The organism is Levilactobacillus andaensis, from assembly GCF_016861695.1.
Lineage (GTDB): Bacteria > Bacillota > Bacilli > Lactobacillales > Lactobacillaceae > Levilactobacillus > Levilactobacillus andaensis.
The window spans coordinates 114186-344871 of sequence record NZ_BOLP01000004.1 but is presented as its reverse complement, the minus strand read 5'-3'; the positions used below and the strand labels follow the sequence as shown (position 1 = coordinate 344871).

At 48.0% G+C, this 230686-nt stretch carries 219 protein-coding genes, 8 tRNA genes, 1 pseudogene and 1 riboswitch (2 of these 229 only partly in view); of the genes and pseudogenes, 183 read left to right on the top strand and 45 right to left on the bottom strand.

Going from position 1 to position 230686, the window contains the following annotated elements; all coding sequences use genetic code 11:
- The 3 genes in view from JUF10_RS04145 to trpX are tightly spaced (each overlapping or abutting the next) and all read right to left on the bottom strand, a layout consistent with a single transcriptional unit that may run on beyond the window.
- On the bottom strand, positions 1-470 hold the 5' portion of the coding sequence (locus JUF10_RS04145; protein WP_048735165.1) for an ABC transporter ATP-binding protein. Its footprint begins 301 nt before the window's first position; 470 of the gene's 771 nt are visible here — the first part of the coding sequence; its start codon is at positions 468-470; its stop codon lies beyond the left edge, outside the window.
- The gene (locus tag JUF10_RS04140; RefSeq protein WP_048735168.1) at positions 463-1362 is read right to left on the bottom strand and encodes an ABC transporter permease; all 900 of its coding nucleotides are present in this window, start codon (positions 1360-1362) and stop codon (positions 463-465) included. Before JUF10_RS04140 ends, JUF10_RS04145 begins: the two co-directional genes overlap by 8 nt.
- Entirely contained in the window at positions 1359-2354 is a 996-nt protein-coding gene (gene trpX / locus JUF10_RS04135; RefSeq protein ID WP_203640946.1) for a tryptophan ABC transporter substrate-binding protein, read from the bottom strand. The genes JUF10_RS04140 and trpX overlap by 4 nt, the downstream gene beginning before the upstream one ends.
- 1374 nt (positions 2355-3728) lie before the next feature.
- Here trpX and JUF10_RS04130 point away from each other — a divergent pair.
- The 4 genes from JUF10_RS04130 (at position 3729) to JUF10_RS04115 (ending at position 7758) form a co-directional block, all read left to right on the top strand.
- Entirely contained in the window at positions 3729-4622 is an 894-nt protein-coding gene (locus JUF10_RS04130) for a DegV family protein (RefSeq protein WP_203640945.1), read from the top strand.
- A 480-nt stretch (positions 4623-5102) separates the two neighbouring features.
- On the top strand, positions 5103-6071 hold the full coding sequence (locus JUF10_RS04125; RefSeq protein WP_203640944.1) for an ABC transporter substrate-binding protein: 969 nt from the start codon (positions 5103-5105) through the stop codon (positions 6069-6071).
- Positions 6072-6089: 18 nt separating this feature from the next.
- Entirely contained in the window at positions 6090-7058 is a 969-nt protein-coding gene (locus JUF10_RS04120; protein ID WP_203640943.1) for an ABC transporter permease, read from the top strand.
- Positions 6988-7758, top strand: a complete 771-nt coding sequence (locus JUF10_RS04115; RefSeq protein ID WP_203640942.1) for an ABC transporter ATP-binding protein — start codon at positions 6988-6990, stop codon at positions 7756-7758. Before JUF10_RS04120 ends, JUF10_RS04115 begins: the two co-directional genes overlap by 71 nt.
- 642 nt (positions 7759-8400) lie before the next feature.
- On the opposite strand, the gene JUF10_RS04110 is transcribed toward JUF10_RS04115, so the two are convergent.
- Both JUF10_RS04110 and JUF10_RS04105 read right to left on the bottom strand, forming a co-directional pair.
- Positions 8401-9093, bottom strand: coding sequence for a CPBP family intramembrane glutamic endopeptidase (locus JUF10_RS04110; protein ID WP_236008153.1), 693 nt, complete (start codon positions 9091-9093; stop codon positions 8401-8403).
- Between the two features lie 14 nt (positions 9094-9107).
- Positions 9108-9491, bottom strand: coding sequence for a VOC family protein (locus tag JUF10_RS04105; protein WP_048735181.1), 384 nt, complete (start codon positions 9489-9491; stop codon positions 9108-9110).
- Positions 9492-9678: 187 nt separating this feature from the next.
- On the opposite strand from JUF10_RS04105, the gene JUF10_RS04100 reads away from it, so the two are divergent.
- Both JUF10_RS04100 and JUF10_RS04095 read left to right on the top strand, forming a co-directional pair.
- A complete protein-coding gene (locus tag JUF10_RS04100) occupies positions 9679-11229 on the top strand; it encodes an ABC-F family ATP-binding cassette domain-containing protein (protein ID WP_203640941.1) in 1551 nt (516 codons plus the stop codon).
- A 277-nt stretch (positions 11230-11506) separates the two neighbouring features.
- On the top strand, positions 11507-12109 hold the full coding sequence (locus JUF10_RS04095; RefSeq protein ID WP_203640940.1) for a L,D-transpeptidase: 603 nt from the start codon (positions 11507-11509) through the stop codon (positions 12107-12109).
- A 276-nt stretch (positions 12110-12385) separates the two neighbouring features.
- Here the strand turns inward: JUF10_RS04095 and JUF10_RS04090 are convergent, their stop codons facing one another.
- The 3 genes from JUF10_RS04090 to JUF10_RS04080 form a co-directional block, all read right to left on the bottom strand.
- A complete protein-coding gene (locus JUF10_RS04090) occupies positions 12386-13297 on the bottom strand; it encodes a proline-specific peptidase family protein (protein WP_203640939.1) in 912 nt (303 codons plus the stop codon).
- Positions 13298-13912: 615 nt separating this feature from the next.
- Complete coding sequence (locus JUF10_RS04085) at positions 13913-16351, bottom strand: Xaa-Pro dipeptidyl-peptidase (RefSeq protein ID WP_203640938.1); 2439 nt, start codon at positions 16349-16351, stop codon at positions 13913-13915.
- Between the two features lie 421 nt (positions 16352-16772).
- Positions 16773-18167, bottom strand: a complete 1395-nt coding sequence (locus JUF10_RS04080; protein WP_203640937.1) for an APC family permease — start codon at positions 18165-18167, stop codon at positions 16773-16775.
- Positions 18168-18506: 339 nt separating this feature from the next.
- Here JUF10_RS04080 and JUF10_RS04075 point away from each other — a divergent pair, with 339 nt between their 5' ends.
- From JUF10_RS04075 to JUF10_RS04035, 9 genes are all read left to right on the top strand, one after another.
- Positions 18507-18929 (top strand): bis(5'-nucleosyl)-tetraphosphatase, encoded by a 423-nt coding sequence (locus JUF10_RS04075; protein ID WP_203640936.1) that lies wholly within the window; start codon positions 18507-18509, stop codon positions 18927-18929.
- Positions 18919-19494, top strand: a complete 576-nt coding sequence (locus JUF10_RS04070; RefSeq protein WP_203640935.1) for a nucleoside/nucleotide kinase family protein — start codon at positions 18919-18921, stop codon at positions 19492-19494. Before JUF10_RS04075 ends, JUF10_RS04070 begins: the two co-directional genes overlap by 11 nt.
- A gap of 233 nt (positions 19495-19727) precedes the next feature.
- Positions 19728-20186: a Fur family transcriptional regulator gene (locus JUF10_RS04065; RefSeq protein WP_203640934.1), complete on the top strand. Its 459-nt coding sequence runs from the start codon at positions 19728-19730 to the stop codon at positions 20184-20186.
- Between the two features lie 74 nt (positions 20187-20260).
- Complete coding sequence (locus JUF10_RS04060; protein ID WP_203640933.1) at positions 20261-20791, top strand: hypothetical protein; 531 nt, start codon at positions 20261-20263, stop codon at positions 20789-20791.
- 23 nt (positions 20792-20814) lie between these two features.
- Complete coding sequence (locus JUF10_RS04055) at positions 20815-21789, top strand: DUF6681 family protein (protein WP_203640932.1); 975 nt, start codon at positions 20815-20817, stop codon at positions 21787-21789.
- Positions 21790-22702: 913 nt separating this feature from the next.
- Positions 22703-23443, top strand: coding sequence for an amino acid ABC transporter ATP-binding protein (locus tag JUF10_RS04050; protein WP_048735211.1), 741 nt, complete (start codon positions 22703-22705; stop codon positions 23441-23443).
- Positions 23444-23462: 19 nt separating this feature from the next.
- A complete protein-coding gene (locus JUF10_RS04045) occupies positions 23463-24299 on the top strand; it encodes a transporter substrate-binding domain-containing protein (RefSeq protein WP_203640931.1) in 837 nt (278 codons plus the stop codon).
- On the top strand, positions 24296-24934 hold the full coding sequence (locus tag JUF10_RS04040) for an amino acid ABC transporter permease (protein WP_203640930.1): 639 nt from the start codon (positions 24296-24298) through the stop codon (positions 24932-24934). The genes JUF10_RS04045 and JUF10_RS04040 overlap by 4 nt, the downstream gene beginning before the upstream one ends.
- Positions 24935-24950: 16 nt before the next feature.
- Complete coding sequence (locus tag JUF10_RS04035; protein WP_203640929.1) at positions 24951-25607, top strand: amino acid ABC transporter permease; 657 nt, start codon at positions 24951-24953, stop codon at positions 25605-25607.
- 527 nt (positions 25608-26134) lie between these two features.
- Here the strand turns inward: JUF10_RS04035 and hflX are convergent.
- The gene (gene hflX / locus JUF10_RS04030; RefSeq protein WP_203640928.1) at positions 26135-27412 is read right to left on the bottom strand and encodes a GTPase HflX; all 1278 of its coding nucleotides are present in this window, start codon (positions 27410-27412) and stop codon (positions 26135-26137) included.
- Positions 27413-28199: 787 nt separating this feature from the next.
- Between hflX and JUF10_RS04025 the strand changes: the two genes are divergently transcribed.
- From JUF10_RS04025 to JUF10_RS04005, 5 genes are all read left to right on the top strand, one after another.
- Positions 28200-29822, top strand: a complete 1623-nt coding sequence (locus JUF10_RS04025; protein ID WP_203640927.1) for a peptide ABC transporter substrate-binding protein — start codon at positions 28200-28202, stop codon at positions 29820-29822.
- A gap of 194 nt (positions 29823-30016) precedes the next feature.
- The gene (gene opp3b, locus JUF10_RS04020) at positions 30017-30946 is read left to right on the top strand and encodes an oligopeptide ABC transporter permease (protein ID WP_203640926.1); all 930 of its coding nucleotides are present in this window, start codon (positions 30017-30019) and stop codon (positions 30944-30946) included.
- An 11-nt stretch (positions 30947-30957) separates the two neighbouring features.
- The gene (locus JUF10_RS04015; RefSeq protein ID WP_203640925.1) at positions 30958-31983 is read left to right on the top strand and encodes an ABC transporter permease; all 1026 of its coding nucleotides are present in this window, start codon (positions 30958-30960) and stop codon (positions 31981-31983) included.
- Between the two features lie 13 nt (positions 31984-31996).
- Positions 31997-33097, top strand: coding sequence for an ABC transporter ATP-binding protein (locus JUF10_RS04010; protein WP_203640924.1), 1101 nt, complete (start codon positions 31997-31999; stop codon positions 33095-33097).
- Complete coding sequence (locus JUF10_RS04005; protein WP_203640923.1) at positions 33097-34056, top strand: ABC transporter ATP-binding protein; 960 nt, start codon at positions 33097-33099, stop codon at positions 34054-34056. Before JUF10_RS04010 ends, JUF10_RS04005 begins: the two co-directional genes overlap by 1 nt.
- A 369-nt stretch (positions 34057-34425) precedes the next feature.
- Here the strand turns inward: JUF10_RS04005 and JUF10_RS04000 are convergent, their stop codons facing one another.
- Positions 34426-35082, bottom strand: coding sequence for a histidine phosphatase family protein (locus tag JUF10_RS04000; RefSeq protein ID WP_203640922.1), 657 nt, complete (start codon positions 35080-35082; stop codon positions 34426-34428).
- Between the two features lie 565 nt (positions 35083-35647).
- Positions 35648-37504, bottom strand: a complete 1857-nt coding sequence (locus tag JUF10_RS03995; RefSeq protein ID WP_203640921.1) for a cation:proton antiporter domain-containing protein — start codon at positions 37502-37504, stop codon at positions 35648-35650.
- A 331-nt stretch (positions 37505-37835) separates the two neighbouring features.
- Here JUF10_RS03995 and helD point away from each other — a divergent pair, with 331 nt between their 5' ends.
- The 11 genes from helD (at position 37836) to JUF10_RS03940 (ending at position 49926) form a co-directional block, all read left to right on the top strand.
- Positions 37836-40130, top strand: coding sequence for an RNA polymerase recycling motor HelD (gene helD / locus JUF10_RS03990; RefSeq protein ID WP_203640920.1), 2295 nt, complete (start codon positions 37836-37838; stop codon positions 40128-40130).
- Between the two features lie 356 nt (positions 40131-40486).
- Entirely contained in the window at positions 40487-40687 is a 201-nt protein-coding gene (locus JUF10_RS03985) for a hypothetical protein (protein ID WP_203640919.1), read from the top strand.
- A 202-nt stretch (positions 40688-40889) separates the two neighbouring features.
- A complete protein-coding gene (coaA, locus tag JUF10_RS03980) occupies positions 40890-41813 on the top strand; it encodes a type I pantothenate kinase (RefSeq protein ID WP_203640918.1) in 924 nt (307 codons plus the stop codon).
- Between the two features lie 11 nt (positions 41814-41824).
- Positions 41825-42403 carry a hypothetical protein gene (locus tag JUF10_RS03975; RefSeq protein ID WP_203640917.1) on the top strand — a complete coding sequence of 193 codons (579 nt, stop codon included), beginning with the start codon at positions 41825-41827 and terminating at the stop codon, positions 42401-42403.
- Positions 42404-42607: 204 nt separating this feature from the next.
- Positions 42608-44149, top strand: a complete 1542-nt coding sequence (gene guaA / locus JUF10_RS03970; protein WP_203641089.1) for a glutamine-hydrolyzing GMP synthase — start codon at positions 42608-42610, stop codon at positions 44147-44149.
- Between the two features lie 217 nt (positions 44150-44366).
- Positions 44367-44771, top strand: coding sequence for an HIT family protein (locus tag JUF10_RS03965; protein WP_203640916.1), 405 nt, complete (start codon positions 44367-44369; stop codon positions 44769-44771).
- A gap of 207 nt (positions 44772-44978) precedes the next feature.
- Positions 44979-45461 (top strand): flavodoxin, encoded by a 483-nt coding sequence (locus tag JUF10_RS03960; RefSeq protein WP_203640915.1) that lies wholly within the window; start codon positions 44979-44981, stop codon positions 45459-45461.
- Positions 45462-45538: 77 nt separating this feature from the next.
- Entirely contained in the window at positions 45539-48073 is a 2535-nt protein-coding gene (locus JUF10_RS03955) for a M1 family metallopeptidase (protein ID WP_203640914.1), read from the top strand.
- Between the two features lie 220 nt (positions 48074-48293).
- Entirely contained in the window at positions 48294-49370 is a 1077-nt protein-coding gene (locus tag JUF10_RS03950) for a hypothetical protein (RefSeq protein WP_203640913.1), read from the top strand.
- Positions 49371-49601: 231 nt separating this feature from the next.
- A complete protein-coding gene (locus tag JUF10_RS03945; RefSeq protein ID WP_203640912.1) occupies positions 49602-49775 on the top strand; it encodes a hypothetical protein in 174 nt (57 codons plus the stop codon).
- Positions 49768-49926 carry a hypothetical protein gene (locus JUF10_RS03940; RefSeq protein WP_203640911.1) on the top strand — a complete coding sequence of 53 codons (159 nt, stop codon included), beginning with the start codon at positions 49768-49770 and terminating at the stop codon, positions 49924-49926. The genes JUF10_RS03945 and JUF10_RS03940 overlap by 8 nt, the downstream gene beginning before the upstream one ends.
- A gap of 41 nt (positions 49927-49967) precedes the next feature.
- Here the strand turns inward: JUF10_RS03940 and JUF10_RS03935 are convergent, their stop codons facing one another.
- A complete protein-coding gene (locus tag JUF10_RS03935) occupies positions 49968-51371 on the bottom strand; it encodes a C69 family dipeptidase (RefSeq protein ID WP_203640910.1) in 1404 nt (467 codons plus the stop codon).
- A gap of 120 nt (positions 51372-51491) precedes the next feature.
- Positions 51492-52229 carry an ion transporter gene (locus tag JUF10_RS03930; RefSeq protein WP_203640909.1) on the bottom strand — a complete coding sequence of 246 codons (738 nt, stop codon included), beginning with the start codon at positions 52227-52229 and terminating at the stop codon, positions 51492-51494.
- A gap of 214 nt (positions 52230-52443) precedes the next feature.
- On the opposite strand from JUF10_RS03930, the gene JUF10_RS03925 reads away from it, so the two are divergent.
- Positions 52444-53319 (top strand): tyrosine-protein phosphatase, encoded by an 876-nt coding sequence (locus JUF10_RS03925; protein ID WP_203640908.1) that lies wholly within the window; start codon positions 52444-52446, stop codon positions 53317-53319.
- 112 nt (positions 53320-53431) lie between these two features.
- Here JUF10_RS03925 and JUF10_RS14250 read toward each other — a convergent pair whose 3' ends face one another.
- The 5 genes and pseudogenes from JUF10_RS14250 to JUF10_RS03905 all read right to left on the bottom strand — a co-directional run bounded on the left by JUF10_RS14250 (position 53432) and on the right by JUF10_RS03905 (position 56140).
- A complete protein-coding gene (locus JUF10_RS14250; RefSeq protein ID WP_373301268.1) occupies positions 53432-53674 on the bottom strand; it encodes a hypothetical protein in 243 nt (80 codons plus the stop codon).
- Positions 53675-53795: 121 nt separating this feature from the next.
- A complete protein-coding gene (locus JUF10_RS03915; protein WP_203640906.1) occupies positions 53796-54068 on the bottom strand; it encodes a type II toxin-antitoxin system RelB/DinJ family antitoxin in 273 nt (90 codons plus the stop codon).
- A 207-nt stretch (positions 54069-54275) separates the two neighbouring features.
- Positions 54276-54491, bottom strand: a pseudogene (locus JUF10_RS14075) (oxidoreductase dimerization domain-containing protein); the annotation flags it as partial.
- Positions 54492-54536: 45 nt separating this feature from the next.
- Complete coding sequence (locus JUF10_RS03910; protein ID WP_236008151.1) at positions 54537-55634, bottom strand: FAD-dependent oxidoreductase; 1098 nt, start codon at positions 55632-55634, stop codon at positions 54537-54539.
- Between the two features lie 65 nt (positions 55635-55699).
- Positions 55700-56140 (bottom strand): MarR family winged helix-turn-helix transcriptional regulator, encoded by a 441-nt coding sequence (locus JUF10_RS03905; RefSeq protein ID WP_203640905.1) that lies wholly within the window; start codon positions 56138-56140, stop codon positions 55700-55702.
- A gap of 440 nt (positions 56141-56580) precedes the next feature.
- On the opposite strand from JUF10_RS03905, the gene recQ reads away from it, so the two are divergent.
- Both recQ and JUF10_RS03895 read left to right on the top strand, forming a co-directional pair.
- Positions 56581-58353 (top strand): DNA helicase RecQ, encoded by a 1773-nt coding sequence (recQ, locus tag JUF10_RS03900; RefSeq protein WP_203640904.1) that lies wholly within the window; start codon positions 56581-56583, stop codon positions 58351-58353.
- Positions 58354-58495: 142 nt separating this feature from the next.
- Complete coding sequence (locus JUF10_RS03895; RefSeq protein WP_203640903.1) at positions 58496-60742, top strand: ATP-binding cassette domain-containing protein; 2247 nt, start codon at positions 58496-58498, stop codon at positions 60740-60742.
- A gap of 62 nt (positions 60743-60804) precedes the next feature.
- Here the strand turns inward: JUF10_RS03895 and arfA are convergent, their stop codons facing one another.
- On the bottom strand, positions 60805-62295 hold the full coding sequence (gene arfA, locus JUF10_RS03890) for an arabinosylfuranosidase ArfA (RefSeq protein WP_203640902.1): 1491 nt from the start codon (positions 62293-62295) through the stop codon (positions 60805-60807).
- Positions 62296-62319: 24 nt separating this feature from the next.
- Positions 62320-63300: a glycoside hydrolase family 43 protein gene (locus JUF10_RS03885; protein WP_203640901.1), complete on the bottom strand. Its 981-nt coding sequence runs from the start codon at positions 63298-63300 to the stop codon at positions 62320-62322.
- A gap of 400 nt (positions 63301-63700) precedes the next feature.
- On the opposite strand from JUF10_RS03885, the gene JUF10_RS03880 reads away from it, so the two are divergent.
- Positions 63701-64816, top strand: coding sequence for an ABC transporter ATP-binding protein (locus tag JUF10_RS03880; protein WP_203640900.1), 1116 nt, complete (start codon positions 63701-63703; stop codon positions 64814-64816).
- A gap of 59 nt (positions 64817-64875) precedes the next feature.
- Here JUF10_RS03880 and JUF10_RS03875 read toward each other — a convergent pair whose 3' ends face one another.
- Both JUF10_RS03875 and JUF10_RS03870 read right to left on the bottom strand, forming a co-directional pair.
- A complete protein-coding gene (locus JUF10_RS03875) occupies positions 64876-65751 on the bottom strand; it encodes a helix-turn-helix domain-containing protein (protein WP_203640899.1) in 876 nt (291 codons plus the stop codon).
- Positions 65752-65930: 179 nt separating this feature from the next.
- Positions 65931-67385, bottom strand: coding sequence for an alpha-N-arabinofuranosidase (locus tag JUF10_RS03870; protein ID WP_203640898.1), 1455 nt, complete (start codon positions 67383-67385; stop codon positions 65931-65933).
- A 976-nt stretch (positions 67386-68361) separates the two neighbouring features.
- Here JUF10_RS03870 and JUF10_RS03865 point away from each other — a divergent pair.
- From JUF10_RS03865 to JUF10_RS03835, 7 genes are all read left to right on the top strand, one after another.
- Positions 68362-69645: an ABC transporter substrate-binding protein gene (locus tag JUF10_RS03865; protein ID WP_203640897.1), complete on the top strand. Its 1284-nt coding sequence runs from the start codon at positions 68362-68364 to the stop codon at positions 69643-69645.
- A gap of 94 nt (positions 69646-69739) precedes the next feature.
- A complete protein-coding gene (locus JUF10_RS03860; protein ID WP_203640896.1) occupies positions 69740-70666 on the top strand; it encodes a carbohydrate ABC transporter permease in 927 nt (308 codons plus the stop codon).
- Between the two features lie 82 nt (positions 70667-70748).
- A complete protein-coding gene (locus JUF10_RS03855) occupies positions 70749-71633 on the top strand; it encodes a carbohydrate ABC transporter permease (protein ID WP_203640895.1) in 885 nt (294 codons plus the stop codon).
- Between the two features lie 33 nt (positions 71634-71666).
- Positions 71667-72263, top strand: coding sequence for a hypothetical protein (locus tag JUF10_RS03850; RefSeq protein ID WP_203640894.1), 597 nt, complete (start codon positions 71667-71669; stop codon positions 72261-72263).
- A gap of 5 nt (positions 72264-72268) precedes the next feature.
- Positions 72269-73789, top strand: coding sequence for an alpha-L-arabinofuranosidase family protein (locus tag JUF10_RS03845; RefSeq protein WP_203640893.1), 1521 nt, complete (start codon positions 72269-72271; stop codon positions 73787-73789).
- Between the two features lie 275 nt (positions 73790-74064).
- The gene (locus JUF10_RS03840) at positions 74065-75135 is read left to right on the top strand and encodes a GntR family transcriptional regulator (protein ID WP_203640892.1); all 1071 of its coding nucleotides are present in this window, start codon (positions 74065-74067) and stop codon (positions 75133-75135) included.
- 374 nt (positions 75136-75509) lie between these two features.
- Positions 75510-76589, top strand: coding sequence for a GntR family transcriptional regulator (locus tag JUF10_RS03835; RefSeq protein WP_203640891.1), 1080 nt, complete (start codon positions 75510-75512; stop codon positions 76587-76589).
- An 85-nt stretch (positions 76590-76674) separates the two neighbouring features.
- Here JUF10_RS03835 and JUF10_RS03830 read toward each other — a convergent pair whose 3' ends face one another.
- The 3 genes from JUF10_RS03830 to JUF10_RS03820 form a co-directional block, all read right to left on the bottom strand.
- On the bottom strand, positions 76675-78090 hold the full coding sequence (locus tag JUF10_RS03830; protein WP_203640890.1) for an MFS transporter: 1416 nt from the start codon (positions 78088-78090) through the stop codon (positions 76675-76677).
- Positions 78091-78603: 513 nt separating this feature from the next.
- Complete coding sequence (locus JUF10_RS03825; protein ID WP_203640889.1) at positions 78604-78798, bottom strand: hypothetical protein; 195 nt, start codon at positions 78796-78798, stop codon at positions 78604-78606.
- 130 nt (positions 78799-78928) lie between these two features.
- Positions 78929-80899, bottom strand: coding sequence for a glycoside hydrolase family 127 protein (locus JUF10_RS03820; protein WP_236008150.1), 1971 nt, complete (start codon positions 80897-80899; stop codon positions 78929-78931).
- A 342-nt stretch (positions 80900-81241) separates the two neighbouring features.
- Here JUF10_RS03820 and JUF10_RS03815 point away from each other — a divergent pair, with 342 nt between their 5' ends.
- The 9 genes from JUF10_RS03815 to JUF10_RS03775 all read left to right on the top strand — a co-directional run bounded on the left by JUF10_RS03815 (position 81242) and on the right by JUF10_RS03775 (position 95323).
- Positions 81242-82210, top strand: a complete 969-nt coding sequence (locus JUF10_RS03815; protein ID WP_203640887.1) for an AraC family transcriptional regulator — start codon at positions 81242-81244, stop codon at positions 82208-82210.
- A 275-nt stretch (positions 82211-82485) separates the two neighbouring features.
- Positions 82486-83805 (top strand): glycoside-pentoside-hexuronide (GPH):cation symporter, encoded by a 1320-nt coding sequence (locus JUF10_RS03810; protein WP_203641088.1) that lies wholly within the window; start codon positions 82486-82488, stop codon positions 83803-83805.
- A 723-nt stretch (positions 83806-84528) separates the two neighbouring features.
- Positions 84529-85425, top strand: coding sequence for a helix-turn-helix transcriptional regulator (locus JUF10_RS03805; RefSeq protein WP_203640886.1), 897 nt, complete (start codon positions 84529-84531; stop codon positions 85423-85425).
- Entirely contained in the window at positions 85425-87800 is a 2376-nt protein-coding gene (locus JUF10_RS03800) for a hypothetical protein (RefSeq protein WP_203640885.1), read from the top strand. The genes JUF10_RS03805 and JUF10_RS03800 overlap by 1 nt, the downstream gene beginning before the upstream one ends.
- A 521-nt stretch (positions 87801-88321) precedes the next feature.
- On the top strand, positions 88322-89926 hold the full coding sequence (locus JUF10_RS03795; protein WP_203640884.1) for a xylulokinase: 1605 nt from the start codon (positions 88322-88324) through the stop codon (positions 89924-89926).
- 23 nt (positions 89927-89949) lie between these two features.
- Positions 89950-90681, top strand: a complete 732-nt coding sequence (locus tag JUF10_RS03790; protein WP_203640883.1) for an L-ribulose-5-phosphate 4-epimerase — start codon at positions 89950-89952, stop codon at positions 90679-90681.
- A gap of 375 nt (positions 90682-91056) precedes the next feature.
- Entirely contained in the window at positions 91057-92481 is a 1425-nt protein-coding gene (araA, locus tag JUF10_RS03785) for an L-arabinose isomerase (protein WP_203640882.1), read from the top strand.
- Positions 92482-93027: 546 nt separating this feature from the next.
- Positions 93028-93591: a sugar O-acetyltransferase gene (locus JUF10_RS03780; protein WP_203640881.1), complete on the top strand. Its 564-nt coding sequence runs from the start codon at positions 93028-93030 to the stop codon at positions 93589-93591.
- 328 nt (positions 93592-93919) lie between these two features.
- A complete protein-coding gene (locus JUF10_RS03775; RefSeq protein WP_203640880.1) occupies positions 93920-95323 on the top strand; it encodes a sugar porter family MFS transporter in 1404 nt (467 codons plus the stop codon).
- Positions 95324-95398: 75 nt separating this feature from the next.
- On the opposite strand, the gene JUF10_RS03770 is transcribed toward JUF10_RS03775, so the two are convergent.
- Both JUF10_RS03770 and JUF10_RS03765 read right to left on the bottom strand, forming a co-directional pair.
- A complete protein-coding gene (locus JUF10_RS03770) occupies positions 95399-95584 on the bottom strand; it encodes a hypothetical protein (protein ID WP_203640879.1) in 186 nt (61 codons plus the stop codon).
- Positions 95585-95789: 205 nt separating this feature from the next.
- On the bottom strand, positions 95790-96014 hold the full coding sequence (locus JUF10_RS03765; RefSeq protein WP_203640878.1) for a hypothetical protein: 225 nt from the start codon (positions 96012-96014) through the stop codon (positions 95790-95792).
- A 230-nt stretch (positions 96015-96244) separates the two neighbouring features.
- Here JUF10_RS03765 and JUF10_RS03760 point away from each other — a divergent pair, with 230 nt between their 5' ends.
- The 11 genes from JUF10_RS03760 (at position 96245) to JUF10_RS03710 (ending at position 105472) form a co-directional block, all read left to right on the top strand.
- The gene (locus JUF10_RS03760; protein ID WP_048735369.1) at positions 96245-96562 is read left to right on the top strand and encodes a biotin/lipoyl attachment domain-containing protein; all 318 of its coding nucleotides are present in this window, start codon (positions 96245-96247) and stop codon (positions 96560-96562) included.
- A 24-nt stretch (positions 96563-96586) separates the two neighbouring features.
- Positions 96587-97474, top strand: a complete 888-nt coding sequence (locus tag JUF10_RS03755) for an RluA family pseudouridine synthase (RefSeq protein ID WP_203640877.1) — start codon at positions 96587-96589, stop codon at positions 97472-97474.
- Positions 97475-97479: 5 nt separating this feature from the next.
- Positions 97480-98235, top strand: a complete 756-nt coding sequence (locus tag JUF10_RS03750; protein ID WP_203640876.1) for a DUF1003 domain-containing protein — start codon at positions 97480-97482, stop codon at positions 98233-98235.
- A gap of 259 nt (positions 98236-98494) precedes the next feature.
- Positions 98495-99031 carry a GNAT family N-acetyltransferase gene (locus tag JUF10_RS03745; RefSeq protein WP_203641087.1) on the top strand — a complete coding sequence of 179 codons (537 nt, stop codon included), beginning with the start codon at positions 98495-98497 and terminating at the stop codon, positions 99029-99031.
- Between the two features lie 520 nt (positions 99032-99551).
- Positions 99552-100004 carry a MarR family winged helix-turn-helix transcriptional regulator gene (locus JUF10_RS03740; protein WP_203640875.1) on the top strand — a complete coding sequence of 151 codons (453 nt, stop codon included), beginning with the start codon at positions 99552-99554 and terminating at the stop codon, positions 100002-100004.
- A 15-nt stretch (positions 100005-100019) separates the two neighbouring features.
- Entirely contained in the window at positions 100020-100538 is a 519-nt protein-coding gene (locus JUF10_RS03735) for a GNAT family N-acetyltransferase (RefSeq protein WP_203640874.1), read from the top strand.
- 125 nt (positions 100539-100663) lie between these two features.
- Entirely contained in the window at positions 100664-101071 is a 408-nt protein-coding gene (locus JUF10_RS03730) for a hypothetical protein (RefSeq protein WP_203640873.1), read from the top strand.
- A gap of 31 nt (positions 101072-101102) precedes the next feature.
- Entirely contained in the window at positions 101103-102293 is a 1191-nt protein-coding gene (locus JUF10_RS03725) for an MFS transporter (protein ID WP_203640872.1), read from the top strand.
- 252 nt (positions 102294-102545) lie between these two features.
- Entirely contained in the window at positions 102546-103820 is a 1275-nt protein-coding gene (locus JUF10_RS03720) for a uracil-xanthine permease family protein (RefSeq protein WP_203640871.1), read from the top strand.
- 221 nt (positions 103821-104041) lie between these two features.
- On the top strand, positions 104042-104767 hold the full coding sequence (locus tag JUF10_RS03715) for a hypothetical protein (protein WP_203640870.1): 726 nt from the start codon (positions 104042-104044) through the stop codon (positions 104765-104767).
- A gap of 3 nt (positions 104768-104770) precedes the next feature.
- On the top strand, positions 104771-105472 hold the full coding sequence (locus tag JUF10_RS03710) for an ATP-binding cassette domain-containing protein (RefSeq protein ID WP_203640869.1): 702 nt from the start codon (positions 104771-104773) through the stop codon (positions 105470-105472).
- A gap of 8 nt (positions 105473-105480) precedes the next feature.
- Here JUF10_RS03710 and JUF10_RS03705 read toward each other — a convergent pair whose 3' ends face one another.
- The 3 genes from JUF10_RS03705 to JUF10_RS03695 all read right to left on the bottom strand — a co-directional run bounded on the left by JUF10_RS03705 (position 105481) and on the right by JUF10_RS03695 (position 106930).
- Entirely contained in the window at positions 105481-105750 is a 270-nt protein-coding gene (locus tag JUF10_RS03705) for a type II toxin-antitoxin system RelB/DinJ family antitoxin (RefSeq protein WP_203640868.1), read from the bottom strand.
- A gap of 152 nt (positions 105751-105902) precedes the next feature.
- Positions 105903-106235, bottom strand: coding sequence for an AzlD domain-containing protein (locus JUF10_RS03700; RefSeq protein WP_203640867.1), 333 nt, complete (start codon positions 106233-106235; stop codon positions 105903-105905).
- Entirely contained in the window at positions 106226-106930 is a 705-nt protein-coding gene (locus tag JUF10_RS03695; RefSeq protein WP_203640866.1) for an AzlC family ABC transporter permease, read from the bottom strand. Before JUF10_RS03695 ends, JUF10_RS03700 begins: the two co-directional genes overlap by 10 nt.
- 187 nt (positions 106931-107117) lie before the next feature.
- Here JUF10_RS03695 and JUF10_RS03690 point away from each other — a divergent pair, with 187 nt between their 5' ends.
- A complete protein-coding gene (locus JUF10_RS03690; RefSeq protein WP_203640865.1) occupies positions 107118-107357 on the top strand; it encodes a MerR family transcriptional regulator in 240 nt (79 codons plus the stop codon).
- Between the two features lie 699 nt (positions 107358-108056).
- Here JUF10_RS03690 and JUF10_RS03685 read toward each other — a convergent pair.
- Positions 108057-108779 (bottom strand): DUF4811 domain-containing protein, encoded by a 723-nt coding sequence (locus JUF10_RS03685; RefSeq protein ID WP_203640864.1) that lies wholly within the window; start codon positions 108777-108779, stop codon positions 108057-108059.
- Positions 108779-110278 (bottom strand): MDR family MFS transporter, encoded by a 1500-nt coding sequence (locus tag JUF10_RS03680; RefSeq protein ID WP_203640863.1) that lies wholly within the window; start codon positions 110276-110278, stop codon positions 108779-108781. Before JUF10_RS03680 ends, JUF10_RS03685 begins: the two co-directional genes overlap by 1 nt.
- 221 nt (positions 110279-110499) lie before the next feature.
- Between JUF10_RS03680 and JUF10_RS03675 the strand changes: the two genes are divergently transcribed.
- The 7 genes from JUF10_RS03675 (at position 110500) to JUF10_RS03645 (ending at position 116635) form a co-directional block, all read left to right on the top strand.
- Positions 110500-110940 (top strand): MerR family transcriptional regulator, encoded by a 441-nt coding sequence (locus JUF10_RS03675; RefSeq protein ID WP_203640862.1) that lies wholly within the window; start codon positions 110500-110502, stop codon positions 110938-110940.
- A gap of 1028 nt (positions 110941-111968) precedes the next feature.
- Positions 111969-112532: a GNAT family N-acetyltransferase gene (locus JUF10_RS03670; RefSeq protein WP_203640861.1), complete on the top strand. Its 564-nt coding sequence runs from the start codon at positions 111969-111971 to the stop codon at positions 112530-112532.
- A 211-nt stretch (positions 112533-112743) separates the two neighbouring features.
- On the top strand, positions 112744-113640 hold the full coding sequence (locus JUF10_RS03665) for a cation diffusion facilitator family transporter (RefSeq protein WP_203640860.1): 897 nt from the start codon (positions 112744-112746) through the stop codon (positions 113638-113640).
- 162 nt (positions 113641-113802) lie between these two features.
- Positions 113803-114450: a metal-dependent transcriptional regulator gene (locus JUF10_RS03660; protein WP_203640859.1), complete on the top strand. Its 648-nt coding sequence runs from the start codon at positions 113803-113805 to the stop codon at positions 114448-114450.
- A gap of 189 nt (positions 114451-114639) precedes the next feature.
- Positions 114640-115395 (top strand): threonine/serine exporter family protein, encoded by a 756-nt coding sequence (locus JUF10_RS03655; RefSeq protein WP_203640858.1) that lies wholly within the window; start codon positions 114640-114642, stop codon positions 115393-115395.
- A 13-nt stretch (positions 115396-115408) separates the two neighbouring features.
- The gene (locus tag JUF10_RS03650; RefSeq protein WP_203640857.1) at positions 115409-115858 is read left to right on the top strand and encodes a threonine/serine exporter family protein; all 450 of its coding nucleotides are present in this window, start codon (positions 115409-115411) and stop codon (positions 115856-115858) included.
- 108 nt (positions 115859-115966) lie between these two features.
- The gene (locus JUF10_RS03645) at positions 115967-116635 is read left to right on the top strand and encodes a phosphatase PAP2 family protein (RefSeq protein WP_203640856.1); all 669 of its coding nucleotides are present in this window, start codon (positions 115967-115969) and stop codon (positions 116633-116635) included.
- Positions 116636-117033: 398 nt separating this feature from the next.
- On the opposite strand, the gene JUF10_RS03640 is transcribed toward JUF10_RS03645, so the two are convergent.
- Positions 117034-117828, bottom strand: coding sequence for a lp_1002 family arylesterase (locus tag JUF10_RS03640; protein WP_203640855.1), 795 nt, complete (start codon positions 117826-117828; stop codon positions 117034-117036).
- A 107-nt stretch (positions 117829-117935) separates the two neighbouring features.
- Between JUF10_RS03640 and JUF10_RS03635 the strand changes: the two genes are divergently transcribed.
- From JUF10_RS03635 to rpoC, 17 genes are all read left to right on the top strand, one after another.
- Entirely contained in the window at positions 117936-118466 is a 531-nt protein-coding gene (locus tag JUF10_RS03635; protein WP_203640854.1) for a GNAT family N-acetyltransferase, read from the top strand.
- Between the two features lie 478 nt (positions 118467-118944).
- Positions 118945-119126: riboswitch (Lysine riboswitch) on the top strand.
- A gap of 120 nt (positions 119127-119246) precedes the next feature.
- Complete coding sequence (locus JUF10_RS03630; protein ID WP_203640853.1) at positions 119247-120752, top strand: amino acid permease; 1506 nt, start codon at positions 119247-119249, stop codon at positions 120750-120752.
- A 294-nt stretch (positions 120753-121046) separates the two neighbouring features.
- Positions 121047-121679 carry a deoxynucleoside kinase gene (locus JUF10_RS03625; RefSeq protein ID WP_203640852.1) on the top strand — a complete coding sequence of 211 codons (633 nt, stop codon included), beginning with the start codon at positions 121047-121049 and terminating at the stop codon, positions 121677-121679.
- 287 nt (positions 121680-121966) lie between these two features.
- Positions 121967-123238: a serine--tRNA ligase gene (gene serS, locus JUF10_RS03620; RefSeq protein ID WP_203640851.1), complete on the top strand. Its 1272-nt coding sequence runs from the start codon at positions 121967-121969 to the stop codon at positions 123236-123238.
- Positions 123239-123807: 569 nt separating this feature from the next.
- Positions 123808-123880, top strand: a tRNA-Val gene (locus JUF10_RS03615).
- 37 nt (positions 123881-123917) lie between these two features.
- Positions 123918-123999 (top strand) — tRNA-Leu (locus JUF10_RS03610).
- 36 nt (positions 124000-124035) lie between these two features.
- Positions 124036-124108, top strand: a tRNA-Thr gene (locus JUF10_RS03605).
- A 28-nt stretch (positions 124109-124136) separates the two neighbouring features.
- Positions 124137-124208: transfer RNA gene (locus tag JUF10_RS03600), tRNA-Gly, on the top strand.
- Between the two features lie 11 nt (positions 124209-124219).
- Positions 124220-124305, top strand: a tRNA-Leu gene (locus JUF10_RS03595).
- Positions 124306-124322: 17 nt separating this feature from the next.
- Positions 124323-124396: transfer RNA gene (locus JUF10_RS03590), tRNA-Arg, on the top strand.
- Between the two features lie 36 nt (positions 124397-124432).
- A tRNA-Pro gene (locus JUF10_RS03585) sits at positions 124433-124506 on the top strand.
- Between the two features lie 35 nt (positions 124507-124541).
- Positions 124542-124615, top strand: a tRNA-Pro gene (locus JUF10_RS03580).
- A gap of 655 nt (positions 124616-125270) precedes the next feature.
- Complete coding sequence (locus JUF10_RS03575; RefSeq protein WP_203640850.1) at positions 125271-125738, top strand: CtsR family transcriptional regulator; 468 nt, start codon at positions 125271-125273, stop codon at positions 125736-125738.
- Positions 125739-125755: 17 nt separating this feature from the next.
- Complete coding sequence (locus tag JUF10_RS03570) at positions 125756-128248, top strand: ATP-dependent Clp protease ATP-binding subunit (protein WP_203640849.1); 2493 nt, start codon at positions 125756-125758, stop codon at positions 128246-128248.
- A gap of 555 nt (positions 128249-128803) precedes the next feature.
- Positions 128804-129409, top strand: a complete 606-nt coding sequence (locus JUF10_RS03565) for a TetR/AcrR family transcriptional regulator (protein ID WP_203640848.1) — start codon at positions 128804-128806, stop codon at positions 129407-129409.
- Positions 129410-129695: 286 nt separating this feature from the next.
- Entirely contained in the window at positions 129696-133310 is a 3615-nt protein-coding gene (rpoB, locus tag JUF10_RS03560; RefSeq protein ID WP_203640847.1) for a DNA-directed RNA polymerase subunit beta, read from the top strand.
- Between the two features lie 21 nt (positions 133311-133331).
- The gene (gene rpoC, locus JUF10_RS03555; RefSeq protein WP_203640846.1) at positions 133332-136979 is read left to right on the top strand and encodes a DNA-directed RNA polymerase subunit beta'; all 3648 of its coding nucleotides are present in this window, start codon (positions 133332-133334) and stop codon (positions 136977-136979) included.
- 208 nt (positions 136980-137187) lie between these two features.
- On the opposite strand, the gene JUF10_RS03550 is transcribed toward rpoC, so the two are convergent.
- The 3 genes from JUF10_RS03550 to JUF10_RS03540 form a co-directional block, all read right to left on the bottom strand.
- Positions 137188-137370: a hypothetical protein gene (locus JUF10_RS03550; protein ID WP_203640845.1), complete on the bottom strand. Its 183-nt coding sequence runs from the start codon at positions 137368-137370 to the stop codon at positions 137188-137190.
- 289 nt (positions 137371-137659) lie between these two features.
- A complete protein-coding gene (locus tag JUF10_RS03545; RefSeq protein WP_203640844.1) occupies positions 137660-137968 on the bottom strand; it encodes a hypothetical protein in 309 nt (102 codons plus the stop codon).
- Complete coding sequence (locus tag JUF10_RS03540) at positions 137965-138609, bottom strand: prepilin peptidase (protein ID WP_203640843.1); 645 nt, start codon at positions 138607-138609, stop codon at positions 137965-137967. Before JUF10_RS03540 ends, JUF10_RS03545 begins: the two co-directional genes overlap by 4 nt.
- A 282-nt stretch (positions 138610-138891) precedes the next feature.
- Here JUF10_RS03540 and rpsL point away from each other — a divergent pair, with 282 nt between their 5' ends.
- From rpsL to JUF10_RS03310, 46 genes are all read left to right on the top strand, one after another.
- On the top strand, positions 138892-139305 hold the full coding sequence (gene rpsL / locus JUF10_RS03535; RefSeq protein WP_011668504.1) for a 30S ribosomal protein S12: 414 nt from the start codon (positions 138892-138894) through the stop codon (positions 139303-139305).
- Between the two features lie 78 nt (positions 139306-139383).
- Positions 139384-139854: a 30S ribosomal protein S7 gene (gene rpsG / locus JUF10_RS03530; protein WP_020090150.1), complete on the top strand. Its 471-nt coding sequence runs from the start codon at positions 139384-139386 to the stop codon at positions 139852-139854.
- 189 nt (positions 139855-140043) lie between these two features.
- Positions 140044-142143: an elongation factor G gene (fusA, locus tag JUF10_RS03525; protein WP_203640842.1), complete on the top strand. Its 2100-nt coding sequence runs from the start codon at positions 140044-140046 to the stop codon at positions 142141-142143.
- Between the two features lie 386 nt (positions 142144-142529).
- Positions 142530-143858: an MATE family efflux transporter gene (locus JUF10_RS03520; RefSeq protein WP_203640841.1), complete on the top strand. Its 1329-nt coding sequence runs from the start codon at positions 142530-142532 to the stop codon at positions 143856-143858.
- Positions 143859-144152: 294 nt separating this feature from the next.
- Positions 144153-144461: a 30S ribosomal protein S10 gene (gene rpsJ / locus JUF10_RS03515; protein WP_011668500.1), complete on the top strand. Its 309-nt coding sequence runs from the start codon at positions 144153-144155 to the stop codon at positions 144459-144461.
- 41 nt (positions 144462-144502) lie between these two features.
- On the top strand, positions 144503-145153 hold the full coding sequence (gene rplC, locus JUF10_RS03510) for a 50S ribosomal protein L3 (RefSeq protein WP_203640840.1): 651 nt from the start codon (positions 144503-144505) through the stop codon (positions 145151-145153).
- Positions 145154-145174: 21 nt separating this feature from the next.
- On the top strand, positions 145175-145798 hold the full coding sequence (gene rplD, locus JUF10_RS03505; RefSeq protein ID WP_048735491.1) for a 50S ribosomal protein L4: 624 nt from the start codon (positions 145175-145177) through the stop codon (positions 145796-145798).
- Entirely contained in the window at positions 145798-146085 is a 288-nt protein-coding gene (gene rplW / locus JUF10_RS03500; RefSeq protein WP_048735493.1) for a 50S ribosomal protein L23, read from the top strand. Before rplD ends, rplW begins: the two co-directional genes overlap by 1 nt.
- 26 nt (positions 146086-146111) lie before the next feature.
- Complete coding sequence (rplB, locus tag JUF10_RS03495) at positions 146112-146960, top strand: 50S ribosomal protein L2 (RefSeq protein WP_203640839.1); 849 nt, start codon at positions 146112-146114, stop codon at positions 146958-146960.
- A 78-nt stretch (positions 146961-147038) separates the two neighbouring features.
- Positions 147039-147314, top strand: coding sequence for a 30S ribosomal protein S19 (rpsS, locus tag JUF10_RS03490; RefSeq protein WP_048735499.1), 276 nt, complete (start codon positions 147039-147041; stop codon positions 147312-147314).
- Positions 147315-147330: 16 nt separating this feature from the next.
- A complete protein-coding gene (rplV, locus tag JUF10_RS03485) occupies positions 147331-147687 on the top strand; it encodes a 50S ribosomal protein L22 (RefSeq protein WP_048735501.1) in 357 nt (118 codons plus the stop codon).
- Positions 147688-147690: 3 nt separating this feature from the next.
- Positions 147691-148350, top strand: coding sequence for a 30S ribosomal protein S3 (gene rpsC / locus JUF10_RS03480; protein WP_048735503.1), 660 nt, complete (start codon positions 147691-147693; stop codon positions 148348-148350).
- Between the two features lie 2 nt (positions 148351-148352).
- Entirely contained in the window at positions 148353-148787 is a 435-nt protein-coding gene (gene rplP, locus JUF10_RS03475) for a 50S ribosomal protein L16 (RefSeq protein WP_048735506.1), read from the top strand.
- Positions 148777-148971: a 50S ribosomal protein L29 gene (gene rpmC / locus JUF10_RS03470; RefSeq protein ID WP_125582382.1), complete on the top strand. Its 195-nt coding sequence runs from the start codon at positions 148777-148779 to the stop codon at positions 148969-148971. Before rplP ends, rpmC begins: the two co-directional genes overlap by 11 nt.
- A 28-nt stretch (positions 148972-148999) precedes the next feature.
- A complete protein-coding gene (rpsQ, locus tag JUF10_RS03465) occupies positions 149000-149266 on the top strand; it encodes a 30S ribosomal protein S17 (RefSeq protein WP_048735510.1) in 267 nt (88 codons plus the stop codon).
- Positions 149267-149316: 50 nt separating this feature from the next.
- Positions 149317-149685, top strand: coding sequence for a 50S ribosomal protein L14 (gene rplN, locus JUF10_RS03460; protein ID WP_048735513.1), 369 nt, complete (start codon positions 149317-149319; stop codon positions 149683-149685).
- A 36-nt stretch (positions 149686-149721) separates the two neighbouring features.
- Positions 149722-150033, top strand: a complete 312-nt coding sequence (rplX, locus tag JUF10_RS03455; protein ID WP_143461836.1) for a 50S ribosomal protein L24 — start codon at positions 149722-149724, stop codon at positions 150031-150033.
- Positions 150034-150058: 25 nt separating this feature from the next.
- Positions 150059-150601 (top strand): 50S ribosomal protein L5, encoded by a 543-nt coding sequence (rplE, locus tag JUF10_RS03450; RefSeq protein WP_048735518.1) that lies wholly within the window; start codon positions 150059-150061, stop codon positions 150599-150601.
- 20 nt (positions 150602-150621) lie between these two features.
- Complete coding sequence (locus JUF10_RS03445) at positions 150622-150807, top strand: type Z 30S ribosomal protein S14 (RefSeq protein WP_082153261.1); 186 nt, start codon at positions 150622-150624, stop codon at positions 150805-150807.
- Positions 150808-150840: 33 nt separating this feature from the next.
- The gene (gene rpsH / locus JUF10_RS03440; RefSeq protein WP_048735521.1) at positions 150841-151239 is read left to right on the top strand and encodes a 30S ribosomal protein S8; all 399 of its coding nucleotides are present in this window, start codon (positions 150841-150843) and stop codon (positions 151237-151239) included.
- Between the two features lie 30 nt (positions 151240-151269).
- The gene (gene rplF, locus JUF10_RS03435) at positions 151270-151806 is read left to right on the top strand and encodes a 50S ribosomal protein L6 (protein WP_203640838.1); all 537 of its coding nucleotides are present in this window, start codon (positions 151270-151272) and stop codon (positions 151804-151806) included.
- Between the two features lie 34 nt (positions 151807-151840).
- Positions 151841-152206: a 50S ribosomal protein L18 gene (gene rplR, locus JUF10_RS03430; RefSeq protein WP_048735526.1), complete on the top strand. Its 366-nt coding sequence runs from the start codon at positions 151841-151843 to the stop codon at positions 152204-152206.
- 22 nt (positions 152207-152228) lie between these two features.
- Positions 152229-152732 carry a 30S ribosomal protein S5 gene (rpsE, locus tag JUF10_RS03425; RefSeq protein ID WP_048735529.1) on the top strand — a complete coding sequence of 168 codons (504 nt, stop codon included), beginning with the start codon at positions 152229-152231 and terminating at the stop codon, positions 152730-152732.
- A gap of 14 nt (positions 152733-152746) precedes the next feature.
- The gene (gene rpmD, locus JUF10_RS03420) at positions 152747-152929 is read left to right on the top strand and encodes a 50S ribosomal protein L30 (protein WP_143461838.1); all 183 of its coding nucleotides are present in this window, start codon (positions 152747-152749) and stop codon (positions 152927-152929) included.
- A 35-nt stretch (positions 152930-152964) separates the two neighbouring features.
- The gene (gene rplO, locus JUF10_RS03415; protein ID WP_203640837.1) at positions 152965-153399 is read left to right on the top strand and encodes a 50S ribosomal protein L15; all 435 of its coding nucleotides are present in this window, start codon (positions 152965-152967) and stop codon (positions 153397-153399) included.
- Entirely contained in the window at positions 153399-154709 is a 1311-nt protein-coding gene (gene secY / locus JUF10_RS03410) for a preprotein translocase subunit SecY (protein ID WP_203640836.1), read from the top strand. The genes rplO and secY overlap by 1 nt, the downstream gene beginning before the upstream one ends.
- An 89-nt stretch (positions 154710-154798) precedes the next feature.
- Entirely contained in the window at positions 154799-155449 is a 651-nt protein-coding gene (locus JUF10_RS03405) for an adenylate kinase (RefSeq protein ID WP_308440209.1), read from the top strand.
- A 164-nt stretch (positions 155450-155613) separates the two neighbouring features.
- Positions 155614-155832, top strand: a complete 219-nt coding sequence (infA, locus tag JUF10_RS03400; protein ID WP_011668477.1) for a translation initiation factor IF-1 — start codon at positions 155614-155616, stop codon at positions 155830-155832.
- Positions 155833-155860: 28 nt separating this feature from the next.
- On the top strand, positions 155861-155980 hold the full coding sequence (rpmJ, locus tag JUF10_RS03395; protein ID WP_011668476.1) for a 50S ribosomal protein L36: 120 nt from the start codon (positions 155861-155863) through the stop codon (positions 155978-155980).
- Positions 155981-156005: 25 nt separating this feature from the next.
- Positions 156006-156371, top strand: coding sequence for a 30S ribosomal protein S13 (gene rpsM / locus JUF10_RS03390; protein WP_203640834.1), 366 nt, complete (start codon positions 156006-156008; stop codon positions 156369-156371).
- 17 nt (positions 156372-156388) lie between these two features.
- A complete protein-coding gene (gene rpsK, locus JUF10_RS03385; RefSeq protein ID WP_048735547.1) occupies positions 156389-156778 on the top strand; it encodes a 30S ribosomal protein S11 in 390 nt (129 codons plus the stop codon).
- 87 nt (positions 156779-156865) lie between these two features.
- A complete protein-coding gene (locus tag JUF10_RS03380; RefSeq protein ID WP_048735550.1) occupies positions 156866-157816 on the top strand; it encodes a DNA-directed RNA polymerase subunit alpha in 951 nt (316 codons plus the stop codon).
- Positions 157817-157846: 30 nt separating this feature from the next.
- Positions 157847-158230, top strand: coding sequence for a 50S ribosomal protein L17 (gene rplQ / locus JUF10_RS03375; RefSeq protein WP_020090123.1), 384 nt, complete (start codon positions 157847-157849; stop codon positions 158228-158230).
- 699 nt (positions 158231-158929) lie between these two features.
- A complete protein-coding gene (locus JUF10_RS03370) occupies positions 158930-159784 on the top strand; it encodes an energy-coupling factor ABC transporter ATP-binding protein (RefSeq protein ID WP_203640833.1) in 855 nt (284 codons plus the stop codon).
- Positions 159760-160632, top strand: coding sequence for an energy-coupling factor ABC transporter ATP-binding protein (locus JUF10_RS03365; protein WP_203640832.1), 873 nt, complete (start codon positions 159760-159762; stop codon positions 160630-160632). Before JUF10_RS03370 ends, JUF10_RS03365 begins: the two co-directional genes overlap by 25 nt.
- Positions 160625-161425, top strand: a complete 801-nt coding sequence (locus JUF10_RS03360) for an energy-coupling factor transporter transmembrane component T family protein (RefSeq protein ID WP_203640831.1) — start codon at positions 160625-160627, stop codon at positions 161423-161425. Before JUF10_RS03365 ends, JUF10_RS03360 begins: the two co-directional genes overlap by 8 nt.
- Before the next feature lie 13 nt (positions 161426-161438).
- Positions 161439-162236, top strand: coding sequence for a tRNA pseudouridine(38-40) synthase TruA (gene truA, locus JUF10_RS03355; RefSeq protein WP_203640830.1), 798 nt, complete (start codon positions 161439-161441; stop codon positions 162234-162236).
- 138 nt (positions 162237-162374) lie between these two features.
- The gene (gene rplM, locus JUF10_RS03350) at positions 162375-162818 is read left to right on the top strand and encodes a 50S ribosomal protein L13 (RefSeq protein ID WP_203640829.1); all 444 of its coding nucleotides are present in this window, start codon (positions 162375-162377) and stop codon (positions 162816-162818) included.
- Between the two features lie 13 nt (positions 162819-162831).
- Positions 162832-163224 carry a 30S ribosomal protein S9 gene (rpsI, locus tag JUF10_RS03345; RefSeq protein ID WP_048735562.1) on the top strand — a complete coding sequence of 131 codons (393 nt, stop codon included), beginning with the start codon at positions 162832-162834 and terminating at the stop codon, positions 163222-163224.
- Positions 163225-163454: 230 nt separating this feature from the next.
- A complete protein-coding gene (locus tag JUF10_RS03340; protein WP_203640828.1) occupies positions 163455-164807 on the top strand; it encodes a TrkH family potassium uptake protein in 1353 nt (450 codons plus the stop codon).
- A gap of 13 nt (positions 164808-164820) precedes the next feature.
- Entirely contained in the window at positions 164821-165483 is a 663-nt protein-coding gene (locus JUF10_RS03335) for a potassium channel family protein (protein ID WP_203640827.1), read from the top strand.
- A gap of 148 nt (positions 165484-165631) precedes the next feature.
- Positions 165632-165883 carry a hypothetical protein gene (locus tag JUF10_RS03330; protein WP_203640826.1) on the top strand — a complete coding sequence of 84 codons (252 nt, stop codon included), beginning with the start codon at positions 165632-165634 and terminating at the stop codon, positions 165881-165883.
- Positions 165880-166233, top strand: coding sequence for a type II toxin-antitoxin system RelE/ParE family toxin (locus tag JUF10_RS14245; RefSeq protein WP_203640825.1), 354 nt, complete (start codon positions 165880-165882; stop codon positions 166231-166233). The genes JUF10_RS03330 and JUF10_RS14245 overlap by 4 nt, the downstream gene beginning before the upstream one ends.
- Positions 166234-166431: 198 nt before the next feature.
- The gene (locus JUF10_RS03320) at positions 166432-166893 is read left to right on the top strand and encodes a Panacea domain-containing protein (RefSeq protein WP_203640824.1); all 462 of its coding nucleotides are present in this window, start codon (positions 166432-166434) and stop codon (positions 166891-166893) included.
- Positions 166894-166913: 20 nt separating this feature from the next.
- Positions 166914-167108 (top strand): hypothetical protein, encoded by a 195-nt coding sequence (locus tag JUF10_RS03315; RefSeq protein WP_203640823.1) that lies wholly within the window; start codon positions 166914-166916, stop codon positions 167106-167108.
- Between the two features lie 159 nt (positions 167109-167267).
- Positions 167268-167750, top strand: a complete 483-nt coding sequence (locus JUF10_RS03310; RefSeq protein WP_203640822.1) for a hypothetical protein — start codon at positions 167268-167270, stop codon at positions 167748-167750.
- Positions 167751-168054: 304 nt separating this feature from the next.
- Here JUF10_RS03310 and asnA read toward each other — a convergent pair whose 3' ends face one another.
- Together asnA and JUF10_RS03300 are read right to left on the bottom strand one after the other, a co-directional pair.
- On the bottom strand, positions 168055-169062 hold the full coding sequence (gene asnA, locus JUF10_RS03305) for an aspartate--ammonia ligase (protein WP_203640821.1): 1008 nt from the start codon (positions 169060-169062) through the stop codon (positions 168055-168057).
- Between the two features lie 444 nt (positions 169063-169506).
- Positions 169507-169827 (bottom strand): DsrE family protein, encoded by a 321-nt coding sequence (locus JUF10_RS03300; RefSeq protein WP_203640820.1) that lies wholly within the window; start codon positions 169825-169827, stop codon positions 169507-169509.
- 321 nt (positions 169828-170148) lie between these two features.
- On the opposite strand from JUF10_RS03300, the gene JUF10_RS03295 reads away from it, so the two are divergent.
- The 35 genes from JUF10_RS03295 (at position 170149) to JUF10_RS03125 (ending at position 209034) form a co-directional block, all read left to right on the top strand.
- Positions 170149-171558 (top strand): APC family permease, encoded by a 1410-nt coding sequence (locus JUF10_RS03295; protein WP_203640819.1) that lies wholly within the window; start codon positions 170149-170151, stop codon positions 171556-171558.
- Positions 171559-172311: 753 nt separating this feature from the next.
- On the top strand, positions 172312-173379 hold the full coding sequence (locus tag JUF10_RS03290; protein WP_236008148.1) for an LCP family protein: 1068 nt from the start codon (positions 172312-172314) through the stop codon (positions 173377-173379).
- Between the two features lie 396 nt (positions 173380-173775).
- Positions 173776-174894: a UDP-galactopyranose mutase gene (gene glf, locus JUF10_RS03285; protein WP_203640818.1), complete on the top strand. Its 1119-nt coding sequence runs from the start codon at positions 173776-173778 to the stop codon at positions 174892-174894.
- Positions 174894-175562, top strand: a complete 669-nt coding sequence (locus tag JUF10_RS03280; protein WP_203641085.1) for a sugar transferase — start codon at positions 174894-174896, stop codon at positions 175560-175562. Before glf (JUF10_RS03285) ends, JUF10_RS03280 begins: the two co-directional genes overlap by 1 nt.
- 198 nt (positions 175563-175760) lie before the next feature.
- The gene (locus JUF10_RS03275) at positions 175761-177185 is read left to right on the top strand and encodes a flippase (RefSeq protein WP_203640817.1); all 1425 of its coding nucleotides are present in this window, start codon (positions 175761-175763) and stop codon (positions 177183-177185) included.
- Between the two features lie 37 nt (positions 177186-177222).
- Entirely contained in the window at positions 177223-178344 is a 1122-nt protein-coding gene (locus tag JUF10_RS03270; protein WP_203640816.1) for a MucBP domain-containing protein, read from the top strand.
- Positions 178345-178355: 11 nt separating this feature from the next.
- The gene (locus JUF10_RS03265; protein ID WP_203640815.1) at positions 178356-178928 is read left to right on the top strand and encodes a YveK family protein; all 573 of its coding nucleotides are present in this window, start codon (positions 178356-178358) and stop codon (positions 178926-178928) included.
- Entirely contained in the window at positions 178921-180129 is a 1209-nt protein-coding gene (locus JUF10_RS03260) for a hypothetical protein (protein ID WP_203640814.1), read from the top strand. The genes JUF10_RS03265 and JUF10_RS03260 overlap by 8 nt, the downstream gene beginning before the upstream one ends.
- Positions 180080-181246: a beta 1-4 rhamnosyltransferase Cps2T gene (gene cps2T / locus JUF10_RS03255; RefSeq protein ID WP_236008146.1), complete on the top strand. Its 1167-nt coding sequence runs from the start codon at positions 180080-180082 to the stop codon at positions 181244-181246. Before JUF10_RS03260 ends, cps2T begins: the two co-directional genes overlap by 50 nt.
- Complete coding sequence (locus JUF10_RS03250) at positions 181243-182394, top strand: glycosyltransferase family 4 protein (protein ID WP_203640812.1); 1152 nt, start codon at positions 181243-181245, stop codon at positions 182392-182394. The genes cps2T and JUF10_RS03250 overlap by 4 nt, the downstream gene beginning before the upstream one ends.
- 15 nt (positions 182395-182409) lie before the next feature.
- Positions 182410-183348 carry a glycosyltransferase gene (locus JUF10_RS03245; protein WP_203640811.1) on the top strand — a complete coding sequence of 313 codons (939 nt, stop codon included), beginning with the start codon at positions 182410-182412 and terminating at the stop codon, positions 183346-183348.
- 12 nt (positions 183349-183360) lie between these two features.
- Positions 183361-184236 carry a glucose-1-phosphate thymidylyltransferase RfbA gene (gene rfbA, locus JUF10_RS03240; protein ID WP_203640810.1) on the top strand — a complete coding sequence of 292 codons (876 nt, stop codon included), beginning with the start codon at positions 183361-183363 and terminating at the stop codon, positions 184234-184236.
- A gap of 4 nt (positions 184237-184240) precedes the next feature.
- Positions 184241-185110 (top strand): glycosyltransferase family 2 protein, encoded by an 870-nt coding sequence (locus JUF10_RS03235; protein WP_203640809.1) that lies wholly within the window; start codon positions 184241-184243, stop codon positions 185108-185110.
- Positions 185111-185122: 12 nt separating this feature from the next.
- Positions 185123-186232 carry a glycoside hydrolase family protein gene (locus tag JUF10_RS03230; RefSeq protein WP_203640808.1) on the top strand — a complete coding sequence of 370 codons (1110 nt, stop codon included), beginning with the start codon at positions 185123-185125 and terminating at the stop codon, positions 186230-186232.
- 24 nt (positions 186233-186256) lie between these two features.
- Positions 186257-187333, top strand: a complete 1077-nt coding sequence (locus JUF10_RS03225) for an acyltransferase family protein (protein ID WP_203640807.1) — start codon at positions 186257-186259, stop codon at positions 187331-187333.
- Positions 187320-188054: an SGNH/GDSL hydrolase family protein gene (locus tag JUF10_RS03220; RefSeq protein WP_203640806.1), complete on the top strand. Its 735-nt coding sequence runs from the start codon at positions 187320-187322 to the stop codon at positions 188052-188054. The genes JUF10_RS03225 and JUF10_RS03220 overlap by 14 nt, the downstream gene beginning before the upstream one ends.
- Positions 188055-188518: 464 nt before the next feature.
- Positions 188519-189100 (top strand): dTDP-4-dehydrorhamnose 3,5-epimerase, encoded by a 582-nt coding sequence (gene rfbC, locus JUF10_RS03215; RefSeq protein ID WP_203640805.1) that lies wholly within the window; start codon positions 188519-188521, stop codon positions 189098-189100.
- 12 nt (positions 189101-189112) lie between these two features.
- On the top strand, positions 189113-190141 hold the full coding sequence (rfbB, locus tag JUF10_RS03210) for a dTDP-glucose 4,6-dehydratase (protein ID WP_203640804.1): 1029 nt from the start codon (positions 189113-189115) through the stop codon (positions 190139-190141).
- A 71-nt stretch (positions 190142-190212) separates the two neighbouring features.
- Positions 190213-191055, top strand: coding sequence for a dTDP-4-dehydrorhamnose reductase (gene rfbD / locus JUF10_RS03205; protein ID WP_203640803.1), 843 nt, complete (start codon positions 190213-190215; stop codon positions 191053-191055).
- 42 nt (positions 191056-191097) lie between these two features.
- Positions 191098-192081 carry an LCP family protein gene (locus tag JUF10_RS03200; protein WP_203640802.1) on the top strand — a complete coding sequence of 328 codons (984 nt, stop codon included), beginning with the start codon at positions 191098-191100 and terminating at the stop codon, positions 192079-192081.
- A 563-nt stretch (positions 192082-192644) separates the two neighbouring features.
- The gene (locus JUF10_RS03195) at positions 192645-193433 is read left to right on the top strand and encodes a YveK family protein (RefSeq protein ID WP_203640801.1); all 789 of its coding nucleotides are present in this window, start codon (positions 192645-192647) and stop codon (positions 193431-193433) included.
- Positions 193434-193442: 9 nt separating this feature from the next.
- Positions 193443-194201, top strand: coding sequence for a CpsD/CapB family tyrosine-protein kinase (locus JUF10_RS03190; protein ID WP_203641084.1), 759 nt, complete (start codon positions 193443-193445; stop codon positions 194199-194201).
- Complete coding sequence (locus tag JUF10_RS03185; RefSeq protein WP_203640800.1) at positions 194198-194980, top strand: tyrosine-protein phosphatase; 783 nt, start codon at positions 194198-194200, stop codon at positions 194978-194980. Before JUF10_RS03190 ends, JUF10_RS03185 begins: the two co-directional genes overlap by 4 nt.
- Positions 194980-195648 (top strand): sugar transferase, encoded by a 669-nt coding sequence (locus JUF10_RS03180; protein ID WP_203640799.1) that lies wholly within the window; start codon positions 194980-194982, stop codon positions 195646-195648. Before JUF10_RS03185 ends, JUF10_RS03180 begins: the two co-directional genes overlap by 1 nt.
- 28 nt (positions 195649-195676) lie before the next feature.
- A complete protein-coding gene (locus tag JUF10_RS03175; RefSeq protein ID WP_203640798.1) occupies positions 195677-196741 on the top strand; it encodes a glycosyltransferase family 2 protein in 1065 nt (354 codons plus the stop codon).
- Positions 196742-196863: 122 nt separating this feature from the next.
- A complete protein-coding gene (locus JUF10_RS03170; RefSeq protein ID WP_203640797.1) occupies positions 196864-198156 on the top strand; it encodes a hypothetical protein in 1293 nt (430 codons plus the stop codon).
- Complete coding sequence (locus JUF10_RS03165) at positions 198128-199210, top strand: glycosyltransferase (protein ID WP_203640796.1); 1083 nt, start codon at positions 198128-198130, stop codon at positions 199208-199210. The genes JUF10_RS03170 and JUF10_RS03165 overlap by 29 nt, the downstream gene beginning before the upstream one ends.
- Positions 199197-200255, top strand: a complete 1059-nt coding sequence (locus JUF10_RS03160) for a glycosyltransferase (protein WP_203640795.1) — start codon at positions 199197-199199, stop codon at positions 200253-200255. The genes JUF10_RS03165 and JUF10_RS03160 overlap by 14 nt, the downstream gene beginning before the upstream one ends.
- Positions 200252-201253, top strand: coding sequence for a stealth family protein (locus tag JUF10_RS03155; protein ID WP_203641083.1), 1002 nt, complete (start codon positions 200252-200254; stop codon positions 201251-201253). Before JUF10_RS03160 ends, JUF10_RS03155 begins: the two co-directional genes overlap by 4 nt.
- 1 nt (position 201254) lies before the next feature.
- Positions 201255-202238 carry a glycosyltransferase gene (locus JUF10_RS03150; protein WP_203640794.1) on the top strand — a complete coding sequence of 328 codons (984 nt, stop codon included), beginning with the start codon at positions 201255-201257 and terminating at the stop codon, positions 202236-202238.
- Between the two features lie 22 nt (positions 202239-202260).
- Positions 202261-203379, top strand: coding sequence for a UDP-galactopyranose mutase (glf, locus tag JUF10_RS03145; protein WP_203640793.1), 1119 nt, complete (start codon positions 202261-202263; stop codon positions 203377-203379).
- 6 nt (positions 203380-203385) lie between these two features.
- The gene (locus JUF10_RS03140; protein ID WP_203640792.1) at positions 203386-204804 is read left to right on the top strand and encodes an oligosaccharide flippase family protein; all 1419 of its coding nucleotides are present in this window, start codon (positions 203386-203388) and stop codon (positions 204802-204804) included.
- 295 nt (positions 204805-205099) lie between these two features.
- Entirely contained in the window at positions 205100-206158 is a 1059-nt protein-coding gene (locus tag JUF10_RS03135) for an acyltransferase (protein ID WP_203640791.1), read from the top strand.
- Positions 206159-206301: 143 nt separating this feature from the next.
- On the top strand, positions 206302-207378 hold the full coding sequence (locus tag JUF10_RS03130) for an LCP family protein (RefSeq protein ID WP_203640790.1): 1077 nt from the start codon (positions 206302-206304) through the stop codon (positions 207376-207378).
- A 426-nt stretch (positions 207379-207804) separates the two neighbouring features.
- On the top strand, positions 207805-209034 hold the full coding sequence (locus JUF10_RS03125) for a glycoside hydrolase family protein (protein WP_203640789.1): 1230 nt from the start codon (positions 207805-207807) through the stop codon (positions 209032-209034).
- A gap of 372 nt (positions 209035-209406) precedes the next feature.
- Here JUF10_RS03125 and JUF10_RS03120 read toward each other — a convergent pair whose 3' ends face one another.
- From JUF10_RS03120 to JUF10_RS03105, 4 genes are read right to left on the bottom strand one after another with little or no spacing between them, the layout of a single operon-like run.
- Complete coding sequence (locus tag JUF10_RS03120; protein ID WP_203640788.1) at positions 209407-209646, bottom strand: hypothetical protein; 240 nt, start codon at positions 209644-209646, stop codon at positions 209407-209409.
- A gap of 52 nt (positions 209647-209698) precedes the next feature.
- On the bottom strand, positions 209699-209929 hold the full coding sequence (locus tag JUF10_RS03115) for a KTSC domain-containing protein (RefSeq protein WP_203640787.1): 231 nt from the start codon (positions 209927-209929) through the stop codon (positions 209699-209701).
- Between the two features lie 29 nt (positions 209930-209958).
- Complete coding sequence (locus JUF10_RS03110; protein WP_203640786.1) at positions 209959-210429, bottom strand: hypothetical protein; 471 nt, start codon at positions 210427-210429, stop codon at positions 209959-209961.
- A 35-nt stretch (positions 210430-210464) separates the two neighbouring features.
- Positions 210465-210935, bottom strand: coding sequence for a KTSC domain-containing protein (locus tag JUF10_RS03105; protein ID WP_203640785.1), 471 nt, complete (start codon positions 210933-210935; stop codon positions 210465-210467).
- A gap of 694 nt (positions 210936-211629) precedes the next feature.
- Here JUF10_RS03105 and JUF10_RS03100 point away from each other — a divergent pair.
- The 4 genes from JUF10_RS03100 to JUF10_RS03085 all read left to right on the top strand — a co-directional run bounded on the left by JUF10_RS03100 (position 211630) and on the right by JUF10_RS03085 (position 214356).
- The gene (locus tag JUF10_RS03100) at positions 211630-212259 is read left to right on the top strand and encodes a hypothetical protein (RefSeq protein WP_203640784.1); all 630 of its coding nucleotides are present in this window, start codon (positions 211630-211632) and stop codon (positions 212257-212259) included.
- Entirely contained in the window at positions 212249-212449 is a 201-nt protein-coding gene (locus JUF10_RS03095) for a hypothetical protein (RefSeq protein WP_203640783.1), read from the top strand. Before JUF10_RS03100 ends, JUF10_RS03095 begins: the two co-directional genes overlap by 11 nt.
- 589 nt (positions 212450-213038) lie before the next feature.
- Positions 213039-213695 carry an acyltransferase gene (locus tag JUF10_RS03090; RefSeq protein ID WP_203640782.1) on the top strand — a complete coding sequence of 219 codons (657 nt, stop codon included), beginning with the start codon at positions 213039-213041 and terminating at the stop codon, positions 213693-213695.
- Between the two features lie 460 nt (positions 213696-214155).
- The gene (locus JUF10_RS03085) at positions 214156-214356 is read left to right on the top strand and encodes a hypothetical protein (protein WP_203640781.1); all 201 of its coding nucleotides are present in this window, start codon (positions 214156-214158) and stop codon (positions 214354-214356) included.
- Positions 214357-214458: 102 nt separating this feature from the next.
- Here JUF10_RS03085 and JUF10_RS14190 read toward each other — a convergent pair whose 3' ends face one another.
- Positions 214459-215844, bottom strand: coding sequence for a tyrosine-protein phosphatase (locus JUF10_RS14190; RefSeq protein ID WP_203640780.1), 1386 nt, complete (start codon positions 215842-215844; stop codon positions 214459-214461).
- 276 nt (positions 215845-216120) lie between these two features.
- Here JUF10_RS14190 and JUF10_RS03075 point away from each other — a divergent pair, with 276 nt between their 5' ends.
- Genes JUF10_RS03075 through JUF10_RS03065 form a run of 3 tightly spaced genes read left to right on the top strand, consistent with a single transcriptional unit; the run spans position 216121 to position 217451 of the window.
- Positions 216121-216696 carry a hypothetical protein gene (locus JUF10_RS03075; protein WP_203640779.1) on the top strand — a complete coding sequence of 192 codons (576 nt, stop codon included), beginning with the start codon at positions 216121-216123 and terminating at the stop codon, positions 216694-216696.
- A 56-nt stretch (positions 216697-216752) separates the two neighbouring features.
- Positions 216753-217013: a hypothetical protein gene (locus JUF10_RS03070; RefSeq protein WP_203640778.1), complete on the top strand. Its 261-nt coding sequence runs from the start codon at positions 216753-216755 to the stop codon at positions 217011-217013.
- Between the two features lie 24 nt (positions 217014-217037).
- Positions 217038-217451 (top strand): protein-export chaperone SecB, encoded by a 414-nt coding sequence (locus JUF10_RS03065; RefSeq protein WP_203640777.1) that lies wholly within the window; start codon positions 217038-217040, stop codon positions 217449-217451.
- Between the two features lie 97 nt (positions 217452-217548).
- On the opposite strand, the gene JUF10_RS03060 is transcribed toward JUF10_RS03065, so the two are convergent.
- Positions 217549-218496 (bottom strand): NAD(P)-dependent oxidoreductase, encoded by a 948-nt coding sequence (locus JUF10_RS03060; protein WP_203640776.1) that lies wholly within the window; start codon positions 218494-218496, stop codon positions 217549-217551.
- Between the two features lie 631 nt (positions 218497-219127).
- Here JUF10_RS03060 and JUF10_RS03055 point away from each other — a divergent pair.
- The 5 genes from JUF10_RS03055 to JUF10_RS03035 all read left to right on the top strand — a co-directional run bounded on the left by JUF10_RS03055 (position 219128) and on the right by JUF10_RS03035 (position 226411).
- On the top strand, positions 219128-220579 hold the full coding sequence (locus JUF10_RS03055; RefSeq protein WP_203640775.1) for a cytochrome ubiquinol oxidase subunit I: 1452 nt from the start codon (positions 219128-219130) through the stop codon (positions 220577-220579).
- Positions 220572-221582 (top strand): cytochrome d ubiquinol oxidase subunit II, encoded by a 1011-nt coding sequence (cydB, locus tag JUF10_RS03050; RefSeq protein WP_203640774.1) that lies wholly within the window; start codon positions 220572-220574, stop codon positions 221580-221582. The genes JUF10_RS03055 and cydB overlap by 8 nt, the downstream gene beginning before the upstream one ends.
- 897 nt (positions 221583-222479) lie before the next feature.
- Positions 222480-224213: a thiol reductant ABC exporter subunit CydD gene (cydD, locus tag JUF10_RS03045; RefSeq protein ID WP_203640773.1), complete on the top strand. Its 1734-nt coding sequence runs from the start codon at positions 222480-222482 to the stop codon at positions 224211-224213.
- Positions 224210-225946 (top strand): thiol reductant ABC exporter subunit CydC, encoded by a 1737-nt coding sequence (cydC, locus tag JUF10_RS03040; protein WP_203640772.1) that lies wholly within the window; start codon positions 224210-224212, stop codon positions 225944-225946. The genes cydD and cydC overlap by 4 nt, the downstream gene beginning before the upstream one ends.
- Before the next feature lie 240 nt (positions 225947-226186).
- Complete coding sequence (locus JUF10_RS03035) at positions 226187-226411, top strand: hypothetical protein (RefSeq protein WP_203640771.1); 225 nt, start codon at positions 226187-226189, stop codon at positions 226409-226411.
- Positions 226412-226652: 241 nt separating this feature from the next.
- On the opposite strand, the gene JUF10_RS03030 is transcribed toward JUF10_RS03035, so the two are convergent.
- Complete coding sequence (locus JUF10_RS03030) at positions 226653-227630, bottom strand: polyprenyl synthetase family protein (RefSeq protein WP_203640770.1); 978 nt, start codon at positions 227628-227630, stop codon at positions 226653-226655.
- 112 nt (positions 227631-227742) lie between these two features.
- On the opposite strand from JUF10_RS03030, the gene JUF10_RS03025 reads away from it, so the two are divergent.
- From JUF10_RS03025 to JUF10_RS03015, 3 genes are all read left to right on the top strand, one after another.
- On the top strand, positions 227743-228651 hold the full coding sequence (locus JUF10_RS03025) for a 1,4-dihydroxy-2-naphthoate polyprenyltransferase (protein WP_203640769.1): 909 nt from the start codon (positions 227743-227745) through the stop codon (positions 228649-228651).
- A 573-nt stretch (positions 228652-229224) separates the two neighbouring features.
- A complete protein-coding gene (locus JUF10_RS03020; RefSeq protein WP_203640768.1) occupies positions 229225-229803 on the top strand; it encodes a xanthine phosphoribosyltransferase in 579 nt (192 codons plus the stop codon).
- A 110-nt stretch (positions 229804-229913) separates the two neighbouring features.
- On the top strand, positions 229914-230686 hold the 5' portion of the coding sequence (locus tag JUF10_RS03015) for an ATP-grasp domain-containing protein (protein ID WP_203640767.1). The gene runs 373 nt beyond the window's last position; only the first 773 of its 1146 coding nucleotides appear in the window; its start codon is at positions 229914-229916; its stop codon lies beyond the right edge, outside the window.

Below are 230686 nucleotides of genomic sequence, written 5' to 3'. Positions count from 1 at the left end.
TGGCCACCGGATAGGTTGCCGGTCGCCGTGGTCAGACGGTCGTCCAAGCCATTGTGCATGGTGGCCGTGAGTTCCTTGTAGTGGTCCAAATGGCGGTTCAATCCCCGGGGCATCAAGCCGCGGCGTTGACCCCGACGTTCGGCGAGCAACAGGTTTTCGGCGACTGTCATCCGGGGGGCCGTTCCCAGCTTCGGGTCTTGGAACACGCGGGCTAAGAAGCGGGTCCGCTTTTCCACTGAATCGTGGGCGATGTCCTTGCCATTGAGGAGAATCTGGCCGCTATCAATGCTGAGGTCGCCCCCGATAGCGTTGAAGAGCGTCGATTTTCCGGCCCCATTAGAGCCCAACACCGTGATAAAGTCGCCGGCATTGATGGTCAGATTGAGTTTATTTAGAATCGTGATCTCTTCGGGCGTGTTGCGATTGACCTTTAACACGACGTCTTTTAGTTCGAGTAGTGGTTTAGTCATTGGTATCCAACCCCCGTTTCAAAATGTGCTTGAAGTTCAGAACGTTCTTGAAGACCGGCAGCATCATGCAGAGGGCCAGGATGATGGCGGAAATCAGGTTTAGGTCGTTGGCGCTGAAACCGAGCTTGAGGACCAGCAATAAGACGAATCGGTAGAGGATACTGCCGAGCGTCACGGCCACGAGCCGTTGGTTCAGGGTCAGATCACCGAAGGCTACTTCACCAATGATGATGGAGGCCAGCGCGATAACGATGATGCCGATACCCATGTTGACGTCGGCGTACCCGTTATTTTGGGCAACCAGGGCGCCACCAAAGGCAATCAGGCCGTTGGAGACCATCAGGCCCATGATCTTCATGTTGTCGGTGTTGATACCGAGGGAACGAGCCATGGTCTGGTTGTCCCCGGTCGCGATGAACCCTTGGCCGAGCTCCGTTTGCAGGAAGTAGATGACGATGGTCGTGATGACCACCATGACGATGGTTCCGAGAACGACGCTGTCAAAGTATTGCGGCAGAGCGGCGAGCAGGTGATTTTTAAACAGGGTTGATTTTCCCAGCAGAGAGACGTTGGCCCGCCCCATGATCCGCAGGTTAACGGAGTAGCAGGCAGTCATGACCAGGATACCGGCCAGCAGGATGGGGATGTGCCCCTTGGTGTAGAGCAGACCGGTGATCAGGCCGGCCAGCGCGCCAATGACAAAGGCTAGCAGGGTGGCGAGCAACGGATTCATCCCGTTACTGATGGCGGCAACGGCGGTCGCGGCACCGAGTGGAAAGGTCCCTTCAACCGTCATGTCGGCGAAATCAAGAATTCTAAAGGTCAGGAACAACCCAACCCCGAGGACAGCCCAGAGTAGACCTTGCCCGATTGCGGATACTGCTAAACTCATTTGAAGACCTCCCCATGTGTTTTGGCTTCTTTAACGACTGATTCAGGCAACGTGATGCCTAGTTTCTTGGCTTGTGATAAATTGATGGTCATTTCACCCTGACGTTCAAAGTGAATTGGCGTGTCGGCGGGATTCTTGCCCTTTAAAATGGCGGCGGTCATCTTCCCGGTCTCCACACCTAATTTGTACTGGTTGATACTCAACGTGGCGAGTCCACCAGCCTTGACCATGGTGTCGACGGCTGGGAATACGGGGACCTTCTTGGAATTAGCGGTCGACACCAGCGTCTGCATGGCGCTGGCAACCGTGTTGTCGGTTGGCACGTAGATAGCGTCGACCTGACTGACCATCTGCTCAGCGACCTGATTCAAGTCGTTGGTGCTGGCAATCGTGTAGGCCTTGAGCTTCACGTGTTCCTCCTTACAGAGCGCCGCAAATTGATGGTACTGCGCGGTGGCCGAATCATCGGACGAGGTGTAAATGATCCCGAGCGTCTTCATGTTAGGCATGATCCGTTGAATCAGTTTTAGCTGTGACTTCAGGGGTGCTTGGTCGGAAACCCCAGTGACATTGTTGCCAGGATGCGTGTTGCTCTTGACCAGGTCGGCACCCTTGGGGTCGGTGATGGCCCCGAGAACGACGGGAATGTTAGAGCTGGCGTTGGCCAGAGCCTGTGCGGCCGGCGTGGCGATACCGATCATGGCGTCGGCGTTCTCATTGACGAAGCGCGCGCTCATGGTTTTCAGGTTACTCTGGTCGTTTTGCGCGTTTTGAAAGTCGATCTTTACGTTCTTGCCGACATGGTAACCTTCTTCGGCCAGTCCGTGAATGATCCCTTTATGAATGGCATCGAGCGCTGGGTGCGATAGAAGCTGCAGAATGCCGACGGTTGGCACCTTGGCCTTGGTCGCAGCCTGTTGGTGGGTGTCCTTAATGTAGGTGAACCCGAGGAAGATAAGTAAAATGGCAATTAAGCTGTACATCCGTTTCATAACAAAACCCTCTCTTATGTTGAAATAATATGTTGTGTGTATTTTAGTGTAGCCTCTGCCCAGCTCCACTCAAGATAGTCGTTTCTTCGATGGATGAGTGGTTTGCTGACCAGTGTTTTGTGGCCTCCATCATGTGTGTGTATATGATGAAGATGGTACAGTACAGCGCCTTACCGGGCGGCAAGCTACTACTGATATGTTTGGTGTGGCAGGTGGTGAATTGGTTTCGGTGACATTGACTGGCTGTGTAGTGGCGATAATTGTTTCTGAAAAACCTCTTGTAGAGCTTAGCAAGCATGAGACTTGGCAAATTTGGCCGTCAGACTCATGTTTAGCCGGAGGAGGCCAGGGATGGAGCCAGCCGTGGAAATAGTGATAGCTGTAAGCTACCACTATGGGCGACTTTTAAGACGTGTGTTTTTCGCGGCTTAAAAGCGAGCGAGAAGACAGGCGTTCTTCCAGTCTGAAGCGTCCCCCACAGCAGGTGTAATCCCTGGCAGCCGCAGGCGGTAGTACAAAGTAAATCTGACAAGGGAAGATGATACAAAAAGGGCACCCAGACCGGCTGAGTGCCCCAAAGAAAAAGGCCCGCAAAACCGGAGATTAAACATCCGTGCGGGCTTTTGCATCAGAAAAGTAGCCGGCGCAGATGCGAGAATCGCTCTGGGAGCTCAAGTCGCATCAACACTGATGAGACTTGATTACCGGCTTTGCCAACGTCCATTAAGTTCAATACCAGACATTTGCATATGACTTTTCCTTCTTTCCGTATGTGAATAAATTTAGTGTACGGCAACCGGTAAAAACCGTCAACCTTATTTTTTTATTTATAGCGGAAAGCGGTGTTTTCAGTCAGATTTCGAAATGGTTGGACGGTCAACAGAAGGGGGCTTGATATGGGGGCGGTTTAAAACCTATTACGAATGTTTCTGTAGCACAGGCTGATTACGGTTGAGACTCTAGGCAAAGAACATCGACTTATACGTATTAGTACAGCAGGAACCACCCTAAACGTCTAACTATTACCAGACTCGACAGTCATCACATCAGCGAACCTGAGCCGGAGGAGGCCAGGGAAGTAGCCAGCCGTGGAAATCGTGATAGCTGGAGGCTATCACGATGGGCGTCTTTTAAGACGCATGGTTTTGCGGCTTAAAAGCGAGCGAGAAGCCTGGTGGTCTTCCAGGCTGAAGCGTCCCCACAGCAGGCGGAATCCCTGGCAGCCGGAGTGCGGCCATCCAACACAAATTTGCGTTGGAACCGAATATTAAGGTGGTTTTTTGGTATACTGAAGGATAACGAAAAAAGGACGAAACCATGACCTGACTGCGGACATTGGCAGCCATTCGGTCAACTCTATTAGGAGGCTCTGCCATGAAAATTGCCGTTTTAACGGATACATCGTCGGGAATCGACTTTCCTGAAGCTCGGGAACGTCAGATTACCCTGTTACCGGCGCCAATTATGTTTGGTAATCGGCAGTATCACGAGTATCAGGACCTGAGCACGGCGGACTATTACCGGTTAATGCGCTTGGCGAAGGGCAGCAAGGTGGTGCCGACCGCGCCTCAGCTTTCGATGAAGACGCTGCAAGCTGTCTGCGAGGACTTGGCTAGTCGGGGCGTGACCGACGTCATCGTGATTGGGCCCTCCCTTGGCATCTCCGGGGTGATCAATACCTTGGCCGCCTACACGTCAACGATTGAGAACCTTCATGTTTGGCCTTGGGATTCGCGGGGGATTTTGACGACGATGGGTGAGCAGGCTCGGTTAGCCGCTGCTTTGGCAGTGCGTGGCGCAACGGTCGAAGAGATTTTTGCGCAGTTGACGGTGTTACGGCAGACCACACACAGTGCGTTTGTCGTCGATTCCATCAAGCCGTTGTTACGGACCGGGGAAGTCAATCCGAGCCACAGTCCAGGCAGTACGCCATTGTTGGCTGGTAAGCCCATTTTGATTTTTGATCCCTCCGGTAAGATGCGGGTGGCCGGAAGCTCATTGCGGCTAAAGGGTGCTTTGGGGGATTTCCTCGATGCGCTGGCAATCGACTTAGCCGGGGCAGTACCGGTCAAGGCCACGATTTTAAATGCCGACCAACCGGAAGCCACCGCGCGCTGGGTCAGTGCTGCACAAGAACGGTTCCCCACGGTTAAATTTGATGTGGCGTTGATTGGACCGAGCTTCGGCGTTCACGTCGGCGATGGCGCGATGGGACTGGCTTGGTGCCAGGATTATCGGAGCCTGCTAGATTCTGAAAATGAGAATTAAATTAAAGATTGGGGTTGACAGCCTCATTTTTTAATGGTTAACTGAGACTTGTAAATTGATAAATGAAAGGGATAATTCCAATGAAAATTACCAGCCTTAATCATTTAAATAGCCAATTTGCCTTTAGCTTTTTCTTTAGATAGCGTTTGTGTTCAGCTTACTGGATACAAACGCACCGCATCATTGCGTTTGTATCTATCGATTAGCTAAAGTTTTTCAGCATGACTTAGCGCCAGATAGATACGGGTTAATCTATCTGGAGAAATAATATCGGGCCCGATATACACCAGGTAGATTCTACTCAGAATCTAGCTGGTGTTTTTTGTTTTCTCAGGGGGAAATTCTGAGAACGTCGGTGGCCTTGGACGCAGGGCTGCCGGCCAGTGTTGAACGATTGGCAGGATTTACCATTTCAGAATAAAAGCATCTGGCACCTAGCCGGATCATAAAAATAAAACATAGCTGTGGAGGAAATTGAGAATGAAAAAATTATTAGCAACCAGCGTCGCATTATTGGGATTGGGTTTAGTTTTAGCAGGGTGTTCCAGCAAGTCGGATGCCAGCAATGGCGGCTTAAAGGTCGGCATCTTGCAGGTCGTGCAACACGGGTCACTCGATGAGGCGCGGCAAGGGTTCAAGGCCGGGCTCAAGGCCGAGTTGAAGGCTCACGGCAAGTCGACCAAGGTGACCTACCACTACCTCAACGCGCAGGGAGATCAAGCCAATTTGAACACCATGAGCCAGCAATTGGTCCAACAGAAGAATGATTTGCTAGTGGGTATCGCTACTCCCGCCGCGCAGGCGTTAGCTAAGAAGACGACCAGCACGCCAACATTGGTCACGGCCGTCACGGATCTCAAGTCTGCTGGATTGGTCAAGTCAAACGCCAAGCCTCAGTCCAATGTCAGTGGAACCAGCGACCTCACGCCGGTGGGCTTACAACTGAAGCTATTAGCTAGCATGACGACCAGCAAGTTGCCGCTGGGTGTGATGTATAACTCGTCCGAGGAAAATTCCGTGTTGCAGGTCAAGTTGGCCAAGGCCTACGCGAAGAAACACAATTTGAAATTAAAGGTCGTCAGCGCCACCAGCACCAACGATGTTGCCAGCGTCTTGGCAGGATTGACCGGCAAAATTTCCGGCCTGTATTTACCGACCGACAACCTGATGGCCAGTGCCATGAAGACTATCGGCGCCAAGGCCAAAGCCGCTAAGCTTCCCGTCGTGACCGGCTCGATTGAAATGGCCGAAGACGGTGGGACCGCCACTTACGGCATCAACTACTACGACCTGGGCAAGCAAACTGGGAAGATGGCCTACGATGTCTTAGAAAACAACAAGAAGCCACAAAACATGGCCGTTCAAACGTCAAAGAAACTGCATCTGTACGTGAACAAGGCGAATGCCAAGGCCATCGGCTTACAGTCTAATCAGATCAAAGAACCTTAGGGAAGGGAGCTTGTTTCTATGTTAATCACAAGTATCGGTCAGGGCCTCTTGTGGGCACCGTTGGCCATTGGCGTCTTCATTACATTTCGTATCTTAGATATCCCCGATCTGACCACCGAGGGGAGTTTTCCACTGGGCGCCGCGGTCACGGTGAGTGCCATGTTGAGCGGTCAATCCGCCGTGACGGCAAGCCTGCTGGGATTCCTGGCGGGTTGCATTGCGGGCTGGGTCACCGGTGTGCTGGACACGAAGCTCCACATGCCGTCGCTGCTGGCCGGTATCTTGACGATGACTGGGCTGTACTCGGTCAACATGCACATCATGGGTAAGTCAAACGTGCCGTTGTTAACTCAAAAGGTGCTGACCAACTACCTGCCGCAGGGGTGGTCAATCGATCTGCAGACCATCGTGGTGGGTGCCATCGTTACCGGAGTCGTTGTGGCGGTTCTGATCTGGCTGTTCAAGACGCGGCTGGGCCTGTCACTGATGGCCACGGGAAATAATCCCGCCATGAGTGCAGCCAACGGCATTTACACCGACCGGATGGTGATCATTGGCTACATGGTCTCTAACGGTTGTATTGCCTTGTCCGGCGCCCTGATTGCGCAGAGCAACGGGTATGCCGATATTGGGATGGGGATTGGGACCATCGTCATTGGGCTAGCCTCCGTGCTGGTCGGTGAGATCTTCCTGCGCGGTCGGCAAATTTGGCTGCGATTGTCCGCTATGGTCCTGGGGGCCATCATTTACCGGTTTCTATTGACGGTTGCGATGGGCCTAGGCTTCCCGGTCGACGATTTGAAAATTCTATCTGCGGGCATCTTGGTCATCGTCATTTGCCTGCCCATTTTACAAAATAAGTACCGCACGCGTCAGCAGTTGAACCATTACCTCAAACAGATTGGAGCCGATGAACATGAAGCAAGCAACCGCAGTCTTAACCGTCAAACATCTCCAGAAGGTCTTCTTTCCCGGGACAGCAAATGAGCGTCACGTCTTAAAGGACGTCAGCCTTACCATTGAACCGGGCGATTTTATCGCGGTGATTGGGAATAACGGGGCCGGTAAATCGACCCTGTTGAACACGATTGCGGGCACGCTGTCGGCCGATGCCGGGACACTAGCCTTAGCGGGCCATGACGTCACCAAGAAACCAATCGCGTACCGGTCGAAATGGTTGTCGCGGGTCTTCCAGGACCCCAAGATGGGCACGGCGGGGGAACTCAGCGTGGCCCAGAATCTCACGCTGGCCCAGCAACATACAGGCAGTATGAGTTTGCACCGCTACCGCAAGGCCAGTCAGGTCGCGGCGTATCAGGCGTTGTTGCGGCCATTGAACATGGGCTTGGAAGACCGGCTAACAACGCAGGTCAAATACTTGTCGGGTGGACAACGTCAGGCTTTGTCGCTCCTGATGGCAACGCTGAGTCATCCCGACTTGCTCTTATTGGATGAGCACACGGCGGCGTTGGACCCCCAGACCAGTCAAAAGGTCATGGATCTGACCCAAACCATTGTGGAAGAGAACCAATTGACCACGATGATGATCACCCACAAAATGAGTGATGCCTTGACCTATGGCAATCGGCTCGTGATGGTCCAAGACGGGCAGATCAAGCTGGATGTCCGCGGCGAGGAAAAACAGAATCTGCGACAGGAAGACTTGTTGACGTTGTTTGCGGAGTAAGATTGGATTGCACTGCGCACTGCGGCTGCCAGCTACCAAGATTACCACGGCCGGCTGTATCCCTGGCTTCCTCCGGCTTTGATTGTTCTTTGTTTCAGCAAAAGACCCAAAGACGAGTCAAAGTCCTACGCTGAGTTAGACAATCTTGCTAGAACTTTCTGAGCAGTGATGATGTATGACTTAGTTCTAGGTCTTGGTGAATGGATTAAGTTGATAGTCAGTACGCTAATTTTTATGGTTATCAGCCAACTCTAGTGAAGTTTTAAAAGGAAAAATGAGTGTGGGCAAAAACGGCTCCAGCTTCCCAACGTGGGGGGCTGAAGCCGTTTTGAAATTGATTGCTGAAGGACGAATTGCCTGTTTCAATCCAGTATTAGCAAGAATCGATGGATAATGAACTTTATGTTCATTATCTAAGTTGTCAGAAAACTATTGTGTAAGCCGAGAGGTCGCCATATATGGGCTCAGGCGCGTCGTTCTGCTTAGTTGGCGGTGAACCTCCGCCAGCTTAGCAGAAGACCAACCTTGGAGACTCGTGTTTTTCGAGACTTCAAGTTGTGTCCGCACCGTTCCAGCCCATATCTGGCGGCCGGTAAGGCGAAAGGACCACTAGGTTGCCTAATTTACATGCTAGTTTGACAGCTACATAAAGGCCATCAGAGACATTGCGTTATTCAGAAAATGAAGCGTGGTATTGTAGCGGATGTCTCGGAAATGCAGGTAGGCGGCCCCCAAGACCCAACCGAGTGCCGCGTACATAATGAGCGTTGGCGTGAGGCTCATGGTGTGGAGGTAGCCGAAAATCAGGCCGGACATGAACACACCGAGAAAATTCAGTGTCCGCGAGTTGCCCCGGAAAAAGTAATTGAGGAAGATACCGCGGAAGATGAGTTCCTCGATGACCGGGGCGAACAGGATCGAGTAGGCTAAATTCCAAAATGGGAGCTGCAACACTTGGGAGTTCAGGGCCGTTTGGTTTGCGGGGTCACTCAGAACGTGGGTGTTGATCAGCAAATTCCAGGCGAACTGAATCGCCAACATCAATAGAAAAAAGCCGATTAATTGTGTCACCGTTTTGGTCGTAAAACGGGTATGACCAAAGTGACGCGGATTATTTTGCATCAGTTGCTTTTGATAGCGCCACGTAATCAGGGCCAGTAACAATGCCGAATAGATCAGCATGACCCCAATCGAGCGGTTAACGACGCCGGGCCGCTTGACCATGGCCGTCGCGAAGGTCAGGATGCCCGTGTCGATGAGGTAGATCGCCAAAAAGCCGATCCACTTTAAGCTGCGAGATAGCCAGTCAAGTCCATCATTAACGATGTTTCGCAAGGGGCAGACCTCCTTTACTTATCGTATTTGCCGATTTCAATCAAGTTTTCGTCCGGGTCACGCACGTAAACGGAGGTCATTGGGCCCATGGCGCCTTGCTTGGGGAGTGGTCCGTCGACGATTTCAACGGCGTAGTTGGTCAAATGAGATAAAATGTTAGCCAGCGGATCGGTCGCGATGATGGCAAAGTCTGCGCCACCGACCGTGGGGTGCTTGGCCACGGGCAAATGCGGCTGGTCGCTCTGTTGGAAATTAATTTTTTGTTTGCCGAGCTTAACGCCACGGCGGCCGTCGTCGAATTCGATGATCGGCAAGTCAAAAACCTCGTGGTACCAGCGTACGGAACGCTCGATGTCACTAACGGTCAGCGTGATGTGGTCAATGTTACGAATATTCATAAGTTGTCAGTCCTTAGGCAGTAAATTTCACCTATTATAGCATAGTTTGGCGCGACACTCCTAGGCGAGGAAGTTGACGAACCCGGGCGTTTCGTGGTAAATTACTACCTAATATATTGTTTAGGAATCTGGCCTTGACGTTGTCGGGGCTTTTTTCTGCGTGAGAGAAGAAGGGAAGGGACGAAACGTGCCACTATTAGAAGTTGACGACCTGAGCATGAGCTTCGCCGATAAGAAGCTATACGAAGGGGCCAGTTTTACCCTAGAAAAGGGCGAACACATGGGTGTCGTCGGGCAAAACGGGGTTGGTAAGTCAACCTTAATTAAAATCATTACGGGCCATGAGCTCCCATTGACGGGATCTGTAAAATGGCAAAAGAAGACCCACGTGGGTTATTTGGATCAATACGCCGACATTCCAGAAGGCATGACGTTGATCGATTTTCTCCACACGGCCTACGCTGACCTGTACGAAATGAACGACCGGATGACGGCCATGTACACAGAATACGCTGAGACGATGGAGGACAAGCTCCTCGAACGCGCTGGCCGCATTCAAGAAGTGTTGGACGCCAGAAACTTTTACGACGTTGAAACGGAGATCGAACGGGTCATCTCTGGGCTAGGCCTGGATGACATGGGTCGTGACCACGAAGTTGCGAAGATGTCTGGTGGGCAACGGTCAAAGATCATTTTGGCTAAACTGTTGCTCGAAAATCCAGACGTCATCCTGTTGGACGAACCGACGAACTACTTGGATGTCGCCCACATTGCCTGGTTGGAAGACTATTTAAATAACTTTGAAGGGGCCGCCTTGATCGTTTCTCATGATTACGACTTCCTCCAAAACGTGACGAACTGTATCATTAACGTGGCCTTTGGGCAGATCACGAAGTACCGTGGGAGCTTCAAGCAAGCCATGCGGCAACGGGGCGAAAAGGAAAAGGCTCAACAGCGTGAGTTCGACAAGCAACAGGTCGTGATTGAAAAGGCCGAACGCTTTATCCGTAAGAACAAGGCCGGGTCCAAGTCGACCATGGCCAAATCACGGGAAAAGATGCTGAACAGATTGGACCGGGTCGATCCGCCTTCGACAAACGTGCAAGCCCACTTCGATTTCCCTTACCAGGAAACCGGGTCGCAAAACGCGTTGGTGGTCGATGAACTGTCTGTCGGTTACGACCGGCCGTTGTTGAAGCCGGTGACGTTCTCAGTGACGACGGACCAAAAGGTTGGTTTGACTGGATTTAACGGGGTCGGGAAATCGACGCTGATCAAATCGATTCTGGGGCTGATCAAGGCCAAGGGTGGGGAAGCGCACTTCTCGCCATCCGCGCGTATCAGTTACTTCAGCCAAGAACTGGTCTGGGATAACAACCAGCAGACGCCGCTACAGATCATTCAGGAGAAGTACGAAAAGTTACCGCAAAAGGCGATTCGGACCAAGCTTTCCAAGTGTGGTCTGGATTCCGCTAACGCCATGAAGCCAATCGGCGAACTTTCCGGTGGGGAACAGACCAAGGTCAAGTTAGCGCTGATGGAATTTGAACCAGCCAACTTCCTAATCATGGACGAACCCACGAACCATTTGGACGACGAGACGAAACAGGCTTTGAAGCAAGCCATCTTGAACTTCCAAGGGAACGCCATCATCGTGAGCCATGAGGCCAGTTTCTACAACGGTCTGGTCGACAAGATTTTGAACGTTGAAAAGCTGAGTTTACGGGCTGGCAACTAAGAGCGTGTGTAAATTTACCGCGGGATGGTTGCCAGGGATTGACCGCAATGATGCTATCTGAAGCTTATGACCCAGGTGATAATGACTCGTTATTATTTGACGGCCGGTAAGGCGAAGTGGCGCCCACGTTTCAGCTAGGGCGGATATCACGAAGAATCGCGGTCGACTGAAATCTTACGGCTAGATTACGTTTTGGTCGAAATGGTTCCCTTTTTCAGAAAAATCCGTTATGGTTAGCGTTAGAGATGAAAATTATGTCAACAAAAGGACGGAGAGCATGAGACGATTTAGACAATTACTCGTCATTGTTGTGTTGGTCATTGTAGCCGCAATCGGAATCAACCGGGTGATTCAACAGACCTCGGCAGATAAGGTTGCTAGTACGGCGCCCAAGACAGCTAAGACGACGACTGCCACCAAAAAGCCTAAAGTTGAGACTATTAATTGGCGTAAGCCGTCGGAAGAGAAGGCTTATCCGGATCTGGAAAAGTATCCTAATGCATGGTTAGACGTCAATACCAGTAAGCAACGGGTCTACATTAAGAACGGTGATACGGTGCTCTACACCATGTATTGCTCGACGGGGACCGGTAAGGAAAATGGGACGCCACACGGGACGTTCCACATTCAAGAGGAACGCGGGAAGTTCTTCTACAACCAGAATTCTGGCGAGGGTGCCCGTTACTGGGTCTCCTGGAAGGACCACGGCATCTACCTGTTCCACAGTGTGCCGACCGATAAAGATGGCAACTACATCGAAAGTGAAGCCAAGGAATTAGGGAAGAACGCCGCATCGCATGGATGTGTTCGCTTATCCGTACCCGACGCCAAGTGGGTCTACAACAATGTGCCTTATGGGATGAAAGTTGTGATTCATTAAGCGATTAGTGTGTAGGTGACTATGAAATGGAGTGGTTAGACGTGATGTCTGGCCACTTTTTTTGAGTCTGAGATTAACTTGATTACAAAAACGGGTCTGGGACAAAAGTCCCAGACCCGTTTTGCGCTCCGAACATATATTGCGGAAACGTGCGACAAAAGGCAGTCAACTCCGCTTAACCCCGATAGACAAACAATCCAAAACCAGGATTATTCGTCTATCGACGTTAATGCTCATTGACTAACCACCTTCTGTCCCACTCTCTTTTGTTATAGATTAAGCATTAAAATTGTCGTTTTCCACATCGCGGATAAACGTTGCTAAATGATCGTAGTAAACGGGAGCGTTGTCGATCATGTGGTGGTGACCACCCTCAGGCGTCGTCACGAAACGTGAGTGCGGAATGAGTTTGGCCATCTTCTTACCGGTCGCAATTGGCATGGTTTCGTGTTCCCCAAAGGTCAACAGGGTTGGGACCTTGATTTCCTTCAGGTGTTCGCGGAAGTTCCATTCCTTCAGCTTACCCTTGATGACAAATTCGTTGTCACCTTGGAAGGCACCATAAACGTCGGTTGCCATCGTGCTGATCAAGTGGGAAATAGCGGCGGGCTTCTTCCGGTCAACGTAACCGTCGTTTAAGATGTCCACGTAGCTTTGGTATTTCGCGTCGTCGTAGTTGCCGTCAGCTTCGACCTGCTTCATGTAGGTCACTTGGTCAGGTGTCAAAACCGTTTCCCGGATATGGTTAATGCTTTCAACGTATTCGTCGATGTTATCAACCATTGAGGAAATGATGGCACCCTTTAAGTGTTGACCATACTTGGCAGCGTACATTTGAACTAAGGCGCCACCCCATGATTGGCCAATCAGGTAGAACTTGTCGATGCCTAATTTTTGGCGAACTTCTTCAACTTCATCCAAGAAGTAGTCGTAAGTGAGATACTTCTTAGCGGTCTCGGGGTCGCTGTAGTCGGGTTGGTCGGAGTACCAGGAGCCGAGTTGGTCGTACATGTGGACTTGAACGTTCAAGCCCTGCTTAGCTAATTGCTTAGCCGTGTCTTCCCAGTATTCGTGGTTGCCACCAGGGCCACCGTGTAGGGCCAGCAAATGAATATCGCCGGTGCCTTGGGTGTTGGTCCAGAGGTGATAGCCGTTGTCTAAGGTAATAATCGTGGTGCCTTGCTTCATGAAAGTTTCCCCCGTTTCTAATGAGTTATTAATATTCTATCACTATTCGCAGAAATTCTAAACTGCTTGTGTTCGAATCAAAACCTGTACTGGTTAAATATGGACGCACTGCGGCTGCCAGAGAGTGGGGACGCTTCGGACTGAGAAGCGGTCCTCTCGCTCGATTTGAAGCCACACAAAACCAGTGTGTCTTCAAAGTCGCCCATGGTGTAAGTCGGGCAAAACTCCCGACTAACGCCATTATCACGGCCGGCTACATCTCTGGCCTCCTCCGGCTCAGATAGATGCCTAGCTATTAAAGTGGTTAATGACAAGGTAGTACAATTGACAAGCTGTGGAATAACATATTGACAACATTTGAACTAATGATGTCTCAATTATGCTGATTGGTTCCGATTAGTATATCGCTGAGAAAAGTTTAACAAAAGAACATCCCAAATGGCGGTTGTATTACGTAACACCATTTGGGATGTTCTAGTAATTTCAGTCGAAATGGTAATTAGTCGATTTAGACTAATTACAACAGACTCAGACCATATTAACTCAGAGCATTGCAGCAAGATTATAATACTGCTGGCATTCAGCCTTAATAGTTGATAACAACTAGTTTTAAAACTACTTTACAAATGGCACATGCAAAGCAGAATCTCCAAGCTGAATCGAGTACTGCAGGTCCTGGTTACCACGAACGGTCATGCCGAAGTCGGTGGCGTAGACGACTAGTCCCAGTTGGTGACCGGCAAGCAGCCGGTAGTGGGTTGGTTGTAACGTCACGCTAAGGTCGTAAAATTCGTTTGGCTTTAATTCGTCAACATGATAAGCGTTGGTTCGGTTCTGCAGGTTGCGGTGGCCCTTGGTGATCATCTTAAATGGCGTCGCTGCGGTCGTCTTGAACTCACGCAGGTCATCTTCACGCCAACGGTAGCCTTCGTCCAGAGCCTTGCGGGCGAGGATGGTTGGGCTGACACCGAGCCGCTTGGTCTCACCGTAGTCGACAATTTGGAAACTCAGCATGCCGACCGGCTGGTTTACCGCAACCCGGAGGTCAACGGTTGGCTTACCATCCAAGACCAGGTCATCGGTCAGAACGGCCGACTTGAAAATTAAACGGTGGTTGAACATGTCGTTATGCTTGTCGCCCAAGAGGTCAGTTTGCCACTGATCGATGTGGTGCGTGTAGCGGTTAAATTGTTCGGCGGGCAATTGGTCGTTGAAACTGGTTGCGGCAGGGAGTGGTGCCGTGACACTGGAGTCGACCAACTCGTCGTCTTGTAAATTGAAGGTGCGCGTCGCGTTGGTTGGCGCATCCCAATCTTTGTAAGCCTTCCAAGTCTCCGGTTGGACGTTATCTTGGATAATGACATTTGGCAACAACGTTTCCGCCTGGTTGTCAACGCCTAACAGCTCGTGGGTCAACCACAGATTGACAATGTCCGTGTAGTCGATGGAGCGAAAGGCGTTGATGTAAATATGCTGACCTTGGTGCAGGATGATCTTCTTGGTGACCGGTAAGTCGCGGACGGCATTCCAAAGGTTATTGACGTTCCGTGGCTTGACGTTCCAGTCATTGAGTCCGTGGACTAACAGGAGGTCGGCTTTGATATTTTTGACGTTTTTCAGGTAGTTGCGGGCGTCCCAGAAACTGTTGTAGTTCCCGGTGGCGCGGTCCTGACCATGGGTGATAGCAGCGAGGTCGGCCTGCCATTTGGCCTGAATGCGGTGATAGTCACCGGGAAGCAGTTCGCGGCTAAAGGTTTCTTCGGCCAGCACGTCGGTGTCTTCGCCAGGGAAGCCACCGGGGGCGATGACCAGTCCGCCGTCACGGTAGTAGTCGTACCAATTGGAAATGGCGGCTTCACTGATGACGGTCTTGAGACCTTCGACCCCGGTGGTTGCGGCGGCTGTGGCCAGGGTTCCTAAGTAGGAACGGCCGGTCATCGCAACGGATTTGTTGCTCCACCAAGCGGGAATGGCCTGGGTAGCGGCACGACTGGTAAAGGCCGTGCGGTTGCCAGCCAACCATTCGATAATGGCAATGGTCGAGGTCGTTTCCTCGGGATCACCAGTGGTCCGCACACCATCGGAGTCCTTAGTCCCGATTCCGGCGGCGTAAACGACCGCAAACCCACGGGCTAAGAAGTAGTCGTTGAGGGTGTAGGATTGTTCCCGGGCAAAGGTCTCTTCGGCCGTCTTGGTCGTGGCCGTCACGGGACGGGCGTCAGGAAGCGGCGTGGTGTCGGGTTGGGCGGTGACATCGGCCAAGGTCAGGTCGTTGGGCTGCTTTGGTTGTAACGGGACGTTCACGTTGTGCATCAAAGCATCGCCGGATTCGTCGTTGGTGCCTTGGTTGTAAGGACTCGCGGTGTAGAGCACGGGGACCTTAAGGCCAGTTTCCGTTTCGGCCGGCCGAATGATTTCGGCCTTTAACAGGTCGCGTTGGCCGTCGTGGTCGGTATCTTGGGGACTTTCCACGTAGACCACTTCACGAATCAAGCGGCTCGTGTCGAAGACGGCCTGAGATTTGCCATTAAAGATCAACGGTTTTTCCACGCTGGCATCGTGGACCAGTGGCTCGAAATAGCCGTGGGTGGTCAGATGGTCCAAGAAGCTTTGACCGTTTTTGGTGTGGGTCGTTAGTAAGAGATACCACGCCTGGACCAGTTCGGCCAAAGTGAAGTCGTCACCGGCATGGTCGGCAACTGGTAATTGAATCTTAGCCATGGCGCTCAGTGGGTCGGCAAGTTGAAAGTCCAGTCCCGGCGCAAAGGCCAAGCGCTGGAGTGCCAAGTTGTAAAAGACGGTGACGGGCACGTTGTCGTGATGATCTAAGAAGTCCAGACCATCAACATCTGTGGTCGCCATTAAATTACTAAGTTGTTGGTCCACCACTGGTTGGGCGGTGTATTCCGGCCAGCTACGATCATAGAGGTCCCGTAACAGGGCACTGGGGGTCGTTAAGCTAGCATTTTGGTCGTCTAAAAAATGAATTCGAGTCAGTTCGTCGCGAGCCGCTGCGGGGGCAGTGGGACGGATGGCAAATTGTTGATTACGCAAAACTATCGCCTACTTTCAATTTTTCATCAAACTTGTTTCTAACAGTTAACGGGTGTGCTTAGCAGTCGCCTTACCGGCCGCCAGATATGGGCTGGAACGGTGCGAACGCAACTTGAAGCCTCGAAAAAACCGAGTCTACAAGATTGGTTTTCTGCTAAGCCGGCCAAAAACGCCGACTTAGCAGAACGACGCGCCTGAGCCCATATCTGCCGGCCTCTCGGCTTACATGGTGGCCTGATGGCGATAGATAGCGAAGTAATATCGGTTGCTGTTACTACGTGGCACCATCAGCCTGCTGCGAATCCAGTCAAATACTCTGTGTGTAGCGATGGATTAACACCTACATGCAGTAGAAATCAATCAGAGCAGGCGGAATCCCTGGCAGCCGCAGTGCGGCCAGCTAAGCACTATTTGGTACATTTTAAACCTGGTCGTTCAGTCGGCTGTGGCGTAACCCATAGCTGAAGTAGATGACCAGACCTAAAGCGAACCAGATGGACGATGCAATCCAGGTCTCCGCGGGAAGCTGGAGCATCATGTAGAAACACAAGAGCCCAGAGATGATGGGTAGGAAGGGATAGAAGGGCACCTTGAAACCGGAGTTTTGGGGCAGGTCCTTCAGGTGACGCAAGCGGATGATCCCAAATGAAACAAACAGGAAGGCCACCAACGTTCCGATGTTAACCAGGTTGGTCAGCTGCGCCAGGGGCACGAAGCCACCGAGTAACGCAATGACCACGGTGATCACGGCCAGACTGTGCTTGGGTGTTCCCGTTTCCTCGTCAATCTTGCCCAAGAACTTTGGCAACAGACCGTCACGACCGACCGAGTAGATCAGGCGTGACGAGCTGTAGATCATGGTGACCATCATGGTAAACATGCCGGCCAAAGCCCCGAGTGAAATGATTCCGGACGTCCAGTTTTGATGGACGAGCGTCAGGGCAAAGGCAACGGGGTCAGCAACGTTGAGCTTGGTGTAATGCACCATCCCAGTCAGCACAATGGCGACTAGCATGTATAGCACCGTGGCAACGATCAACGTGCCAATAATCCCAATTGGCATGTTCTTCTTGGGGTTCTTCACTTCGGCAGCGGAGGCGGAGACCACATCGAAACCGAGATAAGCGAAGAAGACGGTCGAGGCGCCCCGCAAAATCCCTTTAGACCCAAATGGTGCGAAGGGTTGCCAGTTGCTAGGCTTGACGTAGAACATCCCAACGACCACGAATAAAATAATAATGGCAATTTTAACGATGACGATGGCGTTGTTGATACGCATCGACTCACGCATCCCGCGATTCAAGAGCCAACTGATAAAGAAGACCACAAGAATGGCGACGAGGTTGCCGTACGTCCCATTGCCCGGGTCAAAGGGCCCGGAGATTGCCGTGGGGATGTTGAGGTGAAAGCCAGCCAGAAATGATTTGAAATACGCGCCGAAGGCATTGGCCACGGCCGCCACCGCCAACACGTATTCTAGAATCAAAGCCCAACCTAGCACCCAGCCGATGATCTCGCCAAAGACTAGGTTACCGTATGAATAGGCGGATCCGGCGACGGGTAAAACGGAGGCAAACTCCGCGTAACACATGGCCGCGGTGGAACACACGATGGCCGCGATGAGAAAGGATAGAACGATGCCGGGGCCGCTGTATTGCGCGGCGATGGTCCCGGGGAGGATGAAGATCCCCGTTCCAATCACGGCACCGATTCCGAGTGACATCAGGTCCTTTGCCGACATGGTTTTGGCAAAGTGCTGGTCACTCTTTAAGTAGTTGTCTAAGCGTTCGCGGCGAAATATTCGCGAAAGTCCCATAAAAAGCCTCCTATGCTAATATGTAGCTCGACTAGCCGTTCCGGGTGCCAGCGCGGTTTTGTGCTGTCAATCCGGGGAAAACAAACTAGTTTAAACCTATTGTATACATATTATGAGGATACGTCCCATAATATTTTTTCGAAATGACGATTTCGCCCACATTAAACCACTGGAAACGGTTTAAAATGGGATGTCTCGCATAGTGTACCCTAGGGCTAAATTAAAAGTCAATGAGAGTTGCCTAGACTTTTTGAGAAATGCAGTTAAATTTTACCCGTCAGCGGCATTTTCGATTTAAAATAGAGGAAGTCTATTCAAATCCGAGGAGGGCAATTTGCCATGATTACCGAAAATGCTAGCGGAGCGGTCGTTTACCGCTTAAAGAATAATCAACCGGAGTACCTCTTATTGAAGAGTGCCACCAGTAACTTCTGGGGTTTCCCCAAGGGTCACGTGGAGGGCAACGAGACGGACATCGAAACGGCCGTCAGAGAAATCCGCGAAGAAACCCAATTGCAAGCGACCATCGATCCTGAATTTCACGCTGACCTGGACTATGATATGAAGAACGGCCACCACAAGCACGTGGTCCTCTACACGTCACAGGTGCCAGCCGATGTGACCATTACGCGGCAGGTCGAAGAAATCAGTGAATACGGCTGGTTCGATTACCAAACGGCCCGCAAGACGCTGAGCTATGATAACTTAAAGGGCCTGCTAGATCAGGCGAACACGTACCTGGAGGACACTCATGCAAAGTAAAGTGTTGGTGATCACCGGAGCAACGGGGACTGGCAAGACCACCGTCCAGGACTACCTGATTGCCCACTATCCGGCGACAAAGATTATTACGCACACCACCCGGCCACCACGTGCGGGCGAGGTTGATGGCGTCGACTACTATTTTGAGACTGAAGAAAGTTTCCCCAAGAACCACTACCTGGAGTCCGTCCTCTATTCGGGCTACCATTACGGGTCATCACAGGAAGGCATCGCCGCCGGTCTCAAGCGGGCCGAATTTGCGACCATCGTACTAGACAGCAAGGGCGCCATCACCTACGCGGATGAACTTGGCAGTCAGGCAGTCATTGTCTTTTTGACGGTCAGTGATTCCGGAAAATTAGCGCACCGCTTGAGCAAACGGGGCGACGACGAGACCATGATGGCCAACCGTCTAGCCAGTCCAGAATATCGCCGGGACTTAACGATGCCCCTGGCCTTACGCGGACGCGCTATTCAGTTGAATAATGACAACTGGCAACAGACACAGATCAAGCTAGATGAGCTGATGGATCGCCTAGAACACAGTGAAGTAGTCGATAGTTGAGTTAATTAAGAAAATGTGCGACACTTACAGGGCGCTGAGTGGCTGGAATGGGTTGAGAATAGCGGTGTGACAATGCTTGTTGATCACTGATTATGTCGATAAGATGACGGCAACTTCGTTATTCAATTTTTATTGAGAAACTCAACCTGAGCAGGCGGAATCCCTGGCAGCCGCAGTGCGTCAAAATCTAGCAAGTCTAACCATAATAAAAATAAACAAGGAGGCCGCCCATCATGGCAGAATCTTTATCCGCCGCTGTGGCTATTTTAAAAAAGAATAAATTAAAGCTGACCAAGCAACGGCACGCACTCTTAGAGTTTTTGTTGACCAACCAAGGTCATTACACGGATGTGGTGACCGTCGATGCTTTCATGCGCACTGAATTCCCGGGGATGAGCCACAACACGGTTTATCGTAACTTAAAGGAATTCGAGGAAGTTGGCATCGTTGAACAGAATACGGAACAGGAACGCGCGCGGGTCAAGTACCAGTGCGACTTCCATCATCAACACCACCACCACTTCATTTGTCAAAACTGTGGCAAGGTTATCGAGTTACAGATGTGTCCAATGGACTTTTTCACGGCTCAATTACCCGGTTGTGAAATTGCCGGGCACAGCTTTGAACTGTATGGCCTGTGCGCCGAATGTAAGGAAGCCGGCGTAACCGAAGCGGCCTTAGTGAAAAATTAAGAGAATTTTGATAGCATTTTCGTTTTCCCGTGGGATAATGATTTAAATAAGAAGGATGCAGGGAGGAATGTAACATGGCGTACCGGACACCACCATTTATCACGCCATTTGCGATTGTCTCGATGGCCTTAGCCCTTGGTGCGACCAACGTGGTTACCAACACCGTGACTAAGACCAATGAAGGGGCGTCGCGGGTCTCAACAACGAGTTCGTCGCTAGTGAGCGGAATGTCGTCCAGCGATTCCAAGAAGAAGTCGAGTGACGATAGTAGTAAAAAGAAGAGCTCAGATTCTTCTAAAGACAGCAGTAGTGACGAGTCTTCATCAAAGGACAGTTCCTCAACGGATACGCAGAGTTCGACGGCGGACAGCACGTCTGAATCAGAGACGGGCACGACGACCGGCACTACTGGTAGCACTGGGACCACGACGTCTAAGAAGAAGGCGTCATCCAGTGTGGCCAGCTCAACGACGACTAATGACAACAACACGACTGAGGAATCGACTAATTCAGCTAGTGACGATACCACGACGACCAACGATGACACTGGGGCTAGCACGTACAGTCATAGTGCGGCGAACACCAACGACACCACAGGTCAATAAAATGAAGAAAGGGGGACCGCAACATGCTTAGTTTCCTTGACATGGTCAACCACTATCTGGGTTATATCAACGTTAGTGTTAAGATCAAGAACCGAATTTACGTGATTTTAGGGGCATTGGGTGACTTGTATCTGTTTTACATTGCCATTCGCTACTTCCAAAATGGCCACCCGTTCTGGGGGCTGTTGATTCTGTTGGTGGCAATCATGCTAGTTTACTTTGTCTACCTCAATACCGTTTACTATTTCACGACTAAAAAAGCACCGTTCGACATTTCGCCGAAAATTGAAAAATTGCTGCACATGAAGCCTAAGGATGCCGACCTTGAGGGCACCAAGCCCATGGTTCGCGGTGGCCGTAATATTCCGGCCAACGGGTACTTTGACGAAAAGAAGATATTACCCGGGAAATTAACGTCGTCGGCGATGGAGACAGAGAGCATTCAACAACTAGCCACGCGCTTGCAGCAGAATCAGTTGTTGCAGCTCGACTACTCCGGCTTGGGCGACCGAGAGATCATGGAACAAACCCAACGTTTGGGCAAGCCAGTCTATGCCTCGGGCCCTGGCGTCTTGATCCCTTACTTTGAAATGCAAACGGAGAACAACCAACTCGTTGTGTACGCCGGCATCAACCAAGCGGAAAAGCAGCGGGTAGGGGTCGTCAGCACGGTAGGGTTGCAGAACGTTGCTGATGTGCGTGACCAATTTGAACTGTACCTCGCCAACGCCACGTTGGTGGGGGGACCCTTCAAGGTGCTCGGCCGGACGAACCTGATCGAACAGGACAATCCGTTTGCCGTAGCCGTTCAATTGGCTTACAAGCATCAGAATGATGACCAGCCACAAGATTCACTGACCGGATCACCTGCTAACACGCGGGTGTCACGTTATGACGAGCCGAGCACGATGAGTCGCACGTCTCGTTCGGCGGAACGTGACGCGGGTTCGGACTCAGATTCGGAACCGATGACGCGGACCTCGCGTTACCACCATTAAATCAAGCATTCTTAGCCACCTAGCCAATTCGGTTAGGTGGCTTTTTTTGAGTAAGCTGTTCACACTCCGGCTACCAGGGATTCCGCCTGCTGTGGGGACGCTTCAGACTGGAAAACCGCCAGTCTTCTCGCTCGATTTGAAGCCACACTAAGACCGTGTGTCTTCAAAGTCGCCCGTGGTGTAAGCTGGCTGAAAAGTCACCAGCTAACACCACCTTCACGGCTGGCTACACCCCTGGTTTCCTCCGGTTCTGATTGCGTTCTGCAATAACAGCTGCTAAAATTCGCATGTATTCTGCAATTTTCGGACTAGCTGGGTAATGAATTTTAGGATTCCATTTCTCAGTTGCCACAGGAATACCATGTAAGCCGAGAGGTCGTCAGATATGGGCTCAGGCGCGTCGTTCTGCTTAGCTGGCGGCCGGCAAGGCGAAGTAAGCGGTACCATTGCCGCCATATGTGAACTTCAGAACTATTTAATAATAGGAAGAGTTTCAGTAAAAGGGCTATTTCTCAAGTGGTTTAGCCAATGTACGGGTGCTGGTGTAATCGGAAAACAGGTTGTGCGGTTAACATGGCGGTGTCAGTTAAAAGTGATTGGGACAATCAGGCTTAGAGCGACCAGTGGTTAGACCAGTCGCTAGGGCCGTAGAAAAAAACTTTTAATGTTCGGTTTGGGACGCTAAACCGTGGTATGTCTAATATTTTTGGCCTTAAATCATCACCGGGGTTGGGCACCCCGAAGCGGTTTGTTTTGACCGAGTAAAATTTTTGGTTTAAACTTTAATTTAGACACCAAAAAAGCTTTCACGAGAAGTGTGCTTGACGCTGGAATGCGACTTAGATTCAGCGGGCTAATTGGGGCGCTAGTAAGACCGATTACGGTAAAAGAATAACTAGTGGAGGGAAAACATATGTCAATGATTGAATTTCACAACGTGGAAAAGTACTACGGCGACTTTCACGCGCTGCATAACATTAATTTAACGATTGAAGCCGGGGAGACCGTGGTTTTGATCGGACCATCTGGTTCCGGGAAGTCAACGCTGATTCGGACGGTTAACGGGCTTGAACAGATTCGTCATGGTCAATTGATCGTTAACGGCCAAGACCTGGCCAATCCGAAGACCGACATGAACCGGATTCGGAAGAACGTGGGGATGGTTTTCCAACATTTTAATTTATACGCGAACAAGACGATCCTGGAGAACATCATGTTGGCACCGCGCATCGTACTCCACCGTGGCGAAGACGAAAACAAGAAGGTTGCCATGGAAATGCTGGACCGAGTTGGTTTAGCGGACCAGGCACCCAAGATGCCGTCACAGCTGTCTGGTGGGCAACAACAACGAATCGCCATTGCCCGGTCGTTAGCGATGAAGCCCAAGTGTCTCTTATTTGACGAACCAACCAGTGCGTTGGACCCCGAAATGATCGATGATGTGCTGAACGTTATGAAGACCATTGCCCGGGACTCCAGTATGACGTCACTCGTTGTGACCCATGAAATGGGCTTCGCGCGTGAAGTGGCCAACCGGGTTATCTTTATGGCTGACGGTCGTATTTTGGAAGACGATACCAAGGAGAAATTCTTCGATGGCGAACCGACTAACGAGCGGGCTCGTCAATTCCTTAGCAAGATTTTGACACACTAATCAGGGGAGGAAGCTAACCATGAAAAGATTGATTCGTAATCTTGGCCTACTGCTGACCCTGGTCACCCTAACAATCGTCGTGAGTGCTTGTGGCAGTAAGCCATTGTCACAACGCAACGTGCTAAAGACCGACCAACAGACGAAAACCATCACTTGGGGGGTTAAGGCGGACACCCGGCTCTTCGGGTTGCTCGACACCAAGGATGGCAAGATCAAGGGGTTTGAAGTCGATTTAGCTAAGGCACTGACGAAACAGATGCTGGGGTCAAAAGGGAAGGCCAAGTTCATTCAGGTCACGAGTTCAACGCGGATGCCAATGTTGAAAAATGGGAACATTGACGCGATCATCGCAACCATGACCAACACGCCGGAACGGCGGAAACAAGTCGCCTTTTCCAACACCTACTTCTTTGCTGGGCAATCATTGCTGGTCAAGAAGGGCAGTTCAATCAAGAACGTGAAGGATTTAAATAAGCAAAAAGGAACGGTCCTCGGGGTTGTCGGCTCTGACTCCGTTGAAAATGTGGCCAAGGTAGCACCGAACGCCAAGGTCTTACAACTGACCGACTACGCACAAGCCATGACTGCTTTGAAGTCCGGGCAAGGCCAAGCACTAACGACCGATAACGGGATCCTTTATGGGATGTCCGTGCAAAACCCAGGCTATGAAGTTACCGGGGGCACCTTCGTCTCCGAACCTTACGGAATCGCCATGGACAAGAACCAAATACCGCTTAAGAACGCAACTGACAAGGCTTTAAAGGAATTGCGCGCTAACGGGACTTACAATCGGCTCTTACACAAGTGGTTCCATAACGTGACGGGCTTTGACTACGAGGAGGCGGCTAAAGAATGATTCATATCTTTCAAAACTATTGGGGCACGCTCCTTTATGGATTAGGCCAGACCTTACTTTGCAGTATTCTCGCGCTGGTCTTTAGTCTGATCCTCGGGACGCTCTTTGCCTTACTCGAAGAATCACCTAACAAGTTCTCTCGGGGAATTGCTCGGGTCTACATCGAAATTTTCCGGAATATTCCTTTGCTGGTCATCACCATGTTCTTCTACGTGGTGTTCCCACTATACGTGATTAAAATGAACGGGTTCACGGCCGGAACGATTGGTCTTACACTCTACACCTCAGCCTTTATCGCTGAAACGGTCAGAGCGGGGATTCAGTCCGTTGATTCTGGTCAGATGGAAGGGGCCCGTGCCAACGGGTTGTCTTTCTGGCAAGCCATGCGGCACATTATCTTGCCACAAGCCTTCCGCTACGTGATTCCGCCATTAGGTAACCAGTTCGTCAACCTGGTGAAGAACTCATCAACGTTGGCCTTCGTAGGTGGCTTTGATTTGATGTACCAAGGGAACGTCATCGCATCGAGTTCGCTAGAAACCATTGCGGCGTACTCGGCGGTCGGGGTTCTGTACCTGGTCATCACGCTACCCATCAGTTACTACATGCGCTATCTAGAAAAACGGTTAGCTTAAGGGGAGGAGAATAACGATGTTACAAAACTTTATTGATGCCTACTCCCCAGATAACCTACGCTACCTGTTTGGGGGTCTAGGAATTACCATTCTGGTTTCCGTCGTCTCCATCATCGGGAGTTTTATTATCGGGTCGATCCTCGGAATCATCCGGTACGTTAAGATTAAATATTTCTCAGCTATCGTCGGGGTTATTATTGACGTGATCCGTAACTTGCCGTTGATCTTAATTCTGTTCTTTACTTACTTTGGTCTTCCTAATCTGGGGGTCAAGCCGGAAATTATTCCAGCCGCCATTTTAGCCATGACCATTTTCGAATCCACCATGCTGGCAGAAATTGTCCGTTCGGGGATTCAAGCGGTCGACTCTGGCCAAATGGAAGGTGCCCGCGCCAATGGGCTGACCTACTGGCAGGGGTTGTGGCACATTGTGTTGCCACAAGCCATGGTCAAGATGATTCCAGCCATCGTGAGCCAGTTTATTTCCCTGGTTAAGGATACGTCGCTGGCCACCATCATTCTCTTGCCGGAAATGTTGTACCGGTCACAGATCATTTACGGTCAGAACACGAACTACATTATTCCAATGTTCGTGGCAATCGCGCTGATGTACTTTGTCGTGTGTTACTGCCTGTCCGTTCTGGCCCGTTACTTGGAGAAACGTCAAGCTTAATATGTGTAAATTGGTAGTCGATGACGGTTTAGTTGTCGGCTATTTTTGTATTGAAAGCAGATTGCTGTGATAGGGTCGCACTCCGGCTACCAGGAATTCCGCCTGCTGTGGGGACGCTTCAGCCTGGAAGGCCACCAGTCTTCTCGCTCGATTTGAAGCCACGAAGACCGCGTGTCTTCAAAGTCGCCCGTGCTGTAAGCTGGCTGATGAATCGCCAGCCAACAGCACCTCCACGGCTGGCTACATCCCTGGTTTCCTCCGGCTTCGATTGTGTTTCGTCCAAGATAGACGTTGACTTCTAAAACAAGTTTTGAATTTAAGTTAGATGTATGACTATCTCCATGGAGTGCCATCCGAGCTTAACTTCTCGTATACCCATTCAATCTTAGATAGATTCTCAGGGATTGGTGCTAAATATCTCATCAAGACACCACACAGCAAAGAAGGCAAGAAAAATAGTGACATCAAAAAAGCGTCTCACCAACTAGAAATTGGTGGGGCGCTTTTCATATAAACCGGAAAACTTTTTAGTCGGTCACGACGTACTTTTTGAAGCGGTCGAAGTCGGCTTTTTGAAGTTCAACCTTGAGTGCGGTGCCTTCAGCTGCGTAATACGTGCTGAGGACATGCGCGTTATCGTTGAGGTAGGCCACAACATCGCCATCTGCAAATGGAATCAGGAAGTCAGCAGTGACGTAGTCGTGGAAGACCTTTTCCTTCATGGCATCGACGAGCATCTTAATGGAGGCGTCGTCTTGTGCCGACAGGATGAGTTGGTCACCAGCACGACTTGGGTAGTCGGCTTCGGTCAAATCAGCCTTGTTGAAGACCGTGATCATCGGAACATCATTAACACCAATTTCGTGTAGTGTCTGTTCCGTCGTCGCCATCATGGCTTCACGGTTAGGGTCAGCATAGTCAACGACCTGAATTAAGAGGTCGGCGCTGGCTGCTTCGGCTAACGTGGAGCGGAAGGCTTGAACCAATTGAGTTGGCAATTGGCTAACAAACCCAACGGTATCGCTGAGGAGCATCTTCTTTTGGTCGGGGAAGGTTAGTTGCCGGACGCTGGTATCCAACGTCGCGAACAACATGTTTTTAACGAAGACTTGTTTTTCTTCGCTCTTCCCAAACTGCCGGACTAAGGCGTTCATCAGCGTTGATTTCCCAGCGTTGGTATAACCGACCAAGGCCACGGAAGGCAGTTGATTGCGTTCCCGTTGTTGGCGTTGGGTCGCAGCTGCTTGATTGATTTCCTTCAACTCATGGTTGACATGGTTGATGGACCGTTGAATGGTCCGACGACTCATTTCAGTCTGAGATTCACCGGCACCACGGTTGGTAAAGCCACCGCCACCACCGCTACCGGTCTGTTGGTCCAGTCGTTGTGAGGCGCTGGTGTGCAGCCGGGGCAGTTGGTATTGCAGCATGGCCAATTGGACCTGTAATTTAGCTTCGCGGGATTGTGCCCGGTTAGCGAAGATTTCCAGAATCAAACCGGTCCGGTCAATGATCCGGGCTTTCGTGACGTTTTCGAGGTTCCGAATCTGGCTGGGCGTCAGTTCATCGTTAACGACAATGATATCGACGCCATCGTCAGCAACAATCGTGGCCAGCTCTTCAACTTTCCCGGTCCCAAAATAAGTACCAGGTTGTGGCTTTGCCAAGGCTTGTTGAATCTCCTCAACGACGGTCATGTTGTTTGCTTCTACCAGATTCTTCAGTTCGGTCATCGAGTAGTTAAACGTGGCTTGACCAGCATTTAACCCAATCGTAATGACCGGTGTTCGTGGGGCTTCTTCCAAAGGATCACCCTCCTTAATTGTCTATAAGATGAGTATAACATGCTCATCGGCTATCGTCGGTAAATTAACGCTTTTTCCAATGCTGGTTGGGCGTTTTATTCGCCTTACCGGCCGCCAGATATGGGCTGGAACGGTGCGAACGCAACTTGAAGCCTCGAAAGTGCCGAGTCTTCAAGATTGGTTTTCTACTAAGCCGGCCGGAAACGCCGACCAAGTAGAACGACGCGCCTGAGCCCATATCTGGCGACCTCTCAGCTTACATGGAGGTTCTAAGGTAATAATGGCGAAGTAAATTCAAAAGATATCGTTGTTGTTATGGTTATGTGTCGATTAGTCTATGGTGAATCTGCTAGATGATTTATGTGCCACTGTGTCAACGCCTATATGCGGTGCAAATCAATCAGGTTAGTGACTAATCAGAGTCGGAGGAGGTCAGGCATAATCCCTGGCAGCCGTCGTGCAATCAGTATATTTAACCGAATTATGAGAGTTTACTAACTGTGAACAACAGGTAATAGCTTTGTGAGTAAATCATGACTAAGTTTGCCAGATTATAGCCATTTTTCTGCATATCGTATGCAGAAAAGCTTATTTTTACTCGTTTTAAATGTGACATCGGATTTTAATTTTTCATTTTGAATGCTGATACACCAACGTTTAAAACTAGTTTGTTAAAATAATTTATCATTTACCATTGATTTTAATTGATTTCTAATATACAATTGGAAACATCAAATTTGAGGTTGTCAATTCATTGCTCAAACAACTAAGAGGGGTTGGAATTAAAATGAAGATTAATTCGGCAGTCAAACTAGGGACGGTGGCAACGTTCGCGGCGGTTCTACTCGCAGCGTGTGGGTCATCATCTAACAGCTCAGAATCCAGCAAGCAAACGTTAAATTGGATGGAAAGTTCAGCATTACCATCAATGGACTCTTCTACCGCAACTGATGTCGTTTCAGGGGAAACCATTAACAACACCGGCGAAGGTCTCTTACGGATCGGTAAGAACAGTAGCATTCATCCTGGGGTAGCCAAGAGCTACAAGGTTTCTAAGGATGGGAAGACTTACACCTTCAATTTACGGAAGTCTAACTGGAGCAACGGCGACAAGGTAACCGCCAAAGACTTCGTTTACGCCTGGCAACGGACGGTCAACCCGAAGACAGCTTCACAGTACGCTTACATGTACGCGCAGGTTAAGAACGCAAACGCCATCATGAACAAGAAGAAGGCCGTTTCTACTTTAGGAATTAAGGCCGTTGGGGATTACAAGGTTGTTGTCACGTTAACACAAGCAACTAGTTACTTCCCTTCATTGGTAGCAAGTCCAATGTTCTTCCCACAAAATGAATCAGTCGTTCAAAAATACGGTAAGAAATACGCAACGAACGCCCAGGATAACGTCTACAACGGTCCATTCAAGTTGACATACTGGACTGGGACGTCTGATAACTGGTCAATGAGCAAAAACACTAAGTACTGGGACGCAAAGAATGTTAAACTGAAGAAAGTCAACTTCAAGACGATGAAGGATCCGCAAACGGCTTTGAGTCAGTACCAAAGTGGCAAGCTGGATGCAACTTACCTGAGTGGTCAACAACCCAAGAACTACAAGAACTCTAAGCAGTACGTTGAACGGAAGAGTGCTTCAACCTTCTACATTGAATTGAACGAAAAGAAAGATTCAATGATGAAGAACAAGAAGGCTCGTCAAGCCTTATCAATGGCCATCAACCGGAACCAATTTGTAAACAAGGTGCTCCAAGATGGTTCAACGGTTTCAACCGGTTTAGTTTCAACTGGTTTGGCTGAAAACAAGGGTAAGGACTTCAACACCGATGCCGCTGTTCCTTCAGCTACGAGCTACAACCTGAAGAAAGCTAAGCAACTTTGGAAGGAAGCTCTGAAGGAAACTGGTCGTTCAAGCTACTCAATGACCTTAACCGCTGACGATACGCCAGCTGGTAAGAACTCAGCTGAATTCATTCAAAGTCAATGGGCTAAGTTGGGCAACATCAAGGTCACGAACAGCAACTTGCCATTCAAGACCCGGCTTGCACGTTCACAAAGTGGTGACTTCGATGCCGTTATCTCCGCATGGGGTGCCGACTTCCCAGACCCAATCTCCTTCTTATCACTCTTCACTTCTGGTAACTCTTACAACAACGGGAAGTGGTCTTCCAAGGCTTACGATACTTACGTAGGCGATGCAACTGGTAAGGACGCTAACAACACTTCTGCTCGTTGGAACGATTTGGTTAACGCACAAAAGACCATCTTGAACGAACAAGGGATCATCCCAGTTTACCAACAAGGGAAAGCCCAACTCGTCAAGTCTAAGGTTCAGGGATTGGTTTACTTCCCAACCGGCGCTAACTGGGACTTCAGTAAGGCTTACATCAAGTAAGTTTTTGTTAACTCAGTGATTACTGTCGGGTAACCGACTTAATAAGTTTTATCGGGGAGTAAGGATTAACGCGAGTTGATCCTTACTTTTCGGTATTATTGCAATCATTTATTGTCTTGTTGTTTTCGTGGAGTTTTTGTTAAGTTTGACAACTTAACGGTAACGAATAAGTCTACTGATTGAGAGGTAAACAAATGGCAAAGTACCTAGCAAAGCGGATCTTCTATCTGATCCTGACCTTATTCATTGTGATTACCGTGACGTTTTTCCTGATGAAGTTGTTGCCCGGGACGCCACTGACCAACCAAGCCAAGCTCTCTAAGAGTCAGATTCATCTGATTTACGAACAGTATGGTTTGAACAAACCGGTTTGGCAACAATACTTGCTGTACCTGGCTGGTGCGGTCAAAGGTGATTTTGGAACTTCCTTCCAATTCAGTGACCAACCCGTTTCCTACTTGATTTCAAGTCGGATCGGACCATCCTTGCAGATTGGGCTGCAAGCCATGATCGTTGGGGTCATTTTGGGAGTCATCATCGGTGCCTTCGGTGCAATGAAGCAAAACACGTGGGTTGATACGACGACCACGGTGGTTTCTATTTTAGGGATTTCAATTCCTTCCTTCGTCCTAGCCGTACTATTACAGTATTACTTAGGCTTGAAGGCTGGTTGGTTCCCAATCGCTGAATGGGGTGGCTTTATCTACACGGTATTGCCAACCTTAGCCTTGGGGGCGCAACCGTTGGCCGAGTCCGCCCGGTTCGTCCGGACCGAAATGGTCGACGTGTTGAGTTCGGATTACATTGAGTTGGCTAAGGCCAAGGGGCTGAGCAAAACCGGTGTGATCTACCACCATGCGCTTCGGAATAGTTTAATTCCGCTGATTACCATCGTGGGGCCACTGGCCGTGAACATCATGACCGGGTCCATGGTTGTTGAAAACATTTTCTCCATTCCTGGTATCGGGGAACAATTCGTCAAGTCCGTCTTGACCAACGACTACCCGACCATCATGGGCTTAACCATCGTCTATTCATTCATGTTGTGTGTCGTTCTGTTGATCACGGATATCCTTTACGGAATCGTTGACCCACGGATTCGGCTCACAGGAAAGGCTAACTAGGAGGTAAATAAATGGCAGATACAGTAAAACTCCCTGAAGATAGCTTTAAGCCAATTACGTCCGATGATCGGGCGGCGTTAGATAGTGAAAAAATTGCAGCACCTTCTCTGACCTTCGCGCAAGATGCATGGCGGCGGTTAAAGAAGAACAAGGGGGCTTGGGTCTCCTTGATCGTGCTGGTTGTCATCTTCATCATGGCCTTTGGGTCCATCTTCGTTTCACCACACGACCCGAACGCCGTGCACCCAGCCTATGCCAACTTACCCTCTAAGATTCCCGGTATTAGTATTAACGGGTTTAACGGGACCTTGGTCCAAGCTGGCGAACGGATCGACGCCTACAAGGCAGCTGGTGCCAGTGGTGCGCATTACATCATGGGGACCGACTACTTAGGTCGGGACCTGTTCTCTCGTGTTCTTTACGGGACGCGGATTTCCTTGATCATCGCGTTAGTGGCCACGTTATTTGACTTAACGATTGGGGTCACGTATGGGATGTTCTCCGGCTGGAAGGGTGGTCGCATTGATACCATCATGCAACGGATCATTGAAATCATCCTCTCCATTCCTAACTTAGTCGTTATCGTCCTGCTGATCTTGATTCTGAAGCCTGGGATGGCCTCGATCATTATCGCCATCGCGCTGACATCCTGGGTCAACATGGCCCGGCTAGTCCGAGCGCAGACGTTGGAGTTGAAGGAACAAGAATTTATCTTGGCGGCTAGAACGCTGGGTGAGCGACCGATTAAGATCGCCTTTAAACACTTGCTCCCGAACCTCTCGAGTGTCATCATTATTAATACGATGTTTACCATCCCGAACGCCATCTTCTTCGAAGCCACCTTATCCTACATTGGGATTGGGATTTCCTCACCACAGGCTTCACTAGGGACGTTGTTAAACGATGGACAGAAGAACTTCCAATTCCTGCCATATCAAATGTGGTGGCCAGCGTTGATTCTTTCCATCATCATGTTAGCCTTCAACCTCTTGGGTGATGGCTTGCGGGATGCGTTTGACCCGCGGACGAAAGAGTAGGTGAAGTCACGTCATGGATAACGAAAAAGATATTTTGGAAGTGCGCAACTTACAAGTTAACTTCAAGACCTATGCCGGTGACGTTAAGGCAATCCGGAACGTTAGCTTTGATTTACGTAAAGGGGAGACCCTGGCCATCGTTGGGGAATCCGGTTCCGGTAAATCCGTAACCACCCGGACAATCATGGGCTTGAACGCCCGGAACGCTGATATTACCAGCGGGACCATCATGTACAAGGGCGAAGACCTCTTAAAGAAGTCAGAAAAGGAAATGGAAGGCATTCGCGGCCAAGATATCGCCGAAATTTTCCAAGACCCAATGACCTCTTTGGACCCAACCATGAAGATTGGGCGGCAAATCGCCGAACCCCTGATGGTTCACAAGGGTATGAAGAAAGAAAAAGCCTTAGCACAAGCTTTGGAAATGATGAAATTAGTCGGCATCACCGACGCTGAAAACCGGATCAATGACTATCCGCACCAATTCTCAGGTGGGATGCGGCAACGAATCGTCATTGCCATTGCCTTGATCAACTACCCAGAAATTCTGATTGCCGATGAACCCACGACCGCATTGGACGTGACGATTCAGGCCCAGATTCTGAATTTGATGAAGGAATTGCAAGACAAGATCTCCACGTCGATCATTTTCATCACGCATGACTTGGGTGTCGTGGCCGGCATGGCCGACCGGGTCGCCGTCATGTATGCTGGGAAAATCGTTGAATACGGGACGGTTGATGAAATCTTCTACAACCCGAAGCACCCGTACACGTGGGGCCTGTTGAGCTCGATGCCAACACTGGACACCGGTGGCGATGAATTGCCATCGATTCCAGGGACGCCACCGGACTTATTGGATCCGCCAACTGGGGATGCCTTTGCCGCTCGGAACGCCTACGCACTGAAGATCGACACGGAACAAGAACCCCCATTCTTTAAGGTATCCGACACGCACTATGCCGCAACTTGGCTACTGCATCCGGATGCCCCTAAGGTAACGCCGCCCGACCAAATCGTCGCGCGGCAAAAGAAGTACGCTGAGATGCAAAAGAACTTGGTCAAGCAACAACGGCCAAGCATTCCAGTTGAAGAAGAGGAGGAACAGCAATAATGGACTACGAAAATGCCGAAAAAATCCTCGAGGTCAAGCACCTCAAACAGTACTTCAACGTGGGAAAGCCCGATGAAGTTCGTGCCGTTGATGATATCTCCTTCGATATCTACAAGGGTGAGACCTTTGGACTCGTTGGGGAATCCGGTTCTGGGAAGACCACGACCGGTCGGGCCATCATTCACTTGTACGAACCAACCGCTGGTGAGATTCTGTTCAACGGTAAGAACGTTGATACATTTACTAGCAAGGCCGAACAACGTGAGTTCCGCCAAGACATGCAAATGATTTTCCAAGACCCGTACGCCTCACTGAACCCGCGGATGAAGGTCAAGGACATCGTGGCCGAAGGAATCGACATCAACCATTTGGCCAAAGACGATGCTGACCGGAGTAAAAAGGTCGAGGACTTACTGGAAACGGTCGGTCTGAACAAGGACCACTCCAGTCGATATCCCCACGAATTCTCTGGTGGGCAACGTCAACGGATCGGGATTGCCCGGGCCTTGGCCGTTGATCCTAAGTTCGTGATCGCCGATGAACCCATCTCCGCTTTGGACGTGTCGATTCAAGCCCAAGTGGTCAACTTGATGAAGAAGCTTCAGCGTGAACAGGGCTTAACGTACCTGTTCATCGCCCATGACTTGTCCATGGTCAAGTACATTTCAGACCGCATTGGGGTCATGCACTACGGTCGGATGCTGGAAATCGCTGATTCTGACGAAATCTACGCCCACCCGTTGCACGATTACACCAAGAGTCTGTTGTCTGCCGTCCCAGTTCCTGATCCCGAATTCGAACGGACACGGGAAGAAATTGCGTACGATGGCAGCAACGAAAACGATGGTAAGGAACGGACGTTGGTTGAAATCGCGCCCCATCACTGGGTTCGTGCTGCCGATGATGAAATCGACATGTACACTCAGCGCGCACATGAGGCTTCATTGATTAAAAAGTAAAGTTGAAAGCACTGCGGCTGTGATGGCTGCGGTGCTTTTTCGATTGTGGTGAGGGTGGCTAAGAACGTCCGCACTCCGGCTCAGGTTGTGTTCTATCACAACAACTGCTGAAAGGCTTACGGACTCAATATCTTTGGTTCAATGGATAACGATTTCTGGATCATCTTCCTAATCGACAGAAAACTACTGTGTAAGTCCATATCTGGCGGCCGGTAAGGCGAAGGATGGACTCGGTTGCCTAATTTTTACGGTAATATCGTTGTTATACCGGGCTTAAACAGTATTGGGATGCTTCCAACTTTCAACTTGGCAAATACAGAAAAAGGCTCCGCTGACATCATCGTCGGCGGAGCCTTCACTGTAGGGATGTTATTTCACTTTACCCTCAGTATTGTTATAGTAATTGACTTTGTAGTGGCCGTCTTTCACGGTTAGCTTGGTGATACTACCGTTATCAACGGCAACGGAGACGTCGATGTCGGAATATTTTGACACGATGCTCCGGATGGTCGTACTGTGGGTGGCAATCAGGATGCGGTCGCCATCGCTGGCTGCGGCAACGACTTTGTCCAAGCCGGGTTGAACCCGTGCCCAGAACTCAGCGTTATCTTCAGCATCGCCAAAGGGGTCTTGGGCCTTGAACATGTCCTTTGTTTTTTCGATGGTGAGTTTGGCGATCATAGCGTTGAAGGAGTCCAGACCAATTGGAGTTCCCACCGTGTGCCAAGTCATGCCAGTGTCCATCCCTTCAAAGAAGCCAAAGTTTTCTTCGCGGAAGGCGGGTTCGGTCGTCAAGGCAACGGGTGTGTCATTGGCGGCTAAAATGCTCTTAGCGGTGTTTTGTGCCCGCGTGGTGTCACTAGCGTAGGCGGCAGCAAATAACAGCTTAGAGAGCCGTTCACCGGCCCGTTTGGCGTCCGCGATGCCCTTGTCGGTTAGTGGGGAGTCGGACCACCCTTGAATACGGTGGTACTTGTTTAAATAGGTTTGGCCGTGACGGACCAAGTAGATTTCAACTGATGCCATGTTTTGGTCTCCTTTGATAATAAGTTATGGGGGTGCTACGCCGTGACAAAAGTGCTTGTCGCGTGCGTATAAAGTGAATCAGTGGTGGTGACATATTCGTTTCAAATGGTGGTCACCAACGACACTAGATTGCTAGTTTAACAGTTATGACCTGGTTTTTAAATGACCTGTGAGCAGGTAAGCGGTTACTAGTGCTGATTGTTCTTAATTTAGCAATAATATCAGAATTGGTCGCAAACAACGCCGAACACTTTGCTCAATGATAGCTCATTTTAACTGATAATTTTATAATGTTGCTCATCGGTCGAAATGAGATTGTTTGTAATATTTAATCACATCGTAGATTAGCCAGTCCTAATGGGCAGAGCTCAACGTGAGCCGGAGGAGGCTAGGGATGTAGCCAGCCGTGGAAATCGTGGTAGCTGGTAGCTACCACGATGGGCGACTTTTAAGACGTGTGGTTTTCACGACTTAAAAGCGAGCGAGAGGACCGTTTCTCAGTCCGAAGCGTCCCCACAGCAGGCGGAATCCCTGGCAGCCGTAGTGCGCCAATTTCACACAATCTTTAGTTCAGAATCCCCAATTCACGCCGAATCTCTCGCGCAGTGTCGGGGCTGCTGGTGAAGATGATCCGGTCGTTGAATTTGAGTGTGGTGCTTCCAGTTGGTCGAATAAAGTGGCCTTCGCGGAAAATCTGACTGATGGTGATGTCCTTGACGAACGGCAGGTTGTGAATCTCCTGGTCGGTGTAGCGGCGGTTGCGTAGCGCGACTTCGTAGACGGCGGAGGTTGATGCCGTCAGTAGGCGTAGCGTGGTTGGGGCTTCGATCAGACTCCGGAGCATAGCGATGTTGACGTTCGGTGTGTTGTAGACTTCAATGCCGAGATCGGTCAGCTCGTCTTCCCGTGCGTCCAAGACATTGCGGTCCTCGAAGCGCACGATGACGCGGTTGACGCCATATGCTTTGGCGGCTTTGGCCAATTCATAATTTTTAGTGGCGTTGAAGTGGCCGAGCACGACGATGTCCGCATCGAACACGTCCTGGTCTTCGGCCTCCTTGGCGTCCAGCGAGGTCAGTAATTTAGCATTGACCTCGGAGTTGTACGTCTTGAAGTTGGCCTCCTTGTCGGTATACATGGTGATGTCGTACCAACTGTCGGCCAACTGCTGGGCGACGGGGACCGTGAGCAAATTGGTGCCAATAAAGTGAACGGTCGATTTCTTCAAGTCCTCGGCCTCGGCGGAATAGCCGGTGTTAAAGAGCAGCGGCCCCAGCACACAGGTGAGGATGGCGGCGAGCAGGAAGGCACCGGACTGTTGCGTGGTGACGACCTTCATGGACTTGGCAACTTGCAGGACGGCCAGGACCATAGTGATGGTTGCGGCCGAGATGGCAGTCCCAGCGAAGGCGTTACCGCGTTTGAAACGTAAGCGCAGGATGAAGTAGACCGCGACTTTTGATAGCAGATAGGCGGCAAAGAAGGCCGGAATCAGCAATAGAGTCGCCGGGTCGGCTAGCAGTGTCCGCAAATTGAGGTCGGCCCCACTCATCATGAAGAAGATGGGGATGAAAAAGCCGTACCCGATGCCGTCCAACCGAACCATGGTATCCTCTTGCGGTTGCAGGAGCTTCATGACGATGCCGGCAACGAAGGCTCCGAGAATTCCTTCGGCCCCAACGGATTCGGCGATGACGACCAGGCTAAATATCAGGAAGAACGCCAGTCGAATGTCGAGTTGGGTGGTCGATTTATTGATACTTTCAAAGAAGGTGAAGAACGGCTTGAACCGGCGGAACAACACGCCGGCAGCCAGAAAGACCAGTAGTAGGAGCCACAGGGACTTGTTACTGTTGCCGAAGATCGACGCATAGACGGTCAATGAGAACAGCGGCACGATTTCACCCAGTGCGGCCACCAACAACACAGTCTGCCCGAACGGCTTACTCAGCAGCTCCTTTTCCTTCAAGGTTGCGATGACGATTCCTAGAGAAATCGTCATGAAGATGATGGCGGCGAGCCACGGGTCCTTGAAGAGCCCGGTCCATTTACAAATGAATCCGAGCAGTAGTGAGGTCACCATGATGGCCGCGTAACTGCTGACGGCTAGAAAGACTGGCGAGTACTTGGACGCGTTGCCAGCGACCTTGGCAGCTAACGGTGTTTGGGGCCGTTTGCGCCGATTGAACAGGCTGAAGTCAATCTCCATCCCGCTGAGAAACAGGAGGAAGATGACCCCGGTGTTGGAGAGCAAAGAAAGCGTTGAATTGCTGTGGACGATGTTGAGGACACTAGGTCCCAACAAGATTCCCACGAGAATCTCCACGACGGCGGTGGGCAGGACGGTGAGCTTGAATTTCGCCATCACCAGCGGCGTCACCAACGCGGCGGTCAGAATGATTAATAAAGAAATTTGATCCATAAAATACACCCCCGAAAAAGTTCCCTTACATTATAGCAAAGTTGCCATTGATAAACTGAAATAAAGACGCCACTCGGTAGGAATTTCGGTGATAAGTGACCAACACCAGTGGGCCTAAATTTAGTGCAGTCAGTTTACTTTATTTATCCAGAAAACACGTGTAGAATGGTAAGTCGAATTATTACGTCTGCCGGCCGGTGGCTACGGGTGATGATTTTCCTGTCACGGGGGATGCACCGGTCGAATGAGATGTAAAGTTTCAGTGTCTTTGGACCCAATGATGTGGTGCCAGGACACGTTAGTTTGCCCAATTAATCGAGGAGGGATTGGCTTGCCAGATTCAATTAAGGCCCACGAACAAAAACACTTAGATGCGGTGGTTACGAAGATCAAGACCGCAGAAAAGGACGCTAAACAGCGAATCGACGTGGCTGAGGATGACGAAGCCGGGATTCGCAAGAACTTTGTCAATGACTTACGAATCAAAACAGATAGTTATGAGGGCTTGCTGGAAACGGCGCTGTCGGTGCGGCAACAGCAACAACTGTTGGCTGAACGGCAGAACAGTTGGCAACATGCGACGACGGAATTAAGCACACTTCAACGCTTGGAGAAGAAGGCTTACTTTGCCCGAATTGATTTCCAAGAAGGTCCGACCGCGAAGACCGAAACCATCTACATTGGGTTGGGGTCCTTTTCCGATACGCCCGACCATTTCTTAATTTATGACTGGCGGGCCCCCATCTCGAGCATTTACTACGATGGGGAATTGGGAAACGTGAGCTACCAAACGCCGGATGGTGAACAGACCGTCGACGTGAAGCTCAAGCGCCAATTTCAAATCGAAGACGGGACCATCGTGACCCTGTATGACACCGACCAAACGGTGACGGATCAGATGTTGCTGTCGGCATTGAGCGAGCACTCCGATACTAAGATGAAGAGTATCGTGACCACCATTCAAAAGGAACAAAACCAAATTATTCGGGATACCAAGTCCGACCTGCTATTCGTGCAGGGGGCGGCGGGATCTGGGAAAACGGCCGCTATTTTACAACGGGTCGCCTTCCTGCTGTACCGCTACCGGGGCCATTTGACGGCGGGACAGGTCATGCTGTTCTCACCTAACCAATTATTTAATGACTATATTGACCAAGTGTTGCCTGAATTAGGGGAACACAACATGGTTCAGATGACGTACTACCAGTATGCGGGACGGCGGTTGCCAAAAATCGACGTGGAAACGCTGGCGCAACGCTTTGGCGAGACCAATACACCGGCTCAAAAGAAGATCAATCAACTGAAGGGCAGTCTGGCATTCTTTGATGCGGTGACGGCCTATGCGGATCAACTGGAAAGCAGCGACATGGTCTTCAGAAACATCAAGTTCCAGGGCAAGGTCTTCATTGATAAGGAAAAAATTCAAGAAATTTACTACAGCTTCAACCGCAACTATCACTTGGGTAACCGACTCCAGGCCACGAAGGAAGCGCTGATTCGTATCTTGAATCGGCGCATCACGAGTGAAATGAAGACCAAGTGGGTTGAAGAAACCATTCAGGATATGAGTAAGGAACAACTGGATACCTTGTATGGCGAGGAACCACGGGAATTCGACTCCTCCGAAAAGGAAATGCAATTTCTGTCACGGAAGGTCGTCATGCAGGCGTTTGACCCGATTCGCAAGGCCATCGTGCGGGCACGGTTCCTGAGTATCAATAATCAATATGTCCACATGTTGCGAAACATGCCGAGCCGAATTGATTTAGCCCATGAAGGAATCTCCGTAGCTGACTGGAATGCCAGCGTCGAGGAATCTATCAGTAAGCTGAAGGATCATCGCATGCAGTTGGTCGACACGACGCCATACCTGTACTTGTACGACAAGATGACGGGGAAGGGCGGCGAGCGGGATATGCGCTACGTCTTCATGGATGAAATCCAAGACTACAACGCGTTCCAATTGGCCTTCCTGAAGTTTAGCTTCCCGCGGGCGCGCTTTACCATGCTGGGGGACCTGAACCAGGCCATTTTTACCAAGGAAAATAGTCGGACGTTGCTGCAGGAACTCAGTACGATGTTTGACCCCGACAAGACGCGGGTCATTCAGCTGACGCAGTCGTACCGGTCGACACAGCAGGTGACTGATTTCACCAAGCACATCTTGAAAAACGGTGAAGCGGTCACAGCGTTTGCCCGGGAAGGTGAACTCCCAACCATGACGCTGGCGGCGGATGAAGCGGCCGGACTGCAGCGGGTCATCGCCCAGATCAAGCAAAATGAAGAAGAGGACGAAACGACTGCCATTATTGGGAAGGACTTGGCGGATTGCCGGGACCTGACTGAAAAGCTGAAGGCGGCGGGCGTGGCGGTCACCCTGATTCAATCCGAAAACCAACGGCTGGCACCAGGAACTATTGTGGTACCATCGTTCTTGGCCAAAGGATTGGAATTCGACGGCGTTATTGTTTGGCAGGCTTCGGCTAGCCGTTACGCGGCAGAAGATGAACGGCAATTGCTGTATACCATCTGCTCACGGGCGATGCACCGACTAAGCATCGTCGGCATTGGCGAGTTCTCGCCATTACTGAGCGACGTGCCTAGTGATGAGTATGAAATGGTTTAAGTGAAATGGAAACGCGTGTCGCTGACTGAGGGGTCGGGACATGCGTTTTTTTGATTTGAGGAAGATTATTTGTGGTTGAAAATGTAGTTATGTATATTGGCTATTTAGTGGTTTGTGGGGCAATCTTTCTCTGAGAACTTTTGACACTAAAGCGGTTGTTAATGGGATGACGGTACGGTATGATTTGAAAACGAAGTAAATGAGATTTGGTGCTTTTTGAAAGTTGGAATACCGGAGTAGTGGCATTTGATTGGGGGCATTCCCTGTGAATGTGGGGAAATTGATGAAGTGATATATCGAGACAGGATAGTGACCAGGGTACAAAATAAAATTAAGTAGATTGGGAGACGAAAATCATGCCAGTGCAACCTTACACCGCTGCAAAAAAAGCAGCTAATGAAAAATGGAATCAAAAGAACAAGGAAAGAGTGCGCTATATTGATACGCGATCTAAAGCACGTAGTTTTATCAAAAAATATGCGACTGATGACGATTTACACGAGCTTTTGGATTTGATTACGGTCAAACTAACCGAAAATTCAGTGAATGAATCTTAGCTTGGAAACTGTACATTCGGACGTATTGTATTTAGAAAGTGTTTCCCTGTGAGTGCGGGGGAATTTTTGTGGGCTGTGGTCACCGGCTTTATTCAACTTGGTCTAGTAAGCGTTCCCACTTTACGATTTCTCAATGTCAGAAATGGCCGGATTTGCGGTATAATGGTGGGTAATTATTTCTATCCAAAGTTGAGGTGTCCCCATGAGTGATCCCATTAATTACAATGCATTTACCCGCGCACAGTGGCGGGCGTTTTCCGATGACGCGACCTTACCGTTGACCCAAGAAAGCCTGCGGCAAATCAAGGCGTTTAACGACCGGATTTCCCTGCAAGATGTTCAGGACGTTTATATTCCGCTGGTGCATTTATTGCACCTGGAGTTCGATCATTACCAAAAGCTCCAACAGGATAAGGCGGCCTTCCTGCAGCAGAAAAAGCACCGGGTGCCGTTCATCATCGGTATTGCCGGCAGTGTGGCGGTGGGAAAGAGCACGGCGGCACGGTTGCTTGAGGTTTTGCTCAATCACTATTTCACGGGGCAACGAATTCAGTTGATTACGACCGATGGCTTTTTGTATAGCAATGAGGAGTTGAAAAAACGAAATCTCATGGCGCGCAAAGGGTTTCCGGAAAGTTATGATATGGCCGCGTTGATTCAATTTTTAAACGCTGTGAAGGCCGGTACGCCGCTAATTAAGGCGCCGGTATATTCACATAAAGTCTATGATATCGTGCCCGACCAATTTGAGTACATCGTTCATCCGGACGTTTTAATTGTAGAGGGAATCAACACCCTCCAATTGCCTACCAATGAACAAATTTACGTCAGCGATTTTACGGATTTCTCGATTTATGTGGATGCCGAGCCAAGCTTGATTGAGAGCTGGTTCTTGGAACGCTTTGAGCTGTTATTGGAAACGGCCTTCCAGGATCCAACTAACTACTATTACCCCTATGCGATTGGTGACCACGATGAGGCGCTGGCTAAAGGAAAAGCGGTTTGGCGGGACATCGACCTGAAGAACTTGGAAGAGTACATTTTGCCAACCCGGAATCGCGCCGACATGATCATCCATAAGACCTTCCATCACCGCATCGACCGGTTGTTACTGCGAAAGTATTAGGGGGCGGTCGGATGTTACGAGATGCGACCATTGTTGATGCCGATGCTGTGGCTATGCTGGTGCTTCATGAGCTGGAGCGGCGCCAATTACGCCGACTGCGCCGAATCAGTAAGGAACAGCTCTCACAACTCCTATTTGTCGGCTACCATCAACCCCAGTTTCGCTATGGTTATCCGCAGGCTCGGGTCTATCAAAATCAGGGCGTGGCGGTCGGCGTGGCGTACGGTTATCCAGCGGCGGTTGAGCCGACGCTAGACAATCAGTGGTCAGCGCTGTTTACGCGTATGCAGGTGGCACCACCGCAGCAATTGGTGGTGCCACCCCGCGCGTTGGCCGATGAGTGGTACTTGGACTTACTAACGGTGCGGAATCGTTCCAAGGGCAAGACCTTCCAACAGAAATGGTTCGACGAATGGCTCCTGGGTGATGCGATTCACCGGGCCAAGTTGAGTGGCTGTCCCGTAATGGGGATGGACGTGCGGCCGGGAAGTTCACTGGGAACACTGGCAGCCGAGTACGGATTTGTGGCGACCCAACGGCGATTGTTGGACAGGCAAGGTTATTGTCATTTACGCCTGAAATTAACTTAGTGGTTATCCTAACGATTAAGTTTCGGTCGATGGAAGCCGGGGCAACGGGAACAAGTGGTAGTAGTGAAGGCCACCCGTAGCTTAAGGGGTGACTCAATTCTGGTGGGAATCGGTCGGATTTGCATTGACCATCGTTTGAGAAATCTGTATGATATAACCAATGTTGAAAAAGAAGAAAGGGTGAATGGCTTGGCAAACGTGGATATGTCCAAATTCGATAAGATTATCGTCTTGGACTTCGGAAGTCAATACAATCAATTGATTACGCGCCGGATTCGTGACATGGGCGTTTACTCTGAACTAAAGGCCCACACTATGAGTGCGGCTGAGATCAAGGCTTGGGGCCCCAAGGGAATTATCTTCTCCGGGGGACCAAACAGCGTGTACGACAGCAGTGCATTCAACGTTGACCCTGAGATCTTTAACCTGGGAATTCCGATTCTGGGAATCTGTTACGGGATGCAACTGATGGCCCACAGTTTAAAGGGCGGGAAAGTTGAATCCGCAGATAACCGGGAATACGGTCGCGCGGACATCACCGTGTTGAGTGATGATGCAAAGCTGTTCAAGGACACGCCAAAGACCCAGACGGTATGGATGAGTCATGGTGACTTAGTGACGCAGGTGCCAGATGGATTTGAACGCGTGGCAACGAGTGAAAATTGCCCAATTTCTGCCATGCAGGATGTTGACCGTAACTTCTACGGGATTCAATTCCACGCGGAAGTTCGTAACACGGAATACGGCAATGATATTCTGAAACACTTTGCCTTTGACGTTTGTGGTGCGGCAGCCAACTGGTCCATGGATGATTTCATCGATCTGCAAATCGAACACATCCGAGAGATGGTCGGCAACAAGCGTGTCTTGTTGGGCCTGTCCGGTGGCGTCGATTCCTCAGTGGTCGGTGTGCTCTTGCACAAGGCCATTGGGACGCAACTGACCAGTATCTTTGTGGATCATGGCCTTTTGCGAAAGGGTGAAGCCAAGCAAGTGATGGACAGTTTGGAAGGGAAGTTCGGCTTGAACATCGTGAAAGTCGATGCACAAGACCGCTTCTTGAGCAAATTGGCCGGCGTCACTGAACCTGAAAAGAAACGTAAGATTATTGGTAATGAATTTATCCAAGTCTTTAATGACGAAGCCCAAAAGCTCGATGGTATCGACTTCTTGGCTCAAGGGACGTTGTATACCGATGTGATTGAAAGTGGGACTGATACGGCACAGACTATCAAGTCCCATCATAACGTCGGTGGGTTGCCGGAAGACATGCACTTCCAGCTGATTGAACCACTGCGTTCCTTGTTCAAGGATGAAGCCCGTGAGTTGGGCGAAAAGTTGGGGATGCCAAGCGCACTCGTTTGGCGGCAACCATTCCCTGGCCCTGGTTTAGGGATTCGGGTCCTTGGTGAAATCACGCCAGAAAAGTTACAGATTGTCCGCGATAGTGACTTGATTCTGCGTGAAGAAATCAAGAAAGCCGGCCTCGACCGCGATATTTGGCAGTACTTCACGGTGCTTCCAAACATCAAGAGCGTTGGGGTCATGGGTGATGGCCGGACTTACGACTATGCCGTGGGTATCCGTGCTGTAACGTCTATCGACGGCATGACCGCTGACTTTGCCCGCATTCCGTGGGATGTTTTACAGGAGATTTCCGTCCGCATTGTCAATGAAGTGGATCACGTAAACCGTATCCTGTATGACGTTACGAGCAAGCCGCCTTCGACAATTGAATGGGAATAGGAAACTATTCTTCAAAATGACAAAATGAGTATCCAGTTTGGCATCTGCCGACTGGATATTTTTTTATTTCCAATTGAACTGTTATTTGTAAGGGTATGGCAATAATCAGAGGATTTTGATTGATGCTAAAGGAATGGAAAGGTATACTGCGAGCACAGTTGACTACAAGTTATAACTATATTTACGTGACAAGTTTTAAGTAGAAGATGGAGATAAAATGAAGAATGACTGTATTTTCTGTCAAATAATCAACGGAAAAGTTCCCAGTAAAATCATCCATGAGAATAAACACGCAATGGCCATCATGACTTTGGAGCAAGAAGTGCCTGGACACATCATCATTTTTTCTAAAAAGCATTTTGCTAGTTTGGAGGATGCAGATCAGCAATCGATGCTTGAAATTATGAAAATGGTTAAGGCAGTGGGCACTCATATTTTGGCTACCGGTTATGATAGCTATAACTTGCTGAGTGCTGACGGAAAGCCAGCTGGGCAGTCGGTTTCCCATTTTCACATCCACTTTATCCCCAGAAGAGAAAATGATGGGATAAACGCTTGGCCTGACTTTGATTATAAAAGTGATATTAACGGTGATGATGTTTTTCAGAAATTACGTTTTTAAAAGCAAACATCTGGTCACTGACTGATTTACGTTATGGAACTAATAATTATCTCGGAAGAAAGGCATTATAGATTGAAGATTCAATTCATTTTTGGATTGAATCTTTTTTCATTACAAAGACAACGATTTTATTTTCGTCACCAACAATCAAGGTGTATAACTAGAGTAACTAGAAATTAATCGTTCCCAAAAGGAGTTATCCCATCTATGTCAAAACAAATCGTCTTATACTTTTCTTGTACCGGGCATACCGCTGCCGTGGCCCAGAAGATTTCTCGCGTGACTGGCGCGCAGTTAGTGCCGATAGAACCGCAGCATCCCTACACGCCCGACGACCTCGACTGGCACAATCCGACCAGTCGGGTGTCACTCGAATCCGCCGATGATACCGTTCGACCGGCCATTCAAGTACCTAATCAGCGGTTACTTGAACAGGCTGACACCGTCTATCTTGGCGCGCCCATCTGGTGGAGTCAGGTCCCACACGTGGTCAACACCTTACTCGAAACGAATCTGCTGCGTGGCAAGACCGTCTGGCAGTTCTGCACCTCCAGTTCCACGCCAGTTGCCGTTGCTAACGACCGCTTACGTTGTGCTTATCCCAGCATCGACTGGCAACCCGGACGGCGGTTTACCCACTCAATTAACGGACAGGAAGTCGAAGCCTGGCTAAAACAGGGGCAGCATTAATTTACTCGCGTCATTCGTGGCGTCTCACAACCAATTGTCGTATAATGAGTTTATTCTAACAATTTAAGGAGAAAAATATGGCAGAATCCACACATTTTTACGAACTGTTCCAACCAACGCACTACAACGTGTACCTCGACATCAACCGGGCGACGAAGCTGATCTCCGGGACATCCACTATTACTGGTGACGCCAAGCAAGCTAACATCGCAATCCATCAGAAGTTTATGACCATCAGCGCCGTTAAAGCTGACGGCAAGGACGTGCCATTTACCTTTGACGACCAGAGCGAAGGCATCCACATCGACCTGGGTAAGACCGGCGAGACTACGGTAGCCATCGACTTCACCGCACCGCTGACCGACAGCATGATGGGAATTTACCCATCTTACTATGAACTCAACGGGGAGAAGAAGGAATTGATCGGCACGCAGTTTGAAACGACCGCTGCCCGCCAAGCCTTCCCATGTGTTGATGAACCCGAAGCCAAGGCTACATTTGACCTCGCTATCAAGTTCGACGAACACGCGGGTGAGACCGTCATCAGCAACATGCCTGAAGTGAAGGTTGTCAACGGGGTTCATTACTTTGACACCACGGTTCGCATGTCTTCCTACCTTATTGCCTTTGCTTTCGGGGAAATGCAGAGCAAATTGACCACCACTAAGAGTGGCGTCAAGGTCGGCGTTTTCTCCACCAAAGCACATCAGCCTAAGGAACTCGACTTTGCCTTGGATATTGCCAAGCGCTCTATCGAATTTTACGAAGACTTCTACCAGACGCCATATCCACTTCCTCATTCTTGGCAGTTGGCCTTGCCTGACTTCTCAGCCGGCGCCATGGAAAACTGGGGGTTGGTTACTTACCGGGAAGCCTACCTGGTCTTAGATCCCGACAACACCTCGTTTGAAACGAAGCAACGGGTCGCTACGGTTATCGCCCATGAATTGGCTCACCAATGGTTCGGTGACCTGGTGACCATGAAGTGGTGGGACGACCTCTGGTTGAACGAAAGTTTTGCCAACATGATGGAATACGTCGCTATCGACGCCATTGAACCCGACTGGCACATCTGGGAAGTCTTCCAGACGTCCGAAGCGCCAATGGCTCTGCAACGGGATGCCACTGACGGTGTCCAATCCGTTCACGTGCAGGTTGAAGATCCAGCCGAAATCGACGCACTGTTTGACAGTGCCATCGTTTATGCCAAGGGTGCACGGATGTTAGTTATGGTTCGCGCCTTGATCGGTGACGATGCCTTGCGGGCCGGGCTGAAGAACTACTTTGCCACCCACCATTACGGCAACGCTACTGGGGCTGATCTCTGGGCTGCTCTGGGTGCCGCTTCTGGCATGAACGTTGGGGCCATCATGACTTCTTGGCTCGAACAACCTGGTTATCCAGTCGTTTCCGCCGCAGTCGTCGATGGAAAATTGACCATCAACCAGCAACAATTCTTTGTCGGTGAAGGCAAGGATGCCGGCCGTCAATGGCAAGTGCCTTTGAATGGTAACTACGACGCTGTTCCTGAAATTTTAGCGGACAAGTCTGTGACCTTGGGCGACTACGCTGAATTGCGTCAGGCCAGCGGCAAGCCATTCCGCTTAAACGTCGGCAACAGCTCACACTTCATCGTGAAGTACGACGACACCTTGCTGCAAGACATCTTAGCTAACCTAGACTCCTTAGATGCAATTGCCCAATTGCAGTTGCTCCAAGACCTACGCTTATTGGCTGAAGGTCGGCAAATTTCTTACGCCGCTATCGTGCCATTGCTGAGTCGGTTTGCGGACAGTCAATCGACGGTCGTTAACGATGTGCTTTACGGTGTTGCTGGTAACCTACAGAAGTTTGTAACGCCAGAATCTGCCGAAGAAAAAGCCTTACGGGCATTGTTTGATCGTTTGAGTGCTAAACAAGTTGAACGGTTGAGCTGGACGCCTAAGGCCGGTGAATCTAACGACGACCAATTGACGCGGCCATTCGTTTTGAACGCGGCTTTGTACGCCAAGAATCCTGACTCGATTGCGTCTGCGCACAAGCTATTTGTTGCCCATAAAGACAACTTGGCTAGTTTGCCAGCGTCTGTCCGGGTCTTCATCTTGGCCAATGAAGTGGAAAACTTTAGCGATGCCCAAGTCTTCGACCAACTCTTGAACGATTACCGGAAGTCCAGTGACGCCAGCTACAAGGCTGACCTCGCTGCGGCCTTGCCAGCGACGCCGGATGCGACGTTGATTGCCAAATTGATCGGTGTCTTTGAGGACGCTGATACCGTTAAGCCCCAAGACTTGCGGGCTTGGTACCGCGGCGTGCTGAACAATTCCAAGGGTGAACAAGCCGCTTGGGATTGGATCAGAAACGATTGGCAATGGCTAGAGGACACGGTCGGTGGCGACATGGAATTCACCACGTACATCACCGTGACGACTGGTGTTTTCCACACACCAGAACGGTTGGCTGAATTTAAGGCCTTCTTCGAACCGAAATTGAATACGCCAGGGTTAACCCGGGAAATAACGATGGACACCAAGGTCATCGAAACCCGTGTCGCCTTGATTGAAGACGAAAAGACGGCTGTGAATGATGCCGTTGCTGAAGCTGTAAAATAAACATTTACGATGAAAGCTCACCGGAAGTTGATTTCTGGTGAGCTTTTTTGGTGGTCAATGATCGTTATAAGCTCGATAGTTGTCCCGATTATAATGATGGTTATGCTATACTGAATGCAACTATAATTAATGATAAATGAAAGAGCGTGACACCGACAAAACGGCTGACTCGTCGATGCCGGTGGGACGCTCTTTGATGTTGAACGAAAGAGGGGTGCCAATGGGTGCGATAGTGGACTATTTTCAATCGATTAAGATTCGGGGAATCGGCTGGATCTTATTAGTTCTGTTGTATTTACTTGCGAATCAACCGATTTTAATTATCACCTACATCTATGTGGCGGCCATGATGTTGGTACGGACATGGCTAGCGCAGTTTCCTAAGCCTGCTAAAATCGGACTGACCGTCGTCTATAGTCTGATGTTGGCGATTCAAATCGTCTTCGTTTCGGCGGTCGTCTTTCCGCTGCGGGGCTGGTCCGCTCTGTATTTTCTGGATAAGGTGGTTAGCGTTGTAATTGTGTTGCTACCACTGTGGGTCGAGCGTTTTGTGACGACGAATAACCAAGTTGCCTTTTATCTGCCAACCGTGGAAGAGGCAACGACCGTGAGCTTTGCGGAGTTGCGACGGAATACGGACAAGTTTTCGGATATTATGGCGGAGACGGCTGCGGCGAAAGATAAGGTGTCGGTGGCCCATTTGAAGACCATTTTAGCCGACTTGCCGCGGCACAGTGCCATGCGATACATCAACCACGGTACGCTCACGGACGATTATTTTGCGGCGGCTGAGGCCACGTTAGCCGATGAGCACCTCTACTTGGCGGTATCCAATACTGGAAGTGCGGCCAGTGAAATGATTTCGGTATTTACTCGTAAACAATTTAACCACGTGTCGTTGGCGTTTGACCGCGACTTGGCGACAATCATTTCCTATAACGGTGGGGACAATGTCTATCCGCCGGGGATGAATGCCGAAACGCTGGAGTTTTTCCATCAAAAGCAAGGGGCGTCGTTGCTCGTGTATAGTTTACTGGTGACGCGTGAGCAAAAGCAGTTCGTCTTGGATAAGATTGCTGAGATCAACCGGGAGGGGAGCGCCTATAACATGGTGGGCCTGGTGTCGCGGCATTCTGCCAGGCCCAATATCCTGTTTTGTTCACAGTTCGTCTATAAGATGCTGAAGCTGGCGGGCGTGGCTTACTTTGAGAAGCGCGATGGTGAGGTCCGGCCTACAGACTTTATTGAGCTGGACTATTATAAGAAGCTGGGCTTTGAGTATGAACTGAAGTTTTAGACTAAGGCTAAATGGGTGTGCTGCTTTAGTGGTTGTAGGGGTTATTGTTGGTAACGATAATTTTATGGATAATTGAAGCGGGTGTTCATTGCTGATGTAGCGGCGATGGACACCCGTTTTCGATTAAGTTGAGATTGTGCTATACACTGATAGGGTTAGGCAGTTATACTTGGTGGAACGTAAAGATTCTATGGCAGATGCGGTTCAAATTAGAATTAAGGGGGAAGTCAAATGTCTGTAGCGAAAAGCAATGATCTAAAACAAGTGATTGAAGTTAAAAGTAGGGCAGAACTGAAATATGTTATGAACCTGCTTGCCCCCCAAGACCAAGAAACTACTTTTGAGAAGCAATGCGAGCTTGATAAAATATCAGCGGCATTAAGCAGGGCCAACTTTGATGTATAAGATTAATATTAGAAAATTGCCAAGTGCTGTGGAGTTTTATCAGCATTTTGAATTCAAATATCTGCACATGAATTATGACCGGGTGGCGGTCTTTCCAGAAACGTATCCTTTATTTATTGGGATGCGTGACATTCGGGAGATTGTTCAGTAATTCAATAAAAAGCCTTCCCCGGATTGAGGAAGGCTTTACGTTTAATCGTTTAAATTGTACCGTAACTTCATGTGTTCAGAACCGAACGTGACCATGTCACCAAGCAACTTGGTCTGACGCGTGAAGGATTCGTTAGACAACTTTTCATTAGCGTCTTTCAAGATCTTCACGTCGGCACCATTCTTGATAGCGGCATCCGTGTCATTTTGAATCTTGCGGTAAGCACCCATGGCTTCCAAAGCAAAGGTGTTACGGAAGTCGACGTATAAGTCGTAGTCCGTGTCACCCAGCAAGGCCGTGGTGCAGCTTAACCAGTACATATGATTCAAGTTGAACGTGCCATCGGCATCCTTGTAAACGGCTGGCGTGTCGTCAACGTTGGCGTAGAAAGGAACGACCGTGTTGAACGTGTTGGCGCCAAAGGCTAACCAGTGAATACCGGCAATGCTGTCGGGCACATTATTTCTGATTTGGAGAATGTGCACATCGTGGTTCCGGTTGATTCCGATTGGACGGAACTTCGTCTTGTCGGCTTCAGATCCGTCACCGTAAACGTCGTATTTCGTGTTTTCAAAGTGAGAACTCAACACGTACTTAACGTCTTCAATGGAAATTTTCCGGTTCGCATGGCAGATGAATGGTAGGTCTTGGTCTTGCGGGTCCTGTTCGACATCAGGGGAGAAGTACTTTTGACCGAACCAAGCACGGGGGTTGTTGTAGACCGTGTCCTTAGTGGAAGCACTACCGAAGATGTGACGCAGGTTAACCGTGTCAAAATCAGGGTTTAAACTGTAGGTTTCAATCATGTCTTCCAAGTCATCGGAGGCCATGGTATCGTCAGCACTGAAATCAAAGAAGTCAATGTTCATCCGGTTAGGAGCGACGACGTAGGCATCATCTGGAATTCGCTTAGCAGCCCAGTGATGACCACCGATGGTTTCTAGCCACCAAATTTCGTTGTTGTCAGAGAAGGCAATCCCGTTTGGTTCGTAAGTCCCATATTCCTTCAGGAGACTGCCCAAACGTTCAACCCCTTCGCGCGCGCTGTGAATGTATGGCAAGACCAACGTGACCAAATCTTCTTCGCCGATACCGCCAGCAACGTAAGGGTCGATGCCCAAGATGCGAGAGTTAGTGGTAATCGTTTCAGTCGCGGACATGGCGATGTTGTCGCTGTTGATACCAGCGGCTGGCCAGATACCGTTCGTTAGGATTGAGTTTGGAATGGACGTATAACGTAATGGATTATCGGGTAATTTAACCTCGACACCACTGATAACAGCCTTGTAGTCGCGGGGCTGGTCGGCAGGGTTAACAACGACAAACTTTTCAGGATCGAGGGCTTCGTGGCCATCGTCGTTCCGTGAAATAATCGTTGACCCATCGAGTGACGCCTTTTTCCCAACCAAAATGGTGGTACATGAACCTTTAATTCGTTTTTCCATGAATGCAGCACTCCTTTTAACCCGTATTATATCATTGAAGCGTGGTGGAAGAGAAGTGGTTGTATAGATGTTGCCAGGAGTTGACCAATAAAAAGGGGCCGCAATGAAGGCGACCGCAATTTACTCATCATTTTTAGTTTGGTGTAGTTCTTGCAGCAAGTTCCGTAATTCTTGATTCTGTTTTTCAATGGCAGTCAGTTGCTTGGTAACGCGTTGGTATTCGGAAGACTTGCCGCGGTTAGCGAAGTAGGTGGTAATGGTACTGGTCAGCGCGCCGATAAAGCCGATACCGACCAACATGAGAATTGTGGCGGCTACTTTGCCAATGGCTGTATGTGGGGCGACATCACCATAGCCGACCGTTGTGGCCGTGGCGATGGCCCACCAGAGGGCTTCTCCCCAGGAAACGTGCTCGGCATAGGAATAGAGGGTAGCGGCCAGAATCAAAATAGCCATGCAGGCCCAGACCAGATAGATAAAGCCGTTGGTGCGTAGAAATCGTTTCAAAGTATGGCGAAGCTTGCCGATGAAGCCGACTAAGCGGACGAACCGGAATAGTCGGATGAGTCGAAATAGACGGGTAACCCGTGCTAGACGGAAGAAACTGAAGATGGTACTCAGCGGAATGATGGCTAGTAGATCGAAAATATTTTGCCGAAAGAAGGTCCACTTCCGTTTAGCCTGACCGAACCGGACAACGTAGTCCACGGTAAAAACGGCGAGAATGGTATCGTCCATCACGGACCAGGGCCAGTCTTGAATGTGAATGAGGTTGGAGAAGTCAAGAATAGCCAGGGTAATGGACCAGAGCGCCAAAATAACAACGCCAATGTTGTATGCTTTTTGCCAACGGTTCACACGACTCACCCCCTTAATCGTGTTAAGTATGACAGGTTGAAACGTAGGCACACAAGGGGATGGCTCGGTAGTGGAGGTGGGCTAACTATACCGGTTGTCGACCAATTTAGTTCATAATCACAATATAAAATACGGATTAATCCTTTACGGGGTGTTTTAATTGTGGTAACGTTTACAACTGGAGGAGATACATATTTCGGGGAGGAAACAAAGTATGAATCACATGATGAAGACAGGATTAACCGTTGTGCTGGGAACAATGTTATTTGGTAGCATGGGAGCACCAATTGTTGCTAACGCGGCAAGTAAAACGATTTATGGAACTAAGGTCCCTTTGAAAGGTGCTAGCAATGTTCAGGATATGGGGGGCATCAAGACTAAAAATGGCCATCGGATTAAAGCTCATCGAATCATCCGGTCGAACAAGATGATCAACTACACGAAGAATGATGTGAAGGTCATTAAATCAACGTATAAGTTGAAAACGGTGGTTGATTTCCGTTCGGGTAATGAGATCAAGAACACACCAGATGTTAAGATTACTAATGTAAAATATATTAAAGATGGTGTCGTCAAGGATTCTAACTTCGGGGGTAACTCACAAGCAGAATTTGCCCAGCAGTTAGCAACTATGGATCCTAATCATATGCCAGAGTTCTACCAGGGATTAGTCAGCGATAAGATTTCAATTAAAGGCTACAAGGTCTTCTTCAATCAATTACTGAAGCAGAAGCAGGGGGCAACACTTTTCCACTGTACAGATGGTAAAGATCGTACTGGTATTGGTGCAATGCTCTTCTTATCTGCAATGGGTGTCAGCAAGCAGACCATTATGAAAGAATACCTACGTTCCAACCATAACTTGGCTAAGGAAAATAAGATTGCCATTTCAGCTATGGATAAGGTGACAACGAATAAGAATGCACGGGCAAACTTCCGTCGGTTGAAGGCAGTTAAAAAATCATATCTGAACGCAGCCTACAAGACGATTGACAAGAAGTATGGTTCAGTTGATAACTTTTTGAAGACTCAAATTGGATTGAATGCCCACAAAAAGGCGCAATTACGGGCAATGTATTTGACGAAGTAACTAAAATGTAAACTCCTCCAAAAAGGTTCTGAACGTTGACTTGTTCAGAACCTTTTTTGGAAGGTGTATGGAAAGCGTTAGTTAGAAAATCACTCATGCGCCGAAGTTTATTTTATCGAAAAATTTCGGCATGCGACCCAATGTCGATGAGGTAGACCTCGTGTTTGGACGGAATCTTAATAAAGACCAGCAGATGGTCACCATTATGGCCATCGAAATGAAGTTCCATCACGGAAAGATGCAGATCTTCTTGGGGATACTTGGCGTTTAAACTATGAATTAGCTTTGTATTGGCATGAATAGCGTGGGCATAGAAATACCTGGGAATACGTTGCTCATCAAGGAGCAGCGTCATAACCTTATTCCAGGGTGACGGGCCGCTACTTTCAGTTGTTTTAAAGATTGGCCGCCAGCGCGGATTCTTTCTAATACGTTTGAAATTTTTCTTGAAACGTCGGGTAAAAAATATCTGAGCTTTAGTCTTCATTAGAGAGGGCGGCATTTAGGGAATCTAAGTCCGAATAACCTTGGAGCTTGTGTGTATTTGATTGATTAATAACTTCTTGAAGGGAGTCATTAACCTTCTGATTGACAACTTCTAGGGCATTATCGAACTTGCCATTAGCGACATTGGTCATCATAATTCGAGTGAAATCAGAAATAGTCAGCCCATTTTGTTTTAATTTAGTTTCTGCTTTTTGCTTAATATCAGCATCAATCCGAACTTGAATTCTTGCGACAGCGGTCATTGAAACCCCTTCTTTCAATTTGTACTCCGATTGTAGCACATAGTTTGGGATTCTTCTAAAAAAATGTTTTAAATTGTTGATAGTGATCCACTCCTTTTAGCTATTTAGTCTGATATAGATAACTCCGTATTTTACCGTTGTTTATTTTTTGTTAGTCAAAAAAACTGAGTCGATGTTCACGCATCAACTCAGTTCAAGTGTATTAAATTAAGCTTCCATTGCCATTTCTGGCGTCAGGCCATCAATGAGTCCCTGCGTGGCCGTGGGGAAGGCGAAGATTAGACGACTCAGATCCGTGGCATCTAGTCGTTGCTCAATGACTATGACCAACATCTTGATCAAGTCAGGGGCATCCATGCCATAGATAGCAGCACCGGCTAAATGGTTCGTTTGGTCCAAGACAACCGTAATCTCGGCATCCGTTTCATTTTTATATTCAAATGCAAATAATCAGCCATAAGGAATTGTTTACACAAAGTCCTTTTCAGCGTTGGCGGTGGCTTCATCCACCGTCACGCCGACTTGAGCTAACCGTGGCAGACTGAAAAGGACACTGGGGATGACCGGGTAAGCGATGGGGGCTGTGTCACCTAAGATTTGACGGGCAATGTAGTTGGCTTCAAACGTTGTGGTCGGTGTCAGCTTTGGCAATTGCTTGTCGATGACATCGCCACTAGCGTAAATATTATCGCCATTGGCCCGCAAATGCTCATCGACTTCAATACCATTGGCGTTACTGTGAATGCCGGCATTTTCCAAGCCCAAGTGCATCACATTTGGTTCGTGACCTGTCGCGTCAAGAACATAGTTGGTGGCAATCTTCACGCCATTGGCGGTGGCGATGGTGTAGCCATCGGTCGTCACATCGACGGCGAGGACCGTTTCGTTGAAGTAAAAGGTGGCGCCGGCTGCCTCCATTTTAGCAATGAGCTTGGTTGCTTGATCGAAACTAAAACCTTTTACCTCGCGCGAACCGCGGTCGATAATTGTCGCCTGAGCCCCCAACTGCATAATCAATGCGGCAAATTCCAGGGAAATAATGCCGGCACCAATGAGAGTCACGTGATCGGGTAATTCGGGTAGCTCAAGAAATTCACGGCTATCGTGCATGAACTCGCGGCCACTAATTTGCAACCGTTTGGAATGCTGACCAGTCCCAATAACAATGTTTGTGGCGCGGATAATTTCGCCATTAACTTGAATGCAGTGGTTCCCCATGAGAACGGCAGAGCCATGGATAATATCGATTCCCATCTGATTAAAGAGGGCCGTCATTTGGTTGGGAAGGGAATCAATAACGCGATGTTTGTAGGCCATGAAGCTTTTCCAATCAACAATAGTTGCAGTTGTCACCCCTTGGTCATGGTAATTCTTAAGCTGTGTGAGCAATTCAGAGGGGCCATCTAGTAAGCTTTTAGCATCGCAACCATAGTTGATGCAGGTGCCAGCAACCATGTCCCGTTCGATGAGAACGACTGATTTGCCTGCTTGCTTGAGTGTAACAGCGGTATGCCAAGTTGCGTGACCACTGCCGATAAGGGCGACGTCGTAATTTGTTTCTGTCATTGATTGAAAAACCTCGTTTTCTAAAATTTTAGTCGTGCACGATTGATACGAGTGAAGAAAAGATGCTACTTGAGCATCCTTTGTAGGGTAGCAATCAGTTCATGGTTCATAGCCAGGGTATCGTTGTATTTACTAACGTCAATGTTTTGCTGGACAACACATTGATGGATAGCGGTAAATATTTCTGGTTTCGCATCCCGTGCCTGTTCAGTCAGGGAGACAATTAATTGCCGGTGGTCGGTGGCTGGCAGACTACGTGTCAACCAACCGTTTGCTTCCATCCGCTTCAATAAAGGTGTCAGAGTATTGCTACCAAAGTCGAGACGTTCCCCCAGCTTATGTAGCGGTTGCCGATCTTCTTCCCATAACGAGAGTAAAACCAGGTACTGCGGATAAGTCAGCTGAAACGGTTCGAGCGCCTGCTTATAAAACTTGGTAAATAGGCGACTAGCGTGGTAGACCGAGAAACATAATTGGTTGGTTAAGGTCATATCGTCTGGTTCCATGCGCGATCACTCCAATTCAATTGCGTACGATTTAATTTACTATAGGCTAGTTCATCTTAGCTGTCAACTATATTCGGTGAACATTACAGACGATGTTGGTTTAATTAATATCTAAATAGTTAGCTTGTTATAAGGGCTACAAACTGCCTGAAATCGTTACCTTTTCCTGGTACGACGGTTTTACACGGTAATTAGAAACTGTCCATATCGTTAGAAATGTGAGGGTGATTGTGATTTGATTTGATGGGTAATTTATTATAAAAAATTTTTATGTTAATGCTGTAATATCATCAGGGCAATTTAGAAAGATTAAAGATTTCATTGCGAGCATGTGTTGGAAAGTTACATGGCGTTCGGTTGTATTACTTGGCCTTAGCCTTTAGAATAGAAATATTGAGTAGGACTATATAAAGAAGAAACGATTATTTAAGGAGCCAGCAATGATAGATTTAGCGGCAGCACAACAAGTATTAAAGACAACGTTTGGTTACGACGAATTCCGTCCGGGCCAACGTGCAGTGATCGAACATGTGCTGGCTGGGGACAGTAGCCTAGCTATTATGCCCACGGGTGGGGGAAAGTCCCTGTGTTATCAAATCCCAGCGATGCTGTTTGCGGGAATTACGGTAGTTGTGTCCCCACTGATCTCCTTGATGAAGGATCAGGTCGATGCGTTAATTGATAGTGGCATTCCGGCAACCTTTATCAACAGTTCGCTGGAATGGCCAGAGATTCAGGAACGGTTGGCGGCGTTACACGATGGCGCCTACAAATTGCTGTATGTTGCCCCCGAGCGTTTGGATTCAGCAGCCTTTATTCAGGCCTTGGGACGCTTACCAATCGATCTATTGGCCGTGGATGAAGCACACTGTATTTCACAATGGGGCCATGACTTTCGGCCCAGTTACCTTGCGCTAAGCACGGCGATTGAACAGTTGCCGACCCAACCGCAAGTGTTAGCACTCACGGCGACGGCCACGGAACAGGTAGCAGACGACATTCGGCAGCAGCTAAAGATTGCGCCACAAAATGAGGTCAATACCGGATTTGCTCGTGATAATCTCAATCTAACGGTGGTTAAAAACCAAGATACTGATCGTTACATTTTAGACTACTTGAAGGTTAATTCTGGTGAAACGGGAATCATTTATGCCAGCACGCGCAAGGAAGTTGAGCGGCTGACGAAGATGTTAACGCGTCATCACGTTCAGACCGCGGCTTATCATGCGGGACTGCCCGATGAAGAGCGGCGACAGAACCAAGAAGACTTCCTATATGACCGAATTCAGGTCATGGTCGCAACTAATGCGTTTGGAATGGGCATCGACAAAAGCAATGTCCGGTTTGTGATTCACGCGCAGGTTCCGGGAACGCTGGAGGCTTACTATCAAGAGGCAGGGCGTGCCGGTCGGGATGGCTTGCCAAGTGAAGCTATTCTGCTGTATCGAGCACAGGACTTACAGATTCAACGGTTCTTTATTGATCAATCTGAAGAAATGGATGAGGAACATCGGCAGCGGTCCTATCATAAATTGCAGGTCATGAGCCAATACGCCAATACACAAGGTTGCCTCCAACAGTTCATTTTGAGCTATTTTGGTGAGGAGTCGGAACCATGTGGCCGATGCAGCAACTGTCTGGATGATCGAGAAGCACAAGATGTGACCACTGCGGCGCAAAAGGTGTTGTCATGTGTTGTTCGCTTGCGGTCACGTTATGGTAAGGGAATTGTGGCCCAGGTCCTGACGGGAGCACACAACCAGCGCATTCGTGAGAACCATTTGGAGGAGTTGCCCACGTATGGCATCATGCAAGGGCAGCGTCAAAAGAGTGTCGGCGAACTAATCGACTTTCTTTCCGCGGCAGGGTATCTACAGAGTGTTGGTGGTCAGTACCCGACATTGCAGGTTACGGCTAATGGTGCGGCGGTACTCAAGGGGGAAGAACAGGTTTATCGTAAGATGGCCCGGCAGGTTAAGCGGCTAGTGCCAGAGAACGATGAACTCTTTGGTAAGCTCCGTGAGTTACGGCGCAGTCTAGCCGAGGAACAGCACGTGCCGCCGTTCGTTATCTTCTCGGACAAGTCACTCCATGGCATGTGTGAAGTGCTACCGACGAGTGATGAAGAATTTCTATCCGTAAAGGGTGTTGGTCAGAGCAAATTGGAGAAGTATGGCGAGACATTTATGGATGTTATCCGGGAAAATAAATAAAGTTATAGTCTAAGAAGCAGGCCGGTTTCCTCAACCGACCTGCTTCTTTTATTTTGGGGACTTTTCACTTTGTTTAGGGCCTTGACTATGGTAATCTAGACTTCCATTGTGTCGTCAAGCCAATCAGATGGAGGTTATGTCCATGTCAGATCCAGAATTTATTGAGATTGTAAATGACCGTGAGAACAACCTGAAGAATGTTAGTCTACGGATTCCTAAGAATAAATTAACCGTGTTTACCGGTGTTTCCGGGTCAGGGAAGTCATCCATTGTGTTTGATACGATTGCGCAGGAGGCCGGTCGCCAGCTAAATAGTACATATGACAGTTTTACGCGGCTCTATTTACCGCATTACCACCGACCAGACGTTGATGAGGTGCATAACCTATCAACGGCCATTGTGATTGACCAGAAACCGCTGGGGGGCAATGCCCGCTCAACTCTGGGAACCGTCAGCGATATCAATGCCTTGTTCCGAATCCTGTTTTCTCGATTTGGTCGACCACAGTACGGTCAGGCCAGCAATGCCTTTTCCTTCAATGATCCGGCGGGGATGTGTCCCACCTGTGAGGGGATTGGGAAAACCTACGTCCTCCAGCGCGATGCTGCACTGGACCAGAGCAAATCTTTGGCAGACGGTGCGATTCAGTTGCCAGGGTACAATGTCACGTCTTATTACTATCAAACGTTGGTCGCTACCGGTTTGTTTGACTTGGACAGGCCAGTTAAGGATTTCACAGCTGACGAAATGAATCTGTTACTAAACGGTGAACCAACTGAAGTGACTGTTGCTTACCGGGGATCACAACTAAAGGCGAAGTTTGAAGGTATTGAGCAGCAATTTTACCGGCAGAACTTGAAAACGAGTCAGGGAATCAGTGATGGCGCCCGTAAGAAAATCGAAAAATTTGCGGCGATGAGTCCTTGCCCGGATTGCCAAGGCCAACGGTACAACCCACAGGTGCTAGCTTCTAAGATTAAGGGGTATAACTTGTTTGAATTGACCGATATGCAATTGAATCAGTTAGTAGCGGTTTTAAACGAACTCACAGACGAGCGGATGACCGGTTTGATCAGTAGCATTCGTGAACGAGTTCAAGGTCTAATTGATGTGGGATTGGATTATCTGAGCCTCACCCGAGAATCGACGACTTTGTCCGGTGGTGAATCGCAGCGAGTCAAGACGGTCAAATACTTAGCCAACAGCCTGACGAACCTGATTTATATTTTGGATGAGCCTAGTACAGGACTTCATCCACGCGACGTCCACCGACTAAATGACCTGTTGATCAAATTGCGTAGCAAAGGCAATACGGTTCTTGTTGTTGAGCACGATCCTGATGTGATCAAAGTGGCCGATTATGTCGTGGATGTAGGCCCTAAGGCCGGGACTCATGGCGGTCAGATTATGTTTACAGGGACCTACCCAGAGCTATTGGCATCTGATACGTTAACTGGGAAGTACTTATTACGGCATTTGCCAGAGAATCCGCAGCCACGGACACCCAAGCAATTTATCACGAGTCAGCCGAGTCGTTTGCACAATTTGAAGGATGCCGTGTTAAATGTTCCCCAAGGACTCTTCACTGTTGTGACCGGGGTAGCCGGATCTGGCAAGAGTACGTTAGTCGAACAGGTCTTTGCGCCGGAACATCCGGAGGCGATTCGAATTGATCAGCGTCCCCTGCATGCCAATAGTCGATCGAACCCGGCCACCTACATTGGGGTGATGAACGATATTCGAAAGTTGCTGGCGGACGAGAATAGCGTGAGCGACAGCCTATTTAGTTATAACTCAAAGGGCGCCTGCCCACAGTGTGGTGGGAAGGGCATCATCGAGCTGAACCTGTCATTCATGGAAAATGCCACGGTTGAATGTTCCTTGTGTCACGGTGGCCGTTTCGACCCGCAGGTATTGACGTATCAGTATCAGCAGCAGAATATTGTCGATATTATGACTATGACGGTCGAAGATGCAGCTGAGTTTTTCAAGGGGACCAAGGTTGCTACTAAACTGCAACGGGTGCTTGAAGTCGGTCTGGGCTACCTGGCCTTGGGTCAACCACTGAATACCTTATCTGGTGGCGAGGGACAACGCTTAAAGATTGCCAAAGAGCTAAGTAAGAAGGGGAATATCTATATTTTGGATGAGCCGACAACGGGGTTGCACCCTTCGGACATTACCGTAACCATCCAAATCATCAATAAGTTAGTGAATAAAGGGAACACGGTTATCGTGATTGAACACAATCTCGACGTGATGCGTAGTGCCGATTGGCTGATCGATATTGGACCTGATGGTGGTGCCAACGGGGGCGAAGTGCTCTACGAGGGACCGGTAAATGGGATTCATAAGGCACAGCGGTCAGTTACGGCGGACTACCTTTAACCCAAATTAAAAGAGCCGATGACATTTCTGCCATCGACTCTTTTTAGGTTAGTGACTAACCACTAATCGCTGACCTTGATCCGGAACATATTCCAAGATAAGGGTTGTAACGTGGTGCTCAAGACGTTGCCGTCTAAGTGAACATCGTTATTTGGTTGAATGGCCATCGTTTGGTCTTCGTTAGTCTGCTTGATGTCGTAGCCGTAGAATTGGGTTGCTTCAACAACTTCCTTAGCCTTTAAGTCACGCAGATCGGTACTAAAGTCCATGGCGTCTTCACCCTTGTTTTCGGCAAAGACGACGACTTCGCCATCTTCCTGGTTGTAAACGGCCAGGCTGTCCAAGTAAGGAACATCCTTGAAGTCCTTGCTGTCGTAGGTGGCGGATTCTTGTTTAGGAGCTAAGGCCACACCGCGACCGTACTTGGAGACCTGCATGAATGGGAAGAAGATGGATTGTAACCAGACACCGTTGTCATCCGTCATGATTGGTGCGATGACGTTGACGAGTTGGGCGAGGCAGGCAATCTTGACCCGGTCGGCATGCTTCAGCAACGTAATCAGCATGGTGCCGACCATCAAGGCGTCTTCAAAGTTATAGTGATCTTCCAGCAAATGTGGCGCTTGTTGCCATGGCGTTGCTTCGTCGTCTTGTTTGTGGGAGTGGTACCAAACATTCCACTCGTCCAGTGCCAAATTAATGGTCTTGTCACTGTGTTTACGGGCCTTAACGGCATCACAAACAGAAACGATACCACCGATAAATTCGTCGAAGTCGACTGACTTGGCTAAGAAATTATGCAAATCATTTTCTTCGTTGCCGTAGTAACGGTGAAGGGAGAGATAGTCAACGTCATCGTAAGTGTGGTCGAGGACCGTTTCTTCCCAGCTGCCAAACGTAGCCATTTCACGGGTAGAACTCCCACTAACGACCAAGTCGATATCGGGGTCAACGAGGCGCATGACCTTAGCTGTTTCGTGAGCTAAGCGACCGTATTCTTCGGCGTTCTTGTGGCCAATCTGCCAGTCACCATCCATTTCGTTACCCAGGCACCAAGTCTTGATGTTAAATGGTTTGTCAGCACCATTCTTTTTCCGCAGGTCACTCCAGTAGGTGCCACCGGGGAAGTTACAGTATTCGATGAGGTTGCGTGCAGCGTCGATGCCGCGGCTCCCTAAGTTGACGGCCATGTCTGGACGGGTGCCAGTCTGCTTGGTCCACTTCATGAATTCATGGAGACCAAATTGATTGGTTTCGATGCTCCGCCAAGCGAGATCGAGACGAGTTGGTCGGTCTTCCTTGGGACCAACGCTATCTTCCCAGTTGAAGCCGGAGACAAAGTTCCCACCGGGGTAGCGAATCAAGTCGATATTTAAGTCTTTGACGGCCTTAACGACGTCTTGCCGGAAGCCGTTTTCGTCGGACTTGGCATTTCCTGGGTTATAAAGACCGTCGTAAACGGCGCGGCCGAGGTGTTCGATTAAAGCGCTGTAGACCCGGTCGTCAATCTTTGAAATTTGATTGCTGGGGTCAACGGTTAATTTTCCTTGCATGAAAAAACCTCCATTAGATAATGATTATTTGTAATTGTAGGGAACGGGCTTGCCGAAGTTCGGCGTCCCATCACCGTTCCAAGTGAACGGTTGAACCATCGTGTGCCGGTTCGGGTCGTACAGTGGATCGCCTTTGATATCGGTGTAGTTCCGACAATGGTAGACCAGCATGTCGGTCTCGTTGTCTTCGGCGACCGTAAATGAGTTGTGACCAGGGCCGTATTGCTGAATAGGCATGTTGCTTTGGAAAACGGGGGTCGTGGACTTTGACCAATTCGAAGCGTCGAGCAGGTCGGCGTCTTCGGGAACCGTCAGCATACCCATGGCGTAGTTTTCGTCGGTAGCACTGGCAGAGTAGGTGAGGAAGAAACGGCCGTTACGATGCAAGATGGCGGGGCCTTCGTTTACCCAGAAAATCTTGGTTTCCCAGTCGTATTCAGGCTTCGTCAGCATAACTGGCTTGGTCTTTAGCGTCCAAGGATTCTCCATTTCCGCAATATAAATGTTGGAGTTTCCCTTAATAGCGGGATCTTTTTGCGCCCAGACGTAGTACAACTTGTTTTGGGCTTCGAAAACGGTCGCATCAAGCGCAAAGGTATCCATTGGCGTTTCAATCTGGCCACGTTCTACCCAGTCGGCTTCATCGCGCATTGGGTCAGCGTTGTCGCATTCGATGCAATACATCCGGTGTTGGAACATGCCGTTGTGATCGAATTCCTTGGTGTGAGATGCGGCGAAGTAGATGAACCATTTGCCGTCTATGTAATGAATTTCGGGTGCCCAGATCAGTTGGCTCATAGGGCCGCTGCCATCTGGGTGCTTCCGCCATACGGTGCGGGGGGCAGCATTTGCTAAGCCATTTAAGGTCTTCGCCCGCCGAATCTCGATTAAGTTGTAAGCAGGAACGGAGGCTGTAAAGTAATAGTAGCCGTCGGTGTGCTTGTAAATGTACGGGTCAGCCCGCTGAACAATTAGTGGGTTGATGTAATCCTGTGCCTGTACCATAAGATTAGTCGCTCCTTTTAGAAATATTTGTAAGTACTTAGGAAAGAAGGCTCTTCAATAAATACTAATAAATACGTACACTTGAAATATACAACCGTATGAAAACGCTGTCAACCGGCAAACGTTATCTTCCGGTTAAAAGCATCTTATTTTTTGAAATTAAAGGTCAGAATGTTATTTGAAGGTAGTCCAAGGTGACGGGGAGCAGATAAATTGCTGTGTATAAGGATTCTTAAAGTAAAAAATATATCCGAATAACTATTTACAATTCCTTATTTATCAATATCTTTGTTCACATTTGCTAAAGTGTTCGGATGATTTTGTTCACTATTTGCTTTATCTGAATGCGCTTTCATTCTATACTAAGTACAGATAAATTTTGAAAGGAATGTTATACATAATGGCTGAAGTTAATCTAGAACACATCTACAAACAGTATGAAGGAGCAGATGATTACTCTGTTACTGATTTTAACCTTGACGTTAAGGATAAAGAATTTATGGTTTTCGTTGGGCCTTCTGGTTGTGGGAAGTCAACGACTTTACGGATGATTGCTGGCTTGGAAGATATTACCAAAGGAAAATTGGTTATTAATGGTAAAGTTGCTAACAACTTAGCACCTAAGGACCGGGACATTGCCATGGTCTTCCAAAACTACGCTTTGTATCCACACATGACTGTTTATGGAAACATGGCCTTTGGGTTGAAGATTCAAAAGAAGTCCAAGGAAGATATTGATAAGCGGGTCAAGCACGCCGCTGATATTCTTGGGTTAACTGAATACTTGGACCGGAAGCCAGCCGCCCTTTCTGGTGGGCAACGGCAACGGGTTGCCTTAGGTCGGGCGATTGTTCGTGATGCGCCAGTCTTCTTAATGGATGAACCATTATCTAACTTGGATGCTAAGTTGCGGATTTCGATGCGTGCTCAGATTGCTAAGTTGCATCAAGATTTGGGAACCACGACCATTTATGTTACTCATGATCAGACTGAAGCGATGACGATGGCCGACCGAATTGTTGTTATGCGTGATGGGAAGGTTCAACAGGTAGGGACACCTTCCGAAGTTTACGACAAACCAGTTAACGCCTTTGTTGCTGGGTTTATTGGTGCGCCTGCTATGAACTTCTTCAACGTGACGTTACATGATGGTGTAGTTACTGACGAAAAAGGCGAATTACACCTGAGTGTTCCAGAAGGCCGTTTGAAGAATTTGGTTAAGCATGGTTACGATGGCAAGCAATTAATTTTGGGTGTCCGTCCAGAAGATATTCATACTGAAAATGCCTTCTTGGAAGCCTTCCCTGAAAACGAAGTTGACGCAGAAATTATCGTTTCTGAATTACTTGGTGCTGACTCTCAATTGTACAGTAAGGTTGGGAACACTGAGTTTGTTTCGAAGGTTAACGCGCGTGACTTTGAAAAGCCAGGTGCTCACGTTAAGATGGGCTTTGACTTGAACAAGGCACATTACTTTGATAAAGATTCTGAAGTCTCTGTAGATTACATGGATTAGAGAGAGTACAAAAAGGATAGTGAGTCCCCGAAGAGGGGGCCACTATCCTTTTTTGGTAATTACTGAAAAGTTAAGAGGTAGCAGAAAAGCAAATCATCCATATTTTTCAGGTTGAATCCGGTTGTTTCCTGAAATTTTTTGATTCGGTATTGTAACGTGTTACGATGCAAAAACATCTTTTTGGCAGTGATACTAACGTTACCACCGTTTTGATAAAGGGTCGTAATGGTTTTCTTGGCATCCGGCATGTTGAATAATTCGGGGTTGCTTTTTAAAATCAGGGGATCTTGACTGAGTCGCATTTTAAAATAGTATTTTAGAATACTATTTGAAATGGAAAATAGCCGATCACTAGTATTTTGCTGTAGCTGAAACTTAAACAAGTTTCGTTCATTGGTAAAGAGCGACTCGATTGAATTATCGTCTTGCCAATATTGGCCGATATATATTTTGGAACTGCAGTAGAAATCGCTGTCTAGTGCCTGGCTAATTCCTAGAAAATTATCATTGTCATATATCTTAGAGCCAAGTCGTTCAACTGCAATGGCTTCGTGACTATTGATAAAGAACGTGTCTATAAAGGGCTGTTTGAACATGGTCTTGAAGGCATCTAGCCACTTGTCAACGGGAATGGAACTGTCATGGCTGACTAGATTGATTTGAATAATTCGAATACGCTGATTCTCCAAGTCTTGTGAGGATATTTTTTCACCTAAGAATAGTCGCCGAAACCAAACATGATCGTTGGCTGCCGTAGTGGGCGTTGCCTTATCCGTCATGAGCTGAAGAAGGGCAGTTTCGCGGGGGGTGAGTTGAGCGCGTGAAACAGTTAGCCATTGATCCTCAATTGGAATGCTCAGGTAGGCTGTATCTGGATTAGGCGTTGGTTGTAGGTGTGCGTCTGGGAAGATATTGATGATATCTTTAATTTCCACGTTAAAATTCATTCCCTTCAATACATTGGCGTTGGTTAAACTAAGCGATGTCAATTTTTAACGCCTCATGTAGGTGGTGATTAGAAGTCACATCATCCATTTAACTCTAATAGTAACGCAAAAGGTCCATGTTAACCTAATTGCTAGCGTTAATTTACATGGACCTATGGTTGCTTAAATTAATTTTCGGTGTTTACCTGTAACGTCACGACACTCATTGGTGGAATTTTAGCAGTTAATTGATGGGAATTATGAGTAGTAGCAGTGAAGGCTTCGGGGGCCACCGCGTCAGGGTGGTCAAAATCGTTATGTTGATCCATCTGGGTTCCCCGTAGCATTTCACCGGTTACTGTATGGATGACACTATCTATATCAATAGTAACGGTATCTGCCGCGGTTAAACCATAATTACAAAGCGAGATAAAGTAGCCATCTTGATTTTTAGAAACAGAAGCACTAGTTGTCTCTGCTAAATTATCAAGTGTGTCCATTGCTAAAGCGTCTTGATGTTTGAGAAACATTTTGAAGATGTAGTAAGTGGGCGTCTTGATCATCTTGGGTCCGTCTGTTAGTAACATGGCCTGGAGTACATTCACCATTTGTGCGATATTTGCCATTTGAACCCGGTCAACATGTTTCTGGAAAATATGCAATGTAATAGCGGCAATCATGGCATCACGAATCGTATTTTGTTGATAAAGAAATGCAGGATTTGTTCCCTTTTCAGTTTGGAGCCAAGATCCCCATTCATCGACGATTAAGCCGACCCGTTTTTCGGGATCATATTTATCCATAATGGTACTGTGTTTAGTAATGAGTTCATCCATCTTCTGGGCACTCTTAATCAATGAGAACCATTCATTTTCTGGAAAGTTCAATGCAGGACGTTTATCTTCCCAGGCAGAAGCTAAGGCGTAGTGATGTAGGCTAATACCATCCATATAAGGAGCAGCATTTTTCATCAGAACATCCATCCAACGATAGTCATCAACATTAGGCCCCGAAGCAATCTTGTAAAGGGGATGATCAGCGTCATAACTAGTAAGAAAGGTTTGGTATTGCCGGTAAAGATCGGCGTAGTATTCGGGACGCATGTTGCCACCGCCGCCCCAACTTTCATTACCGACACCAAAGAATTTGACATGCCAGGGCTCCTTGTGACCGTTAGCCGCTCGTAAGTCAGCCATTGGTGAAGTACCATTAAAGGTCATGTATTCAACCCATTCAGACATTTCCTGAACGGTGCCACTGCCAAGGTTACCGTTCACGTAAGCATCGGCACCTAATTGTTTGAGTAATTCAAAATACTCATGAGTCCCAAAATGGTTGTTTTCGACAACGCCCCCCCAGCTTGTATTGACGATTTTTTTACGTTTATTGGCTGGACCGATACCGTCGGCCCAATGGTAGGTGTCAGCGAAGCAACCGCCTGGCCAGCGTAAGACGGGAACTTTAATCGCCTTTAGAGCCTTTACAGCATCGGTGCGCAGACCGTTTGTGTTCGGAATTTCGGAGTTGGGTTCAACCCATAAGCCACCGTAGATACTTCGTCCAAGATGTTCGGAAAACTGACCATAAATATATTTACTGATTTTGCCACGTTGCCGTTGCTGGTTAATTGAGATATGAGACAAAATATAACCTCCTTAAGGAAAGTAAATGGGACTTAAAATAACGTTTTTATTCGGACAACATTTATATGCAAAACAATACATCTGAACAAATATTACTATATAAAACGCTTCCAAGCAAGGGACCGTCAATCAAAATCCCCAATTTAATGCGTCTAAGGATGAATATAGGCGCATTTCAGATGAATTTTCTGAATTCATTGATTATCGTCTCTAGTGGGAGCAGTTCGAACTTTGGACGAATTACTTATCATTTGCTCAATGAATTTGGGGACAAATGGTGGCATATCAAGGAAAATAGACATTTAGGAATAGAAGATAACCGATTCCTAATTTAGAGAAAAACGACTTAAGATGAAAAAGTATAAGTTTTTCGAACTTTTTTTAATGGGTCGATTTATTAGCTGAAACCAGCGTGATGAGTGGGATTAACCCGGTTATTAGTAAGTATATAAAGTGTTAAAAACCAAAATTGTTCCGTATAACTATTGAAATCGCTTACAATTTATGCTAAATTTGTACGTGGATAAGGCAAAGGAGTTAGTTAGAAAGTTTTGTACTTTCTAAACTCAGGAGTTGCTGGGGCTAACGAATTGCTGAATCGTTCGTTCATTGGACGTGCCACTGAAAGCGACAATGATCAATACCCAACGTTAATGCGCAGACGATGGGGAAATCGTGGGAGTTGAATGTGGTAACTTGTGAGAACATTAGCAATGAGGATGCTGGTAGTTCAATTGAGTTTTCGTTTAATGGCCATGACAGATTACAAGGGGGTCCTTCAATCGGAAATTACTGTTCAAGCAAAGTTCTAAATATGATAGGGGCATTGCGATAAAGTACAGTTATTATTCTTAAGTACATATGACGGATATGATGATCAATCAACATTTAGGGGTTAATGGATGATCGTGTTCGAGAGCGAAACCACTATCATATAAGGTATTGGAATTAACTACTAATCATAGAGGTGTAAATCATGAGACATGGCTTAATGAAAAAGCTTGGCGTTGTTGCTGCAATCGCAGCAGCAGGTGTCAGCTTGGCAGCATGTGGAAGCAGCAAGTCAAGTAGCAGTAGTTCTTCAAACAAGACTACAACTATTACTTTCTGGAACGGCTTCACATCAACTGACGGGGACGTTTTAAAGCAAATTGTTAAAGATTACAACAAGACTAACAAAGACCACGTTAAGGTCAAGATGGATATCATGACTTGGGATAACTTCAACCAGAAGTTACCAACTGGTATCACTGCTAAGAAAGCACCTGACTTTGTTGCTATGAACTATGGTGACATGGCTTCTTATGTTGCCAATGGCACGATGAAGGACATGGGTGACTTCTACAAGCAAAGCGGCGTTGACAAGTCTAACTTCGAAACCACTGCCCGGAACTTAGGGGTTATCAATGGAAAGACTTACTTCGTTCCTATGCAAGTACAAGGTATGTACCTCTACTGGAACAAGAAACTCTTTAAGAAGGCCGGCTTGAATCCTAATAACCCACCTAAGACTTGGGCTGAATTAGCAACTGATGCTAAGAAGATCTCTAAGTTAGGCAACAACACCCAAGGGTTTGCAATGCCTAAGGATGGTAGCGCTATCATGTACAACTTGTTACAAGATAACGGTGCTAAATTGTTGAATGGTAGCGAAAAGAAGTCCGCTTTGAACTCTGCAGCTACTAAGAAGAGCTTTGATTACTTACAACAATTAATTTACAAAGACGGCGTTGGTCCTAAGAACATTTCCGGTGCCGAAGCTGATAACTTAATGCTTGCTGGTTCTCTGGGTCTTTACATCAACGGTCCTTGGTTGAACTCCGGTTTGAAGAAGAACAACATCGACTACGGAATTAGCACTTTGGTACAAGCTAAGCAAGGTGACAAGAAGGCCATCTTGGATGGTGTTGGATTTGGTATTCCTACCAGCACTAGTGACAGCAAGACCAAGGCTATCTACTCATTCGTTAAGTACTGGAACACGACTAAGATTGGTAAGAAGTGGAGCCTTGAAAACAAGTGTGCACCATACCTGAAGTCTGTCGCTGCTAACAAGGATATCAAGAAGGATAAACTTGTTTCCACGATGTACAAGCAAATTGGGTATGCTAAGCCATACTACCCAGGTAACAAGAACATGAGTAACATCACGACTAACGTGATTAACCCATCTATCGAAAAAGTCTTGGCTGGGAGCAATACTACGAGTGTGATGAAGTCTGCATCTAAACAAGTTGATAGTACATTAAGTGGTAACTAAAGTAGTTAACTAGTTAATGTGAATCAGAAAAAAACAGATGTTAATTTCAATCTCGGTTGAAATTAACATCTGTTTTATAAAGGAGTCGAGTTAAATGGAAGAGATCGATACATCTGTTGGTAAAAAACGTTCCTTCTTCCGATTCTGGAACCAACCAAAGCATGCTGCCTACTTATTCATGGCACCATCCATCATCATCCTGCTATTCTTCATGGTGATTCCATTAATTGGGACGTTAGGACTTAGTTTTTTCAATATTAATATTTTCTTCACGGGTACTAAATTTGTTGGTCTAGATAACTTCATTCAGTTCTTCCATGATCAACGGGCGATTAATTCAATGTGGCATACGGTTTACTTCACATTGCTAGAAACGCCTACACAAGTTATTGTCGGGACGGTTGCCGCCGCCGCATTGTCGCGGACGACTCTGTTCAACCGTTTCTCTCGTTCTGTTTTCTACGTACCTGTTATTTGTTCATTAACCACTAGTGGGATTATCTTCTCAATGTTACTTGATCCTAACATTGGTTGGATTCCTTATGTTTTACACCAATTTGGCATGAACACCCCACAATTCTTCCGTGATGCAACATTAGCTATGCCATCAATTGCCGTTATGACGGTTTGGAAGAACTTTGGTGTGACGATGACGATCATGTTGACGGCCATTCAAGCTATTTCACCAAGTTTATATGAATCAGCTGAAATGGATGGGGCAAACAAGAAACAGCAATTCTTCCACGTTACGATTCCACAAATTATTCCATCATTAGGTTTCTGTGTGATGACGAACTTGATTGGGTCAATGCAAGTCTTTGACCAAATCTACGTTACTACTGCTGGTGGTCCTGAGTTCAAGACTGAATCAGCCGTTCAATACATTTATAGTCGTGGGTTCTCCGCACCATATCAATTGGGCTACGCTTCAGCCGTTGCGACAATTCTGTTTGTAATTATCGCCATTTTGTCAGTTTCCTCTAACCTCTACATGAGTCACAAGGAAAAGCAAATGAGATAGGCACCCAATTTTGACTATAAAGTCCTTTGTGGGCAATATTTGTTAGGATTACCCGTAAAGGGCGCGAAAGGAATGAATCTATATGGAAGCACGAACAGCTGATACGACTGAACTCGTTGATTCTACTAAAAAAAGTAACTATCATCGGAATAAAGTAATCAAGTCAATCATTTTCAAAGTTATCATGTCCTTATTGATTTTGATTGTTGTATTCCCATTCTTGTGGTTGCTATTGTCATCATTTAAATACGAAAAGGATATCATTACTTACCCACCACACATCTTTTCTGGGAAGTACACGTTCCAAAACTACATTAAGGTTTGGGATACGATTCCTCTGTTAGGTTATGTTAAGAACACCGTTATCTTTGCCGGAGCTACAATGTTGATCTCTCTGGTTTTAGACTCCATGACTGGTTATGCATTAGCTCGTATGGAATTCAAAGGGAAGACGGCTTTCTACTACTTCGTCATGGTTTCCATGATGATTCCATTCATGGTTTACATGATTCCTCTGTTTATCGAAATGAACAAGATGAACTTACTGGATACCTACACTGGTTTGATTGTTCCACGGGCAACTACTGCGTTCGGGATTTTCATGATGCGGTCTAACTTCGTTGGATTGCCACGTGACTTGGACGAAGCTGCTCGATTAGATGGTTTAAACGAATGGCGGATCTTTACGAAGATTATGTTGCCATTGTCTAAGCCAACACTGATGGCTTTAGCGGTCTTCACGTTAACCAACAACTGGAACGACTTGCTTTACCCATTGATTTTGACGACGACTTCAAGTATGCGGACGTTGCCTGCTGGGTTGGCACTGTTCACTGGTCAACATATCTCATTCTACGGTCCTGTTATGGCTGGTGCCGTTATTTCTATGTTGCCACTGTTTGTCATTTACATCTTTGCTCAGAAGTACTTCGTTCAAGGTTCAGCAATGTCAGGTATGAAGGAATAATTTTTACACAGTAGATAAGGGGGAACTCTAAGCATGTCACGGATCTTTAATAGCCGGCTGTACCTAGGCTTAATACCGCTAACAAATTATCTGATTCTTGGGGTATTTGCGACGATGGGTTTTGCGTCAGTTTTCTTCGCTTATCCAATCATTAGTGCATGTATCACCACGGCAATTCGGATTTATGGTCGGGGTAACGAAACGATTATGAGAAAGTTTTTTGAGGAGCTGAAACGTCATTTTTGGACGAAATTTGGGATTGGTTTGGTGACGTCAACACTAGCAATCCTGTTCTATTACGTTTACATGAAGGCGTTCACAAAAGTAATTGCGCCCATTCGAGTAAGTTTGGTTATTTCACTGTTTCTGTTTATCGCGGCAATGTTTTACATGGTTCTTGAAGAATACTCAATGCGTGATGACTTCCACTTTGGGCGTTTCTTTCAGAACGCGATGATTGATATCGTTATTGAATTACCGATGACGTTAGCATTTGCGGCTATTATGTTTGTGATGATCTTAGTAGCAATGGTTTTCCCAGTTACTGCGTTCTTCAGTTTGACGTTTTTAGACTTTATCTTTGCTTCTTTTTACCATAAGAAGTTAGAGACTAAACTTTCGAGGTTTTAATCTATATGGCAAAATTAAACTTATACAACGAACAACGATTTGATGTCCGACCACAGTTATTTGGTTCTTTTCTAGAACATATGGGAACGGTCATCTATACAGGGATTTATGAACCCAGTCATCCTTCAGCAACTCCTGAAGGGTTTCGGGGAGACGTACTAAAGCTCGTGCGCGCACTCGGTGTAAAAACACTACGCTATCCCGGCGGTAACTACACATCTAGTTATCACTGGGAAGATACAATTGGTGATCAGGTGACCCGACCGAAGCGGATGAATATCGCTTGGCAGTCGCTGGAGACCAATCAGTTTGGACTAGATGAATTCTTCCAATGGACTCAACAGGCCAACGTAGACAATCCAATTTTAACGGTCAACTTAGGGACTCGAGGTATCGATGATGCCCTTCATGAATTAGAGTATGTGAATGGTAAATACGATACTGATTGGGCTAATCTGAGACGACAGAATGGGCATGCGGAACCTTACGGTGTTAAGTATTGGTGCTTGGGAAATGAACTCGATGGTCCCTGGCAGGTTGCCAGAAAGACACCTGAAGAGTATGGGCTCCTTGCCAATGAGACGTCAAAGGCAATGAAGCTGATGGACCCAGATATTGAGACAATCTTGGTTGGGAGTTCAACCCCACGACTAGACACGTATCCTTCATGGGATCTTAAGGTTTTGATGGAAGCCTATGACAACGTTGACTATATTGCGATGCATAATTATATAGATCGTGATCAGTCGGAGAACCTTGATCAACAGGCTTTGCGTGACTCTGACGACCTGCCAACTTACTTGGCGCGGTCTCGTGAGTTTGATAAGCAAATTGATGAGGTGGCGACTATTGCTGATGCAGTTAAAGCGCTGAAGCATAGTGATAAGACAATGAAGATTTCATTTGATGAGTGGAATGTTCATCACTTCTCACAGAAGAAGCCACAGCCATGGGGAGAACATAATCCTGTCGACTGGTGCTACTTTGACTTAGCAGATACGTTGTTGTTTGGTTCCATGGCATTGGCGATTTTGAGACATGGTGATCGGGTCAAACTGTCATGTCAAGCATTACTGGTTAATACAATTCCGCTAATCTTAACGGATGAGGGCGGCAATGCGTGGGCCAACCCGACTTACTATGTTCTTCAGTCGATTTTGACAAACCTATCAGACACTTCAACAGTGGTAGCTTCTTCGTTAACGGATAGTCAAAACTATTCGACGAAACGTTATCAAGATGTTCCAGTGATTGACCAAGTGGTTATGGATACTGGCTCAGCGTATGTGGTGTTTGCGGTTAACCGTGGTGAAAAGGCACAAACCATTTCGATGGCTTTGCCAGCTACAATTAAGAGTGGGCACATGGAACATATAGTAGGTGAATTAGGTGATAAGAATACACGTGAACATCCAGAAACGCTAACTTTACAACCATGCGATGATCTGACCGTTAAGGTTGGTAGCAAGGCACAAACGGCAACGTTATCGGGGTACTCATGGAGCGTCTTAACCTTCGATTACTAAAGAGTTCTTTGGCAGGTCACTTAACGGCATGCAAGAACACAATTGAAAAACTTTAGGGATCTAGTTCACTTGTGAATTAGGTCTCTTTTGTTTTCAGTTAGGTCATATGAATCATGCAAAATGAACCGCAATAAGATAAGTATAGAGGCCTAAGTGCAGAATGGATCTTGGCTAATAGGGTAGCGACCTATTAGCTAGGCACTCATAATTGAAAGCGGTACCATTTGCTACTAGCAGCCGGTTATTAATGAATAGGGGTAATGGTGAGGTGTAATATGGAAAATAAATATCAAAAGGTTAAGGACGGGCTCAAACAGGATATTATTTCGGGAAAATTTCAAGTGGATGAGAAGCTACCAACTGAATCAGAACTGATGGAACGGTATAAGGTGAGTCGGTATACCGTTCGTCGAGCTGTTGGCGATTTAGAAAGTGATCATTTCATTTATCGCATTCAAGGCGGTGGGATGTTTGTTCAGGATTGGCATAAAGATTGGTCATCTCCCGATACGAAGCTGATTGGTGTAGTCACCACGCATATTGCTGACTATATTTTTCCAAATATTATTGCTGGAATTGATCAAGTTCTCTCTAAGGCGGGTTACTCTATTTTAATTAGTAATACTCACGATGATCATGCTAGCGAGCGCCAGTGTTTAATTAGTATGTTGGATAGTCGGGTGGCCGGGTTGATCGTTGAGCCAACGCAAAGTGCATTGCCGAATCCTAATCAGGATCTTTACCATGAGATTAAGGACGATGAGTTGCCGATGCTCTTCATTAATTCGTATTATCCAAGTATGGATTTTCCATATGTTAATATGAATGATACGTTAGCTGAACAAAAAATGGTGGACTACTTATTGGCACAGGGCCATCAGAGTATTCTTGGCATTTTTCAGGTGGACGATTTACAAGGTGTGGACCGAATGAATGGTTTTGTTCGCGCTTATCAGCAACGGCCAGAGCTGTCATACATGAGTAATATTATTATGTATCAGTCCGGCGACACATCTCAGAAATTATTCGAGCGAATTTCAAGTTATCTTAATCAAGACGATGCACCGACTGCCATTGCTTGTTATAATGATCAGCTAGCCATTGAAGTTATTGATTTCTTGAAATCACAACACCTGCAAGTTCCAACGGATATCTCGGTAGTTGGGTTCGATAATTATCGGATGGGCGAGTACTTAACGCCTAGCTTGACGACCTTGAACCACGAGAAAGAGCGGATGGGAACGGATGCTGGTAATATGCTGCTTAAGCTACTTAATCATGAGCCGGTTAAGTCGATTACATATCAACCAGAACTTGTTAAGCGATTGTCAGTTATTCAACGCTAGTGTATACATAGTAAGAAGTGGTAGAACAAGGCTGACTCTTTGGGCTTGGCTTGACCATTCCTTTTTATTAAGGATAAGGTGGTTAATCAAATTTAAGGAAAATAGTTATCAATTTTTGAATGAACGGATGTTGTAATGCCTGTATTTTGACAGAAACTAGTTTATATAATCAATTGAGAAGATGGTCATATTCAAGGGAAAGATGATTCGGTCTTTAAGAAAGTTATCCGGCTGACAATCGGTGTGAGAAGGTTACTTATTTAATTTAACGAACCTGGATTGGAATTAATTATATAATAAATTTATTTATTTCTAGAATTTATTTGTAAACGTTCCCAAAAACCGGTAGAATTAGGTCATCGGTGAGGTGCAATATGGAAAATAAATATCAAAAAGTCAAAGATGGCTTAAAAGAAGATATCATATCTGGTAAGTACCAGGTCAATGAAAAATTACCAACGGAATCAGAACTCATGAAGCAATACTCTGTCAGCCGCTACACGGTGCGCCGTGCGGTGGGGGACCTTGAGAGTGACCACTTTATTTACCGGATTCAGGGTGGGGGGATGTTCGTTCAGGATTGGCATAAGGATTGGTCGACACCGGCCGATACCAAGCTGATTGGGGTCATTACGACCCACATCGCGGACTACATTTTCCCCAACATCATTTCCGGAATCGACCAGGTGCTCTCACAGGCAGGCTACTCCATTCTCCTGAGTAACACGCATAACAACCATGACAAGGAACGCAAGAGCCTGATCAGCATGTTAGACAGCAAGGTTGCCGGCTTGATCATTGAACCCACGCAAAGTGCCCTGCCTAATCCCAACCAGGACCTTTATCAGGAAATCAAGGATGATGAGTTACCAACGCTATTCATCAACGCCCACTACCCATCGCTTGATTTCCCTTATGTGGATACCAACGATCTGACCGCGGAACAAGAAATGGTGGACTACCTCTTCGGCCTCGGTCATCAGAGTATTCTGGGAATTTTCCAAGTCGATGATATCCAAGGCGTTGACCGGATGAACGGGTTTGTCCGGGCCTATCAACAGCGCCCAGAACTGTCCTACATGAGCAATATCATCATGTATCAGTCTGGTGAAGAGTCTGGCAAATTATTTGAACGCATCGCCAATTACTTGAAGCAGACCGATGCGCCAACTGCCATTGCTTGCTACAACGACCAATTGGCCATCGAAGTCATCGACTTCCTCAAATCACAGAATTTGCGTGTCCCAGAAGACATCTCGGTCGTCGGTTTCGATAACTACAAGATGGGCGAATACTTCACGCCAAGCCTGACCACGTTGAATCACGAGAAGGAACGCATGGGGGCGGATGCCGCGAACCTGCTGATCAAGATGCTCAATCACGAGAGCATCCAGCCAATCACGTACCAAACGTCCATTGTGGAACGAAACTCAGCGATTCAGTTGAAAAAATAAAACAAACAGGAGCAGAACTAGCTGAAATGCTAATTCTGCTCCTGTTTGTTTTATAAGCTAGGTGATGATTGAAGCTATTTCTTGCCTAGTCAGTCGCACTTTCCTTGGCTTGCGCATGACGTTCAGCCAAGTCTTCGGTAACAACTGGTTCGTGGTTTTCCCACTTGCGGTAGAAGATCATGATAATCAGACTGATCGCATAAATAATAACTGGAATCCAGATGAAGGTGAAGCTGATGGAGTTTAAGCTACCGGCGGATTGGGTTGCCTTGGCAGCGGTAAAGCCAAAGGCCGCCATGATCTTAGCAGCGATGAAAGAACCGAGACCAGCCCCCATTTGAATACAGAAGGACGCCCCCATCGCGGTCAACAGCCCGTTAGCCCGAATACCACTCTTCCATTCACCAAAGTCAACGGTATCCCCAACCATGGCGAAGAACATGGTGCAGGCGGACCCGGAACCGATACATGCTAGAATCCAACCAATCAAAGCAGAGGTGACGTTGCCGCCAGCTAAGCCCATCCAGATTTGGCCGACCATGGTCAAGGCGAGCATGAAGACGGTCGTGCCCCATTTGTGCATAAATTTAACGAAGAATGGAACGGAGGCCATCCCGATGATTTGAATGATCGAGAAGCCGTTGAAGAATGAAATCAAGGCCTTGTTGTCCAGGTTGTACTGGAAGTAGTAAGGCAAGGCAGCGTTTCTGGCAGAATAGGCCGTCCAGTAGATCAGGTTAGCCGCCACGATTAACATCCATGGCCAGTTCCCCTTAGTTGCCTTGAAACTTTCCTTAATGGTAATGATCTCGTCGTTTTCAATGTTCTTTTCGCGCATGTCCAAGAACCCAATCATCAGTAAGATGAAGGCGATAACGGCGTAGATCCCAACGGCAATGGACCAGCCGCGTTGGTCGTTACCTTTGCCGACAGCACTTGCCAATGGCATGATGAAGGTAACGGCGAAGAAGTTCCCAACGTTCCCTAAGACCAACCGAATCGAGTTGGCTGACATCCGGTCGTCAGAGTTAGACGTCAAGTTAGGCAAAACAGACGTGATGGGGGTCGACATTGCCGTGTAGGCCAATTCGGCCAGAATGTACATCCCACCAGCGTAGACGATTTTAGCCGTGCCACTCAGGGCTGGCGTGGTAAACAGTAACCAGATGAAGATACTAAATGGTAAGGCCATCCACAAGAACCAAGGCCGACTCTTCCCATATTTACTGTGGGTGTGGTCGACTAAGACCCCCATGACTGGCGCACCGATGGCGTCGATGACCCGTCCCAGTAAGAGCAGGGAACCCGCAGTCCCCACACCCAAACCGAAGACATTGGTGAAGAAGTACAGCATGTAAGATCCGACGATACAGTAGAGCAAGTTCCCCGCCATATCCGTAAAGCCATAAGTTACTTTCCGGTGAAAGGGTAACCGGTCATTCTTTAGTAGCGCTTGCGCTGCCGCAACGTTATGGTCCGATTGTTGTGCATTAGAACTCATAACAAACTCCTCGCTTTCTATAATGTTTCTTTTTGTAATTGATGAAGGATAATTAAAATGGTCGCACTCCGGCTGCCAGAGATTCCGCCAGCTGTGGGGACGCTTCAGCCTGTGAAGCGGGCTTCTCGCTCGATTTGAAGCACCCGCGTGTCTTCAAAATCGCCCATGGCCTAAGCTAGCAAGAAACGCTAGCTAACGCCATTTGCACGGCAGGCTCCATTTCTGGCCTCCTCCGGCTCAGATTGAACTTTCACATGACAACTGTTGAGACATAGATGGACTATATTTCAAATCAAGTGGCTAGTCGTTCCTAATGGGGATAGTGCATGATTGCCATAGGAGTCTTGGCGTAGACTGTTAGCTCAGAAAATTTTGTTTTAACTATTATGGTGTATCAGTTGCTAAAGTAAACAAAGCACTGAACGGCCTATAATCGTTGTCACTATCAAATTTTCCCCACAGCAGGCGGAATCCCTGACAGCCGTAGTGCGAGCCAGTTCACATCACTTATCCTTACTTATTCCGTTGCTTGCTGTCGTGGGACAGACTGATGTAGGTCAACAGAAGAATCACGCCCGCGCCGGCAATGGTCCATAGGTTGTTTTCGATATGGTGGTCGGCAACCTGCCATGCCAGATAGATTAAAATTAATTGTAGAATCCACGAGATCAGGGACTGACCCGCAAACATTTTAGTCATAAACTTCAACGCTCTCGCCTCCATTAACTGATGTGCTGAACACCCACGAGAGATGGGCAACAGAATTTTTTCTTTAACTTGGTTATGTACCTTCACCAGCATTTTTAGTCGGCGAAGGTCGTTAATCATTGAACCTAATTTAGGCGTTTTCCTTGTTTAACCAAACACGCATCTGACCGTCTGCCCGGTTCGCCCAAGCGTAGTAGGGAACCAGCGTCAGGTCGGTTGGCTGCCAAGTCGTTGGTTGGTAATCAGCGTACAGGTCGGTCGTTGCGGGTGTTTTCCGGACGGCGGCCTTGGCAGTGATTTCACCAACGCCATTCAGCAAGTCAGCGTCAAAGTGGTAGGTCAAGTCGGCATCGGCGGCCACCCGGTAGTTCCAGAGGTCAGCCGAATTGTCGGCTTGTTCTGCACAGTAGACCATTGGCCCACGTTGGATGGCAACCTTGCCGGCGTCACTTGAGACGGCTGGGTTAGTCTGAAGTTCGCGAATGCTGAAGTCCAAGGTCAATTCAACGGTCAGGTCACCAGTGATGTCGAGGTAAATGAAGCCATTTTGAACGGGACGGGTCTGTTCGGCGCCATCGACGACCAGCGTGAAGTTAGAACGAGACCAACTTGGAATCCGGATGCCCAGCTTCGTTTGGACACCGTTCGGGTTCTTGACCGCGTAGTGGACGTGATTGTCCCACGGAAAGTTGCTGGTTTGGTCGATTTCTAAGCCTTGATCAAACTTGGCCTGGTTGGCAATGAATTGATGGGACAGAATAGCGTCATCAGTGACTGTGTAAACGTATTGGTCAATGGATGAGACTAAGCGCGCGATGTTACTTGGACAGCAGGCACAGCCAAACCAGTCTTGACGCCGGCTCATGATGTGAGCCTTGGACGGGTTCTGCTGGAATTTCGGGTCGGCCGTGAGTGGGTTTACGTAGAAGAAGTGCTTCCCATCTAAGGAGATTCCACTCAAGGCGCCATTAAATAATTCCTTTTCGATGATGTCGCCAAATTCACCCTTGGCCTCGTTTTGCAGCATCTGCTTGGCAAAGAAGGTCAGACCAACTGAGGCACAAGTTTCGGCGTACATCGTTTCGTTGGGCAGGTCATAGTCGTAGGTGAAGGCTTCGCCGACGTTGGTCGAGCCAATCCCGCCGGTCACGTACATCCGCCGGTGAACGATGCTGTCCCACAGACGGTCACAAGCGGCTTGCAGGTCCTTGTCGCCGGTCAGCCGGGCGACGTGGGCCATCCCCGTGCAGAGGTAAACGACCCGTACGGCATGACCCTTAGCGTCCTTTTGGGTCAGCAGGGGTTGGTCGACTTGGTAGTAACTGTGGGTCACACCGTGCATTCCGGGGATGATGTCATTGTCGAAACCATCGGCTTCCAGTTGCCGGTCGTAAAAATCGGGGTCGACACCGCGGTTGACCAAGAAGTAGTGGGCCAAGTCGAGGTAGCGTTGCTCGTGGGTGACTTCAAACAGCTTTGAGAGGGCCAATTCGATTTCAGGATGACCATCGGCGGCGTGTAGCTTGCCATCTTGCGGACCGAAGTTAGCGTCGATGCAGTCGGCCATCTTGAGGGCAATCGTCAAGGCCTTTTCGTTGCCGGTCGCTTGATGGTAGGCGACGCCGGCTTCAATGTAGTGGCCCATGGTGTAGAGCTCGTGGCTTTGTTGTAACCGCTTAAATTTTCGTTCGGGTGCGTCGATCTGGAAGAAAGTTGACAGGTAACCGTCGTCTTCTTGCGCGTCGGCAATCAGGTCGATCAGGTTGTCGGTGACCGTCTTCAAGTCCGGATTGGCTTGGTAGCTAAAGGAATAGGCGGCAGCTTCCAACCACTTGTAGACATCGGTGTCTTGGAAGGGGAAGCCGAAATGGTGGCCCTTCATCTGACCGGCGGCGATTTTAAGGTTGGCAACGGCGTGACTGTTCTTGGAGTCTGGGTTGTCGCCCCCTTTTTCGTCGGCAATGTTGATGTCGGCCTCGTCATTCATCACAGCCCATTGGTAGGGGAGCACTTCCTTAACGATGAGTTGCCGATACTTGTTCCAGAAGTCGGACGTGATGGTCACCTTAGGGGTGGCGGTCGTCAATGTTGATTCAGTCAAAATAAGATCTCCTTTCATGTGGTCGCATTATAGATTGAAATGTGCGGGTCGGATGTTATCTACGGTGTCGAGAAGCTAACTAGTATGTAGTGCCACCGCAGCGAAGGGCTATGCTTCTTTGGCCGAGAAGGATAGCCTGGTTTAAGGAACACCCGGCAAAAGGATAAGGAACCTAACCACCTATGATATAATAAGAGCAGAAATGTCGTGGTCGGTTTACAAAACCTCACTTTTCAAAATATAATAATTTGTCTGAACAACTATCATTGTAAACGGTAACAATTTTAAAAAAAGCCACTGACCTGTGAAAAAAGTGGCAATTTCCGGACACGAGGTGAGACGATGAAGTTAATGCAGTTAAAGTTGTCGCAACCGCTCTGGTTTTATAAGGCTGGTGAGTTCAGTGCTGACGCGGGTTGGCGGCATAAAGATATGTATCACGAGCACGATTTTGAAGTCATTTTCTGCCTGAAGGGCCACTTTGACGTCACGATTAACGGGCAGCCATGTCGGATTCGGGCCAACGATTGCTGGGTATTGCCACCCGACACCCGCATTGCGGGGACGAAAGACACCACTGGTTCCGTCGATTTCTTTTGGCTCCATTTCTTCGCGGAGTGGGATTGGGTCGACTTTTCCCATCAGCAGTTGCAGGTGATGACGCAACAGCAGGCGGCCCATGAACCGGCGCATGACTTGAATTGCTTGGTCAACTTGCCACGCCACTTTCCCGTGACCAATCCGCAAGAACTGATCTTGATGTTCAATCAGCTGCTAGATTACACGAATCGCTATCACTATACGGATTACGGCAATCATCTCATGACGCAGTTGGCCCTGATTTCGGTGGGGGATGCCTACTTACAGAATTTGGTGGCCACGGCTGGCGGCATCGATGCGAAGACCACCCGCGTCGTTGAGTGGATTCGAGCGAACCTGTCCAGTGAGCTGACGGTCGCCGTGATTGCCCATCACTTTGACATGAGTCCCGACTATCTGACCAAGTTATTCAAACGGGAGCAGGGGAAAAACCTACGCGGCTACTTAGTTGATATAAAAATTGAGGTCGCCAAGCTATTATTAGTGCGGACGAATTTGCCCATCAATCAGGTGGCGACCGCCGCTTATTTTCACGACGACAAGAACTTTATGAAGCTTTTCAAGAAGAAGGTCAACATGACTGCGGGCCAGTATCGGAACAGTTATGGCAACACTCACTTAAATAATCCGGCTATTGATCCGAGCATTCCGATTCCACAAGACATCAGTGCTTTATTGGATCGTGAGGAAAATGAAAACAGTGTGAAATAAGTTCAGTGTGTTAAAAATTATAAACACGGTGTTGTCTATCGAATTGGCAATACCGTGTTTTTGATTTAAATTGGTAATAAATAAAGGCGACCATTAAAGCGCTCAGGCGTCATAGCTGTTAGAAATTTGCATTATTTTGTAACCGGTTACGGCTATGTGACACGCCAGGAGGGGTTAACGACTCGTTTTTATAAATTCACTTCAAGGAGGAACTTATTGTGAAAAGCCAAGTCGCAACTGCTGTTAAATCAGATGCTAAAGTGCCATTCCACAGAATGTTAGCGTTTGCCAGTACCGATGCCGCGGGGAACTTGCTCTACACGACGGTCACGACCTTCATCCTTTATTACTATACGGATGTGTTCGGATTATCCGTTGCCGCTGCCGGGACTGTTTTACTGGCGGCCCGGATTTTGGACGCCTTCGATGCGCCGGTCTGGGGCTTCATCATTGACCACACCCATACGCGGTGGGGCCAAAGTCGGCCGTACTTCTTATGGATGGCGTTCCCGTTTGCCATCTTCTTCGTGCTGATGTTCTTAACACCGAACCTGAGTGCCACCGGGAAATTCTGGTGGGCCATGATTACCTACCTGCTCTTCGGGATTTCCTACACCGGGGTCGGGACACCAATCAGTTCGATCCTACCAAACTTGAGTAATGATTCCGATGAACGGATCAAGTTAAACAGTGTTCGGATGATCGGTGGGAACATTGGGTTCTTAATTACCGCAACCTTTACGTTGAGCTTCGTGGCCTTCTTTGGTGGCGGCAATGACGTCGCTGGTTGGCGGAACACGGCTATCGTCTTAGCCGTTGCTGGTTTTGCTCTGCTGATGTTTGCCTTCTTCGACACTCGCGAAGTGAACACCGCGACGCAGAAGTCCATTCCAATCATGGACAGTATCCGGGCCGCTAAGAGTAACTGGCCTTGGTTCATCTTGGTTGTTGCCTTTATCTTCTACTGGTTAGGGAACTCTTCACGGACTTCCGTACTGGTTTACTACACGCAATACAACCTGGGCGTTAAAGGGTTTGCGTCCGTATTGAACGCCTTAGTCATGTTCCAAATGGTCGGGATGGTCTTGATCCCATTCCTGGTTAAGAAATTTAGTAAGACTCACGTGTTGATGTTTGGTCTGTGTTTAGCAGCCTTTGGTCAAATCATGATCTTCTTCACCGGCAAGTCCTTGATTGCTTTGGGGGTTGCTTGGAGTATTGCTTCCGTTGGGACTGGGATTTCCGTTTCCATGCCATTCGCCATGTTATCCGACACGGTTGATTACGGGGAATGGAAGAACGGTATCCGGGCCAGTGGGTTCTTGACTGCCATTGGGAGTTCATTTGCCATCAAGATGGGTTCTGGCCTGGGTGGCTGGGCACCATCGATGATCATGGCTAACGCTGGTTACAAGGCTGGTGCCACCCAAACGGCAGCTTCCTTGGGCGCGATCAAGTTCTGTATCAGTTTCTTACCGGCCATCTTCTTCGTTATCGGTGCCGCAATCATGATCTTCTACATGCGTTACGAAAAGCAAGAAACCGGTATCCGTGCCACCTTAGCCGAAAAACGTGGCGAATTAGCTGAAGACTAGACTAGTCGTGGTCACCTGCGGCTGCCAGGGATTCCGCCTGCTATGGGGTCGCTTCAGCCAAAGAACGGGCTTCCGCTCGACTTGAAGCCGCCAAAAGCAGGCGTCTCCAAGGTCGACCCATGGTGTAAGCTGTCAAAAGACGCCAGCTAACGCCATCGACACAGCTGGCTACATCCCTGGCCTCCTCCGGTTATGCGACATAGAGTTTTCGCAATGCCACGTGGGAGTTTAGGTGTCCAGCTGTAGACAGCCAGCTAATTATCACGTGGTTATGCCATGATTGACTAGGAATCATGGTGTGGCAACTCATGCTTTGACGGAATAGGTGCGGTTTCTTCATGAGACTGGGCACCTATTTCGTGTCAGAGGGCGAACTTGCTGGTGCTGGTTATGAAGTAGAATCGTTGAATGTAGAAAATCGGCTGACAAGTTTAAGACTGAGCTTTGATAAGTTAGTCACAATGGCGCAGACAGACTATAATAACGTTGTTAAAATGTTGCTGTAGTCGCAGGCTGCCAAGGATGTAACCCCGTGTCGGTGGTCTTAGTCCGGCTGGGTTGTGCCGGGCTTAGAGCACAGGCCGAGCTTGATGACTCGATTTTTGAGGCACCAAGTCGCCCTGGGGACCGCTCCTCAGGCCCCAGGTCTGCCTCACCGGGTGGAGTCCTTGGCAGCCGGAGACGATTTAGACATTTTAGGAAAAACTTTTTGGAGGTGATTGCATGGCCCAACCGGCTTACATTTCAATTTCGTGTTTACCGTTGCCGACGTTTATTGAGGGGGGATACGCCACCTTTCATGCCGGTGACCATCACCCGAACCGTAACAACCTGCAGTATTTCATCCTGATGTTTATGATCAAGGGGAAACTCTTCATTTCGGAAGATGATAATGACTACACCGTTGAGCCGGGTGAAATGTTTGTCCTGCTGCCCATGCATCATCACTATTCTTGGCACGCGGTGACCGAGGACACGGGCTATTACTGGCTTCATTTCTACGTGTCTGGCCACTGGCAACAGCAGGCGATCTTGGTCCCGATGCGTTCAGCCATCAAGGTGCCGACGCTGCATCACTACACGCCGACTGAGACACTTTATCTGGCCAAGCACGCCAAGATGCAGCATCCGGACCGTCTGGTGCAAATGACCGAACAGATCTTCAAGAACAGTTCAGCGACCAAGGAATACGGCTTCTGGCAGGCGCAGCAACTCTTTATCGATGTCTTGCAGGAAGTGCAGGTTCAGTCGCAGCAAGATTCGGCAATGGTTCAGCTCTCGGGGCAGGTCCAGCGCTACTTGCGTGACCATTTCGACGAAAAAATTACCAATACCACGTTGAGTCAGGAATTCCATTTTCACCCGAACTACCTGATTCGAACGTTGAAGGCCACGACCGGGTTAACGCCCACTGAGTTTTTACGCCAGTACCGCATGGAAGAGGCCAGCAAGCGCTTGTTGAACACGAACATGCTGGAGACCGAAATCGCGGAGGCCATTGGTTTTCAAAACATTTACTACTTTTCAACGGTATTTAAACAATATACGGGTTTGTCACCCAGTCAATATCGCCAGGCCAATACCCGGCGGATCAAAGCAGACAAGGAGGGGTTGAAGTAATGGAATCAGCACAGTTTCAACTAGACGTGAACCAACGTGGGGCCATTGTCAATCTGCAAAATAAGCAGGACGACCACCACATGAACTGGGTCGTGGATCCCGCTTATCTCAAACAAGTCGGCTACCAAGACGAGGATAAATTATTTGGTGAGTTTACCCTGACCGTGGGTGACAAGACTTACCGCAGCGTTGACTTTGAACCCAATGTTTTGACCACGGACGACGACATTACGGTGTCTTACATGATTGCCGGCTTAGTCATCGTGGAAACGTACCGTTTGGTGGGCAAACAGGTGCAGTGGGACATTGTCGTTCAAAATCCAACTGACGACTTCATTACGCTGGAGAACTTTGGCGTGTGGGCCTCGCTGGCCTACGTGATGTTCCGCGACAAGAACGTTCACCGCAACATGTCCGACTCCGCCGCGGTCTTCCCCAGCATTTCGGCTAACTTTACCAAGCTGGCTGGTGTGCGGCGGGACAACCAAGGACCTAACCTGGGCCTGTTCCAAACGGCAGGGGTCACCCAATCCGTTGGGACCTACAACGAATGGACCAACCGGTTCTTCGAAAACGTTTCGCCTTCGCTGGACGGGTTACTGTTCCACCAGTTAGAACTAGCTGGCGGCTATCAACACGGCGAAGAACCAGCCAACGACTGGATCTACCCGCACAATTACGTGGTGATCACCGGTGGCGCTGCGCAGTGCTGGAGTTTCGTGCTCGAACCCTTCACGACGCAGGCCGACTTCAAGGCGGTTGCGGCGGCTAACGGCCATCCTGAAATCAACTACGATCCACTGCTGACGGTCGGTCAGACCACCAACATTCACATTGCCTTACCTGCAGGGGTTAAGCCAGAACGCATGGTGATGACCTACAAGACGGACGGTGAACTTCACAAGGAAGACGTGATCGGTGACTACGAGGGCGATATTTTAAAGACCCCAGTCAAAGGTGTCGGTGAACACTGCTTGCGGATCTACTTGACGGATGGCCGTAGTGACCTGATCGTCTTTAACGTCATGGCGGCCGTGCGCGACCTGATTGAAACCCGGGTCGACTGGTTGACCAAGAATGCTTACAACGGCAAGACGACCCAGCCATACGATGCCTTTACGCCAATTTCTAATCAAGGGGAGTCGCTCGGGAAACTTAGCTTGATTCTCCAGACGAACTTATTACATCAAACGGCTAAGACCGCGGACCAGGTTCGTGAGGTCGAGGCGAGTGCGGTCAACTATGTGAAGCCGAAGTGGTTTACCGACGGCGACTTCTTCAAACCGGTCAATCTGTACGGCGACTTCTACCGGGACATGGACTTCGAATATATTGGGCACGTCTACTACTTACTGGCCCAGTTTGACGAGGATGTCTTGCAGTTGAACTCACCGGCGACCTATTTGAAATGGGCGGCCCAGGTCTTCAACATGCGGGTCAACGCCGACCTTCACACTTCAGAACGGGGTAAGGAAGAGGCCCATACGTTAGGCGTTTACTTCCTGTACATCAACGACTTGCTGGCAGCCTTGAAACAACATGGCTTGACCAAAGAGTATGACCAAATCAAAGGGTGTTGGGAAGAAGCCACGCAACGGGTCGCAGCCCATAGTGGCGAGTATCAAGCGGCCATTACGGAACACTTCTATGACAATGCTGGGTTTGGTCCCGCAACCGGGGCCTTAGCCAATGCCGGATACGTCAAGGAAGCCCGGCTTTATGCGGAGCTGTTGAAGGCCAACATTGGCTACAGCAACGACTTCCGGAGCCAAGCACCCGATCGTTGGTGGGAAGCGCAGTCCTACATGATTCATTCCTTGTGGGGCGGAATCACGGCGGCCTCGGCCTTGGATGCGTACGAAGTCTTGGACGATACGGCCTTACTGCTGGCTTCCTACCGGGCATTCGTCGGTGTGCTGTACATGTACGACAGCAACGCCACGACGCCAACGAATCAGTTGAAGCCGGGCGAAGCGGCCTCGACCTACAGCATTGCCGGGCCAAACTTGAACCGGCCTGACCTGTCCCGGAACCGCTTTGGCCAATCGACATTTGCGAAGGACGGTGGCATTTACACCCGGCTCTTCCCAGACGGCGATACCGGTCAAGCCGATTGGGACATGGGTGAAGAACTCGCGGCCTACCTGACGGGCTTTGGCCAAAACGCCTATCTGTACGAAAAGGCAGATGGCGAATTGGCAGTCGTCAATGGGCGCCTCGAACAGCTTTCGGCAACGCAATACCGGGTAACGAACAACGCGCCATACCCCCACGCTGTGAAATTTATTCACCGGCAACAAGCCGTAACAACGACGGCCACGCAGGTTATTTATGACACGGAAAAGGGATTTTTAGACGCAACGGTGGCAGAATAGAGAAGAGAGTGTGACAGAAGTCGGGTGGCTGGCGAGCATTAACGGTGCTAGTCAGATAATCCCGGTCTTGGATTATTTGACTAGCAGTGTTAAGCGGAACCAGCTGACTTTTGTCACACGTTTCAGCAACATAAAATGAAAAATAGCCCTGCAACAACCAGAATTGGTGTCGCAGGGCTATTTTGCGACCTTCATAGGGCACCTCTACAGCGCTTATCAGCCACCCAAGCTTATTTATCCGTACAAGTCGATGATACCGCTATCATTCAGCCCGAAGAGTCATTAAACGGTCAGGTGAGTAAACGTTAGGGAATCCCAATCGTTCTACTTTAAGCACGGCAAAACGGAATCGGCTGCCCATGATTTTAACGAATTCGGTTTCAACGGCCTGAAATCTAAGAATTTTCTAAAAATAATACGTATAAATATAATTTATTGTTGATTTATGCGAATAAAAATTATACACTTAAGACGTTGAGTAGTAGAATTTATTAGCCGACAGAGCTATGGAGGTTTATCGCATGAATGCGGATAAGACTATTCAGGATGTTGAAAGCGGTAACATCTCGCTGGGGATCGAACTTGGATCAACGCGGATCAAAGCCGTTTTAGTCACTCCTGACTTTAAAACGATTGCTTCCGGCAGTTATGTTTGGGAAAACGAATTGAAGAACGGTGTTTGGACGTACTCCTTGGAGAACGTTTGGACCGGGATTCAAGCTAGTTACCAAGCGATGGCTGCGGAAGTTCAAGATAAATATGGTGTGCCGTTGACCAAAGTCGGGTCAATCGGCGTCAGTGCCATGATGCATGGGTACATGGCCTTCGATGCCAAGGACCAATTGCTGGTTCCTTTCCGGACTTGGCGGAATAACATCACGGAACAAGCCGCCGATGAGTTGACGAAGTTATTTGACTTCAACATTCCGCAACGGTGGAGCATTGCGCATCTCTATCAAGCTATCCTGAACCAAGAGGACCACGTCAAGGACGTTACGTTCTTCACGACATTGGCCGGCTACGTGCACTGGAAGTTATCCGGCGAACGGGTTCTGGGTATTGGGGATGCTTCCGGGATGTTCCCAATCGACAGCGATACCAAAGATTATAACGAAAAATTATTAGCGAAATTTAGAGACGTGAAGTCTGTTCGGCAATATCACTGGGACATCAAGGACATCCTGCCAAAGGTACTCCTTGCTGGTCAACCAGCTGGTAGCCTGACCACTGACGGGGCGAAGTTACTCGATCCAAAGGGGAACTTGGAAGCCGGCAGCGTGATGGCACCGCCTGAAGGAGACGCTGGAACCGGGATGGTTGGGACCAACGCCGTTCGCGAACGGACCGGGAACATTTCAGCCGGGACGTCAGCCTTCTCCATGGTGGTCTTGGACCAACCAATGAAGGCCGTTCACCGCGACATCGATTTGGTTACGACCCCAACTGGGTTACCAGTTGCCATGGTCCATACCAACAACTGTTCATCCGACATCAACGCTTGGGTCAACCTATTTAAGGAATTTGCCCAAACGATTGGTGTTGACCTGAAGCCCGATGAATTGTATGGGGCCCTCTTCAACAAGTCAACCGAGGGTGATGCCAACGCCGGGGGCCTGTTGAACTACAGTTACCTCTCTGGTGAAAACATCACCAAGATGACGGCTGGTCGGCCACTATTCGTCCGGACGCCAAATAGTAACTTTACCTTAGCCAACTTCGTGAAGACACAGCTGTACGCAGCTTTTGCCCCACTGAAGATCGGTATGGATATCTTGGCTAACGAGGAACACATTCACTTGGATTCCTTGATTGCCCAGGGTGGCCTGTTCCGGACGCCTAAGGTTGGTCAACAGGTCTTAGCGGACTCGTTGAACACCCCAATCACCGTGACCAGCAATGCCGGCGAAGGTGGTCCATGGGGGATGGCGGTTCTTGGTTTCTACGTCGCTGACAAGGATGCCAATGAAACGCTGGAAGACTTCTTGGACAACAAGGTCTTCGCCAACCCAGACAGCACGACGGTCGACCCTGACCCAGCTGGTGTTAAGGGCTCTAACGAGTTCATCGCCGGTTACAAGGCTGCCTTACCAGTTGAAGGCAAGGCCATTGACCTGCTGGACGATTAATTAAGACTTAAAGGAGAAATAGCATGCTTGAAGATTTAAAACAAGAAGTTTATGAAGCCAACATGCGCTTACCAAAGCTTGGCTTGGTCTCATTCACCTGGGGAAACGTCTCCGGTGTTGACCGTGAAAAGGGCTTGTACGTTATCAAGCCTTCTGGTGTTCCTTACGACGAACTGAAGCCAGAAGATATGGTCGTTGTGAACCTGAAGGATGGTAAGGTCGTTGAAGGAAAATTAAACCCCTCAAGTGACACACCAACCCACACGTACCTGTACAACCATTTTCCAAATATTGGTGGGATCGTTCACACCCACTCACCTTGGGCCGTTTCATTTGCCGCAGCTAAGATGGATATCCCAGCCATGAACACGACGCATGCCGATACCTTCTATGGTGACGTGCCTGCTGCCGACGCCTTGACTAAGGAAGAAATCGAAGAAGACTACGAAGGCAACACGGGTAAGACTATCGTGAAGACCTTTAACGAACGCGGCATCGACTACGAAGCCGTTCCCGCTGCCTTAGTTAGCCAACATGGTCCCTTCTCATGGGGCCCAACTCCTGACAAAGCCGTTTACAACGCTAAGGTTCTTGAAGTGGTTGCCGAAGAAGACTACCACACCTTACAGTTGACGCGGGCTAACCGTGAGTTGCCACAATACTTGCTGGACAAGCACTACCTCCGCAAGCATGGTGCCAACGCCTACTACGGCCAAAACAACGCCAAGTCCAAGGACCACGCTGCTCGCGAGTAGGGTTTGGTTTTGCCGCCTGCGCTAACTAGAGATTCCTGCCTGTGGGGCACGGCCGAAGCCTAAGAGCGGTCTTCGGCCTCGCCGGTAAGTCTCACAAAGTTCGTGAGTCTTGCCGACGTCCCGTGCTGTAAGACCGGAAAATCACCGGTCAAACAGCACCGACACTGGCATCCATCTCTAGTTAGCTCCGGCTACCCGAAACGTTACTTCGCGTTCGGCGTGAATTGGACGTGGTAGCGTGTCAGGTAGTGGGGTGGCCGTTTCAAAGTTCATGCCTATGACGCCTATATAAATCAGTATTTATATAAAGCACAGGCTGGCTACTTAAATTATTGCGAATAACTAATAAAAAATATATCAAAGGAGTGTCATTTTATGTTATCAGTACCAGATTACGAATTTTGGTTTGTTACCGGTTCTCAACATCTTTATGGTGAAGAACAATTGAAGTCCGTTGCCAAGGATGCCCAAGACATCGCTGACAAGTTGAACGCTAGCGGCAAGTTACCTTACAAGGTGGTCTTCAAGGATGTTATGACGACCGCTGAAAGTATCACTAACTTCATGAAGGAAGTTAACTACAACGACAAGGTTGCCGGTGTGATCACTTGGATGCACACGTTCTCCCCAGCTAAGAACTGGATCCGCGGGACTGAATTATTGCAGAAGCCATTACTTCACTTGGCTACCCAATACCTAAACAACATTCCTTACGCCGACATCGACTTTGACTACATGAACCTGAACCAAAGTGCTCATGGTGACCGCGAATATGCTTACATCAACGCGCGTCTGCAAAAGAACAACAAGATCGTTTACGGCTACTGGGGCGACGAAGACGTGCAGGAACAAATCGCACGTTGGGAAGACGTTGCTGTTGCTTACAACGAAAGCTTCAAGGTTAAGGTTGCCCGCTTTGGCGATACCATGCGGAACGTTGCCGTTACTGAAGGTGACAAGGTTGAAGCTCAGATTAAGATGGGCTGGACCGTTGACTACTACGGTATTGGTGACTTGGTTGAGGAAATCAGCAAGGTTGCTGACGCTGACATCGACAAGGAATACGCTGACCTCGAATCCCGTTACGAAATGGTTCAAGGCGACAACGATGCTGATAAGTACAAGCACTCTGTTCGTGTTCAATTGAAGCAATACCTTGGGATCAAGAGTTTCTTGGAAAAGGGCGGTTACACGGCCTTCACCACGAACTTCGAAGACCTTTGGGGGATGGAACAACTCCCTGGTTTAGCCGCACAATTATTGATTCGTGACGGTTATGGTTTCGGTGCCGAAGGTGACTGGAAGACCGCTGCCTTGGGCCGTGTCATGAAGATCATGTCTCACAACGACCGGACTGCCTTCATGGAAGACTACACGTTGGATCTACGGAAGGGCCATGAAGCCATCCTCGGTTCCCACATGCTGGAAGTCGACCCTTCAATCGCTTCCGACAAGCCACGGGTTGAAGTTCACCCATTGGACATTGGTGGTAAGGCTGATCCTGCACGTCTGGTCTTCACTGGTTCCGAAGGTGACGCCATTGACGTCACTGTTGCGGACTTCCGTGACGGCTTCAAGATGATCAGCTATGCCGTAGACGCTAACAAGCCAGAAGCTGAAACGCCTAAGTTGCCAGTTGCTAAGCAACTCTGGACGCCAAAGGTTGGTTTGAAGACCGGCGCCTTGGAATGGATGAAGGCCGGTGGTGGTCACCACACCATGCTTTCCTTCTCCCTGACCGAAGAACAAATGGAAGACTACGCTACCATGGTTGGTATGACGAAGGCTTTCATCAAGTAAGCTTGATTTAAATGGAGTGGCCGTTCGCCAGTTGGCGGGCGGCCACTTTTTAGACAGAAAGTATCTAAATACTAGTTAAGATTAGGCTAATATATTGGGCAACCTAGTGTTTCCTGCGCCTTACCGGCCGCCAGATATGGGCTGGAACGGTGCGGACGCAACTTGAAGCCTCGAAAACCGCGAGTCTACAAGGTTGGTCTTCTGCTAAGCCGACGGAAACCCGCCGTCAACTAAGCAGAACGACGCGCCTGAGCCCATATCTGGCGACCTCTCGGCTTACACAGTGGTTTTTTGTCAACTGGGAGGAAGAGCGTAAATTCGTTATCAGCTGAACTAAAGTTGCCGAGGCCATAAAGTTTTCAGCCGTTATTTGGGTGAGAATGTAAGAACAATCAGAGCCAGAAAAGGGCAGTGATGTAGCCAGCCGTCAAGCAAGCGTGTTTCTCTGACCTGAATTGTCTCCACAATAGGCGAAATCTCTAGTAGCCGTAGTTCGGTCAAATTTCAGCAAGTACACAAAACAATCAAGAAATGGAGTGATTAATTATGGTAAAAAGTGAAAAGGAAAAGATGATTACCGGTGAACTCTTCAACGTTTACGATGAGGAGCTTGTGGCCGAACGGGGCGTTGCCCGCGACAAGGTCGAAGCCTTTAACGCGCTGGGGGAGAAGCACCCCGAACAGAGTCAAAAGCTGATCAAGGAGATGTTTGGTGCGACTGGTGAGGACGTTGAAGTCCACGCGACCTTCCGTTGTGACTATGGGTACAACATCTACGTTGGCGAGGACTTTTTCGCCAACTACGACTGTGTCATGCTGGACGTGGCGCCCATCCGAATTGGCAAGCATTGTCTGCTAGGGCCCAAGGTGCAGATCTATTCGGTCAATCATCCGGCTGACCCCAAACTGCGGCGAAATGGGGCCATGGGGATTGGCAAACCGGTCACTCTAGGCGATGACGTCTGGGTCGGTGGCGGAGCCATCATTTGTCCGGGTGTGACGATTGGGAATAACGTCATCGTTGCCGCTGGGGCCGTGGTGACCAAGTCTTCTGGTGATAACGTCGTTTTAGGTGGCAATCCAGCGCGCGTCATTAAGAATTTAAAGTAGTTTTGTGTTAAAAAGCACAATCTTCGTAGATGCTGATACGGAGGTTGTGCTTTTTATTAACCGTTTATAAAAGAATACGCTTACATATAATTATCAAAACAAAGAAAACGTTTTAGAAAAGTAATACGAATGAAACAATAAATGGTTGATTTATCCGTATAAATAGTCTAAAATAACATTATTACGTTTGTGAAAACGGTTTACTTGAAAGCTATAATTACCGATATCACAATCATGGTAAGAGAGAGCGTTAGTTATCACACCTATTTACTCGGCAGGGATAGGCGTGTGTCGACAGAGAGAGCAAGAGACATTGGGAGGGAACATTTTGACAAGCACGAAGAAAATTTCAAGCGGTTTCATTTACTTTTTTGGGTCCTTTGGTGGCATTCTGTTCGGGTATGACATTGGGGTCATGACCGGGGCACTGCCATTTCTGGAACACGATTGGGCGTTAACGAACGCCGGGGTGATCGGCTGGATTACGTCGGCCGTGATGTTCGGGGCCATCTTTGGTGGAGCCATTTCCGGGCAGTTGTCCGATAAGCTGGGCCGCCGCAAGATGATTTTGATTTCAGCGTTGATCTTTGCCTTGGGCTCCTTACTATCCGGTTTAGCGCCTAATCAGGGGTCGATCTACCTGATTGCGGTCCGCATCTTCTTGGGACTGGCCGTTGGGGCGTCATCGGCGCTCGTGCCGGCCTACATGTCGGAAATGTCGCCAGCCCGATTACGGGGCCGGTTGACCGGGATTAACCAGACGATGATTGTGTCCGGGATGCTGATTTCCTACGTGGTCGACTATTTGTTAAAGGGACTGCCAGAACTCTTCACTTGGCGGTTGATGTTAGGCTCTGCAGCGGTACCAGCCATCATTTTATTTGCCGGTGTCCTGCGGTTGCCAGAATCGCCGCGGTTCCTGGTTAAAAACGGGGACTTGGCGGGTGCCAAACAGGTGTTGAGCTTTATTCGACCAGCCGATGAGATCGACGATGAATTAGCCGATATTCAGACGGCCGCTACGGATGAAGCCACTGTCGCCCAGAATACGACTTGGGCAACCTTGTTCTCAAGTAAGTATCGTTACTTAGTCATCGCCGGGGTTGGTGTGGCGGCGTTCCAACAGTTCCAAGGCGCCAACGCCATCTTTTACTACATTCCACTGATCGTGCAACAAGCTACCGGTGGGGCAGCTAGTTCAGCCCTGATGTGGCCAATTATTCAAGGAATTATTTTAGTCATTGGGTCACTGGTCTTCTTGGTGATTGCCGATAAATTTAACCGGCGGACGCTGTTAACGTTGGGTGGTGTGGTCATGGGGTTATCCTTCATCCTGCCAGCCATTCTAAACGTGGTTAACTTGAACAAAAATCCAATGTTGATTGTCCTGTTCTTATCAATCTACGTAGCCTTTTATTCCTTCACGTGGGCACCGCTGACCTGGGTACTGATTGGGGAAGTCTTCCCATTAGCTGTTCGGGGGCGGGCTTCAGGATTAGCCTCATCCTTCAACTGGATCGGGTCGTTTGCCGTGGGCTTGCTGTTCCCAATCATGACGCAGTCGATGTCTCAAGACGCCGTGTTCGCAATCTTTGGAATCATCTGTCTGCTAGGGGTTGCCTTCATTCGCTTATTCGTTCCAGAAACGAAGGGGCGGACGCTGGAAGAAATCGAACAACAAGGCACGCAAACGAAGAAGGTCTACGAGACTTCTGAATCGCGTGAGCATTAATCATGAGTCAACAAAAAAGCTTGACGGCCGCGGTCGTCGAGCTTTTTTATGGCCTAAACTAATGTAATCAAGTGGTTAACCCTTCAAAGTGATCCAGCCGCCCATTGCCACCAAGAACACGCCGACCAGTACGAAAACCGTCAATAGTGCCTTGGTGTCCGTATCGTGCTTGGTCTTAGGAATAAGCTTGGCGAACAGCAGAATGAGCAATGCCAGTCCAGATAACAAAATGAATACCCCGGTAGTTAAATTTTGTGTCATGATAATCTCCCCTTACACCTTAGATTATACCGATAATTGATTGAACTTACTTACCTGTGATGGTTTATTAAGAAAAAAGTTGAAATCGTGCTGGTTAGTGAGATGCAGGAAAGTTTCTGTATGTCCTGAGTTCAGGTATTTGTGTGGAGAAATTAAAAGCTCCACGGTCAATTTAGGCCGTGAAGCTTTTGCGGGTTGGGTGCAATTACAGCCAGCACCCCATGGCGCCACTGAAGTGACCTAACCCCATCAGACTGACCCAACCGCCCATGCCCACTAGGAACACGGCGACCACGACGAAAACGGTTAAGAGTGCAGTTGTATCCGTGTCATGCTTGGTTTTTGGAATTAATTTAACGAACAGAAAAATGAGTAGTGCGATCCCCGACACTAGAATAAATGACCCGGTTAATAGGTTTGCCGTCATCATAAAATCTCCCCCTTTATTCAACTAATTATACTGATTTGCTAGGGGAAAGGGTGAAATGACTCCCGCGATTTTAGGGCCTATGTTAAAATGATGGGTAGAGACAGGTCCTAGTAGTTTGTAAGGCACTAAAACAATTACGGTAAGGAATGTCGCGGACTTGGTGCTGGCGTTATAGCATATGTACCAGCGAAAGGATTCAGATAACAAAATAGACGATAGGGGTGACGAGCATGATTGATCGAATTGAAGCAAGTGCGGATGCCTTATGGTTAACGCCCAACGCAGAAGGGGTCGTCCGGATTGGTTTTGCGGATGATGGCCGTGAACTGGTGGGACCAGTGACCAAGATTACGTGGCAAAAGACCAGTGGTCAAGTCAAATTGGGAACACCGTTAGTGATCGTGCATGGCGAAAAAGAGGAACTCACGTTGCGTTCGCCGTTTGCCGGCCGAATTGCTGCCGTGAACACCGACCTCGTTGCCCATCCGGAGCGTCTGAATAATCGAAATGATGATCTCGACTGGATGGTTGATTTGGTCGATGACTAATTGGTTGAAAAGGAGCAAGACGGTATGGAATTGACCTGGCAGGTAACACAGCCGGTAACAAGCCTTAAAAAATTTCTCAACACGCAGGGGGTCAGTCACCGGGTCTTTAGCGACCTCAAACGGGACGGCACGATTCGGGTCAACGGCACCGTGGTTACCCCGGCAGTCACCCTGCAGGTCAATGATCAGGTGGCCGTGACGTTGCCAGCGGAGGCTGCGGATGATGCGGTCGCTGTCAGTCATGGACCACTGAACGTCTTATTTGAAAATCGCGACTGGTTGATCGTGGATAAGCCGGCTGGCCTCAATGTGGTCCCCGGTCCCGCTAACCGGACGGACACGTTGGTGAACCGGGTCAAAGGGTACTGGCTGGATGAGGACGCCGAGAACCTGGTGCCGCACATCGTCACCCGTCTTGACCGCTTTACCAGTGGGGTCGTGTGGATTGCTCGGCACCGCTTGGCCAATAGCCTGGCCAATCAGTTACAGGCCGCGCATCAGGTCCAGAAACGTTATTTAGCGGTGGTGAGTGGGCAACTTGAGGCTGACCATGGCATCATTGAGCAACCGTTGGCGAGTGATCCGGCTGGCTTTAACCAGATGGTCTCGCCGGAAGGAAAGCCAGCTAAGACGGAGTACTGGGTTCAACAGCGCTGGTCGACTGCCACGCTAGTTGAGGTCCAGTTACATACGGGCCGGACGCATCAGATTCGTGCCCACTTTACGTATTTAGACCATCCGTTGGTGGGGGATGAGCTGTATGGTGGTCCGCAACTTGGCGGGATGACGCGGCAGGCTTTACACGCCCATACGTTGGCGTTTGCCGACCCCTTTACCCATGACCAGCGGAGCTTTACCAGTACCGTCCCTGCTGATTGGCAGGCAATGATCCAAACCTTGAACGAGGAGTGAGCACAGTGGCAGACGAGGAACATCTAGGCTGTTTGGTGGACGGTGAGCCCATTTCGCTTGAGACCAGCCTTCAGCTGGCCGAGCTGGATGTGGGGCTACGCAACCGAATTAAGCGCGATTATCCGCAGAGTAAGCCGAGCGATTACATTTGCGGGCACCACCTGTTAAAATATCGGCTAGATCACGTCGATGCGATGATCAATGCCGATCTCAAGCAAACGAAAAAAATTAATCATAAGCTAACGAAGGCCTTGCAGAGTGACGATTACGACATCATCGACGTCAACGACAGCTTGAAAGAGAGCCTGACGTTTGGGCAAAAGGTCTCGGATGATGTTGCCCGTTTTGGTGGATCCTGGGGCTTTATCTTCGTCTTCATGTTCGTCTTGATTGGTTGGATGATTGTTAATGGACTCCACTTATTCGGGGTCAACTTTGACAACTATCCCTTCATTCTGTTAAATTTAGTATTGAGCTGTGTGGCGGCGATTCAGGCACCCATCATCATGATGAGCCAGAACCGTTCCGCCGACCGTGACCGGATGATGGCCGAAAACGACTATCACGTGAATTTAAAGGCCGAACACGAATTGCGATTGCTACATGCTAAAGTCGATCACTTGGCGCAGAATCAGGTTCCACATACCATGGAGATCGAACGATTTCAGTTAGAAATTTTAGGTGAAATTCGTCAAGAACTCGCCGAACTACGGGATGTCAAATCACCGGAGTCGACGTCACGAAGGGAGCCTCATCAATGAGAACTTGGATAACTGCCGGCGTTTTATTTGTTGTTGGTCTAGTCTTTGGCCAACGCGCCGCGGGACACGTTTCCGCAAGATAGGCGCGGCGATAGACGAGTTATTTAGCACAACTAGATGAAGGTTGTGGGGGTGACCCTGCAAATCCTTTGACAAATTTTCAATCCTCCGTTACTCTAGTGAAAGTACTAGAAATGGAGGATTTTTTGTGATAATTCGTGAAGCTCGACCAACGGATGCCCCTCAGATAGCACCGTTGATGAACTTGATTTACGACGAGATGGAATTGACCGACCTCGAGGACGTACCTGGCCCCGACTTATTGAAGGTCATCACGGCGGCGTACCGTACTCGGACTTACTTGTCTGGTGCGGCAACCACGGTGGTGGCCGAGGCCAATGGCCAAGTTGTTGGGGTTGCGTTCGGCTACCCCGGCGAAAAAGAAGACATCGTGGAAGATGTAATTACCCGGCTAACCGCCAAGAGTGCGGCATTCGATGAACCGTTAGAGGCTGATTCGGAAACCGCACCGGGCGAGTGGTATTTGGATTCGTTAGCCGTCTCACCAGATCATCAGGGCAAGGGAATTGGTCGTCAGCTATTGCGGGCCTTACCCGTTTATGCCCAGCGCGACCGCCAGTCGGTCATTGGGTTGAACGTCGACTTCGAGAATCCCGGTGCCATGAAGCTTTACGAGCGCATGGGCTACGAAGTTACTGGAACTCAAATGATTGGTGACCACAATTACTACCACATGCAACTTGAGATTGGGCAACCAGTCCGCATCGCAAATTAAACTGAACTGAAATGGTGTGCTCTAGAACGATTCGTCGTTCTGGGCACACTTTTTGATTACGCTTAGAAACTTTAGATTGGATAAACTTTGTCGCACTGCGGCTGTCAGGGATTCTGCCTGCTGTGGGGAACGCCTCCAGCCTGGGAAGCGGGCTTCCCGCTCGTTTTGAAGCCACACTAAGACTGTGTGTCTTCAAAGACGCCCATGGTCTAGGCTGGCTGCATCCCTGGCATCCTCCGGCTCTGATTGTGTTCTACCATGAGGATTGCTGTAGGTCTCGTGTGCGCTTAACTCTCTGGTTAGGCAGATAATGTTTTTACGCTTATCTTCCTAGTGGCCCAAAAATTACTATGTAAGCCGAGAGGTCGCCAGATATGGGCTCAGGCGTGTCCGCACCGTTCTAGCCCATATCTGGCGGCCGGCAAGGCGAAGGAAGCACCATGTTGCCAATTCACTTTTTGTTGCAAATACAGCATAATTGTTTTAAACTATTAGTTAACATGAAAGAGGGAATCGACAAATGGCTGAGATATTGCGACCCATCGGTGGAATCTCGCGGGCGCTGGATGCCATTGCCAACCGGGAGTTTCAGCGGGTGGCGTTGACGAAGGGGCAGTATTTATACTTGGCGCGGGTGACCGAACATCCCGGAATTATTTTGGAACGGCTCGCGGAACTCTTGCGGGTCGATCGGACCTCGGCGGCACGGGCCGTGCAGAAATTGACACAGGCCGGGCTGTTGGAAAAGCGGGCGGATGACGAGAATAAGAAAATTAAGCGGTTATTCGTGACGGCACAGGGTGAACAGATTTATCCCCTGGTCAAGCGAGAGAATGACTATTCAAACGGCATTGCCTTACAAGGATTCTCGGAAGTGGAGGCCGACCAGTTGGCTAAGTACCTGCAACGAGTCGATCAAAACGTTGCGGCCAACTGGGACGCCGTGAAGCACGGCGAACAACGACACTATTAGAAGGAGCTACTTGAAATGACAGGAAAGATTGAATTGTGTACCTTGGCGGATTTGAAGACGCTACAGCAAGTTAGTCGGGCCACTTTTGCCGATACCTTCGGCGCAGCCAACACACCGACAGACTTGGCAGAATATTTAGATACAGCTTATAGCGATGCGCAGTTGACCCAGGAGATGCAGCAGCCGACGACACGGTTTGAGTTTATCCTGGTTGATGATCAGGTGGCGGGGTACCTGAAGTTAAATTGGGGAGCCAGCCAATCGGAACGCCGGGGGCCAGCTACTTTGGAAATCGAACGCATCTACATCCTGCCAGCGTTTAAACGGCAAGGACTCGGTCGGCAATTTTACGATGACGCGGTCGCAACGGCTAAACAGCTTGGATGTCGGACGATTTGGCTCGGCGTTTGGGAACATAACGAGCCCGCTCAGAAGTTTTATCAGCGGATGGGCTTCCAACAGGTCGGTGACCACGTCTTCCAATTGGGGACGGACGCACAACGCGATTTAATTTTGGAGAAGACGCTGGTATAATAGTTTCTAACGAGAGTGTGCCAAGGGGCGGCTGCCCTTTGGCACACGTTTCTGCAATATGAAATTGGCGGTCTAAATTAAGACGCCCATTTCAACAACGGAACTATATTTAGGAGGATTAACCGATGAAGGACGACATACAATTAGGCGACAACGAATTTGCCAAAATGATGCTGGTGCTCAAGTCGCCAGTGACCCAAGCCAACCACAAGGAATTTAAGTTTCTTGATGGGACTGAGACCGGTGAGATGCAAGAGATTGCGCCGGATATCTGGGCAATGCCCGCCTACATGCAGGAAGACGATGACTTCACGATGTTCTTCTTAACCACTCAGATTGAATCTGGTGAGACCGTGATGGCCTTTGCGACCGGGGAAACCGATGACGGCAACTTCCGGTTGAGCGCACCCATGGTGACGGGGGCGGGGCTGAACGTGTTAAATGAGCAGCAGCCGAACCGGGCCAAACGGGTCTTGAAATTTTTGAATGATATTTCCAAAGCGGATGAAGGTAGCTGGCGAATGGTCGATTAACCGCGAATAATGGCGAAATGGAGGTGGTCGCATGGAACAGACGACCAAGGCGTTTAACCTGCCACTTTTACTGGCGCCCTTCATCTCGCGACTCGGAAGCACGCTTTATCTCTTTGGATTAAATTGGTTCGTGGTACAAGCCACGGGAAATGCGGCGCTGCTGGGGGTGATTCAAGCCATCGGCGGGGTCGTTTTGTTTTTCGGTGATCTCCTCTGTGGCGTGGTCGTCGACAATTTCAACCGGAAACGAATCGTGGTCAGTGCCGAATTGCTCAGTGTCTTAGGCTGTTTGGCCTGCGCCTGGTGGTTGGACCCGCTGCATATCACGGCGGCCCCACTGATTACATTGACGGTTATTTTGGATGTCGGGCTGGCGTTCAGTCTGCCCGCGGCCAAGGCAATGATTCCGGAGCTGATCACGCTGGCGGGACGGCAACGATTTAACGCCGTCAGCAACACGCTGATTGATCTAGCAGATATCTGTGCGCCACTGATTGGTGGGGGCCTGCTCGCCTTACATTGGTTAAATCTGCAAGGATTCTTACTGCTGAATGGCACCTCATTTCTGCTATCGTTTCTGTTATACCTCAGCATTAGGTATCAAAAGCCAACTGGCGAAGCTTCACAACTAGGCGTTAAGGAGAGCCTGTTGACGGGCTGGCATTACGTCTGGCAACGGCCAAAGTTGGTCGAGGTCATCGTACTTGGCGGTCTGATCAACGTGTTGTACGCAGCGGTCCGGCTGGTCTTGCCCTATGACGTCAACCATCTGTATGGTGGCGACTCGGCAAAGTATAGTTATTTACTGGTCATGTTGGCGTTGGGGGGCATCCTCGGTGGTGCGCGGCTAACGTTGGCGCGGCGAGAACCGCACCGGCAGCAGAATTACGCCGATTTGGCCTTGGCAGCGGGGGCGTTACTGGTCGCCGGGGTGTGGGCCAACTACTGGGTTCTCCTGGTGGCTAGTGGTCTCTTCGGCTTTTGCTACTCGTGTTTTGAAATTCGGGCGATTACGATCACTCAAAATTTAACGGCTCCGGATTATTTAGGGCGGATGTTTGGGATTCTCTTTCTGGCCATTGATGCGTTTCAGCCGTTGGGGAGCTTCGTTTTTGGCTTCGTGACGGACTGGGTCGCCAACTGGACACTGGTCATTATAGGCAGTCTCTTGGTGTTAGGGTTAGCTTTAATTAATCATTGGTATCAACGACTAATTCGTTAGAGACGATTAATAAAATAAGCGTTGACATGGGTGTGAGCAAGTCCGTATAATAGTTGAAAATAACGTTTGCCGTTGGTGAATTTTAGTCAACGGTCAGACGGTCAATAGGTTCCTTTAACGTTGTCCCGTGAGGCAACTAAGGGTGCACCCTCCGGCAGATGCTGGGCTAAGTCTAGGCTTGAAGTGGGCGCGCACGTTTCCTTACGGGGGACGGGCGCGCTTTTTCTATCTCACGACTGGAGGTCTTTGTTTATGAAAGAAGCACCATCACGCTACCGCAATCCGGATGCCCTGATCGACATCTGGGAACGGCCGAGCTGGGGAAAATGGTTCGGGTTATCGCTCCAACATTTATTTTCGATGTTTGGGTCAACGGTGTTAGTTCCCATCTTGGTGGGCTTAAATCCCGGCATCGCGCTGTTTAGTTCCGGTGTGGGGACGTTGATGTACATACTGATTACGCGGGGAAAGATTCCGGCGTACATGGGATCCAGCTTTTCCTTTATCGTGCCAATGGTGGCGTTAATGAAGACGACCGGCTATCCGGGAATCGCCCAAGGAACGCTGGCCGTTGGGGCAGTGTACCTGATCGTCGCCTTGATTGTGGCGTGGATCGGGTCGGACTGGATCAACAAGGCCTTGCCACCAATCGTCGTGGGGCCAATGGTCATGGTGATTGGCCTTTCGCTGGCGGGGAGTGCTGCCCAGAAGGCCACGGTGGACAGCCAGGGAACCTATCACTGGCAATTCTTCGCGGTCGCCATGGCAACGTTACTCCTGACGGTCGGGTTCAACCTGTATCTGCGTGGTTTCCTATCATTGGTACCAATTTTGTTAGGAATCGTCGCGGGCTACTTGATTGCTGCGCTGGCGGGATTGGTCGACTTCAAACCGGTCATGACGGCGGCATGGTTCTCCCTGCCGAGCTTTGAGGTGCCGATTCTGAGCTACCCGCTGCACTTTTATTGGGGGGCCATCGTCAGCCTCGCGCCGATTGCGTTTGTCACGATGACCGAACACATTGGTCACATCACGGTGCTAAATGAATTGACTCACCGTAACTTCTTCGAAGACCCCGGCCTGCACCATACGCTAGCGGGGGATGGGCTAGCGTCGATCATCGCAAGTTTCGTCGGTGGTCCACCGGTAACGTCCTACGGTGAAAACGTTGGTGTGCTGGCGATTACGCGGGTGCACAGTGTCTATGTCCTGATTGGGGCGGCGGTCTTTGCCATCATCTTTAGCTTTGTCGGTAAGCTGAGTGCCTTGATTGAAAGTATTCCGAACCCCGTCATTGGGGGCATCAGCTTCCTCCTGTTTGGGGTGATTGCGTCGAGTGGGATGCGCATCTTGATTGAAAAGCACGTGGACTTCAACAAGAAGCGCAACCTGATGATTGCCTCGGCCATCCTGGTCATTGGGATTGGCAACGCCTATCTCAAGGTCGGCCAATACGAGTTCTCGGGGCTAGCGGTCGCCGCTGTACTGGGAATTGTGTTGAACCTGGTACTGCCGCAGGATGATTAGCCTAGCCATCAAGTAGGCTTATATAATTTGGATATTAAAAATAGTCGCTACTCTCACTGAGATGTTAGCGGCTATTTGACGTTTGTTCATCGATAGTTTTGTCCAAAACGCCATCGGGGCATCGAGGTCGATTGCGTTAGTTAGACATATAACTTATTCGAGTGGCTTGGATATCCTTATTCAAGGAACTGGGTTAAATTGGCCCTTACGAGGTGAACGAGATGAAAGTTTTTACAAACGAACTCATCATCATGTTTCGATATTTTTTGAAGGTGCAGACGACCCAATGGGTTTTCTTGGGATATAGTATTTTATTGCCCTTGCTAATGATCATACCGAATCTGTCAACCGCAACCCATTCAGGTTCAACAGCAGCGTTGAATACAATTTTACCTTGGATTGGATACTTGATCTTCAGTAACGCCATTACGGCGAATTCTGATGTCGTTACACTGAGAGAACAGGGCTATTTAAAACAATATAAAACGTTGGTGACGTCACTGTCAGTCTTTACCGTTAGCAAGCAGCTTGTGTGGTTTGCTATGCAATGTGTCGAAATTCTGCTCATTTCGCTGGTATGTGCTGTACTTTACCATATCAATATTGTCTTCATTTTCGGGACACTTTTGATTGCAAGCACCATGACGTACTTTGTTTTAGCTAATATTTTTCAGTTTTTAATTTTACTGCCAATAAACGCTAAAGCATTGGTCGTGGTCAATTACATTTGCTTTGCGATTGCTTTCTTTTTAGCTTTCAGTGCATCACAGTTCTTCCATCTTCCTCTATGGTCAAACCCGATTAACTTTCTTGTATTTTGTTACCGGCTGATTGTGTCACCACGAATTTTGCCTTTGTTGGGGTATCTTGCGGCGCTTGCTCTCAGTGTTGTCATTAGTAAGGTCATCCTAAGACTGGTCAACACATCGCCGGTGGAGAGGGGTTAAGTCATGGAGCTAAAAGATTACTCATATACCTATCAACACGAAACAGCATTGGCCCTCAATCAAGTTAACTATAAGGTCCACGAGAATGCGGTCAATTTTGTGATTGGGCCAAATGGGTCTGGCAAGAGTACGCTAATAGATGCGTTGACTTTGAATACGCGGTTTGGCAAAGCGGCGGGACAGGTTATTGGTCCCACTGACAACAACTATCTGTACGTTACCCAATATTTACCGTTACTAGGGACCGTTCGCTGTTCCGAAATCACCAGGTTTATTTTAGGAAATGTATTTTTGGATTCTCACATAGACCTTGAATTTTTAGAGAATAGGTTAGATGAACGAGTACTTTCGTTTCTCAAACGCGTGTGGCATAAAAAGTATAACGACTTATCGGGTGGTGAGGAAAAGCTACTACAGTTGTATTTATTTCTCCAGTCTCAAAAGGAGTTTATCGTTTTAGACGAACCATCGGCGTATATTGACCGGAGAAATGTGAAGCTGGTATTTGACTTAATTGAGGAAAGACTGAAACAACAAACTTTTTTGATTGTCACTCACGATGTTCGGGATATTCGTCTAGTTCCTGATTCTTTTGTTTCTGTTTTAAATCAAGGGAAAATCGTCTCAGAGCTCAGAGGTCAAGATTTCATTGATAGGGAATTCTCTCAAGAACTGCCGTTTATATATGACTTTTCGGAGTATTAAATCAGTGCCTAGGAAGGGTTCTTTAAGCTGTCAATCCAATCATCAAAGTCGGTCAACGAACCAATAGTTATCACTTGGCCGGTTTCAGTTTCATTTTTGGCGGTCACTGCGTCGGAAAAATCTAAAAGGTTTCCGTGATTATTGGCTGCCTGGACTAAAGATAAGCGAATGTATTCGGAAATAGTAAATCCTTGTGCTGCCAAATTGTTTTTGGCCTGCTCATAAGTGTCTGATGATATCCGCGTCGAAACGATTTTGTTTTTGACATCGGGGCTCATTTAGTTCGCCTCCTAGTTTTTACCATCATACGCCAGAATGATTCGTTTTCGGCAACATTTGCAATTGAAGTTAGACTGAAAAGTAGTCGCAAATAGCCCATTCCCTACAGTATCTGGGGATGGGCTATTTGATGTTAACTTTTATGTGGGGCTTACCCAATCGAAAAGTAGCGAAGCACCGCCATCGCCATGATGCCGACCACCACGACCATCAGCAGGCTTTTGGTCAGGACGCCCGCAATCGTCGCTGGAATCGCCGCGAGACAGTTGGCAACGTTGAGGGTGGCTAAGTGTCCCGGGTTAGCGATAAATAGGCTCTGGCAGCATAAGGCGGTCATAATGGTAATCGGAACGAAGGACAAAAAGTTGATCAGCCACGCTGGTATGGTCAGCGATTTAACGAAGGCAAACGGCAGGGCCCGCGATAGAATCGTGACCAGACCACAACCGAGAATCGTCCAGAGTTCAGTTAAGCTCATCGACATTTTTTCATCTCCATTCCAAAGAGGCAACCCGCCACAGTGGCAACGAGTAACGCGAAGTTTTGACTCATGATGCCAATCATAAAGTAGTAGACCAGGGCCACAAAGAGCATGACCATGAGCTGGAGCGACAGGCCTAAATGGCGGTCACTGATCAACTGGAGGTAGACGAGGCCAATGAACATGGCGGTCAGGGCAAAGTCAAAGCCGAAACGCTCGGGATTGGTGATCAGCCCACCCAAGACAGCACCAACAATAGTCGCAATCCCCCAGACCAGGTAGGCGACGACGTTTGCGGCGGATTGCCATGCAAAGCTCAATTTGCCGTTCGTCTTGTTCTGCTTATTCATGGCGAGCGCAAAGGTTTCATCCGTGACCAAAGACCCGATTAAGAGGTTGCGGGTCAACGATTCATGCCGGAAATATTGAGCTAGACTGGTACTCATTAAAATCATTCGAGAATTGACCAAGAAAGTCGAAATAAAAATGGCAGAAAGCGGGTCATGTAATAAAAGCATGCTGGTAATAATGAATTGCGCGGACCCCGCATAGACGATAAATGAGAGACCGGCAACGACCAATAAACTGAGGTGGCTGGTGTGGGCAACAATGCCAAAAGCCAGGCCCACCCCTATGTAACCAAAGACCGTGGGGAGGACATCGTGGACGCCGGCCCTGAAGGTGAGTGAAGGACCCATGACTAACTTCCTTTCTGAATTCTAATTTAGTTTTAACTTCCATTTTAGCCCTGTCGGTGGCGGGCGTAAACGTGTAATTTAATTGTAAATTTTGGCATCAAAAAAAGGTAAGAGAAAAGGTTGCATTTCGGTAAAGACGGTTGTATGATACTCTCATTGATAAAAGATGAAAGTGAGGGTATGGGCGATGAAGATGAACTTGACTGAACTGGCTGCGGCCGCACACGTCGACGCTAGCGACATTGAAGCTTACGTAAAGAACGGCTTGTTAGGGGAGGCACACTCCGCAACAGAGTTTGACGAGTCTGATCTCTACTGGATCGACATGATTCAATGTTTTCAGGAAAACGGAACGTCTTTAGACGACTTATCCGGGTTAATGCCACGTTGTCGTAAGGGACAAACACAGTTAACTCAGGTGATCTAGTTAAGGTAATGAATCGGTAAAATGCATCACTAAGCAGCTCGACGGAATCTTGTCCGTGAGCTGCTTTTTTAATATAGTCTGACTTCGCCTTGCCGGCCGCCAGATATGGGCTGGAACGGTGCGGACGCAACTTGAAGCCTCGAAAATCGCGAGTCTTCAAGCTTGGTCTTCTACTAAGCCAGTGAGAAATTCACTCACTGACTAAGTAGAACGACGCGCCTGAGCCCATATCTGGCGGCCTCTCGGCTTACACTGTGTTTGCGGACGACTGGGATAATTGATTGCATAAGTCGTTACCGGCTGGACTACCATGACCGCCAAACGTATGGGATGTGGGCCTCTAACGATTGTTACTGTGTAGAACACAATCAGAGCCGGAGGAGGCCAGGGATGCAGCCAGCCGTGGTAATCCTGTTAGCTGGCCGTTGGCTAGCTAACAGGATGGGCGACTTTTAAGACACGTGGTTTTCGTGGCTTAAAAGCGAGCGAGAAGACTGGTGGGTTTTCCAGGCTGAAGCGTCCCCACAGCAGGTGGAATCCCTGGCAGCCGGAGCGCGGTAATTCATGCTCAATCACAACAGCTATTCAAGCCAAAAAAGGGGGATTCACCACACAACATCACGTTGCGGGCGAATCCCCCTTTACTATGGTCGCAGACGCGCCTCACAGGGCGACATTATCTGTTTGTTTTAATTTAGACTACTTCTTGACCTGGGCAATCAATTGCTTCATTGCTTGGGCTTGGTAAGCAGCGGTTGCTTGTTGGGTAACTTGTTTCTGTTCAGCGGCTGACATGGTTGGATTCTTGGTCATCGCAGCCATGACTTGTTTCTTAACGTAGGTCATTGCGGCAGCCTTTTGCTTAGCTTGGTAGCTCTTAGAACCAGCGAGCTTTTGCAACTTCTTGGCCTGAGCGGCACTTAAGACCGTCCAGTTCTTGTTGATGTAGATCGTGTTGGTTTCCTTCACGTACTGGTGACCGTTACCGGAAAGGCCGAACCAGAAACTGCTCATGCCATTCTTGTATTCCCGGTAAACCTTCTTCGTCACGATACGGTTCTCACCCGTTGTCCGCTTGATCACGTTGGTCGTTGTGACCTTGGCTGACGTGTGGGTGGCCTTTTTAGCATTCGCGCTCGTCTTGTAAACGTAGACCTGGTGCTTGTTGGCCGTACCAATTGGTTGGTAGACCATCATTGGCAACTGTTTAGAAGGTGAGGCGGAGTAGATGGTCCGTGACGAACTGGTCGTGACGTTGTGCATCCCCAGATGGTCATGGTCATTTTTAACCATGAAGAAGATGCTTGCCAACAGGCCAATCACAGCAACAGCAGTTAGCGTGTTACTCAACGGCTTATTTTCAATGTAAACGAAGAAGATGAAGGACAGAACAGCACAGATAATCATAGAAAAGATAATCATTATGCGGCACCTCCTTGAGTAGTCTTTGCGGCTTCAGAATCTTCGTCGGCTAAATGAACGGAGTGGTGGCTGCCCTTCATGAAGAAGGCAACGACCAAGGCAATCACACAGAAGCCAACGGCAATCCAAAAGGCGGCGTGATAACCGGACAAGGTGGCGTTAATGGCCCCATTGGCATAGCTCAAGGGGTTCGTGGTCAAGACGTGCTTAGCGGGCATCTGGCCCTTCGTCACGTTGGTCAGCACACTGATCAGGATGGCCGTTCCGACAGAACTAGCGACTTGCCGTTGGGTGTTGTTAACGGCGGTCCCATGAGAAATCATGTTCAGTGGTAAGGCGTTCATCCCAGCGGTCGTGGCTGGCATCATAACCATGGCGATCCCGAACATCCGTAAAGCATAGAGCAAGACGATGTAGAGCGTCGAGGTGTCCTTAGTGATCCAAACGAATGGCAAAGTCCCAATCGTCAGGAGGAACATCCCCATGATGGCCAAGCGTTTGGCACCGAAACGGTCAAACGCACGACCGGTGATGGGACTCATAATCCCCATCATTAAGGCCCCGGCTAACAGCGTCAGTCCTGAATGAAAGGCGGACATTCCTTTAACCATTTGGAGGTAAAGGGGAATGACCATTTCAACCCCGACCATGGCCATGTTGACCACGGAACTCAGGATAGCAGAAACGGTAAATTCTTTTGACTTGTAAACCCGGAAGTTCAAGAATGGGTTGTCCATCGTCAGTTGACGCCAAACGAAGAGGCCAACGAAAACAAACCCGATGGCTAACGTAGAAAGCACGAGGGTACTGCCCCAACCGTCGTCACCAACGGAGGAGAACCCGTAAAGCATGCTCCCGAAACCAATCGTGGATAAGACCACGGAAATCAAGTCTAAAGGTTCCTTGCGCGTTTCAAGAACGCTGTGCATGATCCAGAAGCTAGCGATCACAACGACGGCGACGATCGGAATAATCATGCCGAAGAGGTCACGCCAAGTCCAGTTGTCAATGACCCACCCGGATAAGGTCGGTCCAATGGCAGGTGCTAGACCGATAACGATTCCGGCCAGCCCCATGGCAGTCCCCCGTTTGTTGGCAGGGAAGATGGTCAGCATCAACGTTTGTAGTAAAGGCATGGAAACCCCGACCCCAACGGCTTGGATTAACCGACCAATGAGTAACATTGGGAAGCTAACGGCCGACCAGCAAAGGACGGTCCCGAGTAAGAAGGTCGACATGGCACCGATGTACAGCCATTTCGAACTGATGGTGCTCAGTAACCAGGCACTAATGGGAATCATGATCCCGTTGACCAGTAAGAACCCAGTCGTTAACCATTGAACAGTTGACGTGGAGACGTCAAAGGCTTTCATTAAGGTTGGGTAGGCGGTACTTAAAATAGTTTGGTTTAAAACCGTACAGAAGGTCCCCACCAATAGGAGGACGACGAGCAAAGTCCGACTGTAGGACTTCCCGTTGGTATCAATTGCAGTTCCCAATATATATTCCCTCTTTATCCATAAAATTAATTCTGAAACAACTATACGCAGATTGAATGATTTTGTCAACTAGCTTGACATGCTTTTTATTTTATCTATACTAGTTAGAGAAAAGTGAACACAGAGCTTAGAAGAACTAATAAAATTCACAAGCGCTTTCATTTCGAGTAGACTAGTACTTGGAGAGTAGTTATCAGATAGGAGAGGTGGCGTACAGCATTATGAATGAAGAACAAAGAGCCCTTTTAAAAAATGTCCCGATTGAAAATTTGATTTTTGGCATCGGGGATGTCGCGTCCGCAACGGGCGTGTCGCAAAGTCAGATTCGTTATTGGGAGAGTAAAGGCTACATCAGTAGTGAGGTCGTCAAGGGGAGCAAGAACCGCAAGTTTTCCTATAAGACAGTTATTAAGGTCCAACACATCAAAGTATTTTTGGACGATGGTTACACGTTAGTTGGGGCAGCGAAGCAAGCACAGAAACGCGACGAGTATTTCGACACGTTACGGACCTTCTTTGAATCTCGATTTGAGGGCTTAGAAATCAATGATGGCGAAGCTGAAATTGATATGGGAACATTCGATCCTGAGCCGAGAAAACACCTAATCGCCCAACGAATTGATAACAAGTGGCAGTTTAAGCTGATTGACCCCATGAATTAGGGCGATTTCGTTGTGTATCGGCGGTAACAATGGTAACCTGAAGTCACGGGAGAACTTTTCGTGATGGGCAGAAAAAACTTTCGATACCAATCGATCTTCTGGCTGGATTGGTGGTCAATCATGTTGTTGACGTGTTGTGAAACCAGGCGAATAACCAAGAGTAATAGCGCGTTTATCTTGCGCATGGACTACGCTGGCTGATGTCAGCGTAAGCAATCGTGAAACTAAAACGACGTGTTTTTGGAAAATTAAAGTGTTTTGATTTTTCGCTCGCCTGTCACCGCCCCCGTATGATCCATCCCAGTTTAGAAAGTTCTGGGGTGGGTCTTTTTGTGTAAAGAGTGCAGAGCAGGGCGGTTAACTCCTGAGCATTAACGTCAATAAGTGCCCGACCGAGGGACTCGGTCCGGTGCTTATTGGGGTTAAGCGGAGGGAGTTGCCCTGCGGCGCACGTTTCGGAAGCCGCCAGGACCGGAATATCAGCAGATAAAAACCAAGCCAAACGGTCTAAACCAATGATGGTTAAAGGCCGAGGCCGTCACTGAGCCAAGGTTAAGCGCAGGAACCTGCCTCGTGGAACTCGTTTCGGAAGCCGCCAGGACCAGGATATTAGCAGATGAAAACCAAGCCAAACGGTCTAAGCCAATAGGTAAATAAAGGCTGAGGCCATCACTGAGCCAAGGTTAAGCGAGAAACTCGTTTCAGAATATAGCCAAACGCCAAAACCAGAAAATAAACGAGCCAACGTCCACCAAAAATGACGTTGGTTTTTTAACGACCAAATTTCTCACCATCTCCAAGGCCACCCCACCAACTTGTTCACAAGCTCACGTGTTTTATGAAAACATCTTAAGAAAATGAACGAAAAATTAGAACCATCACCACCCATCAACCTCAGTTCCAGTAAGCTTTCACCACCTTTTCAAAAAAATAATGCAAAAAAGTAATCTATTTCGTTGAAATCTGACGCGAACGTGTTAAGATAACAAAATCGCTTTAAACCAAAAACAAAAAGGATGGTGTTACACATGCTGTTACGACAAGCTACTATGGCTGACTTACCACAAATTGAATCGATTATTCGCGATGGCCGTGAGTTATTAGCGGCCCAAGCAATTGACCAATGGCAAGGGGCGTACCCGAACACGGCGGTCCTAGTCGACGACATTCACCAAGGATGGACGGTCGTTTTGGAAGAAAACAACGAAATTTTGGGGACTGCCGCCATTATTCCGGGGGAGGACCCAACGTATAAACAGATCGATGGCCAGTGGCTGACTGTGCAAGCACCATACCTGGCAATTCACCGCGTAGCAGTGTCGAGTCACCATCGCGGTCGTGGCCTGGCCGGCGAACTGTTCCAACGGTTGTTTGACCAAATTGACCACGCACAAAACATCGAAAGTATCCGCATCGACACGCATCCCCAAAACATGGCGATGCAACACGTGATTAAGAAGAACGGCTTCACCGAAACTGGGATGATCGATTTAGAAGCCGCTGGACTTAAGGGCACCAAAGATTACGCCTACGAACGATTGACGGCCAACGTTAAGCCGGTTCATGTCGTGCACGCGCAAATCGCAAAGTAAGTGGGCGTGACGAATCACGACTGATTTGTCATCTGAAATGAACGCATTACTATAGTAGGATTGGTTCCGTTTTCATGCGGAATCGATCCTTTTTGTTTGTTTGAAAGGTCGTCCTCATCAGAAAAATGTCAGGTAAACCGGAACCTGACTTTTCATTCCCCCTAAACTCTGCGATAATGGAGGGTAGCAGTTAGATGTGGAGGCGGTGTGATTGGAAAAGAGTTTATCCGGTGGTCGGTTCTTACTGGTCACAGTGTTGAATGTCATTATTACGGTATTTGAATTGTTAGGTGGCTTGTTGTCAGGTAGTCTGTCACTATTGTCGGATGCATTCCATAATTTGGGCGATGCGCTCTCCATTGTGTTGAGTTATGCGGCCCATCGAATTGGCGGTCGTCAACAGACACGGACCAACACGTTTGGTTATCGGCGGGCGGAGATTTTAGCGGCCCTGTTAAATTCTGGTGTGCTGATTGTGATTTCGCTGTTTTTGGCGGGGGAAGCCGTGCGACGCTTGTTGCATCCGGAACCGGTCAAAGGGGACATTATGCTGGTGGTTGCGGTCGTCAGTTTTCTGGCTAACCTACTCTCAACGGTGCTCTTAAACCGCGGGTCAAAGCACAACTTGAACATTCGGGCGACCTACCTGCACTTGTTGAGTGACGCCTTGGCTTCCGTTGGGGTCATTATCGGGGCCTTGCTGATCACCATTTGGCAGATCAGCTGGGTCGATCCGACAATTACGATTTTAGTGGCGCTGTACATTTGCTACGAGTCGTTGCCGATTGTGAAGCAGACCTTTGGTATCTTGATGGAGGCCTCACCAGATTTGGATTACGAGGGCATTGCCAGAGATATCTGTGCCTTACCTGAGGTGGAAGGGGTTCATCACCTGCACGCTTGGCAGATCGACGAGAACAATATCGTGGTGTCGATGCACGTCAACATGGACAATGTCCCTATCAGCGAGATCGAGCCAATTTATCGGCAGATTGAAGCCTTGCTTTGTCAGAAATACAACGTCAATCATGTCACGATTCAGGCCGAGTGCCACCGTGGGGAAGATGAGTCACTCTTTTATCAGCAGAACGATTGGCGGCACAGCTAATTTAGTCAACCTGGTGATTGGCTCCTTTTCGGGGTATTTTCCGGCTAGTCTGTGGTAAAATTAAAGCATTAAGCAGTAAAAATGTTAATGAAGTTTTGAAACGCTATTGTTAGTTCGGTAGCGGTGAATTGGTAACACACATTCTAGATGAGGTGAACAGTGATGACTCCGATGAAGGAGGATTATTTAAAAATTATTTTTGAGCTGGGTGGTAAGCAGAAGAAGGTTTCTAACAAGCAAATCGCCATCAGCTTAAATATTGCTGCCGGGTCTGTGACCGAAATGGTCAACAAGATGTCGGCGGAAGGACTGGCTGAACATACGCCATACGCTGGTATTTCGCTCACCAATAAGGGAATTCGGTTGGCGGAGGACTTGGTGCGTAAACACCGGATCTGGGAAGACTTTCTGGTTGAAAAGCTCGACTATGATTTACCCGACGTTCATGATGAGGCTGAGGTCTTGGAACACGTGACAAGTGCCAAATTGGTGAATTCACTGGACGACATGCTGGGTCACCCTACGCACTGTCCCCACGGTGGGGTCATTCCTGACCGTTACGGGCATTACCACGAAGACAGTCACACGGTCTTGAATGAGGCTGAAGATGGTTCAGTGGTGACGGTCGACCGGTTCATTGATAATCATGACTTGCTGACTTACCTTGGTGACCTCAAGCTAGATATTGGGGATCAACTGAAGGTTTTGAAGCACGATCCCTTTGAAGGTCCTGTGACGGTGCAGAATCTGACGGATGACGCCGAACTCATCGTGAGCTATAAGGCGGCCCATTACATTTTTGTCAAATAGATTAAGCTCGGGCACACAATCAGATCATGGTTGTGTGCCTTTATTAGTCTGCGAATTTCCAGTCGATTATTTTAATTTTGGTTGGAACACCGATTTTGTATTTTCCCAGTGGGTGAAGTGCCGTATAATGATAAAAAAGTGTGGTCTGAACGGTTGACCGCTAGCTTGCTGAGAGAAGGGGAAGACGGGATGAGTAGTCAAAAAAAACGGGACCAATTGATTCTCCACACGGCACTCACTGCCGGTCGCATCATGATTGAAAATGGTTCGGAAATCGAGCGGGTCGAGGACACCATGACACGCATCGCGCACAACGCGGGGGCCCAGACCAGTCAGTTATTCGTCATGATCACGGGAATCTTGATGGCTATCAACGGTGAGGTCGGTGCGCAGATCGAACCGGTCAAGCGGCGAACGTTTGATTTGGAAAAAATTGCCGTGGTCAATGACCTGTCGCGACAATACGCGGACCATAAGATCGACCTGCAGCAGTTTTCGAATCGACTCGACCATTTGGATAGTGTTAGCCGCTATTTCCCATTTTGGCTCCAACTCTTGGCCGCGGCCTTGGTCAGTGGCCCCCTGGAAGTCGTTTTCCGTCACAACTTGCCGGACTTCTGGATCACCTGTGTGGTGGGGATGCTGGGCTGGCTGGTATATTACTTATTGAGTAAGTTTATCCAGATTCGATTCTTGTCGGAATTTGCTGCGGCCGCCGCAATTGGTGTGCTGGCGGTAGTGGGTGTCCACATGGGCCTGGGCAACAGTGTCGATGACATCATCATTGGGAGTGTCATGCCACTGGTGCCGGGGGTCCCGATTACCAACTCGGTCAGAGACATCTTAGCGGGTAACCTAGTCAGTGGTCCGGCCCGGGGTGTAGAGGCCCTGGTGAGTGCGGCGGCAATCGGCTTTGGCATCGCCATGGTTTTACAATTCATGTAAGGAGGCGGCGCGGATGACGGTCGTACAGTTTTTTGTGGAGGTTGCGGGGACCTATGTGGCCACGTTGGCCTTTGGTATCCTGATCAATATTCCCCGGCGGGCGTTAAACGTTGGTGGTTGGATCGGCGTGTTGGGCTATCTCCTGTATCGCTTCACGGTGCTTGGCGGGGGTGGCTACGTCGTTGGCAACTTGCTGGGGGCGGTCGCAATTGGGGTCGCGTCGCTTCAAGCGGCTAAATTTAAGAAAATGCCGATGATTCTCTTTAACATTCCGGCCATCGTGCCCCTGGTACCCGGCGGCCAGGCCTATCAAATGGTCAAAAACTTTGCGCTGGGCCAGAACAATACGGCGTTTAACTACCTGCTTCAGGTGGTCATGATCTCGGGGGCCATTGCGTTTGGCTTCCTGCTGTCGGAGCTGGTCAATCGGGTGCAACAGCGGGTTTGGCGGCATCGTCGGTAGTCTTTAGGAAATTCTTAAGGCTGGGGAACCTAGCAATCTGGTAGTGGGGTGGTATACTCATTGCTAGGGGTTTTCCCAGAATCAGGTCTGATGAAAGGAATTAAAATCATGATGTTATTCAATCGGGACCGTGACCGGCCGTGGAAGTTTGGCCTAGCAACGGTACTGTTTTTAATTGTTGCATTTTACATACAAGCGCAGAATGCCTACGTGGAGTTCTTAGATTCGTCGATCGTTGACGTGATCCAGAAGAATCAGCCGGGGTGGAAGACATTACTTTACCGGGGCGTGACGAGCCTAGCAGAACCGAAGCTAACCATTGTTTGGGTGCTAATTCTCGCGTTTCTGCTGTGGGGCTTTAAGTTCAAGATTCCCGCGCTATGGAGCCTCGCAACGCTAGCCGGTGGGGATGTCATTGCCGCTTTAGTTAAAAATGTGGTTAAGCGTGCCCGGCCCACAGCCCACTTAGCTATTGATGATGGCTATAGTTTCCCAAGTGGACATGTTTTTGGGACGTTCCTCTTAGTCGCCATGATTTGGCTGATCTTGATTCCCATGATCAGTGCCAGCTGGAAGGCTTGGATTGTCCGCGTTGTCTTGATTATTTGGATGGGCCTAGTGATGATCTCGCGGGTCTATCTCAACGCCCACTTCCCGACCGATACGATTGGGGCCGTCCTGTTAGCCTACTTATGGCTGCAGATTGCGCAAGGCATCTACATCAGATTGGCACCGGTCATGCAAGGCTGGCCGTTCTTGAAGAAATCAGAAATTTAGGGTAAATCAAAAGGCATGTGCAATTCCGATGGGGGAAGAGCACATGTCTTTTTTGCTGGAAATTTGAGTGGGTGGCAACTAAAAATTTCGCCTACTACGGGGATGATTCAGCCAAAGAATATCGGCCTTTATGGTTGACTATACCTTTAGCTCCACTGACTATAATTTATGACGTTCACCATGAATAGCCAGTGGGACATCAGCTTAGTTTGAAAGCAACTACGTAAGCCGAGAGGTCGACAGATATGGGCTCAGGTGCGTCGTTCTGCTTAGTCGGCGTCTTTGGCCGGCTTAGCAGAAGGCCAAGCTTGAAGACTCGGTTCTTTCGAGGCTTCAAGTTGTGCCCGCACCGTTCCAGCCCATATCTGGCGGCCGGTAAGGCGAAAGGATATCTATGTTTATTTCAGTTCGGCCAGCCATTCGGTGGCTAAACCGAGCCAGTTGGCGACGTGGGGCAGGTTGGTCCCTTCCCGCCAAGCCGTGACATCGTTGGCCAAGGCCAATCCGTGGGGTCCCGCATGGAACATGTGGAGCTCCGTGTCGACGTTGTGGGCGAGGGAAGCCTGAACGTAAGCGAGCGCATTTTGTACAGGCACCAACGGATCGGCGGCTGTGACCCAGACGAAGGTCGGCACGTTGTCATCGGTGACCAATTTGTCGGCCGCAATTTTAGCCGGGTCATCGGTCCATTCGGCAAGAGTCGTATCATCGTTAGGGAAGCCAGCGGCCGGAGTAATGACCGGGTAGCCTAGAATGATGGCGTGCGGCTTGATCTGTGCCGGCGTCGTGTTAGCCAGCTGATTGAACTTAGGGTCGTTCCAAGAGTCGTTGAAGAGCGCGACGATGTGACCGCCAACAGAGAATCCGGCAACGTTAATGTTAGCTGAATCAATTTGCCAGTCCTTAGCATTAGCCCGAATCAGTGCCAAGCTTTTTGCGAGTTCAACGACCGGAGTCGGCAGAAGTGGCTTACATTCCCCGGTGAACGAGTAGCGCAGGAAAAATGCTTGGTAGCCCTTGGCGAACCATGCCATGGCCAGATCTTCAGCCTGTTGCTCCGGGATATGTGTGTACGAACCGCCGGGGACGATGACCATAGCCGGATAAGTGGCCGTATCATCGTGCGGATGGCGCAGATAACCTTGTAAGTAGGCAGCAGAATCATTAGCGAGTGCTTGGGTGATAATTTTCAAGTGTGAAACCTCCCAAATAAGCTATAATAAACTCATTGTACCACGTGTTTGGCCAAATGCTTTTGAACGAAATACCAATTTAGAACCGTTTGAAAAGAGGAATAGGGATGCAAAATGTGATTGAAACAGCGCGATTGCGGTTACGGCCGTTAACGGAAAGTGATCTCCCGGATTATCAGCGGCTAATGATGATGCCCATCCTAAATGAAGCTAACGGGGGCAACGTGACACCAACGCCAGCCGATGTTGCACAGTGGTTGACGGCGGACCGCCAAAGTCCGTATGCCTTTGCCATTGAGGAACGGTCCACGTCACGTTTCATGGGAACGGTCCTGTATTACGCCCACGACCTGGCGGCTGACAAGCCGGAGTATGACATTGGCTACTTTCTGGACCCGGTGGATTGGGGCCAGGGAGTCATGCCCGAAGCCATCCAAGCGAGTCTAAGATTGGTCAGCCAAGCCCAAACAACGGAACAAATCGTCTGGGCGACCTGCCTATTAGAAAATAAACGGTCACGCCGCGTCCTAGAAAAATTAGGCTTCGAAACGGTCGATGACCACTTCATGGCGCCGGGTGGTGCGGGACTGACACCAGTTCCCCAGTATCTATTCCGACTGGTGGTTGAGCCAGCGTAGGGGATTAACTCAACTAATGGAATGGTGAGAAGGATTGTTCTGAGCTAGTATGATTCGAAGTGCCATTCATTTCTAGCATGGCTAGTGTCACTAGATGACCAGTAGTAACACTAGAGCCCGTTCAACATTGACATGACACTAGGCAGCCTTTTGTGAAAATTAGACGCGGTGACGCGAGCAATAGTAATGGCCTAACTGAGCCGGAGGAGGCTAGGGATGGGGCCGGCCGTGACAAGGCTGTTAGGTCGATGGGCTACTGGGACGCCTTGGAGACCCGCGGTCTGGGCGGGGCTTCAAGACGAGTTGGAAGCCCGCTTCCAGGCTGGAAACGGTCCCCATGGCAGGCGGAATCCCTAGCAGCCGCAGGCGGTACATGTTAGGTCAATCTGTAAGATTAACCTAACATGAGTGAAAATAATTGATTTTAATTGCAATTTAATGTTGCAATCTGAAAAAGACATGCGTATACTACGTTATATCGAATAGAAGAGGCGCGACCAACAAGAGTCGCTTTCCTAAGATGGGTCACATCGGAGCGGGAAAGTTAAAGGGGCGGTCGCCGAAACTTGGACGTGAGGACATAGCGGACAGGTTGGGTCCTGGTTTAACAGATCAGGGACTGTCGCAGCCAAATATGGGTTGCGGGGCGCTTTCAACGATATTGACTTGGAATAATGAACTTTCCAATCTCTTTCGCGGGCTTTTATTGCGAAGGGGATTTTTTAGTTTCACTGGGTCGTTTCGAGGAAGTCCTTCTAAAATAAGAAGGAGGAAACATTTATGGAACAGAGTATGACAAACGCAACAACCAGCGAGGCCTCTGATCAGGTTAAGCGGGGACTTAAGACGCGACACGTTTCAATGATCGCGTTAGGTGGCTGTATCGGGACGGGGTTATTCGTCGCTAGTGGGTCGGCAATTTCAACTGCCGGTCCTGGTGGTGCGCTGACTGCTTACGTTGCCATGGGTCTGATGGTTTACTTCCTGATGACCAGTCTAGGTGAAATGGCCACGAACATGCCAATCTCAGGGTCATTTGCCGCTTACTCCGCGAAGTACGTTGATCCAGCTTTAGGATTTGCCATGGGCTGGAACTACTGGTTTAACTGGGCAATCACTGTGGCCGTTGATATTTCAACTGCTGCTTTGGTCATGAAGTTCTGGTTACCCGGCGTTCCCGGTTGGATCTGGAGTGCTGTTGCGTTAGGCATCGTCTTCTTGATCAATGCTTTGGCCGTTCAAGCTTTCGGGGAAACCGAATTCTGGATGTCCTTGATCAAGGTTGTGACGATCTTCGTCTTCTTAGCCGTTGGGTTAATGGTCATCGTGGGAATCATGGGTGGTCACGCCACTGGCTTGGAAAACTTTACTTACAAGAAGGCCCCATTTGTTGGTGGCTTCCCCGCAATCCTGAGTGTCTTCGTGGTTGCTGGGTTCTCGTTCCAAGGAACTGAATTGGTTGGGATTACTGCTGGTGAATCTGAAGATCCAGCACACAGTGTTCCCAAGGCCATCAATTCCGTATTCTGGCGGATTATCTTATTCTACATTTTAGCTATTTTTGTTATCGCCGCCGTATTGCCTTACACCAGTAAGGATCTGTTGGGTTCTTCTGCTAGTGACATTGCCATCAGTCCTTTCACGCTGGTCTTCCAACGTGCCGGCCTGGCCGCTGCCGCTAGTGTCATGAACGCCGTTATCTTGACGTCAGTTATTTCCGCTGCTAACTCTGGGATGTACGCTTCCACGCGGATGCTGTACTCCCTGTCTAAGGAAGGCTACGCCCCACAACTGTTCGAACGGACGGGGAAGAATGGGATTCCTTACCCAGCCCTATTTGCAACGACAATCGTTGCCGCTTTGACCTTCGTCAGCAGTATTGCTGGTCCTCAAATCTACATGTGGTTAGTGGCTGCTAGTGGGTTGACTGGATTCATTGCTTGGTTCGGGATTGCTTTATCACACTACCGGTTCCGGCGGGCATTCATCAAGCAGGGTCACAAGTTATCTGAATTGAGTTACCATGCAAAGTGGTTCCCAATTGGTCCTATCTTGGCCTTGATCTTGTGTGTGGCGGTCATCGTGGGTCAAGATCCACAATCCTTCTTCTCAGGTAACTGGGAACAAGTCCTGATCACCTACATCAGTGTGCCATTAGTCTTGATCCTTTACGTGGGTTACAAGATCAAGAAGCACACGAAGTTAATTCCACTCAGTGAAGTTGACGTGGCACCAGTCCACAAGGACGGCACGTTAAAGGAAGCTAAGACGACTGCGAACGATTAATCATATTTCTCGAAACAAAAACGTGTGGGCACACGAAAAATTTAAATAAATCGAGGCGGCGACTGGTCGGGGAAATCCCCACCGGGCGCCGCTTCTTGTCCGTCAACAACCCAAATCACGAAAACCGGCCAGACCGAATTTAGGACAACATATTGTCTTTTGTGAGTGAGGTTGGTACAATATGTGGTGTTGAATTTTTCGGGCCCAGTCGTGAATTGAGTGGGTTAGTAGGAACCATTAAAACAGTTGTGGTGTCGGGATAACCGGCACGTCGTTATTTAAAGGAGAGATTGCATGCTTGTACTATCCGGAACCATTGGCGCCGGCAAAACGAGTCTGACCACTTTGTTAGCCGAACATTTACACAAACCAGCTTTTTACGAATCAGTCGATGACAATAAAATTTTGCCGTTGTTCTACCAAAATCCTCAAAAGTATGCCTTCTTATTACAAATCTACTTTTTAAACAAGCGTTTGGACAGCATCAAGGCCGCTAACGCCGACGATGAGAGTGTCTTGGATCGGTCGATCTTTGAAGACTCCTTGCTCTTTCATTTGAACGCCGACTTGGGCCGCGCCACCAGCACGGAAGTTGATATCTACGACTCCCTGTTGGCTAACATGATGCAGGAACTGCCCGACGCCACGCACAAGAAGAACCCAGACTTATTGATCCACATCAACATCTCCTTTGAAACGATGTTGGAACGGATCAAGAAGCGTGGCCGGTCATACGAACAGATCGACCATGATCCAAGTCTGTACGAATACTACCAACAACTCGACCAACGTTACGTGAACTGGTACAACGCCTACGACAAGTCACCTAAGATGCAGATTGACGGCGACAAGTTGGACTTCGTTGAAAACCCAGCTGCGCGTGAAGAAGTTTTACATTTGATCGATGAAAAGATTGCGTCACTTTAGTCGTTGTCATCGCCGTGAAAATGCGGTATGATATGACCAATTAGTAAACACGTGAGGTGCCTATTCAGTAGACGGCCAGAGAAGCGGGGAAAGCTGCAAACCGCGACGTCGAACATTCCAGCACTAAAGAAGTGGGCGGGTAATGCCGCACGGTGCAAACCGTTATCATGTTCAAGGGTGTAACTAGGAGACTAGCTACGAACTTGGGTGGTACCGCGAAGGTCTTCGTCCCATGTGACGGAGGCTTTTTTTGTATCATCCGTGAAATCGAAGGGAGAAACAGACATATGTTAGATTTAAAGTTGATTCGTAACGAACCAGATTTCATCAAGGAAAAATTAGCAACACGTGGGGTCGACCCAGCCGACATCGACAGCTTGTTGGCCTTAGACAAGCAACGTCGTGACCTGATTGTGAAGAGTGAAAACATGAAGGCCCAACGTAACACGGTGTCCGATGAAATTTCACAACTGAAGCGCGACAAGAAAGACGCTGACGACAAGATTACCGAAATGCGTCAGGTGAGCGCCGATATCAAGACCATCGACACGGAACTCGATACCTTAAAGGAACAAGTCCACGATGCAGCGGCACACTTGCCAAACATTCCTAACGACAACGTTCCCGTTGGCTTGACCGAAGATGGTAGCGTGGAACTCCGTAAGTGGGGCGAAAAGCCTAACATGGACTTCACCCCTAAGGCGCACTATGAGTTGGGTGAAAACTTAGGCATCTTGGACTTCGAAGCTGGTGCCAAGGTTTCCGGTAGCCGTTACCTCTACTATTTAGGATTGGGTGCGCGTCTGGAACGGGCCGTCTACAACTTTTTCCTGGATGAAAACACCAAGGCTGGCTTCAAGGAAGTTCTGCCACCTTACATCGTCAATGACGACTCCATGTATGGGACTGGCCAATTCCCTAAGTTCAAGCAAGACGTTTACCAATTACGTGACGAAGACATGACGTTGATCCCAACGGCCGAAGTACCATTGGTCAACTACTACCGTGACGAAGTGATCCCAGAAGAGGACCTGCCAGTCTGGTTCACGGCCTTAACGCCAGCATTCCGGTCAGAAGCCGGGAGTGCCGGTCGCGATACCCGTGGTTTGATTCGTTTACACCAATTTAACAAGGTTGAAATGGTCAAGTTCTGTAAGCCAGAAAACTCATGGGACGAACTTGAAGCGTTGACTAAGCACGCTGAGGACCTCTTACAGAAGTTAGGCCTGGCATACCACGTGATTACCCTGACCACGAGCGATATGAGCTTTACGGCCGCAATGACGCACGATTTGGAGGTCTGGTTCCCAGAACAGAACACTTACCGTGAAATCTCCAGCTGTTCCAACACCACGGACTTCCAGGCTCGCCGGGCACACATCCAGTACCGTGACGACAATGGTAAGCTCCAATACGTCCACGCACTGAACGGCTCTGGTTTGGCCGTTGGCCGGACTGTCGCTGCTATCTTGGAAAACTACCAAAACGCAGACGGCACCGTTACCATCCCAGAAGTCTTGGTTCCTTACATGGGTGGCGTCACCAAGATCACCAAGTAAGCTAAAATTGAAACGCGAAAGCTCCAACTGATGACAGTCGTCATTGGTGGGGGCTTTTTTATCGCGTGCAGGGCTAGATTGGCGACGGTAGTGGGCGGCAAGTGACGTAGGGAAAAAGGTTAGGGCAGGGTGGTTACGTCGCGAGCAAGGAAATTAGACGGTATTGGGATGGTGGTAGGGATAAATGGATAAACAGCCATTCTGACGGTTGTTCCGGTGATGCGTGCTTATTCAGACAGCATGCATCGTTGTATGAGGAACGAGTAGCCGGTCGTATTTGAAGATATTACGCCTTGAATTCGAATTTTTTTGGCCAACAAAGCCAGTAGCGAAGGCAATTCTAAACGGAATAAGCAAGTTTTTAAAACTTTTTGCAAAAAAATTCAAAAAAGGCCTAGCTTTTTTTCTGGGGATACGATACAATATTATTTGTTGTTACGAGAGTAGTTATTCAGTTCACGAATATTTATTCAAAACAATTTAAAAAAGATGTTGACAAGTTTTCGTCGGCATGGTAAATTATAATAGTTGTTTCGATTGAGAGAGTTGTTTCTCAGTTCGGATGATATGGAGGATTAGCTCAGTTGGGAGAGCGTCTGCCTTACAAGCAGAGGGTCACAGGTTCGAGCCCTGTATCCTCCATTGGGACCTAGGTCCCTGGCGTTAGTTCGCCAACGTTGCAGGTGTGGCGGAACTGGCAGACGCGCTAGATTTAGGTTCTAGTGTCTTATGACGTGGGGGTTCGAGTCCCTTCACCTGCATTAACCAAATATTGCAAAATATTGTTAAAATATTTTGCCGACTTAGCTCAGTTGGCAGAGCATCTCACTAGTAATGAGGAGGTCGGAGGTTCGAATCCTCTAGTCGGCATGGTTCCAAAAAACCAAATAGCCAATTTGCGGAAGTAGTTCAGTGGTAGAACATCACCTTGCCATGGTGGGGGTCGCGGGTTCGAATCCCGTCTTCCGCTTTTGCCCTTTTGCCGGGGTGGCGGAATTGGCAGACGCACAGGACTTAAAATCCTGCGGTCAGTGATGACCGTACCGGTTCGATCCCGGTCCTCGGCATTTAACTTAATAATTATGCACCCATAGCGCAACTGGATAGAGTGTCTGACTACGAATCAGAAGGTTGTAGGTTCGACTCCTACTGGGTGCATTTTTGTTGCTTATAAGTAATTATGGGCAATTTTTTCGGGAAGTAGCTCAGCTTGGTAGAGCACCTGGTTTGGGACCAGGGGGTCGCAGGTTCGAATCCTGTCTTCCCGATTAACTGGCGTTACCAGTTCGCCAGCGGGCTATCTCGGGAAGTAGCTCAGCTTGGTAGAGCACCACGTTCGGGACGTGGGGGTCGCAAGTTCAAATCTTGTCTTCCCGATTTTTTTATCCCGAGACTACATATAATAAAGTTAGAGAATCAGTTCATTACGAATTGGTTCTCTTTTTTTCTGCCCTGAGAATGGCTGATGGCTTTGGCGGGAGATCCCCGCGGTCAGATGGTTGGCATGAAGACTGGTCAACACTAACCCTAAGCAAGTCAACTTAATGGAAGCGAGCCATTATAATAGGTTAAAATGGAATTGAGTCTAAGGGCTATTGTGATCGGTGAAGAACTGATTGCTGTTTAAAAATGATGCTGTCATCGACGGTGTGACTTTCCTATAGTAGGTTTAAGTCGAAGCTGGGAACAAAATCTTTCAAATTGTAACGAGCCAGGGCATAAGTGGTCAATGACGCTCTGTGTGCCAATCTAATCACTTGTCGCATGAACTAATCAATGAGGACGGTAAGCATCCGTACAGCAGGTGAACTCCCTAGTAGCCGCAGTGCACGCCAGCTACCACAATCACGGTGCATTTTAAGCGAATAGTAATCATGTCACGCTAATTGTTTGGAAGGTCAAAGATTATTTGGTATGATGGATTACCAGAACTTCTTAGAGAAACGCGGTCTAATCCGTTGCATTTTTACTGGAAGTTCGTATAATATTAGTCAACATTAGTCAAGAAAGCTGCACTGAAGGGGGGACGATAATGGAGAATCAAAATATTTCAGATATTATTGAGTCTTACCTTAAGCAGATTTTGGCTGAGTCCCAGCAGGTGGAGATCCGCAGAGCGGAAATTGCCGACCAGTTTAACGTGGTGCCTTCACAGATCAATTACGTGATTAAGACGCGTTTTACCATCCAGGACGGTTACGTGGTCCAGAGTAAACGGGGTGGCGGCGGTTATATCCGCATTGAAAAGGTAAAGCTCCTCGACAACTTAGACTTTATTGACTCTCTCGTGACGGCTGTGGGCGACCACATCTCCCGGCACGACGGTTTAGCGGTCGTGCGTAGCCTGTTTGAGGCGGGAGCTGTGAGCCGGCGAGAGGTTAATATCATTTTGGCCGCAATCGATAAGGACGCCATTAATACTGGCGATCGTGACCTGGATCAGCAGATTCGGGCACGCGTCTTGATTTCTATTTTGAACCATCTGCGTTACGAAAGTTGAGAAAGTGAGGAGTTGCAATGGATAACCTATTTACACCGAGTGCTAAGAGTGTCTTAGTTTTGGCACAGGAACAAGCAAAATATTTTAAGCACCAAGCGGTGGGTACGGAACACTTATTGCTGGCCCTCACCATTGAAAAAAATGGTATTGCCAACAAGGTTTTACAGCAGTTTTCTGTAACCGATGATGACGTTCGTGAAGAAATTGAACGTTTTACCGGCTACGGGACCTTAGCGAATGTCGATAAGGATAGCTACCTGCCATACTCGCCAAAGGCCAAGGCAATGTTAGCCTTAGCTGGCGATGAAGCTAAGCGGTTGGGCGCAACTAAGATCGGCACGGAACACTTGCTACTGGCACTATTGAGTGATGAAACGATTTTATCTTCCCGAATCCTGAAGAACTTAAATGTTGAACTCGTCGATGCCCGTAAGGTAGTGCTGCGCAAGTTAGGGATTTCTGACACACCTAAGCGTCGTAACGATGCCCGTGCTCGGCGGGGCGCCCCACAAGGTGGAACGCCAACGCTGGATTCTCTGGCCCGGGACTTAACCGAATCAGCCAAGGAAGGTCGCATGGACCCAACGGTTGGTCGGAACAAGGAAGTTAAGCGGGTCATCCAGATCCTGAGTCGGCGGACCAAGAACAACCCTGTTTTGATTGGGGAACCTGGTGTCGGGAAGACGGCGATTGCCGAGGGCTTGGCCCAACGGATCGTTGCCGGCGATGTTCCAGAAGACATGCAACAGAAACGGCTGATGATGCTCGACATGGGCTCATTAGTTGCTGGGACCAAGTACCGTGGTGAATTTGAAGACCGTTTGAAGAAGGTTATCGAAGAAATCTACAACGATGGCCAAGTCATTCTCTTCATTGATGAGTTACACACACTGATCGGTGCTGGGGGGGCTGAAGGGGCCATCGATGCCTCGAACATCTTAAAGCCAGCCTTAGCACGGGGTGAACTCCAAACCATTGGGGCCACCACGTTGGACGAATACCAAAAGTACATTGAATCCGATGCTGCGCTGGAACGGCGGTTTGCTACCGTTCAGGTCGACGAACCAACGCCGGACGAAGCCTTAGAAATTTTGAAGGGCTTACGGCCACGGTATGAGGATCACCATCACGTCAACATTAGCGATGAAGCACTGGACCAAGCTGTAAAGCTGTCCACCCGTTACATCAGCGACCGTTTCTTACCAGATAAGGCGATCGACTTGATGGATGAAGCCTCTGCCAAGGTCCGCATCGACCAAATGGACAAGCCAACGCCAGCTAGCAAGCAGGTTCAAGAACTGAATCAGCTGTCTGCTGACAAGGAAGCGGCCATTGAAGACCAAAACTTCGAAAAGGCTGCGGAACTGCGGACGAAAGAAATGCAGTTACGTGAGAAAATCGAAGCACGGAAGGCCAAGGCTGCTGCGGCCGCTGCCGATGCACCGGAACGGCACTACAGTTTAAACGTGACCGGTGAAGACGTGGCAGACGTTGTCGCTGAGTGGACGGGCGTTCCCGTTACCCAGTTGAAGCAAACGGATGCAGATCGTCTGGTCAATTTGGAAAAGATTTTACATGAACGGGTAGTTGGGCAAGAAGAAGCTGTTTCAGCCGTTTCTCGTGCCATTCGGCGGGCCCGCTCCGGATTGAAAGATCCGAACCGGCCAATTGGGTCCTTTATGTTCCTCGGACCAACCGGTGTCGGGAAGACCGAATTAGCTAAGGCTTTGGCCGAAGCGATGTTTGGTTCCGAAGACAACATGATTCGGGTCGACATGAGCGAATACATGGAGAAATACTCGACCAGTCGTTTGATTGGGTCCGCGCCAGGTTACGTAGGCTACGACGAGGGTGGCCAGTTGACGGAAAAGGTTCGTCAAAAGCCATACTCTGTTGTGCTCTTTGATGAAGTTGAAAAGGCCCATCCAGATGTCTTCAACATTTTACTTCAAGTCTTAGATGACGGTTACTTGACTGATTCCAAAGGACGGAAGGTTGATTTCAGAAATACAATTCTGATTATGACGTCCAACTTGGGGGCAACGAAGTTACGGGATGAAAAGACCGTTGGTTTCGGTGCCGAAGATATGGCCAACGATTACCGGGCAATGGCACAAACCATCCGGGAAACGTTGAAGCAATCATTCCGGCCAGAATTCTTGAACCGGATTGACGAAACGGTCATCTTCCACTCCCTGAAGAAGCCAGAACTCCACGAAATTGTGAAGTTGATGGCTAAGCAGATTGTCGACCGCGTGGCAGAGCAAGACATCAAGCTGAAGATTACACCTGCAGCGATTGATGCCGTGGCCAAGGCGGGCTTTGACCCAGAATATGGGGCACGGCCGATCCGTCGGGCACTGCAAACGCAGGTTGAGGATAAGCTGAGTGAAGAACTCTTAAATGGCGAGGTCAAGACCAACGACCAAGTGACGATTGGGGCCACCCAAGGTAAGATCACGGTCAGCGTCAAGTCAGCCACCAAGAAAACGGCGGTTGCCACGAACTAAACTGAACCGATTGAAAGCAGTGTGCGCTGGGGATGACCTGGGCACACTGCTTTTTATTGTAGAAGGTGGGTGGAAGGAGATAATTTGGTGCGGACTAGTAGTGATGGTCTGAGTGGGGAGAAGCAGGTTGTCGTTGTGTTTGCCATTCACTATTCGAGTTGAGTGCGGCAGTCGCTGGCTAGCTGGAATGGGTATTGGCCAGACTCATACCGACTATGCTCGTACAGATGGCGTCGTTACAGCACTTGTATCAGGACATCTACAGGACGATTTGAGCACAGTCTAAAGCAGTGAATGGCTGTAATTGAAGTGGCACAATCAGAGCCGGAGGAGGTCAGGGATGGGCGACTTTTAAGACGCATGATCTTCGCGGCTTAAAAGCGAGCGAGAGGACCGTTCCTCAGTCCGGAGCGTCCCCACAGCAGGCGGAATCCCTGGCAGCCGGAGCGCGGTCATTTTACACGAATCGTAAGCATTAACTGTTACTTGGTCTAGCTGGTGATAAGTGGCTGTGGTACACTTACAGTACGAGAGACGAAAGGACGGGAGCCACCAATGAAAAGAGAAGAGCAGTTGACCCACACGCACACGGCCATTTTAGAGGCCGCACGGGAGCAGTTCTTGTCGCAGGGGTATCAAGCAACCTCTACCAGAGATATTGCAAAAGAAGTGGGCATTACACAACCGGCACTGTACCACCACTTTAGTGACAAAGAGGTTATTTTTCTTGAGGTCATTAAAACTGTGGGGGCTGAAATTAGGGCAGGATTGACTCAGGTCAACGAGCAGCTAGCCGTTGCGGAGAATCCTGACCCCGTTGACGCCTTGGTTCAGATTACGGAAGTGTTGACTGCGATTCATCCCCGCGATGTCTTTACGGTGATCCACAGCAGCTTTAAGTATCTCAAGCCGGAAAATAAGCGGCAACTTGGGATGGTGTTTGGCCAGGATTACGTGGGGCCACTCCAACATTTCTTTGAATTGGGGATCGTAACGCTACAACCAGACATTGCGCCTCAGGATGCCGCATCCTTCTATCTCACGAGCCTCAGTCCGCTCTTCAATACATTCCACCACGTCGGGGCGGCAGATGCTTCACAACACGAGCAAACGGTGGCACTGGTTCGCCTGATTCTATTTGGCGTCGCAGTTAAGAAGTAGGGGAACCAGTTTCTGGTGATAATCAGGTTTTAGCCAGAAATCATGAGTGTTCGTCATTGACATTTCAGAACTAATTTAGTATTATATTATTCGTATGCAACTGTGAACTGAAATTGGCAGCGACGATCTATTGTCCGGCGTTGCCGTTATAAGAAGCCAAAAGCAAATCAAATTGGGTTTGTTTTTGGATTTTTTTTGCCAAAAAACCGGGTCAAAAGTAATTTGTAATCAAAATGTAACATAACGGTTTGGCCAGTCCACAGAATAAATAGGAGAGGTGAACAACTTGGCAGGACACTTAGTGAAATACGGGAAACACCGTACTCGCCGTAGCTATTCGCGGATCAAGGAAGTTCTTGATTTACCTAACTTAATCGAGATTCAAACCAATTCTTACAACTGGTTCCTCGACGAAGGTTTGCGTGATATGTTCGACGACATCATGCCAATCGAAGATTTTCAAGGAAACCTTTCGTTAGAGTTTGTTGATTATCAATTACTGGAACCCAAATATAGCGTGGATGAAGCACGGGAACACGACGCGAACTATTCAGCACCACTTCACGTCACCTTACGTTTGACCAACCACGAAACGGGTGAAATTAAGTCGCAAGATGTCTTCTTCGGTGACTTCCCATTAATGACGGCCCAAGGGACCTTCATTATCAACGGGGCAGAACGGGTTATTGTTTCTCAATTAGTCCGGTCACCAGGAGTTTACTTCAATGAAGATACCGATAAGAATGGCCGGACCGTTTACGGTGCCACGGTTATTCCTAACCGGGGGGCTTGGCTAGAATTTGAAACGGACGCTAAGAACATCTCTTACGTTCGAATCGACCGGACACGGAAGATTCCAATGACCGAATTAGTTCGGGCATTAGGGTTCGGTTCCGATGACGAAATCTTGGATATCTTAGGTGACAACGAAAGCTTAATGGCAACGTTGGAAAAGGATATTCACAAGAACACCGACGATTCACGTGTCGAAGAATCCTTAAAGGACATCTACGAACGCCTACGTCCAGGTGAACCTAAGACGGCTGACTCTTCACGGAGTTTGCTGACTGCACGGTTCTTTGATCCAAAGCGTTACGACATGGCTCCCGTTGGTCGTTACAAGACCAACAAGAAGTTAAGCTTGAAGACCCGGTTACTGGGCCTGACCTTAGCCGAAACGTTAGCTGACCCAGATACCGGTGAAGTTATCGCACAAAAGGGCACGGTCGTTGACAAGGACGTCATGAAGACCTTGGCACCATTCTTGGACCAAGAAGACTTCAAGATGGTAACTTTCCAACCTTCAGACGAAGCCGTTGTCACTGAACCATTGAAGTTACAGATCATCAAGGTGCAATCACCAGATGACCCTGAACAAGAAGTTCCCGTTATTGGGAATGGCAACATTGATATCAAGCTGAAGCACATTCGTCCAGCTGATATCATTGCTTCCATGAACTACTTCTTCAACTTACAATTAGGCATCGGGAACACCGATGATATTGACCACTTGGGTAACCGGCGGATTCGTTCCGTGGGTGAACTCCTGCAAAACCAATTCCGGATCGGGTTATCTCGGATGGAACGGGTTGTGCGTGAACGGATGTCAATTCAAGATGCTGCGACGGTAACGCCACAACAATTGATCAACATTCGGCCAGTGGTTGCTTCCATTAAGGAATTCTTCGGTTCATCTCAATTGTCACAATTCATGGATCAGACCAACCCACTGGGTGAATTAACCCATAAGCGGCGTTTGTCTGCCCTTGGACCTGGTGGTTTGACGCGTGACCGTGCCGGATATGAAGTCCGGGACGTTCACTATACCCACTATGGCCGGATGTGCCCAATTGAAACGCCTGAAGGACCTAACATTGGGTTGATCAACAGTTTGTCCAGTTATGCACGGGTTAACCGCTACGGCTTCATCGAAACGCCATACCGTCGTGTCTCATGGGATACGCACAAGGTTACCGACAAGATCGATTACCTGACGGCTGACGAAGAAGATAACTACGTGGTGGCTCAAGCCAACACGCCATTGAACGATGACGGTTCATTTGATACCGACACCATCATGGCACGTGCAAAGTCCGAAAACATTGAAACCAGTGCGGACCGGATTGACTACATGGATGTTTCGCCTAAGCAAGTAGTTGCTGTGGCCACGGCATGTATTCCTTTCTTGGAAAACGATGACTCCAACCGGGCCTTGATGGGTGCCAACATGCAACGGCAAGCTGTGCCATTGCTGGACCCTCACGCCCCATTAGTTGGGACTGGTATTGAATACAAAGCAGCGCATGATTCCGGTGTTGCCTTAATCAGCCAACACGACGGAACTGTTGAATACGTTGATGCACGGGAAATCCGCGTACGGCGTGAAGACGGTGCGCTCGACACTTACAAGCTCATGAAGTTCCGCCGGTCAAACGGTGGGAAGAACTACAACCAACGTCCAATCGTTAAGGTTGGCGATCACGTCGACAACGACGAAATCTTGGCTGATGGTCCTTCAATGGAAAATGGGGAATTGGCTTTAGGTCAAAACCCATTAGTTGCCTTCATGACTTGGCAAGGGTACAACTTCGAAGATGCCATCGGAATCAACGAACGTTTGGTTCGCGATGACGTTTACACGTCGATTCATATTGAAGAATACGAATCAGAAGCACGTGACACGAAGCTTGGACCTGAAGAAATGACTCGCGAAATTCCTAACGTGGGTGAAGACGCCTTGAAGAACTTGGACGAAGACGGGATTATCCGTGTTGGTGCCGAAGTTCAAGACGGCGACATCTTAGTTGGTAAAGTGACGCCTAAGGGTGTGACTGAATTATCCGCTGAGGAACGGTTACTCCATGCTATCTTTGGTGAAAAGGCTCGCGAAGTTCGGGATACTTCACTTAAGGTTCCACATGGTGGTGGCGGGATCATCCAGGACGTTAAGATCTTCACACGTGAAAATGGTGATGAACTTTCTCCTGGTGTTAACATGATGGTTCGGGTCTACATCGCGCAAAAGCGGAAGATCCAAGTTGGGGACAAGATGTCTGGTCGTCACGGTAACAAGGGGACTGTTTCAGTCGTTATCCCTGAAGAAGATATGCCGTACATGCCAGATGGGACGCCAATCGACATCATGCTGAGTCCAATGGGTGTGCCTTCTCGGATGAACATCGGGCAAGTGCTCGAATTGCATTTGGGGATGGCTGCTCGTAAGTTGGGCATTCACATTGCGACGCCTGTCTTCGATGGTGCCCAAGATACTGATATCGCGGACGCTGTTAAGGAAGCTGGGATGGCTGCCGATGCTAAGACTGTCTTATACGATGGCCGGACCGGTGAACCATTCGACAAGCGGGTTGCCGTTGGTGTCATGAACTACCTGAAGTTGGCCCACATGGTCGACGACAAGATGCACGCCCGTTCCATCGGACCTTACTCACTGGTTACGCAACAACCACTTGGTGGTAAAGCGCAATTTGGTGGCCAACGGTTTGGTGAAATGGAAGTTTGGGCTTTGGAAGCTTACGGTGCCGCTTATACGTTACAAGAAATCTTGACGTACAAGTCCGATGACGTGGTTGGTCGGGTTAAGACCTACGAAGCTATCGTTAAGGGCGATCCAATTCCTAAGCCTGGTGTGCCTGAATCATTCCGTGTTCTGGTCAAGGAATTACAATCCTTAGGGCTGGACATGAAGGTCTTAAACGGGAACAACGAAGAAATCGAACTCCGCGATATGGACGATGATGACGATGATGTTGTGAACGTTGATGCTTTGAGCAAGTACGCGCAACAGCAAGAAGAACAACGGAAAGCCGCTGCTCAGACCGATGATGCTAAGGCAACGCCTGCACCTACGAAAAATGAAAGTCAACCGAACACTCAAGACTAATTAATAAGGGAGGTCGCTTCTTTGGTCGATGTCAATAAGTTCGAAAGCATGCAGATCGGGCTGGCTTCACCTGATAAGATCCGTAGCTGGTCTTACGGGGAAGTCAAAAAGCCTGAAACCATCAACTACCGGACATTAAAGCCTGAAAAAGACGGGCTATTCGACGAGCGGATTTTTGGCCCTACTAAGGACTGGGAATGTGCCTGTGGGAAATACAAGCGGATCCGTTACAAGGGTGTCGTTTGTGACCGTTGTGGGGTTGAAGTTACCCGTTCTAAGGTTCGTCGTGAACGGATGGGCCATATCGAATTGGCTGCTCCTGTCACTCACATCTGGTACTTCAAGGGTATCCCAAGTCGGATGGGCTTAGTCCTCGACATGAGTCCCCGTGCGTTGGAAGAAATTATTTACTTCGCTTCCTACGTGGTCTTAGATCCAGGTAACACGCCACTCGAAAAGAAGCAATTGCTTTCCGAACGTGATTACCGTGACAAGCTCATCGAATACGGTAGCACTGCCTTTAAGGCTGAAATGGGTGCCGAAGCCATCAAGAAATTGTTGATGGCCGTAGACCTTGAAAAAGAAGTCAAGGAATTAAAGGAAGAATTGAAGGAAGCCACTGGCCAAAAGCGGACGCGTGCCGTTCGTCGTTTGGACATCTTGGAAGCCTTCGTGACATCTGGTAACCGTCCGGAGTGGATGGTAATGGATGCTATTCCGGTAATCCCACCTGATCTTCGTCCAATGGTACAACTCGAAGGTGGTCGTTTCGCAACGTCCGACCTGAACGACTTGTACCGGCGGGTTATCAACCGGAACAGCCGGTTGAAGCGTTTACTGGACTTAAATGCACCTGGTATTATCGTTCAAAACGAAAAGCGGATGTTACAAGAAGCCGTTGACGCCTTGATTGATAACGGTCGTCGTGGCCGTCCAGTGGCTGGTCCTGGTAACCGTCCATTGAAGTCTCTTTCACACATGTTGAAAGGGAAGCAAGGTCGGTTCCGTCAAAACTTGTTAGGGAAGCGGGTTGACTACTCTGGTCGTTCCGTTATCGACGTAGGTCCTTCCCTCAAGTTCAACCAAATGGGTCTGCCAGTTCCAATGGCTTTGGAATTATTCCGGCCATTTATCATGAAGGAATTGGTTGCTCGTGGGTTAGCTTCTAACATCAAGAACGCCAAGCGCCAAATTGACCGTGAAGATGACGATGTCTTTAATGTTTTGGAAGACGTCATCAAGGAACACCCTGTTCTGTTGAACCGGGCCCCTACGCTTCACCGTTTGGGGATTCAAGCGTTCGAACCTGTTTTGGTTAGTGGTAAGGCAATGCGGCTTCACCCATTGGCTTGTGAAGCTTACAACGCCGATTTCGATGGGGACCAAATGGCCATCCACGTTCCTTTATCTGACGAAGCACAAGCTGAAGCACGTTTGCTGATGCTGGCTGCTCACCACATTTTGGCTCCTGCCAGTGGTAAGCCAGTTGTTGCGCCTTCACAAGATATGGTTATCGGGAACTACTACCTGACCATGGAAGAAGATAATCGTGAAGGGGAAGGTATGATCTTTACCGACCTCAACGAAGCTGTCCTGGCTTACCGGAACGGTTTAGTTCACTGGCACAGTCGGGTCGGTGTTCAAGTTTCCTCGATGCCTGATAAGCCGTTTACGGATGATCAACGCACCAAGATTATGGTGACGACCGTTGGGAAGTTGATTTTCAACAACATCCTGCCTAAGTCATTCCCATACTTGAACGAACCAACCAGCACGAACCTGAACGGCTACGTCCCTGACAAATACTTCTTGGCACCGGGCGAAGACATTCACGATTACCTGCAAAATGCTGAAATTATCGGACCATTTAAGAAGGGCTTCTTGTCCGACATTATTGCGGCCGTTTACCAGCAATACAAGGTAACGGCAACGTCGAAGTTGCTTGACCGCATCAAGGACTTGGGTTACAACGAATCAACTAAGTCTGGCCTGACTGTTGGGATGGTCGATGTGACTGACTTGAAAGAAAAGCCAGAAATTATCGACGAAGCCCACAAGCAGGTTGCTACGGTTACCAAGCAATTCCGTCGTGGTCTGATTACCGATCATGAACGTTACGAACGAGTTATTGGAATCTGGAACGATGCTAAGGACGACATTCAAAACGCCTTGATTCACAGTTTCGACCAACAGAACCCTATCTTTATGATGAGTGATTCTGGTGCTCGTGGGAACATTTCTAACTTTACGCAACTTGCCGGGATGCGTGGTCTGATGGCCGCTCCTAACGGTGAAATCATGGAGTTGCCGATCACGTCTAACTTCCGTGAAGGCCTGACGGTTATGGAAATGTTCATTTCGACCCATGGTGCTCGTAAAGGGATGACCGATACGGCCCTCAAGACTGCCAACTCAGGTTACCTGACTCGGCGGCTGGTCGATGTTGCGCAAGACGTTATCATTCGGGAAAAGGATTGTGGGACTGACCGTGGTTTGAAGATTCGTGCCATCACTGATGGTAACGAAATGATCGAACCATTGTACGACCGGATCTTAGGGCGTTACACCCAAAAGACCGTCTACGATCCAAAGACTGGGGACGTTATCGTTCCTAAGAACCAAATGATCGTCGAAGACACCGCACAAAAGATCGTTGATGCTGGTGTTGAAGAAGTTACCATTCGTTCCGCCTTTACTTGCAACACTGAACATGGTGTTTGTGAACATTGTTACGGCCGGAACATGGCTACTGGTGACGAAGTTGAAGTTGGTGAAGCTGTCGGAACTGTTGCCGCGCAATCTATCGGTGAACCAGGGACCCAGCTGACCATGCGTAACTTCCATACCGGTGGTGTTGCCGGGAACGAAGATATCACCCAAGGGCTTCCTCGTGTTCAAGAATTATTTGAATCTCGGAACCCTAAAGGTAAAGCTGAAATTACCGAAGTTACTGGGACGGTTGAATCAATCGAAGAAAACCCAGCAGAACGGACGAAGGAAATTACCATTAAGGGTGAAGCTGATACGCGGAGTTACACGTTACCAATCACTGCCCGCATGCGGGTCACTGAAGGCGACTTTATCCACCGTGGGTCTGCATTGAACTATGGGTCTGTTGATCCTAAGGAAATGCTGCGGGTTCGCGATGTCTTATCAACTGAAACTTACATCTTAGGTGAAGTGCAACGTGTTTACCGGATGCAAGGTGTTGCTATCAGTGATAAGCACGTGGAAATCATGGTTCGGCAAATGTTACGTAAGGTTCGGATCATGGATCCGGGCGATACCGACGTTCTGCCTGGTACCTTGATGGATATCCAAGACTTCCGTCGTGCTAACTACCAGACGTTGATCGATGGTGGCATTGCTGCTACCGCACGTCCAGTTATCTTGGGGATCACCAAGGCTGCTTTGGAAACGAACAGTTTCTTATCAGCCGCATCCTTCCAGGAAACGACGCGTGTCTTGACCGATGCTGCTATTCGGGGCAAGAACGATCCACTGGTTGGTTTGAAGGAAAACGTTATTATTGGGAAGATTATTCCTGCCGGGACTGGGATGCCAGATTACCGTCAGATCAAGCCCAAAGAAGTCGGTGGCTCATCGACCGAAGGCGTCTACTCCATCAGCGATTTGGAAAAACAAATGCAAGAAGACTCTCAAGCTTAGTGACAGCTAAGTAGAGTGTGGAACGAGCCGTTTAGACTCTGAGCACTAGAGAGAAAAGGACTCCTGTCTGGCAATTGCCGGGTGGGGGTCCTTTTTTATAGGCGTAGATACTTGAATCGTGGCGCACTTTGGGATAGAAAAAGGGCTCGCAATCCACTGTGCCGATTGCGAGCCACGTACATATTAGTGTGTGTATTTTCAGTGGAGTTTAGTGTGAGGATGGTCGTAAGTTAAAGAGTTTCTCTGCTTCGGCCTCTTTTTGGCGCATCCATTCTTGGTAGACTGGGTCCTTTTCCTGGTCAGCCATATGCTTCATTTCTTCAGGCGTTAGGGCCCTTGCCTCGGGCTCATCGATTAGTAAACCATATTCTGCATTTTTAATAGGTTTCAAAACAGACAGCTCCTATTTCGTAGATTTTGTCAGTTGCTTTGAGGACAGCTTCTTGATTCGTTGAGCCACTTTGCTTGTTCGCAGTATACCAGAAATCAAATAGCTTATCTATTGGTTGACCTTGAGTAGGGAGAGTGAGAAATTGAACGGACCCGTCATGGCCAATGATGACACTGGCTAGTACCAGTTTTTCTGTGTAAAGTGTACGTATATCTGTAATAGAAGGACGTGTGCTTCCAGGATGGTTATGTAGCAGGACGACCATTTGATTGACGGCGATGATGTGATGCTAGTCAGCTATTTTAAATCCGACTTGTAAAGGAGTTGTGGCCTGCCGACTACAGATTATGACGGTTCCAGTTTCGATATCAATGGCATAAAGATCTTCAAAATCAGATCCATTTCGATGCTCAAGGATGGTCATAGCAGATTGATAAAGTGATTCTTTGACGGCTTTGGGAAGAGGCAATTTTAAAAATTTATCGTGATACCATTTAGCGTTAATAAGATGACGGTTAACGGAGAATGCATTAGCGGTGTGTTTTTGACTGATTTTTGTTGTCTCAGCTTCTTTAAAGCTATTAGCGGTAGGCTTCATTGAGATAGCCACCACCCTAGAGCACTCACTAATAGGAAAGGAAGAAAAGGAATACGTGTTTTGGTGCCAGAATAGATCATGGCTATAAGGCTGGCAGTTAGTAGCCACTGTGCGGTTACAGTTATTCCATGAAGCAGATGGTAGCTCAAAATTATTTCCAAATCACCATCGCCAATTAGTGGATTAGGCCAATGTGACCAAACTAAATGGATTCCAACTAACAAAATAATTGTGATAAGGACGATAACTGGCGAGTTCATCATGAACATTATAGGAATAGTCACCCAGCTCACCCACCCCGGAAATGTCTGGGTCCGCGCATCACACAGCGCAGCGTATCCCCATAGTCCCAGCCAAAGTAGGGGAATGATCGTTGCCGGTGTGAGTGTCGTTAGCACCAGTCCCGCCGTGAATTCTGCTAGCAGACTGGTTGCCGGAATTATCGTTTGGCAGTAGTGGCACCGGCCGCGCAGCAACAGATAGCTCAGGATAGGGACCAGTTGCCAGTAGGCCAGGGGTGTCTGGCAGGTGTCACAATGAGAAGTTGGATAGAAAATTGACGTGTTTGTGGCGTAGCGGTCCGCCAGAGCGACCAGTCCGGAGCCAATGCAAGCGCCGTAAATAAACAGAATTATCAGCATGAAAGTTTCACCTCTATAGATTAACTCCGTAAAAAATGCTGAAATGTTTGTGGAAAATTCCAGTTAGGCCGGTTGACATGCAAATGCTGGCATGGTATTCTATTCAAGGTGCTTTTCGCAGACAGGTCTCGGGTATTCATTACCGGACATGCTGACTGACGGCGGGGAGGACACTTCAATTAAATCTCCACATGGGTCGTCTTTTTTCTTTACAGGAAAATGAACCACCTGGATGTGTGGACTTAAAACTCTAGAAAGAATACGGAAAGGAGGACTATTTAGATGCCTACTATCAACCAATTGGTGCGTAAAGGTCGTAAATCTAAAAGTTCTAAATCAGATGCCCCAGCTTTAAACTACGGGTATAACAGTTTCAAAAAAGCTCAAGTTAAGAATCCAGCTCCACAAAAGCGTGGGGTTGCTACTCGTGTCGGTACCATGACACCAAAGAAGCCTAACTCTGCTTTACGTAAATATGCACGTGTGCGGTTGTCAAACTTAATTGAAGTGACTGCTTACATTCCTGGTATTGGCCACAACCTTCAAGAACATAGTGTTGTGCTTATCCGGGGCGGCCGGGTTAAGGATTTACCTGGGGTTCGTTACCACATTATCCGTGGTGCCCTCGATACTGCCGGTGTTACTGACCGTCGTCAAGGTCGTTCCAAGTATGGGACTAAGAAGCCTAAGGGCTAAACCGAGACTCAATATTAGGGTCGGGTGCACGGTTGCCGTCAACCGACCTGTAACAGCATTTCAAGGAGGATATTAACAATGCCTAGAAAAGGAAACGTACAAAAGCGTGAAGTCCTTCCTGATCCAATTTACAATTCAAAGTTGGTCACTCGTCTGATCAACCACACGATGATGGATGGGAAACGTGGAACTTCAACTAAGATCATTTATGGTGCCTTCGACATCATTAAGAACGAAACTGGTAACGATCCAGTGGAAGTCTTCGAAGAAGCAATGAAGAATGTTATGCCAGTCTTGGAAGTTAAGGCTCGGCGTGTTGGTGGGTCAAACTACCAAGTTCCTATCGAAGTTCGGCCAGACCGTCGGACCACTTTAGGTCTTCGTTGGATGGTACAGTACTCTCGTTTACGTGGCGAACACACGATGGTTGAACGACTTGCTCGTGAAATCATGGACGCCGCTAACAACACCGGTGCTGCAGTTAAGAAGCGTGAAGATACGCACCGGATGGCAGATGCCAACCGTGCCTTCGCTCACTACCGCTGGTAAGAGCAGCTATCGCACTGCTTTACTCGTAGTGTGATAAAATGTTGGAGTAGCGCGTCCTCGTGACCGCTTATCTCTAACTTAAGGGAGCAATCCTTTAATCCAGAGGTGGCTACTAAAATCAATTGCGATGTTAGTAGTCACTTTTTGGCACAATCTACGATCAATTTTGAGAGGAGTTACACATTAATCATGGCTAATACTCGTGAATTTCCGCTTGATAAAACTCGTAACATCGGTATCATGGCTCATATTGATGCCGGGAAGACGACGACTACTGAGCGTATCCTGTATTACACTGGTAAAATCCACAAGATTGGTGAAACCCATGATGGGGCTTCACAAATGGACTGGATGGAACAAGAACAAGAACGGGGTATTACGATCACTTCAGCCGCTACGACGGCCGAATGGAAACAACACCGTATCAACATCATCGATACTCCAGGGCACGTGGACTTCACTGTTGAAGTTGAACGTTCTTTGCGGGTGCTTGATGGTGCCGTTGCCGTCTTAGACGGTCAAGCCGGTGTTGAACCTCAAACCGAAACTGTTTGGCGTCAAGCCTCAGATTTCGATGTTCCCCGTATCGTGTTCGTTAACAAGATGGATAAGCTGGGTGCCGACTTCGACTTCTCAGTTAACTCCATTCACGAACGCTTACAAGCCAACGCGGTTGCTTTACAAATGGCAATCGGTGCCGAAGATGACTTCGCCGGTGTTGTTGACTTAATCGAAATGAAAGCCTACGTTTACGACAAGGATGAATTGGGTTCCTCATGGGACACCGTTGAAATCCCTGCTGACATGGCTGAAGAAGCTAAGAAGCGCCATGAAAGCATCATCGAAAGCGTCGCTGACGTTGATGATGAAATCATGGAAAAGTACCTTGAAGGTGAAGAAATCACCAAGGCAGAACTTAAGGCCGCTATTCGGCGTGCTACGTTGAAGCTGGAAATGTTCCCAGTCTTCGCCGGTTCTGCTTTCAAGGATAAGGGTGTTCAAATGTTGATGGACGCCGTTGTGGACTACTTACCATCTCCATTGGATGTTAAGCCTTACAACGCTACTGTTCCTGATACTGACGAAGCCGTTGAATTACGTGCCGATGACGATGCGCCATTTGCTGCCTTAGCATTTAAGGTTGCCACTGACCCATTCGTTGGTCGTTTGACTTACATCCGGGTTTACTCCGGTACTCTGGAAGCTGGTTCTTACGTGCTTAACTCCACGAAGGACAAGCGTGAACGTGTTGGTCGTTTGCTGCAAATGCATTCAAATCACCGTCAAGAAATTCCAGAAGTCTTCTCCGGTGATATCGCTGGGGCCATTGGTTTGAAGAACACCACTACTGGTGACTCTTTGACTGATCCAGATCACCCATTACATTTGGAATCTATGAACTTCCCAGATCCAGTTATCCAGGTTGCCGTAGAACCAAAGACGAAGGCTGACCAAGATAAGATGAACACTGCCCTGCAAAAACTTTCTGAAGAAGACCCTACTTTCAAGGCTGAAACTAATCCTGAAACTGGTGAAACTCTGATTGCTGGGATGGGTGAACTTCACTTGGATATCATCATCGACCGGATGAAGCGTGAATTCAAGGTTGAAGCTAACATTGGTGCCCCTCAAGTTGCCTACCGTGAAGCATTCACGAAGTCAACTAAGGTCCAAGGTAAGTTTGTTCGTCAATCTGGTGGTAAAGGTCAATATGGTGATGTTTGGATCGAATTCACCCCTAACGAACGTGGTAAGGGTTACGAATTCGAAGACGGCATCGTCGGTGGGGTTGTTCCTCGTGAATTTATCCCTTCAGTTGACCAAGGTCTGCAAGAAGCAATGGCAAACGGTGTCTTAGCCGGTTACCCATTGGTTGATGTTAAGGCCAAGTTATACGATGGTAGTTACCATGAAGTCGATTCTAGTGAAGCAGCCTTCAAGGTTGCCGCTTCCTTGGCTTTACGGAATGCCGTTAAGACTGCTGGCCCTGTAATTCTTGAACCAATCATGAAGGTTGATATCTTGGTTCCTGAAGAATACATGGGTGATATCATGGGCCAAGTTACCGCACGTCGTGGTAAGGTTGATGGTATGGAAGCACGTGGTAACGCACAAATGATTCACTCCTTCGTTCCGTTATCCGAAATGTTCGGTTACGCAACGACGTTACGTTCCGCATCTCAAGGTCGTGGTACCTTTACCATGACGTTTGATCACTACGAACCAACGCCAAAGAGTGTTCAAGCTGACATTATCAAGAAGAATGGCGGCACTCCAGTCGAAGACTAGTCTGTCTGCTGTTTAAAATGAAACGTCCTACCTTTCGGGGTGGGGCGTTTTTTTGTCCCTACGAATAGAGTGTCGCTGGGACGGAAACACGCAGCAGGGGCCTTACACTATATGATAGAAGAAAGTGAACCTAAAAGTGATAGCTCAGGTGGCAAGAACCTATGCGCCCATTGCGTTAGCGCCATAATCTGGATGGTTAAAGTTCAAGCATCGCTGGAAGCTGTTAAAATGCGGAAGCGACTTTTCGACTAAACCGCTCCGTCAGTTAGGCAAGGGAATGTGCTGAAGGTGATAGTCGACACTCAATGATAATCGGAGTTAACAGAGCGTGGTGCTTTGCGTTATAATAAATTCTGTGCGGTCGCACTGGAATTGGAGAGTGAGTTATGGAAGAACTGTTTGAACGGTCCTCGATTCCGCGGGCCTACTTTAAGCTAGCCTTACCGGTTGTTCTGAGTATGGTGGCTAGTATGATATACAATTTAGCCGATACGTTTTTCGTTTCCCAAACGCAAAACACGAATCTGGTGGCGGGGGTTGCGCTATGCACGCCGTTGTTCTCGTTACTGATTGCGATTGGCGATATCTTCGGCTTGGGTGGGAGTTCACTGATTTCTCGGTTGCTAGGGGAAAAGGCATACCACACAGGGAGTCGGGTCAGTAGTTTCTGTTTGTACGGGTCGGTCGTTTTCGGTTTGATAACGACAGCCCTCTTGCTGGTTTTTGATCGACCGATTTTACATATGCTAGGGGCAACGACGGCAACTTATCCGTATGCTTCGCAGTTTTACCGCATTATGGCAGCCGGGGCGATGCCGATCATCGTGTCGATTGTGCCTGGTAACCTGATTCGGACGGAAGGGTTTGCCACCCAGTCGATGATTGGGACCATGGTCGGAACCGTCATTACGATTATCCTGGACCCTATCCTAATTTTCCCATTGAGGTTAGGCGCAGCCGGGGCCGCCTTGGCAACCGTTATCGGCTATACGATTTCGGCGGGCGCACTGGTTTATCTGACCAAACGATATTGCCAGGTCATCTCTGTCGATCCCAAGATCAGTCGGATCAGTTGGTCGTTAGTAGGCTCGGTCCTGTTTATTGGGATACCGGGGTCGATCACCAATTTGATGCAGGCGTTTGGGACGACTGTTTTGAACCGCTATTTGGTAGATTATGGCCCAACGCGTGTGGCAGCGATGGGAATCGTCTTGAAAGTTTACATGATTATCATGCTGGTCATGGTCGGCTTTGCATTTGGTGCGCAGCCGTTAATTGGGTATACCTTCGGTGCGAAGAACATGGCGCGTTTCAAAAAAATCCTGCACTTCGATCTACTGGTTGAGGTGGTCTATGCACTAGTATTCGCCGTGATCTTGATGATTCTGGCACCACAGATCATTGCCTTGTTCCTACACAATGCCGCGGTTATTACGGCGGGGACGTACATGTTGCGGGTCTTTCTGCTAACAACGCCGTTTGTGGGGGCTGTGCTGGTCTACACGACGGTTTTCCAGAGTACGGGTAAAGCCAGTGGCGCACTGATCATGTCGCTTTCACGCCAAGGAATTGTCTTCTACGTGATGATTGTGGCGGGGGCGATGCTGTTTGGTTACCATGGTGTTATCTGGGCCCAGCCGGCAGCCGATGTGGTGACGTGCCTGATTGGTTGGTTACTATCGAAAGTGCTATTTAATAGGAAAAGACGCGTTTGACACCAGATTCTGAAATGTGACGTCAACTTTTCAAGTTGATTTCGGTCAATTTGGATAGTGACTTAACAAAAAAATTAAAGGAATTCTGTCAAAACCCTTGTCAGCCGCCGTTTTATTTAGTATGATAGTCAAGTGCTGAATTTCAGGGGGTAATTTGTGCCCCCCGGGTAAGGCTCAAAAGTTTAAGCGATGATGTGGGAGATTGCGACACACCCGGCCGCTTTGCCATGAGGGTGTGGCGGGAATTTCCACGGAGTTAGTCTTATTTTTAAAATAGACGAAGGAGGGAACACAATGGCAAAACAAAAAATTCGGATTCGGTTGAAGGCTTACGAACATCGTATCCTCGACCAATCAGCGGACAAGATCGTTGAAACAGCGAAGAGAACTGGTGCCGGCATCTCAGGTCCTATTCCATTACCAACTGAACGGACGATCTACACCGTTTTACGTTCACCACATAAGTTTAAGGACTCACGTGAACAATTCGAAATGCGGACGCACAAGCGTTTGATTGATATCGTTAACCCAACGCCAAAGACAGTCGACTCATTAATGAAGCTTGACTTGCCTAGCGGTGTTGACATCGAAATCAAGTTATAATTTTCAAGAATACTAAATACAATATAATCGGAGGTGTACTCATGACCACTAAAGGAATCTTAGGGAAAAAGGTCGGGATGACGCAAGTCTTCACTGATGCTGGCGAATTAATCCCCGTTACTGTTGTCGAAGCAACGCCAAACGTTGTGTTACAAGTTAAGACGATGGAAAACGACGGTTACAATGCCATTCAACTTGGTTACCAAGACAAGCGTGAAGTACTCAGCAACAAGCCCGAACAAGGTCATGTAGCAAAAGCAAACACGACTCCTAAGCGCTTCATTCGTGAATTCAGAGATGTTGAGCTGGGAGATTACAAGGTAGCAGACGAAGTTAAAGTTGATACCTTCCAAACAGGAGACATCGTTGATGTCACTGGTATTACTAAAGGTCATGGATACCAAGGTAACATTCATAAAGACGGTCAAAGCCGTGGCCCTATGGCCCATGGTTCTCGTTACCACCGTCGTCCAGGTTCTCTGGGTGCCATCATCAACCGGGTATTCCCTGGTATGAAGCTTCCAGGTCGGATGGGTAACAAGCAAGTTACTATCCAAAACCTCGTGATCGTTAAAGCTGACGTTGATAACAACGTTCTGTTGATCAAGGGTAACGTCCCTGGTGCTAACAAGTCACTCGTTACTGTTAAGAGTGCTGTTCGCCCACCACGTCCCAAGCAGTCTGACAAATAAATAGGAAGGGAGGATAATTAAATGACAAGCGTAGCATTATACAAGCAAGATGGTAGTCAAAACGGCAACGTTGATTTGAACGCCGATATCTTCGGCATCGAACCTAACGAAAACGTTATTTACGACACGATCCTGATGCAACGAGCTTCACTTCGCCAAGGTACACACGCCGTTAAAAACCGGAGTGCTGTCCGTGGTGGTGGTAAGAAGCCATGGCGTCAAAAGGGTACTGGTCGGGCCCGTCAAGGTTCCATCCGTTCCCCACAATGGGTCGGTGGTGGTGTGGTCTTTGGACCAACCCCTCGTTCTTACAGTTACCACCTTCCTAAGAAGGTTGGCCGTTTAGCATTGAAGTCTGTTCTTTCTCAAAAGGTTCTGGACGAAAGCTTAGTCGTTCTTGACGGTTTAGCATTCGACGCACCTAAGACAAAAGAATTTGCTGCAGTGCTGGCTGGTTTGAATGTCACAACTAAGACGTTGGTTGTCCTTGAAGACGACAACGTAACTGCTGCTTTAGCAGCCCGTAACTTAGCTAACGTTAAGGTTATTCCAGCCAAGAGCTTGAATGTCCTTGATATCGCCGCTGCGGACAAGTTAGTGATTACCCAACCAGCTCTTTCTCAAGTAGAGGAGGTGCTCGCATAATGGAATCACGTGACATTATTTTACGCCCAGTTGTTACCGAAGCTACGATGGCAACTATGGACGACAAGCGTTACACCTTTGACGTTGACGTACGAGCAACCAAGACACAAGTCAAGCATGCCATTGAAGACATCTTTGACGTTAAGGTTGTTAAGGTCAACATCATGAACTTAAAGGGTAAGAAAAAGCGTCAAGGTCGTTACGAAGGCTACACTAAGAAGCGTCGTAAGGCTATTGTCAGCTTATCTGCCGACTCAAAAGAAATCAAGTTATTCAACGAAGAATAAAATTTCAGATATAGGAGGGAAATAACGTGGCGATTAAGAAATACAAACCAACAAGCAATGGTCGTCGTAATATGACGAGCTTGGTTTACAAAGACGTCATCACTAAGACGACTCCTGAAAAGTCATTGCTTGATTCACAAAGCCATACCGCCGGCCGTAACAACGCTGGTAAGATGACTGTCCGTCATCGTGGCGGTGGTAACAAGCGTCAATACCGGATCATCGACTTCAAGCGAATCAAGGACGAAGTTCCAGCTACTGTTAAGGCTATCGAATACGATCCTAACCGTACTGCTAACATTGCCTTGCTCGTTTACGCTGATGGTGTTAAGTCATACATCATCGCACCTAAGGGCTTAAAGGTTGGCGCACAAGTTCAATCTGGTCCAGAAGCTGATATCAAGATTGGTAACACGTTACCATTGAAGAACATTCCTTTTGGGACTGTCATTCACAACATCGAATTGAAGCCGGGCAAGGGTGGCCAATTGGTCCGTTCTGCTGGGACTTCAGCTCAATTGTTAGGTAAAGCTAACGATGAAAAGTACGTGTTAGTTCGCTTATCTTCCGGTGAAGTTCGGATGATCTTGGGCGTTAACCGTGCAACTATCGGTGCCGTTGGGAATGAAGAACACGAATTGGTTAACGTCGGTAAAGCCGGTCGTACCCGTTGGGGCGGTCAACGTCCACACGTTCGTGGTTCTGTAATGAACCCTAACGATCACCCACATGGTGGTGGTGAAGGTAAAGCACCTGTTGGTTTACCATCTCCTCTTTCTCCATGGGGTAAGAAGACCGTTGGTAAGAAGACGCGTTCGAAGAAGAACAAGAGCAACAAGTTCATCGTTCGTCGTCGTAAAGGTTCCAAGATGTAATAATCCGGTTTACCGGATGTCAAGAGACCTGGTGATCATCGTTTTAGACGATGCGCCACAAGTAGAGGAGGTTTCATAATGGGTCGTAGTTTGAAAAAAGGACCTTTCGCCGATGCACATTTGCTGAAGAAGGTTGATGCGCAAAAGGATCAAGACAAAAAGGCTGTCATCAAGACCTGGTCCCGTCGGTCTACTATTTTCCCTAGCTTTGTTGGTTTAACTATCGCTGTTTATGACGGACGGAAGCACGTACCAGTGTACGTTCAAGAAGACATGGTAGGCCACAAGCTTGGCGAATTCGTACCAACCCGGACATTCCGTGGTCATGGTGGCGACGACAAGAAAACTCGTTGATAAGGAGGATTAACTAATGGCTGAACAAGTTACATCAGCGCAAGCGACTGCTAAGACGGTTCGGATTGCTGCTCGCAAAGTCCGCCTTGTCATCGATCTTATCCGCGGCAAGAGCGTTGCTGAAGCAATCGCTATCTTAAAGTTCACACCACGTGGAGCATCACCGGTTGTGGCAAAGGTATTGAACTCTGCAATTGCTAATGCAGAAAATAATTTTGACTTAGATCGTCAAGATCTAGTTGTTAGCGAAGCCTATGTGAACGAAGGACCAACCCTTAAGCGGTTCCGTCCTCGTGCCAAAGGCTCTGCTTCACCAATCAACAAGCGTACGAGTCACATTACGGTTGTTGTATCTGAAAAAGAGGAGGGATAACGCGTGGGTCAAAAAGTAAATCCAACTGGATTACGGGTCGGTATCATTCGCGACTGGGAAGCAAAGTGGTATGCTGAAAAGGATTTCGCTGCTTACCTGAAGGAAGACCTTCAAATCCGTAAATTTATCGAAAAGCGTCTTGTCGACGCTTCTGTATCAACTGTTGAGATTGAACGGGCTGCAAACCGCGTCAACATCTCAATTCACACTGCCAAGCCAGGGATGGTAATTGGTAAGGGTGGTTCCGAAGTCGAAAATCTCCGTAAGGAATTGAACGACTTAACTGGCAAACGTGTCCACATCAACATCGTGGAAATCAAGAAGCCAGATTTGGATGCTAAGTTGGTCGGCGAAAACATTGCTCGTCAATTGGAAGGCCGTGTTGCTTTCCGTCGTGCAATGCGTGGAACGATGCAACGCACTATGCGTTCTGGCGCCAAGGGTGTTAAGACGCAAGTCGCTGGTCGTTTAAACGGTGCTGATATGTCCCGTGTCGAAAGCTATGCTGAAGGTACGGTTCCATTGCACACGTTACGTGCTGACATCGACTATGCATGGGTTGAAGCTCACACTACTTACGGTTCTTTAGGTGTTAAGACCTGGATCTACCGTGGTGAAGTTCTTCCCGAAAAGAAACAAACTAACGGACAAGGAGGGAAATAAGCATGCTGGTACCTAAGCGAGTAAAGTTCCGTCGTGTCCACCGTGGTAAGCTTCGTGGCGAATCCAAGGGTGGCAAGAGCGTCGCTTTCGGTGACTACGGTTTGCAAGCGTTGGATTCCAAGTGGATCACCAACCGTCAAATCGAAGCTGCCCGTGTGGCAATTACACGTTACATGAAGCGTGGTGGGAAAGTTTGGATCAAGATTTTCCCTCACAAATCCTACACCAGTAAAGGTGTTGGGGTCCGGATGGGTAATGGTAAAGGTACGCCTGATGGCTGGGTAGCCCCAGTCAAGCGTGGCAAGATTATGTTTGAAGTGGGTGGCGTTTCTGAAGAAACTGCCCGCGAAGCATTGCGCCTAGCTGCCATGAAGCTTCCCGTTCGCACTAAAGTTTTAACCCGAGAGGAAGTAGGTGGCGAATCTAATGAAGATTAAAGAAATCAACGAATTAACCACTGCTGAAATGCTCGATAAAGAAAAGAGCTACAAGGACGAATTATTCAACTTGCGTTTCCAATTAGCTACTGGTCAATTGGAAAACACCGCACGGTTGAAGCAGGTTCGTAAGAACATTGCGCGGATTAAAACCGCTCTTCGCCAACAAGAACTGAACAAGTAGAATACGATAAGAAGGAGGTCACTAATACATGAGTGATGCACGTAATAACCGCAAGGTTTACCGTGGTCGTGTCGTTTCCGACAAAATGGAAAAGACGATCACTGTCGTTGTAGAAACGACGAAGACTGATGCACGATATGGCAAGCGTGTCAAGTACTCCAAGAAGTACAAGGCACATGACGAAAACAACGAAGCCCACACTGGCGATATTGTTGAAATCATGGAAACTCGTCCTCTGTCTGCTACCAAGCGGTTCCGCTTAGTCGACATTGTTGAAAAAGCAGTAATCATTTAGGTGTCGTTTTTATCGTATTCTGAACTAGAACTGAAGGGAGGACACTAGCTGTGATCCAACAAGAAAGCCGTTTAAAGGTTGCCGACAACTCCGGCGCCCGGGAAATTCTGACCATTAAGGTTCTGGGTGGCTCCAAGCGTCGCTACGCCGGAATTGGTGATGTTATTGTCGCTACTATCAAACAAGCAACACCAGGTGGCGTTGTCAAAAAGGGTGATGTTGTTAAGGCCGTTGTCGTTCGTACGAAGTCTCGTGTACGCCGTAACGATGGTTCATACATCAGCTTTGATGAAAATGCCGCAGTGCTGATCAAAGACGACAAGAGCCCACAAGGGACTCGTATCTTCGGACCAGTTGCACGTGAATTACGTGACAACGACTTCATGAAGATTATCTCATTAGCACCCGAAGTACTGTAATTAAGAAACGTGTTAAACAAGGAGGTGCCCACAGGAATGCTTATTAAAACTGGTGACAAGGTCCGCGTGATCGCTGGCAAGGATAAAGGTAAAGAAGGAACTGTTTCCAAAGTCCTGAATGCCAAGAACCGCGTGATCGTTAAAGGCGTCAATATGATTAAGAAGCACCAAAAAGCTTCTCAATCTAATCCCCAAGGCGGAATTATTGATATTGAAGCACCAATTCACGCATCCAACGTAATGCTCATCGATCCTTCGAACAACGAACCCACCCGGCTTGGCGTTCGAATTGAAGATGGTCACAAAGTCCGGTTCGCTAAAAAGTCCGGCGAAACCATCGACAAATAATCACTGAAAGGAGGAACATAATTTCATGTCAACTCGTTTAAAAGAAAAGTACGTTAATGAAATTACCCCATCATTGGTGGAAAAATTTAGCTACAGTTCTATTATGCAAACACCGAAGATCGAAAAGATCGTTTTGAACATGGGTGTTGGTGACGCTGTCTCCAACGCTAAGAACCTCGACGAAGCTGTTGAAGAACTTGGTTTGATTTCTGGTCAAAAGCCATTGGTTACTAAGGCCAAGAAATCAATCGCAACCTTCCGTCTTCGTGAAGGTATGTCAATCGGTGCTAAGGTTACCCTCCGCGGTGACCGCATGTACGAATTCTTGGATAAATTAATCAACGTGTCATTGCCACGTGTTCGTGACTTCCGTGGTGTTAGCTCTCGTGCCTTTGATGGCCGTGGGAACTACACTTTGGGTGTTAAGGAACAATTAATTTTCCCAGAGATCAACTTTGACAATGTTAACCGTGTTCGTGGTTTGGACATCGTTATCGTTACCACGGCTAATACTGATGAAGAGTCACGCGAATTGCTGACTCAATTCGGTATGCCGTTTGCACACTAATTTAAGGAGGTTCACACAAATTGGCTAAGAAATCTCAAATTGCTAAGAACAAGCGTCCTGCGAAGTTCTCTACTCAGAATTATACTCGTTGCGAACGTTGTGGACGTCCACACTCTGTTTATCAAAAGTTCCATCTTTGCCGTATCTGCATGCGCGAATTAGCCCACAAGGGTCAAATTCCTGGCATGAAGAAGGCAAGTTGGTAGACTGAATTTTAAACAAAGGGAGGGAAATCGTTAATGTCCATGACTGATCCTATTGCAGACTTCTTGACTCGGATTCGTAACGCCAACATGGTTCGTCACGAATCACTCGAAGTTCCTGCATCAACAATTAAACGTGACATCGCTGAAATCCTGAAGCGCGAAGGTTTCATCCGTAACGTTGAATACATCGATGATGACAAGCAAGGTATCATCCGCGTATTCCTCAAGTACGGCAAAGACAACCAACGTGTTATCAGTGGTTTAAAGCGTATTTCTAAGCCCGGCTTACGTTCATACGTTAAAGCCGACGCTGTACCAAAGGTATTGAACGGTTTAGGTATCGCCATTATCTCCACCTCTGAAGGTGTAATTACTGATAAAGAAGCGCGGGCCAAGAAAATCGGTGGCGAAGTTCTCGCCTACGTTTGGTAAAACTTTTAAGAAGATAGGAGGTGCCTTTCAGTGAGTCGTATTGGTTATAAAACTGTCAACGTCCCAGCCGGCGTTGAAGTTAAACGCGATGGCAATCAAGTAACGGTCAAGGGTCCTAAGGGTTCTTTAACCCGGACGTTCTCCGATATCATTTCTATGAAAATTAGTGATGGTGCTGTTGACTTCGATCGTCCAGATAACAACAACAAGACACGTGCCATGCATGGTACGCAACGGGCTAACTTGAACAACATGGTTGAAGGTGTTGTCAATGGCTTTGCTAAGACCTTGAAGCTGGTCGGTGTTGGTTACCGTGTTCAAGTTAAGGGTAAGACCCTGGTATTGAGCGTTGGTTACTCCAACCCTGTTGAAATGGCTGTTCCTGAAACCTTGGAAGTTAAGGTTCCAGACAACACCACTATCAACATTTCCGGTATCAGCAAGCAAGAAGTCGGTGACTTCGCTGCTGAAGTTCGTGCCGTTCGTTCACCAGAACCTTACAAAGGTAAGGGTATCCGTTACGAAAACGAATTCGTTCGTATTCGTGAAGGTAAGACCGGTAAGTAGTATCGCAGCTTAGTGCTGATAATTTTACAAAGAGGTGACTATTTTGATTACGAAACCAGATAAGAACAAGACACGTCAAAAGCGTCATATGCGTGTCCGGAACAAAATTTCTGGAACTGCTGAACGCCCACGCTTAAACGTATTCCGCTCTAACAAAAACATCTACGCTCAAATTATTGATGACGTAGCGGGTGTTACACTTGTTAGTGCCTCGACGTTAGATAGCGAAGTAAGTGGCGACAACAAGACTGACCAAGCTAAAGGCGTTGGTGAGTTAGTTGCAAAGCGTGCTGTCGAAAAAAATGTTAGCGATGTTGTGTTCGATCGTGGCGGGTATTTATACCATGGCCGTGTTCAAGCATTGGCAGAAGCTGCTCGCGAAAACGGGCTTAAATTTTAAGAGTAAGGAGGAATAACCACACATGGCAAAATTTATTGATCCCGACAAGTTAGAACTCGAAGACAACGTTGTTGCTATCAACCGGATTACCAAGGTTGTAAAAGGTGGCCGTCGTCTACGGTTCGCTGCGCTTGTAATTGTCGGCGACAAGAACGGTCACGTTGGCTTTGGTACTGGTAAAGCACAAGAAGTCCCAGAAGCTATTCGTAAGGCCGTTGAAGCTGCTCGTAAGAACCTGATCGAAGTTCCTATCGTGGGAACGACTATTCCTCACGAAGTCCTCGGTTCATACGGTGGGGGTAAGATCTTACTCAAGCCCGCTGCTGAAGGTTCTGGGGTTACCGCTGGTGGTTCAGTTCGTTCCGTCATGGAATTAGCTGGGGTTGCTGACGTTACTTCCAAGCGTTTAGGTTCTAACACGCCGGTCAACGCTGTTCGGGCCACTTTTGCTGGCTTGGCTCAGTTGAAGCGTGCTGAAGAAGTTGCCGCTCTCCGTGGTGTCTCTCTTCAACACTTAGCTGAATAAGGAGGGGTTTTAAAATGGCTCAATTAAAAGTTACTTTAATTCATAGTGCTGCTCACCGCCTCCCTAAACAGCGGAAGATTGTGGAAGCTTTAGGTTTACATCGTGTTAACAGCACGGTTGTACAACCAGACAACGAGGCTACCCGCGGTGCGCTTTTCCAAATCGCACACTTGATTAAGGTTGAAGAAGTTAAGTAATACACATATCATTAAATAAGGAGGTGCGCAATAGCATGAAGTTGAATGAACTAAAACCTGCTGAAGGCTCACGGAAGGTTCGTAACCGAGTTGGCCGTGGTGATTCATCTGGTAACGGTAAGACTGCTGGTCGTGGCCAAAAAGGTCAAAAGGCTCGTAGCAAGACTCGTTTGGGTTTTGAAGGTGGCCAAATGCCACTGTACCGTCGTATTCCAAAGCGTGGGTTTACCAACATTAACCGTAAGGAATTTGCTGTCGTAAACTTGGCTGCTTTGAACGTCTTTGATGATGGTGCTGAAGTTACACCAGCTGTCTTAATCGAAGCTGGCATCGTCAAGAACGAAAAGGCCGGTATTAAGATCTTAGGTAACGGTGAGTTAACGAAGAAGTTGACGGTTAAGGCCGCTAAATTCTCTAAGTCAGCTGCCGAAGCCATCGTAGCTGCTGGTGGTAAGACTGAGGTGATTTAATGCTATCAAGCTTGAAAAACGCCTTTAAGATTAAAGACATTCGTAAAAAGATTCTCTTTACTCTATTGGTTTTGATTGTCTTTCGGTTGGGTACTTATATTACCGTCCCCGGCATTAACGCAAAGGCACTTCAAAGCGTTGCGTCTTCTGGATTGGTTAGTATTTTAGATACCTTCAGTGGTGGTGGGTTAACCAATTATTCCATCTTCGCGATGGGTGTTTCACCTTACATCACTGCACAAATCGTTATTCAATTGCTGCAAATGGACATCGTTCCGCGCTTCGTTGAATGGAGCAAGCAAGGGGACGTTGGTCGGCGGAAATTGAACCAGGCAACGCGATACTTAGCGATTGCGTTAGCCTTCGTTCAATCCATCGGGATCACGGCTGGTTTCAGTGCTTTAAGCTCACTGAAATTGGTCCAAAACCCGAGTGTGACAACGTACCTGTCAATCGGGTTAATCCTGACTGGTGGGACCATGTTGACTACTTGGATGGGTGATATGATTACCGATCGCGGTCTTGGTAACGGGATTTCAATGATTATCTTTGCGGGTATCATTGCTCGGACACCAAAATCTGTTTACCAACTTTACCAAACTTACTTTGTCGACGCTGATAAAGGGACTTTGTGGAAGAGTGTATTGTTCATTCTTGGTTTGATCGTGTTAGTTCTGATTATTGTGACCTTCACTACATGGGTTCAACAAGCTGAACGGCGGGTCCCAATCCAGTACACCCGGCGAGTATCTGGTTCACCAGATAGTAGCTACCTTCCATTAAAAGTCAACGTTGCCGGTGTTATTCCAGTTATCTTCGCGAGTTCGTTTATTGCGACGCCACAGACTATTCTGATGGCGTTCCAAAACACCCACTCTCAAGATGCCTGGTATCAAACACTGACGGACGTCTTTAACATGCAAACGGTCGATGGCGCCATTTTGTACACCGTTCTGATCGTTGTGTTCACGTTCTTCTATGCGTTCGTGCAAGTTAACCCAGAAAAGTTAGCTGAGAACCTGCAAAAGCAGGGGAGCTACATTCCTGGTGTTTGGCCTGGTCACGAAACACAATCATATGTTTCCAGTTTGTTGATGCGCCTCAGCACTGTGGGTGCGCTCTTCCTTGGATTCATTTCCTTGATTCCGTTATTAGCCCAAAACCTTTGGGACTTAGATGAGTCAATTGGTTTAGGTGGTACCAGCCTCTTAATCGTCGTTGGTGTGGCTATCGAAACCATGCGGCAAGTTGACGGATTGATGATGAAGCGCGAATACGTTGGCTTTATCCAAGATCCAGAACCAGCTTAATGAGTTTCCAGCGGGTGTGTTGATCTTTTAGCACACCTGCTTGTGTTTTTCGGGTAAATTTTCGAATAAGGAGAACGAACATGACAGCTATGAATTTAATTCTCATGGGTCTACCGGGTGCCGGTAAAGGGACTCAAGCCGAAAAGATTATCAAGGAGTTCCACTTACCGCATATTTCTACGGGAGATATCTTCCGTGAAGCGATGAAGAACGAAACTGAAATGGGATTGGCAGCGAAGAAATTTATCGACAAAGGTGAATTGGTACCGGACGAAGTTACGAACGGAATTGTTCGCGACCGGTTAGCCCAAGCTGACACCAAAGACGGGTTCATGTTGGATGGGTTCCCCCGTTCCATTGTTCAAGCCGAAGCTTTAGATACCTTCGGCCCAGAACTGGATCGGACCATCAACGCCGTGATCAACATTCACGTTGAACCAGACGTCTTGGTAGAACGCCTTTCTGGTCGTTACATTTGCCGCAACTGTGGCGCAACTTACCATAAGCTGTACAAGCAGCCTAAAGTTGAAGGTACGTGTGATGTCTGTGGTAGTCATGACTTCTATCAACGTGAGGACGACAAGCCTGAAACGGTGAAGAATCGTTTGGCGGTTAATCTGAAAATGAATACACCGCTGGTTGATTACTACACCAAGAAGGATTTATTGTTCACTGTTGATGGTGACCGTGACATCGATGACGTGTACGTCGACATCGAAAAGATCCTTAAGAGCTTGTAGTCTGCTCTAAGTTCTTGCTTACTATCGAGAAATATGGTAGACTTATTCAGGTTTAGCCTGTAAATGGCGCGCTGTCGCGATTCACAGGTGCTAGGTTGGAGCAAAGTTCTTGTTCCTACTGCTTTTACGTGTAGTTTACACGCAAGAAAAAGGGAGGTACTTTCGTGGCGAAAAGCGATGTCATCGAAGTCGAAGGTAAAGTTACCGAAACATTACCCAACGCGATGTTTCGGGTCGAATTAGAAAACGGTCATGAGATTCTCGCTCACGTCTCCGGTAAGATTCGGATGCATTACATCCGGATTCTGCCTGGTGATCGAGTAACTGTTGAAATGTCACCGTATGACTTGTCTAAAGGCCGGATTACTTATCGCTTTAAGTAACGGCTAGACAGATGTAGGAGGGATATTCATGAAAGTAAGACCATCAGTTAAGCCAATGTGCGAACACTGCAAGGTTATCAAGCGTAAAGGCCGAGTAATGGTTATTTGCTCAGCTAACCCTAAGCATAAACAACGCCAGGGTAAGTAATTCAATTTATAGGAGGTGCAATTAAATGCCACGTATTGCTGGAGTGGATTTACCACGTGATAAGAAAATCGCTTACGGTTTGACTTACATTTTTGGTATTGGTATCAACACCGCACATAAGATTGTTGCGGATGCTGGAGTCTCAGAAGATGTTCGGGTTCGCGATATGACACCTGATCAAGAAGACAAGATTCGTGCCGAAGTTGACAAGTACAAGGTTGAAGGTGACTTACGTCGTGAAGTTAGCCTGAACATCAAGAACTTGCAAGAAATCGGTTCATACCGTGGTATGCGTCACCGTCGGGGTTTACCTGTTCGCGGTCAACATACCAAAAACAATGCCCGCACTCGGAAGGGTAAAGCCGTTTCCGTTGCCGGTAGAAAGAAGTAAAGGAGGGTTAAAACTTTATGGCTACTAGAAAAACTAGTCGCAAGCGTCGGGTAAAAAAGAATATTGAGGCCGGCGTTGCACACATTCATGCTACGTTTAACAACACATTAGTTATGATCACTGACGTTCAAGGGAACGCTATTGCTTGGTCATCTGCTGGTGCCTTAGGATTCAAGGGTAGTCGGAAGTCAACGCCATTTGCTGCTCAAATGGCCGCTGAAGCCGCTGCTAAAGCTTCAATGGAACATGGTATCAAAGCCGTTGAAGTTGCTGTTAAGGGTCCTGGTTCAGGACGTGAAGCTGCTATCCGTGCTATCCAAGCTACTGGGGTAGAAGTTACTGCTATTCGCGATGTCACCCCAGTTCCTCATAATGGGACTCGTCCTCCAAAGCGCCGTCGGGTTTAACGTGAGCGTTTCATTAATGAGGGCAACCTTCATGATGGGATTGACTTATAGGAGCTCAACGCGGTTTGAAAGGGGTAAACGATAAGAATGATTGAATTTGAAAAGCCTAACATTCATAAAATTGATGAAAGCAGCAACTACGGTAAGTTTATTGTCGAACCGTTGGAACGTGGATACGGGACAACGCTAGGGAATTCCTTACGGCGGATCTTGCTTTCTTCATTACCTGGTGCAGCTGTTACCAGCATTCAAATCGACGGGGTTCTGCATGAATTCTCTACTATCGAAGGTGTCGTTGAAGACGTCACGCAAATTATCTTGAACGTTAAGAAGATTGCGTTGAAGCTAAACGGTTCTGACGACCAAGAGGAAACCATGGAGATCAACGTTAAGGGTCCTGCTCAAGTTACCGCTGGTGACATTGTCGCAGGCGCTGACGTCGATGTGTTGAACCCAGATCTGTACATTGCTACAGTTGCGGATGGGGCAACGTTCCACATGCGGATGACGGCGGATAAGGGCCGTGGTTATGTTTCTGCTGACGAGAATAAGACTCGCAACACGGACATGCCAATCGGTGTCTTAGCCGTAGATTCCATTTACACCCCAATCGAACGGGTTAACTACCAAGTAGAGAATGCACGGGTTGGCCAACGGGCTGACTACGATAAATTGACCCTGGATGTTTGGACAAACGGTTCAATTAATCCAAGCGAAGCCATTGCTCTGGCTGCTAAGATCTTGACCGAACATCTGGCTATGTTTGTCGACTTGACCGACGAAGCTAAGAATGCGGAAATCATGGTTGAAAAGGAAGAGACTCACAAGGAAAAGATGCTTGAGATGACCATCGAAGAGCTCGACTTGTCCGTCCGTTCGTACAACTGCTTGAAGCGTGCTGGTATCAACACGGTTCAAGAATTGACTAACAAGACCGAAGCAGACATGATGAAGGTTCGTAACTTGGGTCGCAAGTCCCTTGAAGAAGTTAAGGCTAAGTTAAGCGACTTAGGGTTATCACTTCGGAAGGAAGACTAATTTTAGACACTCAAAGGAGGGTTTCTGGTTATGAGTTACCGTAAATTACAACGGACTAGTTCTCAACGTCGTGCATTGTTACGCGATTTGACTACCAGTTTAATTTTGAACGGCCGCATCGAAACGACTGAAGCACGCGCTAAGGAAGTTCGTAAGACGGCTGACCAAATGATTACCTTGGGCAAGCAAGGCGACTTACATGCTCGTCGGCAAGCTGCTGCGTTCATCCGTAACGTCGTTGCAGATGTTAAGGAAGATGGCGACGATGTCGTTGTTACCAGCGCATTGCAAAAGGTATTCAGCGAATTAGCACCTAAGTACGCAGATCGTAACGGTGGTTACACGCGTATCTTAAAGACGATGCCTCGTCGCGGTGATGGTGCCGCTATGGCCATCTTGGAATTCGTTGACTAATCTTTGGTTAACAGTTTTCGGGAGTCATCTCGTCCTTAAACGGGATACAAATATGCATTAAATTAATCACTAGAACCATGTGGTATAGAGCGCTATGATGATGGGGAATTTCCGAGTCTAGCTTGAATGGGGGCTAACGCCTCAGCGCCGCTGGTTTGTTAGTGATTTTTTTGTACTCTTTTTTTGGTTCACGCTGTGATGCATTGTGTGGTCACGGCGTACATAGAAATCTGATTGAATCAGTTGGAGACGTACGTCCTGTATGTTCAGAAAAGGGAATCAAGTCCGGAAAATGAGTGGAATCTAACTGAGGCGCTCTATGAGTGTAGTTAACCATGCAAATGGCTGATGCGTTATTTGGGACTGTTTTGCTGTGTGTTGTTGAAACCTGTTATGAGTTGCCAATATCACTCACAGTTAGTCTCCGGGCATTAGGAACATAACCCTGTGTCGGTGGTCTTAGTTCGGCCGTTTTTGCCGGACTTAGTCCACAGGCCGAGCTTGACGACGCGTTCCTTGCGGCGCCAAGTCGCCCTGGAGACCGCTCTTTCAGGCTCCAGGTCTGCCTCACCGGGTGGCGTTCCTAATACCCGGTGACGGTTCCATAAACACAGTAATGATTATTTACTGCTGAACACTTCGGGTTTGCCTGAATATTTGGTATAATTACCGGTGACATTTTGCGTAAGGAGATGACGGATGATGGCAAACATCATTGAAGTCGCACATCTATCGTATCGCTATCGAAACGGTGAGCATGACGCCGCCCAGCGCCCAGCGTTAAACGACGTTAGCTTCACCGTTCAGGGCGGTGAATGGTTAGCCATCGTCGGTCATAACGGTAGTGGCAAGTCGACGTTAGCGAAGTCGCTAGACGGTCTCTTACCATTCACTGAGGGGACTATTACCGTTGGCGGCATTAAATTGACCCCTGAGACCGTCTGGCAGGTTCGCGAAAAGATTGGCATGATCTTCCAGAATCCGGACAACCAGTTTGTCGGCGCCACTGTTGAAGACGATGTCGCCTTTGGCTTGGAGAACCGGCAGATTGCCCGTGCCGACATGGTGCCACGAGTTCAAGCGGCCATTGAAGAGGTTGGCATGACCGAGTTCGCCCATCGCGAGCCCAGTTCCCTTTCTGGTGGGCAGAAACAGCGGGTCGCCTTGGCTGGTATTGTGGCGATTGCGCCAGACATCTTAATTTTAGATGAGGCCACCAGCATGCTGGATCCCCAGGGGCGGCGCGACATGCTCGACTTGGTGCGGCAGTTACGGACCGATCAACACCTGACCGTTATCTCCATCACCCATGACATCGACGAAGCAGCCAATGCTGACCGGGTGCTGGTGATCGACGATGGCCGATTAGTTGAAGAAGCGGACCCAGCCACCATTTTTGCTCAGGGCGAGCGCCTGGTCCAACTTGGACTGGACTTACCTTTCACATCGAAATTACAGGCCGCTCTGCGGCAACGGGGCATCACGCCACCGGACGGCTATCTGACCACTGCGGAAATGGAGGCATGGTTGTGGCAATCTCTTTCGAACACGTAACCTATACGTACCAGGCGGGAACGCCCATGGCCAACACCGCCTTGACCGACATTTCCTTTGCTGTGCCCGACCACGGTTATCTGGCCATCATTGGCCATACCGGGAGTGGTAAATCGACGCTGATTCAGGAGCTGAATGCGCTGTTGAAGCCAACTGCCGGGACCGTTCACATCGATGACTTCACGATAACCCCCAAGACCACCAACGCCGACCTTAAGCCATTGCGGCAACACGTCGGCATGGTCTTCCAGTTTCCGGAGAGCCAACTGTTTGAGGAGACCATTCGCAAGGACATTGCGTTTGGACCACAGAACTTTGGCATGAGTGAGGCCGATGCGAACCAATTAGCCGATGAAATGTTGGCGATGGTGGGCCTCGACAGTAGTTACGCCGAGCGGTCACCGTTTGAGCTTTCCGGTGGGCAAATGCGGCGGGTCGCCATTGCCGGCGTGCTGGCGATGCGGCCGCAGGTGCTTGTCCTCGACGAACCGACCGCTGGGCTTGATCCACGGGGCCGTGAAGAAATGATGGCGCTCTTTGAACGGCTCCATCGTGAGCAGGGGCTGACCATCGTGTTAGTCACCCACCAGATGGAAGACGTTGCCCAGTACGCCGAACAGGTTGCTGTCATGCGGCAGGGCCGGCTCGTTAAGTTCGGCACGCCCCAGGAGGTCTTTCAAGACCCCGATTGGTTGCGTGCCAATCAACTAGATGTGCCACGGGCAACGCGTTTCGCCCAAGCACTTGCTACTAAGGGCATCCAGTGGGACCAATTGCCGCTGACTGCCGAACAACTGGCTGACCAATTGGCCGCGCGTTGGCCACAGAGGGGGTCCGGTGATGTCTAGTTTTATTTTTGGCCGGTATCTCCCATTGAACTCGGTGGTCCACCGGCTAGATCCACGGGCCAAGCTCATGTTGAGCTTCTTTTACATCATATTGGTCTTTTTAGCAAATAATTTAGTGAGTTATGCCATTCTGATTGCCTTTACGATTAGCGCCATCCTCGCGTCGAAAATCAGTCTCGGCTTTTTCCTCAAGGGGATTCGACCGTTGCTGTGGCTGATCGTCTTTACGGTGGTCCTACAGTTGCTGTTTAGTCCAGCCGGCGGGCACACGTACTTTCACTGGGCGTTTATCAACATTACCCAGTTCGGACTGGTCAACGCCGGTTTTATTTTCATCCGGTTCTTGCTGATCATTATGTTTTCGACGTTACTGACGCTGTCAACGCAACCGTTGGACATTGCGACTGGACTGGCCTCGCTGATGAAACCATTGCGGTGGGTGCATGTGCCGGTGGACACGTTGGCCATGATGCTGTCGATTGCGTTACGGTTCGTACCGACGTTGATGGATGAAGCCACGAAGATTATGAATGCGCAGCGGGCCCGGGGCGTAGATTTCGGCGAGGGTGGCTTGTTCAAACAGGCCAAGTCGCTGATTCCGCTGATGGTGCCACTGTTTATGAGTGCGTTTAACCGCGCCGAAGACCTGTCAACGGCCATGGAGGCGCGGGGGTATCAGGATAGTGAGCACCGCAGCCAGTACCGCATTTTAACTTGGCAAAAACGGGATACGATCACGTGGTTAATATTTTTAATTGGATTTGCGGCGATACTTGCTTGTCGCCACTGGTAGGAGAGAGATGCAGATGCAACGTTACAAGGTAACTTTTATGTATGACGGGACCGACTTTGCCGGGTTCCAGCGCCAACCTAACAAACGGACGGTGGAGAGTGTCTTAACGAAGATCGTCAATAAAATGGCGAAGAATCCAACGCCCGCCATCGTGATCTATGGTTCGGGACGGACCGACGCAGGCGTCCACGCCTTAGCGCAGGTGGCCCATTTCGACTTTCCCTTCCTGATTCCCGCGGAGAACATGCGCAAGGGCTTAAACAGCATGCTACCGATGGATATGGAGGTCTTGAAGGTCGAGGAGGTCGCTGCCGACTTCCACGCGCGGTATGACGTGTCCGGCAAGCGCTATCTGTACCGGATGGATATGGGTGAATTCCGTAATCCGTTCAAACGCAACTATACCGGTCACTGGAAGTTCCCGGTCGATTTGGAAAAAATCAATACTGCCCTGCAAGACTTAGTGGGCGAACATGACTACACGAGTTTTGTGGCGTCCGGCGCGCAGACACGGACGTTCGTGCGGACCATCTATGAAGCCACGTGCCACATTGACGAGGCGAACCACGAGTTGGTCTTTGAATTTTACGGGAATGGCTTCATGTACAACCAGGTCCGCATCATGGTTGGGGTGCTGGTCGAAATTGGGGCCGGTACCCGTCCGGTCCACGATATTTTACGACTGTACGAGGTGAAAGACCGGCGGCAGGCTAGAAGAACGGTCGCGGCGGCGGGATTATATCTCAAGCACGTCTATTATCAGGGGGAAGACCCCGAACACCCGACGAAATTACCCCAACATCAGCGGTAAATTTCGTTAGGGGGACAAACAATCATTGACTTTATGGGGAAAACTTTGTATTATGGTTGTTGGTATTGTTTGCCCCACGATAAGCCCCGGAAAGTTTACTTGGTGTCAGACAAACACAGATTTATGGAGGAATTTAACGTGCGTACAACTTATATTGCAAAACCAAACGATGTTGACCGCAAATGGTACATCGTGGACGCAACTGATGTTAGCTTAGGTCGTCTTGCTTCAGTCGTTGCTTCCGTATTACGCGGTAAGAACAAGCCAACGTTCACGCCTAACGTGGACACTGGTGACAACGTAATCGTCATCAATGCTGCTAAGGTTGGTTTAACCGGCCGTAAGGCAACCGACAAGATTTATTACCACCATACCGGTTTCGCCGGTGGCTTAAAGTCACGGACTGCTGGTAACTTCCGGGATCAAAACCCAGAAAAGTTGATCGAAACTTCTGTACAAGGTATGCTCCCTAAGAACTCCTTAGGTCACCAAATGGCATTGAAGCTTCACGTGTACGCTGGTGAAGACCACAAGCACGAAGCACAAAAGCCAGAAGTATTAGACATTACTAACCTAATCTAAGGAGGAAACCAAATTGGCACAAGTTCAATATCGCGGCACTGGCCGTCGTAAAAACTCTTCTGCTCGTGTACGTTTAGTACCCGGCTCAGGTAAAATTGTTATGAACAAGAAGGCAATCGAAGACTACATTCCATTTGCAAGTATTCGTGAAGTCGTCTTACAACCATTCAACGTTACGGAAACTCTCGGTAACTACGATGCATTAGTTACTGTCCATGGTGGCGGTTTCTCCGGCCAAGCCGGCGCAACTCGTCATGGGATCGCTCGGGCATTGCTCGAAGTAGACCCAGACTTCCGTGGTCCGCTTAAGCGTGCAGGTCTTTTGACCCGTGACGCCCGGATGAAGGAACGTAAGAAGCCAGGTCTCAAGAAGGCCCGTAAAGCTTCACAATTCTCAAAGCGTTAATATTTCGATACTTTCGTTTTGGAAATCCTCGCCAATTTATTGGTGGGGATTTTTTGTTTGGAGTAAAATGTGTAGATGGACGTGATCAGATTCGTTTTAAATACCAAGTACCGACCGCAGCAATTTCTAATCCACCTCTCACCGCACTGTCCTTTGGTCAAAGTGGGTATTGTTTTCCCCGGCGCTTTGTCTTAAGCTGAATGGGAAGTCTTTGACAGGATAGGAAAATCATGGAGAAAATTAAGCAATCTAAGTTATTTGATACGTTATCCAAAAAGATGGTCTGGGGGTTCGTCCTCCTGATCACGCTGGGGACGATTTTCTTGAGTTTACCCGTGGCCACGCGGGGGATGCAGGGGACATCGTTTATCGACACCGTGTTTACCGCGGCGTCCGCAACTTGTATTACCGGCCTCACGGTAGTCAACACCGCGCAGCACTGGTCTTTTTTTGGTCAGGTCGTGATTCTGGTCTTGTCCGAGGTCGGCGCGCTGGGCTACATGACGTTTGCTGTCTTACTATTTAACATCATTCGGCGCAATCTGGACCTTTCTACGCAGCTGATGGTCAAGGAATCACTGAACCTGGAAAATTTGAGCGACACCAAGAGCGTCATGAAGTATGTTTTCGGCCTCTCTGCGCTCTTTCAAATTGGCGGGGCCATCTTACTGGCCTTCGACTTTGTCGGCCGTTATGGGTGGAAACGGGGGCTTTACGTGTCCGTCTACCACTCCGTCATGTCCTTTTGTAATGCTGGGTTCGATGTCTTTGGCAACAGCCTGATGGGATTTCGTGACGACAGCTACCTGCTTATCGTGACCATCATTCTGATTATTGGCGGGGGCCTGGGCTTCTTGGTCTGGCGTGACCTGTTACTGTTCCACGAACGCCATCGCCTGAGCCTGAACTCCAAGCTGACGTTGGTGACGACGGGCACGCTATTTGTTGTCGGGTTTCTGCTCTTGCTGATTACGGAAAAGGACCTGGCGTTGCTGCCAAAGGGAACGTCGTGGATCAATCGGACCGTCAACACGCTATTTCTCAGTGTGACGCCCCGAACGGCGGGGCTGATCACGTTGCCGACCAGTGACCTCCAATCCGGGAGTGTGTTCATCCTGATGATCTTGATGTTTGTCGGGGGGACGCCTGGATCGACTGCGGGTGGGATCAAGACCACCACGTTCGGTGTGTTGATGCTGCAGAGTATCGCGCAGCTTCGTGGGAAAAAAGATGTTGAGTTTAGTCATCGGCGGTTTAGCCAGTCAAATATCAGTCGGGCACTACTCTTAGTCTTTCTGGCCAGCATCGTTATCGTGTTAGCCACGTTGATTCTGACGCAGACAGAGCGGATTCCTAAGGGATTTGGCCTTGAGTACATCATGTTTGAGGTGTTGTCCGCGTTTGGAACGGTCGGGTTGAGCCTCGGTCTTACGCCACATTTAACGGTCATCGGCAAGGTTATCATCATGTTGTTGATGTTCATCGGCCGAGTTGGTATCTTCACGTCGCTGTATTCGCTGTCGAAACGCCAGACGAAGGTCAACCAGATTCGGTACCCTGAAGAAAATATCTTAATCGGTTAAGGAGTATGTGAAAATGAAGAAGAGTTTTGCGGTCCTCGGCCTTGGTCGTTTCGGCCAGAGTGTGGTTCAAACGTTGGCGTCTGCGCATCAGGACGTCTTGGCGGTCGACGTCAAAGAGGAGCCGGTCAATGCCATGATGGATATTGCGACGCAGACGCTGATTGCGGACACCCGTGATGAAGACGTCTTGCGCGGCCTGAACATTGATACCTTTGATTACGTCATCGTCGGCATCGGCAACAACATGGAGGCCAGCATCCTGACCACCATGCTGGCCAAGGAACTCGGCGCCAAAAAAGTGATTGCTAAGGCCGAAACCAGCGATCACGGCCGGGTGCTTAAACGGGTAGGGGCCGATCAAGTGACCTTCCCCGAACGTGATATGGGACACGGTATCGTGCGGAAATTGCTGTCGAATCACATTCTGAACTTCATCGATCTCAGTGACGAATACACGCTGGCCGAAGTGGTCATTACCGACCCAAACTTCGTGAACCAGGACCTTGTCGCCTTGAACCTGCGGCAACGGTTCGACCTGACCGTCATCGCTATTCAGCATGACGGCAAGATCAACATTTCGCCGCAACCGTCCGCTATCGTGCAGCTCCATGACGTGTTGACGGTGGTTGGGCCGATTAAGAGCGTGGAAGCCTTGGATGAATCTTTAAAGAAGTAATTGAATTGGGGCGCTTGCTGAGGGGTGAGCGCCTTTTGTTGTCCAGTCATTTGATGAGTGAGGGGGTCGGTGCGGTTGTGGTTGTATGTGGCCTCTGGGACTGTTATAGTTGGTCCATTCCCAAATAAAAAAAGGCTGGTGAGAGCTTATGATGAATGCAGAAACAAATAATGCACAGGATCTGGACAGTCTGTTAAAAGAGGTTAGACCACAGAACCCCATAATTCTTACTGATAGCAAGCAAAACAAGTATGCGGTCATTGGACTGGCAGAATATAATGACTATATTGAACTTAAAAAGAAAGAAATATTGGAGAATATCAAACGAGATATGGTTCATGCGACTGAGAGTGGGTATATCTCCAATGAAGATGTCAAAAAGAAATTTGGGCTTAAATGAAATATAATCTGCAAATTTCAATGGATATGGTTCGAGATTTGGAGAACCTGAATGATTATTTAACGCAGTATTTTTCGGCTGAAGTTGCGAAGAAGAGTCTTCAAGTAATTGTTGATGCTTATCAACTACTAGCTGAGTTTCCTAATCGAGGCTTCGTGATTCAGGGATTGACGTCCCTAATGTTGATGTATTATCGGCTAATCTTGCCACGAAATGTTATTTTCTATACTGTCAACAGTAGCGAAAGGATTGTAAGCCTGCAACGTCTTTTCTCACATAAACAAGATACGATGAAGATATTCAAGGAATGGTTAAATGTTCAGGATAGGCTAGATGGTTTTAGAAGTTAACACGATTCAACTAAAGGAAAAAGGTTGGGGATACATTGTAATAGCATAGGTTCGCAAGGGTAGGGACACAATGTATTCCGTGGTCCCTTTTCTTGTACAGTCATTTGACGACTAATGGGGTCCATACGGTTACCATTGCCTCCGGCTGGGTGAGTCGGTATAGTTGGACTAAATGACTACCATACGGGGGACAATCCAATGAACGACGATCTGTTCAAAATTACCAATTGGTTACGCGTCAAGAGTCATCAGCAAATGGTCACCCAGGAGGCCGATGAATTGAATCGTGCGCGGGCTGCTCAGCTACTCTACTACGTGCAGGGCACCTGTTTGGCCGTCTATGGGGTGAGCGCCTTTACGGACAAGATGATTGCCGGTAAACGGGGCGTGAAGCTCGCGCGGTTGACCAAACAGTATCCGGGGGTTCGCGGCATCGTCGGCTATTTGACCGAACGGACCTTGACCGATTACGACGCATTAGCGACCTGTGAGCCGTTCACGTCCGTTTTGGAAGGCGTTTGGCAGAACCTGGGAGACTTGTCGGCCATGCAACTGATGTGGCGGGTGCGGCGAGATGATCCGTGGCAACAGACGCCTCGCGGGGAAGCCTTAGATTTAGACGTGGTCACCACGTATTTTCGCGAAAACGTGGTGAATTGAAAATAGCTGGACATGTGGGGATGACAGAAAAATTTGCCACTAAACAAGAGGATTGTGTCGCTCAACAAGATATTTCGGATCAAATCAACTTACAATCGGCAAGAATGGATACAAAGTTTGCTCAGCTTAGTCAGCAAGCTACAGAGAATGAAGTAAAAATAGAAAAACTGGAAATTCCATTATCGCGTGGTTGCTTGGCATGTCACTTGCGTTAGTCGCAATCCTAATGAGCTGATTTCATTAATTTCTTTCTGAAACGATAATTAAATTCGTAAGACTTTAAATTTCCTCGTAGCCAAGTCCTTAGTCACCCAGTCAACGCTGCTCTGCGTTATCCTAGAGGTAAGCACAGACCAACTGGGGGATGAGGACCAATGACGCGTGATACCACGACCGACTACCTGATTCAGATGATTATTGCCCGTTTGCGCAATGCCGGGATCCATGTCAACGTGACCCGCCATAAGACGACGAGCCTGTACCTCCACTTGGACAACGACATTTTGAAAGAGATTCGAATCAGCGACCACCATATTGGAAAGAAGTCGCAGCATCGAGTGGGGTATGATATCCGCACGGACCGCGAACGGCGGCTGTGTTTTCACTCGGAGAATCGTTGTTTTCAGTATGGCCAACAGAATGCACTGAGCGTTACGGAGAAGGTTATTTACGATCGCGACAAAAAGGTTGCCGCATTGGGTGCACGGGGATACCAGCAATTGGTCCGCACGGCCAAAGTACACCGCCAACTTCCAAGTAAAGAGGCGGCGTTTGAAAATAAACTCAGTCAGTTTTTTGACCGCGCAACGTCGAAACAGCCTGCGCGTAGTCGGCGGCGGGAGTGGCCTTTGTCCTAAGTCTAGTCATAAATGAGGTGAGTCATATGCATCAACAGACACATAAGGCGTCTTCAATCGACGTCGAACGACTGGCGGAAATTGCGGCGGTATTAGGCGTTATGATCCCGCTGATTCTGAGTTATTTGAGCAAATAATGTCAATCACTTAGTCGCCATCATCAAAAGCATCGTGACTTATTTTCTAAACAACTAATAAAAAGTGCTACCCACCAAACCGACGAACTTCGGTCTAGTGAGTAGCACTTTCTTCTATAATACAGTCTTTAGTTATTAATAACCTGAACGACCAGTCAGTTAAAGAACTACAGTAAGTGAATGTTCCCAGCTTCACACTTGTCGATCATTTCTTGTGGCCACAGAGCAGCCTGAACTTCGCCGACGTGCGCCTTGCCTAGCAATAACATGCAGAGTCGGGATTGACCAATCCCGCCACCAATCGTGAATGGCACCTCTTCGTTCATGACCATCTTGTGGTAGGGCAAGCTCAACCGGTCTTCGGCGTGGGCAATCTTCAATTGTTTCAGCATAGAGTCGGCATCGACCCGAATTCCCATGCTGGAGATTTCCATCGACTGGTTCAATGGTTCATACCAGAACAGGATGTCCCCGTTCATTTCCCAGTCGTCGTAGTCAGGGGCCCGGCCATCGTGACGTTTGCCACTCTTCAGCGCGCCACCGATCTTCATCAGGAAGACACAGCCGAGTTTCTTAGTAATGGCGTTTTCCCGTTCCTTCGGCGTCATCGTTGGGTACATGTCTTCGAGTTCTTGCGTGGTTACAAAGTGGATTTCATCTGGCAAATGGTGAACGGCTTGGGGAAACTTGTACCAAACTTCGTGTTCCATGTGTTTGATGACTTTGAAAATGGTGCGAACAGTGCTCTTTAACGTGTCGATGGTCCGTTCGTCCTTACCGATGATCTTTTCCCAGTCCCACTGGTCAACGTAGGCGGAGTGGTAGTTGTCGAGATCTTCGTCCTTCCGAATGGCGTTCATGTTGGTGTAGAGGCCTTCGTGCATGTCGAAACCGTAACGCTTCAACGCCACGCGCTTCCATTTTGCCAGGGAGTGGACGATTTCAATCGTTTCATCGCCCATGTCGGCCATGGTAAATGAAACGGGCTTTTCCACACCGTTCAAGTTGTCGTTGAGGCCGGTCGACTTTTCGACAAACATAGGGGCAGACAGCCGGGAGAGGTTCAGTTGCTTCCCGAATTCTTCTTGGAAGGTTTCCCGAATGTAGCGAATAGCGGCTTGCGTTTCTTTAACGGATAATTTTGGATCGTAGTCCTTTGGAATAATTAAATGCATGGTCATAATCTCCTTTGGGTTGTGTTTTAGATAAAATAAAAAGAGTCTCTCATCCCGAAAATCAAGGGACGAGAAACTCTCGCGGTACCACCCAAGTTGTCTATCTGCAGTATAGACCAGCTCAAAAATAGAGTACTAACATACTCCACCGATGGTAACGTACCGGTTAACGGCCACGCCTACTCTGACAATGTCATTTCAGGTAGCAACTAAGAAAGTGTTTTTCGGCTAAGGCGAACACTGATTGGGTTTGCACTAACTCCCAACTCACTGGCAGGTCGGCTTAACGTACTCCTCTTTCCTCCGTTTTTTATCTTATGGGCTTAATCCTAGCACGTTTTGGCCAGATGTAAATAACAAAATTAAAAATCAGCAAGAATTCTCACCGAAAATGACCGCCAGAATCCACGTCAGAATTAGGCGCAACGGGATTTTGAATTTTTTTTAAAATGTGACGGTCTTGTCCGCCCAGACGACCAAATCGACACAGTCGGTCATGGTGCCAGCGGGGCAGGCGGCGGAACTCGTCAACTGACGGTTCTTGAGGCAGGTGCCACAGGCAAGCACGGTGCCACCAGCGGACTCAAAGTGGGTCAGTTCGCTATTCACATCGTAGCGAGCGTTGCCCAAGGTGGTAATCTCGACGCCCCCGCCCATCAAAAATAAGTGGACGGTGTGACCAGCGCCCAACCCAGCAACACCAAAGCGCAGCGCGTTCCATACCGTTTCTGGATCCTTGCTTTCCAAAATAACACCTAACTTCATCGGTATCAGCTTCTTTCGGCTTTTCACCAATCGTATCATATGTGCTCGGGTGGGGATACTGAAATGATTTTGGTTAAGTCCCGGGATGGCTTATCCAATGGGGATGAAACCTGTTTGCTGTGATGCGGGACCTCGTAATCTGGGCCAACGGTTGAGTAGGTGGACTGAATTATTTTAATCTGAGTCATCTTTTGAACCCCAACAATCCCCGCAGTATGCGTTTTCAAGCCACTTGGCCCTTGACAATTCGCCCAAAAATAATTAAACTATGATAATTAGTCTAATCGAATTCTAATCATCACTCAAAAAGGAGGAATTGGCTTGGGACGACCACATCAACTATTCATTAAAAAACAAGTACAAACGGACTTGTATAAGAAAACGGGGTTGGAGAAAACCTTAACGGCGTTCAGTCTGACGACCATGGGTATTGGCGCCATTGTCGGTTCCGGGATCTTCATCACGCCCGGTTTGATTGCCGCAAACTATACCGGTCCCAGTGTCATGCTCTCTTATTTGATTGCCGTGGTCGTCTGTGCCATGGCTGCGCTGTGTTATTCCGAGTTTTCCTCGACGATTCCGCTAGCCGGGAGTGCCTATACCTATGTGTACGCCGTCTTCGGTGAGTTCGCCGCTTGGATTCTTGGCTGGGCGCTCATTTCCGAATACCTCTTCGCCGTGTCGTCGGTGGCCGTCAGCTGGTCATCTTACTTCCAGAACCTGTTGAATGGGTTTGGGCTAAAATTGCCATCATTTCTCCAGGCTGCGGCCGGGACCGCGGGCGTCAAGGGGGGCGGCATCGACATCGTGGCCCTTGCCATTACCATGATTGTTGCCTGGCTCCTGTCCAAGGGAATTCGTGAGTCTGCGCGCATCAATAACATCATGGTTATCGTTAAGATTTTAGTGATTCTGCTGTTCATCGGGATCGCCGTGTTCTACGTGAAGCCGGCCAACTATAATCCATTCCTGCCATTTGGGACGCAAGGCATCTTCAAGGGGGCCGCGGTCGCCTTTTACGCCTACATCGGGTTCGACGCCGTGTCCACCGCTAGTGAGGAAGTCAAGAATCCCAAGCGCAACATGCCCATCGGCATCATCAGCTCCTTGTTGGTGGCCGCCGTGCTCTACATTAGCCTGTCGGCGGTGCTGGTCGGCGTGGTCCACTATACGAAATTAAACGTGGCCGATCCGGTCGCCTTGGCACTGACACTGATCCACCAGAACTGGGCGTCCGGCGTGATCTCACTGGGAGCCATTGTGGGGATGACCACCGTGCTCATCGTCATGTCCTATGGGGGGACACGATTGTTGTTTGCCATCAGTCGTGACGGCCTGTTGCCCAAGCCACTGATGAAATTGAATCCCAAAACACACGTGCCGGTCGCCAACACCTGGATCTTTGGCATCATCGCCAGCATCTTTGCGGCTGTGATTCCCATTGATAAGATTGCGGAACTAGTCAACATTGGCACGTTGTCGGCATTTGCCATGGTTTCACTCGGCATCGTCTTCCTGCGACACGACGAACGGTTTAAGAAATTAGATACCTCATTCAAGGTGCCGTGGTATCCGTTTCTGCCGATTGCATCGTTCTTGGCCTGCCTATACCTGATGACACAATTGCAGCCATTCACGTGGGAAGCGTTCGGCGTGTGGGTCGTGTTGGGGCTTATCGTCTATGCCTCCTATGGTTATCGTCACAGCCGGGTGCGCGAACTTACGGACTAAACTTTGTTTCCTGCGCCTGCGGCTGACCGACGCCACGCTGTGGGGACCGGTCTCAGCCGAAGGGCGGGCTTCGACCTCGCTGTGAAGCCTCACTAAAACCGTGAGTCTCCACAGTCGTCCCAGGCTGTAAGCCGACTGAGAATCGTCGACTAACACCCTCGACACAGCGCTCTGTCGGTCATCCTCCGGCTCCGGACCGCAGCATTAGTCCGTGAACTCGCTTAGCTGTGACGTTAGGCGTTCTGACCAGCCGCGAAGCCAGTTAGTCGCAGAATATAATTAATCTAATGTGTAGCGCTTACATTCGTGGTAAAATAGTTCTAGTATTTTCAGTATTTGCCAGTCGGATAGGGATAACGGACAGTCTTTAAGGTCAGAAGCACGTGACCTGATCCGCAAATCAAATAGAGCGTCATACTCGAAGCGTTACTGCAGAGACGGTAACGCTTTGTTTTTAAGCCTGTAGTGTGGGGTGTTGACTACGAAATGGGTAAAGTGATTGAAGCTTGATTTAGCACTTAACGATGCCGATGAACGGCGTCACATACTGGTCAGTACTGACAATCGACCGCAGCTATTTTTACCAGCATTTCCCGCGCCACAAATATTTCTATATTTTCCTTAAGCTTCACCGGGGATTAGGAAGTGTTAAGTCTCAGCCCCTATAATGGTCAAGTCGATAATGACCAAAATAATTAAAAGTATCAACCGCCCGGTAGTCTTGCGGACGGACTGAAAGGGTGGTTACAAACCATGGATATGGAACGGCGGCAACGGCCGCATAAAAAGCGTCATCCCATTCGTAACATCATCATCGTCTTGCTCCTTGCTTTAATTGCGGGGGGCACGGCTTACGGGATGAACAAATACCAGAATATTAAGAGTACCGTTAAAACAACGTACAAAGCTTCAGGGGCGACCAAGCTGCGCAATGCCAGTGCCGTTCTGAAAGCTAAGAAGCCAGTTTCTATTCTTCTCCTAGGAACGGATACCGGGGCTTTAGGGCGAAACTTTAAGGGCCGGACTGACAGTATGATGGTCGTGACCATCAACCCGAAGACCAATAAGACCACAATCACTAGCATTCCACGGGATACGGCGGTCAACGTGCCAGGCTTTGCAGACTACGGTGTAGCGAAGATCAATGCCGCCTATGCCTGGGGTCAGTCCAAGACGGCGATCACCACCGTACAGAAAATGCTGAACATCCCCATCGATTTCTATGCCATTATCAACATGGGTGGGATGGAAAAGATCATTGATGAGGTCGGTGGTGTGACGGTGAAACCAACGCTGAGCTTTAGTTATGGCGGGTACACGTTCAAGAAGGGCGTGAAGACCCACATGAACGGCAAAAAGGCCTTGGCCTACTCCAGAATGCGTGACGACGATCCGAAGGGCGACTATGGCCGGCAAACGCGGCAACGGAAGGTCATTATGGCGCTGTTGAACAAGTCGGGGTCGGTCTCCTCACTGCTAAATGAAGACTTCATCAGCTCACTGACTAAGCAGACGCAAACCGATCTGACGTTTGACGACTTAACGGCACTGGCAACGAACTACCGTAAGGCCACGCAGACCAAGAACATCAGCACGACCCATATCCAGGGCAGTAGCGCGACCATCAACAGTCAGAGCATGGAAGTGGCCTCGAAATCCGAGCTTCAGCGGGTGACAAATTACATCCGCAAGGCCTTGGGACTGAGTCAAGCCACGACCGGGAAGATTGCTCAGATGGACACGGATAGCGATAGTAGTAGCACGCGGACCAACGATTCAGGAACTACTAGCGATAACAATAACAGCCAGCATAACGGCTAATAAAAAATGGGTTTAAAGAGTCTGCCTCCACACGAAAATTGTGTTGGGGCAGATTTTTTGTGTCCCTTAAAAAGTAAGGTCATCAGCGGTTAATACCATACACATATGATAAAAAGTGTAACAAAAACGTCTTAATTATAGTAACTCAACCATAGTATAATGATGGAGCAAAATTCGGGAACCACTGTTAAAAGGCATAAAGATTATAGCAAATATAAAATATGTAATTACGGTTAACTAACATATACACCATTTACAGGGTGTCTGTGATTTACTTTAGCAAGTAGCACTTTATACTCGGTCTTAGGCTACAGATTGGTAGGCGTTATTTGGGGGAGACAGCTGGAGGCGTTTTTTGTGCGCGTCTGGCTTGGTAGTTGGGGGGATTAAGTTAAGTTGACTGCGTATGATTACCTAGTTGTCGGGGCCGGCCTCTTCGGAGCAGTCTTTGCGCGTGAAGCAGCGTTACATCACAAGCGGGTCAAAGTCATTGAAAAGAGAGACCACGTCGCCGGAAACATCTATACCAAAGAAATCGATGGCATTCAGGTCCACCAGTATGGGGCCCACATTTTTCACACGTCTGATCAGGAAATCTGGGATTACGTGGGGCAATTTGCGACCTTTAACCGGTATACGAATAGTCCAATCGCTAATTATAAGGGGCAGCTGTACAACCTGCCGTTTAACATGAACACGTTTAGTGAGTTGTGGGGCGTGCGGACACCGGCCGAGGCGCAGCAGAAGATCGATCGCCAGCGTGCCGGGTTGAAACTAACGGGGACACCGCGAAATTTAGAGGAACAGGCGCTCTCACTGGTGGGAACGGATATTTACGAAAAGCTGATCAAAGGGTACACGGAGAAACAATGGGGGCAGCGGGCCCGGGACCTGCCGGCATTCATCATTCGGCGGCTGCCGGTGCGCTACACGTTTGATAACAATTATTTTAATGACACCTATCAGGGAATTCCAATCGGGGGCTATACGCAGATCGTGGAAAAGATGTTGGCCAGTGAGTTGATCGATGTCGAGACTGGCGTGGATTTCTTTGACCATCGGGCGCAGTACCTGCGCGATTATCCCAAGATTATTTTCACCGGCATGATCGACCAATACTTTAATTACCAGTTGGGCGAGTTGGCGTACCGGTCCTTGCAGTTTAAAACGGAAGAATTGGCGATCGATAACTACCAAGGGAACGCCGTGGTGAATTACACGGATGCCGAAACACCGTTCACTAGAATCATTGAGCACAAACATTTTGAGTTTGGCAAGGGGGCAGCGGGGAAGACGATTATCACGCGCGAGTACCCGAAAATTTGGCACCGCGGGGATGAACCGTACTATCCAATCAACAACGTTAAAAATAATGAACTTTATAAGGCGTATGCCGCATTAGCTAAGAATGAAAAACAGGTCATCTTTGGTGGTCGGCTGGGACAATATCGCTATTTTGATATGCACCAGGTCATTCATTCGGCGCTGGTGGCGGCAAAGAAGGAATTAGAGTGATGAATGTTTGGGGAAGGGGGATCTCCAAAGTGACAGCTGATACAGATGGCGCCCAGAAAAAGCGAGTCTACCATATCTGCAAGCGCATATTTGATTTGCTGATGAGCGTGGTTGCCCTACTAATTTTGTGGCCAATTTTTGTCGTTATTGCCATTGCCATCAAGGTCGATGATCCGCAGGGGGGTGTGTTCTATTCGCAGACCAGAATTGGCAAGGACGGCCGGCAATTTAAAATGTTTAAGTTCCGGTCAATGGTCATGGATGCGGACAAAAAGTTAGCAACGCTGTTGAAGTACAACGAGATCGATGGCGCAATGTTCAAGATGAAAGAGGATCCACGGATCACGCGGGTGGGAAAGTTTATCCGCAAACATAGTCTGGATGAACTCCCGCAGCTCGTGAACGTCCTTTTAGGGGACATGTCGCTGGTCGGGCCACGGCCACCGCTGCCCAGAGAGGTCAAGGAGTATGGCCTGACCGATGTGCAACGCCTGTCGGTCGTACCGGGATGTACCGGGTTGTGGCAAATCAGCGGCAGAAACAACGTTGGTTTCGAAACAATGGTGGCTCTGGACCTGAAGTATATTCAAGAAGCCAATATCTGGGTCGATTTTGTGATTCTACTCAAGACGTTTCGCATCATTATCAGTCCCAATGACGCCTATTAGGTAACGTGGTGTTGTCTTTCGCCTTACCGGCAGCCGGAGCGCGACTAACTTTTACAATACGGATTCTTGCTGCAAGTAACTTAGTAATTTGAACAATGCAACAGCAGATAGTGGTTATCCTTGCCGGGAAATACTATGTTAATGGAGACCTGAGGCGATTTACTGGCTGAGACATGAGGTCGATTGGAGTTTAATGGTATGAATGTTGTTCGTAATTATATGTATAACGCGGGCTATCAATTACTGACACTGATAGTACCCTTTATCACGGTTCCCTACATTGCGCGGGTGCTTGGGCCGGAGGGTGTCGGCATCAATTCGTATACCAACTCCATCATTACCTATTTTTTGCTACTGGGAACGTTAGGAATAACGGTTTATGGGAACCGAGAAATTGCGTACCATCGCGATGATTTCGAACAACGAACGAAGACGTTTTGGGAGATTGAGCTGTTACAGGTGATGACGGTCGTTGTCGCGTACGGACTGTTCTTAGTCTTCGTTTTATTTCAGACCCAGTACAAAAGCTACTTCTTGCTCCAGTCGCTGTGGATCGTTGCGGGTGTCTTCGATATCTCCTGGCTGTTTATGGGGATGGAGGACTTCAAAAAGACCGTCTTACGAAATTCATTGGTTAAGGTCGCGTCGTTGATTGCAATCTTCACGCTGGTTAAGACTAAGGCCGATGTTGGCACCTACATTATGATTCTGGGGTTAGCCCAAGTCCTAGGGAATCTGACCCTTTGGCCCTACCTGCACAACGTTGTGGGCAAGCCCAAGATTGATCTTTCGGGGATTATGAGCCACCTCAAACCGACCATCGTGTTATTCATTCCGCAAATTGCGACGCAAGTCTACCTGCAGTTGAACCGCACCATGCTGGGACAGTTCGACTCCGTGACGGCGGCGGGCTATTACGACTTTGCGGATAAACTGGTCAAGATGGTCTTGGCGGTGATTACCGCCACCGGGACGGTAATGTTGCCGCACATGTCGCATCTGGCGGCGCAGGGCAGTCTGCGGCGACTGAACCGACTGTTGTATAAATCGTTCAGTTTTTCCACGCTGCTGGCGCTGCCGCTAATGTTTGGTCTGGCAGCAATCGCCCACTCGCTCGTGCCCCTGTACTACGGGCCAAAGTTTAGCGTGGTCAGCCAGCTGATCATGATTGAAGCGCCAGTCGCCCTCCTGATTGGGTGGAGTAACGTCATCGGCTTGCAGTACTTGATGCCGTTGAAACGGGTGAAGGATTACACGGCGTCGGTGACCTACGGAGCGTTGGCCAATATCGTCATCAACGTGCCGCTGATCCTGACGTTAGGCGTGAGTGGGGCGACGATGGCGACCGTGATTTCGGAAGTCGTCGTGACGGCCTACCAGCTGTTCGTGATTCGTGACATGGTTAGTTACCGCAATCTATTTGCGGATGGGTGGAAATTTCTAGTAGCTGCCGTTGCGATGTTCATTCCGGTGTTTGGGTTGAACCTGACCATGAGCATCTCGGCGGTTAGTCTCGCGTTGCAAGTGGTATTGGGAATGGGAATCTACTTTGGAATTTTGGCAATATTGAAGCCGGATATTCTTCGGGATGGCCTTTACTTTTTGAAAAGCCGCCGGAAGTGATGGATTGATTCCCTGATGAGAAGTGGAGGTCAGCTGGATGAATTCTAAACGACGAAGCGTTGTACGCAATGGTCTGATTGTGACCGTCCTCCTGCTAGTCATCGGCCTAATAAGTTACTTTAAGTCGAGCGGGACCATCGTGGTTAATTTTGTCGATGAAAATGGCACGCCGATGACGGCCCCGCTGAAGACGGTGGGACGGCCGAATACCGTTTATAAATGCACGGCGACGCACATTCCGGGGTACACGCTCACCCGCACCCACTATAAGTTTCGGTATGCGTACGGGACCACGCAGCAACAGGTGGTCTATCATCCCCAAGTGGTGGCGTCAATGGACAACTTGGTGAAGGCCAAGTACATCGGCGTCTCCGCTCAGGACGTGACGACCAACACTTTCAATGGCGTTCAGTCGATTCCTTATGACCAGAGCGACAACCGGCTGCGGGTCCTATACGCCGACAATCTGAGCGACTGGCATACCTTTAGTACCAACTACCCGGACGTCGACATTCAGGATCCGACCTTGTATCAGCTGGGCCAGTTCTGGTTCATCGCGTATACCGGCGGGGTCTTACGTTCAACGGATCTGACCAACTGGGACCTGATCAAGACGAACACGTCCCCGAAGTTTCAAGACATTATCGCGCCATCCCTAGTGCACGTCGATACGAAGACCAGCATGGTGTTCATGGCACCGGCACCGAAGGGTCACACACTAGAAAGCTTCGTGGCGCCATTTAACGATACGACCGGTCAGCCAAGATTAGCTAAGGCCAAGCGGATTCGCGGCGTTGGCAAGGCGAGCACCTCCGCCAGCTTGTACAAGGGTCAGGATTATTACTACCTGACGTATGGGGGGCAAGCGTCGGGCATCGTGTACATTAAAAGATCGAAGACGATTACCGGTAAATATCAGCTGGTCCGCAAGATCGTTCCACCAAAAGGAAGTTGCTATTACGCGCCGACCTTTGCGCTGAACGAGGCCGGCAAGGTTAGGGGTATCGTCTATAGCTCGTATTATTACGACGAATCGAGTGACCTGGCTTACAATGGCGCGTTTATGCAGTCGACGATTCTAAAGGCAACTGCGCCGATTCCGTTTAATGGTAATTTTGCTTTTCAAAAATTTGGCGTCATCAAACTTGGTGCGGATTAGGAGGAAGACGGTTGGAAACTTTAGTCACTTTTTTTAAAAGTATTCGCAAGGACTGGCCCCTCTTCCTGTTCCCCATCATCGTGTGCTTTGCGTTTGCCAGTATCTTCATTGGGAACGAACAGTCGGTGTTCGTGAGTCGGATCAGCGTTCAAAATCGGGGCGATCAGCAATGGGACTCGCTATCGATTCCGGTGTATCAAACGATGCTAAGGAATCCAACGGTGATTCGTTCGGCTCAGACTGCCTTGAAGAGGGACTACAACATTGAGGTCAGTCAGGCGCAACTGGTCAGTAGCATCGAGACCAAGCCCGTGGTTCACGGCAACGCGCTGGCAATTACGGCGACTTCGCGCGATTCGCAGTTAGCAATGGCCATGGGCAAACAGGTTACCGCGAGCATGTATTACACGCTGACGTCCTACTTACCGACCAAAAACGTGCGGATCGATCCGCAAACCAGTTTCAAGCAGCAGGGGGTCAATCCTGGCTTCGCACTGTTGATCTCACTTCTATTGGGATTGGAAATTGGCCAAGTGCTCCGACTGCTGATCAGGAGGCGAGGAAAGGGGGAGTTGGATGTCTAGTCATTTGAAACATCCGCAACGCATGCAACGGCTGTCACTGGGCATCTATTACCTGGGGACCTTGCTGTACATCGTGTATACCTTCCTGCAAACCACGCTCTTCTCCGCCGTGCTTCCTAACGCCGCTTTTAGTCTGGCAAAGTACCTCTGTTTGGCGATATTCGTCGCCCGAATTTTGACCAATAAATACGATGACCGCCAGTTACTAGTAGTCTTTGGGGGCCTACTGCTGGCAGTATTGATCTATCAAAACTCGGGGGATACGTCGATCGTGGTCCTGATGTTATTTCTGCTAAGTAGCCTGAATTGTCGGTCTAGCGGCGTGGTCAAACTTTACTTCTGGACCGCATTGGGCTTGATTGCCATGACGATTGGGAGTGCTCTGGTCGGTATCATCGACAACTATCACTATCAGGTGGCCGGTAGCGTGCGTTACGCCTTCGGTTTCCTGTACAGCACCGACTTTGCGGCGCATATCTTCTATCTATGTCTGGCGTACGTGTATATTCGCGGTCGGCGCCTAAGGAAGCTGGAGTTCATCATTCCGGTGGTGCTGTCGGTGCTCGTGTACGTGCTGACAAAGGCCAAGCTAGACACGGCGCTGCTGATTCTGATCATATTGGCCGCGATGGACTACCGGCGACTATCGGCCTCGCAGATGAAAAAGTTTGACCGGTGGCTCTACCTGTTTCCGGTGCTCATGGCGACGCTATCCATCGGCGGGTCATGGCTGTTTACGCCAACGAGTCCCATCTTTGTTAAGATCGATGACTTCTTCACGCACCGTTTGGCGATGGGCCACTTGGCACTTTACGAATATCCCATGCGGTGGTTTGGCCAGTACGTTTTTCAACAGGGAAGTGGGGGACTGACCTTTCCAACGGGGCTGACGACAAAGGGCGCCAACTTGTCGTACTTCTTCATCGATTCGTCGTACGTCAAGGTATTGTTGAGTTTTGGCATCATTTCTCTGGGGCTCTACCTGTTTGGTCTGAGTCGCGCCATCCGCATCAGCGTGAACCGGCAAGCGTATCTATTACCACTCGTTTTAGTCATCATTTGCATCTCAAGTATCATCGATCATCATCTGTTGGATATCGCCTACAATCCGTTTGTCATCTGTGTCCTAGCTAATAATGCTGTGGGGGGCGTTGGAAGTGAAGAACGTATATATCATTGGTTCAAAAGGGATTCCCGCTAATTATGGTGGGTTTGAAACGTTTGTTGAGAATTTGACGGGTCAGAAAAAGTCGCCGGCATTGCAGTACTATGTGGCGTGTCTAAGCGACGAGGACAGTACGTTTTCGTACAATGGGGCAACGTGTTTCAACGTGCCTGTACCCAACGTTGGTCCGGGGAAAGCCATCGTCTATGACTTGAAGGCCTTGAAATGGGTGATTAACCACGTCAAGGAGAACAACGTGCAGTCAGCCGTGGTCTATATTCTGGCGTGTCGTATTGGGCCGTTTCTGGCGCCGTATTTAAGGAAGCTCCATCAGCTGGGGGTTGCGTGCTATCTTAACCCGGACGGTCACGAGTGGCTGCGGGCGAAGTGGAGCAAGCCCGTGCGCCACTACTGGAAGCTATCCGAGAAAATGATGGTCCGCCAGGTCGATCTGGTCATCTGTGACAGCATCAATATTGAAAAATACATTCACCAGAACTATGAGAGCGACCGCCTACAGACCTGTTTCGTGCCGTACGGGGCGACCGTGGCGCGTGAACCAGGGCCCATCTCGGCGGACCAGCAAACGTGGTTTGACAATCGACGGGTCGCGCGGAACGAATATTACCTAATTGTGGGGCGATTTGTCCCGGAGAACAACTACGAAACGATGATCAAAGAGTTCATGCAGAGCAAGACTCAGCGACAACTGGTCATCGTCACCAACGTCGAACACAATAAATTTTACGAAGACCTGGAAGCAGACACGCACTTTAGTCAGGACAGTCGCATTCAATTCGTCGGCACGGTCTATGATCAAAAGCTGCTAAAGGTCATTCGCGAGAACGCGTTCGCCTATCTTCATGGTCACGAGGTCGGCGGCACGAATCCGTCGTTGCTGGAGGCCTTGGCATCGACGCCGTTAAACCTGTTGTTAAACGTGGGCTTTAACCACGAGGTCGGCAAGGACGCCGCCAAGTATTGGACCAAGGACGCCGGTTCCCTGTCACAGCTGATCAATGAGGTCGACACGTGGGATGATGACCAGCGCCGGGAATACGGGACGCGCGCCAGGACACGGATTACTCAAGCCTACAACTGGGATGACATCGTCAGCGAGTATGAGGCCATTTTTCTGGGGGAGAACGCATGAAGACAATCCTATTTCTCCACGCCGGCGCGGAACTCTATGGGGCTGACCGCATCCTCCTGAACCTGGTCACCCAGCTGAATCCACATGACTTCCATCCAATCGTGGTCTTGCCAACTGAGGGGCCTTTAGTCGCTGAATTGCGGCGACATCACGTTGAGGTGCACGTCATCGACTATCCCATTTTGCGGCGAAAGTACTTCAATCCACGGGGGATGCTGCGGTATGCGGGGCAGTATCGGTGGAGTTGTCGCCAGATAGCCGCGTTGCTTAAACACCAGGACGTGGCGATTATCCATGCCAACACACTGGCCGTTTGGGAGGGCATCTATCTCAAGCGATTACTGCGAGCAAAACTAGTCTGGCACGTCCACGAGATCATTACGAGTCCGCGTATTGTGTTCTTGGCGACGTCACTGATGGTCGGTCGCTTTGCCAATCAAATCGTGGCGGTCTCGAAGGAAGTCCGGGACCACCTGGTGAGCTCTAAGCTCGTTAATCCGCGAAAAATCCGGGTCGTTTACAACGGTGTCGACACCAATAAATTTAAGCCAATGCCGGTTTCCACAAGCTTACAAGCGGAGTTCCAAGTGACTAGCGATGATATCGTTATCGGCATGGTCGGTCGTATCAATGCTTGGAAGGGGCAAATCACCTTACTGCAGGCGATGGTGCCGTTGCTCAAGGAAAATCCGCGACTCAAGCTGATTTTTATCGGTGGTGTCTTTGCCGGTGAAGAACAACGCCAGCGGGACTTGGAGGCGGCAATTGCCCATACTCGGGTCGCCAGTCAGGTTCGGTTAAAGGATTTCAGAAACGACCTGCCCAGCGTGTATCAGTTGTTCGATGTCTTTGTCCTACCCAGCACGAACCCGGACCCGTTGCCGACGGTCGTCTTGGAGGCCATGGCATCGGGCAAGCCAATCGTCGGTTTTCGGCACGGTGGGGTGATCGAAATGGTTCAGGACGGCCTGAACGGGTTTCTCGCCACGCCCGTAGATGGGGATGACCTAACGCGCTGCATTCAGGAGCTCGTTGCCAACGACGGTCTGCGTGCTAAAATGGGCGCCGCCTCACGCACACGGGCCGTGCAGTGCTATTCGCCACAGAAGTTTATTCGGGCGTTCACAGATATTTACAATCAACAGTAGATGGAGTTGGATGGGTTGAAAAATGGAAAAGATGTTGCTATCTTAATGTCGACTTTTAATGGCGCGGCCTATATCGAACAGCAGATTGACTCTATTCGGGCCCAGAGTTATGGGGACTGGACCCTGTACATTCGCGATGACGGGTCGACCGATGCCACGGTCAGCATCATTCAAAGACTCAGGTTGACCGACCAGCGAATCGTGCTGTGGGCTGAGCCGAATCCGGTTAATCTGGGACCAGCCAAATCATTTATGACGTTGCTAGCGAAGATTGAGGCGGCCTATTATTTGTTCGCGGATCAGGACGACTTTTGGTTGCCGGACAAGATTGAAAGGACGCTATCAATCATGCAGCGACTGAACCAACACGACCCGAATCTAGTCCATACCAATTTATCATTGGCGGACCAGAATCTGGACGTGTTGGTCCCGAGCTTTAGCGATGTGGCCTACGATGATGTGCAGTCGCTCCTACTGGCGAATGACATTACGGGCTGTACCGTCATGATCAATCGGCAGCTGCGAGACCTGGTGAAGCCACGAGTTGAGATTCCATGTATGCACGATATGTGGTTGGGCCTGGTCGCCGCGCAGTTTGGTAACATCGCCTACATCAAGGAGTCAACGATTTTTTATCGGCAGCATGGCGGTAACGTCATCGGGTCGACCACTAGTAAAGCAGCCAAGGTCAAGGCTCTTAATTCCGTGGCGGAAAGGAAGCGCCTGACCACGACAGTTTTGACGGCCAGCGAACTCTTAAAAATCTATGGCAATCACTTTAGCGTCGCGGAGAAAAAGGCCGTGACCACCTTGGCACAGTTGGGGAAGGTGTCACTGCTTAGAGCGCTGTGGCAGTTAAAGAAGAATCACGTCTATAAGCAGTCATTCTTGGCGACTGCAGTCTTCTTCTTAAAGCTGACGCTGAACTATTCAAGTTTGAAACGGATCACCTAGGGGGAGAAAAATATGAGGGGAATTATCTTAGCGGGGGGCTCCGGCACGCGGCTGTATCCGGTCACGTTAGGGGTGTCTAAGCAATTGGTGCCAGTATATGATAAGCCGATGATCTATTATCCGCTGTCGGTGCTGATGCTGGCGGGAATTCGCGATATCTTGATCATCACGAAGCCCCAGGACCAAGCGCAGTTTCAAAATTTACTGGGGGATGGCAGCCAACTGGGCATTCACTTAGACTATGCCATCCAGGATAAGCCCAATGGCCTGGCCGAAGCCTTTATCATTGGAAAAAGCTTTATCGGCAACGACTCGGTCTGCCTGGTGTTGGGCGACAACATCTTCTATGGCAGTGGCCTCAGCACGCTGCTACAGCAGTCGGCCAAATTGACCCATGGCGCTTCCATCTTGGGCTATCAGGTCACCGACCCCGAACGGTTTGGCGTTGTGAGCTTCAATGACCAGCACGAGGTGGTTTCAATCGAAGAAAAACCCCAGCACCCCAAAAGCAATTATGCCGTGACCGGGCTGTACTTCTATGACCACAACGTCGTCGATATTGCGGCGAACATGCAGCCGTCAGCGCGGGGCGAACTTGAAATTACTGACGTGAATAAGTGGTACCTGGACCACCATGAGTTGGACGTCACCCTGCTCGGTCGGGGCTACGCGTGGTTGGACACCGGGACGCACGATTCTCTGTTGGCCGCCGCCAGCTTTATTTCGACGATTCAGTGTCGCCAGAATCTGCGCATTGCCGCAATCGAAGAGGTGGCTTACCGGATGCATTATATCGATGCCCAACAATTAGCCGCTTTAGCTCATCGCTTTGAGAAGAACGACTACGGCCAGTATTTACTGAGAATTCTGAAAGAGGACGGGGGCTAACATCATGGAAGATTCAGTCTGTGCCGTGGTCGTGACTTATAACCGCGTGGCCCTGCTCCAGAAATGTTTGCACGCCATCCTCACGCAGTCGGTCGCCGTGGCCCACGTTCTCGTCGTCGATAATCACAGCACGGATGAGACGCCGCGGGTTATTGGCGAGATGACGGACAAGCGCATTATCTATCGGCGGCTGGACGCCAATTACGGTGGTGCCGGTGGGTTCAAACGGGGAATTGCGGCGGCCATCAGCGACACACCGGATCATTTTTTCTGGATAATGGACGATGATACGATACCCACGCAGACGGCCCTGGCGGCGTTACTGAAGGCTCGCGAACGGGTGCCCAACTTTGGATTTCTCACCGCCAACGTGCGCTGGAAGGACGATTCGCCGATGAACGTGCCGCCGATTGCCGGTGACTGGGCAGAGGCAACGCGCAAGGACGTCATCAAAGTCCATGAGGCGAGCTTCGTGTCGTTATTTGTCAGCCGGTCGCGGGTGAACGAGGTGGGCCTGCCGTTTGCAGACTTTTACATCTGGCACGACGACACGGAGTTTACGTTGCGCTTGGCCGAGGCGGGTAACGGGTATTATGTGCCCCGGGCCATCGTGATCCACGAGTCGCGGAGTAACCAGGCACCCTTGATCTATCGCGATGTGGCGGACCGCATTCCGCGTTATTACTACCTGTACCGCAACGAAATGTACATTTGTCGGAAACACAAGAGTCGGTTGACGCTGGTGCGGACGGTCGTGCGGGATCTCTATGTGAGCTTGAAGGTCCTGCTGATTGCTCCAGACCACCGCTTGCAGCGGAGCGTCACGGTCTTACGGGGCACGTTTAGCGGTCTGCGTTTCTTACCAAAAGGGTAGGTGAAGGGTGACTTGAAATTTCGGCGGAAAATGATGCTGGTGGTGGGCGTGCTCATCCTGATTGGGGCGGGCACCTGGCTACTGTGGCCGCAATCGACCATTAGCCTAACGCAAGTGGACCAGCTAGGCACCCAGATTCAGCCGGTCAAGACGGTCAAGAGACGAGTTGGCAGCCGGTTGGAGCGGCAGCAGCTTACCGAAGCCGGGTACCAGATCACGGCGGTGCCAAGCCTCAAGTTTAGGACCGCCCCGCAAGCCATTGTGGTCCGCTACCGGCCAGCCCTCAGTCGACAACAGGTGACCCGCAAGCTAAAGAATTATCGCTACATCGGGGCGTCATTTCAAGTGCTGAACACGGGACTCGGCCGTTATGAGCAGAACTATAACCGGCTGGAAAATGAGATGGACCGCATGCGCCTGTTGCTATCCAACGATGGTATCCACTGGGATCGACTGGCGGTCAACTATCCGAATATTGCGGTCCGTGACCCCAACATCATCAAAATCGGCGACCGCTGGTGGATCATTTACACGGCCGGGCTCATGTGGACCACGGACTTTCAGAAATGGCATCAGGTCATCAACGCGGGACTCAATCCCAATGGGCAGTTCCAGAAGGTCTGGGCACCGGAGATCTATCGCACGGCGGATGGGACTTACCACGTCGTCAGCGCCAATTCAACGGACGGCATGACCTTTCAACTGTACAGCTACGGGTTTAGTCCGCAGACCGGGGCGATAACCGATCCACAGCTTATCAACGTGGCAGGAAACTTTCCCAATCTGATTGACCCGCACATCGTTTATCAACACGGAATCTATGAGCTGTGGGCCAAGGATGAGCAGCGTCATCAGTTGGTGCGCGCGGTGTCGGCCGATGGCATGACCTTTACGGGGACCCAACCGGTGGCGCTGCCCATTCGGTCGGGGGAGGTGCCAGAGGGGCCGACCGAGTTGGACCATGGCAAGCAGCACCTATTGTATTTTGATCTGTACGACCAACACGAGACGTTTTATGGCGTTCAAGCCGTTGTTCTCAAGGATGATCAGGCTGGTTCTAAGCGGGTCTCGCTGAAGGCTGATTTTCTAGTGCGGCACTTTAGCGTGTTTGCCATGCGGTAGGCCCGGATACGAGGAGGGAAGATAGTGAAGAAAAGAATAGTGTGGATCGATATTGCGCGGGCGATTGCGATGCTGTGTGTCATTATCGGCCACTCCTTATATCAATATACGGATTCAACCTTTGGCCACCTGATCTATAATTTCCACATGCCACTCTTCTTCATCTTTAGTGGGTATCTCTATCATATGAAGAGTTTGGACAAAGAGGTCCGCGGGGCCTGGCTCAATTTGCTGCTGCCGTACTATACGACGGCCGGCCTAATGGGGCTGGTTTTCCTGTACCGGCAATTCTTCCCGCAGTTTCTAGCGGTCGGCTTTCCACCATCGACCACGGCATTGCTAAATATGGCGTTGTATGGTGTGGGGGTGGCGCCGCGAACGCCGTTTCCAACGACGGTGCTGGCGATTGGGGCCATCTGGTTCTTGATGGCGATGGCCATTGCCAGCATCATCTTTAACTTTGTGATGGTCAAGACGGCAGAGACACCGACACAAAATATCAGTCGACTGCTTATTTTTGGCACGCTGGCCGTGCTCGGCCGGTTGATCAGCACCTACTGGCTCCTGCCACTGTCGATGAACGCGGCGCTCTTTGCGCTGATCTTCATGTACATCGGCTATTTAGCAAAGGACGGAAAATTGCTGGAACTAAAGAGCGGCAAGTTGCTGGTGGCGGCACTCTTAATCTGGCTAGCGGTCTCCATGCAGCAGACCTTCTATATGGTGTCACTGGAGACGCCGGACAGCCTCATCGCCATTGTCGGGGCCGTCGCGGGAACGTTTGCGGTCGTCAAGCTGGCGCAGGGGCTGGCCCATTTAAAGTTGACGTCGCGAGCCATGGGATTCTTGGGGAAAAATTCGATCATCATCCTGTGTTTTCACAGCATCGACATCATGTTTTCAAATGTGCCGAACCTAATCATGAACGCGACGTTTACGACCAATGACTATTTGAAGATTACGGTGGTCGTGCTGTACAGAATGATCATTCCACTGACGGCGGCGATGCTGATTCCGCACATTCCGGGTCTGCGCTCGCTGTTTCTCAACAGAAGCTATCCTTTCAAGAAGAGGAGCGTGAAGAACCATGCGAAAGCGTAGAAATGTTTTCGTATCGCTGTTACTGGTCGCTGTTGTCTTGCTATCCGTAACGGGATGTACCCGCAAGCAACCGGTCTCGGAGTCAGTCGCAACGCCACCGGGACAGATTGTGTTCTTGGGGGATTCAATCACGGCGGGGTTATTGCAGGGCGGTCAGCACGCCAAGAAGAGTTATCCGTGGTGGGTCGGCAAGAGTCTGGACGTCAAGGTCAGCAACTATGGCCGGGACGGCGGTAAGATTACCGGAGATTCGGACAGAGACTTACTGCCAGTCCTGAAAAGTCACAGCTTAAAGGGCGCGCGGACGGTGGTCATCGCCTATGGCATTAATGACTACCTTGGTAACGTGGGGTTAAATGACGTGACGGCTAGACTTTCGGCCGCCGTGGAATACATTCAGAAGCGCTATCCCAAGATAAAAATCGTGGGGATGCTGCCACAGAGCGCCTTTGTCGTGCCAGTGCCCGCGGCGAATACGACCGGCGTGGCCATGCAGACCAGAAACAAGGCCAATTATACGGAAAGCGAGTTGTGCGATAATCTCAACACCGTCTATCAGAAAGCGAACGTGCCGGTGCTGGACTGGCGAACGGATTCGGTCATCAACTCAGGTAACGTTGACCAGTTGACCTGGGATGGTGGCCTGCACCCGAACGTTGAGGGGTATCAGATCATTGGCCTGCGGGTGGCGGCGTTTATTCTCCAGAATGGCGGGGCTTGAAAGAGTGGTAGTGCTGAATTGGCCGCACTCCGGCTGCCAGGGATTCCGCCTGCTGTGGTGACGCTCCGGACTGAGAAGCGGTCCTCCGACTCGATTTGAAGCCTCGAAGAACACGAGTCTCCAAAGTCGCCCATCCTGTTAGCTAGCCAGCGGCCAGCTAACAGGATTACCACGGCTGGCTGCATCCCTGTCCTCCTCCGGCTCCGATTGTGTTCTGCCATGACAGTCGTTGAAACCCTGCTGTAGCATACTATTTGCGGTCCAACTGGCAACGGGTTTACAGTCATCATCCCAGTTGGCAGAGAAATATCAGGCCAGCTGAGAGGTCGTCAGCTAACATTCGGACAGTTTCAACGGAACTATTAAGCTACTTTGAAGGACGTGTCGTGTGAGACTAGAGATTCAGATAGAGTTGGGACTTAAGCCATGTCCGCATGCATCATTCTGCTATTGGGGGAATTCATATGGGAAAACTAAAGGTAACCACAACCAAGCTACAGGACGTGAAAATCGTCGAGCCAGCCGTGTTCGGTGATCACCGCGGCTTCTTTACCGAGACCTATTCGGACCGTGACTTCAAGGCGGCCGGCATCGACATTGACTTCATTCAGGACAACCAATCGCTGTCAGCCGAGGCGGGGGTCTTGCGGGGCCTACACTTCCAGCGGGGGAAGGCGGCGCAGACGAAGCTGATTCGCGTTGCTTCCGGGGCAGTGTTAGATTTAATCGTCGATGTCCGGGCGGGTTCACCAACCTATAAGCAGTGGGAAGACTACATTATTTCTGCCAGCAATCATCGCCAATTGTTGGTGCCAAAAGGGTTTGCCCACGGCTTTGTGACGTTAACGCCGAATGTTAATTTTCTCTACAAGTGCGATAATTATTACGATGCGGCGGCCGATGGCGGGTTTTCCTTCAAGACACCCGAGCTGGGGCTGCAGTGGCCGATTGATTTTGACCAGGCCATCACGTCGGTCAAGGACGCCAATCAGCCGACGTTTACGGAATTCGAAAAAACTAATCCATTTGTCTATGGTGAAATCTAAGGGAGAATACTCATGAAAAATCTAATTGTGACGGGCGGTGCCGGCTTCATCGGGTCCAACTTCGTCCATTACGTGGTCGCCAATCACCCGGAGGTCCACGTTACGGTGCTGGACAAATTGACCTACGCCGGAAACCGGGCCAATCTGGCCGACCTGCCAGCCGACCGCGTGGAGCTAGTGGTTGGTGACATTTGCGATGCGCCATTGGTCGAAAAGCTGGTCCAGCAGGCGGATGCCGTTGTGCACTACGCAGCAGAGAGCCATAACGACAACTCGCTGCTTGACCCGGCGCCGTTTATTCAAACGAACATTGTCGGGACGTACACGCTGATTCAGGCCTGCCGCAAGTATGGCGTGCGCTTCCATCACGTGTCGACCGACGAGGTGTATGGTGACCTGCCACTGCGCGCGGATTTACCGGGCCATGGCGAGGGCGTCGGTGAGAAATTTACGCCGGACAGTCCGTATCGTCCCAGCAGCCCGTACTCGTCATCTAAGGCGAGCTCGGATTTGCTGGTCCGGGCGTGGGTGCGTTCCTTTGGCCTGCAGGCGACGATTTCCAACTGTTCCAATAACTATGGGCCGTATCAGCACATTGAGAAATTCATTCCACGACAGATCACCAATATCCTGAGTGGCATTCGGCCCAAGCTGTACGGCACGGGCAAGAACGTCCGGGACTGGATTCACACCAGCGACCATTCGCGGGCGGTCTGGACGATCTTAACGCAGGGTAAAATTGGCGAGACCTACTTGATTGGCGCCAATGGCGAACGGGACAATCAAACGGTCTTGGAGGCCATTCTGCGGCTGATGGGGCAACCAGCGGACGCCTATGACCGGGTGAAGGATCGCCCGGGACACGACTTGCGCTATGCCATCGACGCCACGAAGCTCCGCACGGAACTGGGCTGGCACCCCGAAGTGACCGACTTTGAAACGGGCTTGAAGCAGACCATCGATTGGTACCGCGACCATGAAGACTGGTGGCGCGCTGAGAAGGCCGCCGTTGAGGCGAAATACGCCAAGAATGGTCAGTAAACTTTTGAATGAGAATTGCGAGTCGAATCGTACCCTGATGCGAGAGACGTGCTAAGGTATGGGGGAATTAAATGAAAATATTAGTAACGGGAGCCGGTGGCCAGTTGGGGACAGAACTCTGCCGGTTGTTAGATGAAAACAAAATCACCTATATGGCGACTGGTAGCGCCCAATTAGATATCACCGATAGCAAGCAGGTCGATAGTTTCTTTGCCCGCGAACAACCGGAAGTCGTGTACGATTGCGCGGCCTTCACGGCGGTCGACGCCGCGGAGGAAGAACCGGGGCGGACCATCAATCAGGCGGTCAACGTGCAGGGAACACAAAATCTAGCGACTGCGGCCGAGAAAATCGGGGCCACGCTGGTCTATGTCAGCACGGACTACGTGTTCGATGGCACCAATCAGGCGGACTACCTAGAAGGCGATACGCCCAATCCGAGAAACGAGTACGGTCGGGCCAAACTAGCGGGTGAACGCGTGGTTCAGGCAACGATGACTAAGGCTTATATCGTCAGAACGTCCTGGGTGTTTGGTGAGTATGGTAAGAACTTTGTCTACACGATGCAGAACCTAGCGAAGACCCACCGCGAGCTGAACGTGGTGAATGATCAGGTCGGGCGGCCGACTTGGACCCGCACCCTGGCGGAATTCATGCTGTACTGCGTGACTGAGAAGGTGGCTTATGGATTGTATCAGCTATCTAATGAAGGAAGTTGTTCCTGGTACGAGTTTGCGGGTGAGATTTTGAGGAACCAGGACGTTAAAATTAACGCAGTCGAGTCGACTCAGTTTCCACAAAAGGCGTACCGGCCGCGGCATTCCGTCATGAGCCTGGCCAAGGCTGAGGCGACTGGATTTCAACTCATGCAGTGGCAGGATGCCCTGCATGAGTTTCAAGAGCAGATCAAGTAGGGAAGCCCATACCGTGGGGAGTATGAAAGGTGGAGCGGGAATATGCAACATGGAAAAAAGATGCAGCATAAGGTGCGAAACACCATTCTAATTGTGATTCTATTATTGCTGGTGGGGACCGGAGCCTTCGGGATGGTCCGCTATCAGAGCATTAAGAACTCGGTAGCCAAGACCTTTAAGTCGGCCGGTATTACCAAGGAACGTGACGTGAACGGCCAATTAAACGGCAAAAAGCCCATCTCCATCCTGTTACTGGGGACGGACACGGGCGAGTTTGGCCGGAGCTATAAGGGCCGGACGGATAGTATGATGATCATTACCGTTAACCCAAGCACGAATAAGACGACGATGACCAGTATTCCACGAGACACGGCGGTCAGCATTCCGGGCTTCACAGACGTGGCGCCGTCGAAGATCAATGCAGCTTATGATTGGGGACAGGCCGCAACGACCATTACGACCGTGCAAAACATGTTAAATGTGCCGATCGATTTCTACGCGCTGATCAACATGGGCGGCATGGAAAAGGTCATCAATAAGATTGGCGGCGTCGACGTGACACCAACGCTGAGCTTTACGTATGAGGGCTACACGTTCAAGAAGGGCGTTAAGCAGCATATGAACGGTAGCCGAGCCCTAGCCTACTCACGGATGCGGTATCAAGACCCACTGGGTGACTATGGCCGGCAAACGCGGCAACGGGAGGTCTTGATGGCGTTGGTGAAACAGAGTGGGTCGATTTCGACACTGTTAAATCAAGACTTCATCAGCTCGCTGTCGAGTCAGGTGCAGACCGACTTGACCTTTAGTGATTTGACTTCGTTAGTCAAGAATTACCGTAAGGCCACGGGCGCCATCCAACAAACCCACCTGCAAGGGACTGGTAAGATGATCGGTGGTCAAAGCATGGAGGTCATGAATAAGACTGAATTGCAGCGGGTGACGGACTTTGTGCGGGATGGATTGGCGTTGCCGCATAAGGAGACTGGGAAGATTGCGTTGCCATCGGCGTTTGGTGAGGATTAGTGGTACGCTTTTGACTCAACATGATGCATAAATGAATTCAGAATCCGAACTACGAGGTTACGAGCTACGACTGAAACAAGTCAAATTATGTTTGAAGAAACTTTCTGAAGAGCAATAAATGTATCAAGCGACAAACACCGTTAATAGTGGTAGCGGTACCAATAATGATTTATGCGGTGGTTGTTAAAAGAAGAATACAATGAGGTCTGCTAGACACACGAATAGTGTAGGGCAGACTTTTTTATATGCGAAAAAATCCGAACACAGAAGTAGTTAAAAGCTTAAATCTATCATAAAAACCGTAACGAGATTGTCTTAATCAAAGGGGTCGAGCTATAGTATAATAGTGAAGGAAATGTTAAGAAGCCGTAGGAAGCCTAAAGAAGATTAAAGTTAATGAAAAATCTGTTCTTGCGGTTAACTACCATTGGTGCTATCATTTTGTATGTTTACGGCGTATTTAGCGCCGTTTTTACGTGGCACTGTAGTTAGTGTTTTGGGGTTAGAATAGCTAATTAGACAGGTTGGTAAATTTTTTACCTTACACCGTATTGGAGGAAAGTATGGATTCAGAACAGACAATTAGCGTAATACAGATTTTTGGTATTTTACGCAAACATATAAAGGCAATTTGGATTTCGACGTTGGTAGTATTTCTGGCGTCAGTTTTTGCGACTTTTTTTGTAATTACGCCGAAATATCAGGCAACTACAGAGATTTTAGTTAACCGAAAATTATCTGCTAGCATGCAAGGTGCTCAGTACCAACAGGCCCAAGCTGATGTACAGATGATTAGTACCTATAAAGATATTATTACGAGTCCTACTGTTTTAAAGTCTGTGAACCGTGCGACTAGTGGATATCCTGGTTCTCCTAAATCTGTTGCAAAACTGCGGAATGCGATTTCAATTAGCAATCAACAAAATTCTCAAGTTTTTTCAGTAACGGTGAAATCCGCGGACGCAAAGACAGCTGCAGTTATTGCAAATAAAACGGCTACGGTTTTTAAAAAGCAGGTTGTAAATATAATGAGTGTTCACAATGTTTCAATTGTTTCTAAGGCAACACCTAATTACTCGGCAATAAGTCCCAAAAAGAAAATGAACTTATTTCTAGGATTAGTTATTGGAATCGGTTTGGGAATTGGAATTGCTTTTTTGCGAGAGTTAACTGATCGAAGTGTTTCGTCAGAAAGCTTCTTGACGGAGGAGTTGGGTCTAGCTAGTTTAGGAATTGTTAGTGAGATTGATGAAAAAGAGGTTAAAAAACAGATTAGTCGTCACCAAAAACGAGACGTTTTGGTTACTGATGATGCGGGTGATGTGGAACCACGACGTAGGAGAAGGGTATAGGTGATAACAATGGCATGGTTTAAGCGTAATAAGAACAAACTAGATGATACGAGCTTGAAGTATGGAGTTGGATTAGTCACTTATACAGAACCAACTGGTATGATTTCCGAACAGTTTAAAACAATTCGAACAAATATTGAGTTTTCATCAGTCGATAAAAAGTTAAATTCAATTTTATTTACTTCGTCAGAACCTTCCGAAGGTAAATCGACTGTTAGCAATAATATGGCAGTCACGTGGGCCGATCAGGGAACCCGAGTGATTTTAGTGGACGCTGACCTCCGACGGCCAACGGTTCACCGTACGTTTGATAGTAGTAATCGTAATGGTTTGACGACATATTTGTCTGGAAATATTGATCTGGAAAGTGTTATTCAACAAACGATGGTTCAAAACTTAAGTGTTATTACTAGCGGCCCTGTACCACCTAATCCATCGGAATTGCTTGGTAGTGAACGGATGAGTACACTTTTAGCAGAATTAATTGAAAAGTTTGATCTGGTTATTGTCGATGCACCACCAGTAAATACAGTGACCGATGCACAGTTACTGGCAACACGAGTTGACGGAACCGTGCTGGTCGTACCGCAAGGGATTGCCGATAAAAATGGGGTTCGACGGGCTAAACAATTGTTAGAAACAGTTCATGCTAATATTCTGGGAGCGGTTATGAATCGAGTAACTGCTTCTAAATCAACGGGATATTATGGTGGCAATTATTATGGTGGTAATTACGGTGGTTATTATGGAACGGATGATAAAAAGTGAGTTTAGTTGACCTACATTGTCATATTTTACCTGGAGTTGATGATGGTGCTAAGGACTTACCGATGGCATTGAATATGGCTCGTGCAGCAGTCGGACAGGGGATTAGTCATATTTTATTGACGCCTCATCATATGGATGGGGAATACACTAATCACAAGATAGACGTTTTGCGCAAGACGTCATCTTTTCAGAAAGCATTAAATGAATCTGGAATTCCGTTGACAGTTTTTCCTGGGCAAGAGGTCCATTTAACTGGAGATTTAATAACGGCATTGAACGATGATGATATTTTGTTTATGGACGAGGGCGGCAAGTATTTATTACTTGAACTGCCACATAGCGGAATCCCAGAATATACCGAGGATATGATTTTTGAGTTACAGACACGAGGAATTACTCCAGTAATTGCTCACCCAGAACGAAACCATGGATTTCAGGAAGATCCAGATCGGTTGTATGATTTTGTCACAAGGGGATGCTTAACTCAACTGACGTGTAGTAGTTATCTTGGTGTTTTTGGAGATAACGTGGAGAAGTTAACCACCAAAATCATTCGTAGTGGAATGGGATTTGCTTTTTCTTCAGATGCACATAATTTTAAAGGGCGACGTTTTCTTATGAGGGATGCCTTTAATAAACTGGAACAACGTGCGGGGAAGGATGTTGCAGCCAGGTTTAATAATGATGCTAGAGCAATTCTCAATGGGGACGAGATTGTAAGACCAGAGTTTGTAAAGATTTCAGCACTCAAGAAAAAAAGGAGGTTTTGGCTATTCTAATGGATTATGGAGAAAATCATGTAAAAGAGATTGCAATTGATTCCGAATACGAGGAACATCGCTATATATATCGTTTTATGAAACGTAGTTTCGATTTTGTTGCTAGTTTATTAGGGTTAATTCTATTATCACCGATTTTTTTGATTGTTGCGGTTGCTATTAAAATAGAGGATTGGCGCGGTCCTGTTTTCTATTCTCAGGTGCGTTTAGGGCGACATCAGAAACCCTTTAAAATGTACAAATTTCGTTCAATGGTAGTTGGTGCGGATAAGTTGTTGAAAGATCTACTTGATAAGAATGAAGTGGATGGAGCTATGTTTAAAATAAAAAAAGATCCTAGAGTTACTACTGTAGGAGAATTTATTCGCAAATATAGTATCGATGAGCTTCCCCAATTAGTAAATGTGTTATTGGGGCAAATGAGCTTAGTGGGCCCCCGGCCACCTTTGACACGAGAGGTAGAAGAGTACACTGACTATGATAAGCAACGGTTAATTGTAAAACCAGGATGTACAGGTTTGTGGCAGGTTACCGTCCGGAATGATGCTAGTTTTGATGAAATGGTAAGCTTAGACTTAGGGTATATTGCGAAACGGGGATTTTGGCTTGATCTATGTATTTTGATTAAAACAGTTGCAGTTTTTTTCAAGCCTAATGGAGCGTATTGACAATAGTTCAGATTATGAGGAGATTATTTTGGTAAAAGTTTCTATTATCACACCAGTGTATAATGTTCAAGATTATTTAAAAAAATGTGTAGATAGTATTTTGAATCAAACATTCAAAGATTACGAATTAATCATAGTGGATGATGGTTCTCCAGATAAAAGCGGCGTTATTGCGGATGAGTATGCTTTAAAAGATTCAAGAGTTAAGGTAATACATAAGGGAAATGGGGGGGCGCCAAGTGCTAGAAATGCTGGTATTGATGTAGCTAAAGGAGAATATTTTTACTTTCCCGATTCGGATGATTGGTTAGAACCCAGCTACCTCGAAACTATGTATAATTGCGCAAAGAACAGGGATGTTGATCTCGTTATTTCCGGCTTCACGATAGAGCAATTTGAGAATAATGTAGAAAATTCATTTGTAACAAGTGTTGATTCAAAGGTTTTTAGTGATAAATCAGCTGTTAGAAATAATATTCATCGTTATTTTAACAATATGATGGTAGCAGTTCCTTGGAATAAATTATATAAGGCGAGCTATATTAAAAATAATGATTTAAGATTTCCAAATTTGAAGTGGGATGATTTACATTTTAACTTGGAAGCCTTAAGAAATATTGATAGTATTGCGGTTAGTTCAGAGGCTGGATATCACTTTTTTAGGTCGAGACCCGGATCGGAAACGACAACGGTATTTGACGGCCTGTTGTATAAGAAAAGAAAAGAACAGTTTGTCCATATTCTAGATGTATATGATGATTGGGAGATAACAAAGCCAAAGATTTTGTCTGTTTTATATGGATACTATGCAGCTAGGTTAATCCAATGTGTTCAGGAAATAGCCATCAATACTTTACCAAATAAGAGAGAGTTGGTAAAAGAAATACTTGATGATGACATTAGTCGTGTTGCAGTGAAAAATGGAGCGTTTGACTCTAAAATTATGTATTTTGCGAACATACCGATGAAACATCACCTATATGGTTTGTGTTTGGCGTTAGGCAAGATATTGGGATTTGTTAAATTGCACATGGCACCATTATTTTATAAATTGAAAGCCCAGTCTATTAACAAGGCTGTTCAAATAAAGTAGAATGTTTTTACATCTCAAAGTATGTTTGTACATTAGCTTTAAATTATGTAATATGATTGTGAAGTTGCCTAAAGAGAAATATTTTAAGCAGGTCTTCTTATGGCTCAAGGGAGAAATATATAATGACGATGGAAAACCACTCAGTTAACAGCAGTGTTAAGATGGTTTCATTTTTGTGGGCGGTATGCTTGTTTTTGCAGAGCCAGAGTGTGTTTTACACTGAATACAATGGAAACTTTAAAAAAGCATTTTACATTTTTGTCGGTTTCTTAATAGCATTGACGTTGTTAACAATTGTCATTAATAGCTATGGAAACATAACAAGATTAGTGAATATTAGTAAGTATACTCTTTTTATGGTTTTGGGAATGGGGAGTATATTTCTTGGCATGGTTATAAGTAGCACGCTGCCTTCTAAGCGCGATATAATAACTTACTTTGTCCTGATTGTTATTTTTTTTATGTGGTCATTGCTGTTAAAGAATTTGAAAAACCCTCTATTATTGTTGAATTATTTTAAGAATCTAGTTGCGGGCTATGCTGTTGTTTCAATTGTATTGTGGTTGCTATGTTCTGTTTTTTCGCTTGTTGGCAGTGGGACGCAGCTATCAATAAATTGGGGTGGAGTACATAGTGTTCCCGTATACTTCCATCTGTATGCTCAATCCCAATCGCCAATTCAGTTCTTCGGGGTGAACTTTGTCAGAAATACTGGTATTTTTTCAGAGGCTCCAATGTATTCGTTCGTATTATCAACAGCATTACTAGTTGAACTGGCGATTAAGCATTCAAACAAATTGATCAAGTATATTTTAATGTTTACAATAATTACAACGGCGTCCACAACTGGAGTGATTCTGGTTGTGGGAATTGTTTTTTTTGAAGCTATAAAGCAAATATTAAAGTCTAGATATAAAAATATCTTAATGCCTTTTTTGATTGTTGTCGTAATTCTAGGACTTCTTACTGTAGAGTATATTCTTCAATCTAAGTTTAGTGAGGGCATGGACTCTATCTCGGTTCGACAAGATGATTTTAAAGCAGGATTTATAACTTGGAGAGAAAATCTCATATTTGGTGTTGGAATGTCAAACGATCTTGGCATAATTCAGAATATGAATCCGGCAAGATGGAATATTGGTGGGAATACTGGTTTCAGCTCAGGAATAATGAAGTCACTCGCCGGCGGTGGGATTATTATGACGGTATTGTATTATCTTTTTCCGATGATTAGAGCAACAATCTATTTCATTAAAAATAAAAGTTTGCAGTGGATTATACCAGTTGGAATTGTCTATATTTTTACTTTTACAATAATATATAATTTGTATATTTTCATCTTTTTATTGGGTTGGATGTGGGCTATTAGTACTGGAGATAGGCATTATGAAAAACGTATTGATTATATGTACTAACCGTATGGATAGAAATGGTATGGCCACGGTTATTATGAATTATTATTGGTATATGAATCGTAAAAATCTGAAGTTTGACTTTATTGTGAATGAGTATATTGATCCTGCTTTTAAGAAGAGCATTTTAGATAATGGAGATAATATATTTGTTATTAAGAGTCGAAAAAAGGCATTATTGCCTTATATCTGGAGAGTTCGGCAAATCGTATCAAGTAAGAAGTATGATGTAGTTCACATACATGGAAATAGCAGTACGGTTTGTGTAGAATTATTTGCTGTTAAGCATGTAAAAGGAAAAATAATTGTGCATGCGCACGGAGTGCAGACAAATCATCCGATAGTGCATAGACTTTTCCATAACTATTTGATTAAACATTGTGACATTGCTTTAGCTGCGAGCGAGCAAGCCGGACTATTTCTATTTGGTAGAGACAAAGACTTTACAGTGATTATAAATGGAATTGATTTCGTTAAATATCGTTTTGATTCTGAAAAGAGAAAGATCTTTAGAAATGAGTATAATGTCGCAGATGAAACACGGCTAATCTTAAATATAGGAGCCTTTACTAAGGAAAAGAATCAAGCGTTTTTAATAAGAGTATTTAGATCAATCTGTAATCAAAATTCTAATTATAAATTGGTTTTGGTTGGTGATGGGCCACTTTTGAAAGAAAATAAAAAGTTGACGACCGATTTGGGTCTCACTGACTCTATAATATTTACCGGAGAACAGGTGAATGTCTCTAAAATATATTCGGCTGCGGATGTATTTACTCTCCCATCTTTGTATGAATCTTTTGGAATCGTGGGTTTGGAAGCACAGGCCAATGGGCTTCCATGTATTTTAGCAGAACGTATACCCAAGTCTGTTGATGTAAGTGGAAGTTCGAAGTTCTTACCTGTTGATGATTACAATGTTGAGCGGTGGTCTTCTGAGATAATGAATGCACAAAGGACATCAGAAAACGGGAACAAGTACAAAGAGTGGGAAGACAATGGGTACAGTATTAAAACAATCGCTGAAGAAGTAAGGAATATATATGAAGAAGATTGAAGTAGATATTTCAGCACAAAATTTGTCTGGACGAGGAGGTACTGAAACTGTAGTTTCTTATGTATTGAATAATGCATTTATAGGTGAACATTGTACTTTTAATGTTTTATTAACCGGAAAATACAGCGACGCGAGCTGGTTTAGTGAAAGTTCTAATTTGCGTAATTATCGTATTGTAAAAAATAGTAGTAAAATTGTAAAGTTGTTAAAGTCAGCTATGTTTTATTTTAAGTCAGATGCAGATGTTATTTTAGTATTGGGTACTGGACAAATTTTGATAGCTACTCTTATCAAGAAGATTTTTAAAAAGAAATATAAGGTTGTATCTTGGATGCATTTTTCTATATTTGATGCAAACTTTATAAATACAAAATATCTAGTAATGGCAGATTATCACCTAGCAATTAGTTCGGAAATCAAGAATCAATTGATTGAACTTAAAGTACCAGCTGATCGAATTGAAGTAATATATAATCCGGTTGCCAAACAAAATAATCAGGTGATGCGAAAGACGTCAGGAGTTGTAGAGCTAGTCTATATTGGCAGAGTTCAATTAGACGAGCAAAAAAATATGCGTGAAATGCTAGTGGGATTATCAAAATATCTTGCAGATTGGCATTTAAGTGTATTTGGCTCTGGAGAGACTGAGAGGTTACAAGTATTAGCACAACAATTAAATATTTCAAGTAGAATTAGTATTTATGGTTGGCGTAGTGATCCTTGGAGTTATATTGAGTCCGCAGATGTGCTGCTTCTAACTTCAAGGTTTGAGGGATTTGGAATGGTATTAGCAGAAGCAATTAGTAGAGGATTGCCGTGTGTGTCTTCGGACTGTCCGGTTGGACCAAGTGACATTGTTAAAAATGGAATAAATGGTGAGTTATACATTACTGGGGACTGTAATGATTTTTTGAGGGCCTTGAACGTTGCGGTTCGAAATCCTAATTATAAAAATATTGCAGATAGTTTGAATAACTTGTATGAAGATAATTATATTCGGAGATTTGTTGAAGGGGTGGAGAATTCTATAAACGAAACGGTGTGATATTTTGGAAAAAAATTGATTTTGTTATAACTTGGGTTGATAGTAATGATGAGGACTGGCTTTTAAAGAAAAATAAATTTTCTAAAGATAGAGTTTTTACTAAATCACAAGCCGGCGATAATAGATATAGAGATTATGGAACACTTAAGTATCTTTTTAGATCAATTGAACAATATGCATCTTGGGTAAATAATATATTTTTGGTAACAGATGGTCAGCGGCCAAATTGGTTACAAACCAATGGCAAGGTTAAGGTGATAGATCATAAGGAGATAATTGATAAAAAGTATTTGCCAACATTTAATTCTAATGCGATTGAGTTAAATGTACACAAAATACCGGGACTAAGTGATCATTTTGTGTTGTTTAATGATGATTTTATATTAAATAGAGTTGTGGAACCGGAAGATTTTTTTGTACATGGTCGGCCAGTTGATGCTGCTATTTTCAGTCCAATTTTTCCAGAATCAGATTTTGACCGGATTAGACTCAATAATGTTATTCCGATTAATAATCATTTTAGCAAAAAAGTAGTTGAAATTAAAAATCCACTTAAAATTTTCAATTTTAAGTATGGTAGAAAAAACTTGAATAACATTATCTTACTCCCTTTTTCACGATTTACCGGGTTTCTAGACTTTCATATACCGACAGCATACACAAAATCAGAATTTGAAACAGTGTGGCTTGAGGAAGAAAAGTTATTATCTCAAACGGTTTCACATAAGTTTAGGGAAAATACTGACGTTAGTCATTGGTTGATTCGATACTGGCGATTAATGACAGGAGACTTTTCTGTTCAAAAACTGCCTTTTGGCAAATACTTTTATTTATCACAAATTGAGTTATGGAGCAAGGAATTAAGCAAGGGAAAGATAAAAGTAATGTGTATTAATGATGAAGAAAGTATGAGTGAGTTTGAGTACTTTTCAAAAGAATTAAACAGAAGCTTACAAACCAAATTTTCGAAAACTAGCATTTTTGAAAGGAAAGTTTGATATGAACAACTATGTTTTAGAAGTAAACGCAGGACAATCTAATTCAGCTGGATCGAAAGCCAAAGCAGATATTACCTTCTTTCTTAAGAAAAGTGGTTTTCACACTGTAAAAGTTTCAGTTTCCAAGAACAAAATCTTACGATTGCTTTTTGGCTTTATTAATGTCCTGATAAGTTTGAAGGGAATAAAAAAAGGCACGTTCGTGTTTCAGTACCCAATGTATAGTAAGATAACTTCTAGATATATTATGGCAGTGTTGAGGCATACTGATGTTAAGAAAGTAATACTTATACATGATGTAGAATCATTTCGCCTTGAGAAGACAAATAAAAATGCGATTCAGAAGGAAGTTAGTTTTTTTAATCAATTTGATAAATTGATTTCTCATAATAAACAGATGACGAACTGGTTAAGAAATAATGGTGTTAACATTAAGATTGTAGAACTCGAGATATTTGATTATGATAATCCTACTAAGAGGAAAAGAGCTGATTTTAAACGAGAAATACAATTTGCAGGTAACCTCGATAAATCAGTTTTTCTGACGAAATTAGAGACAAAAATTCCAGTGAATATAATGGGCCCCAATCCTAAAAAAAATTATCCTGAAAATGTAAAGTATTTGGGCATGTATACACCAGAAGAAGTTCCTCGAAAATTGAATGCAGGATTTGGTTTGGTTTGGGATGGTGATTCGGTCTCAACCTGTTCTGGCCTTTATGGTGAATATATGAAAATTAATAATCCACACAAGGTATCGTTATATTTAAGCTCAGGATTACCGGTTATTATTTGGGATCAGGCAGCTTTAGCAGATTTTGTTAGAGACAATAATGTGGGGTTGACGCTTCAATCATTGGAAGATCTTGATCGGGTTATAGAGAGTGTGTCTAGTCATGACTATAATGTTATGCTGGATAATGTTCAAGTCATTGAAGAAAAACTAAGAAATGGTAATTACACAAATAAAGCAATTAAAAATTAGTTTTTAAAAAGGGGAATTATTTATGACAGATTATTTGGTAGTGGGGTCAGGACTATTTGGGTCTGTATTTGCACACGAGGCGGCTTTAAGAGGAAAGCATGTATCAGTAATTGAAAAACGGAACCATGTTGGTGGAAATATTTTTACGAAAGAAATTGAAGGTATTCAGGTACATATGTATGGGGCACACATCTTCCACACCAAAATGAAAAATATCTGGGAATATGTGCAGCAATTTGCAACGTTTAACAACTACGTAAATAGTCCAATTGCAAACTATAATGGTGAAATCTACAATCTTCCGTTTAATATGAATACGTTTAATAAACTATGGGGGGTCAAAACACCTGCAGAGGCTCAGGCAAAAATTGAAGAGCAGAAAAAAAGTGTGCATTTATCAGGAACGCCGCAAAATTTAGAAGAACAAGCGATTTCTTTGGTTGGACCAGATGTCTATGAAAAATTAGTTAAAGGTTATACGGAGAAACAATGGGGGCAGTCAGCTACGGAGTTACCTTCGTTTATTATTCGAAGATTACCTGTTAGATTTACGTATGACAATAATTATTTTAGTGATCCATATCAAGGGATTCCAGTAGGTGGATATACTCAGATTATTGAAAAACTCCTAGAGAATGATTTAATTACAGTAGAAACTGGTATAGATTTTTTTGATAAAAAAGATGAATATCAGGATGCTAGAACTAAAATTATTTTTACGGGCATGATTGATCAATATTTTGATTATGCTTTAGGTGAGTTAGAATATCGTAGTCTACGTTTTGAATCGGAAGTCATTGATAGTGAAAATTATCAGGGAAATGCTGTTGTAAATTATACAGATGCACAGACACCATTTACGCGAGTAATTGAACACAAACATTTTGAATTTGGTAAGGGGAACAAAGGAAAGACTGTAATTACTCATGAATATCCCAAAACTTGGCAGCGTGGAGATGACCCTTACTATCCGATAAATAATAAGAAGAACAAAGCTCTGTATGCGGATTATGTTAAAATGGCTGCGGAAAAGGCACCAAATGTTATTTTTGGTGGTCGCTTAGGGCAGTATAGATATTATAATATGGATCAAACCATTATGGCGGCCTTACAGGTGGTTAAACAAGAGTTCGGAGATTAGGTAATAATGCGGGTTGTAAAGAATTACTTATATAATGCTTCTTATCAAGTATTCATATTAATAATACCTTTGATTACAACCCCATATTTAGCTCGAGTTTTAGGGCCAACCGGGGTCGGAATTAATTCTTATACAAATTCAATTATTCAGTATTTTGTTTTGTTTGGGAGTATAGGTGTTAGCTTGTATGGAAATAGACAAATTGCTTTTGTTCGCAAAGATAAACAGAAATTAACGAATACATTTTATGAGATTTTTTATATGCGTGGTATAACAATTATTGTCGCATATGGAATATTTATTCTTTTTTTACTAATGGTTAATCAGTATCAGTTTTACTACCTCGCTCAGTCTATTTCTATAATTGCAGCTGCTTTTGATATTTCTTGGTTTTTCATGGGATTAGAAAATTTTGCAGTTACAGTATTGAGAAATTTGATTGTTAAGATCATCACGTTAGTTAGTATATTTACGTTTGTCAAGTCGAAGGAAGACTTGACAGTCTATATAGTGATATTATCACTATCCGTATTGATTGGGAATATAACGCTGTTCCCTAATTTGAGACGTTATATTACACGCCCTACGAGAAGGGAATTGCATATCTGGCGGCATTTTAGGCCTTCACTTATATTATTCATTCCACAAATTGCGACACAAGTTTACCTGGTGGTGAATAAGACGATGCTGGGCTCTATGATATCTGTTCAGGCGGCTGGGTATTTTGATCAATCAGATAAGATGATCAAGATGGTTTTAGCCATTGTGACGGCAACTGGAACTGTGATGTTGCCACATGTCGCCAGTGCTTTTGCCAATGGGGAGTACCGAAAGACGTTACATTATCTGTATAAAAGCTTTGATTTTGTAACCGCACTTTCAGTACCAATGGCATTTGGATTAGCGGCTATTTCTCCTAAGTTTGTACCACTGTTCTTTTCAGCTAAGTTTACTGCAGTCATTCCGCTAATGATGATTGAATCAGCTGTGATTCTTTTAATTGCTTGGAGTAATGTAATCGGAACACAGTATTTGTTGCCCACAAAACAGGTCAAATTATATACAGCCTCTGTCGTTTGGGGTGCACTAAGTAATATTTTATTGAATATCCCATTGATCCTTCTTTGGGGTGCTGTAGGAACTGCGATTGCTACCGTATTTTCGGAGCTTATAGTTACAGGGTACCAACTCTTAGTGATTAAAAATAAAGTTAATTATAAACAGCTGTTTCTAGAAGTTCCTAAGTATCTTGTTAGTGGTATAGTAATGTTTGTTAGTATTCTGAGCTTAGATAGGATATTACCAATCTCTTGGCTAATGTTGGTTTTAGAAATTTTAGCAGGAGTATTTGTTTATAGCGCATTATTGGTTATTTTTAGAGTTAAAATAATCGACGATGCGAAAGCGCTATTGAAAAATAAGTAAGATATTATTTTTAGGATGATGAAAAATCCGCTGCCGGCAATCAAATAAAATGATTACTAACAACAGATATTTTAGAACCTAAATACAGGCCGCTTAGAGCATGGAAAGAAGGATGGCGTCCTCGGGTTTTGAGGGCGCCATCCTTCTTTCCATGCTCTAATTTCAATACGGTCAGCTATCCTACCCTTTAATGTAGCATTCTGGATATAAAATTTTATAAGTAGTTTCTGGTATGTCGTGTTGAAAGTGGCAATAGTAAAAATGAGCTAATAGGTGCAGGAGGAGACAGAATTCAATGGATATTTCAGATAAAAAGAGTTTAAAAAGAGATTATAGGGTTTATGGTGTTGATATTGCACGCATTTTGTCAATGTTGATGGTTGTATTTCTACATAATTTATTGGCTGGCGGAATATTAAGAGAAAATGACACAAGCTTTTCTAATCTAACGTATTGGTTAGTTGAAAATGTTATGATTGTCGCAGTTAATATTTTTGCGATGATATCTGGGTATTTACTTGTGGATAGGAAAATTAGGCCAGCTAAGCTCTTGGAATTATGGAAAGTAGTATTTTTTTGGTCGGCCATCCCGACGGTTGTTTTAATGTTGAGTTTGAAAGAAATTGATATTGTCGGCTTAGTTAAGTCCTTTTTCCCAATATTGACAAATCAATATTGGTATTTTAACGCTTACGTAGTACTTTTTATTCTTGCACCGTTTTTAAATGCAGGTATTCGAGTGCTTAGCGTACAGTACTTGCAAAAGATTGTTTTGTCGCTGTTAATCTTATCGGCAAGTGCGGGTTTTTTAGGTAACTTATTCTTGGAAGGTGGATACTCTGCCTTATGGTTAATAATCATGTACTTAACTGGAGGAATGATAAAAAAGAGTCGTTTTTCTAGAAAAGTCGTTCCGAACAAGTGGTTGATCCTTACATGCTTATTATGTGTCTTTACTTCTCTAGTTGGAGAGTATGTTTCAATCAAGTATTTGGGCCAACCATCTGAATGGATCAAGTATACTTCCCCAATTGTTATCATTCAATCCATTTCGCTTTTTATTCTTTTTACAAGAATTAAAGTTAGCCATGTGAGAACAAAAAAAATATTAAAGAAAATCTCACCGTTAACTTTCGCTGTATATTTGGTGGATTCTAATCCTTTCTTCTTCCATAAGATTTTGCATTCAAGCCTTAGTTTTCTAAATCAACTGAATATTTGGCTGGGATTGGGTTGCTTATTGACTCTATCGCTTGGAATGTTCTTGATAGTTATTTTATTGGAATCGGGAAGGAGTTGGCTATTCACAAGGATTAGGAATAATAAGCAATTAGATTGGGAGAACAAACTTTAATTGTTTATTTGGATATAGTGGCTTTAATGTAGGGACATGGCCGAAAAAGTATTTGTAAATTTTATTTGTATTTGCACAATAGTTGTTTGGCTTGACGTATAATTAGATTATATTTTGAGGAGCATGAAAGGGTGGCTATTTAAATGCAACATAGAAGAAAGCGACACACTTTCCGTAATACAATATTAATTATTATCTTGCTATTACTGGTTGGCGGTGCAGCTTATGGGATGACACGTTATCGGAATATTAAAAGCTCGGTGAATAGTTCTTTTAAGGCAGCAGGATTGACTAAGGAACGTGATGTGAATGGTCAGTTGAAAGGTAAAAAACCGATATCGATTCTCTTACTGGGAACCGATACTGGTGCCTTGGGGCGGAGCTATAAAGGTCGAACGGATAGTATGATGGTGATTACTATTAACCCATCAACAAATAAGACAGCTATTACAAGTATTCCACGTGACACAGCTGTTAGTATTCCTGGATTCAAGGATGCTGCGCCATCTAAGATTAATGCGGCTTACGCTTGGGGACAAGCAAAGACAACTATAACAACAGTTCAGGACATGCTTAATGTTCCAGTTGATTTTTACGCATTAATCAACATGGGTGGTATGGAAAAAGTCATTGACAAAGTCGGCGGTGTTGATGTTACGCCGACGCTGAGTTTTAAGTATGAGGGAATTACCTTTACTAAGGGTGTCCAAACTCATATGAACGGGAAAAAAGCCTTAGCCTATTCTAGAATGCGTTACGATGATCCACAGGGGGACTATGGTCGGCAAACACGTCAGAGAACTGTTCTAATGGCTTTAGTTAAAAAGAGTGGTTCGATTTCGACGCTGCTAAACCAAAGCTTCATTAATTCATTGTCTAAGCAGGTTCAAACAGATTTGACTTTTGATGATTTAACGGCCATTGCAAAAGATTATCGGTCAGCTACTGGTACCATTAAGCAGACCCATTTGCAAGGAACGGGTAAGACAATTAATGGTCAAAGCTTGGAAGTGATGAAAAAGTCTGAGCTACAACGGGTCACAAACTTTATTCGGAATGGACTAAGTTTGTCTTATAAGAACACTGGGAAAATTGCATTAGCTTCTGCTTTTGAAACTAAGAAAGCATCATCTAGTTCCAGTGATTCGACTAGCACCTACACGGATTCATCAACCACTGATAATTCTGGTTATAGTAATGGTGGTGGGTACGGGTATTAGAATCATATTACTTAGTAAAAGTGGTGTCCACTCAGGTAATTTGGGTGGACACTTTAGTTGTAATGGTAACAATCGGAACACGATTTTCTATTATTTTTACAATCTAATATAGATACAACAGAGGAGGCGCCAGTCAATCGACTAGCATCTCCTCCATCGGTCCAGGTACTATTAACGTTTGGCAAGTAGTTCGGTAAGCACCTAGTAACTGACCATATTGAATTTTAGCCTAAGAAGAATGGCGTCCTCGGTTTTGCGGGTGCCATTTTTCTTTTCCTACATTTTGCGACCGCCATATACGTATAAGTTAGTAAATTAATTTACGACAAAAGAATAATGCTCTTTAGTGACTAAAAATCTATATTCATGTAACAATCGTATAGAGACAATTTAGAATACTAGTGTCTCGTAAGGGGAGGGATATTAGTGAACTTTCGGGGAGAGTCTAGCTTATTCATTACACTTCTGTTTGGGGTAACTGTCTTGGGGGTTAGTGATACTTTAGTAAAGCCTTTATCAGGTGGAACAGTAGTTGCTCAAGCTTCGACTACCGTTAATGCTCAAAGTCAGGGACTAAATGGCAATTTTAAGACAGCTAATAATAACGCATTGCAAAGTATATTAGATAAGTGGAATGGTGATAGTCTTACAATTAAAGTGCCTAAAGGAATATATCTATTTGACTCCGGAGCCATCAGGCTGCATTCAAATGTTACGTTTGAATTTGATAAGGGTGCTGTATTTCGTGTTACATCAGGTGACATGGTCAGCTTTGTTTATCCGAGCCCAAACGCAGGGTACAATGGTGGGATTAGTAATGTTAAATGGAAAGGAGCCACCTTTCAGGGGGACAACACTGCTAAGGGCCAAAGCTCGTTCACACAAAGCATTAATCACGCTACGAATGTGACGTTTAGTGGTTGTACCTTTTATGATGCCGAGGCGCCATATGGACACGATCTTGACATTGATGGTAGTCATGATATTCAAGTTACCAATTCAACTTTTGTTGGCTTCAATGGAATCCAAGATTTTAAAGAGGCTATTCAAATTGATTATTCAGACCCAATAGCAATGTCATATAGAAATCCTGGGGACAAATATGATGATCTTCCAACTTATAATGTGACGGTTAATAAAAATCGGTTTTTACCAATCTATAGTGTCTCTGGACAGATTAGTTCATATGCTCCAAATCCAATCGGAGAACATGCCGTTTATGATAATGGCAAAGCGGGGATTATTCATGATATTCATTTTACGAATAATACGGTCGTTGACCCTAAGCCCTTAACAGAAAACGGTGCGGGAAATATTCGGTTTATAGATGTTTACAATCTTTGGGTCACCAATAATAAATTCATTAATCGAAGGGGTGTAGTTTCTGGCAATTACATTTACTTAAATAATGTGTTGCCCAACTACAGAATGGCTAACCTGAATATTGAAAATAATATTTTCAAAAACGTGAATCCAACTACTCAGTATGTTTTCTTAAATAGTGTCGATTTAAGTGATCCAATGACAGACATTAATATTACTGGTAATAAAATTATTACTCGAAAGAGGAGGATACCTTTCGTTAAAGGGAACTTCGCCTTAAATCAAGATACTATTAAGATTGACAAAAATTATATTGGCGGAAGACACAGATAAAAGGACGATAGGTGTGCGATTAGGAGAAGATACAAGCTAATAGAGACATTGTCCTGACAAGTCCAAGCAGTAGCGGACAGTGTAAGTGAATTTAATAATTGGTTAGAAGGTATAAAAAGCAAAGAGCGTCCTCAAAAAATCGAGAGCGCTCTTTGTTTTTATGGGCTTGCTTACAGGACATATACGCCGGTTTCCCCCAAAATCCTCAATCGTGATTCTTCATATGAATTTTGGGCAAACTTAGGCCAATATTGTGGCGGCTAAGAACATAGTCACCATATTATCACACGATTTGATTTCACAGGGGAATTGACATACTGCCAGTAAGTCTTGTTTGCCATTATCATCCTCTTTACCAGTCCATCCAACCCATCACTTCTTATAATCCTTCTCCGGCCACGCCACCTCAACCTGCATCGCCGGCTTCGAGGCTATTTGCTGCCTATAGAACTCATCCGGGTCCGGGGCCAGCAGGAGGCCATCCGCCAGGGCGCTATCCGTGTTGGCGTAGATGTACAGGATGACCGAGCGTGGATTGATATCTGGTTTCTTGGTGCGGGGGATGTGGGCCAGCGTCAGTTGGAGCAGTTTCGTGGGTGCATTATAAGTCATGCTATAGACCAGCCTTCCCCACAACTGTTGCGGCCGGCCCGTTGCCAAGGGTTTACGCCGGTTCCTGATCAAAGGCCAGGGTCATGCTGCTATGGTGCTTGATGATGTCCCGGTAATAGGTATTCACGCTGGGACTCGTCACGAAGTCGTGGTACGTCATCGGCGTCACGTCCTGGTAGACGACAATTCGCTGCCGGTTGAGTTTCACCTCCAGCAGCTGGGCGCGGGGCAGATAGTGCAGCTGGTAATGGCGATGCGCATCGTACCTTTCCGCAAGTTCCATGTTTGCGGCCTCCTTTCGACTGATTCGCCTCAGAACATCAGCGACTGTCGTTTATCGAAATGGTCATCGTAGTAGTCGTCCACCCGCCGCGTCTTGGTGATGCCCATCGCCTCATCGTAGGGGACGTTGCTATAGACCTGATGCGCGTGGTCGGCCATCGTCAATTGGAGCACGTGCAACTGTTCATCATAGGTCATCGCAATCACGTAGACGCCGCAGGGGAGCGCGATTCGTTTGGCACTCGTCGCCCCGATTTCGCTGGTCGTCAGGTCAACGGTATTCAGATTGAGATGGTGGCGCTTCAGCAGCTTCATTTCATAGTAGTCGTCCGGGTGGCGGCTCTTCACGAAGTCGCGGTAAACCTTATGGCTGATGCGGCGAAAGACGACGATCTGCTGATGGTCGACCTGGACCTCCAGTAACTGCGCGCCGGATGTGTAGTGCACCCAATAGCGGCCATTCGCCAACGATTGTTCCTCAAGTTCTAGTGTACGGGTCATGAGCGGCGTTCCCTCCATTGGCGACCACGTGGCGGTCATTTGACGGCACAGCAGGCGTACTTGACCGTGATCGACTCTTTATAATATTCATCTGGGTCCAGCGCGTGCAGCAGTATCTCGATGGTTTCACGGGGGACGTTGGGGTACAGGAGCTGTCGTTTCTCGATGAAGTTGACCAGGAGTAGCGATTGGGCATTGTCATAGGCAATCGTCGCAATCAGGTGGCTCTTCGGCAGCGGCAACATTTCCGCAGCGTCACGTCCAATCTCGCTGAGATGTAGGCTGTTGAAGCGGATCTGGATGCAGCCGTGATGGGCGATGACGTTGTGGTAATAGAGTGCTGGATGTGCGGCGTCGATGAAGTGTTGGTAAGTGGCCCGGGTGACGTCCCGGTAGACGTAGATCTCGCCGGTGATCAAGTGGACCTCCAGCAGCCGCGCGAGATCGTCATAGTGCAGCTGAAAATGTTGACGGACGGCGTTATCTGGTAAATCAGTAATCTCCATGGGGAGACTTCCTTTCGTGAATCAGATTGGCGGGCAGCGATGAGCGGGGCTGAGAGGGAGGTAGCGGCTGGATGTGGCTGGCGCGGGTCCACGGGATGGCATGCGGAAAACGGCCAGAATCGCCGGATAAGCGTGCCAAACACAGTCGATGGACGGTGAGCGGTCAGTGGCAGCAGTGCCTCAGTCAGAAGGTCCCGGTGACACCGCGGCCCGCTAGACTCTGAGTCTAAGGCACCAGTAACTAGCCGCAGGGTTTAGGAACACGTTAACATTTAAAATAGTTGACGGCTAGAATTAGAGCGGATTGATGATAGTTGCGCGGGGACGGGTTACTAACTGTCCGTGGTTAAGCGGATATGGCGGGAGAGATGGTATACTTAGTCTCAATGCACTAAAGTTGGTGGTGCTGGTTGACGGCAATTGTTGGGTAATTATGATGAAGTTTTGGGTAGGGGGAATTCGGTTGATGGATTGCTCTTTTTTTCTGCAATCGTTTGGAAAATAGAATGGCTGTTCGCTAGGCGATAAGATTCGCACCTGCTATCTTTGATGAGGGAGACTAGGCGAGATGTTGCGGGAAGTATGCTATACTGAGCACACTCGTTGATAGGGTGAGCGGTCTTACTGAAAGATTTTTGGGGGAATGGGTATGACTGGACACTTTGGCAGACGGAGAAGGTACGTGAGATATAGAATGGGCTGGACACGCTGGGGGATTGTGGCGTTGATTGTCCTTTTTCTGGTGGGGTTAGTACTATTGGGGATGTACGTGGGGACTGACTGGAAGGTTGACTGGCCAGCGGCGATGGTGGTCTTGCAACCAATCGTTGCGGTCGCCACTTTAGTTGGGATTGTTGTGGCGCTGCTGCAGTTTCAGGTGACGATTCGTAGTCGGCGGAGTAGTTTGGCTGCAGCACGGTTTGATCATACGATTGAGGCTTATCGGTTCTTTCAGAATGATATTGCCAAGAATCTTGAGGATGCTGTAGTGAGTTATCGACAGGCTTTGGAAGATAGTGAATATCAATCATTTGTGGGGACTAGATACAGTGATTCTTTAGCTCTTGAGGCGATGAAAGATGTGAGCTTTGGGAGTTGTTTTAGAAAACTGAATATTTTAGAAAGCTATGTTTTTTACGATGAGATAAATAAGTATCAACTCTACAGTAGTGTTGGCGATGAAGTTTACGAGTTCAGCCAGATGGTTAACTTTGGGCTTGTAAAACAGTATTTTTTAAAGCAACGAGTCATGAATAATTATCTGTTCATATTAGAAGACGTTCAAGTCTATGTGGAGGAAAGGAAGAGAAAACATGGAAAATAAAAAGAAAGTTGATCACTTGCCATATGAAGTTAATGATGAAGATAAAGCATTCATTCTACACTATATAAATATGGAAGGTGGAAATGAGAGCTTTAAGAAGAAGTTGCTGACAAAATCGATTGACGAAATTAATGAAGAAAACGTTCAGTCGATTATCTACCAGATGAATCATGGCGAGACGCATATTTAAGCTCCCGCATGTCGCTGAAAAAATAAAGAGAGCAGCTCAACTATTTCTTGGAATGGCCGAGCTACTCTCTATTTGTCGCAATCGCTAAAGGGGAGCGATGTGCTTATGACAGGGCGCTCGTCGTGTTCGCTTTGGGCTTTACTACGTTAGACTTGATAATCCAAGCCTTGTGACTCACGTGGTCTTTGATTTGGTAGTAGGTGTGGGTCTTACCCTTAATCTTGATTCGTTCAACCTTGATCAGTATCCAAATCGACCGATGATCAGGGCTGAGAGCTGGGTACCGGCCGTGAGTGGCTAATTAGAGACTAAAATTCGAGTATAGATGTTGAGAGTGAGTTGAATTGGCTGATGTTGGTTGTTGGCGATAACGGAACGGGGAAGCTCTGTCTGTACGCAGTTTGTTTACTGTCCGAATGGTAGCGTTTAGGATTTAGTTGTTAAGTTTTAAAGCTAGCTTGGTGTAGCATAAGCGGTGCAAGTATGAAGCGGGGTTATGGGATACGATTGCTTGGTAGCGTGGGCCGATAGCCGAAAAGGACTGCGGTTAAGTACGCGAAAAATTGTCAGTAAATTTTGGGGTGACCTCATGAGTAGAATCAATGCTGATTTAGGACGACATGCTAAAATACAAATTGTATTAGCCGCCTGCCACAAGCTACTTAGAGGAAGTTTTAGAAGACTTTTTTTACGGAAGAGCGGTGGCGCCTTATTTGTTGGGAAACAGGTGACCGTTAAAAATGGCCAATTTATCGAAGTGGGTGCTAAGGTCAAATTTGAAGATTACGCAGAGATCCAGGGACTCTCAACTGACCTGCTAATATTTGGCGATTACGTGACCATCGGCAGAGCAACGCAGATTAGGCCAAGTAGCTATTACGGGGTCGGCCAAATCGGAAAGGGGTTTCGCATCGGCAGTCACAGCTCGATCGGGCCAAATTCTTATATTGGCTGTGCGGGCATGATCGAGATTGGCAACGATGTCCTCATTGGCCCCCACGTCACCATTATTGCGGAAAACCATAAATTCTCTGATTCTGCGGTAGATATTAAGTTTCAGGGCGTGGCACAAAAGGGGGTCACGATTGAAGACAACGTGTGGATCGGGGCGAATGTGACTATTTTAGATGGCGTGACGATTGGCTCGGGAGCCGTTATTGGTGCGACGACTTTGGTGACTAAAGACGTGCCGGCTAATACGATTTATATTAATAAGCGTAATGTACAAGTGAAAGCTAGGATATAGCAGTTGCTGTGGATGGGATGCCATTAGGCGAGATAGGCTCACTACACTTATACCTCGTGGCGATGATTGATGGGGATTTTGCATATATTGCGGTGTAATTTAGGGTAGGGGTAGTCCGGGTGATGGATTACTCTTTTTTTGCAATTGTTTAGACAGAATGGCTGTTCGCTAGGTGAGAAGATTTGCACATGCTATCTTTGATGAGGGAGACTAGACGAGGTGTTGCAGAAAAAATGCTATACTGAGCACACTCGTTGATAGGGTGAGCGGTCTTACTGAAAAGGTTTTCGGGGGAATGAGTATGACTAGACACTTTGGCAGACGGAGAAGGCACGTGAGATATGGAATGGGCTACGCTGGGGAAATGTGGCGTTGATTGTCCTTTCTCTGATGGGGGTCGTGCTATTGGGGATGTACGTGTGGACTGACTGGAAGTATGGAGAACGGAGAAAAGCAAAACATGGAAAATAAAAAGAGAATTGATCATTTACCTTATGAAGTCGATGATGAGAAAAGAGAAGCCATTTTAGACTACATCAATATGGATGGCGGAAATGAGAAGCTAAAGAAAAAAATGATGAAGTATTCGCCGGACCAGATTAATGAGGATAGTATTCAAGGGATTATCTACCAAATGAATCATGGCGAGACGCACATTTAGGCTCCCACATGCCGTGGAAAAATAAAGAGAGCAGTCCGACCATTTCTTGGGATGGCCGAGCTGCTCTCTATTTGTCGTAATTTCTAAAGGGGAGCGGTGTGCTTATGACTGGTGGTTCGTTGTGTTCGCCTTGATTTTGACCACGTAAGACTTGAGAATCCAAGCCTTGTGACCCGCGTGGTCCTTGATTTGGTAGTAGGTATGGGTCTTACCCTTGATCTTGATTCGTTCAACCTTGGTCAGCTTCCAAGTCGTTTGCTTGTGCTTCTTACTGGTGTGGCCTAGTAACTTTTGTAAATGAGCGTCCTTGAACCACTTTTTGTTGGTCTTCAGGCGGTAAACGTACTTGGTGTGAAGTTTCTTGGTTGAAACGATTTTTCCCTTAACCTTTTTAGCCTTATGTGGTTTGGCAGGGGTGTTAACTGCTTCAGCAGGTACGGCCGTATCCGTGGCAGGTTTAGCTGGTGTGGTCGGTTGTGGTTTGGCCGTTTCGCTAGGCGCTGGAGTTGGCTTTGGAGCTGGTTGTGGCGCTGGCGTAGGCTTAGGTGCCGGTGTTGGCGTCGTAGTACCCGTGTCATTTGACTTGTATGGCGTGTTTGTGCCATCGGTTGAAACTAAGTACATTTCACGGAGCTTTTCTTGTTGTGGACGGGAGAAACCAAGTACGTTGGTGATATAGCGGTTCATCGTAACGTAACGCGACTTGATTTCACGGTAGTATTCGTTCAGCCAGTCTTGCGTAACGGTCCGTCCCGTTTGGCGAGATTGCATGAAGTCGTTCATGATGGTCTTGTCATCCATCCCCAGGATAGACATGATCAGGACGGTCGCAATCCCAGTCCGGTCCTTACCCGATGAACAGTGGTAAAGGGTGGCGTGGTCATTGAGAAGCAGCATGTTTAAGAAGCGATTGTAACCGAGAATAGCTGATTGGTTAAATTCTAGTTGTTGAACGTAGAAGCCACCATCACCGCTAAATTTATCCGGATTTAAGGCAACACCGTCGGTAAAGGCGTATTCACCCAGAATGGACATTGCCGTGTAGTCGACACCGGCGATATGTTGATCAGGTAGGCCCTTAATTTGGCCATTGGTCCGGAAGTCAACAATTGACGTCACGTGGTGGTCGGCAAGAATTTGCTTATCGCCAATGTTGATCTTGTTCAAGTTATCCGAGCGGAGCAGACGGTTCTTCCGAATCTGCCATTTGCCATCGGCGGTCTTGTAGCCCCCAATGTCACGGGTGTTCTTGGTCCCGGTCATTTTAATCAGGGTGTCCTTGACGTCACCGTATTGGGCGATTTCTGCGGAATAGTCGGGGGTAGTCGGTGCAGTTTGTCGCTTATCTTTTTGGTCAGCAACCTTATTTTCAGTTACTATCGGTGTTTGGCCAGTTGTTGCTGCGGCTGCACTTGGAACGCCGACACTCATCAGTGATAGGACGACCCCAGCGAGGCTCAGTGATTTAACAATAGTTGATCGATGCATGTTACTCCTCCTAATTTTGAAAACATTTTTGATGCCTAAGTTAGCGTAACAAGCCAATGTAGTAGAATCGTAGATTTTGTGTACAGAGTTTGTAAAGCTGGTAAATGATGGTAGATGTTAAGTGAATGGCAGAGGGAGAAAAGCAGAATGGTGACGTGAAGAAAATTAGTGAGCAGTGCCGTACTTTGGAATGAGAATCTTAAATAGTTGTTGTAAAAGAAACGTAGGACTATAATGCAGTGTTACTGAACGAACTAATTAAAGGTGCTTGCAATGATGAAAATGAAGGATCTGTACCATGGAACTACGAAGCATAACGCTGATCACATCCGTCAGAACGGTTTTGATGCTATATATTTACCCAATTTTGGAACTATTAATATTGGTAAGGTTAAGAGAAAACCTGGGTCTTTAGGATATGGTCTGTACAGCTTTGTTGGTGATAGTCGGCTTGCGTTGAGGTTTGCACAAAATTTTGGTTCTGACGTAAAAGGCGTTGTTCATTTTAAAGTCAGTTTCTCAGGGGATTATTTGTTGGACTTAAATGATCCGGAAGATGTCATGTACTTCAATGAGTGGGTGAATGATGATAGGCGTTCAAAAACTTTGAAAAGGTTAAAAGATAAGTACTCTAACAGAGGTAATCAGAAATCGTTGGATGGCGCTATAATTGAAGCATATATTTGGGATATGAAGAAAAAGCGGTTATTGGACAAGGTTGATGCAATATCAATGACGACACATACTCATGTCAAGGGGGAGATACTTGATATGAGTGCAATTCCAAATGGAACAGAGTTTTGCGTGAGAAACTTGGATATGGTAAATGAGGGGTCTATAGAGGCCGTGTAAAGACCTTTACTTGTCTTGAAACCTTATGGTATCCTTACACAAAAGGAGGAGTTAGAATGGCTAAATACAATGGAACTTTAGAAGAAATTCTAGACAGTATTCATAATTTTACTGACTCCGATGACCAGAATCTTATAAACGTCTTCTCTCAAATGGGGTTTCCTTTAGATGAAGAGTATCAAATAATACGTTATGCAAGTGAAAGAACTGGCAATGATTTTGTCAATTTAAGTCATGCAAAGTTTGAGAATAGTCGGCTCATTGATAAGCTTGAGCTTGGGTCTAACGCTGATAAGGATAGTAGTGAAGCAGCTTAGCTTAGATATAGAAGGTACAGTGAAATGACGGAAAACATTGGTCCAGTGATTAGACTGAGTGGCTATAGAATTTTCAACTTGGAGTATAACTCATATTCAAGTCAAGAATTTAAAGATAAAATGGCCAAAGATGATATGCAAAATATTAAAATTGCAAGTTCGATGTCTTTTGAAAAGCGAATTGGCCAGATTAAGTTAACTACTAGTTTTTTTAATCAAGAAAATAATCAGATAGGAACAATAACAGTTTTAGGACAGTTTAGAATCAATGATGCTGTTACCGATGAAGAAAAAGCAAAGAATTATATTTTGCAGAACGGATCAGCTATGATATATCCCTATGTAAGAGCGATGGTTTCCATGATTACGGCGCTGGATAAGCCGGATGTAACTGTTATGCCAACTATGAATTTTTCAGAGGCGTTTGGAGATAACTAGATTATTTGATTATGATAAAAGGCTGGTTGAAGGGATGTTCGGATTCCCTTCAACCAGCCTTTTTGGACCCATGTTACGACTGGATTAAATGTCTTAATTAATATCCGCGCGCCGGGTCGACCACATTCTGGCTCAACTCGCCAGTCTCTTGCAGACTCTTCAAGTTATCCGCCAGGAAGCCAAAAATCGGCGCCGTATTCTCGGCCGCAAAGCCCGTCTGGTGTGGCGTGACCAATACGTTTGCCAGTTCCCACAGCTTCGAGTCCTTGGGTAGCGGCTCCGTATTGAACACGTCTAGCGCGGCATTCAGCACATTCTTATTGCGCAAGCCGTCGATCAACGCCTGTTCGTTTACCGACGTCCCGCGGCCAACGTTGACGAAGATGCGCACGCCATTCAGCTGGCTAAAGTAGGCCTCGTTGAAGTAGTCGACCGTTTCCGGTGTCGATGGCATTGCATTGATGATGACATCGGCATCTTTGATCAAGCCGGCGTCATCTTTCTGCGCCACCGTGCCCGCAAATCCGGCCACCGCCCGGCCCGAGCGGTTCACGCCATACGGGTAGTTGCCAAAGCCATTTAACAATTCAGCAATATCCTGGCTAATACTGCCAGTGCCATAGATGACGACCTTTTGACTCGCCAGCAACGCCAAATCATTACGCTCTGGTGGCTGCCAGAAGTGACCCGCCTGATTCTTCACCGCGTCATTGAAGCCCCGCAGAAAGTACAGCAGGTAGCCAATCGTCGATTCCGCAATTGCCGGGGAGTACACGCCAACTGCATTGCTCAGCTTGATGTCGTGACTCTTGATGTAGTCCAGCGGCAGATAGTCCACGCCGGCGCTCACCGTCTGAATCCATTTCACATCGTTATGCGGGTCCTGTAGCACGTTCAACCCGTGCTTTTGACTCCAGCCAAAGATGGCGGTAATGCCACTGGTCGCGGTCATCTTTTCAAATGGGACCACCTCGGCGCCTAAAGCTTCAATCTGTTTCGTTTGGTCCGGATTCAATGCCTGAAACGTTAAAATTCGTTCTGTCATCGTAAAACCTCCTCGAGCATTAAAGTTCAGTGACGATTCGTGGGGAAAGGGTGGGGCGACTACCGACCTCGTCTGCAGTGTAGTCGGTCGACCAGCCAAGACGTGGTAAAAATTCACCGGCTGGTTTGTTAACTGTCCGTTCAAATGGTCTGCCCGGCATAACCATGTGCACCCAATCGCACGGGCAATCGACTAATGACACCGATAATTAGTCAAGTCGCGGACTACCCATGACTTGGACAATCGTTAGCTGCCAGTGACGGTCACTGCTAAAGGCGCAACAATCGGCGCCGTTGACGCACTGTCATGCGCAATCGTTCACCAAGCATTTTTAGCTGGATATCGCCACCACGTTTTCCTTACTAATCGTATTAGCTTCATTTTAGCATGAGTTTACGAAATTACGGCCATAATTCATTAATCACAGTTTGGGATCGTTTTCAATGATTAGCACACATTTCAGAATCTGTTACGATAATTAACCAACAATCCCAGTAGAAATTTCTGATATAATCCATCAACTTTGACGATATTGGCGCCCAACCATTGAAACTTGACTTATCACTCGATATAATAGAACCAAGACAGCAATTATTTATTCACACACATAACGTTTGGGGAGGTTAGAAAAATGTTAAATCTTGGTCTGGATATCCTAGGCCTAGCTAGATTTCAATTTGGAATGACCACTGTCTTTCACTTCTTCTTCGTTCCATTTTCAATCGGGCTAGCCTTTGTGGTGGCCGTCATGGAAACCATGTATGCCATCAAAGGTGACGAGGACTACAAGAAGATGGCGCAGTTCTGGGGCAAAATGTTCCTGTATAGCTTCGCTGTTGGTGTGGTTACCGGTATCATTCAAGAATTCCAATTCGGGATGAACTGGTCCGAATACTCTCGGTTCATGGGAGATATCTTCGGCGCACCGTTGGCCATCGAAGCTTTGGCCGCCTTCTTCATGGAATCTACGTTCATCGGAATGTGGATGTTTACCTGGGGTCGCTTTAACAAGTGGGTCCACACGCTATTTATTTGGTTAGTTATGTTTGGGTCTTCACTTTCCGCATTGTGGATTCTGGCTGCTAACAGTTTCATGCAGAATCCTTTGGGTTACATCATTAACTCCAAGACTGGTCACGTTCAAATGGTCAGCTTTGGTAAAGTGATTGGGAACCCCCAACTGTGGAATGAATTTCCACATGTTATTTTCGGTGCTTTTGTTACCGCTTCCTTTGTCATCGCCGGTTGCTGTGCTTGGCGGTTACTCAAGAAGGATCACGTCGCGTTCTACCGCAAGTCTTTGAACGTGGCCTTAGTCATCGGTCTCATCTTCTCCGTGGGCTCCATTGCCAGTGGGGATATGCAAAGCCGTTACTTAATCAACAACCAGCCAATGAAATTTGCCGCAATGGAAGGGCTCTACAAGAACTCGACCAACAAAGGTGAATGGTCTGCTGTCGCTGGTTTTGATAACAAGCAACACAAGACGACTTGGTCCGTCGACGTGCCTTACGTGCTGAACCTGTTGAGCTACCACAAGACAACCGGGACGGTTAAAGGCATGAACACCATCAACAAAGAAATGCATGCTAAATACGATAAGAAGTTCGGTAGCGACATGAACTACTACGTCCCAACCAAGACGTTATTCTGGAGCTTCCGGATCATGTCCGGCGCCGGGGCACTGTTTGCCTTGCTCGCCATCGTGGGGTTGATCTTCAACCGTAAGAAGTCGCAGGCGATTATGAAGCAACGCTGGTTCCTGTACATCTTGGGCCTGTGCCTGTGGCTTCCATTCATCGTCAACACCGCTGGTTGGTTCATCACTGAATTCGGTCGTTACCCATGGATCGTTTATGGGCTGTTAACGATTGCCGACGCGGTTTCGCCAAATGTTTCCGTGGCCTCGTTACTGACGACCAACATCGTTTACTTCTTAATGTTTGCCGGCATGGGGGTCGTTATGATCGTCCTCTGCCACCGGGTCTTGAAAGCCGGTCCAGATGACGAGTTGACTGACGGTTACGCATCCAGCGACACTGACCTCGATCCTTACTCAAAGGGGGCGTTCAACCATGACTAGTCTGCAATTTATCTGGTTTATCTTAATCGGTGTGCTGTTTAGCGGGTTCTTCTTCCTCGACGGATTTGACTTCGGCGTGGGGATGCTCGTGAAGAGTTTTGCAAAAAACACGGCTGAACGTGACGTGGTTATCCGCACGATCGGGCCGCACTGGGATGGTAACGAAGTTTGGCTGATCACGGCTGGTGGGGCGATGTTCGCCTCATTCCCAATGTGGTATGCCACCTTATTCTCCGGCTACTACCTGATTCTGTTCCTGATCTTAGCCGCCCTGATTTTCCGGGGTGTCTCCTTCGAGTTCCGGGCTAATATGGAAACGGATACTTGGCGGAACTTCTGGGAATGGGCCGCAACTATTGGGAGTTTCTGTGCCGCCTTCCTGTTTGGGATGCTGTTCACCTCGATGATTGCCGGGATGCCTATCGATAAAAACGGGGACATGACCGCCCACTTTACGGACTACGTCAACCTGTTCTCCTTAGTCGGTGGGGTCGCCGTAACCGTACTGTGCTTAGTCCATGGGTTAAACTTCATCCGTTTGAAGACGGAAGGGAGCTTGCGTGACCGGGCCTTGGCTTGGAACAAGATTCTTTACCCCGTTTTATTTGCTGGTGAAGTCTTATTCGCTGTCTTGCTCTACTTCTCCACGGACTTCTTCGACAAGAAGCCACTGAGCACCACGGCTATCGTGGTGGCACTGGTTATTGTGACCTGCTTGGCTTACTGGGGTGTTCTGGGCAACCACGAATGGCTGTCATTTATCGGCAGTGGGTTAGGACTGGTCAGCGTGGTTGTGCTGATTTTCAACGGCCTGTTCCCACGGGTCATGATTGCCAACAATCCCGCTTACTCCTTGTTGATCAAGAACTCGTCGAACTCCCCGTACACGCTGCATTTGATGACGATCCTGACGTTTAGCATTCTGCCAATCGTGCTGATCTACTTCATCTGGAGCTACTGGGTCTTCTACAAGCGTTTGGCATCACCAAAGCAAGACGCTTAACATTGGCCGTCTTCGGTGGTCAGAGACTCCACCCTGTGAGGCAGACCTGAAGCCTCGAAATGCACGAGTCTTCAGGGCAACTTTGAGCCTCAAAAGTCGAGTCTCAAAGCTTGGCCAGGGTTCTAAGGCTGAGAAATTCGCTCGGTCTGAGAACCCACGCACGGGGCTCCGTGCCTGCCAGCCTACGATTCTGCGGGCGGCACAGTGTTTTGATTTAGTGATAACAATGTTGTAGGTGAGTGTCAGTAATCCTGCCTGCATAGGATACAGATGTCCATCATTACCTACAGTCGATGGTGGACGCCTGAACTGTGATTTCCATTCTTCCTGATTAAATTGGCAGACGCCATGGAAGCCGTACCGGATCGACCGGGGATGGTGGACATGGCGCCTGTTTCGTTACCGCAATACAGCGGGGCCGATTACTCGAAATGCGGGCATGAAAGCAGTATCATTACTGTATGTATTGCGGTTACATAGGGTTATTCGTTTCGTTTGTGACTTGGGTGCTTGAGGTCGCAAGTTAAATTGGTTGTGCTGAGGCTAGTAGTGGATGTATATGGGAATTCTTAGCCTGCAATAAGCCGATAGCAACGTTAAACTATGCGGTAGAGTTGCTATGAAATGGCGTATGTCTCATGTATTCAACGCTTGTTGCGTCAAAGCTCAGTCTAAGCCGAAGGAGGCCAGGGATGTAGCCAGCCGTGGTAATCGTGGTAGCTGTAAGCTACCACTATGGGCGACTTTTAAGACGTGTGATTTTCACGGCTTAAAAGCGAGCGAGAAGACTGGTGTTCTTCCAGCCTGAAGCGTCCCCACAGCAGGCGGAATCCCTGGCAGCCGGAGCGCGACCATTTAGAACCAATTTGTACCTAATCTTTGAGGGGGCGTTTGGATTTGATCGATCAACGTGTGTTTAAGTTTCCCGGGGTGAAACCGGCGGCGGCCATGATGGCGGTACTGACTGTGATTCAAGCCATTATGATTATTCTGCAAGCCCAGTACCTGTCTACGGCCATCGTCCACCTGTGGAAACAACAGCCAATTGGGACCATCGTGGCCCCGTTGGCGGTCTTTGCAGTCACCTTTTTGGGCCGCCATTTGTTAACCATCTTAAAGGATTGGCTCCTGTATCCGTTTGTCGAAAAAACGACCAAGACGCTACGGAAGCAATTCATGGCGAAACTCTTTGACCTCGGCCCCAGTGTCGTGGCGGAGAAGGGAACCGGGAACGTGGTCACCATGGGCCTGGAAGGTATCGACAAGATTCAGACTTATCTGATGATGATCATCGGGAAGGTGCTCGACCTGTCGATCACGCCGTGGCTGATCTTGATTTACATTGCCGTTATTCAGTGGAAAGAAGCGCTATTTCTGCTTGCCATCTACCCACTGATCATTTTCTTCATGATTATCCTCGGTCTGGCCGCCCAAGCCAAGGCCGATAAACAGTATGCCGGCTACCAGCGGCTGTCCAATCACTTTGTGGACACGCTGCGTGGGTTGCCAACACTGAAACAGTTGGGGCTAAACGAGACCTATGCCGACAATGTCTACCATGTCAGCGAAGACTACCGTAAGAAGACCATGGCGACGTTGACGATTGCCATGACCTCGACCTTTGCGCTCGACTTCTTCACTACACTGTCCATTGCGATTATTGCCGTCTTCTTGGGCTTTGGTCTGATGAACAGTACAATTCAACTGCTACCGGCACTGGTCATTTTGACGCTGGCACCAGACTATTTTGCACCAATCAGAAATTTTGCCAACGACTATCACGCCACCCTGAATGGGAAAAACGCGCTGACGGCCGTGCTGGATGTCTTGCAGCGTGAGACGCCTAGCGACCGGGAGTTATTACCCGACCGCGACCCCGTTTGGCAGGCCGATGATGCGCTTAAATTTAACCACGTGAACGTTGGTTACAGCGCCGATGACACCACGTTACAAGACATTAGCTTTGATGTGCACGGTTTCCAGAAGGTCGGCATCATTGGGGCGTCTGGGTCCGGGAAATCAACATTGATCAACACACTGGGCGGCTTCTTAAGTCCCCAGGCTGGTGACATCAACGTGCGCGGAACGCAGGTGCCTCACCTCGACCAAAAGACTTGGCAACGCAGTTTCGTTTACATTCCGCAGGCGCCATACCTGTTCCACGCGAGCCTACGGGACAACCTGGCGTTCTATTCACCGGACGCCGACGATGCTGCGGTCAACGCCGCGGCGGCGAAGGCGGGGTTGACCGATTGGATCGCCACGTTGCCTGATGGCTTAGACACGCCAATTGGGGAAGGCGCGCGGGGTGTCAGTGGGGGCCAAGCGCAACGGATCGCGTTGGCACGGGCCTTTCTGGACGACTCGCGGCGAATCTTACTCTTCGATGAACCGACCGCTCATTTGGACATCGAGACCGAGGTCGAGTTGAAACAGACCATGTTACCGGTCTTTGACCACCATCTGGTCTTCTTCGCGACCCACCGGCTCCACTGGATGAACGAGATGGATTACATCTTGGTCATGGACCACGGCAAAATCGTCGAACAGGGGACACCAGCCGAGTTACAACAGCACAACGGGGCTTACGTCCGGTTGCGGTCAGAAATGGAAGGGGCGACGGTCAAATGAAAGGGTTCTTTGCGACATTTAAGAACGATCACTGGGTCATGCCCTACCTGCGGCGCTACCGGAAATTGCTGGCGCTGGTGCTGTTCCTAGGGTTTATGACGTACTTCTGTGGGGCGGCGCTGATGTTTAACTCCGGTTACCTGATCAGTCGGGCGGCCACGCATCCCTACAACATCTTGATGATTTATGTGCCCATCGTCTTGGCGCGAGCCTTCGGGATTGGCCGGCCGGCTTTTCGCTACGCGGAACGGCTGACCAGCCATAACTGGGTGCTGCGCATCGTTTCCGACTTCCGTAAGCGACTTTACCAGGCCGTTGAAAAGCAAGCGGTTGCGATTCGCCAGACGCACCAGACGGGGGATGTCCTCAGTATTTTAGCCGAGGATATCGACCACATTGAAAATTTATACTTACGAACCGTTTTCCCACTGGTCATTGGCTGGTTGCTGTACCTGTTCGTGGTCATTGGTATCGGCTACTTTAGCTGGCCATTTGGCCTATTGATGCTGTTACTGCTGGGGGTCATCGTTATTGTGATGCCGCTGCTTTCCGTGGCCGTTAACGGTCGGCGGGAATTTCAGGCGCGGCAGGTTCAACGGCAGTTCTACACGCAGTTGACTGACGCCGTCTTGGGGTTGGGTGATTGGCTGATTTCCGGTCGGCGCCATGATTTTTTGGAACAACAGGATGCGCCCATCGACGAGATTGCCTCGCTCCGGCGTGCCGACCACCATTTTCAGTGGTGGCGTAACTTTGCCATCCAATTCGTCTTTGGTGCGGCGGTGATTTTCCTGGTCTGGTGGGCCGGCGTCATGTTCACTCACAACCAGGCCGAAGCCAACTGGGTCGCCGCGTTCGGCCTGGCCCTATTTCCAACGGTCGAACCCTTTTCTGAAATGAGTCAGGGGGTCAGCGAATGGCCGGTCTATCGCGATTCAATCCAACGGGTCAACGCGCTGGACGAGAACGAGCCGGTCAAAGTTGCCCAGACGGAAATTGGTGCGCTGGAGGAGCTGAAACTCGACCACGTCCAATTTACCTATGATGGCGCGCAACGGCAGGTCATTGACGACTTGTCGCTGACGCTACATCCGGGCGAAAAGCTGGCCTTACTGGGCCCAAGTGGTACCGGGAAGAGCACGCTGCTGAAATTGATCTTAGGCGATGAACGGCCGTCGAGTGGGAGCGTCACGTTAAATGGCGAGTCCATCGCGCGGTTACAGGATCAACGCGCGCAACTCTTTGGCGTGCTCGACCAGCAACCCTACCTGTTCAACACGACAGTCATGAATAACGTTCGGCTGGGTAATTTAAACGCTACGGACGACGAGGTCCGCGCTGCCATCAAGGCCGTTGAACTGGACGACCTGATTGCGAGCTTGCCGGAAGGGTACAACACGCAGGTCAAAGAGGCCGGGAGCCGCTTCTCCGGTGGGGAACGGCAGCGGTTGTCACTGGCACGGATTCTGTTGCAGGATGCGCCAATTATCATCCTGGACGAACCCACGGTCAGTCTGGACCCGATTACCGAACAACACTTGCTGGATACGGTCTTTAGCGTGTTGCATGATAAGACAATTATCTGGGTCACGCACCACCTGGCGGGCATCAATCATGTCGACCAGGTCCGCTTCATTGAGGACGGCCACTTCGATATGCAAGGGACGCCAGACGAGTTGTACCGTGACAATGCGCGGTTCCGGTCGTTGTATGACTTGGACCGTGGTCGGTAGGGATTAGAGAAATGCTATAGTTGAAAAGGAAGGTCAACGCTGAGTGAATGGCGTTGGCCTTCCTTTTGTTTGGGTGATTGGTTATGGGGCTACTTGTCTTTAGAGAAATCAAATTTGGGGTGAAATAGAAAGCAAAGCGATTCACTAGTTTAGGTGTTTTCAAGCCAATCCTGTAATACCGTCAATTTGCTATGGACGCCTATGTGACTATGATATGATGGCTAACAGGAGGTAGTAGTTATGCAAAAAAATCTTAAAACAGCCGATCGGAGAACTTTAAATGAGATAGAGAAATTGTTGGTTATCAAACTCAATTGTTCGTTGGCTGAGGCGAAGCAACTATCTTCCAAGTATGCTAAGACAATTAATAGTTGGTATACAGATTTTGTGAATCAAGAAAGCCAACATCAAACGATTGATGACGTGGTGAGCGATATTGCTATGTTCGAAGGTTATGGCTTGTAATATAGTGGATTAAACAGGGGACTACCGGTATGAATGGCGGTCCCTTTTAATATGTCGATTAGAATCTATATATGAATTAGGCGATAAAAATAGCACTTACGGGTAGACTCCGTAAGTGCTATTGGTGCGGTTGAAACGGTGTCAATATGTTAGCATCCTTTTTCAACTCTCATCATATCTGTTACGCGACGGAAAGGCAATCAAACTGTCCGCCAATCGTGTTACCCGCTAATTGATTAACTTAGTGATCACGGCGCAGGAGCATCGTGGTTAATTTAGTCAAATCATCACGCGTTGTGCCAGCTGGTAATTGGGCGATGTTGGTCAGGGCCTTGTCTGTCCATTCCGTTGCGAGTTTTCTGGCCGCACCGACACCGTCATGCTGGGTCACCAGCGCTTGGACGGCCTGAATATCATCGGTGGTCATCTCGTGTTGTTTCTTCAATAGGCGATGGAAATCGTGGGGCGCCTTGGGAATCGCTAGGAGGAGGGGCAGGGAGTATACGCCGGAGCGCAGGTCTTCCAGAATAGGTTTCTTGGTCTTTTGGGGATCACCGGCGTAGTCCAGAATGTCATCAAGCATCTGGTAGGCCCGACCAATCGCCAGGCCAATTTCCCGGGTTAAGTCAGAGACGGTCTGTGGGGCACCGGCCACCATCGCTCCTTGATAACAGCTGAGGGCGAACAGTTCGGCTGTCTTACCCGAGATTTCAGCGAGGTACTCGTCTAGCGTCGTATTCTCTCGATAGTTGAGATTCATTTGCTGGAGTTCTCCCCAGAGAATCTGGTGCATGGAATCGACGTGATTCTGAACCAAATCGCGGTCAGCCGTAGACTTTAGCACCTGATTGAAGTAAACGGTGAACATGAAGTCGCCGGCATAAATGGCATTACGCTGGCCATACTTCATCTGAATCGTCCGCACACCGCGGCGTGTGGATGACTCGTCGATCACATCGTCGTGGATCAGGGTGCCCACGTGAAGAATTTCCAAGGCCGCCGCGCCCGCTTGGAGTTGTTCCGGAGTTGCCTGGTCGCCGAACTCACTAAATAAGTAAAAATATCCAGGGCGCAGGAGCTTGCCGCCGGAGTTTAAGAGCGCTAATATTTTATTGTGGATGGGCTGGTTATCCAACTGAATCGCTGCCGTTAAGTAGTTTTGTAACGCATTTAATTGCGGTTCTACCTGGGGAAATTGCCGCCAAAGTTGTCGATCCATTTTGCACCTCACTAGTATGTCCGTATACGATAAATTTTATGTTACCGATATATGGAAACGTTGTCAAATAAAGGTTATCATCGGTTTAGAAATTCTTTTAAAGGGGACGCTTATGACTGTTCAAATCTTTCTCGAATTAGTAGAAATTAAAGCAAAAATCGCGTCGGTCTGGCCATTTTTACTCGGCCTGATCTTCGTCCAAGCCAACTTTCAACACATCAACTGGGGAGTGACCATTCTATTCTTCGTGGCGATGCTTCTATTTAACATGGCCGTCGACATCAACGACAACTACCAGGATTACACGAAAGCCGGTAATCAGGCCGCGGAGTGGAAGAAAAACACCAATATTATTGGGGTCAACCACTTGGCCGTTCACCGGATCTTTGCGTTGATGGTAAGCATGGCAGCGGTAGCCGGCGTCATCGGGTTGTATTTAGTCTGGGTGACCGGTTGGCCGCTACTGATCATGGGGATGTTCTGTTTTTTAGTTGGCTATCTTTACGCTGGCGGCCCCAAGCCGTTATCGGGCACGCCAACCGGGGAATTTTTCGCCGGCTTCACCATGGGCTACATGATCATGCTAATTACCGTTTACCTGAACCTATATCAAACAAATCAGTTCACCGGTTTGTTAATGGCGCGGGTATTACTAGCGTCTGGAATCGCGATTGCCGCAATTGCCGCCTTACTGCTGGCCAATAATATCTGTGACGCCAAGGAAGACCTTGATTTAAATCGCAAGACCATCGTCTATTATTTGGGCAAACGAGGGGCCCTCTGGTTATTTGCCAGTTTCTACGTGCTTGGTTACCTGTCACTGATCGTCAGTGTGGCTATCGGTGACTTGCCGCGCTGGTCGTTACTGGCCCTGCTGAGTATCCCACTGATTTACCGCAATGTGCAAGGTTTATTTCGTGTTCAGGTCAAAAAGGAAACGTTCATTCTCGCCGTTCGCAGCTTGGGGATTCTCGCGTTGACCACGGTGGTTGCTGAGGCTCTCGGCTTGTGGTGGGGTTAAGCATTCGTAAATGTCGATGGCTTCCCGTTGTGTTTTTAAGGTTCAGTCAGGTACAATAAAAAGAAACACCTGCTTTGTCGTTGGTTTTCGCCTTACCGGTCGCTTGCGATTGCCAAACATTCCAGCCGGTGGGGACCGGTCAAAGCCTGTGAAGCGGTCTTTGACCTCGCTTTGAAGCCGCGCTAAGACCGCGAGTCTCCAAAGACGTCCCGTGGCGTAAGCCGGGAAAATTCCCCGACTAACGCCACCGACACGGGCCTACATGTTTGGCCTCCTCCGGCGAAGATTGTCGGTCATAATTGCTAAAGTTGTCTGGTAAATGAACGGACTACTAGTTGGGATTTGGTGGCGTTGGTACGAACCAGTGTCAGCCGTGAGGGCGGTGAGAAATGAGCTCAGCCGTGGCACTGCCTTAGCGAAGTGGTCTACTTCGGTTAGGCAGAACCGAGTTTTGAGACCTGTTCTTTGGGCTCAAAATCGTGTTCACAGCGTTCCAGCTCATTTCTCACCGCCCGGTAAGGCGAAAGCTAAGTACCACATGGCAGGTGAATCAAAGATGGAGGTTCGTTTGCAATGAAACTATTAGAGGATCGGATTCGTCAAGACGGGACTGTGCTTCCCGGCAACGTCCTTAAGGTCGATAACTTTTTGAACCACCAGATTGATCCACAATTGATGGACGAATTGGGCGCCGAATTTGCGCGGCGGTTTAAGGATGCCGGCATCACTAAAATTTTGACGGTGGAATCATCCGGCATTGCACCGGCCGTCATGGCGGGGCTGCACATGGGAGTGCCCGTGATTTTCGCGCGGAAGCACAAGAGTTTGACGTTGACCGATAACTTATACACGGCGAAGGTTTATTCCTATACCAAACAGGTCAACAACGATATTTCTATCGACCGGCGTTTCCTGGAGCCGGAAGAAAAAGTGTTGATCATCGATGACTTCTTAGCCAACGGCCAGGCCGTGCAAGGACTCCTAGACATCGCGGCCACCGCTAATATCAAGGTGGCCGGTGTGGGGGTCGTCATCGAGAAACGATTCCAAAAGGGTCATAAAATGGTCGAAGACGCTGGTATTCAACTCGAAGCGTTGGCCAGCATTGCGTCATTTGAAGATGGCCAGGTGATCTTCGCTACTGATAAATAAAATGCTAGACTTGTTTAATTATTGCCAAGACTTTAAAATGAAAGTAGTAAACCATTGCAGTGTTTAACGGAAAGATTATTAAACTTTAAGCGAGAAAGTAGGGAGTAAAATTGGCGAACACGGTCTTATATCCTGGAGATACGATTGGGGTGGTTGGTAGCAGTGCCAACGCCGCAATGTTAGTGACAACGGCCCGGAAGATGGGGCTGCGCGTTGGGGCGTACGGCGCGGATGAAACGAGCGAAGCGCTACAATTGGCCGATTTCAAGGCAGTTGGTTCAGCGAAGGACCGCGATAAACTGCAGCATTTTGCTGAGAGCTGTGCGGCTATCGTGTACGACTCGGATCGGGTCAGCACCGATGTCATCAAATTTTTGGCGCAGTTTACCCGGATTCCGCAGGGCAGTGACATGTTGGAAATGATGCAAGACCGGCTGTTGGAGCGGGCTTTCTTCGAACAACTCAACGTGAATATTGCGCCCTATGCCACCATCATCAACCTCGATGACGTCTACCAGTCCGTCAATTCTATTGGCTACCCGTGTGTGTTAAAGCCCATTCAAAAGGAATGGTCACACGGCCGTGAACTGGTCATCAAGACTCAAACGGATATCGCGAAGGCCGCCGGTTTGTTAGACTGGGGGACGTACATTCTCGAATCTCAAGTTGCCTATGATCGCGAGTATTCGATTCTCGTGGCACGGGATCAAGACGGCAATCAGCAGGCATTTCCAATTACGGAGGTCCAGTCCGTTGACGACCGGCCTATCCGCACTTGGGTGCCCGCACAGGTCGATGACGCCGTTGCCGGTGAAATCCATCGGGTGGCCAGTGAAGTCGCTAAGAACGTCAGCTACGTGGGTGTTTTCGAGGTATCCTTCTA

Coding starts and splice junctions, on each gene's coding strand:
- rplQ (WP_020090123.1), top strand. CDS start 157,847: ATGAGTTACCGTAAATTACAACGGACTAGTTCTCAACGTCGTGCATTG.
- JUF10_RS03955 (WP_203640914.1), top strand. CDS start 45,539: ATGGCAGAATCCACACATTTTTACGAACTGTTCCAACCAACGCACTAC.
- JUF10_RS04015 (WP_203640925.1), top strand. CDS start 30,958: ATGGCAGATACAGTAAAACTCCCTGAAGATAGCTTTAAGCCAATTACG.
- rplP (WP_048735506.1), top strand. CDS start 148,353: ATGCTGGTACCTAAGCGAGTAAAGTTCCGTCGTGTCCACCGTGGTAAG.
- coaA (WP_203640918.1), top strand. CDS start 40,890: ATGAGTGATCCCATTAATTACAATGCATTTACCCGCGCACAGTGGCGG.
- JUF10_RS03720 (WP_203640871.1), top strand. CDS start 102,546: ATGAAAGAAGCACCATCACGCTACCGCAATCCGGATGCCCTGATCGAC.
- JUF10_RS04050 (WP_048735211.1), top strand. CDS start 22,703: ATGTCAATGATTGAATTTCACAACGTGGAAAAGTACTACGGCGACTTT.
- glf (WP_203640793.1), top strand. CDS start 202,261: ATGACAGATTATTTGGTAGTGGGGTCAGGACTATTTGGGTCTGTATTT.
- JUF10_RS04140 (WP_048735168.1), bottom strand. CDS start 1,362: ATGAGTTTAGCAGTATCCGCAATCGGGCAAGGTCTACTCTGGGCTGTC.
- JUF10_RS03235 (WP_203640809.1), top strand. CDS start 184,241: ATGGAAGATTCAGTCTGTGCCGTGGTCGTGACTTATAACCGCGTGGCC.
- JUF10_RS03270 (WP_203640816.1), top strand. CDS start 177,223: ATGAATTCTAAACGACGAAGCGTTGTACGCAATGGTCTGATTGTGACC.
- JUF10_RS03625 (WP_203640852.1), top strand. CDS start 121,047: ATGCTTGTACTATCCGGAACCATTGGCGCCGGCAAAACGAGTCTGACC.
- JUF10_RS04080 (WP_203640937.1), bottom strand. CDS start 18,167: ATGGGACTTTCGCGAATATTTCGCCGCGAACGCTTAGACAACTACTTA.
- rpsQ (WP_048735510.1), top strand. CDS start 149,000: ATGAGTGATGCACGTAATAACCGCAAGGTTTACCGTGGTCGTGTCGTT.
- JUF10_RS03065 (WP_203640777.1), top strand. CDS start 217,038: ATGACGGAAAACATTGGTCCAGTGATTAGACTGAGTGGCTATAGAATT.
- JUF10_RS03085 (WP_203640781.1), top strand. CDS start 214,156: ATGGAAAATAAAAAGAGAATTGATCATTTACCTTATGAAGTCGATGAT.
- rfbD (WP_203640803.1), top strand. CDS start 190,213: ATGAAAATATTAGTAACGGGAGCCGGTGGCCAGTTGGGGACAGAACTC.
- JUF10_RS03815 (WP_203640887.1), top strand. CDS start 81,242: ATGAAGTTAATGCAGTTAAAGTTGTCGCAACCGCTCTGGTTTTATAAG.
- JUF10_RS03540 (WP_203640843.1), bottom strand. CDS start 138,609: ATGCTGATAATTCTGTTTATTTACGGCGCTTGCATTGGCTCCGGACTG.
- JUF10_RS03200 (WP_203640802.1), top strand. CDS start 191,098: ATGCAACATGGAAAAAAGATGCAGCATAAGGTGCGAAACACCATTCTA.
- JUF10_RS03850 (WP_203640894.1), top strand. CDS start 71,667: ATGTCACGGATCTTTAATAGCCGGCTGTACCTAGGCTTAATACCGCTA.
- JUF10_RS03220 (WP_203640806.1), top strand. CDS start 187,320: ATGCGAAAGCGTAGAAATGTTTTCGTATCGCTGTTACTGGTCGCTGTT.
- JUF10_RS03810 (WP_203641088.1), top strand. CDS start 82,486: ATGTTAGCGTTTGCCAGTACCGATGCCGCGGGGAACTTGCTCTACACG.
- JUF10_RS03860 (WP_203640896.1), top strand. CDS start 69,740: ATGGAAGAGATCGATACATCTGTTGGTAAAAAACGTTCCTTCTTCCGA.
- JUF10_RS03320 (WP_203640824.1), top strand. CDS start 166,432: ATGAACGACGATCTGTTCAAAATTACCAATTGGTTACGCGTCAAGAGT.
- JUF10_RS03885 (WP_203640901.1), bottom strand. CDS start 63,300: ATGGTACAGGCACAGGATTACATCAACCCACTAATTGTTCAGCGGGCT.
- JUF10_RS03405 (WP_308440209.1), top strand. CDS start 154,799: ATGAATTTAATTCTCATGGGTCTACCGGGTGCCGGTAAAGGGACTCAA.
- JUF10_RS04095 (WP_203640940.1), top strand. CDS start 11,507: ATGAGACGATTTAGACAATTACTCGTCATTGTTGTGTTGGTCATTGTA.
- JUF10_RS03700 (WP_203640867.1), bottom strand. CDS start 106,235: ATGTCGATGAGCTTAACTGAACTCTGGACGATTCTCGGTTGTGGTCTG.
- JUF10_RS03940 (WP_203640911.1), top strand. CDS start 49,768: ATGTATAAGATTAATATTAGAAAATTGCCAAGTGCTGTGGAGTTTTAT.
- JUF10_RS04125 (WP_203640944.1), top strand. CDS start 5,103: ATGAAAAAATTATTAGCAACCAGCGTCGCATTATTGGGATTGGGTTTA.
- JUF10_RS03985 (WP_203640919.1), top strand. CDS start 40,487: ATGCCAGTGCAACCTTACACCGCTGCAAAAAAAGCAGCTAATGAAAAA.
- rpsL (WP_011668504.1), top strand. CDS start 138,892: ATGCCTACTATCAACCAATTGGTGCGTAAAGGTCGTAAATCTAAAAGT.
- JUF10_RS04065 (WP_203640934.1), top strand. CDS start 19,728: ATGGCAGAATCTTTATCCGCCGCTGTGGCTATTTTAAAAAAGAATAAA.
- JUF10_RS04105 (WP_048735181.1), bottom strand. CDS start 9,491: ATGAATATTCGTAACATTGACCACATCACGCTGACCGTTAGTGACATC.
- JUF10_RS03805 (WP_203640886.1), top strand. CDS start 84,529: ATGGCCCAACCGGCTTACATTTCAATTTCGTGTTTACCGTTGCCGACG.
- JUF10_RS03575 (WP_203640850.1), top strand. CDS start 125,271: ATGGAGAATCAAAATATTTCAGATATTATTGAGTCTTACCTTAAGCAG.
- JUF10_RS03565 (WP_203640848.1), top strand. CDS start 128,804: ATGAAAAGAGAAGAGCAGTTGACCCACACGCACACGGCCATTTTAGAG.
- JUF10_RS03705 (WP_203640868.1), bottom strand. CDS start 105,750: ATGAGCCCCGATGTCAAAAACAAAATCGTTTCGACGCGGATATCATCA.
- JUF10_RS03180 (WP_203640799.1), top strand. CDS start 194,980: ATGGATTATGGAGAAAATCATGTAAAAGAGATTGCAATTGATTCCGAA.
- JUF10_RS03195 (WP_203640801.1), top strand. CDS start 192,645: ATGGATTCAGAACAGACAATTAGCGTAATACAGATTTTTGGTATTTTA.
- JUF10_RS03675 (WP_203640862.1), top strand. CDS start 110,500: ATGAATGAAGAACAAAGAGCCCTTTTAAAAAATGTCCCGATTGAAAAT.
- rpsH (WP_048735521.1), top strand. CDS start 150,841: ATGTCCATGACTGATCCTATTGCAGACTTCTTGACTCGGATTCGTAAC.
- JUF10_RS03995 (WP_203640921.1), bottom strand. CDS start 37,504: ATGGATCAAATTTCTTTATTAATCATTCTGACCGCCGCGTTGGTGACG.
- JUF10_RS04130 (WP_203640945.1), top strand. CDS start 3,729: ATGAAAATTGCCGTTTTAACGGATACATCGTCGGGAATCGACTTTCCT.
- JUF10_RS03140 (WP_203640792.1), top strand. CDS start 203,386: ATGCGGGTTGTAAAGAATTACTTATATAATGCTTCTTATCAAGTATTC.
- JUF10_RS03360 (WP_203640831.1), top strand. CDS start 160,625: ATGTCTAGTTTTATTTTTGGCCGGTATCTCCCATTGAACTCGGTGGTC.
- JUF10_RS04040 (WP_203640930.1), top strand. CDS start 24,296: ATGATTCATATCTTTCAAAACTATTGGGGCACGCTCCTTTATGGATTA.
- secY (WP_203640836.1), top strand. CDS start 153,399: ATGCTATCAAGCTTGAAAAACGCCTTTAAGATTAAAGACATTCGTAAA.
- JUF10_RS03110 (WP_203640786.1), bottom strand. CDS start 210,429: ATGACCCGTACACTAGAACTTGAGGAACAATCGTTGGCGAATGGCCGC.
- JUF10_RS03935 (WP_203640910.1), bottom strand. CDS start 51,371: ATGGAAAAACGAATTAAAGGTTCATGTACCACCATTTTGGTTGGGAAA.
- JUF10_RS03250 (WP_203640812.1), top strand. CDS start 181,243: ATGAAGACAATCCTATTTCTCCACGCCGGCGCGGAACTCTATGGGGCT.
- JUF10_RS03790 (WP_203640883.1), top strand. CDS start 89,950: ATGCTTGAAGATTTAAAACAAGAAGTTTATGAAGCCAACATGCGCTTA.
- JUF10_RS03865 (WP_203640897.1), top strand. CDS start 68,362: ATGAGACATGGCTTAATGAAAAAGCTTGGCGTTGTTGCTGCAATCGCA.
- JUF10_RS03780 (WP_203640881.1), top strand. CDS start 93,028: ATGGTAAAAAGTGAAAAGGAAAAGATGATTACCGGTGAACTCTTCAAC.
- JUF10_RS03135 (WP_203640791.1), top strand. CDS start 205,100: ATGGATATTTCAGATAAAAAGAGTTTAAAAAGAGATTATAGGGTTTAT.
- JUF10_RS03160 (WP_203640795.1), top strand. CDS start 199,197: ATGAAGAAGATTGAAGTAGATATTTCAGCACAAAATTTGTCTGGACGA.
- JUF10_RS03800 (WP_203640885.1), top strand. CDS start 85,425: ATGGAATCAGCACAGTTTCAACTAGACGTGAACCAACGTGGGGCCATT.
- JUF10_RS03880 (WP_203640900.1), top strand. CDS start 63,701: ATGGCTGAAGTTAATCTAGAACACATCTACAAACAGTATGAAGGAGCA.
- guaA (WP_203641089.1), top strand. CDS start 42,608: ATGTCCAAATTCGATAAGATTATCGTCTTGGACTTCGGAAGTCAATAC.
- JUF10_RS03190 (WP_203641084.1), top strand. CDS start 193,443: ATGGCATGGTTTAAGCGTAATAAGAACAAACTAGATGATACGAGCTTG.
- rpsJ (WP_011668500.1), top strand. CDS start 144,153: ATGGCAAAACAAAAAATTCGGATTCGGTTGAAGGCTTACGAACATCGT.
- JUF10_RS03105 (WP_203640785.1), bottom strand. CDS start 210,935: ATGGAGATTACTGATTTACCAGATAACGCCGTCCGTCAACATTTTCAG.
- JUF10_RS03280 (WP_203641085.1), top strand. CDS start 174,894: ATGAATGTTTGGGGAAGGGGGATCTCCAAAGTGACAGCTGATACAGAT.
- JUF10_RS03070 (WP_203640778.1), top strand. CDS start 216,753: ATGGCTAAATACAATGGAACTTTAGAAGAAATTCTAGACAGTATTCAT.
- rpsM (WP_203640834.1), top strand. CDS start 156,006: ATGCCACGTATTGCTGGAGTGGATTTACCACGTGATAAGAAAATCGCT.
- JUF10_RS03770 (WP_203640879.1), bottom strand. CDS start 95,584: ATGACACAAAATTTAACTACCGGGGTATTCATTTTGTTATCTGGACTG.
- JUF10_RS03115 (WP_203640787.1), bottom strand. CDS start 209,929: ATGGAACTTGCGGAAAGGTACGATGCGCATCGCCATTACCAGCTGCAC.
- JUF10_RS03695 (WP_203640866.1), bottom strand. CDS start 106,930: ATGGGTCCTTCACTCACCTTCAGGGCCGGCGTCCACGATGTCCTCCCC.
- rpsS (WP_048735499.1), top strand. CDS start 147,039: ATGGGTCGTAGTTTGAAAAAAGGACCTTTCGCCGATGCACATTTGCTG.
- JUF10_RS03925 (WP_203640908.1), top strand. CDS start 52,444: ATGAATCACATGATGAAGACAGGATTAACCGTTGTGCTGGGAACAATG.
- JUF10_RS03130 (WP_203640790.1), top strand. CDS start 206,302: ATGCAACATAGAAGAAAGCGACACACTTTCCGTAATACAATATTAATT.
- JUF10_RS03670 (WP_203640861.1), top strand. CDS start 111,969: ATGCTGTTACGACAAGCTACTATGGCTGACTTACCACAAATTGAATCG.
- JUF10_RS03060 (WP_203640776.1), bottom strand. CDS start 218,496: ATGACAGAACGAATTTTAACGTTTCAGGCATTGAATCCGGACCAAACG.
- rplX (WP_143461836.1), top strand. CDS start 149,722: ATGCTTATTAAAACTGGTGACAAGGTCCGCGTGATCGCTGGCAAGGAT.
- JUF10_RS03730 (WP_203640873.1), top strand. CDS start 100,664: ATGAAGGACGACATACAATTAGGCGACAACGAATTTGCCAAAATGATG.
- rpsE (WP_048735529.1), top strand. CDS start 152,229: ATGGCAAAATTTATTGATCCCGACAAGTTAGAACTCGAAGACAACGTT.
- JUF10_RS03755 (WP_203640877.1), top strand. CDS start 96,587: ATGGAATTGACCTGGCAGGTAACACAGCCGGTAACAAGCCTTAAAAAA.
- rfbA (WP_203640810.1), top strand. CDS start 183,361: ATGAGGGGAATTATCTTAGCGGGGGGCTCCGGCACGCGGCTGTATCCG.
- cydC (WP_203640772.1), top strand. CDS start 224,210: ATGAAAGGGTTCTTTGCGACATTTAAGAACGATCACTGGGTCATGCCC.
- JUF10_RS03645 (WP_203640856.1), top strand. CDS start 115,967: ATGATGTTATTCAATCGGGACCGTGACCGGCCGTGGAAGTTTGGCCTA.
- JUF10_RS03120 (WP_203640788.1), bottom strand. CDS start 209,646: ATGACTTATAATGCACCCACGAAACTGCTCCAACTGACGCTGGCCCAC.
- asnA (WP_203640821.1), bottom strand. CDS start 169,062: ATGCATTTAATTATTCCAAAGGACTACGATCCAAAATTATCCGTTAAA.
- JUF10_RS03275 (WP_203640817.1), top strand. CDS start 175,761: ATGAATGTTGTTCGTAATTATATGTATAACGCGGGCTATCAATTACTG.
- JUF10_RS03760 (WP_048735369.1), top strand. CDS start 96,245: ATGATTGATCGAATTGAAGCAAGTGCGGATGCCTTATGGTTAACGCCC.
- cydB (WP_203640774.1), top strand. CDS start 220,572: ATGACTAGTCTGCAATTTATCTGGTTTATCTTAATCGGTGTGCTGTTT.
- rplV (WP_048735501.1), top strand. CDS start 147,331: ATGGCTGAACAAGTTACATCAGCGCAAGCGACTGCTAAGACGGTTCGG.
- JUF10_RS03310 (WP_203640822.1), top strand. CDS start 167,268: ATGACGCGTGATACCACGACCGACTACCTGATTCAGATGATTATTGCC.
- JUF10_RS03795 (WP_203640884.1), top strand. CDS start 88,322: ATGAATGCGGATAAGACTATTCAGGATGTTGAAAGCGGTAACATCTCG.
- rpmD (WP_143461838.1), top strand. CDS start 152,747: ATGGCTCAATTAAAAGTTACTTTAATTCATAGTGCTGCTCACCGCCTC.
- rplW (WP_048735493.1), top strand. CDS start 145,798: ATGGAATCACGTGACATTATTTTACGCCCAGTTGTTACCGAAGCTACG.
- rplD (WP_048735491.1), top strand. CDS start 145,175: ATGACAAGCGTAGCATTATACAAGCAAGATGGTAGTCAAAACGGCAAC.
- JUF10_RS03690 (WP_203640865.1), top strand. CDS start 107,118: ATGAAGATGAACTTGACTGAACTGGCTGCGGCCGCACACGTCGACGCT.
- JUF10_RS04005 (WP_203640923.1), top strand. CDS start 33,097: ATGGACTACGAAAATGCCGAAAAAATCCTCGAGGTCAAGCACCTCAAA.
- JUF10_RS03655 (WP_203640858.1), top strand. CDS start 114,640: ATGAGTAGTCAAAAAAAACGGGACCAATTGATTCTCCACACGGCACTC.
- JUF10_RS04035 (WP_203640929.1), top strand. CDS start 24,951: ATGTTACAAAACTTTATTGATGCCTACTCCCCAGATAACCTACGCTAC.
- recQ (WP_203640904.1), top strand. CDS start 56,581: ATGATAGATTTAGCGGCAGCACAACAAGTATTAAAGACAACGTTTGGT.
- JUF10_RS03030 (WP_203640770.1), bottom strand. CDS start 227,630: ATGGATCGACAACTTTGGCGGCAATTTCCCCAGGTAGAACCGCAATTA.
- rfbC (WP_203640805.1), top strand. CDS start 188,519: ATGGGAAAACTAAAGGTAACCACAACCAAGCTACAGGACGTGAAAATC.
- JUF10_RS03170 (WP_203640797.1), top strand. CDS start 196,864: ATGACGATGGAAAACCACTCAGTTAACAGCAGTGTTAAGATGGTTTCA.
- JUF10_RS03650 (WP_203640857.1), top strand. CDS start 115,409: ATGACGGTCGTACAGTTTTTTGTGGAGGTTGCGGGGACCTATGTGGCC.
- JUF10_RS03735 (WP_203640874.1), top strand. CDS start 100,020: ATGACAGGAAAGATTGAATTGTGTACCTTGGCGGATTTGAAGACGCTA.
- JUF10_RS03745 (WP_203641087.1), top strand. CDS start 98,495: ATGAACTTGATTTACGACGAGATGGAATTGACCGACCTCGAGGACGTA.
- JUF10_RS03545 (WP_203640844.1), bottom strand. CDS start 137,968: ATGAAGCCTACCGCTAATAGCTTTAAAGAAGCTGAGACAACAAAAATC.
- JUF10_RS03685 (WP_203640864.1), bottom strand. CDS start 108,779: ATGATTATCTTTTCTATGATTATCTGTGCTGTTCTGTCCTTCATCTTC.
- rpsK (WP_048735547.1), top strand. CDS start 156,389: ATGGCTACTAGAAAAACTAGTCGCAAGCGTCGGGTAAAAAAGAATATT.
- rplE (WP_048735518.1), top strand. CDS start 150,059: ATGTCAACTCGTTTAAAAGAAAAGTACGTTAATGAAATTACCCCATCA.
- JUF10_RS04045 (WP_203640931.1), top strand. CDS start 23,463: ATGAAAAGATTGATTCGTAATCTTGGCCTACTGCTGACCCTGGTCACC.
- JUF10_RS03945 (WP_203640912.1), top strand. CDS start 49,602: ATGTCTGTAGCGAAAAGCAATGATCTAAAACAAGTGATTGAAGTTAAA.
- JUF10_RS04060 (WP_203640933.1), top strand. CDS start 20,261: ATGGCGTACCGGACACCACCATTTATCACGCCATTTGCGATTGTCTCG.
- JUF10_RS04115 (WP_203640942.1), top strand. CDS start 6,988: ATGAAGCAAGCAACCGCAGTCTTAACCGTCAAACATCTCCAGAAGGTC.
- arfA (WP_203640902.1), bottom strand. CDS start 62,295: ATGCAAGGAAAATTAACCGTTGACCCCAGCAATCAAATTTCAAAGATT.
- JUF10_RS03715 (WP_203640870.1), top strand. CDS start 104,042: ATGAAAGTTTTTACAAACGAACTCATCATCATGTTTCGATATTTTTTG.
- JUF10_RS03840 (WP_203640892.1), top strand. CDS start 74,065: ATGGAAAATAAATATCAAAAGGTTAAGGACGGGCTCAAACAGGATATT.
- JUF10_RS03100 (WP_203640784.1), top strand. CDS start 211,630: ATGGGCTGGACACGCTGGGGGATTGTGGCGTTGATTGTCCTTTTTCTG.
- JUF10_RS03830 (WP_203640890.1), bottom strand. CDS start 78,090: ATGAGTTCTAATGCACAACAATCGGACCATAACGTTGCGGCAGCGCAA.
- JUF10_RS03290 (WP_236008148.1), top strand. CDS start 172,312: ATGGATATGGAACGGCGGCAACGGCCGCATAAAAAGCGTCATCCCATT.
- JUF10_RS03710 (WP_203640869.1), top strand. CDS start 104,771: ATGGAGCTAAAAGATTACTCATATACCTATCAACACGAAACAGCATTG.
- rplO (WP_203640837.1), top strand. CDS start 152,965: ATGAAGTTGAATGAACTAAAACCTGCTGAAGGCTCACGGAAGGTTCGT.
- JUF10_RS03075 (WP_203640779.1), top strand. CDS start 216,121: ATGAAAATGAAGGATCTGTACCATGGAACTACGAAGCATAACGCTGAT.
- JUF10_RS03300 (WP_203640820.1), bottom strand. CDS start 169,827: ATGAAGTTAGGTGTTATTTTGGAAAGCAAGGATCCAGAAACGGTATGG.
- truA (WP_203640830.1), top strand. CDS start 161,439: ATGCAACGTTACAAGGTAACTTTTATGTATGACGGGACCGACTTTGCC.
- rpmC (WP_125582382.1), top strand. CDS start 148,777: ATGAAGATTAAAGAAATCAACGAATTAACCACTGCTGAAATGCTCGAT.
- JUF10_RS03330 (WP_203640826.1), top strand. CDS start 165,632: ATGATGAATGCAGAAACAAATAATGCACAGGATCTGGACAGTCTGTTA.
- JUF10_RS03835 (WP_203640891.1), top strand. CDS start 75,510: ATGGAAAATAAATATCAAAAAGTCAAAGATGGCTTAAAAGAAGATATC.
- JUF10_RS03740 (WP_203640875.1), top strand. CDS start 99,552: ATGGCTGAGATATTGCGACCCATCGGTGGAATCTCGCGGGCGCTGGAT.
- JUF10_RS14190 (WP_203640780.1), bottom strand. CDS start 215,844: ATGCATCGATCAACTATTGTTAAATCACTGAGCCTCGCTGGGGTCGTC.
- JUF10_RS14250 (WP_373301268.1), bottom strand. CDS start 53,674: ATGACGCTGCTCCTTGATGAGCAACGTATTCCCAGGTATTTCTATGCC.
- JUF10_RS03635 (WP_203640854.1), top strand. CDS start 117,936: ATGCAAAATGTGATTGAAACAGCGCGATTGCGGTTACGGCCGTTAACG.
- JUF10_RS03855 (WP_203640895.1), top strand. CDS start 70,749: ATGGAAGCACGAACAGCTGATACGACTGAACTCGTTGATTCTACTAAA.
- JUF10_RS03035 (WP_203640771.1), top strand. CDS start 226,187: ATGCAAAAAAATCTTAAAACAGCCGATCGGAGAACTTTAAATGAGATA.
- JUF10_RS03340 (WP_203640828.1), top strand. CDS start 163,455: ATGGAGAAAATTAAGCAATCTAAGTTATTTGATACGTTATCCAAAAAG.
- serS (WP_203640851.1), top strand. CDS start 121,967: ATGTTAGATTTAAAGTTGATTCGTAACGAACCAGATTTCATCAAGGAA.
- JUF10_RS04025 (WP_203640927.1), top strand. CDS start 28,200: ATGAAGATTAATTCGGCAGTCAAACTAGGGACGGTGGCAACGTTCGCG.
- JUF10_RS03090 (WP_203640782.1), top strand. CDS start 213,039: ATGAGTAGAATCAATGCTGATTTAGGACGACATGCTAAAATACAAATT.
- JUF10_RS03845 (WP_203640893.1), top strand. CDS start 72,269: ATGGCAAAATTAAACTTATACAACGAACAACGATTTGATGTCCGACCA.
- JUF10_RS03965 (WP_203640916.1), top strand. CDS start 44,367: ATGAAGAATGACTGTATTTTCTGTCAAATAATCAACGGAAAAGTTCCC.
- JUF10_RS03165 (WP_203640796.1), top strand. CDS start 198,128: ATGAAAAACGTATTGATTATATGTACTAACCGTATGGATAGAAATGGT.
- opp3b (WP_203640926.1), top strand. CDS start 30,017: ATGGCAAAGTACCTAGCAAAGCGGATCTTCTATCTGATCCTGACCTTA.
- fusA (WP_203640842.1), top strand. CDS start 140,044: ATGGCTAATACTCGTGAATTTCCGCTTGATAAAACTCGTAACATCGGT.
- JUF10_RS03950 (WP_203640913.1), top strand. CDS start 48,294: ATGGGTGCGATAGTGGACTATTTTCAATCGATTAAGATTCGGGGAATC.
- JUF10_RS03520 (WP_203640841.1), top strand. CDS start 142,530: ATGGAAGAACTGTTTGAACGGTCCTCGATTCCGCGGGCCTACTTTAAG.
- rplC (WP_203640840.1), top strand. CDS start 144,503: ATGACCACTAAAGGAATCTTAGGGAAAAAGGTCGGGATGACGCAAGTC.
- rfbB (WP_203640804.1), top strand. CDS start 189,113: ATGAAAAATCTAATTGTGACGGGCGGTGCCGGCTTCATCGGGTCCAAC.
- JUF10_RS03095 (WP_203640783.1), top strand. CDS start 212,249: ATGGAAAATAAAAAGAAAGTTGATCACTTGCCATATGAAGTTAATGAT.
- rpsG (WP_020090150.1), top strand. CDS start 139,384: ATGCCTAGAAAAGGAAACGTACAAAAGCGTGAAGTCCTTCCTGATCCA.
- trpX (WP_203640946.1), bottom strand. CDS start 2,354: ATGAAACGGATGTACAGCTTAATTGCCATTTTACTTATCTTCCTCGGG.
- JUF10_RS03975 (WP_203640917.1), top strand. CDS start 41,825: ATGTTACGAGATGCGACCATTGTTGATGCCGATGCTGTGGCTATGCTG.
- JUF10_RS14245 (WP_203640825.1), top strand. CDS start 165,880: ATGAAATATAATCTGCAAATTTCAATGGATATGGTTCGAGATTTGGAG.
- JUF10_RS04075 (WP_203640936.1), top strand. CDS start 18,507: ATGATTACCGAAAATGCTAGCGGAGCGGTCGTTTACCGCTTAAAGAAT.
- JUF10_RS03335 (WP_203640827.1), top strand. CDS start 164,821: ATGAAGAAGAGTTTTGCGGTCCTCGGCCTTGGTCGTTTCGGCCAGAGT.
- JUF10_RS03370 (WP_203640833.1), top strand. CDS start 158,930: ATGATGGCAAACATCATTGAAGTCGCACATCTATCGTATCGCTATCGA.
- JUF10_RS03380 (WP_048735550.1), top strand. CDS start 156,866: ATGATTGAATTTGAAAAGCCTAACATTCATAAAATTGATGAAAGCAGC.
- JUF10_RS04000 (WP_203640922.1), bottom strand. CDS start 35,082: ATGGCATCAGTTGAAATCTACTTGGTCCGTCACGGCCAAACCTATTTA.
- rpmJ (WP_011668476.1), top strand. CDS start 155,861: ATGAAAGTAAGACCATCAGTTAAGCCAATGTGCGAACACTGCAAGGTT.
- JUF10_RS03150 (WP_203640794.1), top strand. CDS start 201,255: ATGAACAACTATGTTTTAGAAGTAAACGCAGGACAATCTAATTCAGCT.
- JUF10_RS03055 (WP_203640775.1), top strand. CDS start 219,128: ATGTTAAATCTTGGTCTGGATATCCTAGGCCTAGCTAGATTTCAATTT.
- JUF10_RS04120 (WP_203640943.1), top strand. CDS start 6,090: ATGTTAATCACAAGTATCGGTCAGGGCCTCTTGTGGGCACCGTTGGCC.
- JUF10_RS03025 (WP_203640769.1), top strand. CDS start 227,743: ATGACTGTTCAAATCTTTCTCGAATTAGTAGAAATTAAAGCAAAAATC.
- JUF10_RS03910 (WP_236008151.1), bottom strand. CDS start 55,634: ATGACAGAAACAAATTACGACGTCGCCCTTATCGGCAGTGGTCACGCA.
- JUF10_RS04070 (WP_203640935.1), top strand. CDS start 18,919: ATGCAAAGTAAAGTGTTGGTGATCACCGGAGCAACGGGGACTGGCAAG.
- JUF10_RS03315 (WP_203640823.1), top strand. CDS start 166,914: ATGACAGAAAAATTTGCCACTAAACAAGAGGATTGTGTCGCTCAACAA.
- JUF10_RS03260 (WP_203640814.1), top strand. CDS start 178,921: ATGTCTAGTCATTTGAAACATCCGCAACGCATGCAACGGCTGTCACTG.
- JUF10_RS03960 (WP_203640915.1), top strand. CDS start 44,979: ATGTCAAAACAAATCGTCTTATACTTTTCTTGTACCGGGCATACCGCT.
- JUF10_RS03895 (WP_203640903.1), top strand. CDS start 58,496: ATGTCAGATCCAGAATTTATTGAGATTGTAAATGACCGTGAGAACAAC.
- JUF10_RS04055 (WP_203640932.1), top strand. CDS start 20,815: ATGCTTAGTTTCCTTGACATGGTCAACCACTATCTGGGTTATATCAAC.
- JUF10_RS03570 (WP_203640849.1), top strand. CDS start 125,756: ATGGATAACCTATTTACACCGAGTGCTAAGAGTGTCTTAGTTTTGGCA.
- JUF10_RS03020 (WP_203640768.1), top strand. CDS start 229,225: ATGAAACTATTAGAGGATCGGATTCGTCAAGACGGGACTGTGCTTCCC.
- JUF10_RS03725 (WP_203640872.1), top strand. CDS start 101,103: ATGGAACAGACGACCAAGGCGTTTAACCTGCCACTTTTACTGGCGCCC.
- JUF10_RS04090 (WP_203640939.1), bottom strand. CDS start 13,297: ATGAAGCAAGGCACCACGATTATTACCTTAGACAACGGCTATCACCTC.
- JUF10_RS03905 (WP_203640905.1), bottom strand. CDS start 56,140: ATGGAACCAGACGATATGACCTTAACCAACCAATTATGTTTCTCGGTC.
- JUF10_RS03915 (WP_203640906.1), bottom strand. CDS start 54,068: ATGACCGCTGTCGCAAGAATTCAAGTTCGGATTGATGCTGATATTAAG.
- JUF10_RS04010 (WP_203640924.1), top strand. CDS start 31,997: ATGGATAACGAAAAAGATATTTTGGAAGTGCGCAACTTACAAGTTAAC.
- araA (WP_203640882.1), top strand. CDS start 91,057: ATGTTATCAGTACCAGATTACGAATTTTGGTTTGTTACCGGTTCTCAA.
- JUF10_RS03660 (WP_203640859.1), top strand. CDS start 113,803: ATGACTCCGATGAAGGAGGATTATTTAAAAATTATTTTTGAGCTGGGT.
- JUF10_RS03765 (WP_203640878.1), bottom strand. CDS start 96,014: ATGATGACGGCAAACCTATTAACCGGGTCATTTATTCTAGTGTCGGGG.
- JUF10_RS03630 (WP_203640853.1), top strand. CDS start 119,247: ATGGAACAGAGTATGACAAACGCAACAACCAGCGAGGCCTCTGATCAG.